At 60.0% G+C, this 194,645-nt stretch carries 186 protein-coding genes and 2 pseudogenes (1 of these 188 only partly in view); 92 read left to right on the top strand and 96 right to left on the bottom strand.

Annotated features, from left to right (window positions below):
* The first annotated feature begins 107 nt into the window (after positions 1 to 107).
* From C1N62_RS19225 to C1N62_RS19215, 3 genes are all read left to right on the top strand, one after another.
* Positions 108 to 1,199, top strand: a complete 1,092-nt coding sequence (locus C1N62_RS19225; RefSeq protein WP_137765313.1) for an NADH:flavin oxidoreductase — start codon at positions 108 to 110, stop codon at positions 1,197 to 1,199.
* A 261-nt stretch (positions 1,200 to 1,460) separates the two neighbouring features.
* Entirely contained in the window at positions 1,461 to 2,378 is a 918-nt protein-coding gene (locus C1N62_RS19220; protein ID WP_137765312.1) for an ROK family protein, read from the top strand.
* Between the two features lie 28 nt (positions 2,379 to 2,406).
* Positions 2,407 to 3,807: a sugar porter family MFS transporter gene (locus C1N62_RS19215; RefSeq protein ID WP_168195909.1), complete on the top strand. Its 1,401-nt coding sequence runs from the start codon at positions 2,407 to 2,409 to the stop codon at positions 3,805 to 3,807.
* Between the two features lie 38 nt (positions 3,808 to 3,845).
* Here C1N62_RS19215 and C1N62_RS19210 read toward each other — a convergent pair whose 3' ends face one another.
* Both C1N62_RS19210 and sad read right to left on the bottom strand, forming a co-directional pair.
* The gene (locus C1N62_RS19210; RefSeq protein ID WP_137765310.1) at positions 3,846 to 4,892 is read right to left on the bottom strand and encodes an NAD(P)-dependent alcohol dehydrogenase; all 1,047 of its coding nucleotides are present in this window, start codon (positions 4,890 to 4,892) and stop codon (positions 3,846 to 3,848) included.
* Between the two features lie 554 nt (positions 4,893 to 5,446).
* Positions 5,447 to 6,835, bottom strand: a complete 1,389-nt coding sequence (gene sad, locus C1N62_RS19205) for a succinate-semialdehyde dehydrogenase (protein WP_137765309.1) — start codon at positions 6,833 to 6,835, stop codon at positions 5,447 to 5,449.
* Positions 6,836 to 7,024: 189 nt separating this feature from the next.
* Here sad and C1N62_RS19200 point away from each other — a divergent pair, with 189 nt between their 5' ends.
* From C1N62_RS19200 to C1N62_RS19175, 6 genes are all read left to right on the top strand, one after another.
* Positions 7,025 to 7,819, top strand: a complete 795-nt coding sequence (locus tag C1N62_RS19200) for an ABC transporter ATP-binding protein (protein WP_240775806.1) — start codon at positions 7,025 to 7,027, stop codon at positions 7,817 to 7,819.
* On the top strand, positions 7,816 to 8,598 hold the full coding sequence (locus C1N62_RS19195) for an ABC transporter ATP-binding protein (RefSeq protein WP_137765308.1): 783 nt from the start codon (positions 7,816 to 7,818) through the stop codon (positions 8,596 to 8,598). Before C1N62_RS19200 ends, C1N62_RS19195 begins: the two co-directional genes overlap by 4 nt.
* Positions 8,599 to 8,627: 29 nt before the next feature.
* A complete protein-coding gene (locus tag C1N62_RS19190; protein ID WP_137765307.1) occupies positions 8,628 to 10,112 on the top strand; it encodes an ABC transporter substrate-binding protein in 1,485 nt (494 codons plus the stop codon).
* Positions 10,112 to 11,830 carry an ABC transporter permease subunit gene (locus C1N62_RS19185; protein ID WP_137765306.1) on the top strand — a complete coding sequence of 573 codons (1,719 nt, stop codon included), beginning with the start codon at positions 10,112 to 10,114 and terminating at the stop codon, positions 11,828 to 11,830. Before C1N62_RS19190 ends, C1N62_RS19185 begins: the two co-directional genes overlap by 1 nt.
* 72 nt (positions 11,831 to 11,902) lie before the next feature.
* Complete coding sequence (locus C1N62_RS19180) at positions 11,903 to 12,832, top strand: nickel/cobalt transporter (protein WP_137765305.1); 930 nt, start codon at positions 11,903 to 11,905, stop codon at positions 12,830 to 12,832.
* Positions 12,833 to 12,927: 95 nt separating this feature from the next.
* Positions 12,928 to 13,239 carry an EthD family reductase gene (locus C1N62_RS19175; protein ID WP_137765304.1) on the top strand — a complete coding sequence of 104 codons (312 nt, stop codon included), beginning with the start codon at positions 12,928 to 12,930 and terminating at the stop codon, positions 13,237 to 13,239.
* 12 nt (positions 13,240 to 13,251) lie between these two features.
* Here the strand turns inward: C1N62_RS19175 and C1N62_RS19170 are convergent, their stop codons facing one another.
* Positions 13,252 to 14,199, bottom strand: a complete 948-nt coding sequence (locus C1N62_RS19170; protein ID WP_137765303.1) for a zinc-dependent alcohol dehydrogenase family protein — start codon at positions 14,197 to 14,199, stop codon at positions 13,252 to 13,254.
* 377 nt (positions 14,200 to 14,576) lie between these two features.
* On the opposite strand from C1N62_RS19170, the gene C1N62_RS19165 reads away from it, so the two are divergent.
* The gene (locus C1N62_RS19165; protein WP_255508618.1) at positions 14,577 to 14,936 is read left to right on the top strand and encodes a darcynin family protein; all 360 of its coding nucleotides are present in this window, start codon (positions 14,577 to 14,579) and stop codon (positions 14,934 to 14,936) included.
* Positions 14,937 to 15,058: 122 nt separating this feature from the next.
* On the opposite strand, the gene C1N62_RS19160 is transcribed toward C1N62_RS19165, so the two are convergent.
* Both C1N62_RS19160 and C1N62_RS19155 read right to left on the bottom strand, forming a co-directional pair.
* Positions 15,059 to 15,547, bottom strand: coding sequence for a DMT family transporter (locus C1N62_RS19160; RefSeq protein ID WP_137765301.1), 489 nt, complete (start codon positions 15,545 to 15,547; stop codon positions 15,059 to 15,061).
* A 9-nt stretch (positions 15,548 to 15,556) separates the two neighbouring features.
* Complete coding sequence (locus C1N62_RS19155) at positions 15,557 to 15,991, bottom strand: DMT family transporter (RefSeq protein ID WP_137765300.1); 435 nt, start codon at positions 15,989 to 15,991, stop codon at positions 15,557 to 15,559.
* 97 nt (positions 15,992 to 16,088) lie between these two features.
* Between C1N62_RS19155 and C1N62_RS19150 the strand changes: the two genes are divergently transcribed.
* Positions 16,089 to 17,024 carry a LysR family transcriptional regulator gene (locus tag C1N62_RS19150; protein WP_137765299.1) on the top strand — a complete coding sequence of 312 codons (936 nt, stop codon included), beginning with the start codon at positions 16,089 to 16,091 and terminating at the stop codon, positions 17,022 to 17,024.
* 253 nt (positions 17,025 to 17,277) lie between these two features.
* Here C1N62_RS19150 and C1N62_RS19145 read toward each other — a convergent pair whose 3' ends face one another.
* The gene (locus tag C1N62_RS19145) at positions 17,278 to 17,898 is read right to left on the bottom strand and encodes a response regulator transcription factor (RefSeq protein ID WP_137765298.1); all 621 of its coding nucleotides are present in this window, start codon (positions 17,896 to 17,898) and stop codon (positions 17,278 to 17,280) included.
* Between the two features lie 381 nt (positions 17,899 to 18,279).
* On the opposite strand from C1N62_RS19145, the gene C1N62_RS19140 reads away from it, so the two are divergent.
* Entirely contained in the window at positions 18,280 to 18,489 is a 210-nt protein-coding gene (locus tag C1N62_RS19140) for a hypothetical protein (protein WP_137765297.1), read from the top strand.
* A gap of 202 nt (positions 18,490 to 18,691) precedes the next feature.
* Entirely contained in the window at positions 18,692 to 19,075 is a 384-nt protein-coding gene (locus C1N62_RS19135) for a hypothetical protein (protein ID WP_137765296.1), read from the top strand.
* A gap of 58 nt (positions 19,076 to 19,133) precedes the next feature.
* Here C1N62_RS19135 and C1N62_RS19130 read toward each other — a convergent pair whose 3' ends face one another.
* Together C1N62_RS19130 and C1N62_RS19125 are read right to left on the bottom strand one after the other, a co-directional pair.
* Positions 19,134 to 19,502: a response regulator transcription factor gene (locus C1N62_RS19130; protein WP_137765295.1), complete on the bottom strand. Its 369-nt coding sequence runs from the start codon at positions 19,500 to 19,502 to the stop codon at positions 19,134 to 19,136.
* A gap of 77 nt (positions 19,503 to 19,579) precedes the next feature.
* Positions 19,580 to 20,266 (bottom strand): hydrolase, encoded by a 687-nt coding sequence (locus C1N62_RS19125; RefSeq protein WP_137765343.1) that lies wholly within the window; start codon positions 20,264 to 20,266, stop codon positions 19,580 to 19,582.
* A gap of 291 nt (positions 20,267 to 20,557) precedes the next feature.
* Here C1N62_RS19125 and C1N62_RS19120 point away from each other — a divergent pair, with 291 nt between their 5' ends.
* From C1N62_RS19120 to C1N62_RS19105, 4 genes are read left to right on the top strand one after another with little or no spacing between them, the layout of a single operon-like run.
* Positions 20,558 to 22,432, top strand: coding sequence for an amidohydrolase (locus C1N62_RS19120; protein WP_137765294.1), 1,875 nt, complete (start codon positions 20,558 to 20,560; stop codon positions 22,430 to 22,432).
* A 2-nt stretch (positions 22,433 to 22,434) separates the two neighbouring features.
* Complete coding sequence (locus C1N62_RS19115) at positions 22,435 to 22,851, top strand: DoxX family protein (protein WP_137765293.1); 417 nt, start codon at positions 22,435 to 22,437, stop codon at positions 22,849 to 22,851.
* On the top strand, positions 22,848 to 24,473 hold the full coding sequence (locus tag C1N62_RS19110; protein WP_137765292.1) for an MFS transporter: 1,626 nt from the start codon (positions 22,848 to 22,850) through the stop codon (positions 24,471 to 24,473). The genes C1N62_RS19115 and C1N62_RS19110 overlap by 4 nt, the downstream gene beginning before the upstream one ends.
* Before the next feature lie 35 nt (positions 24,474 to 24,508).
* Positions 24,509 to 25,330, top strand: coding sequence for an alpha/beta fold hydrolase (locus C1N62_RS19105; RefSeq protein ID WP_137765291.1), 822 nt, complete (start codon positions 24,509 to 24,511; stop codon positions 25,328 to 25,330).
* Positions 25,331 to 25,375: 45 nt separating this feature from the next.
* Here the strand turns inward: C1N62_RS19105 and C1N62_RS19100 are convergent, their stop codons facing one another.
* Positions 25,376 to 26,101 carry a pirin family protein gene (locus tag C1N62_RS19100; RefSeq protein WP_137765290.1) on the bottom strand — a complete coding sequence of 242 codons (726 nt, stop codon included), beginning with the start codon at positions 26,099 to 26,101 and terminating at the stop codon, positions 25,376 to 25,378.
* Positions 26,102 to 26,225: 124 nt separating this feature from the next.
* Between C1N62_RS19100 and C1N62_RS19095 the strand changes: the two genes are divergently transcribed.
* The gene (locus C1N62_RS19095; protein ID WP_137765289.1) at positions 26,226 to 27,110 is read left to right on the top strand and encodes a LysR family transcriptional regulator; all 885 of its coding nucleotides are present in this window, start codon (positions 26,226 to 26,228) and stop codon (positions 27,108 to 27,110) included.
* Positions 27,111 to 27,143: 33 nt separating this feature from the next.
* Here C1N62_RS19095 and C1N62_RS19090 read toward each other — a convergent pair whose 3' ends face one another.
* Complete coding sequence (locus tag C1N62_RS19090; RefSeq protein ID WP_240775805.1) at positions 27,144 to 28,310, bottom strand: MFS transporter; 1,167 nt, start codon at positions 28,308 to 28,310, stop codon at positions 27,144 to 27,146.
* Between the two features lie 14 nt (positions 28,311 to 28,324).
* Positions 28,325 to 29,125, bottom strand: a complete 801-nt coding sequence (gene hisN / locus C1N62_RS19085) for a histidinol-phosphatase (protein WP_137765287.1) — start codon at positions 29,123 to 29,125, stop codon at positions 28,325 to 28,327.
* A 102-nt stretch (positions 29,126 to 29,227) separates the two neighbouring features.
* Between hisN and C1N62_RS19080 the strand changes: the two genes are divergently transcribed.
* From C1N62_RS19080 to C1N62_RS19070, 3 genes are all read left to right on the top strand, one after another.
* Complete coding sequence (locus C1N62_RS19080) at positions 29,228 to 29,998, top strand: DeoR/GlpR family DNA-binding transcription regulator (protein WP_137765286.1); 771 nt, start codon at positions 29,228 to 29,230, stop codon at positions 29,996 to 29,998.
* Positions 29,999 to 30,130: 132 nt separating this feature from the next.
* The gene (gene lysM, locus C1N62_RS19075; RefSeq protein WP_137765285.1) at positions 30,131 to 30,568 is read left to right on the top strand and encodes a peptidoglycan-binding protein LysM; all 438 of its coding nucleotides are present in this window, start codon (positions 30,131 to 30,133) and stop codon (positions 30,566 to 30,568) included.
* A gap of 668 nt (positions 30,569 to 31,236) precedes the next feature.
* Positions 31,237 to 32,127, top strand: coding sequence for a beta-1,6-N-acetylglucosaminyltransferase (locus C1N62_RS19070; RefSeq protein WP_137765284.1), 891 nt, complete (start codon positions 31,237 to 31,239; stop codon positions 32,125 to 32,127).
* Between the two features lie 92 nt (positions 32,128 to 32,219).
* On the opposite strand, the gene C1N62_RS19065 is transcribed toward C1N62_RS19070, so the two are convergent.
* The 3 genes from C1N62_RS19065 to C1N62_RS19055 form a co-directional block, all read right to left on the bottom strand.
* Positions 32,220 to 33,020, bottom strand: a complete 801-nt coding sequence (locus C1N62_RS19065) for an arylamine N-acetyltransferase (protein ID WP_137765283.1) — start codon at positions 33,018 to 33,020, stop codon at positions 32,220 to 32,222.
* A 68-nt stretch (positions 33,021 to 33,088) separates the two neighbouring features.
* A complete protein-coding gene (locus tag C1N62_RS19060) occupies positions 33,089 to 33,754 on the bottom strand; it encodes a cupin domain-containing protein (RefSeq protein WP_137765282.1) in 666 nt (221 codons plus the stop codon).
* Between the two features lie 140 nt (positions 33,755 to 33,894).
* Complete coding sequence (locus C1N62_RS19055; RefSeq protein WP_137765342.1) at positions 33,895 to 34,812, bottom strand: LysR substrate-binding domain-containing protein; 918 nt, start codon at positions 34,810 to 34,812, stop codon at positions 33,895 to 33,897.
* Positions 34,813 to 34,988: 176 nt separating this feature from the next.
* On the opposite strand from C1N62_RS19055, the gene C1N62_RS19050 reads away from it, so the two are divergent.
* The 3 genes from C1N62_RS19050 to C1N62_RS19040 all read left to right on the top strand — a co-directional run bounded on the left by C1N62_RS19050 (position 34,989) and on the right by C1N62_RS19040 (position 39,224).
* Positions 34,989 to 35,765 carry an SDR family NAD(P)-dependent oxidoreductase gene (locus C1N62_RS19050; protein ID WP_137765281.1) on the top strand — a complete coding sequence of 259 codons (777 nt, stop codon included), beginning with the start codon at positions 34,989 to 34,991 and terminating at the stop codon, positions 35,763 to 35,765.
* Positions 35,766 to 35,782: 17 nt separating this feature from the next.
* On the top strand, positions 35,783 to 36,976 hold the full coding sequence (locus C1N62_RS19045; protein ID WP_137765280.1) for an MFS transporter: 1,194 nt from the start codon (positions 35,783 to 35,785) through the stop codon (positions 36,974 to 36,976).
* Positions 36,977 to 37,130: 154 nt separating this feature from the next.
* Positions 37,131 to 39,224: a TonB-dependent receptor gene (locus C1N62_RS19040; protein ID WP_305036966.1), complete on the top strand. Its 2,094-nt coding sequence runs from the start codon at positions 37,131 to 37,133 to the stop codon at positions 39,222 to 39,224.
* 50 nt (positions 39,225 to 39,274) lie between these two features.
* Here C1N62_RS19040 and C1N62_RS19035 read toward each other — a convergent pair whose 3' ends face one another.
* Positions 39,275 to 40,291 carry an alpha/beta hydrolase gene (locus C1N62_RS19035; protein ID WP_137765279.1) on the bottom strand — a complete coding sequence of 339 codons (1,017 nt, stop codon included), beginning with the start codon at positions 40,289 to 40,291 and terminating at the stop codon, positions 39,275 to 39,277.
* A 280-nt stretch (positions 40,292 to 40,571) separates the two neighbouring features.
* On the opposite strand from C1N62_RS19035, the gene C1N62_RS19030 reads away from it, so the two are divergent.
* Positions 40,572 to 41,201 (top strand): response regulator transcription factor, encoded by a 630-nt coding sequence (locus C1N62_RS19030; RefSeq protein WP_137765278.1) that lies wholly within the window; start codon positions 40,572 to 40,574, stop codon positions 41,199 to 41,201.
* A gap of 97 nt (positions 41,202 to 41,298) precedes the next feature.
* Here C1N62_RS19030 and C1N62_RS19025 read toward each other — a convergent pair whose 3' ends face one another.
* The 9 genes from C1N62_RS19025 to C1N62_RS18985 all read right to left on the bottom strand — a co-directional run bounded on the left by C1N62_RS19025 (position 41,299) and on the right by C1N62_RS18985 (position 53,276).
* A complete protein-coding gene (locus tag C1N62_RS19025) occupies positions 41,299 to 46,860 on the bottom strand; it encodes an ATP-binding protein (protein WP_137765277.1) in 5,562 nt (1,853 codons plus the stop codon).
* A complete protein-coding gene (locus C1N62_RS19020; RefSeq protein WP_137765276.1) occupies positions 46,860 to 47,243 on the bottom strand; it encodes a response regulator transcription factor in 384 nt (127 codons plus the stop codon). The genes C1N62_RS19025 and C1N62_RS19020 overlap by 1 nt, the downstream gene beginning before the upstream one ends.
* A 45-nt stretch (positions 47,244 to 47,288) precedes the next feature.
* On the bottom strand, positions 47,289 to 47,543 hold the full coding sequence (locus C1N62_RS19015; RefSeq protein ID WP_137765275.1) for a XapX domain-containing protein: 255 nt from the start codon (positions 47,541 to 47,543) through the stop codon (positions 47,289 to 47,291).
* Positions 47,544 to 47,545: 2 nt separating this feature from the next.
* Positions 47,546 to 47,776 carry a DUF1427 family protein gene (locus tag C1N62_RS19010; RefSeq protein ID WP_137765274.1) on the bottom strand — a complete coding sequence of 77 codons (231 nt, stop codon included), beginning with the start codon at positions 47,774 to 47,776 and terminating at the stop codon, positions 47,546 to 47,548.
* Positions 47,777 to 47,981: 205 nt separating this feature from the next.
* Positions 47,982 to 49,301 (bottom strand): FAD-binding oxidoreductase, encoded by a 1,320-nt coding sequence (locus C1N62_RS19005; protein WP_137765273.1) that lies wholly within the window; start codon positions 49,299 to 49,301, stop codon positions 47,982 to 47,984.
* A gap of 313 nt (positions 49,302 to 49,614) precedes the next feature.
* The gene (locus C1N62_RS19000; RefSeq protein ID WP_137765272.1) at positions 49,615 to 50,316 is read right to left on the bottom strand and encodes a GntR family transcriptional regulator; all 702 of its coding nucleotides are present in this window, start codon (positions 50,314 to 50,316) and stop codon (positions 49,615 to 49,617) included.
* A 175-nt stretch (positions 50,317 to 50,491) separates the two neighbouring features.
* On the bottom strand, positions 50,492 to 50,809 hold the full coding sequence (locus C1N62_RS18995) for a hypothetical protein (protein WP_240775804.1): 318 nt from the start codon (positions 50,807 to 50,809) through the stop codon (positions 50,492 to 50,494).
* Between the two features lie 61 nt (positions 50,810 to 50,870).
* Positions 50,871 to 52,364 (bottom strand): aldehyde dehydrogenase, encoded by a 1,494-nt coding sequence (locus C1N62_RS18990; RefSeq protein ID WP_137765271.1) that lies wholly within the window; start codon positions 52,362 to 52,364, stop codon positions 50,871 to 50,873.
* Positions 52,365 to 52,373: 9 nt separating this feature from the next.
* A complete protein-coding gene (locus C1N62_RS18985; RefSeq protein ID WP_137765270.1) occupies positions 52,374 to 53,276 on the bottom strand; it encodes a dihydrodipicolinate synthase family protein in 903 nt (300 codons plus the stop codon).
* A 387-nt stretch (positions 53,277 to 53,663) separates the two neighbouring features.
* On the opposite strand from C1N62_RS18985, the gene yddG reads away from it, so the two are divergent.
* Together yddG and C1N62_RS18975 are read left to right on the top strand one after the other, a co-directional pair.
* On the top strand, positions 53,664 to 54,575 hold the full coding sequence (gene yddG / locus C1N62_RS18980) for an aromatic amino acid DMT transporter YddG (protein WP_137765269.1): 912 nt from the start codon (positions 53,664 to 53,666) through the stop codon (positions 54,573 to 54,575).
* Positions 54,576 to 54,748: 173 nt separating this feature from the next.
* Positions 54,749 to 56,128, top strand: a complete 1,380-nt coding sequence (locus C1N62_RS18975) for an MFS transporter (RefSeq protein WP_137765268.1) — start codon at positions 54,749 to 54,751, stop codon at positions 56,126 to 56,128.
* Between the two features lie 29 nt (positions 56,129 to 56,157).
* Here C1N62_RS18975 and C1N62_RS18970 read toward each other — a convergent pair whose 3' ends face one another.
* The gene (locus tag C1N62_RS18970; protein ID WP_137765267.1) at positions 56,158 to 57,183 is read right to left on the bottom strand and encodes a GlxA family transcriptional regulator; all 1,026 of its coding nucleotides are present in this window, start codon (positions 57,181 to 57,183) and stop codon (positions 56,158 to 56,160) included.
* Positions 57,161 to 57,649: a MarR family winged helix-turn-helix transcriptional regulator gene (locus C1N62_RS18965; protein ID WP_137765266.1), complete on the bottom strand. Its 489-nt coding sequence runs from the start codon at positions 57,647 to 57,649 to the stop codon at positions 57,161 to 57,163. Before C1N62_RS18965 ends, C1N62_RS18970 begins: the two co-directional genes overlap by 23 nt.
* A 173-nt stretch (positions 57,650 to 57,822) precedes the next feature.
* Between C1N62_RS18965 and C1N62_RS18960 the strand changes: the two genes are divergently transcribed.
* A complete protein-coding gene (locus tag C1N62_RS18960) occupies positions 57,823 to 59,295 on the top strand; it encodes a UbiD family decarboxylase (protein ID WP_137765265.1) in 1,473 nt (490 codons plus the stop codon).
* Between the two features lie 51 nt (positions 59,296 to 59,346).
* Here the strand turns inward: C1N62_RS18960 and C1N62_RS18955 are convergent, their stop codons facing one another.
* The 3 genes from C1N62_RS18955 to C1N62_RS18945 form a co-directional block, all read right to left on the bottom strand.
* Entirely contained in the window at positions 59,347 to 60,027 is a 681-nt protein-coding gene (locus C1N62_RS18955) for a type 1 glutamine amidotransferase domain-containing protein (RefSeq protein WP_137765264.1), read from the bottom strand.
* Positions 60,028 to 60,125: 98 nt separating this feature from the next.
* The gene (locus tag C1N62_RS18950) at positions 60,126 to 60,731 is read right to left on the bottom strand and encodes a TetR/AcrR family transcriptional regulator (RefSeq protein ID WP_137765263.1); all 606 of its coding nucleotides are present in this window, start codon (positions 60,729 to 60,731) and stop codon (positions 60,126 to 60,128) included.
* Positions 60,732 to 60,838: 107 nt separating this feature from the next.
* Complete coding sequence (locus tag C1N62_RS18945) at positions 60,839 to 61,402, bottom strand: phosphoglycerate mutase family protein (RefSeq protein ID WP_240775803.1); 564 nt, start codon at positions 61,400 to 61,402, stop codon at positions 60,839 to 60,841.
* 157 nt (positions 61,403 to 61,559) lie between these two features.
* On the opposite strand from C1N62_RS18945, the gene C1N62_RS18940 reads away from it, so the two are divergent.
* Positions 61,560 to 61,904 (top strand): cupin domain-containing protein, encoded by a 345-nt coding sequence (locus tag C1N62_RS18940; RefSeq protein ID WP_137765262.1) that lies wholly within the window; start codon positions 61,560 to 61,562, stop codon positions 61,902 to 61,904.
* A gap of 52 nt (positions 61,905 to 61,956) precedes the next feature.
* On the opposite strand, the gene C1N62_RS18935 is transcribed toward C1N62_RS18940, so the two are convergent.
* From C1N62_RS18935 to C1N62_RS18900, 8 genes are all read right to left on the bottom strand, one after another.
* Positions 61,957 to 62,898 carry a 2-hydroxyacid dehydrogenase gene (locus C1N62_RS18935; RefSeq protein WP_137765261.1) on the bottom strand — a complete coding sequence of 314 codons (942 nt, stop codon included), beginning with the start codon at positions 62,896 to 62,898 and terminating at the stop codon, positions 61,957 to 61,959.
* Positions 62,899 to 62,998: 100 nt separating this feature from the next.
* Entirely contained in the window at positions 62,999 to 63,604 is a 606-nt protein-coding gene (locus tag C1N62_RS18930) for a TetR/AcrR family transcriptional regulator (protein ID WP_137765338.1), read from the bottom strand.
* Between the two features lie 45 nt (positions 63,605 to 63,649).
* A complete protein-coding gene (locus C1N62_RS18925) occupies positions 63,650 to 64,807 on the bottom strand; it encodes a pyridoxal phosphate-dependent aminotransferase (protein WP_137765260.1) in 1,158 nt (385 codons plus the stop codon).
* Positions 64,808 to 64,825: 18 nt separating this feature from the next.
* Positions 64,826 to 65,638, bottom strand: a complete 813-nt coding sequence (locus tag C1N62_RS18920; RefSeq protein ID WP_137765259.1) for an SDR family oxidoreductase — start codon at positions 65,636 to 65,638, stop codon at positions 64,826 to 64,828.
* Positions 65,635 to 67,323 (bottom strand): hydantoinase B/oxoprolinase family protein, encoded by a 1,689-nt coding sequence (locus C1N62_RS18915; RefSeq protein ID WP_137765258.1) that lies wholly within the window; start codon positions 67,321 to 67,323, stop codon positions 65,635 to 65,637. Before C1N62_RS18915 ends, C1N62_RS18920 begins: the two co-directional genes overlap by 4 nt.
* Positions 67,323 to 69,410 carry a hydantoinase/oxoprolinase family protein gene (locus C1N62_RS18910; protein WP_137765257.1) on the bottom strand — a complete coding sequence of 696 codons (2,088 nt, stop codon included), beginning with the start codon at positions 69,408 to 69,410 and terminating at the stop codon, positions 67,323 to 67,325. The genes C1N62_RS18915 and C1N62_RS18910 overlap by 1 nt, the downstream gene beginning before the upstream one ends.
* A gap of 39 nt (positions 69,411 to 69,449) precedes the next feature.
* The gene (locus C1N62_RS18905) at positions 69,450 to 70,790 is read right to left on the bottom strand and encodes an MFS transporter (RefSeq protein WP_137765256.1); all 1,341 of its coding nucleotides are present in this window, start codon (positions 70,788 to 70,790) and stop codon (positions 69,450 to 69,452) included.
* A gap of 62 nt (positions 70,791 to 70,852) precedes the next feature.
* Positions 70,853 to 71,485, bottom strand: coding sequence for an RraA family protein (locus C1N62_RS18900; RefSeq protein WP_137765255.1), 633 nt, complete (start codon positions 71,483 to 71,485; stop codon positions 70,853 to 70,855).
* A gap of 598 nt (positions 71,486 to 72,083) precedes the next feature.
* Between C1N62_RS18900 and C1N62_RS18895 the strand changes: the two genes are divergently transcribed.
* Positions 72,084 to 72,851: an SDR family oxidoreductase gene (locus tag C1N62_RS18895; protein WP_137765254.1), complete on the top strand. Its 768-nt coding sequence runs from the start codon at positions 72,084 to 72,086 to the stop codon at positions 72,849 to 72,851.
* A gap of 31 nt (positions 72,852 to 72,882) precedes the next feature.
* Entirely contained in the window at positions 72,883 to 73,923 is a 1,041-nt protein-coding gene (idnD, locus tag C1N62_RS18890) for an L-idonate 5-dehydrogenase (protein ID WP_137765253.1), read from the top strand.
* A 27-nt stretch (positions 73,924 to 73,950) separates the two neighbouring features.
* Here idnD and C1N62_RS18885 read toward each other — a convergent pair whose 3' ends face one another.
* Positions 73,951 to 74,424, bottom strand: a complete 474-nt coding sequence (locus C1N62_RS18885) for a GNAT family N-acetyltransferase (RefSeq protein WP_137765252.1) — start codon at positions 74,422 to 74,424, stop codon at positions 73,951 to 73,953.
* Positions 74,425 to 74,474: 50 nt separating this feature from the next.
* Between C1N62_RS18885 and C1N62_RS18880 the strand changes: the two genes are divergently transcribed.
* Entirely contained in the window at positions 74,475 to 74,759 is a 285-nt protein-coding gene (locus C1N62_RS18880; RefSeq protein WP_137765337.1) for a putative quinol monooxygenase, read from the top strand.
* A 150-nt stretch (positions 74,760 to 74,909) separates the two neighbouring features.
* Here C1N62_RS18880 and C1N62_RS18875 read toward each other — a convergent pair whose 3' ends face one another.
* A complete protein-coding gene (locus C1N62_RS18875) occupies positions 74,910 to 76,340 on the bottom strand; it encodes an amidase (protein WP_137765251.1) in 1,431 nt (476 codons plus the stop codon).
* 119 nt (positions 76,341 to 76,459) lie between these two features.
* Here C1N62_RS18875 and C1N62_RS18870 point away from each other — a divergent pair, with 119 nt between their 5' ends.
* A complete protein-coding gene (locus C1N62_RS18870) occupies positions 76,460 to 77,038 on the top strand; it encodes a TetR/AcrR family transcriptional regulator (RefSeq protein ID WP_137765250.1) in 579 nt (192 codons plus the stop codon).
* 297 nt (positions 77,039 to 77,335) lie between these two features.
* Here C1N62_RS18870 and C1N62_RS18865 read toward each other — a convergent pair whose 3' ends face one another.
* From C1N62_RS18865 to C1N62_RS18855, 3 genes are all read right to left on the bottom strand, one after another.
* Positions 77,336 to 77,626 (bottom strand): hypothetical protein, encoded by a 291-nt coding sequence (locus C1N62_RS18865; protein ID WP_137765249.1) that lies wholly within the window; start codon positions 77,624 to 77,626, stop codon positions 77,336 to 77,338.
* Positions 77,627 to 77,757: 131 nt separating this feature from the next.
* Complete coding sequence (locus tag C1N62_RS18860; protein WP_137765248.1) at positions 77,758 to 78,543, bottom strand: DUF3750 domain-containing protein; 786 nt, start codon at positions 78,541 to 78,543, stop codon at positions 77,758 to 77,760.
* Positions 78,544 to 78,694: 151 nt separating this feature from the next.
* Positions 78,695 to 79,795: an NADH:flavin oxidoreductase/NADH oxidase gene (locus tag C1N62_RS18855; protein WP_137765247.1), complete on the bottom strand. Its 1,101-nt coding sequence runs from the start codon at positions 79,793 to 79,795 to the stop codon at positions 78,695 to 78,697.
* Between the two features lie 176 nt (positions 79,796 to 79,971).
* On the opposite strand from C1N62_RS18855, the gene C1N62_RS18850 reads away from it, so the two are divergent.
* From C1N62_RS18850 to C1N62_RS18830, 5 genes are all read left to right on the top strand, one after another.
* Positions 79,972 to 80,463 (top strand): hypothetical protein, encoded by a 492-nt coding sequence (locus C1N62_RS18850; protein ID WP_137765246.1) that lies wholly within the window; start codon positions 79,972 to 79,974, stop codon positions 80,461 to 80,463.
* 279 nt (positions 80,464 to 80,742) lie between these two features.
* Positions 80,743 to 82,905 carry a ferric-rhodotorulic acid/ferric-coprogen receptor FhuE gene (gene fhuE / locus C1N62_RS18845; RefSeq protein WP_137765245.1) on the top strand — a complete coding sequence of 721 codons (2,163 nt, stop codon included), beginning with the start codon at positions 80,743 to 80,745 and terminating at the stop codon, positions 82,903 to 82,905.
* A 135-nt stretch (positions 82,906 to 83,040) separates the two neighbouring features.
* Positions 83,041 to 83,355 carry a DNA-binding transcriptional regulator gene (locus C1N62_RS18840; protein ID WP_240775802.1) on the top strand — a complete coding sequence of 105 codons (315 nt, stop codon included), beginning with the start codon at positions 83,041 to 83,043 and terminating at the stop codon, positions 83,353 to 83,355.
* Between the two features lie 161 nt (positions 83,356 to 83,516).
* Positions 83,517 to 84,143 (top strand): DUF1007 family protein, encoded by a 627-nt coding sequence (locus C1N62_RS18835; RefSeq protein ID WP_137765244.1) that lies wholly within the window; start codon positions 83,517 to 83,519, stop codon positions 84,141 to 84,143.
* The gene (locus C1N62_RS18830; protein ID WP_137765243.1) at positions 84,134 to 85,135 is read left to right on the top strand and encodes a nickel/cobalt transporter; all 1,002 of its coding nucleotides are present in this window, start codon (positions 84,134 to 84,136) and stop codon (positions 85,133 to 85,135) included. Before C1N62_RS18835 ends, C1N62_RS18830 begins: the two co-directional genes overlap by 10 nt.
* Before the next feature lie 303 nt (positions 85,136 to 85,438).
* Here the strand turns inward: C1N62_RS18830 and C1N62_RS18825 are convergent, their stop codons facing one another.
* A complete protein-coding gene (locus tag C1N62_RS18825) occupies positions 85,439 to 86,710 on the bottom strand; it encodes an NtaA/DmoA family FMN-dependent monooxygenase (protein ID WP_137765242.1) in 1,272 nt (423 codons plus the stop codon).
* A 231-nt stretch (positions 86,711 to 86,941) separates the two neighbouring features.
* On the opposite strand from C1N62_RS18825, the gene C1N62_RS18820 reads away from it, so the two are divergent.
* From C1N62_RS18820 to C1N62_RS18800, 5 genes are read left to right on the top strand one after another with little or no spacing between them, the layout of a single operon-like run.
* Positions 86,942 to 87,505: a GNAT family N-acetyltransferase gene (locus C1N62_RS18820; RefSeq protein WP_137765241.1), complete on the top strand. Its 564-nt coding sequence runs from the start codon at positions 86,942 to 86,944 to the stop codon at positions 87,503 to 87,505.
* 32 nt (positions 87,506 to 87,537) lie between these two features.
* The gene (locus C1N62_RS18815) at positions 87,538 to 89,151 is read left to right on the top strand and encodes an ABC transporter substrate-binding protein (RefSeq protein ID WP_370465606.1); all 1,614 of its coding nucleotides are present in this window, start codon (positions 87,538 to 87,540) and stop codon (positions 89,149 to 89,151) included.
* A 10-nt stretch (positions 89,152 to 89,161) separates the two neighbouring features.
* On the top strand, positions 89,162 to 90,163 hold the full coding sequence (locus C1N62_RS18810; protein ID WP_137765240.1) for an ABC transporter permease: 1,002 nt from the start codon (positions 89,162 to 89,164) through the stop codon (positions 90,161 to 90,163).
* The gene (locus C1N62_RS18805; protein ID WP_137765239.1) at positions 90,160 to 90,993 is read left to right on the top strand and encodes an ABC transporter permease; all 834 of its coding nucleotides are present in this window, start codon (positions 90,160 to 90,162) and stop codon (positions 90,991 to 90,993) included. The genes C1N62_RS18810 and C1N62_RS18805 overlap by 4 nt, the downstream gene beginning before the upstream one ends.
* Positions 90,990 to 92,597, top strand: a complete 1,608-nt coding sequence (locus C1N62_RS18800; RefSeq protein ID WP_137765238.1) for an ABC transporter ATP-binding protein — start codon at positions 90,990 to 90,992, stop codon at positions 92,595 to 92,597. The genes C1N62_RS18805 and C1N62_RS18800 overlap by 4 nt, the downstream gene beginning before the upstream one ends.
* A 93-nt stretch (positions 92,598 to 92,690) precedes the next feature.
* Here the strand turns inward: C1N62_RS18800 and C1N62_RS18795 are convergent, their stop codons facing one another.
* Positions 92,691 to 92,981, bottom strand: a complete 291-nt coding sequence (locus C1N62_RS18795; protein ID WP_137765237.1) for a DUF1330 domain-containing protein — start codon at positions 92,979 to 92,981, stop codon at positions 92,691 to 92,693.
* Positions 92,982 to 92,984: 3 nt separating this feature from the next.
* Positions 92,985 to 93,662 (bottom strand): GntR family transcriptional regulator, encoded by a 678-nt coding sequence (locus tag C1N62_RS18790; RefSeq protein ID WP_137765236.1) that lies wholly within the window; start codon positions 93,660 to 93,662, stop codon positions 92,985 to 92,987.
* Positions 93,663 to 94,161: 499 nt separating this feature from the next.
* Between C1N62_RS18790 and C1N62_RS18785 the strand changes: the two genes are divergently transcribed.
* The 6 genes from C1N62_RS18785 to C1N62_RS18760 all read left to right on the top strand — a co-directional run bounded on the left by C1N62_RS18785 (position 94,162) and on the right by C1N62_RS18760 (position 100,579).
* Positions 94,162 to 94,764 (top strand): amino acid synthesis family protein, encoded by a 603-nt coding sequence (locus C1N62_RS18785; RefSeq protein WP_137765235.1) that lies wholly within the window; start codon positions 94,162 to 94,164, stop codon positions 94,762 to 94,764.
* Entirely contained in the window at positions 94,736 to 95,581 is an 846-nt protein-coding gene (locus tag C1N62_RS18780; RefSeq protein WP_137765234.1) for an alpha/beta fold hydrolase, read from the top strand. The genes C1N62_RS18785 and C1N62_RS18780 overlap by 29 nt, the downstream gene beginning before the upstream one ends.
* On the top strand, positions 95,568 to 96,497 hold the full coding sequence (locus C1N62_RS18775; RefSeq protein ID WP_137765233.1) for a flavin reductase family protein: 930 nt from the start codon (positions 95,568 to 95,570) through the stop codon (positions 96,495 to 96,497). The genes C1N62_RS18780 and C1N62_RS18775 overlap by 14 nt, the downstream gene beginning before the upstream one ends.
* 17 nt (positions 96,498 to 96,514) lie before the next feature.
* Positions 96,515 to 97,555, top strand: a complete 1,041-nt coding sequence (locus C1N62_RS18770; protein WP_137765232.1) for an LLM class flavin-dependent oxidoreductase — start codon at positions 96,515 to 96,517, stop codon at positions 97,553 to 97,555.
* Positions 97,556 to 97,563: 8 nt separating this feature from the next.
* Positions 97,564 to 99,030, top strand: a complete 1,467-nt coding sequence (locus C1N62_RS18765) for an aldehyde dehydrogenase (RefSeq protein ID WP_137765231.1) — start codon at positions 97,564 to 97,566, stop codon at positions 99,028 to 99,030.
* 154 nt (positions 99,031 to 99,184) lie between these two features.
* Positions 99,185 to 100,579, top strand: a complete 1,395-nt coding sequence (locus tag C1N62_RS18760) for a cytosine permease (RefSeq protein WP_137765230.1) — start codon at positions 99,185 to 99,187, stop codon at positions 100,577 to 100,579.
* A 47-nt stretch (positions 100,580 to 100,626) separates the two neighbouring features.
* Here C1N62_RS18760 and C1N62_RS18755 read toward each other — a convergent pair whose 3' ends face one another.
* Positions 100,627 to 101,826 carry a multidrug efflux MFS transporter gene (locus tag C1N62_RS18755; RefSeq protein ID WP_137765229.1) on the bottom strand — a complete coding sequence of 400 codons (1,200 nt, stop codon included), beginning with the start codon at positions 101,824 to 101,826 and terminating at the stop codon, positions 100,627 to 100,629.
* A 188-nt stretch (positions 101,827 to 102,014) separates the two neighbouring features.
* Between C1N62_RS18755 and C1N62_RS18750 the strand changes: the two genes are divergently transcribed.
* Positions 102,015 to 102,977, top strand: a complete 963-nt coding sequence (locus C1N62_RS18750; RefSeq protein ID WP_137765228.1) for a UV damage endonuclease UvsE — start codon at positions 102,015 to 102,017, stop codon at positions 102,975 to 102,977.
* A gap of 189 nt (positions 102,978 to 103,166) precedes the next feature.
* Here C1N62_RS18750 and C1N62_RS18745 read toward each other — a convergent pair whose 3' ends face one another.
* From C1N62_RS18745 to C1N62_RS18735, 3 genes are all read right to left on the bottom strand, one after another.
* Positions 103,167 to 103,904, bottom strand: a complete 738-nt coding sequence (locus C1N62_RS18745) for a MerR family transcriptional regulator (RefSeq protein ID WP_137765227.1) — start codon at positions 103,902 to 103,904, stop codon at positions 103,167 to 103,169.
* 272 nt (positions 103,905 to 104,176) lie between these two features.
* Positions 104,177 to 105,385, bottom strand: a complete 1,209-nt coding sequence (locus C1N62_RS18740) for an aldose 1-epimerase family protein (protein ID WP_137765226.1) — start codon at positions 105,383 to 105,385, stop codon at positions 104,177 to 104,179.
* A 233-nt stretch (positions 105,386 to 105,618) separates the two neighbouring features.
* Positions 105,619 to 107,004: a PLP-dependent aminotransferase family protein gene (locus tag C1N62_RS18735; protein WP_137765225.1), complete on the bottom strand. Its 1,386-nt coding sequence runs from the start codon at positions 107,002 to 107,004 to the stop codon at positions 105,619 to 105,621.
* A 122-nt stretch (positions 107,005 to 107,126) separates the two neighbouring features.
* On the opposite strand from C1N62_RS18735, the gene C1N62_RS18730 reads away from it, so the two are divergent.
* The 5 genes from C1N62_RS18730 to C1N62_RS18710 all read left to right on the top strand — a co-directional run bounded on the left by C1N62_RS18730 (position 107,127) and on the right by C1N62_RS18710 (position 113,633).
* Entirely contained in the window at positions 107,127 to 107,990 is an 864-nt protein-coding gene (locus C1N62_RS18730; protein ID WP_137765224.1) for a DMT family transporter, read from the top strand.
* A 120-nt stretch (positions 107,991 to 108,110) separates the two neighbouring features.
* Positions 108,111 to 108,656 (top strand): YfaZ family outer membrane protein, encoded by a 546-nt coding sequence (locus C1N62_RS18725; protein ID WP_137765223.1) that lies wholly within the window; start codon positions 108,111 to 108,113, stop codon positions 108,654 to 108,656.
* 643 nt (positions 108,657 to 109,299) lie between these two features.
* On the top strand, positions 109,300 to 110,682 hold the full coding sequence (locus C1N62_RS18720) for a diaminobutyrate--2-oxoglutarate transaminase (RefSeq protein WP_137765334.1): 1,383 nt from the start codon (positions 109,300 to 109,302) through the stop codon (positions 110,680 to 110,682).
* Between the two features lie 18 nt (positions 110,683 to 110,700).
* Complete coding sequence (locus C1N62_RS18715) at positions 110,701 to 112,167, top strand: aspartate aminotransferase family protein (protein ID WP_137765222.1); 1,467 nt, start codon at positions 110,701 to 110,703, stop codon at positions 112,165 to 112,167.
* 377 nt (positions 112,168 to 112,544) lie between these two features.
* A complete protein-coding gene (locus tag C1N62_RS18710) occupies positions 112,545 to 113,633 on the top strand; it encodes an acyltransferase family protein (protein ID WP_137765221.1) in 1,089 nt (362 codons plus the stop codon).
* 59 nt (positions 113,634 to 113,692) lie between these two features.
* Here the strand turns inward: C1N62_RS18710 and C1N62_RS18705 are convergent, their stop codons facing one another.
* Positions 113,693 to 114,424, bottom strand: coding sequence for a YoaK family protein (locus C1N62_RS18705; RefSeq protein WP_137765220.1), 732 nt, complete (start codon positions 114,422 to 114,424; stop codon positions 113,693 to 113,695).
* A 450-nt stretch (positions 114,425 to 114,874) separates the two neighbouring features.
* On the opposite strand from C1N62_RS18705, the gene C1N62_RS18700 reads away from it, so the two are divergent.
* Entirely contained in the window at positions 114,875 to 115,108 is a 234-nt protein-coding gene (locus C1N62_RS18700; RefSeq protein WP_137765219.1) for a YgdI/YgdR family lipoprotein, read from the top strand.
* Between the two features lie 79 nt (positions 115,109 to 115,187).
* On the opposite strand, the gene C1N62_RS18695 is transcribed toward C1N62_RS18700, so the two are convergent.
* Together C1N62_RS18695 and ycgZ are read right to left on the bottom strand one after the other, a co-directional pair.
* A complete protein-coding gene (locus C1N62_RS18695) occupies positions 115,188 to 115,490 on the bottom strand; it encodes a hypothetical protein (protein WP_137765218.1) in 303 nt (100 codons plus the stop codon).
* Between the two features lie 222 nt (positions 115,491 to 115,712).
* A complete protein-coding gene (gene ycgZ, locus C1N62_RS23385) occupies positions 115,713 to 115,967 on the bottom strand; it encodes a regulatory protein YcgZ (protein WP_137765217.1) in 255 nt (84 codons plus the stop codon).
* A 334-nt stretch (positions 115,968 to 116,301) separates the two neighbouring features.
* Between ycgZ and C1N62_RS18685 the strand changes: the two genes are divergently transcribed.
* Genes C1N62_RS18685 through C1N62_RS18660 form a run of 6 tightly spaced genes read left to right on the top strand, consistent with a single transcriptional unit; the run spans position 116,302 to position 121,972 of the window.
* The gene (locus C1N62_RS18685) at positions 116,302 to 117,843 is read left to right on the top strand and encodes a PTS transporter subunit EIIC (RefSeq protein WP_137765216.1); all 1,542 of its coding nucleotides are present in this window, start codon (positions 116,302 to 116,304) and stop codon (positions 117,841 to 117,843) included.
* Positions 117,840 to 119,567 (top strand): sulfatase, encoded by a 1,728-nt coding sequence (locus C1N62_RS18680; protein ID WP_137765215.1) that lies wholly within the window; start codon positions 117,840 to 117,842, stop codon positions 119,565 to 119,567. Before C1N62_RS18685 ends, C1N62_RS18680 begins: the two co-directional genes overlap by 4 nt.
* Position 119,568: 1 nt before the next feature.
* Positions 119,569 to 120,432: an aldose epimerase gene (locus tag C1N62_RS18675; RefSeq protein ID WP_137765214.1), complete on the top strand. Its 864-nt coding sequence runs from the start codon at positions 119,569 to 119,571 to the stop codon at positions 120,430 to 120,432.
* A gap of 49 nt (positions 120,433 to 120,481) precedes the next feature.
* Positions 120,482 to 121,363, top strand: a complete 882-nt coding sequence (locus C1N62_RS18670) for a MurR/RpiR family transcriptional regulator (protein ID WP_137765213.1) — start codon at positions 120,482 to 120,484, stop codon at positions 121,361 to 121,363.
* Positions 121,347 to 121,724, top strand: a complete 378-nt coding sequence (locus tag C1N62_RS18665) for a YidH family protein (RefSeq protein ID WP_137765212.1) — start codon at positions 121,347 to 121,349, stop codon at positions 121,722 to 121,724. The genes C1N62_RS18670 and C1N62_RS18665 overlap by 17 nt, the downstream gene beginning before the upstream one ends.
* Positions 121,721 to 121,972: a DUF202 domain-containing protein gene (locus tag C1N62_RS18660; RefSeq protein WP_206057794.1), complete on the top strand. Its 252-nt coding sequence runs from the start codon at positions 121,721 to 121,723 to the stop codon at positions 121,970 to 121,972. Before C1N62_RS18665 ends, C1N62_RS18660 begins: the two co-directional genes overlap by 4 nt.
* Positions 121,973 to 121,977: 5 nt before the next feature.
* Here the strand turns inward: C1N62_RS18660 and C1N62_RS18655 are convergent, their stop codons facing one another.
* From C1N62_RS18655 to purU, 8 genes are read right to left on the bottom strand one after another with little or no spacing between them, the layout of a single operon-like run.
* Positions 121,978 to 122,592, bottom strand: a complete 615-nt coding sequence (locus C1N62_RS18655) for a cupin domain-containing protein (protein WP_137765210.1) — start codon at positions 122,590 to 122,592, stop codon at positions 121,978 to 121,980.
* Complete coding sequence (locus tag C1N62_RS18650) at positions 122,589 to 123,392, bottom strand: IclR family transcriptional regulator (protein ID WP_137765209.1); 804 nt, start codon at positions 123,390 to 123,392, stop codon at positions 122,589 to 122,591. The genes C1N62_RS18655 and C1N62_RS18650 overlap by 4 nt, the downstream gene beginning before the upstream one ends.
* A 22-nt stretch (positions 123,393 to 123,414) precedes the next feature.
* A complete protein-coding gene (locus C1N62_RS18645; protein WP_137765208.1) occupies positions 123,415 to 124,017 on the bottom strand; it encodes a sarcosine oxidase subunit gamma in 603 nt (200 codons plus the stop codon).
* Between the two features lie 2 nt (positions 124,018 to 124,019).
* Entirely contained in the window at positions 124,020 to 126,971 is a 2,952-nt protein-coding gene (locus tag C1N62_RS18640) for a 2Fe-2S iron-sulfur cluster-binding protein (protein ID WP_370465605.1), read from the bottom strand.
* Positions 126,968 to 127,279: a sarcosine oxidase subunit delta gene (locus C1N62_RS18635; protein WP_137765207.1), complete on the bottom strand. Its 312-nt coding sequence runs from the start codon at positions 127,277 to 127,279 to the stop codon at positions 126,968 to 126,970. Before C1N62_RS18635 ends, C1N62_RS18640 begins: the two co-directional genes overlap by 4 nt.
* A 10-nt stretch (positions 127,280 to 127,289) precedes the next feature.
* On the bottom strand, positions 127,290 to 128,531 hold the full coding sequence (locus C1N62_RS18630; RefSeq protein WP_137765206.1) for an FAD-dependent oxidoreductase: 1,242 nt from the start codon (positions 128,529 to 128,531) through the stop codon (positions 127,290 to 127,292).
* Positions 128,532 to 128,541: 10 nt separating this feature from the next.
* Positions 128,542 to 129,444 (bottom strand): bifunctional methylenetetrahydrofolate dehydrogenase/methenyltetrahydrofolate cyclohydrolase FolD, encoded by a 903-nt coding sequence (folD, locus tag C1N62_RS18625; protein WP_137765205.1) that lies wholly within the window; start codon positions 129,442 to 129,444, stop codon positions 128,542 to 128,544.
* The gene (purU, locus tag C1N62_RS18620) at positions 129,441 to 130,307 is read right to left on the bottom strand and encodes a formyltetrahydrofolate deformylase (RefSeq protein ID WP_137765204.1); all 867 of its coding nucleotides are present in this window, start codon (positions 130,305 to 130,307) and stop codon (positions 129,441 to 129,443) included. The genes folD and purU overlap by 4 nt, the downstream gene beginning before the upstream one ends.
* A gap of 521 nt (positions 130,308 to 130,828) precedes the next feature.
* Between purU and glnT the strand changes: the two genes are divergently transcribed.
* The 4 genes from glnT to C1N62_RS18600 are packed head-to-tail and all read left to right on the top strand — an operon-like array spanning position 130,829 to position 135,141.
* Positions 130,829 to 132,163, top strand: coding sequence for a type III glutamate--ammonia ligase (glnT, locus tag C1N62_RS18615; RefSeq protein WP_137765203.1), 1,335 nt, complete (start codon positions 130,829 to 130,831; stop codon positions 132,161 to 132,163).
* 29 nt (positions 132,164 to 132,192) lie between these two features.
* A complete protein-coding gene (locus C1N62_RS18610; protein ID WP_137765202.1) occupies positions 132,193 to 133,116 on the top strand; it encodes a glutamine amidotransferase family protein in 924 nt (307 codons plus the stop codon).
* Positions 133,116 to 133,799: a protein glxC gene (locus tag C1N62_RS18605; RefSeq protein WP_137765201.1), complete on the top strand. Its 684-nt coding sequence runs from the start codon at positions 133,116 to 133,118 to the stop codon at positions 133,797 to 133,799. The genes C1N62_RS18610 and C1N62_RS18605 overlap by 1 nt, the downstream gene beginning before the upstream one ends.
* Before the next feature lie 16 nt (positions 133,800 to 133,815).
* Positions 133,816 to 135,141: an FMN-binding glutamate synthase family protein gene (locus C1N62_RS18600; protein WP_137765200.1), complete on the top strand. Its 1,326-nt coding sequence runs from the start codon at positions 133,816 to 133,818 to the stop codon at positions 135,139 to 135,141.
* A 51-nt stretch (positions 135,142 to 135,192) separates the two neighbouring features.
* Here C1N62_RS18600 and surE read toward each other — a convergent pair whose 3' ends face one another.
* From surE to hiuH, 10 genes are all read right to left on the bottom strand, one after another.
* On the bottom strand, positions 135,193 to 135,972 hold the full coding sequence (gene surE / locus C1N62_RS18595) for a 5'/3'-nucleotidase SurE (protein ID WP_137765199.1): 780 nt from the start codon (positions 135,970 to 135,972) through the stop codon (positions 135,193 to 135,195).
* Positions 135,973 to 136,042: 70 nt separating this feature from the next.
* Entirely contained in the window at positions 136,043 to 136,312 is a 270-nt protein-coding gene (locus C1N62_RS18590; protein WP_137765198.1) for an HPr family phosphocarrier protein, read from the bottom strand.
* A gap of 29 nt (positions 136,313 to 136,341) precedes the next feature.
* Positions 136,342 to 137,181, bottom strand: a complete 840-nt coding sequence (locus C1N62_RS18585) for a class II aldolase (RefSeq protein WP_137765197.1) — start codon at positions 137,179 to 137,181, stop codon at positions 136,342 to 136,344.
* A gap of 5 nt (positions 137,182 to 137,186) precedes the next feature.
* Complete coding sequence (locus C1N62_RS18580) at positions 137,187 to 137,930, bottom strand: GntR family transcriptional regulator (RefSeq protein ID WP_137765196.1); 744 nt, start codon at positions 137,928 to 137,930, stop codon at positions 137,187 to 137,189.
* A gap of 173 nt (positions 137,931 to 138,103) precedes the next feature.
* Positions 138,104 to 139,138: a zinc-dependent dehydrogenase gene (locus C1N62_RS18575; RefSeq protein ID WP_240775800.1), complete on the bottom strand. Its 1,035-nt coding sequence runs from the start codon at positions 139,136 to 139,138 to the stop codon at positions 138,104 to 138,106.
* Positions 139,110 to 140,627 carry an L-fuculokinase gene (locus C1N62_RS18570; RefSeq protein ID WP_137765195.1) on the bottom strand — a complete coding sequence of 506 codons (1,518 nt, stop codon included), beginning with the start codon at positions 140,625 to 140,627 and terminating at the stop codon, positions 139,110 to 139,112. Before C1N62_RS18570 ends, C1N62_RS18575 begins: the two co-directional genes overlap by 29 nt.
* 67 nt (positions 140,628 to 140,694) lie before the next feature.
* Positions 140,695 to 142,086: a PTS galactitol transporter subunit IIC gene (locus C1N62_RS18565; RefSeq protein ID WP_137765194.1), complete on the bottom strand. Its 1,392-nt coding sequence runs from the start codon at positions 142,084 to 142,086 to the stop codon at positions 140,695 to 140,697.
* 13 nt (positions 142,087 to 142,099) lie between these two features.
* Positions 142,100 to 142,381, bottom strand: a complete 282-nt coding sequence (locus tag C1N62_RS18560; RefSeq protein ID WP_137765193.1) for a PTS sugar transporter subunit IIB — start codon at positions 142,379 to 142,381, stop codon at positions 142,100 to 142,102.
* A gap of 49 nt (positions 142,382 to 142,430) precedes the next feature.
* Positions 142,431 to 142,895: a PTS sugar transporter subunit IIA gene (locus C1N62_RS18555; protein ID WP_137765192.1), complete on the bottom strand. Its 465-nt coding sequence runs from the start codon at positions 142,893 to 142,895 to the stop codon at positions 142,431 to 142,433.
* A gap of 399 nt (positions 142,896 to 143,294) precedes the next feature.
* Positions 143,295 to 143,705: a hydroxyisourate hydrolase gene (gene hiuH, locus C1N62_RS18550; protein ID WP_137765191.1), complete on the bottom strand. Its 411-nt coding sequence runs from the start codon at positions 143,703 to 143,705 to the stop codon at positions 143,295 to 143,297.
* A 369-nt stretch (positions 143,706 to 144,074) separates the two neighbouring features.
* Here hiuH and C1N62_RS18545 point away from each other — a divergent pair, with 369 nt between their 5' ends.
* Positions 144,075 to 145,052, top strand: a complete 978-nt coding sequence (locus tag C1N62_RS18545) for a DUF1852 domain-containing protein (RefSeq protein ID WP_137765190.1) — start codon at positions 144,075 to 144,077, stop codon at positions 145,050 to 145,052.
* Between the two features lie 27 nt (positions 145,053 to 145,079).
* Positions 145,080 to 146,111 (top strand): methionine synthase, encoded by a 1,032-nt coding sequence (locus C1N62_RS18540; protein WP_137765189.1) that lies wholly within the window; start codon positions 145,080 to 145,082, stop codon positions 146,109 to 146,111.
* 130 nt (positions 146,112 to 146,241) lie between these two features.
* Here the strand turns inward: C1N62_RS18540 and mngB are convergent, their stop codons facing one another.
* Together mngB and mngA are read right to left on the bottom strand one after the other, a co-directional pair.
* Positions 146,242 to 148,860, bottom strand: coding sequence for a mannosylglycerate hydrolase (gene mngB, locus C1N62_RS18535; protein ID WP_137765188.1), 2,619 nt, complete (start codon positions 148,858 to 148,860; stop codon positions 146,242 to 146,244).
* A gap of 24 nt (positions 148,861 to 148,884) precedes the next feature.
* Positions 148,885 to 150,798 carry a PTS 2-O-a-mannosyl-D-glycerate transporter subunit IIABC gene (gene mngA / locus C1N62_RS18530; RefSeq protein WP_137765187.1) on the bottom strand — a complete coding sequence of 638 codons (1,914 nt, stop codon included), beginning with the start codon at positions 150,796 to 150,798 and terminating at the stop codon, positions 148,885 to 148,887.
* A gap of 188 nt (positions 150,799 to 150,986) precedes the next feature.
* On the opposite strand from mngA, the gene C1N62_RS18525 reads away from it, so the two are divergent.
* From C1N62_RS18525 to C1N62_RS18510, 3 genes and pseudogenes are all read left to right on the top strand, one after another.
* Complete coding sequence (locus C1N62_RS18525) at positions 150,987 to 151,706, top strand: GntR family transcriptional regulator (protein WP_137765186.1); 720 nt, start codon at positions 150,987 to 150,989, stop codon at positions 151,704 to 151,706.
* A gap of 375 nt (positions 151,707 to 152,081) precedes the next feature.
* Positions 152,082 to 152,522 (top strand): GNAT family N-acetyltransferase, encoded by a 441-nt coding sequence (locus C1N62_RS18515; RefSeq protein ID WP_137765331.1) that lies wholly within the window; start codon positions 152,082 to 152,084, stop codon positions 152,520 to 152,522.
* A gap of 143 nt (positions 152,523 to 152,665) precedes the next feature.
* A pseudogene (locus C1N62_RS18510) lies at positions 152,666 to 153,094 on the top strand (Rpn family recombination-promoting nuclease/putative transposase); the annotation flags it as partial.
* 194 nt (positions 153,095 to 153,288) lie between these two features.
* Here the strand turns inward: C1N62_RS18510 and C1N62_RS18505 are convergent.
* From C1N62_RS18505 to C1N62_RS18495, 3 genes are all read right to left on the bottom strand, one after another.
* Entirely contained in the window at positions 153,289 to 154,053 is a 765-nt protein-coding gene (locus C1N62_RS18505) for an NADPH-dependent F420 reductase (protein WP_137765185.1), read from the bottom strand.
* A gap of 102 nt (positions 154,054 to 154,155) precedes the next feature.
* Positions 154,156 to 154,926, bottom strand: coding sequence for an NADPH-dependent F420 reductase (locus tag C1N62_RS18500; protein WP_255508616.1), 771 nt, complete (start codon positions 154,924 to 154,926; stop codon positions 154,156 to 154,158).
* Between the two features lie 3 nt (positions 154,927 to 154,929).
* Positions 154,930 to 155,367, bottom strand: coding sequence for a MarR family winged helix-turn-helix transcriptional regulator (locus C1N62_RS18495; protein ID WP_137765183.1), 438 nt, complete (start codon positions 155,365 to 155,367; stop codon positions 154,930 to 154,932).
* Between the two features lie 391 nt (positions 155,368 to 155,758).
* Here C1N62_RS18495 and C1N62_RS18490 point away from each other — a divergent pair, with 391 nt between their 5' ends.
* Positions 155,759 to 156,214, top strand: a complete 456-nt coding sequence (locus C1N62_RS18490) for a DUF4174 domain-containing protein (RefSeq protein WP_137765182.1) — start codon at positions 155,759 to 155,761, stop codon at positions 156,212 to 156,214.
* Positions 156,215 to 156,774: 560 nt separating this feature from the next.
* The gene (fdhA, locus tag C1N62_RS18485) at positions 156,775 to 157,965 is read left to right on the top strand and encodes a formaldehyde dehydrogenase, glutathione-independent (RefSeq protein WP_137765181.1); all 1,191 of its coding nucleotides are present in this window, start codon (positions 156,775 to 156,777) and stop codon (positions 157,963 to 157,965) included.
* Positions 157,966 to 158,051: 86 nt separating this feature from the next.
* Here the strand turns inward: fdhA and ftrA are convergent, their stop codons facing one another.
* Positions 158,052 to 159,020 carry a transcriptional regulator FtrA gene (gene ftrA / locus C1N62_RS18480; RefSeq protein WP_137765330.1) on the bottom strand — a complete coding sequence of 323 codons (969 nt, stop codon included), beginning with the start codon at positions 159,018 to 159,020 and terminating at the stop codon, positions 158,052 to 158,054.
* A 95-nt stretch (positions 159,021 to 159,115) separates the two neighbouring features.
* On the opposite strand from ftrA, the gene C1N62_RS18475 reads away from it, so the two are divergent.
* The 3 genes from C1N62_RS18475 to C1N62_RS18460 all read left to right on the top strand — a co-directional run bounded on the left by C1N62_RS18475 (position 159,116) and on the right by C1N62_RS18460 (position 161,247).
* Positions 159,116 to 159,550, top strand: a complete 435-nt coding sequence (locus C1N62_RS18475) for a rhodanese-like domain-containing protein (RefSeq protein WP_137765180.1) — start codon at positions 159,116 to 159,118, stop codon at positions 159,548 to 159,550.
* Entirely contained in the window at positions 159,544 to 160,029 is a 486-nt protein-coding gene (locus C1N62_RS18470) for a GNAT family N-acetyltransferase (RefSeq protein ID WP_137765179.1), read from the top strand. Before C1N62_RS18475 ends, C1N62_RS18470 begins: the two co-directional genes overlap by 7 nt.
* A 654-nt stretch (positions 160,030 to 160,683) precedes the next feature.
* Positions 160,684 to 161,247 (top strand): YbhB/YbcL family Raf kinase inhibitor-like protein, encoded by a 564-nt coding sequence (locus C1N62_RS18460; RefSeq protein WP_137765177.1) that lies wholly within the window; start codon positions 160,684 to 160,686, stop codon positions 161,245 to 161,247.
* Between the two features lie 5 nt (positions 161,248 to 161,252).
* Here C1N62_RS18460 and C1N62_RS18455 read toward each other — a convergent pair whose 3' ends face one another.
* The 5 genes and pseudogenes from C1N62_RS18455 to C1N62_RS18440 form a co-directional block, all read right to left on the bottom strand.
* The gene (locus tag C1N62_RS18455; protein WP_137765176.1) at positions 161,253 to 162,092 is read right to left on the bottom strand and encodes an AraC family transcriptional regulator; all 840 of its coding nucleotides are present in this window, start codon (positions 162,090 to 162,092) and stop codon (positions 161,253 to 161,255) included.
* A gap of 91 nt (positions 162,093 to 162,183) precedes the next feature.
* Complete coding sequence (locus C1N62_RS23375; protein ID WP_240775820.1) at positions 162,184 to 162,441, bottom strand: hypothetical protein; 258 nt, start codon at positions 162,439 to 162,441, stop codon at positions 162,184 to 162,186.
* 2 nt (positions 162,442 to 162,443) lie between these two features.
* Positions 162,444 to 163,679 carry an MFS transporter gene (locus C1N62_RS18450; protein WP_240775819.1) on the bottom strand — a complete coding sequence of 412 codons (1,236 nt, stop codon included), beginning with the start codon at positions 163,677 to 163,679 and terminating at the stop codon, positions 162,444 to 162,446.
* A gap of 26 nt (positions 163,680 to 163,705) precedes the next feature.
* The gene (locus tag C1N62_RS18445; protein ID WP_137765175.1) at positions 163,706 to 164,128 is read right to left on the bottom strand and encodes a helix-turn-helix domain-containing protein; all 423 of its coding nucleotides are present in this window, start codon (positions 164,126 to 164,128) and stop codon (positions 163,706 to 163,708) included.
* Positions 164,129 to 164,177: 49 nt separating this feature from the next.
* A pseudogene (locus C1N62_RS18440) lies at positions 164,178 to 164,624 on the bottom strand (efflux RND transporter permease subunit); the annotation flags it as partial.
* A 305-nt stretch (positions 164,625 to 164,929) separates the two neighbouring features.
* On the opposite strand from C1N62_RS18440, the gene zigA reads away from it, so the two are divergent.
* Positions 164,930 to 166,147: a zinc metallochaperone GTPase ZigA gene (zigA, locus tag C1N62_RS18435; protein WP_137765174.1), complete on the top strand. Its 1,218-nt coding sequence runs from the start codon at positions 164,930 to 164,932 to the stop codon at positions 166,145 to 166,147.
* 97 nt (positions 166,148 to 166,244) lie between these two features.
* On the opposite strand, the gene fos is transcribed toward zigA, so the two are convergent.
* On the bottom strand, positions 166,245 to 166,643 hold the full coding sequence (gene fos / locus C1N62_RS18430) for a fosfomycin resistance glutathione transferase (RefSeq protein WP_137765173.1): 399 nt from the start codon (positions 166,641 to 166,643) through the stop codon (positions 166,245 to 166,247).
* Between the two features lie 76 nt (positions 166,644 to 166,719).
* Positions 166,720 to 168,126 carry an amidase gene (locus C1N62_RS18425; protein ID WP_137765172.1) on the bottom strand — a complete coding sequence of 469 codons (1,407 nt, stop codon included), beginning with the start codon at positions 168,124 to 168,126 and terminating at the stop codon, positions 166,720 to 166,722.
* A gap of 124 nt (positions 168,127 to 168,250) precedes the next feature.
* Between C1N62_RS18425 and C1N62_RS18420 the strand changes: the two genes are divergently transcribed.
* Positions 168,251 to 168,820, top strand: coding sequence for a TetR/AcrR family transcriptional regulator (locus C1N62_RS18420; protein ID WP_137765171.1), 570 nt, complete (start codon positions 168,251 to 168,253; stop codon positions 168,818 to 168,820).
* A gap of 100 nt (positions 168,821 to 168,920) precedes the next feature.
* Here the strand turns inward: C1N62_RS18420 and paoC are convergent, their stop codons facing one another.
* The 8 genes from paoC to C1N62_RS18380 all read right to left on the bottom strand — a co-directional run bounded on the left by paoC (position 168,921) and on the right by C1N62_RS18380 (position 177,321).
* A complete protein-coding gene (paoC, locus tag C1N62_RS18415) occupies positions 168,921 to 171,116 on the bottom strand; it encodes an aldehyde oxidoreductase molybdenum-binding subunit PaoC (protein ID WP_137765170.1) in 2,196 nt (731 codons plus the stop codon).
* 4 nt (positions 171,117 to 171,120) lie between these two features.
* On the bottom strand, positions 171,121 to 172,071 hold the full coding sequence (locus C1N62_RS18410) for a xanthine dehydrogenase family protein subunit M (RefSeq protein WP_137765169.1): 951 nt from the start codon (positions 172,069 to 172,071) through the stop codon (positions 171,121 to 171,123).
* On the bottom strand, positions 172,068 to 172,787 hold the full coding sequence (paoA, locus tag C1N62_RS18405) for an aldehyde dehydrogenase iron-sulfur subunit PaoA (RefSeq protein WP_137765168.1): 720 nt from the start codon (positions 172,785 to 172,787) through the stop codon (positions 172,068 to 172,070). Before paoA ends, C1N62_RS18410 begins: the two co-directional genes overlap by 4 nt.
* 243 nt (positions 172,788 to 173,030) lie before the next feature.
* Entirely contained in the window at positions 173,031 to 173,777 is a 747-nt protein-coding gene (locus C1N62_RS18400) for a carboxymuconolactone decarboxylase family protein (protein WP_240775817.1), read from the bottom strand.
* Between the two features lie 11 nt (positions 173,778 to 173,788).
* The gene (locus C1N62_RS18395) at positions 173,789 to 174,241 is read right to left on the bottom strand and encodes a cupin domain-containing protein (protein WP_370465611.1); all 453 of its coding nucleotides are present in this window, start codon (positions 174,239 to 174,241) and stop codon (positions 173,789 to 173,791) included.
* Positions 174,242 to 174,566: 325 nt separating this feature from the next.
* The gene (locus tag C1N62_RS18390) at positions 174,567 to 175,544 is read right to left on the bottom strand and encodes an aldo/keto reductase (protein ID WP_137765166.1); all 978 of its coding nucleotides are present in this window, start codon (positions 175,542 to 175,544) and stop codon (positions 174,567 to 174,569) included.
* A 67-nt stretch (positions 175,545 to 175,611) separates the two neighbouring features.
* A complete protein-coding gene (locus tag C1N62_RS18385; RefSeq protein WP_137765165.1) occupies positions 175,612 to 176,487 on the bottom strand; it encodes an aldo/keto reductase in 876 nt (291 codons plus the stop codon).
* 69 nt (positions 176,488 to 176,556) lie between these two features.
* Positions 176,557 to 177,321: an SDR family NAD(P)-dependent oxidoreductase gene (locus C1N62_RS18380; protein ID WP_206057797.1), complete on the bottom strand. Its 765-nt coding sequence runs from the start codon at positions 177,319 to 177,321 to the stop codon at positions 176,557 to 176,559.
* 139 nt (positions 177,322 to 177,460) lie between these two features.
* On the opposite strand from C1N62_RS18380, the gene C1N62_RS18375 reads away from it, so the two are divergent.
* The 4 genes from C1N62_RS18375 (at position 177,461) to C1N62_RS18360 (ending at position 180,631) form a co-directional block, all read left to right on the top strand.
* The gene (locus tag C1N62_RS18375) at positions 177,461 to 178,354 is read left to right on the top strand and encodes a LysR family transcriptional regulator (protein WP_137765164.1); all 894 of its coding nucleotides are present in this window, start codon (positions 177,461 to 177,463) and stop codon (positions 178,352 to 178,354) included.
* Between the two features lie 161 nt (positions 178,355 to 178,515).
* Entirely contained in the window at positions 178,516 to 178,917 is a 402-nt protein-coding gene (locus C1N62_RS18370; protein ID WP_137765163.1) for a cupin domain-containing protein, read from the top strand.
* A complete protein-coding gene (locus C1N62_RS18365) occupies positions 178,917 to 179,663 on the top strand; it encodes an SDR family oxidoreductase (protein ID WP_137765162.1) in 747 nt (248 codons plus the stop codon). The genes C1N62_RS18370 and C1N62_RS18365 overlap by 1 nt, the downstream gene beginning before the upstream one ends.
* A gap of 185 nt (positions 179,664 to 179,848) precedes the next feature.
* Positions 179,849 to 180,631, top strand: a complete 783-nt coding sequence (locus C1N62_RS18360) for an HNH endonuclease (protein WP_137765161.1) — start codon at positions 179,849 to 179,851, stop codon at positions 180,629 to 180,631.
* A gap of 112 nt (positions 180,632 to 180,743) precedes the next feature.
* Here C1N62_RS18360 and C1N62_RS18355 read toward each other — a convergent pair whose 3' ends face one another.
* The gene (locus C1N62_RS18355) at positions 180,744 to 182,231 is read right to left on the bottom strand and encodes a PLP-dependent aminotransferase family protein (RefSeq protein WP_137765160.1); all 1,488 of its coding nucleotides are present in this window, start codon (positions 182,229 to 182,231) and stop codon (positions 180,744 to 180,746) included.
* A gap of 38 nt (positions 182,232 to 182,269) precedes the next feature.
* Between C1N62_RS18355 and C1N62_RS18350 the strand changes: the two genes are divergently transcribed.
* Positions 182,270 to 183,040 carry an arylamine N-acetyltransferase gene (locus C1N62_RS18350; protein WP_137765159.1) on the top strand — a complete coding sequence of 257 codons (771 nt, stop codon included), beginning with the start codon at positions 182,270 to 182,272 and terminating at the stop codon, positions 183,038 to 183,040.
* 87 nt (positions 183,041 to 183,127) lie between these two features.
* Here C1N62_RS18350 and C1N62_RS18345 read toward each other — a convergent pair whose 3' ends face one another.
* Complete coding sequence (locus tag C1N62_RS18345; protein ID WP_137765158.1) at positions 183,128 to 183,763, bottom strand: DUF2268 domain-containing putative Zn-dependent protease; 636 nt, start codon at positions 183,761 to 183,763, stop codon at positions 183,128 to 183,130.
* Between the two features lie 320 nt (positions 183,764 to 184,083).
* On the opposite strand from C1N62_RS18345, the gene rluF reads away from it, so the two are divergent.
* Entirely contained in the window at positions 184,084 to 184,953 is an 870-nt protein-coding gene (gene rluF / locus C1N62_RS18340) for a 23S rRNA pseudouridine(2604) synthase RluF (RefSeq protein ID WP_137765157.1), read from the top strand.
* A gap of 125 nt (positions 184,954 to 185,078) precedes the next feature.
* Here rluF and C1N62_RS18335 read toward each other — a convergent pair whose 3' ends face one another.
* The gene (locus C1N62_RS18335) at positions 185,079 to 186,026 is read right to left on the bottom strand and encodes a LysR family transcriptional regulator (RefSeq protein ID WP_240775815.1); all 948 of its coding nucleotides are present in this window, start codon (positions 186,024 to 186,026) and stop codon (positions 185,079 to 185,081) included.
* 111 nt (positions 186,027 to 186,137) lie between these two features.
* Here C1N62_RS18335 and C1N62_RS18330 point away from each other — a divergent pair, with 111 nt between their 5' ends.
* The 4 genes from C1N62_RS18330 (at position 186,138) to C1N62_RS18315 (ending at position 188,752) form a co-directional block, all read left to right on the top strand.
* On the top strand, positions 186,138 to 186,326 hold the full coding sequence (locus C1N62_RS18330) for a hypothetical protein (RefSeq protein WP_137765156.1): 189 nt from the start codon (positions 186,138 to 186,140) through the stop codon (positions 186,324 to 186,326).
* A complete protein-coding gene (locus tag C1N62_RS18325) occupies positions 186,326 to 187,225 on the top strand; it encodes a DMT family transporter (RefSeq protein WP_240775814.1) in 900 nt (299 codons plus the stop codon). Before C1N62_RS18330 ends, C1N62_RS18325 begins: the two co-directional genes overlap by 1 nt.
* 370 nt (positions 187,226 to 187,595) lie before the next feature.
* Entirely contained in the window at positions 187,596 to 188,069 is a 474-nt protein-coding gene (locus C1N62_RS18320; protein ID WP_137765155.1) for a hypothetical protein, read from the top strand.
* 242 nt (positions 188,070 to 188,311) lie between these two features.
* Complete coding sequence (locus C1N62_RS18315; protein WP_137765154.1) at positions 188,312 to 188,752, top strand: GNAT family N-acetyltransferase; 441 nt, start codon at positions 188,312 to 188,314, stop codon at positions 188,750 to 188,752.
* 189 nt (positions 188,753 to 188,941) lie between these two features.
* Here C1N62_RS18315 and C1N62_RS18310 read toward each other — a convergent pair whose 3' ends face one another.
* On the bottom strand, positions 188,942 to 189,298 hold the full coding sequence (locus C1N62_RS18310; protein ID WP_137765153.1) for a nuclear transport factor 2 family protein: 357 nt from the start codon (positions 189,296 to 189,298) through the stop codon (positions 188,942 to 188,944).
* A gap of 328 nt (positions 189,299 to 189,626) precedes the next feature.
* Here C1N62_RS18310 and C1N62_RS18305 point away from each other — a divergent pair, with 328 nt between their 5' ends.
* Complete coding sequence (locus C1N62_RS18305; protein ID WP_137765152.1) at positions 189,627 to 189,929, top strand: hypothetical protein; 303 nt, start codon at positions 189,627 to 189,629, stop codon at positions 189,927 to 189,929.
* 287 nt (positions 189,930 to 190,216) lie between these two features.
* Here C1N62_RS18305 and C1N62_RS18300 read toward each other — a convergent pair whose 3' ends face one another.
* Positions 190,217 to 192,733: a heavy metal translocating P-type ATPase gene (locus C1N62_RS18300; protein ID WP_370465610.1), complete on the bottom strand. Its 2,517-nt coding sequence runs from the start codon at positions 192,731 to 192,733 to the stop codon at positions 190,217 to 190,219.
* 193 nt (positions 192,734 to 192,926) lie between these two features.
* On the opposite strand from C1N62_RS18300, the gene cadR reads away from it, so the two are divergent.
* The 3 genes from cadR to C1N62_RS18285 form a co-directional block, all read left to right on the top strand.
* Positions 192,927 to 193,385 (top strand): Cd(II)/Pb(II)-responsive transcriptional regulator, encoded by a 459-nt coding sequence (cadR, locus tag C1N62_RS18295; RefSeq protein WP_033755771.1) that lies wholly within the window; start codon positions 192,927 to 192,929, stop codon positions 193,383 to 193,385.
* A gap of 263 nt (positions 193,386 to 193,648) precedes the next feature.
* Positions 193,649 to 194,002, top strand: a complete 354-nt coding sequence (locus C1N62_RS18290; protein ID WP_028722306.1) for a metalloregulator ArsR/SmtB family transcription factor — start codon at positions 193,649 to 193,651, stop codon at positions 194,000 to 194,002.
* A 90-nt stretch (positions 194,003 to 194,092) separates the two neighbouring features.
* On the top strand, positions 194,093 to 194,645 hold the 5' end (the start) of the coding sequence (locus C1N62_RS18285) for an arsenic transporter (RefSeq protein ID WP_019106253.1). 737 nt of this gene lie beyond the right edge of the window; only the first 553 of its 1,290 coding nucleotides appear in the window; its start codon is at positions 194,093 to 194,095; the stop codon falls past the right edge of the window.

Below are 194,645 nucleotides of genomic sequence, written 5' to 3'. Positions count from 1 at the left end.
TGTAACGGTTTCCGTTATACCGGCTTATCAGGCGCAGGGCTTTTTCCCGGCTGGCCGGCTGATTACAGTGGCGGAAGTTTATAATAGTTCGTGACAGGATAAAAAAGATGACTGACTCCAAGCTGTTCCACCCCGGCCATATCAATTCACTCCCCTTGGCAAACCGGCTGGCGGTTGCGCCAATGACCCGCGTCAGCGCCTCTGAAACCGGCGTGGCTGGCGAGCGGATGAAGCACTACTACTCGCGCTTTGCCTCCGGCGGCTTTGGGCTGGTGATTACCGAGGGGATCTATATCGACCGCGCATGGTCACAGGCCTATGCCTACCAGTCTGGGCTGGTGACCGATGAGCAGGAGGCCGGTTGGCGCGCGGTGGTGGAGGCGGTGCACCAGCGCGGCGGCAAGATTATCGCCCAGCTGCAACATGCTGGCGCGCTGTCGCAGGGCAATATCTATCGACAGGAGACAGCCGCGCCCGCCGCGGTACAGCCGAAGGGCGAGCAGATGGCATTCTACCGCGGCGAGGGTGCCTACCCGATGCCACGTGCGCTGACCGGCGACGAGATCCATGAGGTGATTGCGGCCTTCGCTGACACCGCGGCCCGCGCTGTCAGCGCTGGCTTTGATGGCATCGAGATCCACGGTGCCAATGGTTACCTGCTCGACCAGTTCTTTACCGATTACACCAATCCGCGCAGCGATGAGTGGGGCGGCGATATTGTGGGCCGCCTCTCCCTCAGTCTGGCGGTAATCGAAGCCGTGCGCCGCAGGGTAGGGCCGGAGGTGGCGATGGGCATCCGTCTCTCGCAGGGCAAGGTCAATGACTTCACCCACAAATGGCAGGAGGGCGAGGCCGGGGCGCAGGCGGTGTTCCAGCGTTTGGCCGCGTCGGGCATCGATTTCCTCCACCTCACGGAGTATGAGGCTTGGGCACCGGCCTTCCCCGGCAATCCGCACTCGCTGGTCGAGCTGGCACGGAAATATGCACCCACCCTAACTTTGATTGCCAATGGCAGCCTGCACGATCCGCAGCGGGCGGAACAGGTATTGGCACAGGGCGCTGACTTCATTACCCTTGGGCGCGGTGCGCTCGCTAATGCCGACTGGCCAATGAAAGTGCGCCACCAGTCGCCGCTGGCGGAATTCGACCGCGCGATCCTCGGGCCAATTGCCGATATCAAAGAGAGCGAACTGGCGTAATAATCGAACCGCACTTCCCCCATGCCGCCGCGATAGCCGTTGGCGGCATTCTCCCTTAAAGATAAAAAACGCTAACCGATCCCGCGCTATATCGTGGCACATGGCGGGATGGCCGCGCTTTTTCCCGGTACGCCCGCGCTGCAATTTCACTTTTTCTCCGGCTATTTATGATGCTAAATAGCGCCTGGCTTCCAAGCCTTTTTATCTTTTTCTATTTCGGCCACTTCCGGCCAGACCAATTAAAATAATAGCGATAACACTATGACACCAGAGAAAAAAGGCGTGCGCGCCGGTATCGATTTGGGCGGTACTTGCAGCCGTATTGTATTAATGGAGAACCAACAGGAGCTGGCGGCACTGGTGATGCCTACCGCGCTGTTCACGACCATCCCGCGCCAACGGCGCAGCACCTATCTGGCACAGCAGATCAGGGGACTCTTGCCGGCTGGCAAGCCGCTGATCGGCGTGGGGATCGGCGCGAGCGGCCCGGTGAATAACCAGACCGGTATTATCGAGAATGACGATACGCTGGCCTGCTTCTCCCACTTCCCGCTGGCGGATGAGCTGGCGCAGCAACTCGGCGTACCGGTCAGCATTGACAACGACGCGGTGGCCGCCGCGCTCGGCGAGTACATACTGGGCGCGGGGCAGGGCAGCCAGCGGATGCTAATGGTGACGCTGGGCACGGGCGTCGGCGTGGCGCTGCTGGATCGTGGGCAGCCGACCCGCACGGTGACGGGCGCGCACCCGGAAGCGGGGCATATCCCGGTGATGGGCGGCCAGCGCTGCTACTGCGGGCTGTCAGGCTGTTGGGAGAGTGTGGCGGCGCGCAGCGCGTTGCAGTCCGCCCTGGAGGCGCACCTGCCGGAAGTGCCCTATGACCAGCAGGATCTCGCTAGCTGGCGACGGCTCCGCACGCAACACCCTGGCGTGGCGGCCATTTTTTACCAGTACGGCTACCACGTCGGGCAAGGTCTCAACACCTTGCTGACGCTCTACGGCCCGGACTGCACCCTGCTTGGCGGCAGCGCCGCGCACTTCTTCCCGCTGTTCCGCGCGGGGATGGAGAGTGCCCTGACGCGTGCGCCCGGTTACGCGGTAAATAAAAATATTGTGCCCTGCGCCCTCGGCGATGCCGCCGGTGCACGGGGGGCGGCGCACCTCTATTTCATTAAATAATTTTATTGTTACCTCGAAGGGATGCTGTATGGAAAACACCAATTATGGCGGGCTTGCCCCGTCCGCCATCCGGCGATCGCGCCGGGGGTTGACCCTGTCTCTTGGCCTGGCTGTGCTGATCTCGGCGGTGGGGGGCATCATCTTTGGCTATGACACCGGCATTATTGGCGGCGCGGTGATCTTTATCGGCCAGCAGATGGGGCTGAGCAGCCTGATGCAGGGCGTGGTGGCGAGCGCCTCGCTACTTGGCGGCATGGTGGGCGCGCTGGCCGCCGGGCCGCTGGCTGACCGCTATGGCCGCAAGCTGCCGTTGTGCGTGTCAGGCATCGCCTTTGCCGCGGGCGCGCTCTTCTCGGCGATGACGCTGGAGGTGCACCTGCTGGTGGCGGCGCGCATCTTGCTGGGCATCGGCGTCGGGGCCTCCTCGGTGCTGATCCCGATCTATATCGCGGAACTGGCACCGCCGCGCATCCGCGGCGTGCTGGTCAGCTCCTACCAATTGCTGATCACCATCGGCATTCTGATGGCCTACGGCGTCAACTCACTGGCGGAACCGCTGGCGGAGTGGCGCATTCCGTTGACCATCGCGGCGCTGTTTGGCGTGATCCTGAGCCTTGGCGTACTGTTTGTGACCGAGTCACCGCGCTGGCTGATCGCCAGCAAGCGTCCGCTGGAGGCGCGGCAGGCGCTGGTGAAACTGCGCGGCACTGAGGCGGTGGAGGAGGAGTTGCAGGAGACGGCGCGGCTGGACCGGCTGGAGCGGAAAACCGTGGGTTGGCGCGAGTTGCTGAGCGGCCCGGTACGGCCAATGGTGGTGATTGGCGTATTGATCGCCTTTCTCACCAATGCCTGTGGCATCAATCTGGTGATCTACTTCGCGCCGCAGATCCTGCAACTGAGCGGTTTTGACGCCTCCGCCTCCTGGCTTGCCACCATGGGGTTGGGCATCACCAACGTGCTGTTTACGTTGGTGGGGATGGCGCTGGTGGATCGCCTTGGCCGTCGGCCAATGATGATTGGCGGTGCCACCGGGCTGACCCTCAGTATGCTGGTGCTGGCCGTGGTCTTTTCGGTGCCAGCCTTTACCCATAGCCACTGGCTGGCCTTTGCCGCGCTGCTGCTCTACATCGTGATGTACGCGGTCAGCCCCGGCATCCTCGGCTTTCTGGTGATCTCTGAAATCTCGCCGCTGCGCGCACGGGCCAAGGTCACCAGCCTGTCGATCTGCGTGATCTTCGCCACCAATCTGGTGATTGCGCTGGTTTCATTGCCGATGCTGGCGGAGTGGGGGGCTGCGGCCACTTTCTGGCTGTTTACCGCCATCTGCGCCGGTTTCATGGTGTTCAGCTTTTTTGTGCCGGAGACCAAGGGCAAGAGTCTGGAGGAGGTGGAGCTCTATTTCCGGGCGCGCCACGGGCGCAAGGGGTAGGGAGGAACGCTGCGCCCGGACGGGCGCAGCGTGGGGCATCATGCGGAGAGCGATGCCATGTCGATCACGAAACGGTAACGCACGTCAGAGCGCTCCATGCGCTCAAAGGCTTCGTTGATCTGGTCGATATTGATGATTTCACACTCCGGCAGGATGTTCTTTCTGCCGCAGAAGTCCAGCATCTCCTGGGTTTCGGCGATGCCGCCGATCAGGGAGCCAGCCAGACGGCGACGGCCAAAGACCAGCGGCAGGGTGCTCTGCTCATCGATTGGGCCAATCTGGCCGACCATCACCAGCGTGCCATCCACATCCAGCAGCGGCATGTAGAGCGAGACGTCATGGCGAACCGGCACGCTATCGATAATCACATCGAAGCTGTTCTGCGCCTGACGCATCGCCTCTTCATCGGTGGAGATCAGGTAGTGGTCAGCGCCCAGCTCGCGCGCATCATCCGCTTTCGCGCCACTGCGGCCAATGACGGTCACGGTGGCACCCATGCCCACGGCCAGTTTTACCGCCATGTGGCCCAGACCGCCCAGACCCACTACCGCAACGCGGCTGCCGGGGCCGACGCCCCAGGTACGCAGCGGGGAGTAGGTGGTGATGCCCGCGCACAGCAGCGGTGCCACCTTGGATAGCTCCAGGGTGTCCGGCACAGAGAGCGCGAACTCTTCACGTACTACCAGATGCTTGGAGTAGCCACCTTGGGTCAGTTCACCGGTGATGCGGTCATGGCCAGCGTAGGTGGGGGTGTTACCTTCACGGCAGTACTGCTCTTCGCCCTGACGGCACTGGTCACAGGTCTGGCAGGAGTCCACCATGCAGCCAACCGCGACGATATCACCCTCTTTGAAGCGTTTTACGCCCGCGCCCACATCGGTCACACGGCCAACAATCTCATGCCCCGGCACCATCGGGTAGGCCCCGAAGCCCCAGTCATTGCGTGCCTGATGCAGATCCGAGTGGCACACGCCACAGTAGAGGATCTCCATCGCCACATCATTGTCACGCAGTGCGCGACGTTCAAATGTGAAAGGCGTCAGCGGTGCGCCTGCTTTAAGTGCGGCATAGCCCTGGGTTTTCATTGTTTACCACCTCTAAGGATAAAAAAGAAACGGACACCGTTTTGGCATCCGTTTACTAGCTTAACGCAAGATAACGGTTTCGATAGGTCAACTTTGCGTCATTCAGTCACCTGAAAGGGGTAGAACGCACAAATGTCTACCCGCCCGTTACCATTGATGATCTGGCCTCATTATTCGGCGCGCCATTCCTCCGCCCCGTTAATGAGTGACTATAGCGCGAGGGTGCGTCAGCAAAATATTTCCCCGGCCTTTTGCACTACAGAGTTTATTGGCAAGGAATAATTGAATGATGCGTTTTAATCTATTTCATGAGGTGCCAAGGGTTAGGGGAAATAGCTAGGGTAAAATGACGGGATATAATGATGCGTGAGTGCCAAAGTAAATTCAAACAAAGGTTAAGCGTCAAGAAGTTAAATAAAATAATTGTGATCTTTTTGCTGGCATCTCTTTCATATTAACGAACTAAGCATAAAACCTACAGCGGCGATTCACTAAGCATGCAGTACCGCTTCTGATAGTAAAACCGGCCCCCAGGGGCCGGTTTTTTGTCCCGCCTAGCGGCGGTTTTTCCAGACGGTCTGGACGTTGCAGAACTCATGCAGGCCGAAGTGGGAGAGCTCGCGGCCAAAGCCACTCTTCTTCACACCGCCGAACGCCACGCGCGGGTCACTGGCGCTGTAGCCATTGATGAATACCCCGCCACACTCCAGGTTCGCTGCCATCTCCTGCGCTTTGGCCTCGTCTTGCGTATAGATCGTTGCCATCAGGCCGAAGTCACTGTCGTTGGCCAGTGCCAGCGCATGGTCGGCGTCCTGTGCCACAGTGATGGCGGCTACCGGGCCAAACAACTCCTCGCGGAAGGCGGTCATTGCGGGTGTCACATCGGCCAGCACGGTTGGCAGATAGTAGTTGCCGTCGCCTGCCAGCTTTTCACCGCCCAGCAGCAGGGTCGCGCCCTGTGCCAGTGAAGCCTGTACCTGGTTGTGCAACTCATCACGCAGGTCATAGCGTGCCATTGGGCCGACGGTGTGTGCCTCGTCGCGCGGATCGCCCATCTTGATCTCACCTACCGCCGCCACGAACTGCTCAGTGAAGCGCTTGGCAATGCCCGCCTCAACAATGAAGCGCTTGGCGGCGGCGCACACCTGCCCGGTGTTCTGATAACGTCCCGCGACGGCGGCCTTTACCGCCTCATCCAGATCGGCGTCGTTCAGTACGATAAAGGGATCGGAACCGCCCAGCTCCAGCACGCACTTCTTCAGCGCCGCACCGGCCTGTGCCGCAATCGCGCTGCCTGCCCGGCCACTGCCGGTCACCATCACGGCAGCGATACGCGGATGGTTGATGATCTCGCTGACGCCCTGATTGGTGGCGTTGAGCTGGACAAACAGCCCCTCTGGGAAGCCCGCCGTGCGGAATGCTTCTTCAATCAGCTGGGCACTGCCCATTACGTTGGGCGCATGTTTCAGCACGTAGCTGTTGCCAGCCAGCAGGCTCGGCACCGCGCCACGCAGCACTTGCCACAGCGGGAAGTTCCACGGCATCACCGCCAGCAGCGGCCCCAGCGGGCGGAACTCAATCACCGCGTTGTTGTTCTCCACCTGGGTGGACTCGGTCGCCAGCATCGCCGGGCCGTGCTCGGCATACCAGTCACACAGACGGGCCGACTTCTCCACCTCGGCGCGCGCCTGCTGGATCGGTTTGCCCATCTCCGCGGTGATCATCTGCGCCATCGGCTCCGCCCCGGCACGCAGCGCCGCAGCCAGATCGCGCAATTTTTGCGCCCGATCAGCGACGGACAGGCTGCTCCACTGGCGGTAAGCCTGATAGTTGGCCTGAATGGCCTGCTCAATCGCCTGCGCGTCAGCAAAGGGATAGGAACCGATGTTTTCACCGGTGGCCGGGTTGACAGAAAACGAATGGGTCGCGGATGACATTTGCATGGCGTGCTCTCCTCAAAAGTGATGACCCTACTCTAGCGCCAAATGTTGTTCCTTTGTAATGAATAATAATGAACGAATTGTTCTTTCATGGGGAACGGTTGGGGGTGTGGGTAAATGTAACTAAAGGTTGCATCGCTGCACGATCAATTGTTATGTTATTACATAACTTAATTAATTGGATCTGCCGTCATGGACGCCGCCCTTACCGCCATCCCCCTGTTGTCTGTTGCCAACCTCTGCCTGAATATCGGCCCGGAGCGCCGTTTGCACGATCTCAGCTTTTCACTGCATGAGGGGGAGCGGGTGGCACTGTTGGGCGCGTCTGGCTGCGGCAAATCCCTGACAGCCAATGTGATTACCGGTATCCAGCCGGTCAATAGCCGTCTTAGTGGCAGCCTGCGCGTGGCGGGTGAGGAGGTGCTGGGACTGTTTCCTACCCGTCGCCCGATGACTACGCGGGTGGCCGCACTGTTCCAAGAGACCGGCTCCGCCCTCAATCCGTTGGTGACGATTGGCAAGCAGTTGCTTATGGCGTTGCGCCACCACCCAGACGCCAAGTCGCAAGCGGCGCGGCTGCTGGTGGAGGTGGAATTTGACGATCCGCCGGCAGTGATGCGCCGTTATCCTTCCCAGCTCTCCGGCGGCCAGCGGCAGCGCGTCTGTCTGGCACTGGCGCTGGCTGGCGAGCGCCGGTTAGTGGTTGCGGATGAGCCTACTACGGCGCTGGATGTCTCCACCCAACACCGCATTCTGTCGCTGTTGCGCCGCCTCTCGGAGGCCCCGCACCGGCCAGCGCTGCTGTTCATCACCCACGATCTGGTGCTGGCGTCGCAGCTCTGCCACCGTGCGCTTATCATGGCGGAGGGGCGCATCGTCGAGAGTGGCGAGATCGCCCAGTTGCTGGCCGCGCCGCAGCACCCCTGCACTCAGGCGCTGGTGGGGGCCGCGCGTCGGGCTGCTGACGTACTGGCGAGGGCATCATGATGGGCTGGCTGGCGATGCAAGGAGTCAGTTACCAGCCGGGACGGCAACGCGCCATCCTGGAGGGTATTGACCTGCAACTGGCGGCAGGCGAGCGGGTTGGGCTGATAGGCCGCTCCGGCAGCGGAAAATCGACGCTGCTGCACCTGCTGCTGGCGTTGCAGCCCGCTACCTGCGGCAACATCACCTGCGAAGGGCGGGTGATCCGCCCGGCGTCGGCGCGTGCGCTGCGCCCCTATCGCCGCCAGGTGCAGTTCATCCCGCAGGAGCCGGGCAGGAGCCTGCCGCCCGGCCAGCGCGTCAGTGACATTCTGCACGAACCGCTGCGGCACCTGCTGCCAACCCGCGACCCGCACCCGGCGATTGCCGAAGCGCTAGGGCGGGTAGGGCTGCCGGCGTCCGTGGCGCACCAGCAGGCCGGATCGCTCTCCGGTGGACAGGCGCAGCGCGTCGCCATCGCCCGTGCCCTGATTGCCCGTCCACGCTTCTTGCTGGCCGATGAGCCGGTCAGCGGGCTGGATATGCCGCGCCGTGAGCAGGTGATCGCGCTGCTGGCGGAGGTGAGCCACCAGCACGGCATGGGGCTGCTGATGGTCTCCCATGACATCTCCACGGTGGCGACGCTGTGCGAGCGCACGCTGGTGATGGAGCAGGGGCAGATCGTCGAGGATCGCCCGACTCGTGCCCTGCTGGCGCAGCCGCACCACCCCTCCACCCGCGCCCTGCTGGACGCGGTTCCCCGATTGGCGGCGCAGCCAGAGCGCGCCCGCCTGGCCTCCTGAACGGCCATTACCCCCAATAAGGACTGATAATGAAAGCTTCCCTCGCAGGCTTGCTGGCGGGCGTATGCCTGCTCTCTGGCTGCTTCAATGAACCGGCACCCACGCAGGAGCAGGAGGGCCGCATCCGGTTGGCGATGCTCCAGCCCCCGCGATCCGGCCTGACCCCGCTCAGCGACGACGCCTTCAAGCTTTCTCGCTGGAGCACCGCCGAGACGCTGGTGGTGCTCGACCCGCTGGGCGAGGCGCAGCCGGCGTTGGCGACGCAGTGGCAGCGGCTGGATGAGACCCGTTGGCGCTTCACCTTGCGCCCGAATGTACGGTTCCATGATGGCGCGGCGTTCGATGCCGCCAGCGTGGTCAATGCCCTGAACACTGCCGCCGAGGCCGCGCCCAAGCCACGCATTTTGGATGGCGTCACGCTGCATGCGGAAGCGGAGGGGGATTCGGCAGTGATTGTCTCCACCGCACAGCCCGATCCGCTACTGCCACAGCGCCTCTCCAGCCCGCAACTGGCCATCCTGTCGCCGCGTGCCTATGGCGAAAACAGCGTGGTATCGCCAATCCGCGCTGGCACCGGTGCCTTTGTTTTGACAGAGGTGCAGGGCACCAGCAGTGCCCGGCTGGAGCGCTTTGATGGCTACTGGGGCGAAAAGGCCGCGTCAACCGGCATTGATGTCACCTTTGTGCCGGATGGCGCCGCGCGGGCCGCTGCGCTGCGCACCGGGGCGGCGGACATCGTTGAGGCGGTGCCGGTCTCGCAGGTGGCGCTGCTGCCAGCGGAGCAGGTGCATGAGGTGCCGATGCCGCGCACCAATACTCTCTACCTCAATAGTGCGCATGGCCCATTCCAGGATCCGGCGCTGCGCGCGGCAGTGCGGGAAGCGGTCAACCGCCAGCAAATTATCGACAATGTCTATGAACAGCGCGCCGATCCGGCCGCCGGGTTGCTTGGCCCGGCGCTGCCTTGGGCCGCCAGTTTGCGCCAGCCGGTAGAGAACCCGGTGAAGCCCGTTGCGCCCAATGGCGTGACCATCACGCTGGCGACCTTCAGTGACCGCGCTGAACTGCCGGAAGTGGCGATCTATCTGGCCCGCCAGTTGAGCGCCGCCGGTTTCACTGTCAACCAAGTGGTGCGCGAGTACGCCCACATTGAGGCCGATGCGCTGGCTGGCAAATTTGACGCCTTCATCCTGTCACGGGCGACGGTGCTGGACTCCGGTGACCCGGTGGCCTATCTCTACAGCGATTTCGCCTGCCACGGCTCCTTTAACATCGCCCAGCTTTGCCGTCCCGAGATTGACCGGGCACTGGAGCAGGCAGCGGCTATCCCCGCCGGGCCGGCGCGCCGACAGGCGATCATGGCGGCGGAGCGGCAGGTTATGGCGAGCGACGCCGCCATCCCGCTGCTGCATGAGCGTGTGATCCAGGGCGAAGCACCGGGCGTGCGCCAGGCACTGCGCGATCCACGCGAACGCCTGCTGGTGACGCCTGCTACCCGGCGGGAGGCGCTGTAATGTGTTTTCCGCTCTCGCTGCTGTCACGGCTATTGGCCCTATGCGGTGTGGTGGCGCTGGTCGGGATGTTGCCGTGGCTCTCTGGCAAGGATCCGGCGCTGGCGCTGCTGCGCGCCCGATCCGGCGATCAGGAGGCGACGCCGGAAACGCTGGATGCCATCCGCCAGTCGCTGCATCTGGATCAGGGGCCGCTGCCGCTGCTGGCCGCCTGGCTGCGCGGACTGTTGCAGGGGGACGCCGGGCGTTCGTGGGTCTCCGGCCAGCCGGTGCTGCCGGGCATGGTGCAGGCGACGGGCGTCTCCCTGACCTTGATGGCGCTGGCAATGAGCGTGGGGTTGGTGATTGCACTGCTGATCTGTCTGCCGGTTGTCCGCGCTGGCTTGGCCGGGCGAGTGCAGCGCCCGGTGGGGGCGCTGGCCGCCACCCTGACGGCGCTGCCTGAGTTTTTGCTGGCATCACTGCTGCTGCTGGTGGGCGCGGTCTGGCTGCGCCTGTTCCCGCCCTTTGGCTGGAGCGGACTGCATACGGCGGTACTGCCAGCGCTGGCGCTGGGCATTCCCACCGGGGGATTGCTCGGGCGGCTGGCCTCTGATGCTGTCGCCCGCGCCTGCCAGGAGCGGTGGCTGGTCACCTGGAGCATGGCAGGCATTTCCTCCCGTGCGCTGATACTGGCGATTGCCCGGCGCGCGCTACCGGAGCTGTTGCCCCAACTGGGGCTGGTGATGATTGCCCTGACCGGTGCCGCGGTGACGGTGGAGAAGGTGTTCGCGATACCGGGCCTTGGGCGGGCGACGCTGGGCGCGGCGGCGGCACAGGATCTGCCAGCGTTGCAAACGGGGTTGCTGATTCTGCTGCTGCTGGCCTTTGCGCTGGGAATGGCCGCCACGGCGTTGCGCCACCTGCTGTTTGGGCCAGCACTGCGTGCTGGCGAGATGCCCGCGCCGCCGGTGGCCTGGGCGAGGCCGCGCGGTGGCCGCTGGATGCCGTTGGCCTGTGGGGTGGCGTTAGTCGGGCTGGTGCTGGCCGGTTTGCCGCGCGATGCGCTGTCGCCGGAGCACCTGCGGCTGGCGCCGCCCTCCTGGAGCCTGCCCTTCGGCGCGGACGCCACGGGGCGGGACGTGCTGGCGCGGGTGGCGCACGGGGCGCTGCAAACCTGTTTCTCCGCCCTGCTGGTGACGCTGGCTTGTCTGGCGATTGGATTAGTGACCGGGCTATTCCCCCGGCTGTTCGCCGGGCCGATTGAGATAGCCAACGCGCTGCCGCCGGTGATGGCCGGTCTGGTGGTGGCGGCGGTCAGTGGCCCGACACCTGAGGGCGCGGCGCTGGCGGTGCTGGCGGTCAGCTGGGCGCCGTTGGCTGCGCACAGTGCGGCGTTGGTGGCGGAGATCGGCGCGCAGCCGCATATTCGGATGCTGCCGCTGGTGGGCGTGGGTCGCTGGCGGAGCCTGTGGCGCTACATGTTGCCGGCGCTCTCCGGCCCGCTGGTGCGCCACGCCATGCTGCGGCTGCCGGGCATCGCGCTGGCACTGGCGTCACTGGGCTTTCTGGGCCTTGGTGCCCCGCCGCCGCTGCCTGAGTGGGGACGGGTGCTGGCGGAGGGAATGCCTTACCTTGAGCGCGCGCCCTGGACGGTGCTCGCCCCTGGCGGCGCACTGGTACTGCTGGCGGTACTGGCCGTGAGCTGGGTAGGCGTGGGGCGTGGCCAGCCCGCGCCCTGATGGCCGCTTTTCCTGCCGGAACCCCCTCTCGCGTCTATAGTGAGAGGGAGATAACTTAAGCAGGAGTAACCAATGAAAGGGCTGACCCTCAATACCCCCAGGCAGGCGATAGTCAGTCTGGGCGGCGTGCTGGGCATCGCGCTGCTCTGGCTCTTCATCAGCCATTGGGATGAGTTTGTGCAGTACTGCCTCAGCGTGCAGATCACCCTGCACCGCTATCTGGTGCTCTACCTGCTGCAACTGCACAACCATCAGGCCAGCGGCGCGTTGATGCTCGCCTTTGGCGGCTTCCTCTATGGTTTTTTGCACGCGATTGGCCCCGGCCACGGCAAATTCGTCATCACCACTTACCTCGCCACCCACCGTGAGTCGCTGAAGGCCAGCCGACTGATTACCCTGGCGGGTAGCCTGATGCAGGGCGTGACCGCCATCCTGTTTGTGGTGGTGTTGGCGGTGCTGTTCAACCTGTCGATGGGCGATCTCAGCCTCAGCCGCTACTGGGTGGAGAAGGGGAGCGCACTGCTGATCGCCGGTTTTGGCGTGGTGCTGGTCTGCCGGGCGCTGGGGTTCTCCCTGCGGCGCGGCGAAGGGCATGATCACCATGAGGGGTGTGGGCACCATCACCAGCCTGCGCCCGGCGCGCTGACCGGCGGCTGGCGCAATACGCTGTGGGTGGTAGCCGCGATTGGCTGCCGACCATGCAGCGGGGCGATCATGGTACTGGTCTTCGCCAATGCCCTTGGCATCTTTAGCTGGGGCGTGGCGGCGGTGATGGCGATGGCACTCGGCACCGCGCTGTCTGTGATGATCCTCGCAACGCTGGTGCACCATGCCCGCGAGTGGGCGATCAACGCCAGTGACGGTGTCACGCGCTACGCCGCCCCTGCGGCACGGGTGGCGGCCATCATCGGTGGATTGCTGCTGATGCTGTTCGCGCTGGTGCTGTTTACCACGGTGATCCCGGCGGGCGTCAACGGCGACTTTATCACCGCTGGCTGCTAGCGCGGCGGGCCATGCCTTGTAACATATTGACGCTGCATGGGCCATCGCGCTGTTCTACACTGGTTTCCTAAGCATTGTTCAATCAGGAAAACATTATGTCCGTCATTCTCTATGTCAGCTATACCGGCACTGCCCAAGACCGCTTTGATCGTGAGTACTACAGTCACAAGCATGTCCCAATGGTGATTGAGGCGTGGAAAGCATGCGGACTGGTTAGCGCCCAGGCGCTCTATCCGCTCTCGTTGGATGAGAACCAGCCAGGCACCGTGGCGATCTGCGAATGCGTCTTCCGTGACGAGGCAGCGCTGGAAGCGGCCCTGAGCGCACCGGGCACCCCGGCGCTGGTGGCCGACGTGCCTAACTTCACCGATCTGGCTGGCCAGCACCACCGCGGCGCACCGCTGTAAGCAACGCCCCTCCTACCCCTGCCAGCTAAGCAGGGGTTTGCAGCCACGCCCGGCTGCACGATAGAAGCCGATGGCCTCCTGCCACGCCTGCGCCGGATAGGGCGCGACCTCCCCCAACAGACTGTTTTTCAGCGCTGGCCACAGTGTGTGGAAGGCGTGTTGCCATGCCTCAGGTGTCATGTCGCCCAGATGGTGGCGGACATGGAACCAGTGCACGCGCGGCACAGGGGCGCGCATCGGGAAAGCCCGCCCGGACAGCAGGCCATAAGAGACAAACTCGCCTGAGGTGGGCATGGCCGCCAAGATGCGCTCCGCCAGCGGGCCGCCAACGGCGTCATAGACCACGCCAGCGCGGGCGGCATGGTGCCTGAGCAGGGCATCGTCCTCCTGCGGAATGGCGATAATGCCGCACTCCTCCAGCCGCCGTGCGTGCACCGCCGAACGGGTGACGCCAGCCACCGACCGCGCCCCGGCCCGGCGCGCCCACTGCCCGAGCAGCAGGGCGCACTCCGAGCCAGCAGCCGTCAGCAGCACCTCTTTGCCAGCGGGCGGAAAATGGGCCAGCATCAGCTGCGCCGCCAGCGGGTTGATATAGGCGCGCGCCGCCAGCGTGCTCTCTATCTCCTCCGGCACGGGAATGGCCAACGCGGCTGGGCAATCGACGAACTCCTGCCAGGTGCCCTCGCCGCGCAACGGCAGTACCCGGCGGCCCAGCAGGGGGCTGTCAGGTGTGGAGGCAGCGATCACCACGCCCACCCCCTCATAGCCCGCGACCTGCGGCAGCGTGATGCGGTGCCGGTAAGCGCCGGTAATGGGGATCAGATCGGAGGCGTTGACCGGGGCATAGAGCATTTTTACCCGCACCTGCTCGGCAGCCAGCGGCGGCTTGGGCGCGCGTTCAGCAACCAGCACCTGTTCTGGCGCACCAAATTCTCTGTACCAGAGGGCGGTGTTATTCATAACCTATGTTTCACTCCGTGGGGATCAGGATGGGCGCAGGCACTTTACCTGAAAGCACCCGCGGGTTGACATCACAAAGGGGTATGCAGGCGTTTATGGAGCCATTATCTCAGCTGTCTGCACCGCGCTACATCACCACCGGCTAGCAACGCCGTTTGTGCTGGCGATCGATCCTAGCCTGTCGCTACGGGCGTCAGAGAGTGTGCCCTACGTGAGAAAAATGGGCTGGCGAGCAGGAGAGCATCCTGCTGCGTAAAAAGAGCAGGCGGAGAAGACCCTCCGCATACATCTATACCCTTTCTGAATCCTCAACAATATTTTGTTACCAACCGAAAAAGTGCCCACTACATTTCTCAGATTGAAATAGGGTAACGTCGATAAATGTCCAACCCTATGAGGCACTTATGATCACCATTTTTGTTTTGCTCAAGACGACAAAGGAATGGCTTCGCCTGGCGCGTGCTGAAAGAAACCGGATTGCCGACAGCGTATTATCCACCGTTCTTGCCGACAGTTCAGTCACGTTAAGAATGTTCGATGCCGAGGCGTTTACGACAAAATGCACGGATGTCGCCATGTTTCAGGCAGAAGATATGCAGGCGTTTTACTTCGTGATTGAGCGGCTCAGGGACTCGGAACTTATTACCAAGCCCTATTTTGAAATGGTCGAGATCATTCCGACGATTGAAGATGGATTTAAAGCCTTCGAAAAAGCGAACGTTTCACAGACTGAATAAGATGCGTGGGAGGGGGTTTTCACGCCACCCGATGGCGCGTGGGTTAGCGCAGTATGATGCAGACCCGGCAGACAAGGCTGACCATGTTGGTGGTCAGCCATGCCCGCCAGTTCACGTTAAGGTTATTCGCGTACCGCCGCTTCAGCCGGTGCCTTGCGGGCGGGCGCGCTGCTGCGGCTGCTGGAGTAGATAAAGAACAGCGCAATTGCCAGACAGACTACCGCACCGAGGCGGCTGGCGGAGAAGGGGATCTCGGCATTGCCCAGCCAACCGAAGTTATCGATCAACATGCTCATCGCCAGCTGGCCGAGGATCACTGCCACTGTCGCAACGGCGGTGCCGATGCGTTGCACCGCCAGCACCATGATCACGATGTAAGGCACGCCGCACAGCGCGCCGAGCAGTTGCCACTTAGGCACGTCCAGCAGCGTGAGGGTCTGCTTCGGCTCAAAGAAGAAGATCAGCAGCGCCGTCACCAGCGCGCCCACCGAGAAGGTGAGGAAGGCACTGCGGAACACGCCCACTTTGGCGCCCAGTTGGCCGTTGATTGCTGCCTGGATGCTCAGCAGCGCCCCGCCCACCACGGCCAGAATAATCATTAAGGTTGTCATTTTTTCTCCTCAGCCCTTCGCCACCAAAGCGAGCGCGGCAATGATAAAGGCCAGCGCAATCAGGCGCTTGCGGTCAATTTTGCGGTGCGGCGATCCGAACAGGCCAAAGTGGTCAATCACCAGACTTTTAAACACCTGCCCGGCGAGGATGCCAATCATGGTCATCGCGATGCCAATCACCGGCGTCGCCAGTGTCAGGATCACCACGTAGCCCGGCCCCAAGACGCCGCCCAGCAGCTGCCAGCCCGGTTGGGCGAAGAACGACGGGCTGTTGCGCGGGCTGAAAAACAGCATCAGCAGGAAGGTCAACGCCGCGCCGACGCCGAAAATGCTGAAGGTGGCCCACAGGTCGCCCACCTCACTCCCCAGCGGCCCCAGCAGGCCCGCCTCCACAGACAGGCCCATCCCGCCCAGTACCACCAGTAAAATCAAAATTAGCTGCATGAAACAGTCTCCAATTATCAAGGCGCAGAAGCATATAGCAGTGGCGATTAATGAAAAATGGTATAATCCGGTAAACACTTTTGCAGGAATTGCATCAATGGATGACGTCAATGGCATTACGCTGCGCGCCCTGCGCTTCTACAACGAAGTGTTTGAGGCGCAGAGCTTCTCGGTAGTGGCGCGGCGCGAAGGGGTGTCGGCGTCGATGGTGTCACGCACCATCCACCAGCTGGAGGATGCACTGGGGCAGCAACTCTTCTACCGCAATACCCGTGCGGTGATCGCCACCGAGGCCGGGCGGCTGTTCGCCGACTACGCGCGGGCGATGATTGAGCAGATGAGTGAGGCGCGGCGTGAGTTGCAGGATCGTTCGCTGGAGCCGGCGGGTTTGGTGCGGCTCAACGCGCCGGTCTTTTTTGGCCAGCGGCATATTGCCCCCTGGCTAACCGGGCTGGCCGAGCGCTACCCGCGCCTGTTGATTGAACTGACGCTGACGGATGACTACATCGATCCGCACCGCGAGGCGACGGACGTTATCTTTCGCATTGGCACCCTGACCGATTCCTCCTTCCATGCCCGCGTATTTGGCGACCAGCGGCACTATCTGGTGGCCGCGCCGCGCTACCTGCGCACCCACGGCGAGCCGCGCCAGCCCGCCGATCTGGCGCAGCACCGCTGTCTGGTCTACAAAGGCTCCTCCGGCCCCAACCGCTGGCTGTTCCGCAGCCAGCAAGAGGCGTGGGTGCATTCACCGGTCTCCGCGCTGCTGACGTCAAACAACGCCGACAGCCTGCTGACCGCCGCGCTTGATGGCATGGGCATCGTGCTGTTCCCGGACTGGCTGGTGGGCGATCGCGTGAAAAAGGGGGAACTGGTGAAATTGCTGCCAGAGCATGAGGCTGCCATCAATACCGAGCCGCTGCATATCGCCGCCATCTACCCCCATGCGCGTCACCCGCCGCTCAGCGTGCGGGCGGTGATTGACCACTACATCGCCGCCTTTGGCACGCCCCTTTACTGGCAGGTGGAGTAGTGCAGTGATTAGTTGATAAGGTTAATTAATAAGATTGAACAGTGCTTCGGCGGAGGGCAAAAGTTATACACAGAAATGGTGGATAACTCGGCGCACGAAGGCGTATAACTCATCCCCATCCCAGGGCATAAACTGAAAAAAAGATTATGTTTCCAGATGTTGCAGGGCGGTGCGCGCCGTCCTCATTTTTTCTCATTGATACTTAAGCCCCATGCATTACTCAGCAACCTTTAGTAAGTGTGGCGATCGGCCCTCAGCGGCTGCCCGCCTTAAGGATGTTGAGCCGCTCTGCCGCCCGTACCAGATCGGCCAGCGAGCGTACCTGCATCTTCTCCATCACCCGGCGCTTGTGCACCTTGGCGGTGATTTCACTGATGCCCAGTGCCGTGGCGATCTGCTTGTTCAGCAGGCCGCCAATCGCCAACTCCATCACTTCCGACTCGCGGGGCGTCAGGGTCTGGTGCCGCTGCTTTAGCTCCAGCTGCTCACAGGAGAGGGAGAAGTTTCTGGCAGAGAGCTGTAGCCCCTCGGCCACGGCTTTCAGCAACTGCTCCGCCACCACCGGCTTGGTCAGGAACTCATGTGCGCCCGCTTTCATCGCTTTGACCGTCATCGGGATGGTGCCGTAGCCGGTCAAAAAGATGATGGGGATCTCATGCCCGCGCTGCGCCAGTTTTTCCGCCACTTCAAAGCCGTTGGCTTCCGGCATGTTCATGTCCAGAATCAGGCAGGAGGGGACGGACGGAAAGGGGTGCGACAGAAAGGCCAGTGAGGAGGGGAAGTCAGTGGCCGCATAGCCATCAGAGGCCAGCAAGCGGCTAATCGAGTGCCGCACCGCGTCATCATCGTCAACAACATACACTCTATGTTCCATAGTCAGCCCCGTGGGTGGATGGAAAAAGCGTGGATGCGTCAGGCGCTTAGCGTGACGCTGAATGAGTAGTTATCATGTTGTTAACATCTGGCGGCGTCAAGTGCAGGGTTGTCCATACGCCTGCCACCCTATTTTCCCTCACCAGCCGGGCAGTGACGACGTAATGATCATGATTAATCAGGCATAATGTTTTTTCAGCCAGAAAAAGTGGCCATGATGTGATGCCGGTAAAAATAGCATGGCTGGTCAGCCAATTAGGGCAATCTCATTTTTCTCACGCTCCTCACTGCGATTATATGAGGGCGGAATGGCGTGCCAGCCTTAATTAAAGCTATACACTCCTAAGGTGTTGTACAGTTTTCCTCGCTGACAGGAGGCATTATGGAAAACATTCCCTACTTCTATATCTACAAAAATGCGTCAGATGACTGGCGGTGGCGCTTTAGCTCCTCTGGTGGGGCGATCACGGTCAACAATTCCGTCAGCTACATGAGCTGTGAGGAGTGCAAAAAATCGATTGAGTCGCTGATGGTCGATATAAAGAGCACGGTGATCATCGGTGACAGAAATTATAATTGGTTAACCCTGTAACAGAGCGAATAAAAAACTGACCGCCGGGAGGGCGGCGTTATTTCTGAAACAGCATAAGATCCTCACCTTATTATCGTTTTTCCCCGCCATTCACGCTATTGTCCCTTATTGGCTGTCGCCTTTTTATATTGCGCCAGCCGATTCCCATTCCCGACGCCGGCCCTTTGCCGGCAGAGCCTGGCCTGTACTTAAGGAAACCCTAATGCACTCTGATCCGCGATCGCAATTGACCTCCCTCTCCCTTGCCCTGCGCACGCTGCACAAAACGCTGGTGGAGAGCGAATCCCAGCGCTTTGGCGAGGTGGGCAACGCCTTTGAGCACCTGCAACTGCTGGCGACCCATCCACAATTTGCCTGGCTGCACCCGCTTTCGGCGTTGCTGGTCGAGCTGGATGAGCGGTTGAGTGACAAAGGGGGCGTGGACGCGGCGGCGCTCCAGTCATGCAAAACCCGCATTGAGGAGCAGTTGGCACTGGGGCCGGAGGAGGAAGGGGAGTTTACGCAGAAGTACCGGGATGCCCTGCAAGCCTCCACCGAAGTCGCTGCCGCACACGGAACGTTGCGCCAACGGCTGGCGGCATCCTGATCCCCTACACTTGCCGCCGGGTCTACCGGTGGCAGGTAACTTGGCAATGTAATGTGGCTTATCGGGTGGCGGCGCGCTGGATATGCGCCAGCAGCGTGTCGATATCGATGGGCTTGTGCAGAAAGGCGAGGGCGCCAAGGGTGGCGGCGATCCGTTGCATGGTCTCGTCACCGTGGCCGGAGATAAAGATCACCGGCGGCGGGCTGCCCTGGCTCACCAGTGTCTGGTAGAGCGCCAGGCCACCCATGCCCTTGAGCGTGACATCAATGATTGCCACCGCCACCCCTGAGAGCGCGTCGGCGCGGCTGAGCAGCGCTTCGGCGGAGTCAAAGGTGACGGTGGTGTAGCCGTCGGATTGCAGCAGGTTGCTTAACCCGCTACGGACGGATCGCTCATCATCCACGATGGCAATGCACGGCGGCGTCATGCGGCTTCCTTCTGGTGACTCTTAGTGACGCAAGCGCGCCTGCCGTGGCGTGCGCCGGCTACCCGGCGCACTGTGGATCAACGTGCCGGGACAGGCGACAGGGTGCGGTGATCGCCTTTGTCGCGGGACGGGGCTTTGTGCACCATGGTGTAGGCGTAATCGACGCCCATGCCGTAGGCACCGGAGTGCTCTTTCACGATGTTCATTACCGCGTCATAAGTCTCTTTGTGCGCCCAGTCACGCTGCCACTCCAGCATCACCTGCTGCCAGGTCACCGGGATCACGCCTGCCTGCACCATACGCTGCATGGCGTAGTCGTGTGCCTCTTTGGAGGTGCCGCCAGAGGCGTCAGCCACCATGTAGATTTCGTAGCCGCCTTCCAGCATCGCGCACAGGGCGAAGCTGTTGTTGCACACCTCAGTCCACAGGCCAGAGACCACCACTTTTTTCTTGCCGTTGGCTTCCAACGCGTCACGCACTTTCTGGTCATCCCAGGAGTTCATGGAAGTACGCTCCAGAATGTCCTGGCTCGGGAAGACGTCCAGCAGCTCCGGGAAGGTGTGGCCGGAGAAGCTCTCGGTCTCCACGGTGGTGAGCACCGTCGGGATGTTGAAGACCTTGGCCGCTTTTGCCAGCGCCACGACGTTATTTTTCAGCACCTGTCGGTCGATGGACTGCACGCCGAACGCCATCTGGGGCTGTTGGTCGATGAAGATGATCTGGCAGTTGGAGGGCGTCAGCACTTCAAGTTTGGAGTTGGTCATCATGGTACCCATTGAGGTTAAAGGAACAGAATCTCCGCAACGCTGCGGCAAGCAAACGATAGCAACCCAATCGTGGGCGACGGTGGTGGAGGCTGGCCCCGCACCGTGCGCCGCCCCTGCCCGGACGCCGCTATCAGCCTGCATAGTAGGGAAGCCGTGAGACGCGCACCATTATCTATAGGTATACCTATCCCTTCGTATACCTATCCCTTCGTATAACTAGACGCTGTTTTGCCCCGCCGCCCATAATCCGCACGTTCACCCGCCATTCGGCCCACGTCAGGAGGAGTTATGGTTTCACCCAATAAAGCAGCGCTGATTTTGCTCAACGGCAAGTTTCATACCGTCGATCGTGAGAACCCGATCGCGGAGGCCGTCGCCATCCGCGAGGGCAAATTCCTGGCGGTAGGTAGCGCCGCAGAGGTGATGCAGTACCAGGACGAAGGCACCCAGGTGGTCGATCTGCACGGCCACACCGCCATCCCCGGCCTGAATGACTCCCACCTGCACCTGATCCGCGGTGGCCTGAACTACAACCTGGAGCTGCGCTGGGAGGGGGTGCCGTCGCTGGCCGACGCCCTGCGGATGCTCAAGGAGCAGGCGCTGTGCACGCCCTCACCGCAGTGGGTACGCGTGGTGGGTGGCTGGACCGAGTTCCAGTTCGCCGAGCGCCGGATGCCGACGCTGGATGAGATCAACGAAGCCGCGCCGGATACGCCGGTGTTTATCCTGCACCTCTACGACCGCGCGCTGCTCAACCGCGCCGCGCTGCGGGTGGTCGGTTACACCAAAGACACGCCGAACCCGCCGGGCGGCGAGATCCAGCGTGACAGCAACGGCAACCCGACCGGGATGCTGATCGCCCGCCCGAACGCGATGATCCTGTACTCCACCCTCGCCAAGGGGCCAACACTGCCGCTGGAGCAGCAGGTCAACTCCACCCGCCAGTTCATGCGCGAGCTGAACCGCCTCGGGCTGACCAGTGCCATCGACGCCGGTGGCGGCTTCCAGAACTACCCGGAAGATTATGAGGTGATCGCCGAGCTGCACGAGAAGAAGCAGATGACCATCCGCATCGCCTACAACCTCTTCACCCAGCGCCCCGGCCACGAGCTGGAGGACTTCGAGAAGTGGACGGACATGCTGACGCCGGGGCAGGGCAGCGACTACTTCCGCCACAATGGCGCTGGCGAGATGCTGGTCTTCTCCGCCGCGGACTTTGAGGACTTCCTCGAGCCACGCCCGGATCTGGCACCGGGCATGGAGGATGAGCTGGAGCGCGTGGTGCGCCATCTGGTCGAGCACCGCTGGCCGTTCCGCCTGCACGCCACCTATAACGAGTCCATCAGCCGGATGCTGGATGTGTTTGAGCGCGTGAACCGCGACATTCCGTTCGATGGCCTGCACTGGTTCTTCGACCACGCCGAGACGGTGACCCAGCAGAACATTGACCGCATCAAGGCGCTGGGCGGCGGCATCGCGGTGCAGCACCGCATGGCCTTCCAGGGTGAGTACTTCGCCGAGCGCTACGGCATTGAGGCGACCCGCCACACCCCACCGGTAGCGAGGATGCTGGAGACCGGCGTGCCGGTCGGGCTGGGCACCGACGCCACCCGCGTTGCCAGCTACAACCCCTGGACGGCGCTCTACTGGCTGGTCTCTGGCCGCACCGTCGGCGGGATGCAGATGTATGACGTCAACGCGCGCCTTGACCGCGACACCGCGCTGATGCTCTGGACACAGGGCAGCGCATGGTTCTCCAGCGAGCAGGGCAAAAAGGGCCAGATCAAGACCGGTCAGCTGGCGGATCTGGTGGTACTGAGCAAGGACTACTTCCGCGTGCCGGAGGAGGAGATCAAGGGCATCGAGTCGGTGCTGACGGTGGTGGATGGCGGCATCGTCTACGCGGCTGGCAGCTTCAGCCCGCTGTCGCCACCGCCGATCCCGGTTCTGCCGGAGTGGTCACCCGTGGTGAAGGTGCCGGGCCACTACCGCAGCGCCCCGCCTACCGCCACCCGCGCCGGTCTGGCACCGCAGGCGCACCATTGCAGCGGCCCGTGTGGCGTGCACAGCCACTCGCACGACATTGCCCGTGGCGCCAACGTCCCGGTCTCCGAGGAAAACGCCTTTTGGGGCGCGCTCGGTTGCAGCTGCTTTGCGTTCTGATTATGAGAACCTTTACCCAACCCGCAGTCCCGCCCCGCATTGATGCGGGGCTGTTATTCCTCCGGCTGGCCGGTGGGGCATTGCTGCTCTACGTGCATGGCCTGCCAAAAATTTTGCACTTCAGCACTGAGCTGACGCGCATCGAAGATCCGTTTGGCTGGGGGCCATACATGAGCCTGTTGCCAGCGATTTTTGCTGAGGTGGTCTGCCCGCTGCTGATTATGCTCGGCGTGGCGACGCGTCTGGCCTGCCTGCCGATTATCGCCGTGCTGCTGGTGGCGATGGTGGCGGTACACCCTGACTGGACGGTGGCCGAGGGGCAGTTTGGCTGGTTGCTGCTGACCATCTTTACCACGCTGGCCATCAGTGGGCCGGGGCGCTGGCGCATTGGCGCTGGCCCAACAGGAGCACGCACATGACCCAGGTCAACGACGTACAGGGGCTGCACCCGGAGCACCCCCTGCCGACCGATAGCGCCAGTCCCTCCCCGTGGTTGCCGCTGCGCCAGCGGGTGTTCCGCATGTTGTGGATCGCCACGGTCGTCTCCAACATCGGCTCGTGGATGAGCGATGTCGGCATCAACTGGAGCATGTTGACGCTCAGCGCCGATCCGCTGGCGGTGGCGTTGGTGCAGGCCGCTGGCAGCCTGCCGATGTTTCTGTTTGCCTTGCCCTCTGGCGTGATGGCCGACATTGTCGATCGCCGCAAATATTTGCTCTTTTCGCAGTTGTGGGTATTTATTGCCGCCGCCAGCCTGACCCTGCTCTCGGTGATGGGGCTGGTGACGCCGTGGGTGCTGCTGGCCGCCACCTTCCTGCTCAGTACTGGCGCGGCCATGAGCTCGCCGCCTTTCCAGGCGATCGTGCCGGATCTGGTGGAGAAGCCGCAGCTGGGGCCAGCCATCGCCCTCAACTCGCTCGGCATCAACATCAGCCGCGCCATCGGCCCGGCGCTGGGCGGGCTGCTGCTCTCCTTCGCTGGCCCGTGGCTGGTGTTCCTGCTTAACGCGCTGTCCGTAGTGGGCGTGGCGTGGGTGCTGTGGCGCTGGAAAAGCGAGATCACCGTACAACGCCTGCCGCCGGAGCACTTCTTCCCGGCGGTGCGCGCCGGGCTGCGCTATGTCCATGCCGCCCCGGTGCTGCGCAATGTGCTGGTGCGCACCGTGGCCTTCTTCCTGTTCGCCAGCGCCGGTTGGGCGCTGTTGCCGCTGGTGGCCCGGCGTGAGCTGGGACTGGGGCCGGGCGGCTACGGCATTATGCTGGCGGCCATTGGGCTGGGGGCGATCTGCGGGGCGGTGATGCTGCCGCGCCTGCGCACGCTGTTCAACCCGGATCGCCTGATGGTGCTGGCGAGCGTGGTCTTTGCGCTGACGATGCTGGCGCTGGCGTTTGTCCGCCACTTCTGGCTGCTCAATGCCTGTGAGTTCTTCACCGGCTTCGCTTGGATCGCCACTCTCTCCACCCTCAACCTTGGTGCCCAGCGCAGCGCCGCGCGCTGGGTCAAGGCGCGGGCGCTGGCGGTCTATCTGATGGTGTTCTTCGGCTCGATGACCGTCGGCAGCGCCGTGTGGGGCCAGCTGGCCTCCCACTACAGCGTGGCGGTGTCGCTCTGTGTGGCGGCCCTCGGCATGGTGCTGGCCAGCGCCACCGCCCTGCGCTGGCGGCTGGATCAGGATCCCGACCTGAATCTGGATCAGGTGCCGCAGATGGATGAGGCCGGGCTGGCGCTCGCCCATGAGCGCGGCCCGGTGATGGTGAGTTACGAGTACCACATCGACCCGCAGCAGGCGCACGCCTTCACCCGCGCCGTGCAGGAGATGCGCCGGGTGCGCCGCCGCAGCGGGGCACTGAGCTGGTCGATCTATGAGGATGTTTGCCGGCCGGGGATATTTGTGGAGACCTTCGTGGTCGGCTCCTGGATTGAGCACCTTCGGCAGCATGAGCGCCACACCGTCCACGACCGGCAGATCCAGAGCCGCGTGGAGGCTTTCCATCAGGCTGATGGGCCACCGACGTTGCGTTATCTGGTGGCCCCGGCCTGACCCAACTCTTCCTATCGTCTTAAACAGGAGCATTCATGAGCACGATCACAACGCAAGACGGCACGCAGATTTACTACAAAGATTGGGGCACCGGCCGCCCGGTGCTGTTCAGCCACGGCTGGCCGCTGGATGCCGACATGTGGGACAGCCAGATGAACTTCCTGGCTGAGCGCGGCTACCGCGCCATCGCCTTTGACCGCCGCGGCTTCGGCCGCTCCGACCAGCCGTGGGAAGGGTATGACTACGACACCTTCGCCTCGGACATCAACGACCTGATCACCGCGCTGGATCTGCAAGAGGTGACGCTGGTGGGCTTCTCTATGGGTGGCGGCGACGTGGCCCGTTACCTTGGCCGGTACGGTAGCGATCGCGTGGCGGCTCTGGTGCTGCTGGGTGCGGTGACGCCGATCTTTGGCAAGACCGACGACCATCCGCAAGGCGTGGAGAAGAGCGTTTTCGACGGCATTAAAGATGGCTTGCTGAAGGATCGCGCGCAGTTCATCAGCGACTTCGCCACGCCGTTCTACGGCCTTAACGCTGGCCAGACGGTCTCCGAAGGGGTGCTGACCCAGACCCTGAACATTGCGCTGCTGGCCTCGCTGAAAGGGACGCTGGACTGCGTGACCGCCTTCTCCGAGACGGATTTCCGCCCGGACGTGCGCAAGGTGAACGTGCCGACGCTGGTGATCCACGGCAGCAACGACCAGGTCGTGCCGTTCGAGGCGACCGGCAAGCTCTCCGCCGAACTGATCCCCGGCGCACAGCTGAAAGTGTACGAGAATGGCCCGCACGGCTTCGCCGCCACCCATCAGGATCAACTGAACGAAGACCTGTTGGCCTTCCTGCAATCCCTGTAATAGCAACGGCCACCGATGCAAATCGGTGGCCGTTGTCTTAGGCGCTTAGCGTGTCGGGTGGTTGACTTCCAGCGGACGGAGGTCAAACAGCAGCACTTCTGCCTGATCGCCGCCGCTGAAGGTCAGCGCTTCCTCTTCCCGTACCCGTGCGCCGTCACCTGCGTTGAAGGTGATGCCGTTCACCTGCACGCTGCCTTTCGCGACGTGGATGTAGGCGTAACGGTTCTGCCCGAGGGTAAAGGTCGCTTGCTCCTCCCCATCAAACAGCCCGGCGTAGATGCGCACGTCCTGACGGATGCGCAGCGCGCCATTTTCACCTTCCGGCGAGATAATCAGGCGCAGTTGGCCGCGTTTTTCACTGTCTGGCACGGAGACCTGCTGGTAGCCCGGTTCGCTGTTCTTCTCCGCTGGCACCACCCAGATTTGCAGGAAGTGTACGCCTTCCGTGTTGGAGTGGTTGAACTCGCTGTGGGTGACGCCACTGCCAGCGCTCATCAACTGCACGTCGCCAGGGACAATCACCGAGCCAGTGCCCATCGAGTCTTTGTGCGCCAACGCCCCTTCCAGCACGTAGGAGATGATCTCCATGTTGTTGTGCGGGTGGGCACCAAAGCCCCTGGAGGCAGCTACGCGGTCATCGTTGATCACCAACAGGTCGGAGAAGCCGGTCTGTTGCGGATCCCAGTAGCTGGCGAATGAGAAGGTGTGGCGGGAGTTCAGCCAGCCGTGGTTACCTGCACCGCGTTGTTCAGACAGTCTTTGCTCGATCATGGTGTTCTCCTTGGTAGATGAGGTGAAAGAGCCATCGCCCTTCCGATGAAGAGAGAATAGCCGTAAACTGATTTGCTCATCAACCAGCCAAAATGACAATGACTGTCACAAATTAGTGGACACTATGCAGATAGAAGATCTCCGTATTTTTCTGGCCGTGATCAAGGCCAGCAGTTTCACGGCCGCCGCCGACCAGCTCATGCTCTCGAAGCAGTATGTCAGCCGACGTATGGCAGCGCTGGAGGAGAGCCTCGGCGCGCGGCTGCTGAACCGCAATACCCGCAAGCTGTCAGTGACGGAAGCCGGGCAGGTGTTCTCGCTCCATGCACAGCGCATCCTGGACGACATTTATGAGGCGGAGCAGGCGGTGTCGGAGCGCCGACAAGAGCTGCATGGCACCTTCCGCATCAGCATCCCGATGTCGTTCGGCATGAGCCACCTCTCGCCGCTGATCGCCGAGTTCCTCAGCCTGCACCCGGCGGTGCAGTTCCAGGTGGAGTTGGGCGATCGCCATGTCGATCTGATTGGCGAGGGCTTTGACATCGCCATCCGCATCGGCAGCCTGTCGGACTCGACGCTGATTGCCCGTCGGCTGGGGGAGCTGAACCGGGTGATCTGCGCCAGCCCAGCCTATTTAGCCCGTGCTGGCACCCCGCAGGTGCCGGATGACCTGCTAAACCACGCCTGCCTGCGCTTTGGGCGCGAGGGGCAGTATGGCTGGGAGCTGCAACAGGAGGGAAAACGGCGGATGTGGGACGTGCGCGGCCCGATTGTTAGCAACAATGGTGAGGTGCTGCGCGATGCGGCCATCGCCGGGCTAGGGGTGGTGCTGTTGCCAGCGTTTATCGTTGGGCCAGCGCTGGCGCGCGGTGACCTTGTCACGTTGCTGGAGGCTAACCAACCCGCGCCGCTGAGCCTGAATGCGCTCTATCCGCAGCATCGCCAGCGCAGTGAGGTCAACCGGGTGTTTTTGGCATTTTTGGCGGAGCGGTTGGCGAACGTGGCGTAAAGCAAGGGGCAGGCATGGCCTGCCCCAAGGGCGTCAGACGTTTACCCGCCGGGAGGTGAAGGCGACAATTACCATCATCACCGCGACAAACAGGAAGGCAATTGGCAGGGAGATGTGCAGGGCGATAAAGCCAATCGAGGCTGGCCCGGCCAGCACGCCCATATAGCCAAGGGTGGTGACGGCAGGCACCGCCACCTTCTGCGGCATACTGGTCTGGCGGCCAATCGCCGTGAACATCACCGGCACGATGTTGGCGCAGCCGATGCCAATCAGGGCGTAACCCAGCAGCGCCAGCGGCCAGGATGGGATGAGCACCGGAAGCGCCAGCCCGGCAGCGGCAATCAGCGCCCCGGCGGTGACCACCCGGTGCGGGCCGAAATGCGCCACGATGCGATCGCCGGTCAGCCGCCCCACGGTCATCAGGGTAGCGAAACAGGCAAAGCCCAGCCCGCCCAACGACTCATCCAGCTGGCGATGCTCGGTCAGGAAGACCGCGCTCCAGTCCAGCACGGTGCCTTCGGCCAAAAAGACCGCAAAACAGATCGCACCCAGTACCAGCACCGCGCCGCGCGGTACGGCGAATGCCGGGCCTTCGGGCGGGTTGGCATAGGTCAGCAGGCCACCGAGGCTTAGTGCCAGCAGTACCAGAATGAACAGCAGCACCGCCAGACAGGCATAGAGCGGCGTGATGCCGAGCATCAGCAGGCCGCTCATTGCCCCCGCGCCCGCGATGCCCCCCATGCTGTAGAAGCCGTGGAAGCCAGACATCATCGGCTTGGCGGCGGCCTTCTCGACGATGATCGCCTGCACGTTCATCGCACAGTCAGTGATGCCCATGCCCACGCCAAACAGCAGCAGCGCCACCGCCAGCACCCATGCGCTGCCAATCACAGGCAGCAGCGGCAGCAGCAGGCTGAACAGCAGCACCGAGCAGATCAGCACCGCCCGGCAGCCAAAACGCGTGGTAAGCGAGCCGGTCAGGGGCATGGCGGCCAGCGCGCCGCCGCCCAGACAGAGCAGCAGCAGCCCCAGCGCGCCGTCATTGACGCCGGTATTGAGCTTGGCGAACGGCACCAGCGCCGCCCAGGCGGCCGCGCCAAAACCCGCGATAAAAAACAGCGTGCGGGTGGCGCGCTGCTCGGCCCGGCCCGGCGCGCCGGTCTGGCACGGCTCTTCAACGAGATCGGTAAATTGTTCCACTGCCTCTTCTCCCTTCATCCGTGGTGGTGGCCATTCACTATTTCCAGCACCTGTTCATGCAGGGCCGGGCAGCCGCTGGCGATTACTGGCCCACCGCGCTCCGCCCGCTCCCCCTTCACTGTAGTCACTCTTCCGCCCGCGTGTTCAATCAGGGGGATCAGCGCGACGATGTCATAGGGCTGCAAGGCGAACTCCACACAGATATCGATGTGGCCAGCCGCCAGCATCGCCATCGCATAGCACTCGCCGCCATAGCGCGTCATGCGGGTGCGATCGACCAGCGTGGCGAAATCAATCTGGGCGGCGTGGGCGGCCGACGGCGGCGCCGTGGTATGCAAGATGGCCTGATCCAACCGCACCGAGTGGCGGCTTTGCAGTTGCCGCTGTCCGTGGAAGTCGCTGGCCCACGCGCGTTCGCCATCTGACCAGAAGCGTTCACCGGTATGGGGCTGGCTCATCATTCCCATCACGGCGCGGCCATTGTGCAGCAAGCCAATCAGCGTGCCCCACACCGGCAGCCCGCAGAGAAAGGGGCGGGTGCCATCCACCGGGTCCAGCACCCACTGGAGTGGGCCGTCGCCGCTGGCACCAAACTCCTCGCCCAAAATCGCATGGTCAGGGTAGCGGGCCGCAATCAGCGCCCGCATCGCCCGTTCGGCCTCGCGGTCTGCCTCCGTGACCGGGTCAAAGCGTTCGCCCTCCTTGGGTTTGGTGTCGATGGTTAAATTCTGGGTGCGAAAACGTGGCAGGGTTTGCTGGCTGGCGACGTTAGCCAGTTCATGCAGGAAAGCACTGTCTGGAAAGTGAGTGTTCATCAGATTTACATCCACTGTGAATGAGTGATGCAAAGATTGGGAAGCCGCAGTATGATGCATTATGCTCGAATGTGCCATATTGAATAATAAGGAATCAGATACGTGCTCGATTATGCCGCTTTTCCTGAGCAGCGCCAGGCGCTGATCCGCGAACTCCTGCAACAGGAGGGGCGGGTGGTGTGCGCGGCGCTCTCGGCCCGGTTGAAGGTCTCTGAACACACGGTGCGACGTGATTTAAAGGAGCTGGCGGCAGAGGGCGTCTGCAAGCGGGTGCACGGCGGGGCGGTCAGCATCATGGCGGACGGCGGCGAACTGACGCGCCGCGCCAGCGAACCCAGCGGTGAGAAACTGGCGCTGGCGCAGGCGGCGGCACGGCTGATCAAGCCCGGTGCCTGCCTGTTCATCGATGCGGGCAGCACCAACCTGGAGCTGGCAAAAGTCCTGCCAGCCGGGCTGGCGCTGACCGTCGTGACCAATTCGCCGCTGGTGGCCACGGCGGCGCTGGCCCAGCCGGAGTGCGAGGTGATTATGCTGGGCGGCGTTATCCAGCGCAAAACCGGCGGCAGTCTGGGGATTACCGCCCAGAGCCAGTTGCAAGGCATCCACTTCGATCAGACCTTTCTCGGTGCCTGCGCCCTTGACCCGGAACAGGGCGTGACGGCATTCGATTTTCAGGACGCAGAGTTCAAGCGCGCGGTGATTGCGCAGAGCAGTGAGGTGATTGTCGCGCTGACGGCCCATAAATTTCCCGGCGTGGCGCGCTTCGCCGTGGCGGGCTGTGAGGAGATCTCCACGCTGCTGGTGGATCGCGCCGCGATGGGCAACAAGCTGGCACTGCTCGAAGATAAAGAGGTGTCGATTCTCTTCGCCTGACCGCGCACGCCGTCAGATCTCTCTGAATTTCGCCGCCAGTTGCTGCAACATTCACCACCCACCCGCCACCGGGTGGTTAAACCCTCTCCCTTTGCTATGGTTAGAAGACGCATTGATAACAGGAGAGAAAGCATGGGAATGTTTGATTTTGTAAAAGAGGCCGGTGAGAAACTGTGGGATGCAGTCAAAGGCAACGAACATGCCAGCGAAGCAATCAAAAAGCACATTGAGACCCTGAACCTGCCGGGCAGCGACAAAGTAGACATCAAGGTTGACGGCAACAAGGCCGTAGTGACCGGCGATGGCCTGACACAGGAGCAGAAAGAGAAGATCCTGGTGGCGGCCGGTAACGTCAATGGCATCAATGCCGTTGAGGACAATGTCAGCGGTGCCGCCAGCGAGCAAGGCTCACGCTTCTATAATGTGGTTTCCGGCGATACCCTGAGCAAGATTTCCCAGAAAATGTACGGTGATGCCAACCAGTACAACAAAATCTTCGAGGCTAACCGCCCGATGCTGAGCAGCCCGGATAAGATTTATCCCGGCCAGAAGCTGCGTATCCCGAACTAACGCTTTGCTGCTTCACCCCGATCCCAGCGCGCGGCCCTTGGCTGCGCGCCTTGCCAGACCAGTCCCGCTAATGAGTCAGCCCAGACCCCCTGCATGACGTTTTCCTTTTCCCTGCTAAAAATGTGACTAATCGCACATCTTTCTAGCGCATCGCCAACTCTGTATGCCGTATTAAATATATTGCACGCATTTTCTGATGCTTAGGCCATTCCCTCTGCCAGACCCCGCCAGAAAAGTTTTGATTGTGTGCTGCAATGGATGGCAATAACCAGCATGTTCACCTGATTCTATTTCAACGCCGTGGCGTATCAATACATTGAAAAGGTTATAAGTTCTTTGCTAATTAACATTGAGTTAATGCAGCAATAAGTGAGTGGGAAAGGGGTAAAAAACGCATTATTCACCTATCGATAAAATAAGTGCTGAATTAGGATTAGTCTGTAACTTTATATATAAATGGCGCTTATATTATCGCGAAATAATTCACCTGAGATAAATAAAGAATTGTCTTATTTATCACGCCGGTGATGAAAAGTGATAAAAGATGAGATGACAACTAATGACGTTTATGCTTCACTTTTTTCCCATCTCGAAAAATTAATGCGCATAAAATAAGAGCCATTCGCCGTCCCCGTTTTACCCTGTGAAAACATTAAGAGACGATAATAATGAATAAGTTATTTGCGATTGTTGCGCACCAACCCAGTCATGCTCTCTACTGGACTGTGGAGTATCTTTCCGCCTTCCCGGAAAATACCATTATCATCCATTATGACGCCAAGTCAGATATCAGCGAGATTGCCGATCTGGCGAAAGAGAATGTTATCTTGCTCACAAAACGGGTGCCGGTCTATTGGGGGGATGTTTCCCAAATCCACGCGACCTGTCGGCTGCTGGAAGAGGCGATGCGCTACCGCTTCGACTACTTCTTCTTGCTCTCCGGGGATGACGTCCCGGCTGCCTCTAACGAGGCCATCAATGCATTCCTCTCTAAACATCGGGGCCAGGAATTTATTCACTATCAGGATGAGCGTAGCCATTATGTTAATCCGGCTGACCGGGTCATGTATAAATATCCGCCCTACTTCTTTACCAAGCAAAAAAGTCTGGTCTTTGCCGTAAAGCGAAAATTGTTTAAACATATTCGTTTTATGTATAAAAACCATGAAATAACCTCGCTGCTCAGTAATGGATTGGAGATGACCTTTTATAAGGGCACCAACTGGTTTGCCCTAACCTATGGCAGCATTGGCTTCATTCTGGATATTCTGCACACCCATCCCACCCTGCTTCCTTCATTTAATTTCACTTACTGCTCCGACGAAATATTCTTCCACACCCTGCTGAAAATGAAGCCAGAAGTGAAGATATATGACAATCCTGGCGTGAGGAACAACTGTTTCCGCTACATTGACTGGAACAGCGGCCCCGATTATCCCAGGACGCTGGATGTCAGCGATGTAGAAAAAATTCGAAAGAACTTCTATTTCTTCACCCGCAAGGTATCGGATAAATTAACGCAAGAGGAATTTTCTCATTTCAAGGATCTGGTGAATTAAGCCCTCTCTTTTCCTGTCTCCCCTTTTTGCCAGTGACACCAACCCCAGACAGGAAAAGGGCCACGCGCTAACGTGGCCCCGCGGGCAGCGTCTCAGCCGTTGAGTTTGGCGTAGATCGCCTGCATGTCCTCTTCGCTGAGGGTGTCCTGGCGGCGGAAGAACGGGCTGACCAGCGACTTAAACTCGCTGTAGCTCTGCGCCTGCTGCTCGCGTTCCTCACTGCCATGAATGGCCAGATGCTGGTTGAACAGGTTGTATTGTCCCTCTTCGCGCAGGCCCGCCATGATCAGGTTATGGCGGAACAGCGACTCAGGATGGGTCGAGACAAAATGGTTGGCGACCACGATGTCAACCTGTTCACAGGGGCGCTCATCGAACAGGTACATCAGCCGTTTTTGCTCTGGCCCGGCGAGGGAGAGCAGCCACTGGTCGTGACCGGTGCGTGCCAGCGCAAAACCCTGTTGCTCCCCCTCCTCCAGCCGCAGCGGTGCGGGCAGGCTGACGCCACCGAAGCCGACATCCGCCAGATAGCGCGTGCCATTCAGCGTGACGATCAGCAGCATGTGGGTCTGCGGCGTGGGGGCCGGCTCCTCCAGCCCCCAGACCACCCGCGCCAAATGGGGCGTGACGCTGAAACCGGCCTCTTCCAGCACCTGTTTGAACAGCAGGTTGTGCTCAAAGCAGTAGCCGCCGCGCCCCCGCGTCAGGAGTTTGTCAGCGATGTCAGCCAACGCGGTGCTGATGGGGCGGTTAAGCAGAACCTCAATATTTTCGAAGGGGATGGTATGCGGCCAGACGTGGTGCAGCGCTGCCAGCGTCTCCCAGTTAGGTGGGAAGGGGCCGCTGAGGTTTGCCAGTGTCGCAAAGCGGGTGAGGTGTTCGGTGTTGTTCATGGTGTCGTACCTAAATAGATGCGCGATGTGCACGCCATACTGAAGCATAGTGTGGGTTGCCGCGCCATTTAAACAGCGCCTGCGTGGAGATGGCCGGTTTTCAGGTAAAACAGCGCCCCGGTGGGGCCAGTTATCAGCGCCGGGCAGGGGCCGGGCGGCAGCCGCAGCCAACTGTTGGTTTCCCACTCGGTGTCACCCTCGCACAGCGTTCCCTCAAGGACGAGCAGTTCCGCGCCGCCCGGCGGTGGCTGGCTAAAAACAGGTTCGCCAGCGTGGAGACGCTGCAAGCAGACCTGCTCAAACGCGCTGTGATAGAGCGGGCAGACCTGCCGACCAGCCTCGTCATGCCAGTTTTTGGCGTCACGGGTGTTGAGGCGCAGGCTGGTGCGCTCCGAGGGGTGCATCTGCCGCAACTTGACGAACAGGGTCGCCCCTTCGGCGCTGGAGGGGGCATGGGAGGAGCCATCCGGGTTGCGCATGTACCAGCCAGCCGGGTAGTGGTGCGCGCCTTCGCTGAAGGTGCCAGCGAGTACCAGAATCTCTTCACCGTCAGGGTGCGTATGGGCAGGAAAGCGCGAGCCTGGCCGGTAGCGAACCAGACTGGTGGCGCGCGCTTGCTCCGCGCCGATGCGGTCAAGCATCACGCGTTCGACACCAGATTGCGGCGAGGGCACCCACTGGTGGTCAGCAGGCCGGACGCTGGCGCGCTGTGAAAAATCAGCATGTATCAACATGGGTCATCACTTCTCTAAACAGCGCCATCGCTGGCGCGGGGATAGGGTAATTATGGAAAGGCAGGGCCGGGGAGGCAAACCAGATAAACTTGGCAGCGGGGAAAGAATTTCTTTGGCGTTGAATTAGCCCCGGTGCGCCCTCACTCCGCCGCGGGATGGGCGACGTCCTCCGCCAGCCAGTCATGGAACAGCTTGACCTCCGGGCGCAGCACGGCCTGTTGCGGCGTCACGATGTAGTAGTCCCAACGCAGCGGCCAGCGTTGGTCGGCGTGCAACTGGCGCAACTGCCCGGTTCCGATCAGCGTCTCCACCAGCGCCCGCCGGACAATCGCCACGCCCCGGCCGCTCAATGCGGCGAGGATCACGGCGGAGGTGGAGTTGATATGCAAACCGCTCTGGGCGCTGGCGGGCGCGCCCAGCTTCTCCAGTACCTGCTCCCAGCGCGGGAAATCCGCGCCGGGGTGCGGCGTATCATCATGGATAAGTTTTTGTGAGGCCAGCCACTCCACACTGCACGCCTGACCGGCGGGCAGCAGCCGGGGACTACAGACCAGCACCGCCTCTTCCGCCATCAGCCAGGTTTTGTTTACCCCCGGCCAGTCGCCTCGGCCACAACGAATGCCGATATCGGCCTCGCCGTGGGAGACGTCCATCAGCTTCTCCGTCACGTTCAGGCGCAGGTCGATATGGGCGTGGCTCTCGGAGAAGCGGTTCAGGCGCTCCATCAGCCAGTTCATCATCAACACCTGCGAAGCGGTAATCACCACCACCGAGCGGGCGCGGCGGCCGCGCAGTTTCCCCAGCCCGCGCTCCAGGCTGTCCAGCCCCTGGGTGATCTCCTGCAATGCCTCTTCGGCCTCACTGACCAGCGTCAGGCGCGTGCTGCCGGAGCGCGAGCGGTGCAGCAGCGGATGGCCCACCCACTCCTCCAGCGCCCGCACTAGTTGCCCGACCGCCGCGGGCGTGACGCCCAGCTCCGTCGCCGCGCCGGTAAAGCTACCGTGGCGCGCGGTCGCCTCAAAGGCGTGCAGCCATTTCAGTCTGTTCAGTGAGCGCATCATCGTTACCCGTTAAGATTTTCTTTATCCTGCCACAGCCCCATCTTGCGAGATAGATTTTCTTTCCTGTTCCGCTATTTCTTATCAGTCGTCAGTCCCGGCGGCCAGTGCCACTATACGGCCATACCGAGGGCTGCCAGCCGGCAGGCCATTTTATTAAGAGCAAAGAGGTCGAGATGGGCGTTTCATTCGCAGGTAAGAAATTGTTGGTCGTTGGCGGCACCAGTGGCATGGGCTATGAAACTGCCCGTCTGGTGTTGGAGCAGGGGGGGAGCGTGGTGCTAGTGGGCAACCGTCAGGAGAAAGCGGAGCAGGCGCGCCAGACGTTGGCCACCAAGGGGCCGGTCACGGTGATCGTGGCTGACCTGACCACCGAAGCGGGGATGCAGCAGGTGCTCGCCACCCTGAATGCAGAGCATCGTGACATCAGCCTGCTGGTGAACGCGGCCGGGGTGTTCTTCCCGAAACCGTTCGTTGAGCATGAAGCGGCGGATTATGACATCTATATGAGCCTCAACCGCGCCACCTTCTTTATTACGCGTGATGTGGTACGCAACATGGTGGCGAGCGGCAACCGTGGCGCGGTGGTGAACATCGGCTCCATGTGGGCGCAGCAGGCGATTGGTGCTACTCCCTCTTCCGCCTATTCAATGGCCAAGGCCGGGCTGCACGCCCTGACCAAAAATCTGGCGATTGAGCTGGGCGGCCACGGCATCCGGGTCAATGCCGTGTCACCAGCCGTGGTGCACACTCCGATCTATGAGGGCTTTATCCCGAAAGAGGAGGTGGGCGGCGTGATGGAGAGCTTCGACAGCTTCCACCCGATTGGCCGGGTCGGTACGCCGGTTGACGTGGCCGAGGCGGTGACTTTCCTGCTCTCTGACAAGGCGGGCTGGGTAACCGGCGCGGTATGGGACGTGGATGGCGGCGTGATGGCTGGCCGCAACGCCTGATGAGGGGAGGGTAGCCTGTGACGGATTCCACCGCTGACTTTCCGATCAGCCAGCAGAACCGGAACATTGCCCGACTGGCGCTGGCGCAGGCGCTTTCGGGCGCCAACTCGGTGGTGTTCTACACCACCGGTGCGATTGTGGGAAATAGCATCGCGCCCACTGCCACGCTGGCGACACTGCCCATCAGCCTGTTTGTCTCAGGCATGGCCGCCTGCATCCTGCCGTTTGGCGCGCTCGCCAGAAAGTATGGCCGGAAAGCGGCCTTTATGGTGGGGACTGCCAGCGGGGTGCTGACCGGCCTGCTGGCCGCGCTGGCGGTGGTGGAGCACTCGTTCCTGCTCTTCTGTCTGGCGGCGTTTTTGGGCGGTGCCTACGCGGCGGTCACGCTCTCCTTCCGCTTTGCCGCGACGGATGGCGTCAGCCCGGCGCGGCGCGCCAGGGCGCTGTCGCTGGTGATGGGCGGCGGGGTGGCGGCGGGCGTCATCGGCCCAATGCTGGTTAGCGGGACGATGGATCTCTGGCCGCCCCACACCTTTGCCGCCACCTTTATTGGGCAGGCCGTGGTAGCGGCGCTCGCGGCCACGGTGCTGGCTGGCGTTAAAACGCCGCCGGAGCCTGCTCCGGTCGCCGGGGGTGGCCGCCCGCTGGCAGAGATTGCGCGCCAGCCCGGTTTTGCCCGCACCGTCGCCTGTGGCGCAGTGGCCTACATGGTGATGAACTTTTTGATGACGGCCGCGCCGCTCTCCATGCACCAGCATGGCCTGTCGCAACAGCATGCCAACCTCGGCATCCAGTGGCATGTGATCGCCATGTATGGGCCGGGCTTTTTCACCGGGCGGCTCATCAGCCGTGTTGGCGCGCGGCAGGTGGGCGCGTTGGGGCTGGTAATCACCGCGCTCTCGGTGCTGGTCGGCCTGACAGGCACAGATGTCATCCACTACTGGGGGGCGCTGATCTTGCTGGGACTGGGCTGGAACTTCGGCTTTACCGGTGCCTCGGCGCGCGTCATTGATTTCCATCGCCCTGAGGAGAGAACCCGCGTGCAGTCGTTCAATGACTTCGTGGTGTTTGGCGTGATGATCGTTGGCTCCTTCTGCTCTGGTGCCTTGCTAAACGCATTTGGCTGGCAGGCGGTACTCTGGGGATCGCTCATCCCGCTGCTGCTTGCGCTGGTGGCCCTGTGGGGCGAAAGATCGCTTCACAAAGAGTAAACCCTTCCCCCTAAGGCTCGCTGCCGCACCCGTGGTGGTGAGCCTTTTCCCGTTTGTTAATCATAAAGGGAATGATAACGATTTGCGTTATCCTTTCGTTTAAGTTCGGTGAAGTAGTGTGTCAGGCCTTTACATTTTAATTCTGACACGGACGATACCTTTGAAGATCAAGACCCTGACCCTGCTGATGCTGGCGGCCAGCGCCCCGGCCTTGGCAGAAGATACGCTGGTGGTCTCCGCCAGTGGTTATGAGCAGAAGATGACCAACGCGCCTGCCTCCATCTCAATCATTGGTCAGCAAGAGCTGGCGAAGAAAAACTACAGCGATTTGGGGCAGGCGCTGAGCGGCGTGGAGGGTGTGGATGTGCGCGGTGGCACCGGCAAGACCGGCGGGCTGGACATCAGCATCCGGGGAATGCCGAGCAGCTACACGCTGATCCTGATTGATGGCGTGCGCCAGAACGCCAGCGCCGATGCCACGCCCAACGGCTTCGGCACCCTCGACACCGCGATGATGCCGCCGCTTTCGGCCATCGACCACATTGAGGTGATCCGCGGCCCGATGTCGACGCTCTATGGTTCCGACGCGATGGGCGGCGTCATCAATATCATCACCAAAAAAGAGACCGATGCGTGGCACGGCGGCGTGAACCTCTCCCACACTGTGCAGGAGCATGATAAGTGGGGCGATGACTCCACCCTCGGCATCTACACCAGCGGCCCGCTCGCCAACCGTGCCCTGACGCTGGCGCTGCGCGGCAACCTCAGCCATCGCCAGGGTTCCAGCGTCACCAGCCTGAGCGACAGCGGCGGCAACACCCGCGTCCCTTACCCGACCAAGACGGACAACTACAGCCTGGGTGGCCGGTTGAGCGCCAAGACCAGCGATAGCAACACCCTGTGGATTGATGGCGAGACCGCCCGGCAAGAGTATGACAACCGCAACAGCCAGCTGGGGCCGGTGGGCGTCAGCGGCGGCGGCTACCGCGAGCGGCTGCGCTACCAGCGCAACAAAGTGGTGATCGGCCATGATACCGATCTGAGCATTGGCCGCTGGAGCTCCAGCCTCTCCTACGCCGTGACGGAGAACAAGGGGCGGCTGCTGACGCCGCGCACGCTCTCCACCGAGAACCAAGGGCTGAGCGGCGAGGATCGCCAGCTCAAAAACAGCAATGCCATCCTCAACACCAGCCTGATCGCGCCGGTAGGGGATGATCACCTGCTGACCGTGGGCGGCGAGTATTGGGATGCCCGCCTGAAGGATGGGATCGTGCTGGCCAACAGCGGGGAGACCTTCCGGCAAAAGACCGGCTCGCTGTATGTCGAGGATGACTGGCAGCTGCTCGATCCGCTCTCACTCACCTGGGGCGCCCGCTATGAGAAGCATGACAGCTTTGGCGGCCACGTCAGCCCGCGCGCCTATCTGGTTTGGAACGCGCTGGATGACTGGACTCTGAAAGGCGGCGTCAGCACCGGTTACAAAACTCCCTCCCTCAGCCAGTTGCACAACGGGGTGAGCGGCGTGGCGGGCAACGGGCTGGTCACCACCATCGGCAACCCGTCGTTGAAGCCGGAGAGCAGCGTCAACTATGAGGTGGGCGTCTATTACGAAGGGGAATCGGCGGTTAAGGCGAACGTCACCGGCTTTATCAACCACACCCGCAACGCGATTGAGACGGAGACCATTGATGACGCTACCTACTCCTATCGCAACGTCGGCAAGGCATTAACGCAGGGGCTGGAGTTCGCGACCTCACTGCCGCTGTTCACGCCGGCGGTGACGCTGGATCTGAACTACACCTACACCGATAGCCAACAGCGCGGCGGCGACAACCCCGGCGCACCACTGACCAACACCGCGCGCCACATGGCGAATGCCCGCCTCTCCTGGCAGGCGAGCGAAGCGCTGTCAACGTGGGTGGCGGCGGAGTACCACGGCAAAACGCCGCGCTACACCACCCGCTACGCCAACCTGAGCGCGGTACAGAAAGCGGTATATGACGACCGTGGCGCTTACCTGAAGCCGTGGACCGTGGTCAACCTGGGCGCGGCCTATCGCCTGACGCCACAGCTGACCCTGAATGGCACCATCAATAACCTGTTCGACAAAGACTTCTCGCAGGTCAGCCTCTACCGCGCAGGCAGTGGCACGCTCTACGCTGGCGATTACTTTGAGACGCAGGCCTCCACCACCGGCTACGTAACACCGGGCCGCAACTACTGGCTGTCGTTGAATTACACCTTCTGACGAAAGCCGGAGATAAACGCCCCTGCCAGCTCTCGGGCTGGCAGGGGCGTTTAATTAAGGTGCAGCTTAATTTCTGATGAGGCCTGTTGCAGTGCGGTGCGTACTGTCGGCTCCTGGCTCAGGGCGTTGAGCAGGCCATAGTCATGGATCATGCCGTTGTAGCGCGTGACGGTCACCGGCACACCGGCGGCGTCGAGGTGGCGGCCAAAGGCTTCGCCCTCGTCGCGCAGCACGTCCAGTTCAGCGGTCTGGATCAGGGTCGGCGGCAGGCCCTTCAGCTCTTCGCGGGTGGCGCGCAACGGGGAGGCCAAAATGTTGTTGCGATCGCTCTCCGAGGTGGTGTAGCTGTCCCAGAACCACTTCATCATATTGCGAGTCAGGAAGTAGCCGTTTTCAAACTGGTTGTAGGAGGCATCGTCAAAGCGGGCATCCGTGACCGGCCACAGCATCACGTTGTAGCGGATGGTCGGGGTATGGAAGCGCTTGGCCTGCAAGGCGACGGCGGCCACCATGTTGCCGCCCACGCTGTTGCCCACCAGCGCCAGACGGTTGCCATCGACGCCAATCTCCGCGCCATGCTCCGCTACCCATTTGGTCGCCTCATAGGCTTGGGTAATGGCAACCGGGTAGCGCGCCTCCGGGGAGGGGGTGTAGTTCACGAATACCGCTGCCGCGCCAGACTCGTTCACCAGATCGCGTACCAGCCGCTCATGGGTCGGGAAGTCGCCGAGCACCCAGCCGCCGCCGTGGAAGAACATAAATACCGGCAGTGTGCCGCTGCTGTTGGCGGGCTTGACCACGGTCAGCGTCAGCGGCTGGCCCAGCACGGTGATGGACTTCTCCGTCACCTCTGCTGGCGGCAGCGTCGCGCCCTTCTGCGCGCCAATCAGCACCTCACGCGCGGCGGCCGGGGAGAGCTGCTCAATCGGCTTGCCACCGCCGCTGTTCAACACCTGTAGGAAGCCAGCCACGCCAGCTGTCGGTGCCGGGGCGCCCTCGGTTGCCGCAAACGCGGTGGTCATCTGTCCTGCCAACAGCAGCGCGCCCACGATTAATTTTAATTTCATGTGAATACCCTGGAATAATAAGAAAGGCTGAGTATTCACGTGATTTGGGGAAATTGTAAGTTATACCAAAGGATAATAGCGGCGAGCCTTCCCGCAATATCCAAGGTTATTTGGTAAGCGAAAGCGCTTATTTTCTAACTTATTCATATAATTTGATTAAAAATGTCAGTAATTTTTGATTTTATTCAATAACCCGCCCTTTATGATGGAAAGTGTACCCTGTAAAAAATGGCCCGCTGTCAGCGAACCCTGCCCGCCAAGGCGCAAAATGAGACACTGTATGGAACACACTGTTTATATTGTTGACGATGAGGAGCCAGTGATCGCGGCCCTGCGTAATCTTCTCGGTTCAGAAGGATATGCGGTCAGCGCGTTTACCTCCCCACAGGCGTTTTTATCCCAGCCCACCGTTAATACGCCCTGCTGCCTGATTGTGGACATCAATATGCCGGGTATGGATGGCTTTGAGGTGTCAAAAACGCTGAACGAGCGCGGGTACTCGGTGCCCACCATCTTCCTGACGGGGTTTGGCACCATTCCCATCACCGTGAAGGCGATGAAGGCCGGGGCCTATGAGTTCCTGACCAAGCCGGTGATGCCGGAGCCGCTGTTGCTGGCGGTGGCTGAGGCGCTGCGTATCTCGGCGCAGAGCCAGGTGCAGTCGCAGGAGAAACGGGCGCTGACTGAGCGTATCCAGTCGTTGACGCCGCGTGAAACCGAGGTGATGCAGTTGGCGGTGAGCGGGTTGCTGAATAAACAGATCGCCGCCGAAATGGGCGTCAGCGAAATTACTGCCAAAGTTCATAAGCGCCGCGTCATGGAAAAGATGCAGGCGCGATCCCTGACCGATCTGGTCAGGGCGGTGGAGAAGATAAACCGGTTTAAAGAGCCGCGCCACTCCCACTATTAATTTTTGTGGGGGTATTATCTGCCAAAAAAATAGCGTGCCATCCCTTCAAATTTTTTGAGCACCTTACCGCCTGCAAAAAGGCCAGGCGGTAAGGGCATTAATGATTTGAGGTATTATGGCGGGGAAGCGTAAACCAGAATGTGCTGCCGCCCCCCTCCCGGTTCTCTACCTGTAATTTCCCGCCGTGGCGATGGATAATTTCGCTGCTGATGGTCAGGCCCATCCCCATCCCGCGACTTTTGGTGGTATAGAAAGAGTCAAAAATCTTATCCATGATCTCCTCGGAAATACCGGGGCCGCTATCAGATACCTCAAAACGCAGGGTATCCGGGGTGGGGTGGGAGGAGGCAAGCCTCAACAGATTGGTGCCGCCGTTTTCCGCCATCGCCTCCATCGCATTGACCACCAGATTCAGCAACACCTGCTGGATCTGCACCCGGTCACAGAAGATGTAATCATCACTGGCCTGAAGATCCAGCTCCAGCGAGATGAATTTACGCTCCAGCTCCAGACGTGACAGCGACAAGATATCCCGGGCGATCAGGTGCAGCTGGGCCGGGGTAAATTCAGAGACGTGGTTGCGCGTCAGCGCCTGCAAGCCGCGGATGATGTCACCGGCGCGGCTTCCCTCCTTGATAATCTCCTCCAGACTTTGGCTGGCGTTCTCCAGATGCGGTGGCGTACGCTTCAGCCAGCGCAGGCTGGCCCCGGCGTTGGCGACAATCGACATCAGCGGCTGATTGATCTCGTGGGCGATCGAGGCGGTCAGCTGGCCCACGGTGGTGGCGCGCGACACCCGCGCCAGATCCGCCTGTGCGATGCGCGCGGCATCTTCCGACATGCGCTGGCTGGTGATGTCCGAGAGGGTGCCGAAATACTCCTTCACCTCCGGCCAGTTCTCGACCGGCTCGCCAATCCCCTTGATATAGCGGCACTCGCCGTCGGTGCGGATGATGCGGAACTCGGCCTGCATCGGCTGCCCATTGCGCACGCTTTCAATCACCAGTTCATTGATGCAGGTGAAATCATCCGGGTGGACGCGCGTCATGAAATCGGCCATCGAGAGACTGTTCTGGTGCGCTGGCAAGCCGACAATCCGCCTGTACTCCTCGGAAAGTAGCATCACATCCTGCTCCAGGTGCCAGTGCCAGGTGCCGGTGTGGCTGATCTTCTCGCCCAGCATCAAGGATTTCTGGCTGGCGAGCAGCTGCTTCTCCACCCGCCGCCGGTGCCGGTTCTCATCCACCAGCTCGGCGTAGAGGCGTGCGGTCTCCAGTGATACCGCCGCTTGCGCGGCCAGCATGGAGACAATCCGCGAGTGCTCGGCGGTGAACACATCGGGCATCAGGCGGTTCTCCAGATAGAGCACGCCGACCATCTGCGCCTGCTTGAACATCGGTACGCACATCACCGCCGCCCCGGATGCCACCAGATAGTGATCCTGGCTGAAGGGGCTGAACACTTCCGGCTTGCCGGTGCGGATCTCCTGGCCGGTGCGGATCACCGCCGCCAGCACGGAGAGCGGCAGGTCGGTGGCGACCGGCGTCTCCTTGACGATACTGACATTGATGGCGTCGGCGGTGGTAATGGCGCGCGCCTCAATCTCCGGCGTTTTGCCCTCGATCAGGCGGATCAGCAGGCAACGCTGCGCCCCAGCGCGCTCCACCAGCATCACCATCAGGGTGTGGATCAGGCGTTCGAGATCGATCTCCTCGGTTAGCACGCGCAGGGCCGTGGCCATGCTTTGCAGGTCGCTCATCATTGCGCTCTGCTCAAAGGTCACGGTGCTCAGCGCCGCATGGGCGCTCTGCGTCACCAGATGGGGATGGCGGCCCTCCAGCTGGCGCACCTTGGCTCCCGCGCCCCAGCGCTCCCACGCGTGGAGCGCCCCCTTCAGGTAGCCTTCGGCAGCGAACTTCAGGCCACAGGCGGTGGCGAAACGGGCGGCCAGCTCACAGGCCACGCCGTGGATATGGTGGAACTGCCCCTCGCGCGAGAGGGCCATCGCTACCTCATATTGCGCGGCGACCTGGCTCGTCTGGCCGTCCAGCCGCAGGCACTCGGCGCGCAACAGCGCCTCTTTGTCGGCGAAGGTTTTCGGGTTGCCAGCGGCCCACGCCGCAATCTTCTCCAGATGGCGTTCGATCTGCGCACGCGGCCCGGTGCCGCAGCTCTCCGGCGTCAGCGGGATGGCGATCGACAGCGCGCTATAGAGATGGAAATCGAGCATATGGATATGCCCAGGGATCATCTCAATCAGCGGCGCGGCAGTGGCAAAGCAGTGGCTGGCGTAGGCATATTCGCCGGCAAAGAAGTGTGCCATGCCCTTGTAGAGCGGCGACCAGAACTGCATCAGCAGCAGCGGCTCCACCCGTTCGCCCGGCTTGTCCGGCCTGAAGGTGGGCGGCGTGAAGTCATGGCCGGAGAGGGGCTGGCTGCCCGGCTTGCGCAGGAACATCACGTAGTCGCGCTGCATATTGAGCACCACCTCCACGCCCTTGTAGTGCGCCTTGCGCACGTAGGTCAGGCCGCGCTCAATCGAGGTCTGCACGCCGTCGAGGTGATCGCCGCGCGCCAGATAGTTCATCACGATGTGGCGCAGCGCCAGACAGGCGGGAGTGCGGTCGCCATGCTCCACGGCGGCATCAAACGCCGCCTTGGCCTGCTCAATCGCGTAGCTGACGGGCATTGTCCAGATGCTGATCTGGTCGAGCGGCAGCAGCGTCAGCGCCCGGTAACCGGTGAAATTGTGTTTGTGCACCAGCTCACGCGCCAGCAGCGCGCTGGCAAATCCCCGGCGGTGCTCGTGGTAGTGGTCGCCACACAGCGCGCCATACCAGCACAGCGCGAAGGTGGAGGCGCCCGTGATGCCGTGGTCGAGCGTCAGGTGCAGGATTTTGCAGGTGATGATGAAATTCAGCCGGGGATCGATAAAGGCGGCGAATTTGCTGGCGCTGGCCAGCAGGTTCATCATCGCCTCAGTGTGGCGGCAGGCCAGCCGGGGCAGCTTCCTGAAACGGGTATGCGGGTTCTCGCCCACCTGTGCCTGCAATGCCAGCCGGGCCGCGTTGCACTCCGCCCTGTCCGGGTAGCGGCCGAGATGGATGCCAAACACTGCCAGCCAGGCGAGGGCAGTCTCCAGCGCCAGCTGGCTGTCTGACTGGCGCATGTGGACTTCCGCCATCAGGCAGGCGGCCTTGGCCTTGTCGGTCAGTTCCCCCGGCGCGGCGAGCAGGGCGGCACAATGCCCAAGCGCAACGGCAAAATTGCCGTTCAGGAACTCACACTCCGCCTCCTCCAGCATCAAGGCCACCGCATCCGCGCTGGCATGGGCATTCAGCGTGCGGGCGTGGGCCAAAAAGCGCAGGGCGGATCGGTAGTCACCTGTCACCTTGGCGCGCCGGGCGGCGTGCAGGATCAGGCCGCTGAAGGTGGCGCGATCCGCATCAGTCATGTCGGCATGGCCTATCGCGGCGATGTGGTGCACCGCGCGGAACAGCAGCTCATTGGTGGCGTTGCCGTTGGCGAGTTCGGCCAGCCGGTGCGCGGCCTGATAGTGCAGCGCCTCCTTCTCTTGCGCCGCAATCAGCCCCAGCGCGGCCTCATGCACCCGGTCATGCATAAAGGCATAGGTGGTGCTGGTGAGGGTAATCAGCCGGGCAGCGACGGCGGGCAGCAGGATAGCGCGGATCTCCGCCACCGGCAGGCCAAGAAGGCGGCTAAGCTGGGCAAGCTCGCCCGAGCCGCCGATGCAGGCGACCTGCCCCAGCAAGCGCCGGGCGGCGGCGGGAATGGTCTCCAGCTGCTGCAAGGTGCGTGAGGCCACGTTCTCGGAGTAGTGGCAGCCGCGCAGCGCCTCGCGGTCATAGCCCCAGCGGGTGGCGGAGTGGGTAATCAGCCCGTCACGCACCGCCTGTCGGTAAAACTCATGGGTGAAGAGCGGGATGCCGCCGGTCTTCTCATGGATCAGCTGGGCCAGTTCGGTGGTGGCCGAGGCGCGGCTGTGCAGCTGGCCGGCCAGCCAGCGGGTGATCGCCTTGATGGAGAGCGGCTCTGGCGTGAGGTCAACCACCCTGGCGGCCGCGGCGCGAATTTTCGTCAGGCGGGTCGACACCAGCGGGCAGGGCAGTGAGGACTCCTCCCGGTGGGAGATGACCAGCAGCAGCGGAATATCATCATGGTGGCTTAGCAGGTGTTGCAGCAGATAGAGCGAGGCCGGGTCAGCCCAATGCACATCGTCAATCAGCATCACCAGCGGCCGGCCGGGGACGCTAAAGGCGTTGACCAGATTGCAGGCCATGGTGTTGAAGGTGTCGCGCGCATCCAGCGCGTGCGCCTCGGGCGGCACATTGGCCTGTCGGTTGAGCAGCACGCCCAACTCCGGCACCAGACTGACGGCCAGCCCGGTGTGGTCGCCCAGCAGCCGCGTAATGTGCGTTTTCCAACGCGCTACCTCCGCCGTCGGCAGCCCCAGCAGGTGGAGCGCCAGCGTCTTGAAGGCGGCGGAAAACAGGGCGTAGGGCAGAATGGGGGAGTGCTGATCGGCCTTCACCACCGTCAGCAGCGCCTTTTTCTGTCGCAGCAGGTGCAGTGAGGAGGCCATCAGGGAGGATTTGCCCGATCCCGGCGCGCCGCTGATCACCACCAGCAGGGGCTTGCCGTGGCGATCGACCTCATCAAAGGCGGCCAGCACCTCGGTGGCCTGTGGGTGGGTCAGCAGCAGCGCACCCGCTGCCTGCCCGTCGCGCTGGCTGTCCTGCAACCCCAGCGTAAAGGGCGCGAGGTTGCCATCCGGCTGGAGATTGGACTGGCAACGGCGCAGGTCGGCCAACAGGCCCTCCGCCGTCTGGTAGCGGGCCTCGGGGTTCTTCTCCAGCAGGCGCAGTAGGATGGCGGAGAGCACCGGTGGCACATCCTTGCGCAGCACGTGGGGCGGCACCGGTTCAGAGGCGATGTGGTGGTGCGCCCACTCCGCGTGGCCCCCTGCCAGACTGCCGAACGGCAGGCTGCCGGTCAGCAACTGGTAGAGCACAATGCCGAGGCTGTAGAGATCGCTCTGGCTGCTCACCTGATGCGCGGTGCGTGAGGTGTGCTCCGGCGACATATAGGCCAGCGTCCCGCCCGTCACGGGCAGCCTTGCCTGTTGCAGGCTCTCGGATGCCAACGAGGCCAGCCCAAAGCCACCGAGCATGATGGCACCCGTTGGCGAGAGGAACAGGTTGGCAGGCTTGATGTCGCCATGTACCAGCCCCTGTTGGTGCATCATCCCCAGTGGCGTGCAGACCCGCGCCGCCAGCTCAAGGAACTCGTGCAGGGTGCCCGGCGGCTGGCGCAGGGCGTCGGCCAGTGTCCGGTAGGGGAAGCTGGGGTAGATGAGGGCATAGCGACCTTGGTAGCAGCCTTCGCGCAGCGGTTTCAGCGCCCACGGCTCGGCGAGTTTCTCCCGCAGGGAGAACTCATTTTTCAGCAGCTGCGTGGCCTGAAAGACCGTCTCCTCGCTGGCGGCGGTCGCCAGCACGAAGAGGTCGCCATAGGGCACATGCTGGCCGCACAGCCACTCAATGCTGCCCTCCTGCGCCAGTGGGGTGACGCTCATCGCCTGTGGCGGGCAGGTGTTCTCATCTTCATCTGACAGCAGGATCTCGGGGTTCAGGCTCATTAGCGTACCTCTTTCGAGGAAAATTCCCGGCGGATGTGTCCGAATAACGTCTCGATTTCAATCGGCTTGCGCATAAACGCAATGGCCCCGAGGTTGAGGGCATGGCACAGCATCTCCTCATCCCCGTGGCCTGAAATAATGATCCCCGGTGGCTTGCCCAGCCGCCGGGTCAACTCACTGAACAGCGTGAAACCATCCATGCCTTTCAGGCGGGCATCAATGATAAACAGGGCGGCGTTTGCCAGCGCGTCCCTATCCTCTAGCAGCGTTTCCGCCGAGTCGAAGGATTGGGTCTGGTAACCCTCCGATTGCAGCAGGTTGCTTAACCCACTGCGAACTGACCGTTCGTCATCGACGACGACAATGCACTGCGACAGCGTCATGCTGTAGTTGTCCTTTCAGGGTACTCGGTACCGGTGAAGCTTTTCTTACGGGGTGTGGTCACCGGAAGAGGGAGGCGTGCCACTGATTTTGGGGACGCACTCATGGCGGAACCACGCCAGCGTGACCGGTTGGCGGCGGATCAGCCTTCTGCACAGCGGGACAATCTGCTCTCCCACCAACATGCCGAACAGCCCCAGCAGCGCGATAATCGGTGGCGCAGGGGAGTTGACCCCCACTGCCACGTAGATTGCGCCGGCGAGCATCCCCATCGCCAGTGATACGGTATATGGTTTTAACATAATTAGCCTGCTTGTGAAGTAGCAATGTGGGATAAGGCGACGGGGGCCGCCTGTTGCGCGGACACGTGGGTGGGGGGTTCCCGGTCGACAAACTGCATCGCCAGCTGGCTGCCGAGGATCATGCCGAGCAGGCCCACCAGCGCAATGGCTGGCGGTGCGGGCGATTTCACATTCAACAGCGCGTAGATCACACCGATCACCACGCCCATACCCAGCGAGATAAGTAGGCCCATCGGCCCTCCTGCCATAGAGCCGTGCCGACAGTGGCCGGCGCAGCGGGGTTAGCGAGCCAGCACCAGAAGCGGCACAGGGTCAGGGAGAGTAGCGCCCGGCAGGCAAGGGAGCCTGCCGGGTCACTGTCTGGGCGGAGTGTAAAGCGCGGGCGGGGGAGCGGCTATTATCTCTGTGTATAACTATCTGTTTGTATAGGGGCGGGGATCACACCTCCAGCCCGGCGCGGAACTGCCCCCACTTGAGCACGGAGTTGACGCCAATCGACAGGAACGGCTCTGGCGGTGTCTTGTTCGGGCCGGGCGAGGCGGTCAGGAAGTCAATCAGCTCATTGCGTTCCCCGGCGATCATGTCCGCGAGCAGGGTGCCGGTGGCGGTGCCACGGGTGATCCCCAGCCCGTTGCAGCAGAGCGCGCCGTAGACATTCGGCGCGAGCTGGCCGAAGAAGCCCTCGTGGTTCTCTGACAGGCAGATGGCGCCACTCCAGGAGTACTCAAAACCGACCTGCCCGAGCATCGGGAAGCGGCGCTCGAAGGATTTGCGGTGGTTCTCCTTGAACTGCGCCAGATAGCGATCGCGCGGGCGGCCATCGGTATGGAAGCTGAAGCTGTTGCGGATCAGGATGCGGTTGTCCACCGTGCGCCGCACCGTGCTGCCGAAGGGGTGGGCCGGGATCACGCCCCAGACCGGCTTGCCGCCCAGCTTCGCCTGCTCCTCCGCCGTCAGCGGGCGCGTCAGGCTGCCATAGAGGAAGGTCGGCAACAGTCGGCCACGCAGGAAGCCAAAGTGCGCGGCGAAGGCGTTGTTGGTCAGGATCAGCTTGTCTGCCGTGATGCTGCCGCGCTCATGCACCAACGTGACCTTGTCACTGTAATCAATGGCGGTGATTGGGGTGTATTCATGGAGGGTGACATTGGCGGGCAGGCTCTCCGCCAGCCCCTTCACCAGCGCCGCCGGTTGCAACAGGATGGTGCCGGGAATGTAGAGCGCCTGTTTGTAGTAGGAGGTGCCGATATGGTCTGGCAACGCCGCGCCGCTGATCATCTCCGCGTGGCGGCCAATCTTCTCCAACCCGCTGCGGTAAGCCTCCAGCACGGCCACGCCGGTCTGCCCGACGGCGGCCTGATACTTCCCTGACTCTGACATCTGGCACTCGATCTGGTGCTGGTCAACGATGCCGCGCAGGATGTTCTGCCCCAGGGTGTTGAGCTTCAGCACCAGCTTGGCGGTGGTCACGTCGCCGATATAGTCCTTGGCCCCGATGTCATGCGGCACGTCGATGGCAAATCCCGCATTGCGCCCGGAGGGGCCAAATCCCACCTCCTGCGCCTCAATCAGCACCACCTCATCATCCGGGAAGTTGAGCGCCAGTTGCCGGGCGGCGGCCAAACCGGTCAGGCCAGCCCCCACCACCGCCCAGCGGGCATGTTTCTGCCCGACGTGCGCGGGGCGAGGGGTACGCGGAGGGCTGGTGTGGTACCAACCGGGCAGGGCATCATCAGCAGGCAGGGACGTAATCTTTTGCAATTTGGCTACTCCAATCTACTTTTGTTATTTTAACGCCCCCACCGCCCTCTTATTCAGGGTGCAGGACGTTATTCAGCGATGTCGGCGTATGAAATAAATTTGGCGTCGCGGTCGGGCAAGAGAGTGATATTTCATTTTTGCCGGTCAGGTTTATTTATTTGGCTGGGAAGCCAGCGCCAGTAAGAAATAACATAGCTAACCGTATACTTGTTGTATACATTGGCAAATAACGATTTGTGATGCGCTGCACAATATAATTGCTGAAATAGTCGGGGCGGGATTTTCTGCCGGCACGGGCCGGCAGAAGTATCAGTCAGGCATTGCCATTTTCAGAAAGCGGGGCCAGCTCCTCGGCGGGCAAGCCCTGCGGGGCGATGTACATCTCCATGTTTCCCCGTGACAGCTCCCAGTGCTCAAACACCAGATCCACCACGGCACGCTCGTCACGTGCCTCCAGCGCGGCAATGAAGGCGTCATGGTGATCGGCCGCCAGTTGCAGGCGCTGTTCCATGTCCTCATTCTGCGGCCGGAAAAAGGTGTGGCCGATGCGGCAGTGGTCGATCAGCAACCGGTCGAGGCTAGGTTGCAGGTAGGGGTTAGCCGCCATCTCGCCCATGATCTCGTGGAAGCGATTGTTCTCCAATGCCAGCGCTTCGGCATCACGCTGTTGCATCGCCTTGCGGAAACGTTTCTGCGCTTCTTTCAAGGCTTTAAGCTGCGCGGGCTTGAAGTTTTGCACCGCCAGCCGCCCAATGGCGGTGTAGATTAAGGGTGCCACCAGAAAGAAGTTGCGCAGGGTGGCGTAGCTCATCGGGATGACCCGCACGCCGCGCTTCTCCACGATCTCCAGGTAGCCCTCTCCCGCCAGACGCTGGAAAATCTCCCGCACTGGCGTGCGTGACAGCCCATACTGCGCCGTCAGGCTGGCTTCATCCAGCAGCTCATCCGGCCCTAGCTCCATCGACAGAATGAGGCGCTTTAAGTCCTCATACAGCGCTGTCTTACACGATCTCACGATTGTCTCCTGAACAAGTGACCACGGTTAATTTGGCACCGGCACAGGACTGCCGCCGGCATTAAATTACCCTACAGAAAAAAGGTGGATAGCGCAAAATAATTCCGGCTTGCTGGGCGAAGATGAATAAAGTAAATATCAGCCAAATGGGCAAGATAAAATGTCATGTAGATTATTATGCACAGGCATAGTGCCACTGCCGGGCGGATTGGTAAATAAGCCGCAGCATCGGCTCTGGATCATTATCCTGCTGTCGGCGTAATATTTCCTGACGCAGCCACTCTATTTCACTGCTGGCATATTGGCTGAACCTGTCCGCACGACGGGCATTCTTCAGCCATTTTAAAATAAAGGCATTCTTTTGCCGGCTGGAGGCAACCCGTCCCTGTTTTTTTGACAGGCCGAGCGCCACCAGCAGGCAGTAATAAAAATCGATCCGGATCCCGACATTCTCCGGGAAACCCTCCGCAAAGCGCGGCGTTGACATGAACATACTTCTTCCAGCGTGATAACAGGGCCCCGCCTGTGGCAGCAGGCGGGGCACCGGGGGCAAATTAACTTTCGGCATCAATCCAGATGGTTTTCAGCTCGGTGTATTGGTCATGGGCAAAGATGGATTTGTCGCGTCCACCAAACCCGGACTGCTTATAGCCGCCAAATGGCGTGGTGGCGTCCCCCTCACCGAAGCAGTTGACCGTCACGGTGCCGGCGCGTACCGCCCGGGAGACGCGGATCGCCCGGCTGAGCGTGCTAGTGTAGACCGAGGCGGCCAGCCCGTAGAGAGTATCATTGGCCAACTCCAGCGCCTCGGCTTCCGTGCGGAAGCTGGTGACGCAGAGCACCGGGCCAAAAATCTCCTCCTGGAACAGGCGGCTGCTCGGGGTGACGCCATCAATCACCGTAGGCTGCACATACATGCCCTGTTCGGTGTCGCCGCCATGCAGCACGGTCAGCCCCTCCTCACGTGCCAGCGCCAGATAGCTCTCCACCTTCTCGAAGTGCTCGGCGGAAATCAGGGTGCCGAGGCGATTGTCCGGCTCAAGCGGGTTGCCCATCTTCCAGTCGCGGATCTGTTCGGCGATCAACGCCAGCAGCGGGGCCTTAACCCCCTCCTGCACCAGCAGGCGCGAGGTGGCGGAGCAGTTCTCGCCCATGTTCCAGAACGCGCCATTCAACACGTGCGCGGCCACGCTGGCCAGATCCTGCGCATCGTCAAAGACCATCGCCGGGTTTTTGCCACCGCACTCCAGCACCACTTTTTTCAGGTTGGAGTCGGCCGCATAGTGCAGGAAGCGGCGGCCGGTGGCGGTGGAGCCGGTAAAGCTCACCATGTCGATGTCCGGGTGCAGGCCAATCGGCTCACCGGTCTCTTTACCGCTCCCGGTCACCACATTGAACACCCCGGCCGGTACGCCCGCCTGACAGGCCAGCTCGGCCACGCGCAGCGCCGTCATCGAGGTCTGCTCCGCCGGTTTGACCACCAGTGAACAGCCTGCCGCCAGCGCCGGGCCAATTTTCCATGCCAGCATCAGCAGCGGGAAGTTCCACGGCAGGACGCAGCCCACCACGCCAATCGGCTCACGCACAATCAGCGCCATCGCGCCGTGGCCGACCGGCGCGCTCTGGTCATAGAGCTTGTCGATGGTTTCCGCGTGCCACTTCAGCACATGGATGCTCTCCGGCACATCGACCGCCAGACACTCACTGACCGGCTTGCCGCTGTCCAAGCTCTCCAGCACCGCCAGTTGGGCGATCTCCTGCTCCATCAGGGCCGCCAGTTTCAGCAGCACGGCTTTGCGCGCCGCCGGGGCCAAACGGCTCCAGCTGCCGCCATCAAACGCCGCCCGCGCGGCGCTGACGGCCAGGTTGACGTCTTTGGCATCGCAGGCGGCCAATTCTGCCAGCGTCTCCCCGGTGGCCGGGTTGGTGGTGGCGAAGGTACGGCCCGATGAGGCGGCGCGGAACTCGCCATCAATGAAGGCGCGAGTAGGGAAGCGCAGTTCGCGCGCGATGGCCGTTACGTCGGCCAGCGTATGCAGGTCGGTCATGGAGCCTCCTTACTGGGCAACCGCAGCGGCCACGTTGCGTTTCACCTCGGCGATCACGCCCTCCAGCTCGGCTTTCTCCTCGTCGGTCAGCCCCAGCAGCGGCGCGCGCACCGGGCCAGCGGTCAGGCCCGCCAGTTCGCAGCCATATTTGATCGACTGCACGAACTTGCCCTGCTCGAGGAACGCCATCAGCGGCATCATGCCCGCCATGATGCGGCGGCCCTTGTCGAAATCCTTCTCGCGGACGCAGGCGTCATACAGCGCGACGTGTTCACGCGGGATAAAGTTGGAACCGGCACAGACCCAGCTACGCGCGCCCCAGGCGAAGAACTCCAGCGCCTGATCGTCCCAGCCGCAGGAGAGGGCAATGTGCGGGAATTTGCAGGCCAGCAGGTGCAGGTTGTTGAAGTCGCCGGAGCTCTCTTTGATGGCGACCACGTTGCGGGAGCGGCTCACCGCCTCGAAATACTCCTCGCCCATCGAGATGCCCATGCGGCCGGGGTAGTTGTAGAGCATGATTGGCAGCTGTGCGGCGGCGTCGATGGTCAGGGCGTGGTGCGCGTTCTCCTGTGCGGTAGGCAGCGCGTAGGGTGGGGAGGTGACCAGAATGGCATCGGCCTTGATCTCGCGGGCATGTTGCGCGAAGGCCACGGCATCTTCCGTGCGGATGGCGCCGGTGCCGATAATCAGTGGCAGGCGGGTGCCAATCACTTTGCGGGCGTGGGCCGCCAGCGCCATGCGCTCCTCGGCTGTCTGCGCATAGTACTCCCCGGTAGAGCCACCGATGATAATGCCGTGGACGCGGGCCTCAATCAGCGACTCCAGCACCTCAGAAAAACGAGCGAAATCAATGCTGCCATCCGCCTTGCAGGGGGTAATCGCCGGGGTGTAGATACCTTCAAATGTAAACACATCAACCTCCAGAGTAAAAATCAGGCCACAGACAGCCGGGGCAAAGCAGTGATACCTTGCGTTTGTTAACAATTTGCATACAGCGATCCGGCAGGTCAATGGAGGTTAAAAATTTGTATACATGTAAAATACAAAGAAAATGCAGGTTAATAGGAAGATTTTACGCGACTGAAATTTTTAGCTATTTAAAATCAGTAAATTAACTAAGGAGATGAGGTGAATCTATTTTCTATTTGAATTCAGATAAGGATCACATTCCCGCACTCTGGCCCCTTGGAGCGTATTTACAGGCCAGGTTTGCACGCATAATTTGAAGCTGAATTTAACTTGGATTTAACAGTTAACCGGATCCAGGTTGCATGACACACTTAACAAAGGTATCGGGCGATGACCCAAAAGAAAGCAACACTGATTGGACTGGTTGCCATCCTGCTCTGGAGCGCCATTGTCGGCTTGATCAAGAGCGTAAGTGAAGGCTTCGGGGCCGTAGGCGGCGCAGCGATGATCTACACCTGTAGTTCGCTGCTGTTACTGCTCACGGTCGGCTTTCCCGCCATCAGGAAATTCCCGCGCAACTACCTCATCATCGGCAGCGTGCTGTTTGTCTGTTATGAGCTTTGCCTCTCGCTGTCACTGGGCTTTACCGACAATAGCCGTCAGGCGATTGAGGTGGGCATGGTGAATTACCTGTGGCCAAGCATGACTATTATGTTGTCAGTATTGGTCAACCGGCAAAAAACCAGCCTGATGATTATTCCGGGACTGCTGCTGGCCATTATTGGCATCGGCCGGGTACTGGGCAATGAACAGGGTTTTTCGCTGCACGATATTATGGCGAATGTGATGATCAACCCATTAAGCTATGGGCTGGCCTTTAGCGGCGCGGTAATCTGGGCCATCTATTGTGTGGTGACCAAAAGAATTGCCCAAGGCAGTAATGGCATCACCCTGTTCTTTATTCTGACCGCGTTGACGTTGTGGGTGAAATATTTTCTCTCGCCCCAGCCAGAATTTGCGCTCTCCATGCCGGTGTGGATTAATTTGGCGCTGGCGGCGATGGCAATGGGCTTTGGCTACGCGGCCTGGAACGTCGGGATCCTGCACGGCAATGTGACCGTGCTGGCGGCGGCTTCCTACTTTATTCCGGTTATCTCGGCGGTGCTGGCGGCCTTTATCCTGCGCTCGCACCTGACCCCTTCATTCTGGCAGGGCGCGGCGATGGTCAGCCTTGGGTCATTAATCTGCTGGTGGTCTACCCGGACGGTAAAATCCCCAGCCCTATCTGGTGAAGTGTCTTAACGTAATATAATGCGCCGTTGGCGGCGCATTCATTATCCTGCTTTTACATATTAGGTTTAAACCAGAGAAATTACCTCGCTATTATCAGCGTCTCTTGCTGTGGCACTGATAACAGCGGGTGTGATCCCTCTTTACTCTACGGCGTCACGCAAAATATAAGACAGGAGTTAATGATGGCGAATACCATTTCTGTTGAAGACGTTCCATTAAATCGCTTCCACCGTTTATTAACCGTGCGGTCGGGCGGCGGTTCCTTTGTGGATGGCTATGTGCTGAGTATTATTGGCATCGCCATGACTGCGGTCTCCCCGGCATTGGGTTTAAATGCCTTCTGGGAGGGATTAATTGCCGCCTCGGCATTAATTGGCATCTTTTTCGGCGGCTTTATTGGTGGGGCATTGACTGACCGGCTGGGCCGCCGCCTGCTCTATTTTGTCGGCCCCACGCTGTTTGTGGTCTGCTCGCTGGCGCAATATTGGGTGCAGAGCGGGGAGATGTTGTTTGCGCTGCGCTTTGCCAGCGGCATGGCCGTCGGCATTGAGTACCCGGTTGCGACCTCCTTCCTGGTGGAGTTCCTGCCGAAAAAGTACCGCGGCCCCTGTCTGGCGACCCTGACGATTCTGTGGTTCGCGGGCGCGGCGCTTGCCTACCTGAGCGGTGAGGCGATCCTGCACTTTGGCGGCCCGGACGCCTGGCGCATCGCGCTTGCCAGTACCTCGGTCATTGGCGCGGCGCTGCTGCTGGTTCGGTTGGGCACGCCGGAGTCCCCCCGCTGGCTGATCAGCAAGGGGCGCCACGCGGAAGCCGAGGCGATTATCCGCCGCGTCTATGGCGAGGATTTCAGCCTGAAAAACCTGCCGGTGCAGGCGGAGAGCAAAAACCTCTCTTTCATGCACCTGCTGCACTCCGGCTATGGCAAGCGCATGGCGTTCGTCACCATCTTCTGGACCTGCTCGGTGATCCCGGTGTTTGCGGTCTACGCCTTTGCGCCCAAGGTGCTGGAGGCGCTGCACCTGAGCGGAAACTGGGCCTCCTACGGCTCGGTGGCGATCACGCTGCTGTTCGTGGTGGGATGCATCATCGCGACCCGGCTGGTCAACAGCCTTGGCCGCCGCAAGCTGCTGCTGCAAAGTTTCCTGTGGTCTGGGCTGGCGCTGCTGATGCTCGGGATGCTGCGCGATGGCCCCTCCATCCTGATTCTGCTGATGTTTGGTGCCTACGCGCTGTTTATCGGCGGGGCGCAGGTGTTGCAGCTGGTCTACCCGAATGAGATCTTCCCGACCGAAATCCGCGCCTGTGCGGTGGGCGTCGGCACCTCAATGTCGCGGGTGGGCGCGGCGATTGGCACCTATCTGGTACCCGTGTCATTGCAGAATATTGGCATTGGCCCGACGATGTACATTGCCGCTGGCATCACCGCCATCGGGCTGGTCTTCTCCTGGTTCCTTGCCCCGGAGACCAGTGCCCGCAGTCTGGATGAGGCCGCCTCCCTTGACGACGAGGCGCGGCCAACGCCGGTGCGAGGCGAAATGTCCAAGCGCAACTCATGGTGAAAAAAAGGGGCTGCGGTGCAGCCCCTTCCTCAATCGTTCAGTAACTTCTCCACTTTCCTTCGACGCTTGCGGAAGGAGCTGGGAGTCTCGCCATACTGCTTGCGGAACCAGGCAATCAGGTGCGAGGCATCGGCGAAACCGGTGGCGGCCGCAATCTCATTGATACTACGGCTGGAGTCGGCCATCAGCTTGCGCGCCTGCTCCAGCCGCATCCGCCGCCAGTAGACCGCCGCCGAGCACCCTGTGCACTTGGTGAAGGTCAGGTTGAGCTGGCGGAAGGTGAGGCCAGCAAACTCCGCCACGTCACTCAGCGGCACCGGTGTATCCAGATGGTGCCTCATGTACTCAATCACCCGATTCACCAAGGCATTCTCATAGACGTTGCCCTCCGCCACGGCGGTTTTCGGGACGGCTTTTTTGCTGGCCGCTGGCTCATCCACCAGCAGGTACTTCAGCACTTTTTGCGACCGCACCACGCCGCAGTGGTGGCGAATGAGATCCGCCGCCAGGTCAATGGCGGTGCCACCGGGGCAGGAGATGATGCCGCCATCCTTGATGTAGGTCTTGTCGATGACCGGGATGGCTTTCGGGAAGCGCGCGCTGAACTCCTCACGGGTGGTGAAGTGGATGGCGCAGTGGCGGTTGTCCAGCAGCCCGGCGTTGCCCGCGACAAACGCGCCGCTGCACAACGTAATGATCGGGATGTTGCGCGCGTGCAGGTCGCGCAGCGCCTGCAACAGCCAGGCTGGCGGCTGGCGTGTCTCCTCCAGCAGGCCGCCGGCCACCACGAAGTAGTCCCACTCGCGGGTGAAATCGAGCGGGGCGGTGGGCGAAACCGGCAGGCCGCAGCTGGCGGTGACCGGCTGGTCGTCACAGGTCATCCACTCCCAGCGGCAAAAAATCTGCCGGCTGGAGAAGGACTCATCCGCCGCGAAGCGCAGCGACTCCACCAGCCCCGCCACCGAGGCGAGGGTAAATTGCCGCATCAGTAAAAACCCGATGGTCAGTTCGGGCTTGGGATCGGGGCGCGCGTCAGCCGCGCTCAGCGATGGCATGGGATTCTGGCTCCTGCACGCCGCCAAGCTTGCTCAGCAGCCGTTTGAGGTCAGCGATATCATTGGCATCCAGCCCGGCGGTGATCATCCGCTCGGCGGCTTTGGCCTGCTCCACCATCCGCGCCAGCATGGCTTCCCCCTCCGGCGTCATGGAAACTCGCTTGCGCCGGCGATCGTCTGGGTCAACCAGCACATTCAGCAGCCCGCTTTTTGTCATGCGGTCAATGACATAGGTGCCGGTGGCCTTGTCAAATCCGGCCCGGTTGCCGAGCGTTTGCTGGTCACAGACCTTCTCCTCCGCCAGCACCACCAGAATCGCATACTGCACGGCAGACAGCCCAGTATCCACGCTGTTGGCCCAGCAGACGCTGGAGTGTTGCCCGGCGCGGCGCACCAGGTGCATCAGCGACGACGCGCCATGCGGCCAGAGCGGCGCGGCGAGGATAAGATCAGGGTTTTCTGGCATAGGCTCTCTTGACTCCTTTGGGATGATAAAATTATAGTTCGAATTCGAACTGTTTGCATTCGAACTATTTGCGCGCTGGCCTGCTGTGGCAAACGGGTTACCCCCCACTTTATACGGCGGGGGCCGCCGCTGTACAGCAGGCCGCGCGCCCGGCCCCACGCAAGGAGCAAGTGATGAAGTACCTGAGTGACCTGAGAAGTTATATCGCCGCGCTGGATGAACTGGGCGACATTATGCACATCAGCCGTGAAGTGGACGGCGATCTGGAGCCGGGCGCGATCACCCGCCGCAGTTGCGAGATCCACTCGCCCGCCCCGCTGTTCGCCAACATTCGCGGCGCGCAGCCGGGTTTCCGCATTTTGGGCGCGCCAGCTGCCCTCTGCTCCCGCCCGGAGATGCGCTACGCGCGCGTGGCGCTGTCGCTGGGCCTGCCAGCCGATGCCACCGGCCCGGAGATTGTCGAGGCGCTCTCCGCCGCCCGCCACCTGCCGTTGGTGCCGCCCGTGGTGGTGGAGGCGGCCACCGCCCCCTGCCGCCAGAACGTGTTGCAGGGCGATGATGCCAACCTCGACCGCTTCCCGATCCCCTTCGCCCACGAGCGTGATGGGGGCCGCTACGCCAATACCTGGGGCACGCTGATTGTGAAAACCCCCGATGGCCGCTGGGTGAACTGGTCTATCGCCAGGGTGATGAAGGTGGATGGCAAACGGATGGTGGGACTGATGGTGCCGAGCCAGCACATCGGCCAGATCTGGGGCGAGTGGGTGGCGCTGGGCCAGCCGATGCCTTATGCGCTGGTGCAGGGGCCGGCCCCGGCCATCTCCTGCGCCTCTGGCATCCCGATCCCGGCGGAAGTGGATGAGGCCGATTTCGTTGGCGCGCTGATGGGCGAGCCGGTGGAGCTGGTGGATGCCGTCAGCGTGGATCTCAAGGTGCCAGCCTCGGCGGAGATTGTGATTGAGGGGCACGTGTCGATTGAGCGCGACTGCATGGAAGGCCCCTACGGCGAGTATGGCGGCTATCTGGGCACCGGCTCATCTGCCCAGCCGACGTTCCACGTAGAGGTGATTACCCACCGGGATGATCCCATCTGGCCGCTGGTGGTGGCGGGCCGCCCGACCGATGAGTCGCACACCGTCTGGGCGATGGGCATTGCCGCAGACATGCTGACCCACCTGCGCGACGCCGGGCTGCCGGTAAAAACTGTTTGGGTGCCGGAGGCTTCGGCGGTGCACTGGCTGCTGGTGGTGGTGCCGTCGGACTGGCGCAAGCATTTGCCGGATATGGAGAGCGAGGCGTTCGCCCAGCGGGTGGGGGAGGTACTGTTCAGCACCGATGCGTCACTCTTTGTTCCCAAGGTTTTCCTGGTGGATGATGACATTGATCCCACCAACCTCGAGGATGTGGTGTGGGCGCTCTCTACCCGCATCCACCCCACCGGGGGGCGCGCGGTGTTTGAGAACCAGCGGGTAGTCAGGTTGCCGCAGTGTTATACCGAAGAGGAGTATGAGGCACGGCTGGGGCCGAAGGTGGTATATGACACCCTCCAGCCAGCACCCGAGGCCGGGCGGCATCTGCACGCCTCCTTTGAGCAGGGCTACCCTGAGGCGCTGCGCCAGCACGTCTTGCGCCACTGGCCTGAGTAAAGCGCACGCATCGCTGGCCGTGGGGCCAGCGATGCTGCGTTGCCTGCGGGATTAACCGGCGAACTGCGCAAGCAGCCGGGCGGCCGTTGCAGCAGAGGAGGTGGGGTTTTGCCCGGTGATCAGCAGGCCATCCTGCACCACGTAAGAACCCCAGTCCTCGCCTTTGGAGTAGCGGCCACCGAGGGCAACCAGTTCATCCTCCACCAAGAATGGCACCACATGGGTCAGGCCGACGGCCTCCTCCTCGCTGTTGGCAAAGCCGGTGACCGCTCTCCCCTCTACCAGTGGCCGCCCCGCCGGGGTGGTGACATGGCGCAGCACCCCCGGCGCGTGGCAGACCAGCGCCACCGGTTTTTCCGCCTGCAAGAAGGCCTCAATCAGGGCGATGGAGTGCTTGTCTTCCGCCAGATCCCACAGCGGGCCGTGGCCGCCCGGATAAAACACCGTGTCGTAATCCGCTTGCGATACGCTATCCAGCCGCACCGTGGTGGCGAGTTGCGCCATCGCGCTGGCGTCTGCCTCAAAGCGGCGGGTCAGGTCAGTCTGGAAGGCTGGCTCATTGCTTTTCGGATCCAGCGGGGGATTGCCCCCGTTCGGCGAGGCTAAAGTGATCTCGGCACCCGCCTCCTTGAAGGCGTAGTAGGGCGCGGCCAGCTCCTCCAGCCAGAAGCCGGTTTTACGTCCAGTGTCGCCCAGTTGATCGTGTGAGGTCAGTACCATCAAAATTTTCATGTTGCATCTCCGTAGAACAGGTTAGGTTTAGAGTAGACCAGTCGTCTAGAATCAGGCGCTAAAAAATGGCACCGCTCCGTGCCATCGTTATTACCCCCCTAAGGGGTGATGTTGAGACTTTGCTGGGTCAACTGCATCGCTGACTCAAAGGGTTGCTTGTTACGGACAATCTTCACCATCACGCTGGCTCCCAGCCACAGCTGGTAGAGGCTCTCCGCCACGTGGGTCGGCGTGTTGTTGATCTTCAGCGAGCCTTCCGCCACCCCGGCTTCAATGGCGGCGCTAAGCCGTTTGACAATGCCTGCCGTGCCCTGCTTCAGCGCGAGTCGCATGTTCTCCGAGAGATCCGCCACTTCAGCACCGAGCTTCACCGCGAGGCACTTGCCCTGACAATCCTGGAAGGATTGGGTCGCCTGCCACTGCTGCCAGTAGTGCATCAACCGCTGCGCCATGTTGCTGTTGGGCTGGCTGAGCGTCGCATCGAGATCGGCGAGATAGTCAGCAAAATAGGCTTCCAACAGCGCGACGCCATAGGCGTCTTTGGAACCAAAGTAGTGGTAGAAAGAGCCTTTGGGCACCCCGGCATCTTTCAGGATCTCATTCAGCCCGACAGCCGAATACCCCTTGCTGGCCATAATGCGCTGGCCGGTAGCGAGAATGTGCTCGCGGACAGAGTCTTTAGATAAATGCGTTGCAGTCGTCATGGATTAAAAGATAGCCCTTATTAGACCAGTCGTCTAGAGATTTTATACGTTATTTTTGATTGTACGCCGACGGGCAAAAAAACGTGATAAAAAATAGCCGGTTGCGTTTATGGCGCGGATTGGTAGATGCCCAGTCCCCAGTGGCCCTTGCCCGGCGCCGCCGATTGTCGCCAGCCGCGCTGCATCAGGCGCTTGGCTATCAGGCGGTTCATGATGCCGTGGCCCATCAGCAGCACCGGCCCGTCAGCCTTTTGCGCCAGCGCAACCAGCCGGTCACAGGCGGCATCCGCACGCTGCTGGGCAGCCCGATAGGACTCCGCCTCGCCAGACCAACCGCCGAGCCAGAGCAGCCGGAATAAAAATACCCAGGAGAAGGGAGCGAGGCGCGGCGCGGGCAGGCGTAACACCGGCAGTTCAGCCTCACGGAACACCGCGTGCGTCTGCGAGGGGTGCAGGCCCAGCGCCCGCAGAGAGGAGAGCGCCCGCGGCAGGTCACTGCTCACAATCACGGCGGCGCGGTGCGCCTGTCGCCGGCCCTCCTCCGTGGGCTGGTCATCGCCGGTGTCGGCGCGGTTATAGTGCTTGATAAACTGCGCCATCTCACCTGCCGCGATCGGCCTAAGCTCACCAAGCGCCGGTTTGCCGTGGCGCATCATCATGATCTCTTGCATCTTCACCTCCCTGTAAAATGTGGGGCGTCTCCATTTACCTTAACATTTTGGTGACAAATCATGCCAATCACGCGAGGCGGGGAAATTGCGGCGCAACTATTCTGCCGGTGTCATGGTAAGGTCATGACAACGTAAGCGGCGAATGAAAGGAGTGACCATGATTTCCAAGGACAATGCGGAACACTATGTCTGGGGTGAGCAGTGCGACGGCTGGTATCTGGTGAAGCGGCCAGAGATGCTAGTCATTCACGAGAAGATGCCCGCTGACACGAAGGAGGCGCGCCACTACCATGCCATTTCCCGGCAATTTTTCTTTGTGCTTAGCGGCACGCTGACGATGGAGCTGGAAGGGAAAAGGCACACTCTCCACGCCCAGCAGGGCATCGAGATCCCGCCCGGCGCGCCGCACCAAGCGCGGAATGACTCGCCGCAGGCCGTGGAGTTTCTGGTGATCTCCCACCCCACCACCCGCGGTGACCGCACCGACCTGCCGGCGCTTTAGGGCCTATATGTAGCGGGCGGCCACCAGCATCGCCCGCTTCATTCATTTCCCGCTACACCGGCGTCACTACCTTCCCGTCAGTGAAATAGGCGCTCAGGTTGTCAATCACGTTGGCGGCCATGTTCTGGCGCGTTTCGTGGGTGGCGCTGCCGATGTGGGGCGTCAGGATCACGTTATCCCGCTGGCGCAACGCCTCGGGGATCTCGGGTTCATGCTGGAACACATCCAGTGCCGCGCCGCGAATAGCACCGGTGGTGAGGGCGTGGATAAGGTGCTCCTCATTCACCACGCTGCCACGGGCGATGTTGACCAGCACCCCCTCGCTGCCGAGTGCCGCCAGCACCTCACTGTCAATCAGCCCCTCGTTGTCCGGGCCGCCGGAGAGCGCCAGCACCAGATAGTCCGCATAGTGGGCCAGATCGACCGGGTGCGGGAAGTAGGCGTACTCCTCGGTTTTGCGGGTGCGGGCGCAGTAGCCCACCTCCATGCCAAAGGCGCGGGCGCGGCTGGCGATCGCCTGACCAATACTGCCCAGCCCGACAATGCCCACGCGTTTGCCGCGCAGCGAGCTGGAGAGCAGCGGGCCGCCCTGTGACCACGCGCCGGACTGGGCAAAGGCGTGGTAGCCCAGCAGGTTGCGCGAGAAGGCCAGCACCATAGTGACAGCAAGGTCAGCGACATCATCGGTCAGGATGTCACGGGTAATGCTGATCTGGATGCCCCTGGCGGTGGCGTAGGCGGTGTCGATCTTGTCTGTCCCGACGCCAAAAACGGAGATGACCTTAAGCTGTGGCAGCGCCTCCATCACCCAGCGCGGCACGCCGACATCGCCACGCGTGACAATCGCCGTGATCCCGTCGCCGTGGCGCGCCAGATAGGCCTCCGGCGCGCCGGACTGGTAGAGCCGGTGGCACAGATAGTGGGCGGAGAGCTGCTGATCCAGCGACTCCATGACGGGTTGGATGATGAGTACCTGATGGGATGTAGTGTTCAATGTCCTCTCCTCTCAAAGGGGCGCGCTGGCGTTTGGCGCGAGCGCGCCCCTCACAGTCACGTGATGCAAAAAGTAGGGGTGCAGAGTGTGCCGGGCGGGGCTACTTCACCCGGTAGGCGTCCACGGAAAACGCATTGGCGGTGGCAAAGCCGCGCAGCCCGCCGACCAGCACCGACATCAGCTGGGTGCCGACCTGTTTCTCGGTCAGGCCCACGGTATCGAGCAGGTCGAAGATCTCACGCGGGTCAAACAGGATGTTCCAGAGGAAGACCGCCTTATCGCCAATATCCGGGAGATCCATCTCCGTCATGGCGTCGCGCAGCGCGGGCCGGACGGCGTTGGCCTGCACCAGCAGGTACTCCGCCCCCTCCCACAAACGCTCCAGATAGCCACGGCGGTTACGCATCGGCACCATCGCCGCGCCGCGCTCGCGCACCAGCCGGATCCAGTAACGGCTAATGTTCTCCAGATTTTGCAGGCCGCTGCCGGTCTGCTTCTGGCTGTACTCCAGCAGCAGCAGGCCGACGTCATGGCGGTAGGTGTTCAGCACCTCCTCCACCGAGTTGAACTGCCGGTAGGCGGTGGCGACCGACACGCCCGCCTCGGCGGCAATCTCGGTCATGCTGATGGGGGTTTCAGAGCGCTCGAACAGCCGGGCGGCAGCCTGGATCAAGTTCTTGCGGTTTCTTTCGGTATCACTGCGCATCATATTTACCTGTGGTTTGCCGATTCCTGTTATTGCCCGCTATGCCTAGCGGATCCCCGCCAATCCGCGTCGGAGACGTTTAAGCCCTTCGGCAATCGCTTCTGTGCTGGCCGCGTAAGAGAGCCGGAGGTGCCCTTCGCCAGCCGCGCCGAACTCACTGCCCGGCCTGACGGCGATACCCTGCTCACGCAGCAGCGCTACTATATCAATAGCCGGGATCGGCAGCGAATAGGCCGGGAAGCAGTAGAATGCGCCCTCCGGCTCATTCAGGCTCAGCTCCGGGATGGCGGCCAGCCCTGCCATCATCAGGGCGCGGCGCTCGCGGTAGATGGCAAACATGCGGCGCACATCGTCGCGGCACTCCAGCAGCGCCACCCGTGCGGCGCGCTGCACCGCGGTGTTGACCGAGCCATTCACTGTATTATGCACCCGCGCCGCCGCCGCGATCATCTCGGCAGGGCCAAAGAGGTAGCCGACGCGCCAGCCGGTCATGGCATAGCTTTTTGAGAAGGTCTGGCAGTAGAGCGTGCGCCCGGCAAACTCCGGCACCTGCAACACCGAGGTGAAGGGGCGGTCAGTGAACACCAGATCGCTGTAGGCCTCATCGGCAATCACCAGCGTGTCATGTTGGCGGGCCAGTTTGCCCAGCGCCTCAATCTCCTCACGGCTGTGGACGATGCCGGTCGGGTTGCCGGGATTGCAGAAGACAAACAGCTTCGCCCCCTCGAGACAGGTCTCCAGCCGCGCCAAATCCCAGTGCAGGTCAGGTTTGCAGGGCATCGGGATGCAGATCCCGCCCGCCATGTTGACCAGATCGGCATACAGCGAGTAGGTAGGGTCAGGGATCACCACCCGGTCGCCGGGATTGACCATCGAAAGGATGGCCGCCGCCAGCCCGGCGGTGCCGCCGTGGGTCACCAGCACCTCGCCGGTGGCAACCGGGTTGCCGCTGCGGGCGCTGATGTCATCGGCCAGCGCCTGACAGAGCGCCTTGTCGCCGAGCAGGGGGGCGTAGTGGGTGAAACCCTGCTGCAACGCCTCGGCAGCGGCCTGCACGATGCGCGGCGGCGTGTCAAAGTCGGGTTCGCCCATCGCCAGTGAGACCATATCCTGGCTGGAGGCGGGCTGCTGCACGCGCAGGGAGGTGCGCTCAACGCGCAGCACGGCCTCGGCGGCGCGGAAGGGGGTGGTCAGTGTTGGCATAAAAACCTCGTCATCCAATCATTTAAGCAGGGAGTCACGTTCAGCAAGGCACTCTGGCGGCGCGTTTTTCCAGCGGCCCGCCTCGAGATCGCCCGAGATGTCGCGCAGGGCGGTGGGCGCGATGCGCAGCTCCTCCACCACCGTGCGGGCGGGCAGGGAGGCGCAGAGCAGAATCGCCTCGGCCACGTCCTCCGGCTGCACCATCTGTTCACGCACTGCCTCGGCGGGCGGGTTGGCGCGGTTGTCCATGATCGGGGTATTGACCTCGCCCGGCAGGATGGTGGTGGCGCGCAGCCCCTCATTGCGGAAGGTGTTGTGCAGGTAGGCCATGAAGTTGCGCACCCCGGCCTTGGCGGCCCCGTAGGCCGCGCCGCCAAGCAGGTTGGGGCGCAACGCCGCCAGTGAGGAGACGGTGATGATGGTACCGTCCCGGCGGGCCAGCATGTCTGGCAGCACCGCCTGGCTGAGCAGGAAGACCGCTTTCAGGTTCACGTCCTGCACCTGCTCCCACTCTGCCTCTTCGATCCAGCGGGCGTTTAGGGTCTTGCTGGCGCTGCCAGCATTGTTGACCAGAATGTCCACCGGCCCGAGCTGTTCACGCACCCAGCCCACCAGCGCCGTCACCTCCTGCTTGCGCTCGATGTGCGCGGTATAGGCCCACGCCTGCCCGCCCTGCGCCTTGATCGCGCTGGCGACCTCCTCCAGTGGCATCGGGCGGCGGCCCACCAGCACCACCCGCGCGCCGCGCTGGGCGAACATGATGGCAGCGCTTTTGCCAATGCCGCTGCCTGCGCCGGTCACGACGACCACTTTCCCCTGTAAATTGCTCATGGCTTGCTCCCTGTCAGTGAGTGGGCGTCGATGCCGTAGTCACGCATCGCCCCCTCTTCGGTGATATACCCTTCCTGCAAATCAAACAGGATGGCCTGTGGGTCACGCGCGCTGGCGGGCATTTTGCCGCCGCCGCCCGGCATCTGGATGGTGATCTCATCCCCCGGCCGCACATCATGGCGGCCGACCGGTTTCTCCAGCGGCTGGTTGTTGATGGCGACGTAGTTGGGCGAACCCGCTGCCGCGCCCAGCACGCCCTGCGCCGGGTGTTTCTGGCGTGAGTAGAACATGCTGTGAGTGAGCGTGAAGCGGCTGGTGTTGCGTATCACCATGCGTTGCGCCACGCCGCCCCGGTAGCGCCCGGCGCCGCCGGAGTCGGGCACGATGGCCTTCTCCAGGAACAGTAGCGGCGTGGCGCTCTCAATCAACTCCACCGGCGTGGAGGACATGTTGCCGGGGAAGCCGGTTACAATGCCGTCCGCCGCCGGGCGCGCGCCGGTGCCGCCATTCACGCACAGGCTTTCGACAAACCGGCGGCCATCATCAAACTGCCCGGCGAAGACGTCACAGGTGACGGGTGCGCTGCCAGAGTGGCCCATCACGCGCCCCGGCAGGATGTCAGCGAGCGCGCTGAAGATGGCGGCGTGCGCCATGTGGCCGACCCGGTTGCGCATCTCGACCGCGCAGGGCGGGCGGGCATTGGCGATCGAGCCTTCCGGCGCGGTGACGGTAATCGACTTGAAGCAGCCCTCATTGTTCGGCAGGTGCGGCTCCAGCAGGCACTTCAGCGGGTAGACGCTGTAGGCGTAGGTAAAAGACATCGGGCAGTTGCTGCCAAACAGCGACTCCGCCGAGGAGCCGGTGTAGTCGATCACGATGTCACTGCCGCTGACAATCACCGCCACATTCAGGTGGATGTCGCCCTCGTAGTCGCCGATGTCCACCGCCGCCTCGTAGCGGCCATCCGGCACCGCCTCGATCGCCTTGCGCATGGCGTTCTCTGTCAGGGCATGGATCTTCTCGGCCAGCGGCGTCACGGACGCCAGCCCCAAATCATCCATCAGGCCCAACAGCCCCTGCGCGCCAATCTGGTTGGCGGCCAGCATCGCGTGCAGGTCACCCTCCACCTGATCTGGCGAGCGCACGTTGGCCAAAAAGAGATCCAGCAACTGTTGGTTCAGCTCGCCGCCCATCGCCAGCTTGCTGGGCGGGATCAGGAACCCCTCCTCAAACATGTCGCGGGAGGAGCCCATATTCAGCGAGCCGCCGATGTCGGACATGTGGGCAGCCGAGCCAGTGAAGGCCACCAACTGCCCGTCGCGGAACACCGGCGTGACTACGGTAACGTCGTTAAGGTGGCCGGTGCCGAGCCAGGGATCGTTGGTGACCAGGCTGTCGCCGGGTTTCAGCGTGTCAGCCGGGAATTTTGCCAGCAGGTGGCGCACCGTCGCTGGCAGGGTGCCGATAAAGACCGGTACACTGGTTTTGGGCTGCGCCAGCGAGTTGCCCTCGGCATCCATCAGCAGGCAGGAGTAGTCACCCACCTCGCGGATGATGCTGGAGAAAGCCATGTTGACCAGCGTGGCGGCCGCCTCTTCCGAGATGCTGACCAGCCGGTCCCAGGTGATGCGCAGGCTGATGGGGTCGTCAAGGAAGCGCAGGTTATCAGGGGTAGAAGAGGTCATCAGTTCAGCTCCATCAGGATATTGCCTTGTTCATCCAAAACCGCCGAGGCGCCCGGCCCAATGTAGATGGCGCACTCTTTCTCTTGCAGCAGGGCGGGGCCATGCAGGCGGCTGCCAACGGCGAAGAGGCTACGCGGCACCACCAGACAGTCACTGAAGCCCTGTTCACGGCCAAGGTAGACCTTCAGCGTTTTCGCCCGGGCGTCCGGCTCGGCCTCAACCGGGTGGTCGCGGGTGTTCAGCTTGGGCGGCGTGGTCTGCACGCGGCCACGCCAGTTCACCACTTCCACCCGCTGCCCCGGCAGGGTGCGGCCAAAGCGCGCCAGGTGGGCACGTTCAAAGGCGGCCACCAGCGAGGACACCTCGCCCTGCACCAAAAATTCAGCGGGTAGGGCGACGGTCAGCTCGGAACCCTGCCCGACGTAGCGCACATCGGCCAGCCGTTGCAGCGTAGCAGTGGCCGGATCGACATGGGCGGCGGAGAGGGTGGTGAACGCCTCATCAAAGCCTTCGGCAAATACCGCTTCCACGCGGCGGATATCCACGTTGGCATCGAGCGGGCAGCAGTCGCGGCGCACAAAGTCGGCGCTGGGCGGCGCGGTCAGCAGGCCAAAGGCGGAGTAGACGCCCGCCCCGTTCGGGAAGTAGACGCGTTTGACATCCAGTTGCTTTGCCAGTGACCACGCATGGCTGGGGCCAGCGCCGCCGAAGGCCAGCATGGTCATCTGGGAGGGGCTGACATTCTTCTCCACGGCGTGGGTGCGCAGCGCCTCGGACATCTTGCTGTTCGCCACCTCATGGATGCCCCACGCCGCCTCCTCAATCGAGAGATGCAGCGGATCGGCCACGCGCTGGATGGCCCGGCGCGCCGCCTCGACATCGAGCGTCATGCGGCCGCCCAAAAAGGCGTCCGGGTCGAGCAGCCCGAGCACCAGATTGGCGTCCGTAACGGTGGGCTGATCGCCGCCGCGGCCATAGCAGGCTGGCCCCGGCCAGGCGCTGGCGCTCTCCGGCCCAATCTCCAGCAGGCCAAGGGAGTCCACGCGGGCGATGCTGCCGCCGCCAGCGCCAATCTCAATCATGTCCACCACTGGCAGTTTCACCGGCAGGCCGCTGCCCTTGAGCAGGCGATCGGCGCGCCCGACCTCATAATCGGTGGTGATGGAGGGTTCGCCGTGGCGCACCACACAGGCCTTGGCGGTGGTGCCACCCATGTCGAAGGCCAGCACCTGGCTGATGGCATTGCGGCGCGCGAAGGCGGCAGTAGCGACAATGCCGCCAGCCGGGCCGGACTCAATGATGCGGGTCGGGTAGTCTGCGGCCACCTGCGGGGCCATCAGACCGCCGTTGGAACCCATCACCAGCCAGTCGCAGGTAAAGCCGCCCTCACGCAGCTTGCTCTCCAGCCGCGCCATGTAGCGGCGCGCCTTGGGTTTCACAAAGGCGTTCATCGCCGTCAGCACGCCACGGTCATACTCACGGATTTCGCGGGAGACTTTATGGGAGACGGAAACCGACACGCCCGGCAGCTCGCGCGCCAGAATGGATTCGATGCGCATCTCATGCTCCGGCCAGGCGTAGGCGTGCATACAGAGCACCGCGACAGACTCGTAGCCCTCTGCACGCAGCGTGGCCGCCAGTTGCGTCACCTCCGCCTCATCCAGCGGCGTGACAACGTCACCACGCGCCGTGACGCGCTCCGTGATCTCATAGGCCTGTGAGCGTGGCAGCAGCGGCTGGGCCGGGGCGCCATTCAGGTCATAGATGTCGTAACGGTACTCACGCCCCAGCACCAGCACGTCGCGGAAGCCGCGTGTCACCACCAGCGCGGTTTTCGCCCCACGGCGCTCCAGCAGGGCATTGATCGCCAAGGTGGTGCCGTGGGTGATGGTGTGGATATCACTTGCCTGTAGCCCGGCCATCGCCACCAGCTGGGTCAGCCCGGTATAGGCCCCCTCTGACGGATCCTCCGGCGTGGTCAGGGTTTTGTGGCGCAGCGCCTCGCCCGTCTCATCATTCAGCAGCACCAGATCGGTAAAGGTGCCGCCAATATCAAACCCCATGCGCCAGGGTGATGTGTTTTTCATAATGACCTCGAATACAGTTCAGATTGCTTTGGCCTGCCGTTACTCATCACGGAGCGGCTTGCCGACAGTTTCTTTGAGCACGAAGGCGCTGATCAGCGTGATGCCAGCGGTCAGCATCACCATATAGCTGGGGATGGCGGCGATGCCGGTCAGCCCGATAAGCCAGGTCATCAGCAGCGGCGCGGAGCCGCCGAAGATCACCGTAGAGAGGTTGAAGCCGATGCTGTAGGCGCTGTAGCGGACGTTGGTCGGGAACATCTCGGCCAGCGTGGTCTGGATCACTCCGGCGTGGCCAGCGAAGGCCAGCGCCAGCAGGATGGCGGCCATGCAGGCCAACGGCATCATGCCCAGCGTCAGCAGCCAGAAGCAGGGCCACGCCAGCACGCCCATCATCAGCGCCGAGGCGATCAGCAGCGGACGGCGGCCAAGGCGATCAGAGAGCCAGGCCATCAGCGGGATGGCCGCCACGATGGTCACCAGCCCGGATGCGGTGACCATCAGGCTCTGGATCTGCGAGAAGTGCATCACCTTGTTGAGGTAGGTGGGCATATAGACAAACAGGATGTAGTAACCCGGCCCATTGACGGCGGGCAGCGTAATCGCCAGCGCAATCGCCTTCAGGTGGCGGCGGGAGGTCAGCACCTCGCGGATCGGGTTGCGCACCACACGCTGGCTGGATTTCACCAGCTGGAAGTGGGGCGTGTCCTCAATGCGGGTGCGGATGTAGACGCCCACCAACGCCATCGGGATTGCCAGCAGGAACGGGATACGCCATCCCCAGCTGTTCATCGCCTCGGTGCCCAGCACGCTCATCAGCACCGTAATCAGCAGGCTGCCAAACAGCAGCGCGATGAAAGAGCCCATCACCAGCGGTGACATCACCACCGCGCGCCGGTGGTCTTCCGCATACTCGGCGACAAACGAACCCGCGCCAGAAACCTCACCGCCAGCGGAGAAGCCCTGTACAATGCGCAGCAGGATCAGCAGCACCGGGGCCATCCACCCCAGGGTGGCAAAGCCCGGCAGCAAGCCAATGGCGGCGGTGGCAAGCGAGATCATCAGCAACAGCACCGCCAGCAGCTTTTGGCGGCCCATCTTGTCACCCAGATAACCGCAAATGATGCCGCCGAAGGGGCGCACCACAAAGCTGACGGTAAAGCCGAGGTAGGTGAGCATCAGGCCCGAATCGGTAAGGCTCATGTCACTGGCGGAGAAGACCAGCACCAGCGAACTGACCAGCAGGCCATAGATGCCGTAGTCATACCACTCCACAAAGGAACCGACGCCGCCAGCCAGCGAGGCGCGGCGCACGGCATTGCTTTTGTGGGCGCGATCTTTCGGCAGCGCGTAATCGATGGATGCCGCGTGTGATTTCGTCATGTGATTGCCCTGGAACAGTGTGGAAACCGGCCGGGAGGGTGTCGCCCGGCGCGAATAAAGCCTCAGCGGTACTGTTTGGTGACCTCTGCGGTCATCTCCGCCTCACGTTTTGCCACCTCTTTCACCTTTTGCAGCACCTCTTCCGCGCGCCGCAGGGGAATGATGATGAGGCCATCGTCGTCACCGACCACGATGTCGCCTGCACAGCAGACCACGCCGCCGATGGAGACCGGCTCGCCAATTACGCCGGGGCCATTTTTGTAGGGGCCAGCGGGCGAGACGCCCCGGCAGTAGGTGGGGAAGCCGGTGGATTCGATCACCTGACGGTCACGCACTGCCCCGTCAATCACCTGCGCGACGGCCCCGGCATGTTGAAAGCGTTGCGTCAGCTGCTCCCCCACCAAGGCCCGATCGGTGTGGCCCATGCCATTCACCATAATCACGTCATCCGGCTTAATATAATCAAGTGCCTTGATGACAGCGGCATTATCACCTGCCGTGACTTGTATCGGGAATGCAAAGCCGACGAAATACATGCCCTGATTAATCGGCGTAATGCCCGAGTCACACATATTGAGACGTTCCATCGCGTCACCAATATTAGCCACCGGGAAGGCGGCGAAGGCGTCCAGCCATTTATTATCGGGGCGGGAAGTGGCTTCCAAAATACGTACATCAGCGGTTTCAAGAGACATCGCAAGACCCTTTAAATTTGAAAATACGTTATCAAGTGAGAATCTTTTATCACTTAGATTGGGCGCTTATCAATCACTTTTTTCCGGGCTTGTGAAGCATTTGTGATGGAGATCGAGATTGGTAACATTCATGCAACCTGAATGGTGTATCATTGCAATGCGTTGTTTTTTAATATTTTAATCGGAGTGTTGCACGGGTTTTTTGGCCCATTCAACGCAACGACAGGAAGAATTAGCCTGCCCGGCGGCCTTCATAGGGCTTTCTTATGCCTCTTTCACCAAAAAAGTGCACACCGGTAAATAAATGGGGAATATATGCCAGATAATGGTGCAACAATCCTATTTCACCCTACGCTTTTAATTGCCATTGTGAAAATGACGGGCAAATTCAATCACCCAAGGTGCACGATATTGGGCTGTCAGGCAGAAGAAAGGCTTCTGCCGCCCGTGAAAAAATAAATCGTTATTTCCATGTCTCTCTTGTCAATTAATCTGGTAACTTTGTGATCTATGCTCCACTCTTTTTATGAGTGGATTGCCGAAGGGAAATATCTGCCGTAGAACCTCACTCACCTATTTTTATCGATTGGGAGATGCAATGAATACGCTGTTCGATTTATCTGGCAAAACTGCGCTTATTACCGGTTCAACCCGTGGCCTTGGCTTTGCCTATGCGATGGGGCTGGCGGAAGCCGGTGCCAGCGTCATTCTCAATGGCACCCGTCAGGCGCATATGGATACCGCACTGGCGCATTTGCAGGAGCACGGCATCAAGGCGCGGGGCTTTTTGTTCGACGTCGCCAAGGAGGAGGAGATTGAACAGGTGTTCAGCCAGCTCGACAGCGAAGGCGTGCAGGTGGACATCGTGATCAACAACGCTGGCATCCAGTTTCGCCAGCCGATGCTGGATCTGGCCCTGAGCGACTGGCAGCGGGTGATTGACACCAACCTCACCAGCGCCTTTTTGGTGGCGCGTGCGGCGGCGCGGCGGATGGTGGCCCGCAACAGCGGCGGCAAGATCATCAACATCGGCTCGCTGACCAGCGAGGCCGCGCGCGCCACGGTGGCCCCCTACACGGCGGCCAAGGGCGGCATCAAGCTGCTCACCAAGTCGATGGCGGCCGAGTGGGCGCAATACAATATCCAGTCCAATGGCATTGGGCCGGGCTATATCCTGACGGATATGAACGAGGCGCTGGTCAATGACACCGCCTTTAACGCCTGGGTATGCAGCAGCAACCCGTCGGGGCGCTGGGGCAACCCGCAGGAGCTGGTGGGCACCGCCATCTATTTGGCCTCTGATGCCTCCGCCTATGTGAATGGCCAGATGATCTACGTCGATGGCGGCTGGCTGGCCACGCTGTAAGCCCTTATTTCCCTTTCAAGCAGGAGCCAGTATGCAGCAGAAGCAGGTCAATGCCGTGGTCATCACACAGGCGCATGAAGTGAGTTGCCAGCCACATAAAGTGGTCTGGGAGGCGGATCAGGTTCTGGTCAAGGTCGAGCGCGGAGGGATCTGCGGATCGGACATCCACTATTTTCTGCATGGCCGCGCTGGCATGTCAGTGCTGAAAGCGCCGATGGTGCTGGGCCATGAGCTGATTGGCCGGGTGGAGCAGGCCCCGGCAGAGAGCGGCCTGCACGCCGGGCAGCTGGTGGCGATCAACCCGTCGCAGCCCTGTCGCCGTTGCACGTTTTGCCTTGAGGGCCAACCCAACCTGTGTCGCGCCATGCGCTTTATGGGCAGCGCCCAGTTCTTCCCCCATGTGAACGGCGGTTTTGCCGAGTATGTGGCGGTGCCGCCTGAACAGTGCGTGCCCTACGATCCGCAGGCCGATGCGCGCGTGATGGCCTTTGCCGAGCCACTGGCGGTCTGCATCCATGCCATCCGGCAGGCGGGCGATCTGGTGGGCAAAAAGGTGCTGGTCACCGGTGCCGGCCCCATCGGCTGTCTGGTAATTGCCGCGGCGCTGGCCGCCGGTGCCGCCCATATCACCGCCACCGATTTGAGTGAGCGATGCCGGGCGCTGGCGCTGGAGATGGGTGCCCATGCGGTCGCCGATCCGCGTGATGAGGCGCTCACCGCCGAGTGGACAGAAAATGGCGGGGTATTTGACGCCAGCTTCGAGGCGTCAGGCGCACCGGCGGCGATTGCGGCGCTGGTGGCCTATACGCGCCCCGGCGGCACCCTGATCCAACTCGGCATGGGCGCGCCCGAGATCAATTATCCGGTCGGCAGCCTGCTGGTGAAGGAGCTGGCACTGAAAGGCTCGTTCCGCTTCAACGGGGAGTTTGAAACTGCCGTGCGCTGGCTGGAGTCAGCCCGCATCAATCCCCTGCCGCTGCTGAGTGCCGAAATGCCGATGCAGGAGGCGGCCGAGGCATTGGTGCTGGCCGCAGACAAGGGAAGGGCGGCCAAGGTACAGCTGACGTTTTAATTAATAGTCACGTGACAAGTGACGTTGTCACCTCGGCAGGAGCGTTTTCGCCATACGGTAGTTGTGGATCAGCACCCCGTGGCGCAGGAACTCCTGCCGCTCCACCATCTGGAAGCCTTGACGCTCAAATAGCCGACGGGCGGCCTCGCTCGCTTCGACAAACAGCCGGCTGATACCAGCTTCACGCGCCGCCACCTCCAGCGCCAAGTAGAGCGCCGCGCCCACGCCGGTTCCGACCTGTGCTGGATGGCAATAGAGGTGATCGATATGCCCGTTCATCTCTACATCGCCATAGGCAATGGGTTGGCCGCTTTCATCAACGACCACCAGGAAAATCCGGTTTTCAGCTTGCCGGAGATACCTGGCTGGGTCAGGTCTGGCCGGACTCCAAACCGCAACCTGTTCAGCGGAGTAGTCCCGAATGCCCGCTTCACGCACTGAGGCATGGAAAAGATCTGCCAGTGCGCTGGCATCGGAGGGTGCAAAAGGACGAATTAACATGGTAGAAATTCCTTTTGTTATCATTTCTGGCATAAAGAGAAGGGAACATGATGATCAAACTGACGGGTCGTTTGCTGTGCAAAAACGTGGAGGAGTCTGAGCTTGTCCGCCGCTTCTTGCCTGAACATATCAGGCTGACCAAAGAGGAAACCGGCTGTCTGGCATTCAATGTGACCGAGACGGCTGATCCGCTGGTGTGGCAGGTCGAGGAGCTGTTCAGTGACCCGCAGACGTTTGCCCTGCATCAGGCCAGAACCAAGGCCTCCGAATGGGGCCGCGAGACGCGGGCGATTGTCAGGGAGTACCAGATCACGGAGGGGAATCAGGGGGCGTAAACGTCAGGCGGCGATTTTTGGTTTTTTGTTCCTATGAGAACCAAAATTTAACTTAAACGCAAATGAAATTGCATTTTTGCGGGTTGAAAGTTGCAGGGGCGCGGCGGTAAATGCCTGCCCCACAGGGTGGGGGCAGGCGCAGGGTTCGGGTCAACCGGCCCACACGGCAGGACGGCGGTTATGCCAGGGGAAGGCGCGCTCAAGCTGTCCCGCCAGTTTCACCAAGGCTGGCTCCTGATTAAAGGCCGCGAAAAACTGCATACCCATCGGCAGGTTATGTGAATCACTGAACCCCAACGGCACCGACATGGCCGGTGTGCCGCACACATTGGCCAGCGCGGTGAATGGGGAGTGATCAAATACGTGGTGCATCCAGCCGCGCCCATCCAGATCCGCTTGATGGCGGTTGTAGTGGCCCAAAACCTCGGGGAGATTGGGCAGGGTGGGCGTCAAGAGCATGTCGTAGCGCTGGTAGAATTGCCCCATCTTTTGGGTGACGGTGTTGCGCATATGCATCGCCCCCACCAACTCGATGGCCGTCAGCTCATGGCCCAGCCGCCATAAGGCCAGGTTGGAGGGTTCGAGCAACGCTGGCCCGACCGTGCTGTTGGTGGCTGAAGCCAGCGCATCAATCCAGGCCGCAGTGTTGGATGCCCAATAACGGGCGTTCATCTCCACGAAGGCATCCCAGCTCAGGCCGATGTCAGGTGTCACCTCCTCTACCTGATGACCAAGCGAGATAAGGTGCGCGACCGTCTGTTCCAACGCCCTGACCACTTCCGGGGCGCTGCGCTGGCCATTCAGCGGATCGGTCATCACACCGATGCGCAACGTGCCCGGATCGGCGTTCACACAGGAGATGAGGCGCTGGGAAAGGGGAGCAATCACAAAAGGATCGCCGCTGCTGTTGCCCTGAACAGCGTCCAGCAGTGCGGCGCTGTCCCGTACCGTCCGGCTGACAAAACCATGCACCGCAAGGCCAGACCACACTTCGTCAACATCTGGCCCCATGCTGATGCGCCCACGGCTGGGCTTTAGCCCAAACAACCTATTGGCGGAAGCCGGTATCCGAATCGAGCCGCCACCGTCTGTCGCATGGGCGGCAGGCACCATCCCTGACGCCACGGCCACGGCAGAGCCACCGCTTGATCCGCCGGCGCTGTAATCCGTGTTCCACGGATTACGCGTACCGCCATTAAATTGAGGCTCGGTGGTGGTACTGGCGGCCAGCTCTGGCGTGGTGGTTCGCCCCAGCAGCACCAATCCTGATTCCCGCATTTTTTGCGTGAGATGTGAGTCGTGCGCGGAGACCTGATCCGCCGCCAGACGGCTGCCGAGCTGGTTGCGCCGGTTTTTCACCGAAATACCCAGATCTTTGACCAACATCGGTACGCCGCCCAAGTGCCCTTGGGCATGGTGCGTTTCGCCTTCCCACATTTCAATGACGGCAGACAAGGAGCCATTGACCGCATTGATCGCTTTTACGGCTGCGCGTTGCACTTCTTCAGGCTTGACCTCGCCATTGGCGATGAGTTGAGCCAGGCCGACAGCATCGTAGGAAGTATATTCTGAACTGTTCATAGTGATCCGATGGATTGCAGGTGAAGACGTATACCCCTACCGGGTGTATACTGTTTAGTATCGCGCAATACTTGTGAGTATCGTACGATACTAAACAGTATCATTGCAATGAGGAATGTATGCCCAGAAGTAGCCAACCACGTTTGCCCCCGCGGGATCGCCTGTTACAGGCCGCAGAAGTGCTTTTTTATCAACAAGGTATCACGCACGTCTCCGTTGATATGATTGCGGAGAGAGCACAATCCACCAAAATGACGCTCTATCGCCATTTCGCCTCAAAAGAGGTATTGGTGCTCGAGTGGATCGGATTGTTGGTTGAGGATTATGGCCATCGTTTTGATCAGCTGGCCGAACAGCATCCTGATGATCCTGTTGCGCAGCTGATGGAGTTTGGCCGCTTTATTGCCGACAGCCTTGGCAGTACGTCGCAACGCGGCTGTCCGTTCACCAATACGCTGGCTGAAATAGGTGGGCAATTTACGGAAGTGCGTGATGCGATCATTGCCCATAAACAGCGGCAGTATCAGCGCATCGTCGCGCTGTGCAAACAGGCGGGCGCTTCCGATCCACAACTGCTGGCGAAAGAGGTCACCCTGTTGCTGGAGGGGGTACAGGTAGTGGCGCAAAATGCGGGGTTTGAAGATCCGGCAGGCTCTATGCTCCAACTGCTTCACTTCAGGCTTTCCAACCTTGCCTGAACCTGTGCTTTTTAGACTTTTCTACATAATTGCGCTACGCGAAATCTGAATAATTAGCAGGGAATTACCCCAGCAGATTTCACGTAGCGCAATGTTTGGTTGTTGCTATTTTCACCGGTTGTAAAAGAGTTAAACACGAGAGTTATCAGGGGCTTCAAGAATATAACTTTATATAAGTCCCATTATATAAGGTTATAGAGTGAGGTGGTCACTCCTTGTTCATCAGTGATGTCACATGAGTACAGCCGATTCCTTGCATAAAAAAGCCTGCGCTAATGCGCAGGCTTGAGGCGAGAGTCAGCGATAGTACTGGTGTGCTCTCCGCGAGTTGTGCTTCCAGCTTTTGGCTACGCGATAAATACTTGTCGGGAAATCATCCCAGTTATCTGGCAATAACTTGCCGCGCGCCTTTCTAAGCTTGAGGGGGTACTCCCGATACTCAATCTCGTGCAGGTAGTAGTAACTTCTCTCTTGCTTGGTGCTGAACTGCTTAAAGGTAAGACTTCTTAATCGATAAAAGTAAGTATAAGGGCTACCTAAAGGGCGGCACGGTTTAACGAACTTATAGTGATCTTTGAGTTTTTTCATGACACTTCCAAACTAATGGTGGATTAGTTAGAAGTGTCCTCTCGCGAAGTAGTCCATGAGCGTTCTCCCTGTTATTACAATACTTAATCTTTTGGCGGAATGGTATTTAACATAAATAGCATTAACTGCACCTAATGGTTTTCCTCTTCCACCATGGTCACTGGGTTATCAAACCCAACCCGGCCGATGAATGGCAGGCGCAGCGCGGGCGATTTGATGTCTATGCCCAGATTCAGCCCCAGCACATTGACCTCCACTCCCTCCTGTACGCCCAAGGTCACGCCCAGTACGCCCAGCAAAGAGACTTGCAAACCTCTGCCGGAGGGTGGCAGGCCAATCGGGTTCAGCAAAGGGCGATAATCTTTGCCGATGGCGTTGGATGGCAGATCGAGCGCCAGTTCTGGCACCTCGCGGCCAATGTGGGCCATAAAGGTGTTGCTGTTCGGGCCGGGCCAGGCGTGGTAGGTATTGGGATAAGGATAACTCTTTATCGCCGCCAAAATGTGCGGAATCATCGCCTCCGCTTCCGCGCCGTGGTGCGACACCAGCAGCCGTGGGCGCGAGCCAAACCAGTAGCCGTCGGGGATCGCGTAGTCGCGCCGGACAACGTTGGAGCCTCCCCAGCCAATCACATCATAGCGGGTGTATTGGGTCTCGCCGGCCTTTTTGAAGATGATCCACGGATGCACCGCCACCATGCCGCGCCAGCCATAAGTCGGCGCGCCATAAACCTGCACAATGGCTATCTTGCTGAATTTGACCGGATCGGGCGCAATGGAGGCGGAATCACGTCGGGCTGTCGCCCAACTCTGGCTTGGCGGGTCTTCCCTAGCTTGGGAAGCCTTCGCATAACTGTAACCCAGTGATATTACTATAATAAAGATATAACAGAGACTTAACCACTTAATATAAGTCATAGCGTGTTCGAGGTTGTCACCTTGGTTAAAAAAACACCGTAATGCAAATCAACGGCTGACGCAAGGGTTCAAAAATCATTTAATGCCGACGGGGCGGTGAGGAAGGTAATAGAGGAGAAAGACCCCCTCCGGCGAGGGAGGGGGAAGAGGCTTACTCAGCCAGTCTGTAGCGCTCCAGCCAGTGCGCATACTGGGCTGGCAGTACCCAGGTCGGGCGCTCAGCCTCCAGCTTTTTCGCCAGACGCAGGGTGTAGTGCGGATCGGCCAGGAAGGCGCGGCCAATCATCACCAGATCCATATCGCCTTCGGCAATACAGCGCTCAGCAACGTCGGCGCGCTCTACGCCCCAGGAGGAGGCCACCGGCAGTCCGGCCTCTTCACGTACGCGATGCGCAACCGGCGCCAGGAAGCCCGGCCCCCAAGGAATGTTGCTGTCCGGGGTGGAGAAACCGACGCTCACGCTCAGCATATCCAGCCCTTTCTCACGCAGAATGGTGGTCAGTTGGATCGCCTCGGCGAGGGTCTCCTCATCGCGGCCATCATACTCGATCACGCCGAAACGGGCGGTCAGCGGCAGATCCTGCGGCCATACGTCGCGAACGGCATCGAACGTCTCGATCAAGAAGCGGCTACGGCCAGCGAAGTCACCGCCGTACTCGTCGGTACGCTGGTTGGCGTGCACGGAGAAGAAGCTCTGTGCCAAATAGCCGTGGGCGAAGTGCAGCTCGAGCCACTCAAAGCCCGCGTCGCGCGCGCGGCGGGCCGCCGCGACGAAATCGGCCATGACACGTTTGATCTCCTCTTTGCTCATCGCCTTAGGCACTTTTGGCAGGCCCTGACCAAAGGCGATGGCAGAAGGTGACAGCGTCTCCCAACCGCGTGCGTCGTCAGTCGGGATATGGTCGTCGCCTTCCCACGGCGCGTTGGCGCTCGCCTTGCGGCCAGCGTGGGCGATCTGGATGCCCGGCACCGCACCGGCCGCCTTGATGGCGGCAGCGACTTTTGCCAGCTCAGCGGCCTGCTCGTCGTTCCAGATACCGAGATCGGAAGGGGTGATGCGCCCTTCCGGTGCCACGGCCGTCGCCTCAACAATCACCAGACCGGCGCCGCCGCGTGCCAGGCCCGCGTAGTGCACGTGGTGCCAATCATTCGCCAGCCCGTCTACCGCGGAGTACTGGCACATCGGCGGGATCGCGATGCGGTTTTTGAGCGTAACGTTCTTCAGTTTAAACGGCGTAAACAACTGGGCCATGATTACCTTCTCTTAATGCCAAAACAGGGAGTGCCGCCAGAGGCTGGCGGACAGGGGGATATAGCCTAGTGCCTTTCCACCCAGAGGGAGTTGGCATTTGTGCGGTTCTGCTGGCGGCACGGTTCTGCTTATCATTGGTTATACTCAATGGATGTTGAGCAATCCGGGAGCCGTTTATGATTCAAACAATGGAAGAACTTGATAAGGTCCGTGACGCCTGTTATCGCATGGTCACCCGCCGCTCATCGCTCTCTGGTGTGGCATCGGCGGTGCCGTTGCCCGGCGTGGATGTGGGGTCTGATGCCGCTATCCTGCTGGAGATGCTGCCGGCCATCAGCAAGAGGTTCGAACTGACGGAATCGGATATTGAAAACCTCGATCCTACCGCCAAGGCGCTGGTACTGACCACCGCCGGTAGCGTGGGATCAAAGGTAATAGGCCACTCGATTACCCGTGATTTGGTGATCAGGCTGCTGAAAAAAGCCGGCATGAAAATGGCCTCCAAGCAGCTGGTAAAATATGTGCCCTTTGCTGGCCAGGTAATTGCCGCTGGCATCGGTTTTGCTGCGATGAAATATATCGGCAATGCCCACGTTGATGCCTGCTATCAAGTGGCGAAAAGTTATATTGAAAAACAGGGCGCGCCGTTGCCAGACGCCGCCCGTTAACCTGCCATAACTGGGGCAGGCCAGCTGCCTGCCCTGCCCTTTTCCTGCCGTAATAACGCTTCCTTTATTAACTGTTAACATTTCCTTGCTTTGATAATCACAATGCGTATAGTTCTCATTTGTTTTCCTTTCGTTGGCATGAGGAGCTGCGCCTGCTTTTGCGCGGAAATGCGACGTCTGGACACTATCCTGCCTGGAGAGCGGCTCTGATCCCTGCGTTGGGTGGCGGTGCGCCGCTTGCCAATGCAGAACATTAAAAATAATCAGAGTGGAAAAAGTATGCTTTCGAATATCAGGGAAAAGGGCAACCGCGCGGCGATGCCAACCGCGGCCACAGGTTTGTCGCTGCTGGCAGTAATGGTGTCAACCGCGCTCTACACCACGCAGGCACAGGCAGAAGAGGCAGCGGATACACTGGTGGTCAGCGCCGATGCCGGTAACGGCAGCACTAATACCGACGCACAGGATTACACCGTAAAAACCACCACCGCTGGCACCAAAATGCTGCTAGTACCGCGTGACGTGCCGCAGTCTGTCAGTATCATCAGCAAGCAGCGCATGGCTGACCAGAACCTGCAAACGGTGTCAGATGTGCTGAATAACACCACCGCCATCTCCCCCGTGGTGGCAGACAGCGATCGCGTGACCTTCTACTCCCGTGGCTTCCTGATCACCAACTTCCTCTACGACGACATTCCGACCACCATCAGCGACGTCTGGAACTTCGGCGATCAGGCCGGTGATACCGCCATCTATGACCGGATCGAAGTGGTACGCGGCGCGACCGGCCTGATGAGCGGCGCGGGCAACCCCTCTGCCTCAGTGAACATGGTGCGCAAGCACGCCGACAGCCGTGAGCTGACCGGCTCACTCTCCGCCAGCTACGGCAGTTGGGACAAACAGCGCTACGTGGCGGATGTCTCCGCGCCGCTGACCGACTCCGGCAACGTGCGTGGCCGCGTCGTGGCGGGCTATCAGGACAATGACACCTGGCTCGATCGCTACCACTCGCGCAAGAAGTTCTTCTACGGCGTGATCGACGCGGATCTGACCGACTCCACCACCCTCTCCGTGGGGTATGACTATCAAGATAGCCACACCTCCGATCCGACTTGGGGCGGCATTCCGACCTGGTACAGCGACGGCAGCCGCACCCATTACGATCGCAGCTTCAATGCCGCGCCAGATTGGGCCTATACCGACATTGACTCGAAAAAGGTGTTCGCCACCCTGACCCAGCGCTTTGACAGCGGCTGGCTGATGAAGGTGAACGGCAGCCACGATGAAACCAAATTCGACTCGCGCCTGATGTACCCCTCCGGCTACCCGGACAAAACCACCGGCAGCGGCGTCATGGGCTACGGCGGCTGGAACACCGGCAAACGCAAGATCGACGCGCTGGACGCCTACGCCAGCGGCCCGTTCGAACTTTTCGGCCGTCAGCATGAACTGGTGGCAGGCGTCAGCTACAGCCGCCAGAACAACCACTATTTCAATACCCAGTCCACCCTGAGCGAATCGGACATCGGCAACTACAACCAGTGGGACGGCAACATCGCCTACCCGACGTGGAGCCCGTGGGTGGATTACCAGAATGACACCGTCATCCAGAAATCCGCCTACACCGCCGTTCGCTTCTCGGTGACCGATCCACTGCACCTGATCGCCGGTGCCCGCTACACCAACTGGCGCGCAGGTGGCTCCACCACCAACGATCAGGAAGATGACGTGACGCCATACGCTGGCGTGGTGTATGACATCAACGACGCATGGTCAGCCTATGCGAGTTACACCTCCATCTTCCAGCCGCAGCAGTACCGCGACAGCAACAATAACTACCTCAAGCCGGTGAAGGGCAAGAGCTATGAGACCGGCGTGAAGTCCGACTGGTTCAACGGCCGCCTGACTACCTCGCTGTCACTGTTCCGCATCGAGCAGGACAACGTGGCGCAGAGCGATGGCAGCTACATCCCCGGCAGCCAGGAGCTGGCCTACACCCCGGTGCAGGGCACGGTCAGCCGCGGCGTGGAGTTTGAGCTGAACGGGGCGCTGACCGACAACTGGCAGATGACCTTCGGCGCGTCACGCTATATCGCCAAGGCCAAAGATGGCACGGCGGTCAACCCGAACCTGCCGCGTACCCAGCTGAAGCTGTTCACCCGTTACCAGTTGCCAATGCTGCGCGATCTGACCGTGGGCGGCGGCGTGAACTGGCAGAACGCCACCTGGAAAGAGGGCGATGGCCCGCTGGGCACCATGCGTGCGGAACAGGGTAGCTACGCGCTGGTCAACCTGTTCGCCCGCTACCAGATCACCAAGCAGCTGTCGGTACAGGGCAACATCAACAACCTGTTTGATAAAGAGTATTACGACTATCTCGACATCTACGCGGTCTATGGCGCACCGCGCAATGCCTCAGTCACGCTTAACTACGACTTCTAACCCCCACCTTCTGGCCCCGTTTCACGGGGCCATTTTTTGTCTGGCACTTCTCTGAAAATTGCTGACATTGCTCACATATGTAACGATTATGTTGCATATTATGAGCACCCTCTGACATCACTAAAACGGGAGTAGATGATGAAAGAACGTGCATTATTTGAGGAACTTGTGCAGGGATTAGATGCGTGGGACGAGAGAACCACTGGCAAGCGCACGCTGCCAGCCTACCGTCCGGCCAACAAGCCGCTGACCCTGAAAGCTGGCGAACTGACGGCCATCCGGGAGTCCCTCAAGATCCCCGCAGCGCTGTTTGCCGACTACCTGCGCATTGATGAACCGACCTACCAGCGTTGGGAGGCGGGCACCACCCAGCCGAATCCTCAGGCGGTCTTGCTGATCCGTATGGTGCAGCGCGACCCGAACATCCTGGCCGCCCTTGTCACCCTATAAGCGGCCAAGAACCGGCCCGCAGTAAACCGGTTCGCCCGCCCTGCCCGGTTCGCCATGCCGGGCACCCTCCTCCTGTTCCTTCCAGCCAGATTAAGTGCGATAGTGGTGCCCCTCTCCCGCCCCCCGCGGTTGACGCGCAACACATAAGGAACCGGTAGCGGATGCGATTGCGATTCACCCTGTTATCCCTGCTCACCCTGGCCCCAGCGGTCTGGGCGCACCCCCACAGTTTTATCGATATGCAAGCCACCCTGATTCAGCAGCAGAACGCCCTGACCGGTATCGAGATGCGCTGGACGATGGATGAGATCACCTCCGCCGATCTGCTTTATGATGCTGGCGATGCCAAGGCTGGCTCCGAGATATGGAAAAAGCTGGCGGCGGAGGTGATGGCCAACGTGCTGGCCCAGCACTACTTCACCGAGTTCTACCACGGCGGCCAGCCGGTCAAGTTCAAGAACCTGCCGCCCTCCTACCGCCTGCTGCGTGAGGGCCGCAAGGCGGTGCTGGAGTTTGTGCTGCCGCTGGCGACGCCGCAGCCGCTGAAGGGCCAGACGTTCCACTTCTCGACCTTTGATCCCAGCTACTTTGTCGATATGCACTATGAGAGCGCGCTGCGCATCGCCCTGCCAGCCGGGATGGAAGCGTGCAACATCACGCTGGACACCCCGGCGCCAGACGCCTCGTTGCAGGCGTATGCGCTGTCGCTGGATAAGGCGGATGCCCCACCGGAGGAGATGGATTTGGGCCAGCAATTTGCCCAGAGGGTGACGCTGACATGTCAATGAATGACGCGGCGAAGGCCGCCCTCCGTCCGCGCTGGCTGGCGCTATGGCCGTTGCTGCTCCTGCTGGCTGGCGTGGCGTTCGCGGGTTTCTGGTTACGCAGCGCGTGGCCCGCGTTGCTCTTTCAGGGCATCCAGTGGCAGAAGGTGTTCCATGACCGGATGATCGCCCTGCTGCAACAGGTGCATGACGCCCCGCATCAGGCGGGCGCGGTGCTGATGCTGTTCAGCCTGCTGTATGGCATTTTCCACGCCGCCGGGCCGGGGCACGGCAAGGTAGTGATCGTCACTTACCTCACCACCCACCCCGCGCGGCTGAAAAGCAGCCTGCAACTGACGCTACTGGCTTCCCTGTTGCAGGGCGCGGTGGCGGTGGTACTGGTCACGCTGATGCTGGGCGTGCTGCACCTCTCTTCGCGCCAGCTGCATCTCAGCAGTTTCTGGCTGGAGCGCATGAGTTACCTGCTGGTCGCCGGGCTGGGAGCCTATCTGAGCCTGCGGGCAGGGCGCGCGGCGTGGCAGAGCGTCCGGGCGCTGCGTCAGCCGATCCGGCGTTTGGTGCCGGTAGGGCATGTCCATAGCGCTGACTGTGGTTGCGGCCATCGCCACATGCCTTCCGACGATGAGCTGAAGGGCGCGGCAGGCTGGCGCACCCGCGCCGCGCTGGTGCTGTCGATGGGATTGCGCCCCTGCTCGGGCGCGCTGATGATGCTGCTGTTTTCCAAGGTGATCGGCGTCTACGTCTGGGGCGTGCTATCGGCGTTTGTGATGGCGATCGGCACTTCGCTCACCCTGTCTTTGCTGGCGCTGTTTGTACACAGCTTCCGCGCGCTAGCCCTGCGCAGCCAGCGCGGCCGCCCTGCCCCGGCTTGGTGGCGCATCGCCCGGCCCACACTGGCGTTGGCCGGCGGCCTGCTGCTGATCGCCGCTAGCATCCTGCTGTGGTTTACCGCCCAACCCGCCCTCTCCGGCGGCCTGCGCCCCCTGTTTCGCTAAAGGCAACCCTGGCCCCCATGATGGGGGCTTTCAGCCCGCTCCAATTCCCAGCCTATAGGCACTGATGAGCACTGTTATTGTGCTCCGTGCTAATGATTAGAATGTAAAGTGTGTTGTAACTAACAATGTTGGTGAATAGATCTCGCAATTATCATCACTTGGAATTGGCTTCACGCCGTAATCCAGGCCGTGAAGCGCAAGTAATTCATGACACGTTGATGCAGAGTATGTGCTGCAAGGTGTGAATCATTTACTAAATTGGCACCTATTAAGTGTCTAAAAGGTACCAAAACGTCACCCTTTTTACACCAATCCTAAATTCCCACGGAAATTGTCTGCAAGGTAGTCCTCGTCCAGCAGGTGACGTCTGCGTAGCTCTGGCAGCAGGCCGTTGAGCAGCAGATCCTGTTGGTCAGGGTTGCCAAGGCCATGCAGGGAGATCACATCCAGAATGCCCGCGCGGTAGCGCTCTTCAATCGCGTCTGCCAGCGACTCCGGTGTGCCTGCGGTGAACCAGTGGCCGGTCTCCTGCGCCTTAACCACCAGCTCGCGCAGCGTCAGTCCTTGCAAAGCAAAGCGTTTGAAGATCTCCGCGCGGCCGCGTCGGCGGTTGACCTGGCTGATGTCTGGCAGCAGCGCGGCGGGCAGTGGCTTGTCTAGCGGCAGGTGGGCGAGATCCAGTTCGCCGCCCAGCATGTCGGCCACCTTTAACCGGCCACGCTCATAGTCGATGCGCTCATGCTTCTCCCGCAGGCGGCGCGCGACGTCATCCGGGCTGTCGCCAATCACTGAATGGAATGAGTTCATGATCAGCGGCATCACCGCCCGGCCCAGCGCCTGCGCTTGCTGGCGTACGCCCGCCACAAAGCGCTGCGCATCCTCAAAGGTGGGCTGGGAGGTGTAGATCACTTCGGCATAGCGCGCGCCCAGCGCCACGCCAGCCTCAGACTGCCCGGCCTGAAACTGAACCGGCCGCCGCTGGGGCGAGGGCGGCACGTTGAGTGGCCCGGCCACCTGGAAGAAATCCCCGTGGTGGTTGATCGGGTGCAGCTTGCGCGTATCCACCGTGATGCCGCCATTCGGCTTGCGCTGCGCCGCCTGCGGGTCATTGGCCTCGTATAGCGCGTTCATCACCGCGATAAACTCGGCGGCGCGGGCATAGCGCGACTCCGGGGACGGCAGTCCCGGCCCGCCAAAGTTCTCCTCCCCCATCGACGACGTCACGGCATTCCAGCCTGCACGCCCGCCGCTGACGTGATCGAGGGTGCCGATCATGCGCGCCAAATTGTAAGGGTGCTGGTAGGTGGTGGAGACGGTGGCAATCAGGCCAATCTGCGCCGTCGCCTGACTGAGCGCCGCCAGCGCCACAATCGGCTCCTGGCTACCGGTCGGGCCATCGGGATCGGGCTGTAGCAGGTCAGCGGTAAACAGGCCCGTGATCTTCTCGCGCTCGGCAATTTTCGCCAGTGCGGCCGCCCGCCGGATACCTTTATCCGGCTCCTGATCGTTACCGGCGAAAATAACCGGCCCGGCACCGACCAATGTTTTTAGGCGTCGTGGGTTGTGGGCAGCCAAATGCCTCTCCTTATCGTTACCGTAATGGAAAGGCATCACCATAACGGGCAGGGTGATTTATACCAGCAACAAAAACGCATTTTATATTTAGCGTGACGCATAACGCGGCGGGAAATAGGTCGCTAATTCATCGGACGCAACAGGATAGCAATTATTGTTGTTTTACTTCCCTTCTCCCCGAATTAAATAATCGCCGCACATCCGACACCGTCAGGTCACCCGAGGGACACCATGACAGAGATCATCCGCATTGCCCGCGAACAGGAGGCGGCCGAGCTGCACGCCCTGTTGCAGCGTGCCTACAAGCCGCTGCAACAGCACGGTATCCACTTCACCATTACCCGTGCAACGGTGGAGGAGGTGCGTGAGGTGATCCGCCAGGAAACCACCTTCGTGCTGGAGCGCGCCGGGCAGCCGATCGCCACCCTCAGCGCCCGCTTTAGCTGGGCCACGCCCATCGACAAGGCGCTCGCCCCCTGGCCGTTCCTCCACTGGTTCGCGGTGGATGAGCAGGCCAAACATCAGGGCGTCGGCAGCCGGCTGATGGGGCATGTCGAGGAGACTTTCCTGCGCGATACCCTGAAAAGCCCGGCGGTCTATCTGGCGACTGCCATCCGCCACCCGTGGCTGACCGGCCTCTACCAGCGGCGCGGCTACCAGCCGTTCCACACCGCCACCAACCCACTGGGCGTGGAGCTGGTCTACCTGCGAAAAATTTTGGATCCGGCGCACTATCAGGCGCAGGTGCAGAAGGAGTTCGTCCGCACACTGCCCGATACCCACCTGGTCACCTGACGCCAGACCTTATCACCACCTCCGGGGACACCATGAACAAAATGCACCTACCGCTCCTGACGGCCAGCGCCCTGCTGCTGGCCTTCGCCGCCCACGCCGCCAATGACACGCCACAGCCGGGGGGCCACCTCATCTGGGGGGTGGAGACCGAGCCAAATACCCTCAACCCACAGCTAAATGGCCAGTCCAAGGCGGAGCTGATCCTGCGCGTCGCCTATGAGTCGCTGCTGGCGCGCAAAGCGAATGGCGAGTTTATTCCGTGGCTGGCGACCGGCTATCAGGTCTCGGAGGATGGCAAAACCTACACCTTCACGCTGCGGCCAGACGTCACCTTCTCCGATGGCCGCAAGCTGGACGCGCAGGCGGTGGCAGAGAACTTCCGCCATACCCAGCAGCCGGGCTACTGCGCCGGTTCCAGCCTCTGTGCGCTGGGGCGGCACATCGCCACCGTGGAGACGCCCGATGACGGGACGGTACGCATCACGTTAAAAGAGGCCTACTCGCCGTTCCTCTCCTTCGCCGCCGGGCTGAAGCTGCTCTCGCCAGCGGCCTGGGCCTCACCGCAACTCAAGGCCGGTGGGCCGGAGATTGCTGGCACCGGGCCATTTATCCTCAAGCGTTACGACAAGGGGCAACAGATTGAGTTTGTACGCAATCCGGCCTACCGCTGGGCCTCTGCCAACGCTGCGCATCAGGGGCCAGCCTATCTGGAGGGCGTCACCTACCGCTTCCTGCCGGAGTCCTCGGTGCGTACCGGCGCGCTGCTCTCCGGGCAGGTGGATGTGATTGAGGGCATCTCCGGCAATGATGCCGGTGAGTTCAAGCAGAACCCGGACTTCAGCTACCAGCACGCCCTGAACCCCGGCACGCCTTACTCGCTGTTCCTGAATGTGAAACATGGCCCTACCCAGTCGCTCAACGTGCGGCAGGCGCTGCTACAGGGGCTGGACATCGCGCCGCTGCTTGCCTCCATCTACCGCGGTGAGCGCACCCGCACCTGGGGCATCACCTCACCGGTCGATCCGCTGTATGACAACAGCCTTGATGGCAAATATGGCAACAACCCGGCACTGGCTAACCGGCTGCTGGATGAAGCGGGCTGGGCGACGCGTGATGCCGAGGGCTTCCGCACCCAGCAGGGGCAGCGGCTGAGTATTGAGATCATCCAGGCACAGGCCACGGTGCGCGACCAGCGTGACGTGCTGTTGCAGGCCATTCAGGCGCAGGCGCGGCAGCGGCTGGGGGTGGAGCTGAAGATCCGCTATGTGGATGCCGGTACCTACGTCGATCTGCGCAATAGCGGTCAGTTCGGCTCCATCGCCAACTCCAATACCGAGACTGACGGCATTGACATCGAAAACCACTACCTGCCGGTCAATGCGGGTGGCTCCATCAACTACAGCCGCACCGACGCGCCAGAGATCATCCCGCTGCTGGAGGGGGCCTCGCAGACGCTGGATAACACCGAGCGCAAAGCGTTCTATGGCCGTTTGCAGTCGTTTGCCATCCTGCAACAGGCGGTGGCGGTGCCGCTGTATGAGCCGGAAGACCAAATTGCTGCCGCCTCCTATGTACACGGTGTCGGGTTCCGCCCCTTTAAACAGATGCCGGAAAACGCCTACGACGTCTGGCTGAGCGATCATTGAGGAGTCCATCATGAGCCTTGAGAGCAGTGTCAGTGTGCCGCGCCGCCGCAAGTGTGCCGGGCGCAGCGCCCTGCCGGGAAAGATTGCCGCCCGGCTGGGCAGTGGGGTGCTGGTGCTGTGGGCGGCGGTGAGCCTCTCCTTCCTCAGCCTCTATCTGGCGCCGGGTGACATCGTCAGCCTGCTGGTGGGCGAGCAGTTGCGCACGCCGGAGATTGAGGCGGCCATCCGGGCCGAATGGGGGCTGGACCAGCCGTTGTGGCTGCAATACCTGCACTACCTGTGGCGCGTGCTGCATGGCGACTTCGGCCGCTCCTACCTGCTGAACAGTGAGGTGGGCACGCTGCTGCTCTCGCAGTTGTGGCCGACCCTGAAACTTACGGGCGCGGCGCTGGGAGTGAGCCTGCTGTTTGCCGTGACGGTAGCCACCCTGACCGCCGGACGCCCGCTGGGGCGTCGGGTGGCCGGTGCGCTGGAGCTGCTGCTGGCCTCCACCCCCTCCTTCTGGCTAGGGATCGTGCTGCTGTTTGTTTTCAGCTTTACCCTACGCTGGTTCCCGGTGGCCGGTGACCGCAATCTGGCGGCGCTGGTGCTGCCAGCGCTGTCACTGGGGCTGGCGCAGGGGGCCGTGGTGGCGCAGGTGCTGCGGCGCGGGCTGGAAGATGCACTGGCAGAACCCTTTGCCCTGACGCTGCGCGCCTGGGGCGTCAGCAACCTGACCATCCGCCTGCGCCACGGCTTGCGCCATGCGGCCCTGCCTGCGGTCACCCTCACCGGCTGGCTGGTAGGCGGGCTGCTGGGTGGCGCGGTGATCACCGAACAGGTGTTTGGCCGACCCGGCCTTGGCAAGGTGACAGTGGATGCGGTACTGGGCAAAGATCTGCCGGTGGTGCTGGCCGTCGCCATCTTCTCGGCGTTTATCTACGTGGTGATGAGCACGCTGGTGGATATTCTCTACCTGTTAATTGACCCACGCCTGCGCACGCCGCGCCCGACTGGGGAGGCGCAGCCATGAGCCACGCGTTGCGGCTGTCACGCCGCCTGCCATCCCTTGGGCTGCTGCCAGCACTGGCCTTTCTGGCGCTGGTGCTGCTGGCGGCGCTGTTCCCGGCCTGGCTCGCCAGCTATGACCCGCTGGCGGCCGACCCGCTTCACGCCCAGTTACCACCTTCGGCCAGCCACTGGCTCGGCACGGATCAACTGGGGCGCGACGTGCTGGCGCGCGTCATCTATGGCAGCCGTTACTCGCTGCTGATCAGCCTGTCGGCGATGGGGGTGGCGGTAGTGGCGGGCACCCTGCTTGGGCTGCTGGCCGGGCTGGCGCGCGGCGCGCTGGATGAGTTCATCAGCCGGGCGTTGGATGTGGTCTCCGCCTTCCCTGATTTGCTGCTGGCGCTGATGCTGATCGCTTTCACTGGCCCCGGCACCCCCAACCTGATCATTGCGCTCGGCGTGGCCTCCGTGCCGCGCTTTGCGCGGGTGGTGCGCGCCCAGACCTTTGTGGTTGCCGCCTCCGGCTATGTGGAGCAGGCGCGCACCTTTGGCCTGTCGCCGCAACGGCTGGTATGGCGGCACGTGCTGCCGCACGCCATCGCCCATGTGCCGGTGCTGGCGACCCTTGGGCTGGGTTCCGCCATCATTGGCGCGGCCGGGCTGAGTTTTCTTGGCATGGGGCCGCAACCGCCCACGGCGGAGTGGGGCCTGATGCTGGCCGAGGGGCGCAACTACCTGCGCAACGCGTGGTGGGTTGGCGTCTGGCCGGGGGTGGCGATCACCCTGACGGTGTTGGCGGTCAACAGCGTTGGTCGCGTTTGGCAGGCACGTTTTGAAGGGAGAACAGCATGAGCACGCCCTTGGTGATCGACATCCAGAACCTGCGGATTGAATTTGCCGCCGCGCAGGGGCGGGCCGTGGCCGTCAAGGGGTTGGATCTCCAGATCCGCCCCGGCGAATCGGTGGCGCTGGTGGGGGAGTCCGGCTCCGGCAAGACCGTCACGGCGCGGGCGCTGCTCGGCTTGCATGACCGGCGCACCCACGTCAGTGCAGACCGCCTGCTGATCAATGGTCACGATCGCCGCCACGCCAGCCAGCGCCAGTGGCGCGCGCTGCGCGGCAAGGAGATTGGCTACGTGTTGCAGGACGCGCTGGTCTCCCTCGACCCATTGCGGCGCATTGGCCAGCAACTGGCGGATGCGCTGCGTGCCGCGGCACCGGGTGACCGGCGCGAGATCCCGGCGCGCAGCCTGCAACTGCTGGCGGAGGCGGGTATCCCCGATGGCGAGCGGCGGCTGGCACTCTATCCCCACCAGCTCTCTGGCGGGTTGCGCCAGCGGGCGCTGATTGCCGCCGCGCTGGCAGGCCGCCCCTCGCTGCTGATCGCCGATGAGCCAACCACCGCGCTGGACATGACCGTGCAACAGCAAATTCTCGCGCTGTTGCGGCGGCGGCGCGAGGCCGGGCAGTCACTGCTGTTGATCAGCCATGACCTCTCGGTGGTGAGCGAACTGGCTGACCGGGTGCTGGTAATGCGTGACGGCGAGGTGGTCGAGGAGGGCCACGCCGCATCGCTGCTGCGCCAGCCGCGCCACCCCTGGACGCGGCAACTTTTGCAGGCGGTGCCCACGCCCGAGACGCGCGGTTTCCGCCTCGCCTCACCGGAGCCGCAGCCGCTGCCTGCACGGCGACCACCGCCCGCGACGCCGCTGCTGGTCGCGACGGGCCTGCACAAGCACTATGGCGATCGCCACGTGGTGCACAATGTCAATTTCCAGCTCGCCGCCGGTGAGACGCTCGGCATCGTCGGCGAGTCCGGCTCGGGCAAAACCACGGTGGCCCGCATGGTGCTGGGGCTGACCGAGCCGGACAGTGGCCTTATCACCCTCGGCGGGCGTCCCTGGAGCCGGGTGGAGGAGGCGGCGCGGCGTCCGCATCGCCATCTGCTCCAGTTCATTGCGCAAGATCCGCTCAGCTCCTTCGACCCCCGTTACACCGTGGAGAAGATCATTGGCGAAAGCCTCGACAGCGCGGGCATCTTTGGCGCGGCGCGGCACCAGCGGGTGCGGCAGTTGCTCGATGAGGTACGGCTGGGCGCCGGGTTCTTGCACCGCTATCCGCGCGAGATGTCTGGCGGCCAGCGACAGCGCGTCGCCATCGCCCGTGCCTTCGCCCCCAACCCGGCGCTGCTGGTGGCGGATGAGCCGGTGAGCGCGCTGGATGTCTCGGTGCAGGCGCAGGTGCTCGACCTGCTGGCCGACATGCAGGCAGAACACCAGACCGCGCTGCTGTTTATCTCCCACAACCTCGGGGTGATCCACCATCTGGCTGACCGGGTACTGGTAATGCGGGACGGCGAAGCGGTGGAGAGTGGCGACGTGGATCAGGTGTTCCACCGGCCCCAACACCCGTGGACGCGCGAACTGCTCGCCGCCCTGCCCGGCCGCGCGGCGTAACGCATTTATACTAAAACAGCACATTAACAGCACTATTGCGGTACTAAAAAAGCACCTTTACGGTGCTTTTTTTATGCCAGTTTACTCCCTGTTTTAGGCTGGCAACCCATCCACGATGGTGATCATCGCTTCGGCCACGTCGGCGCGCTGTGCCTTGGCTTGCTGATAGGCGTCAGAGTGGTAGCAGGCCAGCGCGGTTTGGTAATCGGCAAACTCAATGACCACATGCTTGGTGTAGGCGGTGCCCTCCAGAGTCTCGGCTTGCTCGCCGCGCGCCAGAAAACGGGCGTGGTACTGGCGGAAGGCATGGGGCGCAAGATCCATGTAGTGCTGGTACTGCTGCGGGTCTTTGACGGTGACATGGGCAATCCAATAGGCAGGCATGGTTTACTCCTCGTGGGTTAGGATGTGGCGCGCCAGCGCGGCGGCCTCGGTCAGGTGTTCGGAGACCCGTTGCCGCGCCAGCGCCGGGTCGTTCTTCTCGATGGCGTCATAGATCCGTGACATGCGCTCAAAGCCAGCGATCTGCCGGTCGGGGTATTTCAGCGTCAGCGCCCGCAGGCGGCTGATGCGGCTGTTGAGCCGCTGCACAATCTCCCAGGCGATGGTGTGATTCGCCACCAAAAACAGTGACTCGTAGAAAGCCTGCGACGCCTCCACCCGCTTGATGTCATCCTGCTCTTTGGAGGCCTGGGCGATCTGCATCAGGTTGCGGTGCAGCCGCTGCTTGTCGGCGTCAGTCGCCAGCCGGGCGCAATCCTGTGCGGCCTCCTGCTCCAGCAACTGGCGGATGTTGTAGATCTGCTCGGCGGCCTGCCAGGTCAGCACCGCGACAATCGGCCCCTTTTTCGGCACGTTCTCAATCAGCCCCTCCGCCTCCAGATAGCGGATCACCTCCCTGACCACGCTGCGGCTGACGCCCAGCTCTTCACTGAGGGTGCGCTCCACCAGCCGGTCACCGGCACCAAAATAGCCGGAGATAATCGCCTGACGCACCTTGGTCAGCGCCAACTCACGCAAGGTAATAGGGGTGTTATCGATTTTAAGTGTGTGGTGTTGGGCCATGGGTATCCTTGTGCCAGAGTGAAAAACGCGTCGTTAACGCCTGCCTTGGGTACTATTAGCACCCCGCCGGGTGACAGGCAATGTCACCCAATGCCTCCTTCAAGGGCTGGCTCGCCTGCCCTATCGGCCGCCCTCGCTAAATCAGCGGTGGCTCACAATTTCGTAACATTGCCAAAAAGGGTGCTGCCAGTTACCGCCCGCTGCCAGAAGTTCCGCTTTTAAAGCAGGCTTATCAGGGAGTTGCGTAACCACCTTTCCCTCGCCCCGTTCTTGCCCAGCCCTTATTGGCTCAGAGGCATCAGGGCGTTTTCTTCCCCTTTCATACGTCATAAAAGTGCTTGAAAAATGTCATCTATTTGTCAGCAACCGCGCCTCGCACGCTGCTCAATAAGTATTCCGTATGATGGTATACCACATTTTGACATACCATGAGACCCAATGTTATATCCCGACCTGAGACTTCACATTAACATTTTATTTACTTAATTGAGGTGATGACATGCATCCAGCTATCCGCAAAACCGTGGTCTCTACTGAGACGATCTACAGCGACGGAGGCAAGGCCGCCGGCTCCCCTCTGGTGATGATCGCTGCCGCCGCCGTGGTGAAGAACCCGTGGGCCGGTGAGGGCTTCGTGGAAGATCTCGCGCCGAAAATCCGTGAGATGGCACCGGTGCTGGGCGAGCTGCTTACCGGGCTAATCATCAAGGAGGCTGGCTCCGGCGAGCGGGTGCAGGCGTTTGGCAAGAGCGCGGTGGTCGGGCTGGATGGCGAACTGGAGCACGCCTCGGCGCTGATCCACACCCTGCACTTCGGCAACCACTACCGCTCCGCCGTACAGGGCAAAAGTTACCTCGCCTTCAACAATACCCGTGGCCCGGCCAACTCGCCGATCCTGATCCCGATGATGGGCAAGAACGACGAAGGCAGCCGCGAGCACTACCTGACCATCCAGTTCAACATCAACGACGCGCCGTTCAACGATGAGATTGTGATTGCCCTCGGCGCGGCGCTGGGCGGCCGTCCGCACCACCGCATCGGCAACCGTTACCTGGATTTGAAGGAATTGGGCCATGATCCGAAAAACCCTGCTGCTGTCTGAATGCAACCTGCGCGCCAGCTATCTGGAGGCCGGTGACGGCCCGCCGCTGGTGCTGATCCACGGCGTCGGCATGAACGCCGCCGCGTGGTATCCGCAGATTGAGTGGCTGAGCCGCACGTTCAAGGTGATTGCCGTCGATATGCCGGGCCACGGCCAGAGCGAGGGTTTCCAGCACGACGCCACCCTGCCCGACTATGTGCGCTGGCTGGCCGCCCTGCTGGCGACGCGGCCGGAGGGGTGCTTTGCGGTGGCGGGTCACTCGATGGGTGCGCTGATCACCGCCGGGCTGGCGATTGACTATCCAGCGCTGGTCAGCCACGCGGTGGTGATCAGCGGCGTGTTCAAGCGCAATGATGCCGCCCGTGAGGCGGTGCTGCAACGGGCGCAGGAGCTGGCGACCGGCCACGCCCGCCTCGACTCACCGCTGGCACGCTGGTTCAGCGACACGCCGGAGGAGCAGACGCTGCGCGCACAGGTTGGCGAGTGGCTGCAACAGGTGGACGTAGAGGGCTACGCCCGCGCCTACCGTGCCTTTGCTGGCGGCGACCGCACCTATGCTGACCGCTGGCAGGCGATGCGCTGCCCGGTGCTGGTGATGACCGGCGAGTTCGATGCTAACTCCAGCCCGGCGATGGCACGGCAGATGGCGCAGGCCGCCCCGCACGGGCGCGCCGTGATTATCGAGAATGCGAAACATATGGTGAACCTGACCGATGCCGAGCGGGTCAATGAGGAGCTGCTGATGTTCCTCCGCCCGGCGGGGGGTTCCCGCTCTTTATTCCCCACACCTGAAGGAGTGGCAGATGGACGCAGATAAACGCAGACAGTTACGTGACGCCTTCGGCGCCTTTATGACCGGCGTGACAGTGGTCACCAGCCGCGACCCGCAGGGGCAGCCGATCGGCTTTACCGCCAACTCCTTCTCCTCGGTGTCGCTAGATCCGCCGCTGCTGCTGGTGAGCATCGACAAGCGCTCGGCCAACCTCAGCAACTTCACCGGCTGTTCGCACTTCGCCATCAACATCCTGTCGGAGCAGCAGCAGGAGACCTCCAATATCTTCGCGCAGAAGATTGAGGATCGCTTCTCGCTGATCGGCTGGCGGCCAGCGCTCTCTGGCGCACCGTTGATTGACCATAGCTCAGCATGGTTTGACTGCGCGCTGCACCAAGTGGTGGATGCGGGCGACCACGCCATTTTGATTGGCCGCGTGGAGCAATTCGACTCCTGCGGCACCGCCGGGCTGGGCTACTACCGTGGTGCCTACTTCACCCCGGCCCGCAGCGCTGAATCACTGCTGGCAGGCCCGGAGGTGGTGGTGAGCGCCCTGATCGAGTGTCAGGGGCATACGGTGATGGTGGATCAGGCCACCGGCGGCCCGGCGCTGCCGTCACGCCGCGTCGGCCAGCACAGCGTCAGTGACACGCTCAAGGCGTTGCTGGCCGATCTCGACATCTGCGCCAACCCCGGCGTGGTCTACTCGGTGTATGACGACCGCCAGCAGAACCGCCAGCACATCGTGTTCCTGTGCGCCATGCCGACGGAGGCCGCCGACCCGCTGCCGACGCCACGCGGCGGCGAGTGGTTTGACCTGAGCCGCGCCGCCGCGCTGCCGCTCTCTGACTCGGCGCTGAAATCCCTGCTCAACCGCTTTGTGCGCGAGCACGCGGTCGGCAACTACGGCATCTACTACGGCGATGAGCAAAGCGGCTCAATCAGGCAGTTCGCCAGCTAACCTACGAGGATAACCGCATGAAAATGTCCCTGTTCCTCCATATGGAAAGAACCTCGCCCGAGGAGTCCCAGCAGCAGCTGTATGAGGAGATGATGCAGCTCTGTGAAATCGCCGATCAGGGCGGGATGCACGCCATCTGGACGGGCGAGCACCACGGCATGAACTTCACCATCGCCCCGAACCCCCTGATCAATCTGGTGGATATCGCCCACCGCACCCAGCATGTGCGGCTCGGCACCGGCACCATCATCGCGCCCTTCACCCACCCCATCCGGTTGGCGGGCGAGGCGGCGATGACCGACGTGATAACCAACGGCCGGCTGGAGCTGGGCATCGCCCGCGGCGCGTACTCTTATGAATATGAGCGCCTGATGCCGGGCCTTACCGCCTGGGACGCTGGCCAGCGGATGCGCGAACTGGTGCCCGCGGTGAAAAAACTGTGGGAGGGCGACTACGCCCATCAGGGCGAGTACTGGTCATTCCCCTCCACCACCTCCGCCCCGCTGCCGAAACAGCAGCCCCACCCGCCCATCTGGGTGGCGGCGCGTGACCCCAACAGCCATGAGTTTGCGGTGAAGAACGGCTGCAACGTGCAGGTGACGCCACTGCACCAAGGCGAGGAGGAGATCGTGCGGCTGGTGGAGTGCTTCAAGGCGGCCTGCCAGCAGTTCGCGCCCGAGAAGCCGCTGAAGATCATGCTGCTCCAGCACGGCTACGTGGCGGAAGATGAGGCCGACGCGCAACAGGCGGCGGAGGAGCTTAACCGCTTCTACAACTACTTCGGCGCATGGTTCAAGAATGAGCGGCCAGTGGAGCAAGGGCTGATCGCGCCCCTGAGCGACGAGGAGATCGCCGCCAACCGCTACTACACGCCGGAGATGATGCGCAAAAACCTGGCAATCGGCACGCCGAATGAGGTGATCACCCGGCTGAAACAGTATGAGGCGATGGGTTATGGGGAGTTCTCCCTGTGGCTGGACAGCGGCATGACCTTTGCACGGAAAAAGGCATCGCTGGAGCGCTTCATTCGCTACGTTATGCCTGAATTTCGTGACTAGGGGGAGAGATGGAATCGTTCGCACTCTATATTGATGGCCGCTTTGACGAGGGCGCGGCCCGCTTCGCCTCACTGAACCCTGCCACCGGCGAGCCGTGGGCGGAGATGGCCGAGGCGCGCACCGACGAGGTGAACCGCGCGGTGGCCGCCGCCAGCCGGGCCTTCCACTCGGACGGCTGGCGCGCCATGAGCGCCGGCGCGCGCGGCAAGCTGCTGTGGCGGCTGGCCGAACTGGTGGAGCAGCACGCCGACCACTTGGCGCGGCTGGAGACGCTGGACACCGGCAAGATCATCCGCGAGACGCGGGCGCAGGTCGGCTATGTGGCGGAGTACTACCGCTTCTACGCCGGGCTGGCCGACAAGATGGATGGCACGACGCTGAGTATCGACAAGCCGGACATGGAGACCTGGATCAAGCGCGAACCGGTCGGCGTAGTGGCGGCGATCATCCCGTGGAACAGCCAACTGTTCCTGTCGGCGGTCAAGATTGGCCCGGCCATCGCCGCTGGCTGCACGGTGGTGGTGAAGGCCTCGGAGGCCGCGCCCGCGCCGCTGCTGGCCTTCGCCCGCCTGATTGATGAGGCGGGCTTCCCGCCGGGGGTATGTAACATCATCACCGGTTTTGCCGACGAGTGCGGCAGCGTGCTGACCACCCACCCCGACGTTGACCACATCGCCTTCACCGGCGGGGCGGAGACCGCCCGCCACATCATCCGCAACAGCGCGGAGAACCTGGCGCGCACCTCGCTGGAGCTGGGCGGCAAGTCGCCGTTTATCGTGTTTGAGGATGCCGATCTGGAGAGCGCGGCCAACGCGCAGGTCGCTGCCATCTTCTCCGCCTCCGGGCAGAGCTGCGTGGCTGGCTCGCGGCTGCTGGTGGCCGAGAGCATCAAAGAGGCGTTCATTGAGAAGCTGACCCAGAAAGTGAGCGGTATTGTGATTGGCTGCCCGCAGCAGCCGGAGACCCAGTTTGGCCCGCTCTGCACCGAACGGCAGAAGAACCTGATTGAGCAGGTAGTCAACCGCTCACTGGAGCAGGGCGCGCGGCTGGTGACCGGCCACTACGCCCTCGATCGCCCCGGCTTCTACTACCCGCCGACCATCCTCGACTGCGCTGCCGTGCCACAGGCGGAGAGCGTGGTGCAGGAGCTGTTTGGCCCGGTGCTGTCGGTGCTGACCTTCCGCGATGAGGCGGAGGCCATCGCGCTGGCGAACGCCACCGAGTATGGGCTGGCCGCTGGCGTCTTCACCCAGAACCTGACGCGCGCCCACCGTGTGACACGCCGCCTGCGCTGTGGCGTGGTGTGGCTCAACACCTACCGTGCCGTCTCGCCGCTGGCGCCATTCGGCGGCTACGGCAAATCGGGCTTTGGCCGTGAGGGCGGCATCGATGCCGCGCTGGAGTACACCACCACCAAGACCGTGTGGCTGCGCACCAGTGACGAGCCGATCGATGATCCCTTTGTAATGCGGTAAGCCACCCACCGGCAGGGCTGCCCTGCCGGTTCCGGGAACCACCACGCCAGATCGTATCCAAGGCAACACCCATGATGTTGCCCGGATGGCCATGCGCTTTTTTCAGGAAAACGACCCCAACGCGACCCCTTTTGATGTCATGCCGGAGGATACAATGAAGAGTCAGCCAGAGCAGAACCCCTTGATTGAGAACAAGTCGGTGGATTATGTCCCGCCCGCTGAACGCCACGGGCAGGCGCGCAGCCTGTTCACCCTGTGGTTCTGCACCAACATCGCGCCACTGGCGGTGGTGACCGGTGCCATCTCTACCCAGACGTTCCACCTGAACATTCTCTCCGCCCTGACGGCGATCGTCGCTGGCCATCTGTTTGGCGGGCTGTTTCTGGCGCTCACCTCCGCGCAGGGGCCGCAGGTCGGCATCCCGCAGATGGTGCAGAGCCGCGCGCAGTTTGGCCGCTACGGCTCGCTGCTGGTGATCGCCTTCACCACCGTTATCTACCTCGGCTTCTTTATCTCCAACATCTCGCTCTCCGGCAAGGTGATCAATAACGTCATCCCGGCGCTGCCGCTGCCGAGCGCCACGCTGGTCGGCGCGATCACCGCCACCCTGATTGGTGTGGTGGGCTACCACTTTATCCACCGCATCAACAAGGTGGGGGCTTGGGTGATGGGCGCGGCGCTGCTACTCGGGCTGGCGCTGATGCTCGGCCAGCCCTTCCCGGCGGATTTCTGGCAGCGCGGCAGCTTCTCACTGGCCGGTTGGTTCGCCACCTTCTGCATCGGCGCGGTGTGGCAGATCAGCTTCTCGCCCTACACCTCCGACTACTCGCGCTACCTGCCAGCCAGCGTCGGCATCGCCCGCCCCTTCCTCTGCACCTATCTTGGAGCCTGTTGCGGCACCATTCTGGCCTTTGTGTTCGGCATGGTGGCGGTCAACATGGTGCCGGATGGCAGTGACGCGATGGCGGCAGTGCGGCAGGCCACCGGCTGGCTGGGGCCGGTGCTGATGGTGCTGTTCCTGATTAACATCATCTGCCACAACTCAATGAACCTGTATGGCGCGGTGCTCTCCCTGATCACCGCCGTGCAGACCTTCCGCCCAAGCTGGACGCCGGGCGCACGGGTGCGCATCCTGTTCTCAACGCTGGTGCTGGTCGCCTCGGTGCTGGTGGCACTGGCCGCCTCGGAGAATTTCGTCGCCTTCTTCTTCAACCTGATTCTGGCGCTGATTGCGGTGCTGATCCCGTGGAGCGTGATTAACCTGCTCGACTTCTACCTGATCAACAAGCAGCGTTATGACATCAACGCCATCTTCAGCGCCGACGGCGGCCGCTATGGTCGGCTGAACGGGCGGGCGCTGCTGGTCTACTTCGGCGGCATCGTGGTGCAGATCCCCTTCGTGGAGAACGCCTTCTTCACCGGCCCCTACGCGAAGCTGATCCCCGGCGCGGACATCTCCTGGGTAATCAGTCTGGTGGTGACCGCCATCGCCTACCCGCTCTGCGTCCGCCGCCACGCCCTGCCGGCGCTCAGCGGCAGTCAGGCGTAGCCCAGAAACCACTGCGGCCCCATCAGGGGCCGCATCCATCAAAAATATTATCCCGCGCGCCGTTCCCGCCGTCGGCTGATGCTGACGAATACCAGCGTGTTGATCAGCACCACCAGCGCCGTGCAGACAAACACCCAACGGTAGCCCGCCATTGCCGAGATCATTGAGCCGAGCAGCGGCCCCGCCACATTCCCCAGATACATAAAGGATTGGTTGTAGCCAAAGATCCGCCCGGTGGTCTGGTCACTGCTTTGGCGCAGCAGCAGCGTCTGCACCGCTGGCATCATCGCGCCATCAGCGAAACCGAGCAGGAAGCGCAGCACCGCCAATTGGGTCGGGCTGGTGACGAAAGACATGCCGATAAACAGCAGGATCGAGACCGAAAGCGTTGCCACCAGGATCCGCCCGGTGCCGATGCGGTCGCCAAGCTTGCCCAGCACCGGCGCGGAGAAGAGCGCCGAAACCCCCGGCACCGCGGCGATAAAGCCGCTGACAAAGGCGATGTTCTGGATATCCGGGGCCAGGTGCCGCACGAACAGCGTCAGAATCGGGCTGATGGAGCCGTTGGAGAGCTGGATGGTCAGCGTGGTAAAGAACAGGCTGACCACCAGCGCCGGATTTTTCAGCGTGCGGAAGATCGCCTTGCCGCTCAGCCGCTCCTGCTTGCTGACGATGCGGTGCCCGCTCTCCTTGATCAGGAACAGCGTAATAAAGAAGCAGACCAACAGCAGGCCGGAGGTGAACAGGAACACCGCGCGCAGGCCAATCCAATCCGCCAGCATCCCGCCCAGCAGCGGCCCAGCAATCACGCCGCTGATCTGGCCGGTCGCCACCGTGCTCAGCGCCCAGCCGCTGCGATCCTTCGGCGACTGGGTTGCCACCAGCGCCATCGCATTGGGGATGTAGCCGGAAGTCAGCCCCATCAGGCCGCGCAACAGCAGCAGTTGCCACGGCTGGGTGACGAATGCCTGAAGGAAGATCACCACGCTCATGCCCAGCGCCGCACGCAGCAGCATCAGCTTGCGCCCCTTGCGGTCGGCCAGACTGCCCCACAGCGGCGCCACCAGCGCCGAAACCAAAAAGGTGACGCTAAACGTCAGCCCTGACCAGACCGGCAGCGCGTCCGGCGAGTGCACGCCCAGTTGCTCAATATAGAGTGGCAAAAACGGCAGGATTTGGCTGATGGCCAGCCCGGTAAAAAAGCAGCCGAGCCAGATAGAGATAAGGTTGACCTTCCAGGATTCCATGACGGGATGTGTTGACCTTTGTGAGAGAAGCGGTCATGCCAGTATTCAGCAAAGCGCGGTGGAGTCACGCAGATTTTTGTTAGTTTCAACGACATGCACCGCCGTCAAAAGGCCGGCCCGGCTGCCCTGCGCCGCGAGTTTCGCCATTCGTTGCTAAGCTTAGGCAAAGCGGAACAACAGGAGTCACCATGAAATTAGGCTTTGCGTGTAAATACCTTAACTCAGAACTCAAGCAGCTTTATCCGTTTAAAGCCACCACCCGAACCCGCTTCCTTAGCCTGGATGACGAGCAGCGCACGGCGCTGATCTATGGGCTTGCCAAGACCAACCTCACCAACCTCTACCTGATCTTTGAGCAGCTCGCCTCGCTGCCAGAGGCGATGCGGATGATGCGTATTGGCAGTGACCTGCTGCCGCTCTACACCGTGCCGGAGGCGACGCAGCTCTACCAGACCTTCTTGCCGGATCTGCACCCGCTGTTCACCCGCTGCGGAGAGTTTGCGCGGGAGAAGGGCATCCGGCTCTCTTTCCACCCCGGCCAGTACTCGGTGATGGCCTCGGACAACCCGCAGGTGGTGGATCGGGCGCTGGAGGACATTGAGTACCACGCGCTGTGCGCGGTGCTGATGGGCTATGGCCAGACCTTTCAGGATTTCAAAATCAACATCCATATGAATGGCAAAAAGGGGTTTGAGGGGTTCAAGGAGGCGTTTGCCCGGCTCTCACCGGAGGCGCAGCGGATGCTGACCGTGGAGAACGATGAGATCTCCTGCTCGCTGGACGACGTGTTGCAGGCGGAGGCGCTCTGCCCGATTGTGCTCGACATCCACCACCACTGGGTGAAGGAGGCGGAGTTCATCACGCCTGACGATCCGCGCATTGAGCGGGTCATCGCCTCCTGGCGCGGCGTGCGGCCGGTGCTGCACTACTCCATCTCCCAGGAGGGAATCATCCCGGAGCAGGGCTTGCCCGATCAGGCCAGCCTCGGCGTGCCGAAAACCAAACTGCGCGCCCACTCGGACTACTACTTCAACAAGGCGCTCAACGACTGGGCGCTCTCCTTTGAGCAGTTTGACATCATGTGCGAAGTGAAGATGAAGAACCTTGCCCGTGACCGGCTCTACGCCTATGCCCTGTTTGGCAAACGCTGAGGGCCAATTAAAAAAGCCGCCTGAGGGGCCAGGCGGCAATTCCAAAGGAATGCTCTTTTAGGGTTTTGTCATCCATGCCCATTCACCCTAGGCGGCTTGCAGCCGAAGGGCAATGAAAAAGGGGCGGAGGGTTCAATATTTGTACAACGATCACACTTTGTACAAGATGCCGCGCCAATCGCGCGGCAGTCAGGAGACCAGACGGGTGTCGGGGCCGGAGAGCATTACCATGTCACCCGCTTCCAGCCGCTGCTGGTAATGGGCATGTTTGGTGTGGCTGATGCCCGCGCCGCACCACATCACATGGTGCTCATACTCTTTGAGCGCCGTCGCGGGCAAGGCGGAAACGTCTGGCGACAGCTCCACCCGGAACCCCTGCCCGGTCAGCCGGATCGCCTCCAGCCAGATCTCGGTCGCATCCGTGACGCTCACCGCCTCCAGAAACAGCGGCACGGTTTTCCGGCGGTAGGCGCTGTTCATCATGCGGCCCGCGTGGTCAACCATGGCGGCATGGAAGCGTGTCAGTCGGCAGGTTGCGCCAACATGGAAGTCGCTACGCAGCCAGAGATTGAGTGGCCGCAGGCAGTGGTGGACGAACGCATCACTGCTGTACTCCAGGCCCATCTGCCATAGCCGGTCATCAAATTGGGTATCATCCTGATGCAAGAGCGTGAGCAGCTCCTCTTCCCGGCAGGCCCAGCCACTGTGCCGGTAGGCATTGGGCTGTGTCAGCAGGGTGTGCACCTCTGGCAGGGTGTCGCCAGCGTGGGTCAGGATCTGCACGGTCAGGATACGGGTTAGCTGGCTGCCGGTGTAGCCGCTCTTGCTGGCAGGGGCGGCTATCAGGCCAGCGCGGCGCCAGCGTCGTAGTGTCGTGGGCAATACGCCCGTAACACTGCATACAGTGTCGGTCGAATAAAGTGTCATAACGGAAAACCTGGGGGAGAAGAAATGGCCGCCGGGTTACCGGGGATGGAGACCCAGCATGCGCTTTTGGGCGCAATAAATAAACACCTCTTTAACAAAGAGCGCGCCTATCGTCGGGCTGATGTCGCTATCTACCGGATTACGCACAACAAAAAATATCGCGCCTTTTTGTATAGTTTGGTATTCATTAGCGAGAACTGGCCTACTGCTTAACAAACGGGCAAAAAAAACCGGGCGCGGCGAGCTGCCCGGTTTTATCGGCGCTGCGGAGATTATTCGACCGCGATCGGTTTTTCATCCACCGCCACGCGCTCGTCGCCCTGAATCTGTTTCACGCGCGCCTCCACCTTCTGCACCGCGTCTGCGTCTTTCAGCAGCGAGTAGGTCAGCACAAATTCGGTGCTCTGCCCCGGCTGCAACTGCTTCACGCGCCCCTGCTCCTTCTCAATGGTCACCGGGTAGGCGTAGTTGGTGCCCGGCTCAATGCCGGTGACGTAGCCCTGTTTCAGGGTATCGGTGTTTTTCCACAGCGTCAGCAGCGGCAGTTGGCGCGTATCAAACTCAATCGCCGCCCCTTTGTCGCCTTTACTGTTGATCACGGCGGCCACCGTCTTGCCGTTGCTGTCTGCCTTCGGCACCAGATTGAACACCATCTCGTCGAAGTCCTTGGTTGGCGCGCTGTAGGTGTTCCAGCCCTCCAGCCCCTTTTTCGCATAATCATTGAACGGCGAGACGGATTTCAGCGGGGCGATAAAGCGCGCGTCCTTCTCCAGAATCGGCGTGCCAAAGTTGCTGTGGTAGATGATCTGGTAGTCGTGCGGGTAGTCCGCATGGTTGGTCAGCACGTCATGCACCGTGAAGCTGTCACTGCCCGGCACATAGCGCAGCTCCGTCCAGGTCTCCAGATTGGCCTTTTTGAAGGTGTTCTCTTTCAGCAGGCCACGGATGCGGATCTCATGGGGTGCCTGATCGTCCACCACCACCTCAACTTTTGAGGCCGGGGTGTTGCCCGCCTTGCCGTGCAGCGTGTAGATCATGCCATCCTTGGTTACCGGGTGGCCGGTCCACTCAAAGCCGCAGCGCACCATCATCTCGTTGAACCCCTCCAGCCAGCCAAGGCCGTTGCGGCTCTCAAGGTTAATATAGGCCGGGTTGACCACCTCATTGACCGGGGAGTCCCAGCCGAGGCGCACGCCGTGGCCGTTGACCTGCAACAGATCCATGCCGCGCGAGGGGCTGAGGGCGATGGTCAGGCCGTCCGGGCTGGTGAGGGTCAGCACCTTGCTGCCCTCCTGCTTACCGCCATGCAGCACTTTCTGCTCCAGGCTGAAGCGCGCGCCCGACAGCTTCAGCTGTTCGCTACTTACCTGCCAGTTGCCCTGCTCCACGCCCTGTTCAGCATCCGTCAGCACCCAGCTCTGCGCCGCGGCCTGCCCGCTGACCAATGCCGCTACCATCCCTGCCAGAAAAGCCTTTTTCATCTGTTCCCTTCCCGTTGCTGAATTGATTTAGCTTAAGTGGCAGGTAGCTTACAAATTGCTAACAAATGAAAACGTGATGCTTATCACCGCTGAAGGATTCATGCCTGTTGGCCGGTGTATTCGTGGGTTTGGTCACAGATTGATGAAAATTTGCGTTAACTTGCACGATTTTTTGGGGGTAAACGCACTTTGTGCGCCAAAAATGTAAAAACGATTCAGCTAAAGCCGGATGTTCACACTCCCGCCAGTACCCCTTTCAGCACCGTGATGAGTTTTGGATCGGTAGAGCGTGAGACATTGAAGCGTAGGAAGTCACCGGCGGTGCCGGATTGGCTGAAGGCGTTGCCCGGCGCCAGAATGATCCCCTGCTCAAGGCAGGCGTGGGAGACTGCTGTGGCCTCTGCGCCAGCGGGCAGGCGGCACCAGAGGAACATGCCCGCGTGCGGCGTGTGCCACGGGGTAATGCCCACCTGCGCCAATTGCCCTAGTGTGGCCTGCATCGCCACCGCCAGCCGCCCGCGTACCGACTCCATATGCCGCCGGTAGCCGCTGTCGGTCAGCGTCGCCAGCACGATCTCGGCGGCCAGCCCGCCGCCGCCAAAGCTGGTGGCGATCTTGAGGTCAATCAGGCTGTCGATCCAGTCGGGTCGCGCGGCGATGTACCCACAGCGCACGGATGCCGAGATGCTCTTGGAGAAGCTGCCGATCTGGATGACCCGTGACAGCCCATCGAAGGCCGCCAGCCGCGGCGCGGGCTGCCGCTCGAAATCCGCAAAAATGTCATCCTCAACAATGACTAAATCTGAGGCCTCTGCCATCTTGAGCAATCGATGGGCAGTGGCGGGCGAGAGCGTCGCCCCGGTCGGGTTCTGGATACCGGCATTGGTGATATAGAGGCGCGGCGAGTGCAGGTGCAGAGCCTCTTCAAAGGCCGCCAGATCGGGGCCGGTCGCCGTATAGGGCACGCCAATCACCTTGACGCGGTGCGCCCGTAGCAGGGCATGGAAATTGAAATAGCAGGGGTCGTCCACCAATACGCACTCCCCCGGCTGGAGCAGGAAGCGACAGATCAGGTCAATCGCCTGCGTGCCGGACTCCGTCAGCATGATCTGCGCGGGCGTGGCATGGATGCCCGCCAGCGCCATCCGGCGCAACAGCAAGTGGCGCAAGCCGGGGTGGCCTGCTGGCGTGCCGTAATCAGTGAGCAGCGGAGTGCTGGCTCGCGCTGCCCGACGCAAGGCGCGCCGCATCCCCTCCTCATACATCCATGACTCCGGCAACCAGCCGCAGCCCGGCTTCAGCACCCGGTCATCCGCGTCCAGCGACTGGCGCGAGATCCAGAGGGGATCGATCGCCCGGTCAACTCCCGCCGCCATACGCGTCAAATCCAGCGGCGCAACCGGCCCACTGACGAAAAAGCCCGCGCCCGGCCGGGAGACGATCAGGTTCTCCGCCGCCAGCCGCTCATAGGCTTCCACCACCGTTGATACCGAAACCCCAGCCAGCCCGGCCTGCTGGCGCACCGAGGGCAGGCGCGCACCCGGCAATAGGGTACGGGCAGCGATTTGGGCGCGAATGTGCTCCATCAGCAACGCGATACGGGTCTGGGGGCGCGACATGAAGATCCTTACTGTAGGGGAACTGAGGGCAGTACAGTTCTGGCAGAGTGTACTGGATTGTATCTGGCTGGCGATAAGTTGCCAGTGCTTTACTGGAAGCCAACCCTTCAGGAGAGCATGAGATGGAGAGAAAGACCCGTGGCTGGATGAGCGGCATGGTGGGTGTGATGATTTTTGCCGGTTCACTGCCCGCCACTAGGGCGGCAGTGGCGGGCTTTGACCCACTGTTTTTGACCTGCGCCCGCGCTACGCTGGCGGCCCTGCTGGGGGCGCTGTTGCTGGCCGGACGACGCCAGCCCCTGCCCAACCGGCAGGATGTGCTGCCACTGGCGCTGACCGCGCTGGGCGTGGTGGTGGGCTTCCCACTGCTGACGGCGCTGGCGTTGCAGCACCTGACCTCCGCCCATGCAATGGTGTTCGTCGGTCTGCTACCGCTCTGCACGGCGCTGTTTGCAGTGCTGCGCGGCGGCGAGCGCCCACGCGCGGCCTTCTGGCTCTTCTCGCTGGCCGGGGGCGGCTGTGTCGCCGGTTACGCCCTAAGCACCAGCCACGGAGGCGGCCTGCAAGACACCCTATTGATGACGGCGGCCGTGGTGGTGTGCGGGCTGGGTTATGCCGAGGGCGCACGGTTGTCGCGTCGGCTGGGCGGCTGGCAGGTGATCAGCTGGGCGCTGCTGGCCGCCCTGCCCATTATGCTGCCAGCCGCGCTGCTGACCCAGCCAGCCACTTTCACCCTGGTGCCTGCGGCGGCCTGGCTGGGCTTCCTCTACGTGTCGCTGTTCAGCATGTTGATTGGCTTTATCTTCTGGTATCACGGGCTGGCGCAGGGTGGGATCGCCGCCGTCGGCCAGTTGCAGCTGTTGCAACCCTTTTTCGGGCTGGCGCTGGCGGCATTGCTACTCCATGAGCGCATCAGCGGGGCGATGCTCGTGGTGACGCTGGCGGCGGTAGTTTGCGTCGCAGGGGCGAAAAAGTACGCATCCTGAGCACGAATTCCTTAGGGAAACATATCATTACGTAAAGGTTGTTGAATTTAGTTGTTTGCTGGGGCGTGGCTGTTTACCCTTTTTGCCCAATGTATTTATTGCTTTATATGGAGCTGGATGATGTTTAAGCAACTTTTGACTGGAAGCGTAATGGGGCTGGTGCTGATGAGCGGCGCGGCACAGGCAATCGAAGGCAGCGTGGATGTGGGCGAGCACAACACCAACCTGAACGTGGGCCTCGGCACCAATACATCAGGGCTGTTCCTGAAGGGCAACTGGCTGCGTAGCGACCATGACGGCAGCACCTATGGTCTGGGTCTGGGCTACAACATCGATGCTGGCCCGCTGCGCGTGGCACCGACGGCAAAAGCGCTGTTCACTCACCCAGAAGATGGCAAGGATGGCTTCGCCGTGGCAGTAGGCGCGGGCGCACAGTACACCTTCAACGACATGTGGGGCCTGTATGGCGAGTACTACTACGCGCCGGAAGCCTTCTCCGATCACCTGGACAGCTACCAGGAAGCGGCGGGCGGTCTGAGCTTCACGCCGATCTCCCTGCTGAACGTGCGCGTTGGTTACCAGTACATCGAACTGGACAACAAGGGCGGCCGCAAAGACAACGTGCTGGTGGACGGCCCGTACGTCGGCGCCTCCGTGCGTTTCTAATGCCTCGCTGGGGCGGCCACGGCTGCCCCAGAATCACTGCCCCTCCCCGCCTTATCCCTTGATTTAGCTGGCTTTCCCTTAAGTCTTCCTCTGCTTCTCGCAACGCGATGCCGACGCGTGGGCGCTAATTAACAAATTACCGCTAAATGCCACAGAGGTTATTACGCTGCGGTGTAACGCCAAATATCCAGACGTCCATCAGGGACTTCCCAACAATAAACGCAACCAGACCAATCCCAGACAGCGGCATTATTTCTTACTGAGAATAAGACGCGCTTGGGAATTATGGCTAAGGGCGTCCAGCTTTTACCAAAACTTGCCGATTCACGCCTGACCACGGACTGCCCCCAGCGCCATTTCTCCCCCTTGCCGACCCACCGAAATGCCTTGAGAAGAGCGGCAGTAACCCGGTTTTGCGCCCTGTGGGGTGACGCTGTCACGTCCGCTGTAAAACCGGGGCGGTCAATAAACAAACAAGGCATTGATCTCTATAGATAAATACATATACAAATCTACACAAAATTAATCATTGAGGTGAGGGCTAAAAAGCCATATATTAGCCGCGCTTTAAAAACCGGTGATTACTTTTAATTCAATTATCCAATCAGGCGTTGCCAATAACCCTGGTTGTAGGAGAGATATGATGACGGATAAAGTCCGTATTGATACTTTAGGTGCGAATTCATCAGACAATAACAATGAAACTTATTTGGCGCGCCAAGCCGAATTTGAATCAAATGTCAGGAGTTATCCGCGTAAGCTGCCACTGGCGATTGCCAAGGCGCAGGGCGTCTGGATCACGGATGTCGAGAATAAACAATACCTTGACTGCCTGGCAGGGGCGGGCACGCTGGCTTTGGGCCACAACCACCCTGACGTATTGCAGAGCATCCAAAATGTCATTACCAGCGGCTTGCCGTTACATACCCTCGATCTGACCACGCCGCTGAAGGATGGGTTCTCTGAGTACCTGCTCTCCCTGCTGCCGGGCGAAGGCAAAGAGTACTGCCTGCAGTTCTGCGGCCCGTCCGGTGCGGACGCGGTAGAAGCGGCGCTGAAGCTGGCGAAAAAACACACTGGCCGTTCTGGCGTGATCAGCTTCTCCGGCGGCTACCACGGCATGACCCACGGCGCGCTGTCCGTGACTGGCAACCTGTCGCCGAAAGAAGCGGTCAACGGCATGATGCCGGAAGTGCAGTTCATGCCTTACCCGCACCTCTACCGCTGCCCGCTGGGCCTCGGTGGCGAAGCTGGCGTGAAGGCACTGACCTACTACTTCGAAAACCTGATCAACGACGTTGAGAGCGGCGTGCGCAAACCGGCTGCGGTTATCCTGGAAGCCGTTCAGGGTGAAGGCGGCGTGAACCCGGCCCCGGTTGAGTGGCTGCAACGCATCCGCAAAGTGACCCAAGAGCACGGCATCCTGCTGATCCTGGACGAAGTACAGGCTGGCTTCGCGCGTACCGGTAAGTTCTTCGCCTTCGAACACGCAGGCATTGAGCCGGACATCATCGTGATGTCCAAAGCCGTCGGCGGTGGCCTGCCACTGGCCGTACTGGGCATTAAGAAAGAGTTCGATGCGTGGGCACCGGGCCACCATACCGGTACTTTCCGTGGTAACCAGCTGGCGATGGCGACCGGCCTGACCACGCTGAAATTCCTGAAAGACAACAATGTGGCTGACAAAGTGGCTGCGCAGGGCGAGTGGCTGAAGGGCCAACTGGCCGAGATGCAGAAACGCTATCCGGTGCTGGGCCACGTGCGTGGTCTGGGCCTGATGATCGGCATCGAAATCGTCAAGCCGCACGAAGAGAAAGACCACATGGGTTGCTACCCGGCGGATGGCGAGCTTTCGGCACTTCTGCAGAAGAAATGCTTCGAGAATGGCCTGATTCTGGAGCGCGGCGGCCGTCACGGTAGCGTGCTGCGCCTGCTGCCGTCCCTGCTGATCAGCAATGAAGAGCTGGGGATCTTCCTGGATAAATTTGAAAACGCCCTGGTGGCTGCCGGCATCAAGCCGGTCTGATAAGAGCGAAAAGAGTTAATGTCCAAGTCAAACCCGATTCTGGCGGCCTCCGCGCAAAGCACTGAGGCATACCAGCAGGCTATCGCCCAGAGTAGCGAGGCGGTGGTGCAGTGGCTGAAACAGCCAGAGATGTATCAAGGGAAGAGCGTCGCGGAACTGCGCGAGCGCATCGCGCTGGACTTCAATGCGGAGGGCCTGGGCAACCAGGCCGCCATTGAGCGCGCGATTGAGTTCTTCCTGAAAGACAGCCTGTCGGTACACCACCCGCAGTGCGTGGCGCACCTCCACTGCCCGAGTCTGGTGATCAGCCAGGCGGCAGAGGTGATGATCAACGCCACCAACCAGAGCATGGACTCCTGGGACCAAAGCCCCTCTGCGACCATCATTGAGATGAAGCTGATTGAGTGGCTGCGCGGCCAGGTTGGCTATCAGGCTGGCGATGCGGGCGTGTTCACCAGCGGCGGCACCCAGAGCAACCTGATGGGTCTAATGCTGGCGCGTGACGCCTTCTTCGCACGTCAGGGTCACTCCATCCAGCAGGATGGTCTGATCGGCGACCTGCGGAAGATTAAGGTGTTCTGTTCTGAGAACGCCCACTTCTCCGTGCAGAAGAACATGGCGCTGCTGGGTCTGGGTTACCAGTCCGTCACGCTAGTGAAAACCGATCGCTTCGCCCGCATGGACGTGACCGATCTGGCAGAGAAACTGGCGCAGGCCAAGGCCAACGGTGAGCAGGTGCTGGCGATTGTTGCCACTGCCGGCACCACCGACGCCGGTGCCATTGACCCGCTGCGCGCCATTGCGGCGCTGGCGGCTGAGCACCAGATCTGGATGCACGTGGATGCGGCCTGGGGCGGCGCGCTGCTGATGTCCGAGAAGTACCGTGACTATCTGGACGGCCTTGAGCTGGCGGACTCCATTACCCTGGACTTCCACAAGCAGTTCTTCCAGACCATCAGCTGCGGCGCGTTCCTGCTGAAAGAGGCACGCCACTACGAGCTGATGCGCTATCAGGCGGCTTACCTGAACTCTGAGTTCGATGAAGCACAGGGCGTACCGAATCTGGTCTCCAAATCGCTGCAAACCACCCGCCGTTTCGATGCATTGAAACTGTGGATGGGTCTGGAAGCACTGGGCAAGACGCAGTATGCCGAGATCATCGACCACGGTGTCACCCTGGCACAGCAAGTGGCGCAGTATGTGGCTGAGCAGCCGGCTCTCGAGCTGGTGATGGAGCCGCAACTGGCGAGCGTGCTGTTCCGCTTCCGTCCAGAGCACCTGGCGGCGCAGGGCGATGCTGCCGTGGCGCTGTTCAACCAGAAGATCGGTGACGCACTGCTGGACTCCGGCCGCGCCAACGTCGGCGTAACAGAATTTGATGGCGTTACCTGCCTGAAAATGACGTTGCTGAACCCGGTCGTGACGCTGGAAGACATCAAAGTGCTGCTGGCACTGGTTGAGAAGACCGCCGCACAACTGGCGTAATCTCCGGCCACTGGCGGATAAAAGCCGATAACCCTTGGGTTATCGGCTTTTTTATTGCCATCACGTCTCTGGCATTAATCCTAAAACGCAGTGTGCCCCCCTGATGGCGCTTATTCGTACCATCGTTTATTAAACCGCCGAAGCATAGGTAAATTTTTAAAAACAACGATAAACTTTCCAATAATTCCGATAGATTTATTGTGTAATTCAATTGGCAACGGCGTTTATTTAGGATTGCTCTTAATTTATCTTTTTCTATTAATTCATCACGGAATAATCAGCAACTAGCATAATTTGGCCGCTGCCAATTTATGATTGACAATGAAAAACTCGTCATAAGATAATTATTACCTCCTGATTAATATTTGGTAATTGCGATGAAAGAGCGCCTAATAGGCCTTGACCTGTTAAGATCTATCATTATGTTTTTTGGCCCGACATTCCATGCCTCAATGTTATTGACTGGCGCATGGGGATTTGAATATAGCTTTGGATATGCCCGTGAATTGGATGCGGCACTCGACTTCACCCACTATTTCCGTATGGAGCTTTTTTTCCTGATCTCCGGCTTTTTCTCTGCGCTGGTGATTACGAAAAAAGGGCGGGGGCGTTTTGTGGAAAACCGCGTGAAACGGATTATTGTTCCCACCCTGGCCTCCATCGCCATTATCTTGCCGCTCATCTCTCTGGAGATGTCAGCGCTGTTTGCCGACCGCGACTGGGCGGACTACCTCAGCTATAAGCACCTTTGGTTCCTGGTGACGCTGTCGATGATTAGCCTGCTGGTGATGCTGGCCCCGGTTACGCTTAGCAACGCGATTGCCGCCGTGGCGCGCCGCCTCAATGCGCTGCCGTGGTTGCTGCTGCTGCCCGCGATGGCCTGTCTGGTGTATGGCTGCATGGCGTTTAACTCGCTGACCGCGCCCCTCCAGCGGAGCCATGAGATATTCTCGCTATTGCAAATTAACCAGATGGTTAATTACCTGCCCTTCTATTTCATCGGCATGGTGCTCTATTATCTGGAGAAGCGTATTACGCTGGGATGGTCAGTGGCGTTCGCCGGAATTTATATCCTGTGGTATCTGCTGTTCAAGGCAGATATTGCCGGGCTGGCCTTGGTCAGCAAATTTTCAAAGGGATTGTGCGCGCTGTTAATCTGTCTGGGCATCTTCTTCGTATTTAAAAACCTGAAGATGAATGCCTCCGCTGGCGTCACCTTTTTGACCAGCATCGCCCTGCCTTTCTATCTGGTGCATCTGCCGGTGCTGTTATTGCTGGCATGGATGTGGATGACCGTGGGAGGCTCGCATAATCCCTACTACTTTATGCTGTTTGTTATTCCCTCAACCTGCCTGTTGAGTGTGGCGCTGGGTTACCAGATGACGCGCTATAAACTCCTGCGTCTCCTGTTTGGCTTGAGCGAGGTAAACACCGCCTCCCGCCCGCCGCGACAAGTGGCGGCCTGAGCCAGCCCACTAAAAAGCCGGTAACTCACGTTACCGGCTTTTTTATGCCCGCATGGCGTTCAGTAAAAGGCTTTGCGTGCCATCCGCAGGGTGGCGGCCACCGACACCAGCGAAACCATAATCAAAAAGATGCCCAGCCCAATCATCGCGTTGAAGCCATACTCCTTGAACAGCATCAGCCCGACGATACAGCCGGTCAGGAAGGAGAAGACCGTGGTGAGGTGGGTATAGAGCTGTTTGCGATGGAAATGGCGATCGCTGGAGGCCGTGCCGGTGACAAACGACGAGAAGAACGAGCCAAGCGCGATGCCCGCGTCGGTCAGGGTGCCGGTGATGTGGGTTGACCGCACCCGGCCATTGGAGAGCTGGGTGGAGGTGGAGTTATGCAGCCCCATCAGGAACCCCAGCAGCACCAGAATCTCGCGGTTATGCCGTGGCGAGTAGGAGAAGGTCTCAAACACCGACATCAAGGTCAGCGCCACCCCTTCGGCCAAAATAATCAGGCAAAAAATGGTGCGGATATTGTTCTTCAGCCCGGCAATCACCGAGAAACGGGCAGTGGTGGAGCCAAGCACAAACGCGCCGATCAGGACAGCGAGGAAGATCAGATCATTCAGGTCAGAGCTGGAGACCTCCGAAGAGATCTGGGAGGCATTACCGGTCATATGGGAGGGAAAAAAACCGAACGCGCCTAGCGCCATGGCATTCAGGATGCCCGCGGTGGTCGCCAAAATCAGCGCCAGGTAGCGGTCTTCTGTGTGGGATCGGGTCTTCTTCTTTTTGATCAGCACATTATTCACCAATAGCATCAAAGTGGATGAAAACAGCAGGGGTGACGGGTGTCACAGTTTAAGCATATATGCTGGGGGCCAATCTGGGAGGGAAAGCTGCGATCTGGCTCAGGCAAACTGTTAATAAGTCTGTCATTTCTATAGTTGCGGCGGTTTTTTCTCTAGTAATGTAAAAATCGCCGGAAAACGTGGTGGGCTGGCCAAAACTTTACTTCACTTAACTATTTACATCAGGAAAATATAACCCTGCGTTAATTGTGGTCATCCATTCTCCTGAAACTTGAAATCATAATAAGCTTATGAAAAATAATCATATTCATGATTTCTCATACTTTTTCTGATAAAAACCCTGCCTTGGGGAGGAAAACTATTCCGCTTGGTATAGTTTTAAGGGTTACAGATCCCTCTTTTGGAGGGCGGCATATTTCCGGACGTGACCAAGGAGTGAAGATGCGGAAAAAAACCATAATGGCTCTGGTATTGGCAACAGCCTCACTGGCAGCGTTGGCGGGCTGTTCATCGAATCAGGCCATCAAAACCACTGACGGCAGAACCATTGTCACTGATGGCAAACCAGAGATTGATAATGACACCGGGCTGGTCTCCTATCGCGACGCACAGACGGGCCGCACCGAGCAGATCAACCGTGACCAGATCAGCAACATGAGCGAACTGGATAACTGACGCCGGGGAAACGGGGGTAAGAACCGGTGGCGTGCAGCCTTCATCTGCGCGCCACCGGTTTGCTTAATGGGCCAGGGCGTTACTCCTTCTCACCCGAGGATTGTTTCAATCTAACCCGGTGGGAGTGAAGCCTGACCATATTGGTGTCAGCAAAGCCATCGTCTAAAGCCTGACGGGCCGCCGCTGACGACGCGGACTGGCGAAAGGCCTTTCTGGCTTGCCAGTAAGCCATGATGACGTCCTCATCAGACTCGCCCTCGGCAAGCTGCGTCAGCCTCTCCAGTATGGTGTGGTTGTTTACAGCACCCTGGTCTTCAAGGAGCGACATCACTGCCTCTCCCAAAAGTTTGTGCATATTATTTACGTTATCGTCGTTGTTCAAACCCTCTCCTGTGTTGTTAATGAGAAATGCCTGTCATGCGGCTGGATGGCGGCGCCCGGCAAGGCGCAAAGCGATACAGCCGCATGGCAGGCGGCTTATGGGCAGAGTGGCTGACGCCATGTCTGCCGGGATCAGGAGGCGCTGATATGGGTCATCATGACTTGGGAATTTCAAAAACGCGGATGAAAAAAAGCTGGCCGGAGCCAGCGTGATACAAATTATTTATCGTTCTTCCCGACCCAGTACCAACGCAATCAAAGCGTGATAGTGCTTTTCCATGTCGGCCCCAGGGGTCTGATCCAGCTTTGCCAGCAATTTGGTACAGATGGATGTACGCGTTACGGCCTCACCGGCACGCAATATCTCCGCCACAACCTGTCCCAGGCTCTCTTCTTGTGTGGGTACGCCGGGAGCGTTTGACCGGAAAGAATGCGTGATTTCACGCTTTGTGACTGGCGTCCGTTGTTGCCGTTGCATCTTTAAGCCCCAAAAATCTGGTTAGTAAATAAGCGACTTTTCGTTCAAAGGGAAATTATACAAATCAGAAATTGTTGTACAACTAATTTTTAGATAGGAATCCACTGATTAGGGCGCAATCGATCAAAATAGCATCGAATCCGTCGCTGTCCTGGCTGGGCTTCTGTCTTACTCCGCCTTTTTCCCCACCCGTTAACCACAAAAAAAGTAGGTGATGCAGCTCACCCTTCCTGCATCCGCTTTTGACTTTGCTGGCATTCGATCGAAATATAGATTTCACAATAAAAACTACATAGTGAAATTTAAACTTCATCCGATGATCACAGGAGCCGTTATGAGCACACTGTTTGCCGGCGCACAAAATTTGGGGAAGTCCTTTATGTTGCCGATCGCCCTACTGCCCGCTGCCGGGCTGCTACTGGGGATCGGGGGCGTGTTGACCAACCCGGTGACCCTGACCACCTATCCCATCCTGACGCACGGCATGCTTCAGGCCACCTTTACGGTCATGAAGCTGTGCGGCAGCGTGGTCTTTGACCATCTGCCGCTGCTGTTTGCGGTGGGCATCGCGGTTGGGCTGGCGCGCAATGATAAAGGCACCGCCGGGCTGGCGGCGGTGCTCTGTTTTATCGTCATGAATCAGGCGATCAACGCCCTGCTGCTGCTCTCCGGCACGCTGGCGGAGGAGAATCTGGCGGCGGCCGGGCAGGTGCGGGCGATGGGGATAGTCACCCTGCAAACCGGCGTGATGGGCGGCATCCTGAGTGGGCTGCTGGCCGCCTGGGTACAGAAACGCTTCGGCAAGACCGCGCTCCCCAGCCTGCTGGCCTTCTTTAGCGGGTCGCGGCTGGTGCCGATTGTCAGCTCCTTTTTTGCCATCTTTCTGGGCATGGCGCTGTTCTGGCTCTGGCCGCCGATTCAGGCAGGCATCCGCCACCTTGGCGGGCTGGTGGAGCAGACCGGCTACCTCGGCACCCTGTGCTACGGCATGATTTTGAAGTGCCTGATCCCCCTTGGCCTGCATCACCTGTTCTATCTGCCCTTCTGGCTGACCAGCGTCGGCGGCGAGGCGGTGGTGAACGGCCAACTGGTGCAGGGCACACAGAAAATCTTCTTCGCGCAGCTGGCTGACCCCAGCGTCACCCAGTACACCATTGGCGTCTCGCGTTTTATGGCGGGGCGCTTCGCGGACTTTATGTTTGGCCTGCCCGGCGCGGCGCTGGCCATCGTGCACGCCGCCCGGCCGGAGCAGCGCAAAAAAGTGGCCAGCCTGATGTTCTCCGCGGCGCTGACCTCCTTTTTCACCGGCATCACCGAGCCGCTGGAGTTTGCCTTCATGTTCTGCGCGCCGCTGCTCTACGGCGTGCACATCCTGCTGACCGGCGTGGCCTTTATGTTGACGCACATGCTGGCGATCACCGTCGGCCAGACCTTCTCCGGCGGGCTGATCGATTTTCTGCTGTTCGGCGTATTGCAGGGCAACGCCAAAACCAACTGGGTGCTGATGCTGCCACTGGGGGCGGTGATGTTCTGCCTCTACTACACCGCCTTCCGGCTGCTGATTGGCTGGCGCAACCTGAAGACGCCGGGCCGCGAGCCAGAGGGCGAAGCGCCAGAGAGGCTGGCAGACGCTGGCGCCCGCGCGCCGGCGATCGTTGCTGCCCTCGGCGGGCCGGGCAATATTCTGGCGCTGGATTGCTGCGCCACCCGGTTGCGCGTCACGGTTAAAGAGCCGCAACAGGTCGATGCAGCGGCGCTCAGCGCCCACGGCAGCCGGGCCACGCTGGTTCGCGGCACCGGCGTGCAGGTGGTGTTTGGCCCGCACGTGACCCTGATTAAAAACGAAGTGGAAGAGTGGCTGGAGGCACACCCATGAAAGCCGTGATGTTGATGTTTGATACCCTGACCCGTCGGCACCTCGCCCCCTATGGCGGGGATGCCCGCACCCCGCGCTTCAGCCAGTTGGCGCAGGAGTCGGTGCAATTTGACAACTTTTACGTCGGCAGTATGCCCTGTATGCCAGCCCGCCGGGAGCTGCACACCGGGCGCTACAACTTCCTGCACCGTAGCTGGGGGCCGCTGGAGCCGTTCGACTTCTCCGCCATTCAGGCATTGCGGCAGGCCGGGGTGCACACCCATCTGGTGACCGACCATAAACACTACTGGCGTGACGGCGGGGCCACTTACCATACCCGCTACTCCACCTTTGAGTTTATCCGTGGGCAGGAGGGAGATCACTGGCAGGGCGCGGTGGCGCAGCCGGACATCCAGTGGCAGGGAATGGAGGATGAGGCGACGCGCCGCCGCCGACGTGGCCGCATGGCGCAGGACAAAATCAACCGCGCCGCCATGCCGACGCAGGCGGATCACTGCCTGCACCGCACTATCGGGGCCGGGCTGGCCTTCCTCGAGGCCAACCACCAGCAAGACCAGTGGTTTTTGCAGATTGAGTGCTTTGATCCCCATGAGCCGTTCTTCGTTGCGGAGCCGTATCTGGCGCAGTATGGCTGCACCCCGGAGGAGTTTGATGGCTGGGTGCCCTACTACTGCGACGCGCCGGGCGGCGTGAGTGAAGAGAAGGTGAGGAAGTTCTATCAGGCGCTGGTGACGCAGTGTGATGACTACCTTGGCCGGGTGGTGGACAAGCTCAAGGCGCTGGGGCTGTGGGAAGAGACGCTGTTTATCGTCTGCACCGACCACGGTTTCCTGTTGGGTGAGCACCAGTGGTGGGGCAAAAATATCATGCCGGTGTATGACGAAATCGCCCATACGCCCTTCTTTATCCGCGACCCGCGCTGCCCGCAGCAGGGGGTGCGCCGTCAGGCGCTGGCGCAGACCATCGACATCCCCGCCACCTTGCTGGAGTTTTTTGGCGTGCCGCGCCCGGCCACCATGACCGGCCAGCCGCTGCGCCCGGCGATTGAGCAGGATGCGCGGCTGCGTGACCATGCGCTGTTCGGCTACTTTGGCGGGCACCTCAACATCACCGATGGCGAGGGTGTCTATATGCGATGCCCGCGTGAGCCGGGGGCCAGCAACCTGTATGAGTACACCCTGATGCCGACGCGCATCGACAGCCCCTTCGCGCCGCACGAACTGCGGGAGATGCGCCTCCATCCGGGCTTTAACTTCACCCAGGGCGCGCAAGTGTTGCAGATCCCGGCCACCTTCCGCTACCTCGACCCGTGGCGTTTCGGCGACAAGCTGTATGACCTGAGAAGCGATCCTGAGCAGCGCCAGCCGCTCGATGACCCGGCAAGGGCGCTGGCCTATGCGCAGGCGATGATCCCGCTGATGAAGGCGCACGATGCGCCGCCGGAGCTGTATGTCCGCTTTGGGCTGTCCCCCCTGACGGCGGCGCTGGAGCAGGCGTTTGCGGCGCGCCGGGCGGCACTGCCCGATGCGGAGCACCCTGGCGTGGCGCAGGCATGGCTGCGGGTGGCGGCCGCGCTGGAGGAGCAGGGTACGCCCCCGCCAGCGCTGGCAGCCGGTCAGCGGCTGACCGAGCAGGAGATCTTCACGTTGATTGACGCGCACTTTAGCGGTGACCGTCGCCGGGCGCTGATCTATCAGTCGCGCCTGCTGTTGCGGACAGCCTGAGATGGCTGGCTTTCAACTGGAGAACCGGCGCTTCCGGGCGCAGATCATGGCGCAGGGCGGCGAGCTGGTCAGCCTGTGGGACAAGCAACTGCAACGCGAATGGATCTGGCAGCCGCAGCCCGGTATCTGGGCGCACTCCGCCACCCAACTTTTTCCGGTGGTGGGTCGGCTGGTGCAGGGCGGGGTGCGGGCGGAGGGGCACTTCTGGCCGCTGGAGGCGCACGGCTTTTTGCGCCACCAGCGTTTTGCCTGTCTGGCGCGGCAGGCGGATCGGCTGGTACTGGCGGCCAGCGCCGATGGGAGTGCACCGCCGTGCTGGCCGTGGCGCTGGCAGGTCACCACCCACTGGGTGCTGCACCCGGATGGGCTGGCGTTGCGCCAGCAGGTGATCAACCGCGACCACCGGCCGATGTGGTTCTCCCTTGGCTGGCACCCCGGTTTCGCCCTGCCGGTGGCCTCGCAGCCGGGGTGGCGCATCGCGTTTTCGCGGGCGGTGGCTGGCCCCTTCCCGACCCGCGACCGCACCCTGAGCCTGCCCGTGGAGACCCCCTTCACCCACCATTTCCGGCTCACGCCAGAGGTTTTCCGGCATGGCGCGCTCTATTTTGGCCGGTGTCGCCAGCGGCGGATGGCGGTGCTGTCGCCAGCCGGGCGGGAGGTGATGGCGCTGGAGACCGGCACCCAGCCGTGGCTGGCGCTGTGGGGCGTGCCGGGTGCCGATCTGCTCTGTCTGGAACCGCTGGCTGGCACTACCGACGATCCGGCCTTTGATGGCCGTCTGGCGCATAAACGCGGTATCCACTGCCTGCGGCCGGGCGCGTCGCGGGCGTTTGACGTGCGGCTGCGCATGGCAGTGGACGCCTGACGCCACCGGGGCCAGAATAGCCGCCAGAATGATTGCAGAGGAAGCCAGAATGAGCGTGAACCGGGAGAACGTCAGGGTCTATATCCACAACATCATGGGCGGGTTGGGGGAGACCGATCGCCGTATCGCGGAGTTTATCCTGCGCCAGCCAGCACAGGTGGCCCAGATGCCGGTGAAGCAGCTGGCGGCAGCGCTGCAACTGAGCGAGGCGACCATCGTCCGCTTCTGCAAAAAGGTGGGCTACGGTGGGCTGCTCAACCTGAAGGCGGCGTTGAAGCGCGAACTGCTGGCGGAGAGCGACCAGCCACTGCCCGCCTCGCCCGACATTTTTCTGGATGACAGCCGCAAGGAGGTGGCGCAGAAGATCGCACTGGCGGCCGGGGCGACGCTGCAAGAGACCATCGACCTGCTGGACATGCGGGTGGTGAAGCCCGTCGTCGAGCGGTTCCTGAGCGCCAGCCGGGTGCTGTTTGTCGGGTTTGGCGCGTCCGGCCTCTCCGCCCTTGAGGCGCGAGACAAGATGAACCGGCTCGGCATTGATGCCGAAGCCTACTGTGACCGCTTCAGCATGACGCTGAAACTCGCCAATCTGAAGCCGGACGATCTGGTGGTGGCCTTTTCCCACTCTGGCGCAACGCCGGAGGTGGTCAACGCCTTCCGGCTGGCGGAACGCGCTGGCGCGCAGCGGCTTGCCATTACCCATAGCCCGCACTCGCCACTGACCGCACTGGCCGACACCTTCCTGCTGACCTGCGGCAGCGCCGGGCCGCAGCAAGGGGACTCGATTGAAACCCGGCTCTCACAACTGTTTATGATTGAATTTCTCTGTACCGAGATCACCCGCCACAACCTGCGTGACCGCGCGGCGGCCGGGTTATCCATCAGGGAGTTGCTGATTAAGGAGAGGATCCAGCATGAGGAACCCGAGTGACGCGCCCAGCGGCAAGTGGTGGCTGGCTGGCAAGACGCCGGACTACCGCTTTACGTTGGCGAATGAGCGCACCTTTCTGGCCTGGCTGCGTACCGCGCTGGCGCTGATGGCGGCGGCGGTGGGCATTGACCAGTTCTCCCCAACGCTCGCCTCGCCCGCCCTGCGTATAGCATTGGCGCAAGGGCTGCTTATCACGGCGGCCATCATGGGCGTGCTGGCCTGGCGGCGCTGGCGGCACAATGAGTATGCGATGCGGCTGGGGCGTGACCTGCCCCGCTCGCCAGCCCTGCCACTGGCCAGCGGGCTGATGGCCCTGCTGGCGCTGCTGCTCGGGCTGCTTATCTGGCAGGGGCAGCCGTGAGCGCACGCGATCCCGGCCTGCAACCGGAGCGCACCACCCTGTCACGCCGACGCACCGGCTGGTCGATGGCGATTGTCGCCCTGCTCTGCCTGCGCGGCTGGGGCCACCACGGCCAGTGGGAGTATGCGTTGGGCGGCCTGCTGCTGGCCTTCGGGGCCGCGGGCCTCTACACCGGCCTGTTACGCCGTCACCTCTGGCTGGCGGCGGCGCTGGTCAGCGCCAGCGCCCTGTTACTCTGCCTCCGCTAAGCCCGCTACTCGCCATCCCCCTCTTCATAATGGATCACTGACAGCAGCCGGATCGGCACCCGCGTCAGCGTCTCTGGCCCGTGCGGCACCATGCCGTCAAACGAGAGGCTGTCACCGGCGGACATCGGGTAGAGGCGCTCGCCGTGGCGATAGACCAGCTCCCCCTCCAGCAGGTAGAGAAACTCCTGCCCCGGATGGCTGAAGTTGGGGAACTCCTCGCTGGCGTCATCCATCGTCACCAGAAACGGCTCATACACCTTCACCGGCCCCTGGGCGTAGCGCAGCAGTTGGTAGGAGTGCCCCACCTCGGTGCCGGAGCGCACCACCTCCATCCCCTCGCCCGCCTTCACCAGTTGTGCGCCACGCCGCCCCATGTCGTAGTCGCTGAACAGCCGTGAGATGGGCAGGCCGATGGCGTCGCACAGCCGGCTGAGGGTATCGAGGCTGGTGGAGACCTGTGCGTTCTCCACCTTGCTCACCATGCCGGGGCTAAGTCCAGCGATGCGCGCCACGTCTGAGATCTTGAAGCGCTGGGAGAGGCGGCGCTGCTTGATGGCGCGCGCGATGTGCTGCTCGAGGCTGAGCGGGCTGCCGCGCTTGGCGGGAGGGAGTCTGGTCATCGGCAGGTGATTTTCTCCGACATTTTGCGCAGGTTGCCCAGCTCGAAGGAGATGCGTTGCGCGCTGGCGAACAGCGCCTCACGCGCGTGCTGCTTCTGGCGATCGTCAGACATCAGCGCGTCCGGGCCGGAGATATTGACCGCCGCCACAATCTGGTTGTGGTGGTCGCGCAGCGGCATGGCGATAGAGGTGGCGTAGTCCGAGCGGTGCTCAACCCAGCCGCGCAAGTGATCCTGTTCGATGGTCTCCTTCAGCTCTGGCAGCGTGCGCGGCGCGGGCAGCGAGTAGCCATCCAACCGCACATGCTGGTAGAGACGCTCCAGCTCCAGGTCGGTCAGCCCCATCAGCAGCACCCGCCCCATCGCGCAACAGTGGCACGGGATGCGGGTGCCGACCGGCACGTTCACCGACAGGCGCTGGGCGGCAAAGGAGCGGTAGATATAGACCGCGTCACTCCCCTCGCGGATGCTGAGGTGACAGGACATCGACACGGTGTTGCGCAGCGCCGTCAGGTGCGGCATCGCGATGTCCACCACGTCGCGGCTGGCGAGGTAACTGAAGCCGTTGGAGATCACCTGCGGCCCTAGCTGGTAGGTGTTTTTCGCCACCTTCTCCAGATAGTTCATCTCGGTGAGGGTGGTGACGATGCGGTAGATCGCCGAGATGGTAATGCCCAAACGGTCGGCGAAATCCTGCACCGTCAGCACGCGGTCGCGGCTGTTGAACATCTCCAGAATGGTCAGGCCGCGAAACAGCGCGGGAACGGTATAGTCATTGTCGGTTGCGGTTGCCACAGGCATCGGTTCCTCCGCCAATCAGGGGTTAACGGGAGTGGTGCGCGTCATCAAACTCGGCCATCGCATCGGTCAGCACCGGCCAGAAGTAGGCGGCGGTGGCGCTGTCCATCAGCAGCCAGAAGGTGGGCTGCGCCTGCCGGGTGGCGTTGATCACCATGGCGCTGGCGCGCGCCACCGAGGTCTGGGCGATGGCACCCGGCGCAAAGGCGCGCTCGGTGAGATCGACGCCGCACAGTTTTGCCATCACCAGCGCGGCGGCCTCGCCGCTGAGCGCCAGCCAGGCGTGGCTGTCCTGCCGGGGCAGCAGGTAGCAGGCGGTGTCATCCAACTGCCACGCCGCCTCCTCACGCCACAGCCGATCGCCGCCCGCTGCCTCGGGTGCCAGCAACAGGTACTCGGTCTGTGACAGCCGCGCCACCAGCGTGCCATCCGCTTGCCACAGCGCCTGATTGGGCGCGGTGGGCAACTGATAGCCACGCCCGGCCAGCCACTGCGCCGCCTCGCGGCCACGGAAGCCCACGCGGGCGCGCGGCGAGCAGTCCACCAGCGTCACCAGCGCATGGCCTGCCGTCAGGGGGGAGACGCCAGCGGTCAGGTGCGCCAGCGGGTAAGAGGGTTGTGCCTGCATGGTTACAGCTCCTGTCGTTGGTTATCCGCGTCATAAAAGGGCAAGGCCACTACCTGCGCCTCCAGCTGCACGCCGCCCTCTACCCGTAAGGTGAGGCGCGCGCCCGGCTGTGACTGTTCAAAAGATGCATAGGCCATGCCAATGATGGCATTCAGCTTGGGAGAAAACTCACAGGAGGTGACGTTGCCGGTGATGCGGTCACCCTCCAGCACCAGATGCCCCTCCAGCGGCTGCGGCGATCCGGCGGGCAGGGTGAAGCCCACCAAGCGGCGCACCGGCGGCTGCGCCTCCAGAATGTCAATCGCCCGGCGGCCAACAAAGGCCGGTTTGGCGCGGTTCACTGCCCACCCCATCGATACCTCCGCCGGGTGGGTCATGCCGTCGGTGTCCTGCCCGATGATCACATGCCCCTTCTCCAGCCGCAGCAGGCGCTGCGCCTCGACGCCAAAGGGCTGGATATTGTCCGGCGCACCAGCGGCCATCAGCGCGTCCCAGAGCGCCGCGCCGTAGCGGGTCGGCACATGGATCTCATAGCCCAGCTCGCCGACGAAGCCCACGCGCAGCAGCCGCGCCGGGATGCCCGCCACCTCCCCCTGTCGGCACGCCAGATAGGGGAATGCCTCATTCGAAAGATCCACGCCGGTGCAGACCCGCGCCAGTACCTCGCGCGCCCGTGGCCCGGCCAGATTGACCGCCGCCCAGGCGGAAGTGACGTTGGCGATGTCCACATCCAGCCGCCATTGGGTGTTCCACCACAGCATCGACTGGTAGACGCGTGCCACGCCGCTGGTGGTCGCCGTGACGTAGAAGTGGTTCTCCGCCAACCGGCAGGCCACGCCGTCATCAATGATCACCCCCTGCTCATTGGCCATCAGCGCGTAACGCGTGCGCCCCACCGGCTGTTTGAGGAAGGCGAAGGTGTAGAGGCGATTGAGCAGCTCCGCCGCGTCCGGGCCGCGCAGCTCGATGCCGCCGAGGGTCGAGAGGTCAATCAGCCCGACATTGTTGCGCACGTTCATCACCTCGGCCTGCACCGCGCTGGCCTTGTCATGGGTCGGCGCGCGGCGATACCAGCCCGGTCGCAGCCAGTTGCCCGCGGGCATCATCTGCGCCTGCAACGCCAGGTGGCGCGCGTGCATGGCAGTGACGCGCCACGGATCGAAGCCGCGCCCGGCCAGATGCGCCAGACTCTCGGCGCTGAATGGTGGCCGCGCAGTGGTGACGCCCGTCTCACTGACGCTGCGCCCGGTGGCCTGCGCCACCAGCCGCGCCGTCGGCAGGGCGGAGTGCCGCCCCTGTGACGGCCCCATGCCGACGGTGGAGAAGCGCTTCACCAACTGCACGTCGCGGTAGCCGTGGCGGGTGGCGTTGATGATGTCCTTGATTTGCAGATCCTCATCGAAGTCCACGAACTCCTTGCCCTTGGGGTGCGGGAACATCGGCCAGGGGTGGTTCACCTGCGGCAGCAGGCGGCTGGCGGGCAGAGGCGCGGGCGCGTCAATGCCCAGTTGCCGCAACGCCTGAAGTGCGGCCCGCCGCCCATCCTCCTGCACCGCCTCCAGCGAGTGCCAGCCGTTGATCGAACCGGCGGTGAACAGCCCGGTTGGCAGGTGGCTCAGGGAGAAGTTGGCCGTCTGGTCGTCATAGTGCAGTTTGCCGCCCGCCTGGCACGGCAACTGCCAGGCGGGCATGTAGCCAGCGGACATGCCGAGCACGTCGCACGCCACGGCCTCGCCCTGCGGGGCCACCTCGCCCGGCGCGGTGATGCGGTGCACCTGCACCTGTCGCAGGCAGCCACGGTTATCGGCCTGTGCCTCCCAGACCGTCGCGTTCCGCCAGAGCGGCACCCCAGCCTGTTTCAGGCGTGCCGCCAACTGCGCATCGCTCGGGCCGGGGCGCAGATCCACCACCCCGGCCACCTGCACGCCCTGCTCCAGCAGGGTCAGCGCCGCCAGATAGGCGTCATCATTGCCCGCCAGCAGCAGCGCCCGGCGGCCGGGCCGCACCCCATACAGCGCCATCAGCCGTTGGAGCGCGCTGGTCAGCATCACCCCCGGCAGGTCATTGTTGCGGAAGATCACCGGCTGGTCATAGGCCCCGGCCGCCACCACGCAGGCCCCGGCGCGCACCTTGAACATCCGCGCGCCCTGAATGACCGGCAGGTAGTGATCCTGGAACCAGCCGCTACAGGTGGCCCCCACCATCACGCGGATGCGCGGGTGGCGGCTGGCTCGCTGGGTCAGCGCCAGCAGCGCCTCCTCCGCCGGTTGGGTGTCAGTGTCGAAGCGCGCCCAGTTCAGCGCGCCGCCCAGCAGCGGTTGCTGCTCCACCAGCAGCACCTCCGCACCGGCATCGGCTGCCGTCAGCGCCGCCTGCAACCCGGCTGGCCCACTGCCGACCACCATCAGGTCACAGAACAGGTAAGCCTTGTCAAAATAGCCCGGCTTCACCGCCAGATTCAGCACCCCCAGCCCGGCCTTGCGGCGGATCAGCGGCTCCCAGCGCTTCCACATCCCCTTGGGCTTGTAGAAGGCGCGGTAGTAGAAGCCGACCGGCATAAAGCGCGAGAAGAGTTGCAGCTTCTCGTCGCGGTCGCTCTCCAGCGAGCCGCTGTAGTTCTGCCCGCTGGCACGCAGCCCACCGGCGATCGGCAGGGTGTCCGCCAGCACATTCGGCTCCTCCGGCAGTTGCACCAGCGTATTGGCGTCCTGCCCTGCCAGCGTCAGCGCGCCGCGCGGGCGGTGGTATTTGAAGGAGCGCGAGAGGATCAGCCGCCCGTGGGCCAGCAGCGCGCTGGCGAGGGTGTCACCGGCGTAGCCACGGTAGGCAGTGCCCTCAAAATGGAAAGTGATGGCCTGACCACGGTCAATCAGCCGTCCCATCGGCGCGGGCAGGCGGGCCACCTCCGCCGCGCTGGCCGGGCTGTCCAGCTCCCCGAGGATGATGTCATTCATGACGCCACCTCCAGCGGGACGGTTGCCGGGCGGCTCTGGCGCGCCGGGTGCGGGAAGCGTTCGGCGGGATCAAAGGTGCGCAGGATCTCGTCGGTCACCGTGTGGCGCTCCGCCAAAAACCAGTAGCTCGAGGGCTGGTGGAACCACCACTCGGTGACCACCCCGGCGGTGTTGTCGCTGTAGAAGACATAATCCGCCCAGTCGCGGTCGCTGCACCCCATCTGGTCGGGGATCGCCTTCAGTTCGCCGCCGTAGGCAAATTCGCTGATATTGCGTGGCCCGTTGAGCGGGCAGTTCATCACTTTCATCGGTTATCCCCTAATGGCTGGCCGCCGTGGCGCCCATTTCATTGACCTGCCGGAACTGCATAAAACGTTCCAGACAGAATGGCGCGATCAGATCCGGCGTCTTGCCACCGCTGGCGACCAGTTCCGCCATCGTTTTGCCGCAGATCGGCGTCGCCTTGAAGCCCCAGGTGCCCCAACCGGCGTCCAGGTAGTAGTTCTTCACCGGGCTTTCGCCCATGATCGGGCTGTAGTCCGGCGTCATGTCGGTGATGCCCGCCCATTGCCGCATCAATTTGGCCTGTGCGAGGAAGGGGAACATCTCAATGCCGTGGGCGATCAGGCTCTCCTTCAGGTCGAGGGTCGAGCGGGTACTGTAGAGCGGATAGGGATCGGAGCCGCCGCCGAACACCACCTCGCCCCGGCTGGTCTGCTGCACGTAGCAGTGCAGCGCAGAGGAGCTGACCAGTGGGTCAAGGAACGGTTTCACCGGCTGGGTGACCATCGCCTGCAAGGGGTAGCTCACCACCGGCAGGCGGAAACCGGCCTTCTGCGCCAGCTGCGAGCTGTAGCCCGCCACCGCCTGCACCGCGCAGCCACAGCGGATAGTGCCACGGTTGGTCTTCACCGCCGTGATGCGCCCCTCGGTCACCACCAGATCCTGCACCTCGGTGAGCTGGTGGATCTCGACGCCGCGCTTCGCCGCCTCCTTGGCATAGCCCCACGCCACCGCGTCATGGCGGGCGGTGGCGCCGTCGATATGCCACAGCCCGGCCAGCACCGGCAAATTGGCCGGGTCGAGGTTGAGGGTCGGCACCAGTTCGCGGATCTGCTGGCGGTCAATCATCTCGGTGCGGCCGCCAAAGTGTTTGTTGACCTCCGCCCGCTGGCGGAAGGCGCGCACCGTGGCGTCGGTGTGGGCCAGCGTCAACTGGCCGCGTTCCGAGTACATGATGTTGAAGTCGAACTCATTCGACAGCCCCTGAAACAGCTTCACCGACTCGCTGTAGAAGCGTACCCCCTCGGAGGTGAGGTAGTTGGAGCGGATCACCGCGGTGTTACGCGCAGTGTTGCCGCCGCCCAGATAGGCTTTCTCCAGCACCGCGACGTTGGTGATGCCGTGGTACTTCGCCAGATAGTAGGCGGTGGCCAGCCCGTGGCCGCCGCCGCCGATGATCACCACGTCATAGTGCGTTTTCAGGTCGCGCGGCGGCGGGATGTCCACCTCCGCCGGGTAGCGCGACGACAATCCATACTTCAGCAAGGCAAACGGCATGATCTTCCCCTTAGCCAGCGCACTGGAGCGCGGCGGCCTGTTGCTGCAACTGGGTGGCGGTGACGGTGTTTTGCATCAGGCAGGCGATGGTCATCGGCCCGACGCCGCCCGGCACCGGCGTCAGGGCGGCGGCCACCGCGCTGACGCTGGCAATGTCCACATCCCCCACCAGCCGGCTGCGTCCCTCGCCCTGCGTAATCCGGTTGATGCCGACGTCAATCACCACCGCGCCCGGCTTGATCCAGCTGGCATCAATCATCCCCGGCCGCCCGACGGCGGCGATCAGGATGTCCGCCTGCCGCGCCAGCCGGGCGGCGTCCTGGCTGCGCGAGTGCAGCGTGGTGACGGAGCAGTGCGCCTGCAACAGCAACGCGGCCATCGGCTTGCCAACAATGTTGGAGCGCCCCACCACCACCGCGTGTTTGCCGGCCAGATCGCCGCCATACTCCGCCAGCAGGCGCATACAGCCGAGCGGCGTACAGGGCGTCAGCACGCGCTGCCCCTGCACCAGCCCACCGGCGTTCTCCGGGTGGAAGCCATCCACATCCTTCAGCGGGGAGATGGCACGCACCACCCGCCCCTCATCGATGTGCGCGGGCAGCGGGAGCTGCACCAGAATGCCGTTCACCGCCGCATCCCGGTTCAGGTTGTCAATGGTCGCCAGCAATTGCTGCTCGCTGAGGGTGGCCGGGAAGCGGTACTCATGGGAGAGGATGCCGACCTGTTCGGCGGCGCGCAGTTTGTTGCGCACATAGACCTGGCTGGCCGGGTCATCGCCCACCAGCACCACGGCCAGCGCGGGCGTCACGCCTTCGGCACGGCAAGCCTGCACCTGCTGCGCCACCTCGGCCAGCAGCCGCTGCGCGCTCTGTTTGCCATCAATCAGGCGGGCGGTGTGGGGTTGTGTTGTCATCGGAAGATCACCGTTTTGTTTTCGTCGAGGAAGATGCGGTGATCGGCGTGCAGTTTCACGGCACGCGACAGCGCGATGGTTTCGGTATTGCGGCCCACGGCCACCAGATCCTCGGGGCGGTAGGTGTGGTCTACGCGCTGCACCTCCTGCTCAATGATTGGCCCTTCGTCCAGATCGGAGGTGACGTAGTGCGCTGTCGCGCCAATCAGTTTGACGCCGCGGTGGTAGGCCTGATGGTAGGGCATCGCCCCCTTGAAGCCCGGCAGGAAGGAGTGGTGGATATTGATGGCGCGCCCGGCCAGCTTGCGGCACAGGGTATCGGAGAGAATTTGCATATAGCGCGCCAGCACCACCAATTCCGCCTGCGTCTCCTCCACCACGTTCATTAATTCCGCCTCCTGCTGCGCCTTATTCTCTTTGGTCACTGGCAGGTAAATAAAGCGGATGCCGTCGCGTTCGGCGATCGGGCGTAAATCAAGGTGGTTGGAGACAATGGCACTGATGGTAATCGGCAATTCGCCCTTATTTTTCCGGTAGAGCAGATCCAGCAGGCAGTGGTCGAATTTACTGACCATCAATATCACGCGCATTGGCACCGCGCGGTCAAATACCTGCCACTGCATCGACAACCCCTCCGCCACGGCGGAAAAGTCCCGTTTCAGCGAGGCAATATCTGGCGTCACCTGCTCATTAAAACGGAAACGGGCGCGCAGAAAGAAGTGCCCCAAATGCTCATCATCATATTGTGACAGCTCACTGATATAGCACTGGTTATTGCTGAGGAACCCGGTAACGGCAGCAATAATCCCTGAGCGCGCAGGGCAGCTGGCCATCATAACGTAATCATGAGTATTCGCAGACATGGCGTCTCCACACAGATAAAGTAAAAGGTTTGCCGGTAAATATAAATGCCCGGCGCAACGCTGATTTTCATTTGAACGGGCTGGTGCTTAAAACTTTTAATTCAAAAAAATCGCCGTGTCGATAGATAAATTGAAATTTTATTCATTCCGCTTTCTGGCGCTATTTTATTTGGCCGATGAAGAAAACGGTTTACCGGCAAACTTTTTACGCAAATATCTTCACCCGCGCAAATCCGCATTTATTACGTCAGGATGACGGTTATTTTGGGGCACCACTTTAGGGAATGCTTCATTATTTCCAGCGTTATTTGTCGCTGTCCGGCCCTATTTTGTAGGCAACCTCCACCCGATATTCGCCGCCCGCTTTTTTAAGCCGTTGAAAATCCTATTTATCCTGATAAATGCGGGAAATTGGCACGGAACCTGCTTTTGCCCAACAGTAAAAATTTATTCCTGTCAGGAACGGCCCCGACCACCTGACAGTGCTGACATCGCCCTTCCATCGCTGTTGAGAGAAAACTATGTCACCTGAACAAGCCGAACAGTTTTTACAAGAGAACCAGATCCGTTACGTGCTGGCGCAGTTTGTTGATATCCACGGGGCGGCCAAGACCAAGGCCGTGCCGGCCAAGTGCCTGATGGATATCGTCGAGAAGGGCGCGGGCTTTGCCGGTTTTGCCATCTCCGGCATGGGGATGGAGCCGCAGGGGCCGGACTTCTACGCCAGGGGCGATCTCAGCACCCTGTCGCTGGTGCCCTGGCAGCCCGGCTACGCCCGCATCGTCTGTAGCGGTTATGTCAACAATGCGCCCCACCCCTATGACAGCCGGGTGGTGCTGCAAAAGCAGGTCGCCCGGCTGGCGGAGCATGGCTGGGTACTGAACAGCGGGCTGGAGCCGGAGTTCTCCCTCTTCAGCCGCGGGCCGGGGGGCGAAGCGTTGCCCGCCGACCCCAGCGATACGCTGGCCAAGCCCTGCTATGACTACAAGGGGCTGTCGCGGGCGCGCGGCTTCCTTGAACAGCTGACCGAGTCGCTGCAAGCGGTGGGTTTTGACGTCTACCAGATTGACCACGAAGACGCCAACGGCCAGTTTGAGATTAACTACAGCTACAGCGACGCCCTCACCTCCGCCGATCGCTTCACCTTTGTGCGCATGGCCGCCGGGGAGATTGCCCACGAGCGCGGGCTGCTCTGCTCCTTTATGCCCAAGCCGTGCGCCGACAAGCCCGGCAACGGTATGCACTTCCACCTCTCCATGGCCGATGGGCAGGGCAAAAACCTGTTCTTCGACGATCAGGATGCGCAGGGGCTGGGGCTGTCGGCCACCGCCTACCACTTCCTCGCCGGGCTGCTACACCACGCGGGCGCGCTGTGCGCACTGGCCGCCCCGACCGTCAACTCCTACAAGCGGCTGGTGAGCGGCGGCTCGCACAGCGGCGCGACCTGGGCACCGGTGTTCATCACCTATGGCGATAACAACCGCTCGGCAATGGTGCGCGTGCCCTACGGCCGCCTCGAGCTACGCCTGCCCGATACCGGTGCCAACCCCTATCTGGTGCACGCGGCGATCATCGCCGCCGGGCTGGATGGCATCACCCGCAAGCTCGATCCGGGCAAGGCGCAGAACCGCAATCTCTACGCCATGACGCCCGCGATGTGCCAGCAGGAGGGCATCTCCCTGCTGCCGCAAAACCTGAAAGAGGCGGTCGATGCGCTGGAGGCCGACGCGCTGCTGCGCGAGAGTCTGGGCGTGGCGCTGGTGGATGAGTTCATCCGCGTCAAGCGTCAGGAGTGGCACGAGTACCACCGCCACGTCAGCGAGTGGGAAACCCGTCGCTATCTCGAATTCTTTTAACTACCAGCCGCTGAATCACGAGGATACTTATGTGTGGGATCGTTGGACTTTACTTTAAAAATGCCGCGCTGGAGCCGCAGTTGGGCGCGCTGTTCACCCCAATGCTGATGGCGATGACCGACCGTGGCCCGGATAGCGCGGGTTTTGCCCTCTATGGCGATGAGTACCATGACGGCATCAAGCTGACCCTGCGCAGCGATCAGGAGAGCTACAACTGGCCAGCGCTGGCGGAGCGCTTCGGCGTCGCCTTTGGCCGGGTGGATGAGTGGTTCCCGCTGGCCGATGCCACGGTGTTCAAGCTGCCCACCACCGAGGCGCTGGCGCTGGAGTGGCTGGCCAGCGAAGCCCCGGAAGTGGACGTGCTGAGCGCGGGCCATAGCATCGAGATCCTGAAGGGGGTCGGGCTGCCGGGCGAGGTGGCTGCCCACTTCGGGCTGGAGAAGATGGCTGGCAGCCACGCCATCGGCCACACCCGCATGGCGACCGAGAGCGCGGTAACGCTGCAAGGGAGCCACCCCTTCTCCACCGGGATGGATCTCTGTCTGGTGCATAACGGCTCGCTCTCCAACCACAACCGCCTGCGCGAGAAGCTCAAGCGCGCCGGTATCAGTTTCAAAACCGACAATGACTCAGAGGTTGCGGCGGGCTACCTGGCCTGGCGGATGCGTCAGGGCGACAGCCTCACCACGGCGTTGCAGAACGCGCTGAAGGATCTGGATGGCTTCTTTACCTTCACCATCGGCACCCATGACGGCTTTGCCGTGGTGCGTGACCCCATCTCCTGCAAACCGGCGGTGATCGCCGAAACCGACGACTACGTGGCGATGGCCTCGGAGTACCGCGCCCTCGCCCACCTGCCGGGCATCAATGACGCGCGGGTCTGGGAGCCGGAGCCAGCCAAAATTTATGTATGGGAACGCCTTAACCAACCAGCCACGGGGAGCCAGCGCTGATGAAAACCTACGATCTGAGCGCCGGGGTGCGCGAACTCAACCAAGCGCTGCATGACCCGGCGCAGTGCCGCGAGATCAACGCCTGGCGGGTGGTGAACCCGCAAGGGCAGCACAACATCGCCTGCGGCGTGAATGAGGCGGTGACCATCGACATCGACGGCCACGCCGGTTACTACTGCGCTGGCATGAACCAGCGCGCCGACATCACCATCCACGGCAACGCGGGCGTGGGGGTGGCGGAGAACATGATGTCCGGCAGCGTGCGGGTGAAGGGTGACGCCTCCCAGTCTGCCGGGGCGACCGGCAACGGCGGCTTGCTGGTGATTGAGGGCAACGCCTCGGCGCGCTGCGGCATCTCGATGAAGGGCATCAACATCGTGGTGAAGGGCAATATTGGCGCGATGAGTGCCTTTATGGCGCAGGCCGGTTGTCTGGTGGTGTGCGGCGACGCCGGTGAGGCACTGGGCGACTCGCTCTATGAGGCGCATATCTACGTCAAGGGGCAAGTGGCCTCGCTGGGCGCGGACTGCGTGCAGAAGGAGATGCGGCCAGAGCACCTGAGCGAGCTGGCCGCCCTGCTGGAGCAGGCCGGTTTCACCGACGAGTCGCCGGAGGCGTTCACCCGCTACGGCTCGGCACGCACGCTGTATAACTTCAAAGTGGATAACGCCTCAGCGTACTAAGGCACAGGAGCAGAATATGAGCGAAAAATACAACCCGACGCTGAGAGAGTCAGCCACCTATGACCGCGCGGCCATCGCCGAGATCCAGCGCGCCGCCGAGACCGGCATCTATGACATCCGTGGCTGGGGTGCCAAACGCAAAGTGCCGCACTTTGATGACCTGCTGTTTCTGGGGGCCAGCATGTCGCGCTACCCGCTGGAGGGTTACCGCGAGAAGTGCAGCACGGAAGTCGTGCTCGGCACCCGCTTCGCCAAGAAGCCGCTGGTGCTCAGCACGCCGGTGACCATCGCGGGCATGAGCTTCGGCGCGCTCTCCGCACAGGCCAAGGAGGCGTTGGGCCGCGGTGCCTCGGCGGTCGGCACCTCTACCACCACCGGTGACGGCGGCATGACGCCCGAGGAGCGCGGCCAGTCCAGCAAGCTGGTCTACCAATATTTGCCCTCCCGCTATGGCATGAACCCGGATGACCTGCGCAAGGCGGATGCCATTGAGGTGGTGCTTGGGCAAGGCGCAAAACCGGGCGGCGGCGGGATGCTGCTGGGGCAGAAGATCTCCGAGCGCGTCGCCAAGATGCGCTGCCTGCCGCAGGGCATTGACCAACGCAGCGCCTGCCGCCACCCGGACTGGACAGGCCCAGACGATCTGGCGATCAAGATTGCCGAGCTGCGTGAGATCACCGACTGGCAGGTGCCGATCTACGTGAAGGTGGGAGCGACCCGCACCTACTACGACGTGAAGCTGGCGGTGCACGCCGGGGCAGACGTGGTGGTGGTGGACGGGATGCAGGGCGGCACCGCCGCCACCCAGGATGTGTTTATTGAGCACGTGGGCATCCCGACCATGGCGGCCATTCCGCAGGCGGTACAGGCGTTGCAGGAGCTGGGCGTGCACCGCGAGGTGCAGCTGATTGTTTCCGGCGGCATCCGCAACGGCGCGGACGTGGCAAAGGCGATTGCGCTGGGCGCGGACGCGGTGGCAATCGGCACGGCGGCGCTGATCGCGCTGGGCGACAACCATCCGCGCTATCAGGCCGAGTATGAGAAGCTTGGCTCCGCCGCCGGTTTTTATGATGACTTCCAAGAGGGGAAAGATCCGGCGGGCATCACCACCCAAGACCCGGAGCTGAGCCAGCGCCTCGATCCGGTGGCCGCTGGCAAGCGGCTGGCCAACTACCTGCGGGTGCTGACGCTGGAGGCGCAGACGCTGGCGCGTGCCTGTGGCAAGTCCCACCTGCACAATCTGGAGCCAGAGGATCTGGTGGCCCTGACCGTCGAGGCGGCGGCAATGGCCCGCGTGCCGCTGGCTGGCACCCAGTGGATCCCCGGCCAGGGGTTGAAATAGGCCATCCCTGCCATCCAGTGATAAGCCGCCAAGTGGCGGCTTTTTTTATGGCTATCCCTGATTGAAACGCGAGGCCAACTTGTCCCATGCGTCACGGTCAGTGCGCTCGAAGGTCAGCGGCGTGACGGAGATGTAACCGTCAGCGACGGCCGCCACCTCGCTGTGCGCTGGCAACGCCGTCACGCCATGCTCCACGCGGATCCAGAAGTACTCCTCCCCGTGCGGATCGGTGGTGGGCGTGACAAACAGCCCTTTGACCTTGCCAATCCCCTGCCGGCTCACCTTGACCCCCTTGATTGCCTCCACCGGCAGGTGCGGGAAATTGACGTTCAGGCAGCACCCCTCCGGCAGCCCATCCTCCAGCAGCCGCGCCAGCACCGGCAGGCAGAACTGCTCGGCCACCTGCCACTCCGGCGCGGCATCCTGTGGCTTGTCCTGGCTCAGTGCCACCGAAGGAATGCCGAGCAGCACGCCGGTGATGGCCGCGCCGACCGTGCCGGAGAGCACCGTCTCAAAGCCGATGTTCGAGCCGCTGTTGATGCCGGAGAGCAGCACATCAGGCGGGGCATCTTTCATCAGGTGCCTGACGGCCAGCGTTACGCAGTCCGCGGGCGTGCCATGTACGGCATAGCGGCGCGGGCCGCGCGGCTCCACCCGCACCGGCTCGCGCAGGCTCACCGAATTGGAGACGCCGCTCTTGTCGGTGGCGGGGGCGACAATCCAGACCTCATCGGCCAGGAGGGCGGCAATGTCTGCCAGCAGCGCCATGCCGGGGGCGTCAATGCCGTCATCATTGGAGAGCAGGACGCGGCGTAATGGTTTTTCACTCACTCGGTTTCTCCTTATTCAGGGCGCGGGGCACCCTGAAGCATAGGCTTCATGATTAATGAAAAGGGGTGAATTACTCTTTTTCGCCGAACCCGTCGGCAAATAATCCTTTTATTTCGCTCATCAGATCCTGCTCATCCGCGCCATCGCAAATAATGTCGATATGGGAGTGACCTTTTACCCCCGCGCCCAGGACGCTCATCAGCCCTTTTATTACCACCTCCTTGCCGTTATTGACCAACGTCATGGAGGACTCATATTTCTTCAGCGTTTTAATCAGGGTGGCGGCCGGGCGTGCGTGTAGCCCCGTGCTATTAACCACACGTATGCTTTCTCGAATCATTTTTCATCCCAATTGGCAGGCGGTATCGATTAAGAGGCGCGATTCATCATCTGGATTTTGCTGAAAACATCCTCCTCCACGGCCGCTTTGGCGCTGGTCATGACGCGCGCCAGATTGGCCTCATTATTATTTTCCGTCCACGCCCGGCCGACGGCGGTAATAAAGGCTTTGCGCAGGTCACTGGCAATATTCACCTTCACGACGTTATATTTCACAAAGCTGCGGATAATCGCCTCATCAATGCCGGAGCCGCCGTGGATCACCAGCGGCACCGGGCAGATTGCGGCAATGTCCTGAAGCAGCGGGATGTCAATGCGCGGCACATCCTCCAGGCCATGTACGTTGCCAACGGAGACCGCCAGCATACTGCACCCGGTCTCCTGCACAAAACGCAGCACCTGCCGGGGATCGGTCTTGCAGTCTGCCTCGCTGACGTGGTCATCCTCCTTGCCCAGTATCGCCCCCAGCTCCGCCTCCACCGGCACGCCATAGGATTTACAGAAGTCCACCGCCGCCTTGGTAAAGGCGATGTTCTCTTCAAACGGTAATTCCGCGCCATCAATCATCACCGAGGTAAAGCCGGCCCGGACGGCGTTTTTTACATCCTCCAGCTTTTTGCCATGATCCAAATGCAGGCTAACCGGCACATCCATGACGGCGGCGCGCTTTTTCACAATCTCGTAAATATAGTCATAACCCGACAGTGTCGCGTTGGTGGGGGCGATCTGGATAAAGTTCGGCAACCCTGAACGCTCGATGGCGTCCAAAATAGAGAGGGTGGTTTCCAGATTGGTGGTATTAAATGCCCCGGCCAAAACACGTTTTTCACGGATGCGGTCAAGCAGGATATTACCGTTGACTAATGGCATGATGGTTATCTCTCTCTTCGTTGAAGTACGGTACCTAAATAGTATTTATCCGACTTAAGCCAGACATTGCCAAATTCCACCGGCATGTCCTGCTTAAAGAACACTAGCTGTTCAAGATGGAGCACTGGCGCATCTTCATACACCTCCAAATAGTGCCCGCGCTCGGCCCCAATAATTTTGGCGGCGTAGCGGCTCTCCGAAAAACTGATCTTTTTGCCGGACAGCTTTTCAATGGTAGGAAACAGGTTGTGATGGTTGAAATCCACTTCGGTAATGCCGGGGCAGTGCTCCAGGTTGATGCGGTTCTCAATCAGCATCACCTTCTCCCCCTCCACGCTGCGCACCCGTTTCAGGTAGAGGATGGGCGCGCCCACCGCAATGTTCAGCTTGGACGCCACCCGCTTGGAGGCGGCCTCAGTCCGGCACTCAATCACCTCGGTGCTGAACTTCAGGTGCTGGCTCTCCAGCGACTCGGCAAACGACAGCAGCCCCTCGCCCAGCGCATAGGAGATATTTTCACTCTTCACGAAGGTGCCTTTTCCCTGCACCTGCACCAACAGCCCCTCTTTGACCAGCATGGTCACCGCCTTTTTGACCGTGCCGCGGCTGACGCCCAGCATCTCCATGATCTGGTTCTCAGACGGCACACGATCGCCGGTGGTGAGGTCGCCTTTATAGATGTTGCCGCGGATCCATTCGGACACCTGTAGATAGAGCGGCACTTCAGAATCTTTCAAAACGGTATTCATCCCCATACTCCCTCGGTAGTTAAGATCGTCTATGTACGACTATGCACAAGTATCGCCCGAACATACCCTGATTTCCTGCCATTCACAAACGATCTGCCTCACAATTCCCGTGCAACTTTTCCCTGTCCAGCGACGGTCCGCCGGGGATGGCCATGCAGAAAAACCCGCCGTGTTCACTCCATTTTTATGATGACTTTCAGCACGTTATTCTGGGGGTTGGCGGCGAACGCGATCGCCTCCTCCAGCTGCGACAGCGGATAGCTGTGGGTGATCATCGCCTCGACGTTGATGCGGTTGCGCCGGATGATCTCCACCGCCTCGGGCATCTCATAGGGCGAGAGGGAGTAAGTGCCGATGACCGAGATTTCATCGCGGAAGAAGCGCCCGGCGTCAATGTTGACCATCGGCAGGTGATCGAACGGGGAGAAGACCACCACCCGCCCACCGCGCCGCAGCAAAGAGATGGCCTGTGGCAGCAGCGCGGAGACCCCGGCAGCGATCACCACCACATCCACCCCCAGCCCGCCGGTCACCTCACGCACGCGCGCCTCCAGATCCTCCTCCGCCGGGTTGATGGCGTGGTCAATGCCCAGTTGCAGGGCTAAATCCAGCTTGAAGGGCGAAAGATCGGAGACCATCACCCGCCCGGCCCCCATCATCGCCGCCAGTTGCGCGCTCAGCAGGCCAATGGTGCCTGACCCCATCACCAGCACGCTGCACCCCGGCGTGATTGCCGCCCGCTTCAGGCCGTGCAGGCAGCAGCCGATAGGCTCCACCATCGCCGCTTTCTCCCAGGAGATGCCCTCCGGGATCAGGTGCGTCAGGTGGTTGACGTGCAGCTCTGGCAGCCGGATGTACTGGGCAAAGCCGCCCGGCTCAATGTGGGTGCGCTTGAACTGCTCGCACAGCGTGAAGTGGCCGCGGTTGCAGTCGTGGCAGGTAAAGCAGGGAACGTGGATGGCGGTCACCACGCGGTCGCCCGGCCGGAAACGGGTGACGCGGCGGCCCACCTTCACCACTTCTGCCGCCACCTCATGCCCCAATACCACCGGGCCGGTGACGGTCTGGTGTTGCGCCTTGTGGATGTCCGTCCCGCACAGGCCGCAACTCTTCATCTCCACCAGAATGTCGCCCTCCCCCAACTCAGGGACGGGCACCTCTTCATAGCGGATCACATCTTTACGGTAATAGACACTGGCTTTCATCATTTTGTCCTGTTGGGGTTTCAATATGGGTTTTTGCGTCATACAGCGGCAGGTAGAGACGCGTGTAAATCGCCTGGAAACGCGGGGCGCTGCTGTCTGGCCGATAGCGGATCAGCGCCCCCTCCGGCAGGTGGTGCTCCCCCGCCCATAGCCCGGCACCGCGCGCGCCGATGATCGCCGCCCCGAGGCTGACCGCCTCCGGCAGGGAGCAGGCCACAATCTCCCGGTTGAGAATATTGGCCTTCAACTGGAGCCAGTAGGGGTTCTGGCAGGCTGCACCAATCACCATGATGGCTGGCCAGTGGTGGCCGGTCAGCGACTCATAGGTCTCCAGCAGCAGCTTCAGCTCAAAGCAGAGGCCGTGGAACAGCGCGCTGAGCAGCGCCTCTGGCCCGCTGTGCTCATCAATGCCGTAGATCATGCCACGCGCAAAAATACTGCGTTTCGGTGGCCCACTGCCGCGCAGGTGCGGGATCAGGAAGTGCTCCTGCGGCCGCTCCGCCGCCCCCGCCTGCACCAGCCGCTGGGTCATGGCGCTGAACTCCGCCGCGCTCAGGCCGAACAGCGTGCGAAACCACTCGATCGCATACCCGGCTGATGGCAGCGAGGCGTAGAGGGTGTAGGCGCCGGGCAGCACATGGCGGCCATTCGACACCCGCGCGCGGAAGTAGTCGGGCGTGGTGGCAGGCTGGCCGCGCACCACCAGCAACCCTTCGGTGGTGCCGGTGGAGTTGAGGATCTGCCTCTCATCACGGATACCGGCCGCCACCGAGCCACACATGTGGTCATGGCCCGCGATGGCAATCTTCGCCGTGGCCGGGATGCCCGTTTGCTCCGCCAGCCCCGCCAACAGGGTGCCAATCGGCTCACCGGCGTTGACCAGCGGGCTGAACAGCCCGACCGGCAGCGACAGCGCGTGGCAGATCTTCTCTGACCACTCGCCAGCCTGCATATCAAAGGCCAGCGTGCGCGAGGCGAGCGAGTACTCCGCGCGCTTCACCCCGCTGAGGCGGAACGCCAGATACTCCGCCAGACAGAGCCAGCTCGCTGCCGACGTGGTCTGCGTGTGCGCCAGCAGCCACAGGATCTTGTTCAGGCTGTAGTTGCTGTGCGCCGGGATGCCCGCCACCTCATACAGGTTGGCCTCGCCGAGGCGATTGACCACCGCTTCATGCTGCGGCTGGGTGCGGCTGTCATACCAGGTCATCACTGGGCCGATGATCTGATCCTCTGCATCCAGCAGCACACCCGCCTCACCGACGCTGGCGACGGCAATCGAGGCAATCTCCTGCGGCGCATCGACGGCGGCGGCCACCGCGGCCAGACTCGCGACCACACCCTGCCAGAGGGCGTGGATGTCAAAGTCAGCGCCATACTCCGTCTCTATTTTCGGCGTGGGAAAGCTCTGTTTATCCACCAGCGCGAAGTCCGGCAGGCGGTATACACAGACTTTGCAATTTGTCGTCCCGACATCAATACCAATTGAGTACATAGCTCCCCCCGTCAGGGCACATCACCTGGGAGAGCCAGCGCGGCCCTCCCTCCGTGGCAGGTGTGGGTTATTTGGTCACCACGCTCTGTTGCGCGGCACGGATCTCTTCCTGCTCCTCCTGTTGCAGCTGTTTCCGCGTCATGCGGTAGAGCAGCAGGCAGGTGATGGCGACAATCGGGATCAGGATCAGCGCGATGGCATTGCCCTCAAACACCTTGACGGCCCAGAAGCGGAAGGGGTTGCCGCCATCCAGCAGGCTGGAGATTTCGCTGTCGGTATTCATCGGGAAGTGGATGCTCTTCGCCACGGCGGTCAGGATGGGAGCCGCTGCCGAAGCCACATAGAGGTTCATCGCCAGACAAGGGATGCCGATGATGAATGCCCGCGCGATGTTGCCCTTGCAGGCCAGCACCACCATTGAGATCGGCACCCAGATGTTCGCCAGATCGCCGAGCGGCAGCAGGCGGTTGCCCGGCAGGATCACCGCCAGCAGCACGCCAACCGGGATCAGCAACAGCGCGGTGGAGAGCACCGAGGGGTGGCCGACCGCCACGGCGATATCCAGCCCGATGTAGAGGTCATCCCGGTCTGGGTAACGCTTGCGCAGATAGGAGCGCACCGCGTCCGAGAGCGGCAGCAGCCCCTCCATCAGCAGCTTGACCATGCGCGGCATAATCAGCATCACTGCCCCGAGGCTCATCGCCAGCGTCAGCACGCCCTTGACGTCATAGCGGGCCAGCAAGCCGATGCCAGCACCCAAAATCACGCCGAGCATCATCGGCTCCCCAAAGATGCCAAACCGCTTCTGGATACTCTCCGGCTCTGCATGTAGCCGGTTGATGCCGGGCACTTTGTCCAGAATCAGGTTCCCCAGCAGGCCAATCGGGAAAAAGATCGCCGAGGAGAGCGTCGGCAGCGAGATACCGGGCAGGTTGAAGTACTTCTGGATCATCGGCGCGCACCAGTCCGCCAGCAGCAGGGTGATGACGCAGGTGATACCCGCGATCAGCAGGCCCAGCAGGAAACTGCCGGTCACGTTGTAGACCATCGCGCCGACCATCGAGAAGTGCCAGAAGTTCCAGACGTCAATATTGACGGTGCGCGTCCAGCGCAGTGTCAGCATCAGCACGTTGATGCCGAGCGTCAGCGGCACCACGAAGGGCGCCACCTGCGAGGCCCATGCGATGGCAGCCAGCGGCGTCCAGCCCAGATCCACCACCGGCAGGTTAATGCCGGTGTGGCGCACCATGTCCTTGGCGGCCGGGCCGAGGTTGTCCAGCAGCAGCCCGAACACCAGGAAGATGCCGATGAACCCCATGCCAATGGTCAGCGCCGAGCGCAGCGCCCGGCTAAAGCCGGTGCGCAGGCAGAGCGCCATGATAAAGATGATGATGGGCAACATGATGGTGGGGCCAAGCCCCAGCAGATACTGCACCCCGCCATAGAATTTTTCGAGCATGGTCGTATCCTCATCAGCCCTTGAGCGTGGCGACAATTTTTTCCAGCAGCGCCTCTTCCCCAAACCCGGTCAGCAGCGGCAGGCCGTTCATGACCGGGGTTTGCAGGTTCATTTTTACCGCCGAGGTGACGATGATGATGTCCGCCATCCCATCCTGGCTGGCGATGGTGCCGATGTTGGACTGGATAGCCTCTACATTGATGCCCTGCTCTTTGCAGTAGTTGACCACTTTTTCCGTGGCGACGGCTGAGGTGGCGATTCCGCTGGTACAAGCAAAGATGATTTTCTTATTCATTTCAGACTCCACAAGGTGTAATCGGATGGTGGAACGCGTTGGGGCACGGTTAGTCGAGGTGGGCCGCCAGCACCTGTATCACCTCCTCTGGCGAGGCGGCATGTAGGATCTTTTCCATGTCGTCGCTCTGCTGGAACAGGGCGATCAGTTTCATCAGGAACTCGAGGTGGGCATCCTTCTCCTTCAGCAACAGGAAGAAGATGACATGCACCTTCATGGTCAAATCAGGATCTTCCGCCTGATTGAACACCATGCCTTCCGGGCAGGTCACCACCGCCAGCCGCTCCTCACGCACATGCTCAACGTCCACATGCGGGATCGCCACGCCCAGCCTCTCCAGTTGCATTGCAGTGGGGTGATTCTGCTCGCGCAGCAGCAGCGCTTGCGGGTAGCTCGGCTCGACGATGCCCTTTGCCAGCAGCGCCTCACTGATTTGGCCAAACAGGGCATTGCGATCGGCGGCCGTTGGGTTGAGCCAGATCAGCCCCGGTTCCAGGGTGTTATTTAATGCCATCTTGTTTTCCCCAATTCTCTGTAGTCATCATTCGGCAGACCTGCCTACCGAGTTAGAATCAGGCATGGTTGTCTATATACAACCATGTCCAACTTGTACAAAAACTACTCCTCAAACCTTGCCGAGGGCAATTTCTGTTGGCGGGAATTGTGTTTGGCTTCACATAAAATTATTGGCGCGACCAGCGATTGCCATGCCTAAGCCAGCCGGTTATTCGTCTTAATTCACTGTTTAGTAGATGATTTATGCGTAACAAGCGGAGTGCGGCCACCTAAAGCGAAAAGCGAGGCGGGGGAAACGAGAAGAAAGATCATGTTGAGAGGGGAGAAGATGCCGCCACAGGCTGTGGCGCATCTATTGCGGTGCCTGTGTAATGCAAGGCACCGATTTTCGAGGTAGTTAGCTGCCGCGATAGGTTGAATAGCCATACTGGCTCAGCAGCAGCGGCACATGGTAATGCTCGTGCGTATTGCTGATATGGAACTCCACCGGGATCTCGGGGAAGAAGCTCTCCTGCTTTTGCTCGCTGAAATAGTGCCCGACCATGAAGACCACACGGTAGTCACCGCTGGCCGCCGGCTGTGCAGGCCAGAACTGTTTGATGCGCCCGTCGCGGTCGGTCGTCCCCTTGTTCAACAACGTCCAGCCATTGCCCTGCTTCTGCTCCAGCGTCACGTCCACATTGGCGGCGGGTTTACCGGTTTGCTGGTTCAGCACATGGACGCTCAAAAGGTTCTGCTCGGCGGCCACGGCGCTGGTGGTCGCGGTAAGGGCGAGCGCCAGCGCCGCCGCGGTAAGGTATTGTTTCATAGTGAATGCCTCTGTTTGGATGTGTCCCTGTTATAACCGGCATCCCGGATCAGAGAGCTGACGCCAGCATGACAAAAATGTCAGATTGGCTACGCCAGCCACACCCAATGTTTTTCAAGTTCCACTCTGCCACTACGTTGCCCACCGCCATGAAAGTTCAGGCCACATCGCCGATCATGAATTTGGCTCATGTTCGTTGAAAACAAATCACTTTTATTCAATTAAGGAATAAGGCATAAATTATGCATTGTCATCAGTTATAGAAATATGAAGACGACTCAATGAAAACGCCACAGATGAAGATCGGGACGTCCTGATAATCCATTAATAAAATCAGTTTAATAACCGACATTAGGATACCAGATTGCGATGAATAAAGAATTTACCTTTGCCATTAAGCGCATTCGCTTCGACGAAAATTATAATCCCTCAGAAGGCACGCGCATCACGACCAACTTTGCCAATTTGGCCAGGGGCGAAAAGCGCCAGGAGAACTTGCGCAATGCTCTGGTGATGATTGACAACCGCTTCAACTCTCTGGCGCACTGGGATAATCCTAATTCAGATCGTTACTCGGTTGAAATCGATATTATTTCTGCGGAGATGCGTGTTGCGGATAATGACCAGACGTTCCCGGTGATTGAAATACTGAAGACAAGCATCCTCGACAAAAAAACCAATGAACGCATTGAAGGGATTGTTGGCAATAATTTCTCCTCCTATGTGCGCGATTATGATTTCAGCGTGTTGCTCTCTGAGCATAATAGAGGCAAGGCCGGTTTTTCCATCCCAGAAAACTTTGGCAACCTGCACGGCAACATTTTCAAATGCTTCGTTGAGTCAGAGGCTTACCAAGAGAACTTCTCCAAGTCACCGGTGATCTGCCTGAGCGTGTCGAGCAAGAACGTCTATCGCCGGACGGGCAATGTGCACCCTGTACTGGGCATTGAGTACCAGCAAAATGAATCCTCCCTGACCGATCGCTACTTCGCGAAAATGGGGTTGCAGGTTCGTTACTTTATGCCGCCAAACAGTGTTGCGCCGCTGGCCTTCTATTTCCACGGCGATCTGCTCAGTGACTATACCAACCTTGAGCTTATCAGCACCATCAGCACCATGGAGACGTTCCAGAAGATCTACCGGCCTGAGATCTACAATGCGAATTCCGCGGCGGGAATTTGCTATCAGCCCAGCCTGAATTACCAGGATTACTCCTTAACTCGAATTGTTTATGATCGAGAGGAACGCAGCCAATTAGCGGTTGAGCAGGGAAAATTCACCGAGGAGCACTTTATTAAGCCTTACCAGACTCTCCTCGAAAAATGGTCTGCTGAATGCACTCTTTGATCAACTAAAAATATAAGGTCATCTATTATGAAAAAGTTATTACCTACGTCAACGGCTGGCAGTTTACCTAAACCCTCCTGGCTCGCGCAGCCGGAGACCCTGTGGTCGCCGTGGAAATTGGAAGATGAGGGCCTGATTGAGGGCAAACAGGATGCCCTGACGCTGTCCTTGGCAGACCAGCAACAGGCAGGCATTGATATCGTCAGTGATGGCGAGCAGACGCGCCAGCACTTTGTCACCACCTTTATCGAGCACCTTGATGGCGTGGATTTTGAAAAGCGCGAAGTGGTGAAAATCCGTAATCGCTATGATGCCAGTGTGCCGAGCGTCGTGGGTGCCGTGAGCCGCCAGAAGCCGGTTTTCGTTGAAGATGCCAAGTTCCTGCGCCAGCAGACCGATCAGCCCATCAAATGGGCCTTGCCGGGGCCGATGACCATGATCGATACCCTTTATGATGGTCACTATAAAAGCCGTGAGAAACTCGCTTGGGAGTTCGCCAAGATCCTTAATCAGGAAGCCAAAGAGTTGGAGGCAGCGGGCGTTGATATCATTCAGTTTGATGAGCCAGCCTTTAACGTGTTCTTTGATGAGGTGAACGACTGGGGCATTGCCACTTTAGAAAAAGCGATCGAAGGCCTCAAGTGTGAGACGGCGGTACATATTTGCTACGGCTATGGCATCAAGGCCAATACCGACTGGAAAAAGACGCTGGGCACCGAGTGGCGGCAATATGAGGAGATCTTCCCCAAATTGCAAAAATCCAATATCGACATCGTCTCACTGGAGTGCCAGCACTCCCACGTGCCGATGGAGCTGATGGAACTGATTCGCGGCAAAAAAGTGATGGTAGGCGCGATTGACGTAGCCACCAACACCATCGAGACGCCAGAGGAAGTGGCTGAGACGCTGCGTAAAGCGCTGCAATTTGTCGACGCTGACAAGCTCTATCCGTGCACCAACTGTGGCATGGCTCCCCTGTCCCGCCAGGTGGCACGAGGCAAACTCAATGCGTTGAGCGCCGGTGCAGAGATTGTCCGCAGGGAACTGCTGGCGAAATAATTCGCCAACGCCTCGATTACCCCAAAAACTCAGTCCGGATGGGGCGGTTTGTCCGCCCCCAATACCCACCGGACTGGGCGATAATGCGTATTGCCGCCCTCGCCCTTTAACAGTTAAATTTCAAACAGAACTATTTCAGCGTGACGCGCCAGGTCTGTGACTGACAGGGCCGCAGCCTCTCTGTCACCGTTCCCTCGCTATCATGCGGTTGTTCATCCATGCCGACGGTGGTGATCTCCGTAGCCTGATCAAACATGACCGTGGCACCACACTCTGTCGCCGCCGAAGGGTTGAACAGGCGCAGAATAAGCGCCTCGCCATCCTCTGCCTTTTTCAGCGCGCTGAGCTGGCAACCCACCGACGGCATCCGCAGCAGGCTGTAATCGATCGGCGTGGTGATCTCCGCCTGATTCAGCTTCATCGCATTCCACGGGATTTTGTTATAGCACTGCACGGGCGTCAGCCATGATCTGGCCTGTTGCGCCACCCCAGCCTCTTCTGGCGTGCCGGTAAAGCTCAGCAGGCTGAAGCGGCAGGTCAGCGAACCGCGCATCTGCGAATCGGGCACCGGCATTTTAATGCCCGACGGCCTGCCGGGGCGCAGGAGCAGATCCTCCTTACCCAGCAGCCCCACACCGCGCAGCAGCGTCAGGGCGAAGGTTTTCTCCTTCTCGCCGATGATTTCAAATTCGCGCAGCCCTTCGGTAAATAGCGCCATACCGTGCCGTTCCTGTTGCAGGAGCGCATAATTGAGCATATTCCACACTGGCACCGGCGCTTCCTTCCAGCCCTCCTCTTCCCAGCTCTTCATGGCGCTGTCGCGCACCGGACGGGAAATGGCGCCAAACTGGGTATCCGCCAGCACCGACTCGGTGATAAACGGCGTGGGGATCAGCACGCGCACGCGGTGGTCATTGGCCTGATTGTCGAGACGCACCACCACATCGATACGGCGGCTGTGATGCCCAAGGGTCACTTCCACTTCCACGCCAAGGCGACCGCTGGTTTTACCCGCCGCGCGCTCAGCCAGATCCTGCGGCACCGCCAAACGATAGCGAATAAGCGCCCTGCTCTGCCAGGCCTCATGGTGTATCTCATACTCACAGCTGGCCTGCGCCGAGGTGATCACCCGCTCATCACGTGCCGGTGAGTAGTCATACTCGTCGCCATCATCAGACCCCTCTTCCAGCTCCAGCACCCGGTCATAAGTCAGGCCGCTCTCTTGATCGCGCAGTTGCAGCGTGCCATCGGCGTTAATCGACACCAGCCAGAAGGCATTTTCCAGCACCTTCTGTCCTGCCGCCGCGTGCTGTTGTTCGCCGGCGACACCTGGCTCGATAAACAGCGTAGCGTAGCCCATCGCGGGCAACGTCTGGTGAAGCTGGATATCGTATTCCATAAATGGTTCATAGTTGCCGTAATGGACAATCTGACGATCGATCAAGCCCGGATCCAGCTCCCGCTGCTGACGAATAAAGAACGGCACGTTACGCCCTTCGGCATCAACAATGCGGAACTGACTGGCGCGCAGACGGAGCGTGGTGTTAATCACCTCTTCACGCGGGAACGGCATCAGGTTAAAGCACACCAGCTTGTCGGCAGCGCTTTGCGGCATGTTGTCGGTAATTTTGCGCATATAAAAGCGCGTCAGGTTGTCGGCCATGTCTTCTGCCAGCGCAAAGCGCGCGAGGATTTCGCGGTGAACCTGATCGCTACAGCAGCAGCCGATGCTGTCATGGGCGTGATTTTTTAAGATCTCTTTCCACATCTTCTCCAGCAGGCCGTGGTGATAGTCAAAGCCCAGCGTCCAGGCGAGGGTTGCCAGGGGTTCGAGCAGATTGACAATCTTATTCTCGATTCGGGCATGGGCGAGTTTGATATCCATGCGCGTGGAGCCGATAGTGCGGTGGACGCGCATATATTTGCCGTCGATAAACTCCCCTTTCAGCGTGGCGAGCGTTTCGCGCTGCGCCTCAATGCACGCAAACACCTGCTCGAAGCGGCTCATCACAAATTCGCGCTGCGGGTAGATTTTCCTGAGCGTGTCCATCACCGCAAAAATGTTTTGCTGCAACGGCATCTGGTCGTGGCCGTTGGGCAGCAAAATCTCCTTGGTGAGCGAGGCGTTTTCCAGCACCGTGAAATAGCTGTCGAGGCGTTTGCGCAGCCCCGCTTCATCCTCCGGTAAGTACTTACCAATCGCGTAGCCCAGCGGCAGCACCTGCGCCACCACTTCGCTGCCATCTTCGCTCTGCCATAAAAACTCGGTTTTGTCGGTGCCGTGCCGCTCCGAGCAGCCACGCCAGAACATCGTGCGCGTAATGCCGAAGCCGTTATAGATGTGCGGCATCTGCGCCGACATGCCAAATGAATCGGGCAGATAGCCGATTTTCATTGGCTCGCCAAAGGCCATGCAGTCGCGCATTCCGTACAGCAGATTGCGCACGATGGACTCGCCTGCCACGATGCTGGTGTCGGTCTGGGTGTACCAGGGGCCGATAATCAATTTGCCTGCTTCAACCAGCGCTTTTACACGCGGTCTGCTTTCTGGCTTCACGGCAAAATAATCCTCCAGCACTGCCGTCTGGCCGTCGAGCACGTAATATTTGTACTCCGCATCCTGTTCCAGACGGGTGAGGATCTCTTCCATATTGTTGACGAGCAAGATACGGGACTCTTCGGTGGTGAAATACCACTCCCGATCCCAGTGCATGTGTGGGGTAATGTGAACGCGAGATACAGCTTTCATCCGGATGTCCTGAGGGTGTCTGAATTAAGGTAAAAGGGTGTCGATAACATATTTGCCCTGTCGAACCGCCTGACGCCGCCAGATGATCAGGATGCAGGTAGAGATGGCCGTACCGACCAGCGCCGCTGCAAACCAGCTTGCCGCTGCGATCACGCCTCCCAGCCCGTTATCGTGTAGCAAAAAGAGTGAGAAAATGCCCGCGCCCGGCGTCGAAAGCCCGATGCCCGCCGCGCCGACCATCGCGCCGGTGACCAGCGAACCCAGCACAAAGGAGCCGATGACCCGGAGCGGATCTTCAATCGCCATAGGGATTGCCCCTTCGGTGATGCCTGCCAGCCCTAAAAGCCAGGTGGATTTGCCCGTTTCGATCTCAAACTCTTTGAAGTAGCGCGGCGCAATCAGCGTCGAAGCGGTAACAGTGAACGCAGAAACCATTTTGACCGAGGCAAAAATGGCATAGGGGCCGTAGACGCCGTTCGCCATCGCGCCAAGGCAAAAAGCGTAGGCGGCTTTATTGACCGGCCCGCCCAAGTCAAAGGAGCACATGAAACCTATAATCGCGCCCAGCAGCAGCGCATTGGCCCCGGACAAGCCGTTGAGCCACGCGGTCAGACTGTTGTTGATCCACGCCACCGGTTCGCCGATGACAAACAGCATCAGGCTGCCCGCGCCGAGCGTGCCGATCACCGGGTAAAGATAGAACGTCAGAAAGCCGTTAAATCGGCTGCTCAGGCGGATATGCGCTTTCACCCAGCGCATGAGATAGCCCGCGATCAAGCCACCTGCAATTGCGCCCAAAAAGCCGGAGCCGATCATGTTGGCCGCCAGACCCGCCGCAAAACCGGGCGTCAGCGCGGGTTTATCTGCCAGCGCATACGCGGTGTAGGCTGCCAGCACCGGAACCATCAGCGTGCCGAGCATCCCGCCACCCAGCTTGCGATAGAGCCACAGCCAGGAGTTCTCCATATCAAACAGATGCTGGAGACCGAAAATTTGCGCCAGCAGAACCGCCACCGCCAGCACCGTCCCTCCGGCGACGATCAGTGGCACAGCAAAGGATATGCCGCTGAGCAGCGCCTGCTTCAGCTCGGTTTTGACGCTTTTCGGCGCATCGGGATGCGGTGTGGCACGTGAAGCCGCAACGGGTGGCAACGCCAGCGCTTTGGCGAGTAAACTTTCCGCGTGGCGAATCGGCTCTGCTACCGGCACGCTCAGCGTGGGCAGGCCAGCAAAGCGATCGCTATCTTTAATCGCCACTTCGGCGGCCAAAATACAGGCCTGCGCGCGATTGAGCTGCTCCGCGGTTAATCGCGCTTCAATACCGTTCGCCCCCTGCTTTTCAACGTGCACGTTAATGCCGAGCTTTTGCCCCGCCTTTTCGAGGTACTCCGCCGCCATGTAGGTGTGCGCTATCCCCGCCGGACAGGCGGTTACGCATACGATAGTGGGCGCGCCCTGCACCCGTTCCGCCGTTTTCTCCGCGCGGCCATCTGCCAACACTGCCAGCAGTGCGTCAGGCGTTTTTGCCGCCATTATCGCTGCGCGCGCATCGTCATCAGCAAGCAGGCTGGTGAGTTCGGTCAACAGCTGCATATGGGTAGAGCCTGCTTCGGCATGGGGAATGGCCAGTAAAAAAATCAGCTCGACGTTTTCCGGGCCATCAACGCCCTGCCATTCAAGCGGCTGAGTTAAGGTTGCCACCGCAAATGCCGCCTCGTTGACCGCTGCGGATTTACCGTGCGGCACCGCCAACCCTTCACCCAGTGCGGTGGGGCCGCTGGCTTCGCGGGCATACACGTCTGCTAAAAAGTCTTGCTTATTGCTCAATTTACCCAATGCATTCAGCCGTTCCGCCAGCGCATGGATGGCTTCATCGCGGCTGTTAAAACAGGTCTGAATCAGGCAGGTATCCGGGTGGGTTAACGCCGTTAACTTCATCACGTCCTCACTGTGTTGCTAAGCCGTCGGGGTAACGGCTTCAGGAAGGCGCATTGTGCCGAACAAAACAAGACAATTACGTGATCAATTTCATCGATTCGCCATATTTGTATTAAAGTTGTATTATTTACATTATCAATGCGACGGGCATAATCGCCATAATTTGTGCGATACAACTGCGAGCGCCCATGACCAAAAAACCGATGTACCGTCAGATTGCCGACGCCCTCCGCGAGCAGGTACAGCGCGGCGAATTAAAACCCGGCGACGCGCTGCCCACTGAATCCGCACTTCAGACCCAGTTCGGCGTCAGCCGCGTCACGGTTCGTCAGGCGCTAAAACAGCTCACCCAAGAAGCCATTATCGAAAGCATTCAGGGCAGCGGCTCCTATGTGAAAGAGGAGCGGGTCAATTACGACATCTACCAGCTCACCAGTTTTTACGAGAAGTTGGCGGATCGTAACGTCGCCACCCACAGCGAAGTGCACGTTTTTGAAGTGATCAGTACCGATGAAACCCTTGCCGATCGGCTGGCGATAAACGTGGGCGACAAGGCGTGGCACGTAAAGCGCGTGCGCTTTATCAAGCAAAAAGCGGTCACGATGGAAGAAACCTGGATGCCGCTGGCATTGTTTCCCGATCTCACTTGGGAAGTGATGGAGAATTCCAAATACCACTATATTGAGCAGATCAAAAAGATGGTGATCGATCGCAGCGAGCAGGAAATTGTGCCGGTGATGCCCAGCGCTGAGGCGATCGCCGCGCTGGCGCTCGATCCGGCGCAGCCGGTGCTGGAGAAGATCTCCCGGGGATTTTTGCAGGACGGGCGGGTATTTGAGTACAGCAGCAACACCTTCCGCCGCGATGAGTATAAGTTCACGCTGGTGGCGCGACGAAAGCAGCGGTGAAGGCTTGCCAGACAAAAGCTGATCCATGATGACACGCCGTTCTCGGGCACGGTCTTTCCGTCTTGGGACGATATTCTCCGGCCGGTTAATGCACCCGGAGTCTTTGAGGGTGGGCTGCCTATTAACTCCACTTCAGCCGCCATTATGTCAGCACTGAGCGGCCAAGGCGTGGCCATTGTTCGTTACGCTCTAGCTTATAGAAATCCCAACCATCACTGGCCGCTAACATGACTTACTACCTATCACTTTACCAGTAGAATGGACGAGCCTCTTTTCTAGGGCTATTTGGGTTGGTTTTTACCCTCGTAATATTAGAATGTTTTATTAATTTAATCTGGATATTTTTGTTGAACCTTACTCAAGGAAATGATCATAATGATTTTAATAAGGGCGGCAGAATCAAAAGATATTCCCTCTCTAAAAAAGCTTTTTCTACAGTTGGGATATCAGACAGACACTGAGAGCTTAGAACAACGTATTAGTGAGGCGCAAAGCACACATTGTGCTTTATTAGCTGAATTAGATAAGGAAGTTTGTGGAGTTGTTGTGATCAACTTTATTACACCTGTTCATGAAAATAGCTTATGGGCATTAATTTCAGCGCTAGTAATAGATGAGTCGTTACGTGGGACGGGAATAGGCCAGCAACTCCTGATTGCCGCTGAGCACATCGCCCTCGATAAAAAATGTTCTCAGATTGAGCTTTCAAGCAGTGAAAGAAGAACCAGAGCACACAAATTTTATGAAAATAACGGATACAAAGAAGTAAGGAAGCGCTTTGTAAAGCGCCTTAATGATCTGCCCCAGGTTTATTAACCCCGCAGGGTGTTAGCCCAGTCCGCTTGTGGGACTTTTCGGATCTGTACCAAGGAAGCAGACTAGCAATATGTTTGCCTCACACAGCTCTTTAACTGTCGGGGTATTATGTTCCGTGTCATTTAGAGAGCCAGTATGGATGAAGAAGAAAAAACAGCACCCCAACCCCTCACGATGCCACCTTCCGGCAGTTTCTCACGCAACCGGAAATTGCCCGGGACTTTATGGAGCTCCATCTTCCGGCGGAGCTGCGCGCGCTACACTATTTACTGCAGGCGGGAGAGTCAGCCGACTCCGAAGCCTTTGTTCGCGAATTGGCACAGCGTGTGCCGCAACACGGAGACGCACTCATGACCATCGCCCAGCAGCTTGAACAGAAAGGTATTGAGAAAGGACGTCTGGAAGGACGCCAGGAGGGGATCCAGCTTGGAGAGCAGCGAGGCATTGAAAAGGGCGAGCGCGAAGCCACCCTGAAAATTGCGCGAACCATGCTGCAGAATGGCCTTGACCAGAATATCGTCATGCAGATGACTGGCCTGACGGAAGATGAGCTGGCGCAGATTCACCACTGAGTTGCCCGGGCGCTCTTCCGGGCATCCAGATAAGCCTTCTGAAAGTGTCTCGTAGTGAATTTTATCCCTGAAAAGGAAAACACTCAAAAGCAGCGCTGGCAACGGCCAGTACGCCATAGTCGCCAGCGGCATGCTGGTGAGATAAAGGTCTGCTTTGAGCGAAAAGCGGACATTTAGTTTGAAAATATGCAATGTTACATAAAGATTAATCGCGACAAACGGACGCCAAAATCAGTGTCAGGATTAGTTGTGCTGTCACCTACGCGCTCCTGTATCACTGCAACAGCAAGATCCCTTCTTACAGGTAAACGGTCAGCCTGTGCCGAGGCCAGCGCAGCCGGCATCTCACTTAACAGCAGGTCTGTGCAGTAAACGGGAGACCCCGGTTGCTGGCGCCAGGACATTGCCAGATTGCCAGCATCATATGCATCAAACCCGGTATCGGAAACCAGTTGCATTACCTGTTCGCGCTCGGTCGCGCTATCACCAGCAACCGGGATGGCTATACGGTCAGGCGCTCCAGCCGGTCGGTCTTTGGTGGCGAAAGAGCCGGAGCCTATGGCATTCCATGCTTTTATCACAGGACGGCCCAGCTGTTCAGAGACCCATAGACTTTCTGGCTGGCCTGCTTCAATAGCGTCAATCTTCTCATCCCGGTGCGGATAATAGTTTGAGGTGTCCGCCACGACGACGTCGGAAGGAATACTTTCTATAAGCGGCGCAATCTGAGGCAGGCGACTGAGCGGCACGGAAAGGATGAGCACATCAACGTCGCTGACAGCGTCCGTCGCGTTTACAGGTTTTGCACCTGTCTCAAGCGCTTCAGGGGAAATTGTTTCAGGGCCACGAGAGTTAGCCACTTTTACATCATGTCCGGCTGCGGCCAGCCTGCGGGCCAGCGTTTTTCCTATATGGCCGGTGCCCAGGATGCCTATTCTGCGCGATGAAGGCTGATTCATCTTTATCTCCTCAGTGATTGATGTCAGTGGAAAGAACTACGCTTACCAGCAATGCGTCAGCAGTCCCTGACAGGCTGCGATCGGCCTGTCAGGGTTCATGTGTTAATCGCGATATGTGACTGCCCGGTTGCGGGCCACGATGTGTTCATGCGTCAGGGGTTCATCGGCGGACATAAACTCCTGCATCAGGGCATCGCGATTTAACGGAGCCTGTTTTTTGTCCGCAGCCATCAGGGCCGCCTTCAGTTCAGCCGCGCTGAGTTCCGTGCAGTACGCGGGCGTACCCGGCTGCTGGCGCCATGATTCACTCAAAGAACCGGCATCAACCGCGTCAAACCCTGTTTCGTTGACCAGCACCATAGCAACACGTTTAGCCCTTTCGTCATCACCTGAAACAGGAACGGCTATCCGGTCTGGGGCATTTTCCGGCAGGCCTTTGTCTGCGAGTGTCTTCGCCAGCACGGCATTCCACGCCTTGATAACGGGACGGCCGAGTTGCGCGCTGGCCCAGACGCTCTCAGGCATGCCGTTTTCAACCTCTTCAATGGATTCGTCGCGGAACGGATAATAGTTGGACGTGTCAATAACCGGCACGGTGTCAGGCAGCGAGTTCAGCAATCCGGCCAGGCTGCTGTGTGCCGTGAAGGGGATAGAAAGGATAACCAAGTCGGCGTCTTTGAGGGCATCTTCACGCGTGACAGCGGTTGCACCGGCCTTACGTGCGATGTCAGCAATGGTTTCAGGGCCTTTGGAGTTAGCCAGTTTTACCGTGTAACCCGCCGCTGAAAGTTTTGTGGCCAAAGTGGCACCGATATTTCCTGCACCGATAATGCTTACGTTCATCTTTTTACTCCTGTTGTACTGATAACTGATGGTTTATTTTTCAGCCGGGTGGGCAAAATTGTTGAGCGTGTCGCGTAGCTGAGCAAGCTCATCTTTACTGAGCTGACAGGCCGAGCGAATTTTGTCTGTCACAGACCAGAGTTCTTCGCGCAGCGCTTCCCCGCTTTCAGTCAGCGTCACCAGAACCCGCCGTTCGTCGGCCGGATCGCGCTGCCTGATCACCTTGCCTGCCGCTTCGAGCCGCTTCAGCAAAGGGGTGATTGTGCCGGTATCCATTCCAAGCCTGCTGCCCAGCTCTCCAACTGAACGGGGCGTTCCGCTAAACAACTCCAACATGACCAGATACTGCGGAAAGGTCAGTCCTAGCGGATCGAGAAAAGGCTTGTGCATACGGTTCATCCGGCCAGCGGCACCGTAAAGTGCGAATGACAGCTCAGTGCTGATCTCTCTTCGTTCTGTGTAAGTAGTCATGGTTAATATCTGCCGTTTGATAATCTAGTGTACTAGATAAATTATGGCATTTTTTTTTCGAATTGGGTTGCAGAATCATTAGGTAATTTGTGCGGTAGCTCTGGCCTTTATGCATGGCACTACTCAATTCATCTGCTGCGTCAGGTAGATAAACGTCTGTCCGCTCCTATCACAAAACGAGCATTCCTCTTTCCGCTGTGCCACGGGCTGCTGGCTCACTCTGTCTTCCCGTGTCATACCCGGCCAGAAAGTCCGGATAGCGACGGTTCTCCTGTCCGCTCCGCTCTCTGGCACCCCCATCTTGCAAGGTAAAGAAAAGTGAATCTGTATGTTCTTTGCCCTCTCTCTTCTACCCTTATCAGGGTGTCTGTAACGGATAAGGAAGAAAAGAATGTCTATGTCAGCATATCCCCTCCTCTTGCGTGCACCGGGCAAAAGCCTGCTTATGACCCTGCTCTGTGTGGTGTTGAGCAATACGGCCCATGCCGCAGAGAACTCAATGTTTCAGATGTTGGCAGCGGATTCAGCCACGCTGAATGCGTATCGCTGGAATAAACGGCCAGTGATAATTTTTGCGCCCTCACAGCAGGATGCGAAATATCTTGAGCAGGTCAGGATGCTCAAACAGCAGCAACCCGCACTGGAGGAGCGCGATATTATTGTGCTGACAGATACCTCGCCGGATACCAAAAGCACGCTGCGTTCGCAGTTACAGCCTGAAGGTTTTGAAATTGTGTTGGTGGGGAAAGATGGCGGCATAAAACTGCGGGAAACGTCACCTATCTCGGCAGAGGTTTTGCTATCCACCATCGACAGGATGCCGATGCGTAAAGCGGGGCAAGATTAACAGCGCGCCCATGGTCGTACCGATTTTATGGGGGAAAGTGATCGCCCATTATTCGAACGGTAAAAAGTCATGGATTAGCCATCAATGGCAGGATCTACCGCCCTCTCCCTGGTCAGGCGTTTGTATCGCGCGCCTGCCGCAAAATATTCCCTATCGTGATGGCTACCCCACGCTGAACATTCAGGCGCGGTACGTGAGTGTCTGTAAAAGGCCAATCCTGAGATATCAGTCTATTATGAAGATTCATTTGGTGGTTAAACAACCAATAGGGAAGCCGTAGCTGGGCGTCTCCAGTCCTTGGGGAGGCCCTGCTGGCAGTACGGTTCCAGGAGTCCGGCACGACCGTGAGGGTTGCGTCGGTCTTCGCACCGGATGAAACCGCCGCCAGCGCAAGTCTGACAATATTTTGAGCCTGTGGAGTGGGAGTCTGTGGTACCTAAGCCCGTGCTTGATGGCGAAAGAGAGATGAGCCACAACGGCGGTAATGATGAGGAAGAGATAAACAGCTACTTCACAACATGCCCTCCCTCAAGCATAGGGCATCACATTAAGGAGATGTTATGAGCACTCAATCAAACCGCGGCGTCGTTTATCAGGGGCCGGGCAAGGTGGAAGTTGAAAATATCCCCGATCCCACGTTTACCAATCCTGCCGGTAAGAAAATCGAACACGCCGTGATCCTGAAAGTCATTTCAACCAACATCTGCGGCTCGGATCAGCACATGGTGCGTGGCCGGACTACGGCCCCTGCGGGCATGGTGTTGGGGCATGAGATTACCGGGGAAGTGATCGAAAAGGGCCGCGATGTCGAGATGCTGGCCGTCGGCGACATTGTGTCAGTGCCTTTCAACGTGGCCTGTGGCCGCTGCCGTTGCTGCCGTGAGCTGGATACCGGCGTCTGCCTGACGGTCAACCCGTCCCGCGCGGGCGGCGCTTATGGTTATGTGGATATGGGCGGCTGGGTGGGTGGGCAGGCCAGATATGTCATGGTGCCCTACGCTGACTTTAACCTGCTGAAGTTCCCCGATCGCGATCAGGCGCTGGCCAAGATAAAAGATTTGACCATGCTCTCAGACATCTTGCCGACCGGCTTTCATGGGGCGGTGACGGCGGGCGTTGGCGTCGGTTCCATCACCTATGTGGCGGGCGCTGGCCCGGTGGGCTTGGCGGCCGCGGCGTCAGCGCAGATCCTTGGCGCAGCGGTGGTCATGGTGGGCGATTTCAATCAAGAGCGCCTCGCGCACGCGGCAAAAATGGGCTTTGTGCCAATCGATCTGAGTAAACACGATCGTCTGGGGGAGATGGTCGAGCAGGTGGTGGGCGTGCCGGAGGTGGACTCCGCCATCGACGCGGTTGGTTTTGAAGCGCGCGGGCACTCTGGCAAAGAGCAGCCGGCGATCGTGCTTAATCAGATGATGGAAATCACCCGCGTGGCGGGCAAGATCGGCATTCCCGGCCTCTATGTCACACAGGATCCGGGTGCCCATGAGAAAGCGGCACAACAGGGTTCGCTTAGCCTGCAGTTCGGCTTGGGTTGGTCGAAGGCGCAATCTTTTCACACCGGCCAGACCCCAGTGCTGCGCTACAACCGCCAGCTGATGAATGCCATCCTGCATGACCGCTTGCCCATCGCGAAAATTGTGAATGCACAGGTCATTCCGCTGGAAGCGGCTATGGAAGGGTATGCGCAGTTTGACGCAGGCGTTGCGGCAAAATATGTACTCGACCCGCATGGGATGCTGACTGATTAATCGCTGCTGAAATCTCGCCAGAGCCACAGGAACGCCTGTGGCTCTGTTTTAGGGGCAATTCGCTTCCTATGTTATTAAATACGCGCCTACTCTGCGCCTATTTTCCCAAACTGATTGCGATATGAAGAGGGCGAGATGCCAACGGCTTTACGGAAAGCGGCACGGAAACTCTCCATGGAGTTAAACCCGCAGCGCGCCATAATCTGCTCACTGTGCAGGTGATTGCTTTCCAGTAGGTCACGCGCCAGGTTCATTCGCGCTTGCAGCACCCATGTCTTGGGCGTAATACCCATCGCCTCCCGGAACCGCCTTAAAAAAGTCCGCTCTGACATTAACGCTTTGTCTGCCAGTTGTTTGACTGACAGATCGCTGTCCAAATGCTGGAGCGCCCACTCCAATACAGAGGCAATTTCATCCCGGGGCTTCTGGGCAACAGGAGAAGGGATAAATTGGGTCTGTCCGCCAGAACGCTGGGGAGCCATAACCAAGCGTCTTGCAACAATATTGGCGACATGCATCCCGTAATCACGGCTCACCAGATGAAGGCAGGCATCAATGCCCGCAGCACTCCCGGCCGAGGTAATTATCTGCCCGCTGTCAACATAAAGCACATTGGGGTCAACAGTGATGCCGGGATAACGTTCTGCGAGTTCATCGGTATATCGCCAGTGCGTGGTTGCGCTCTTCCCATCCAATAAACCCGCGGCGGCAAGCACAAATACCCCCGAACAGATTGAGAGCAGGCGCGCCCCGCGCTGGTAGGCGTCATTTAATGCGTCCAGCAGTGCCTGCGGGGGTGTTTCATCACGGTTACGCCAGCCGGGAATAATAATGGTGTGCGCTTCACTCAATGATTCCAGCCCAAAACGGGAGGCAACCTGAATCCCACCTGACGCCTGCATTGGATAGGCATCCACTGCCACTATCCGGTGTTCATACCAAGGGAAATTAAATTCGGGGCGTGGCAGGCCGAATATCTCTACCGCGATCCCAAACTCAAAGGTACACAGCCCGTCATAGGCAAGAATAGCCACCACATTTGGATGAGTTAACATTGGCGGAAAACTACCAGTTATTGTCAGATGCGCCACTGTATCAGTTTGTCCGCGCTCCATACAATCAACCTACATTCACACAAGAGACCTTTCCCATGCCAAGTTTAATCAGTGAAATAGCTGCCGCTACCCCTTCAGAAGCCCTGCAACATTTTAGCCGTCGTCTGGCCTTTGAGACCGATTGTTCCGATGTGCATCAAAGCCAGAAGACGGGCAATGTAGACTATGTGTTGGTCGATGTAAGAAGCCATGAGGCATTCACGGCAGCGCATGTGCCGGGCGCAATCAGTATTCCGACGCGTACCATCACTGAAGAGAGAATGGCCGACTATCCACGCGATACGCTGTTTGTGGTTTACTGCGCAGGCCCGCACTGTAACGGCGTACATCGGGCAGCGGTTCGTCTGGCTGGTTTGGGCTTTCCGGTAAAAGAGATGATTGGCGGCATGACCGGTTGGGTGGATGAAGGGCTTTCCCTGCAGGGAGAGGCCACCCCCGCCGCTACCGATGGATTCTCCTGCGAATGTTAAGTCGCGATATGACGATTCGGGCAGCAATGCCCGATGATATACCCGCCCTGCTCAAGCACATGCGTTTTCTGGCGGAGTTCGAGGACTATATCAGGGAGTTTGACGTCGACGAGCACTCACTGCTGGCACGCGCGTTTGGCGAGCACCCTGAATGCCATATTTTTGTGGCTGAGTGCAGTGATGGCCTTGCGGGTTATGCCGTAGGGTTAATTATCCCTTTCACCTATGACCTAAAATGCACGGTTGTTCTCAAGGAGCTATTTGTCGATGCGGGTTATAGGGGACATGGCGTGGGGTCTGCACTCTTTCGCCATCTCGCGGCCTGGACTTTGGCAAAAGGGGGCGGCCGATTGAAATGGGATGTCATGGCCGGGAATCATCAGGCTGAAGCCTTCTATAAAAAGCATGGCGGCACCCCTGACCAGAAGTGGATACCCTATGTAATGAATGAAGAGGCACTGCAAAACCTGCAAAAGTGAATCTCTTCGCACTACATGAAATAGCTGTTGATAGGTCTGGTGCACTATTTGGCGAATGGGGAGTGAACCATAAAAATAGCCTCCTAATGTAGAAGCCCGCAGCAATATAGGAACATTTGGCATGGCATAAATATGACTGCCGAATAATATTGAAGGGGGCAAACTCCTTGCTTAACGTTTCTGATATCTTTTCCAGTACAAACAATTAATGGCCTATGGAAAAAGTCGGAGTCTGCCACTATAAAGAGTGTCAGACTGGAGAAAAACCCTACTTTAAGGATGAATCAATGTCTCACTCCTCATCAAGGAAAAGAGTTCTGGATCCCACAAGACCCTTGGCACACAGAGCTTCACATGCAAGAAGTTGTGTTAACCATGTCGCTAACAGATTGGGTATTACCCGTTATGAATTGATGAAGAAGGTTGAAGAGGAGATAGGGATAAATCTGGAATCACCACCGGAATCGGAAGAAAAACTGCTTAAAGCATTTCACTATATGGAAAACCTTTAATTTTGGCGCGTCCGCAGCACCACATGCAAGAGAGGGCGCTTGCCAATTGAGCGTTTTGGATTGGAACATGAGCGGTTCGGGTGCGCGTTGGGGAGCAGGCCATTGCTAGGATGGTGATCTGCTTTTTCGCTTGGATAACCCCATGAACCCAGTAAACAACATCATCGCCATCGGTTTTTTATTCGCCCTGAGTGGCGCGGCACAGGCCACTACGGCATTCAGGTTGACCAGCCCGGAAATCAAACAGGGCCACTTTGAGAATAGCCATTTGAGCAGCGCTGCATTCGGGCTGGGATGTACCGGCGGCAACCATTCACCAGCCTTGGCGTGGGAAGGTGTCCCGGCTGGCACGCAGAGTTTTACGCTGGAGATCTTTGACAAAGATGCGCCTACCGGGCACGGGTGGGTGCACTGGGAGGTGATCAATATACCGGCCAGCAGCCGCGCCCTTGCGGGTGGCATCGCACCAGATAACCGGGGGCTGCCATTACCTGCCTTGCAGACCCGCACCGATTTTGGCGCGCCGGGATATGGTGGGCCATGTCCGCCCACAGGCCAGACACACCACTACGTGATCACACTCAAGGCGCTGAAAGTCGCGACCTTACCCAATGCCACGGCCGATGCGACCCCAGCACTGGTAGGCTATCTCGCCAACATGCATGCCCTGGCAACCGCCCGTTTGGAGGTCATACAGGGCCGGTGATCGCGTCAAGTTAGGGCGACAGGCACATTCTCGGTACCCTGCGCGCGAATTTGCCCCGGATTGAAACCAAAGCGGGCACGGAAGCGGGCGGAGAACTTTGATGGGTTTTCATAGCCGACGCCCAACGCTATCTGGGATACCGTCTGGTCAGTCACCTGTAACAGCGTCAGGGCGTGGCCCATCCTTGCCTCGGTGACAAGCTGCCTGAAGGAGGTGTGCTCAGCCTGAAGCCGGCGACGGAAAGTCGCCTCTGACATGGCAAAGTGTTGGGCAACGTCCGCTGCTGCCCAACTCCTCAGGAGATCCGTGACCACCAGCTTCCTGACGCGCTGGCCCAGCCTCTCCGTTATTCCCGGCCGCAACGCCAGTCCAAAATTATCCAGCCACGCACACATCTCCTCCATCCGCTTGCTCGCCACCGTGTCAGGAATGTCCGCCGCCTCTTTGATGGAGGCAACGGTATGGCGAAAAGCCTCAAGAAAAGCGGGGCGAAGATCGCGAAGCGCGCGCGGCCTATCGCCATCCCGTGTGCCAGCAGGTGCATATAACGTTAAACCGGGAAAGCTCAGCCACTCGGCCTCAAAAGGCGCATGGCTGGACAGGGGAATGTTCGTCACATCAAAGGAACACCCGGCGCTGACCAGCACCGCCTCCCCGGCGGACAGAACGATAGTTTGGCCCCGCCATTCAATGCTCTTTTGCCCCTGACGAACCATCACCAGCAGTGTCTCATCAACAGAAATATGGTGAGTGAGGAGACGTTCGCCCTGAATGACATGGGCCGTGCTTGCTATGGCATCACGGCTCCAGAGTGTCCTTGTCGTTTTTTCCACTTTCTGCTCCATCAGATTTTAGGCACCACTGCCAGAGGTACACCCTTCTACCATAAATGAGCCTCCATTCACCGTCTGGCGTGGCCGATCCTGTATCAGGCCGTCACTGGCTGGTACTTTCCGATGAGCGGCTCTTCAAGCGTGCCCAGCCGGACAGGCTGATACAGGTCACAAGCAACGCAGCAATGGAAATGATCATGACGGCAAAAAAAGCCTGCATAAAGGCATGGCTTGCCAGATTACGTAATATTTCGCCTTCAGAGGCAGCCATTTTTCCAGCAGCCAGCAGGGCACCATCAATACTGTCTTTAGCGATAGCGGGTATCGCGGGCAGATCTTGCATAAAGTGCATATACACCATGGTCAAAATCCCCCGAGTACCGCAATCCCAATAGAACCACCCGCCTCATACGCGACGCCCTCTATGGAGGCAGCAGTACCTGCACTCTCTTCCGGTGAATTAAGCATGATGGCTGTCGAGGCGGCCGTCATTGCCCCGCCCAATCCGGCACCAATGAGGGACAGGCAGCCTGCGGCGATCCAAGTCCCTTGATCATAACCAAACAGGTAGGCAGCCGTTCCCACAGCAGAAATAAGCAATGCGCCCAGGGTGGCCGGTACAGAACCTAAACGGGGAATAATATAACCGACCAATGGGCCAGCAAAAAAGGAGGCCAAGGGCAGCGGCAAAAGCGCCACTCCAGCCTGCAATGGCGATAAACCGAGAATAAGTTGAAGGCGTTGAGTAATGACCAATTCCAGCCCGATCACAGTGGCGGTTGCTACTACAGCAGCAATGACGCCAGCACTAAATAGACGGTTGTTAAATAATGATAGGTCTAACATAGGATGCCGGGCAGATTTCTGGCCGCGAACGAAAAAGTAAATCATCACCACGCCTACCACGCCTGATAGCAGTAATACTGTATACCGTGGTGTCGCATTGCTGAACTCTTTCATTGCATACATCGTTGCAATTATTCCAAGCAAAATTTGACCAGCGGCAACAACACTAAAGCGGCGCGATACATCACCCGGTATTGCTGGAATTAACTTTATTGCAAGAATCAGGGTAAGGAGTACCACCGGAAGATTAATCAGGAAGACCGAACCCCACCAGAAATGCTCAAGCAGCACCCCTCCAATCACCGGGCCTAATGCGGCACCGCCAGAGGCAACGGCAGACCAAATGCCAATTGCCAATGAGCGCTCTGCCGCATCAGTAAAGATTCGCCTTACAATGGCCAATGTCGCGGGCAGCATGGCGGCAGCCCCGATCGCAAGTATCCCTCTTGAGAAGATGAGGAACTCTGGCGTCGGGGCATAGGCTGCCATTACCGATGCCACCCCAAAAATAACCAGTCCCCCATTAAAAAATAGGTGGGCGCCGTAACGATCGTTCAACGTGCCCATCGTAATCAGCAAACCGGCCATGGTGAGGGGGTAAGCATTCACAATCCAGAGCTTCTGGCTTGCGCTAGCCATAAGATCATGCGTGAGCCGTGGCAGGGCTGTATACAGCACCGTCATATCGATAACTACCATAAACAGCGCACTGGATATTATTGCGAGTACCGTCCAGCGAAAAATAGCCGTCATATTATTCTCCAAACCATTCCGTTCTGTTAGGTAACCGGGCATGGTATGACTGAGTGATTTGTGGCGCGTGAAAAATTTTCTATCCGATCGCGGATTATGGCTTTTTTGCTATCCGATAATTTTCTTATGGCACCGGGTGGAATACCATACCGACGGCTGATTGCACGAGTAAATGTTTGTGGTGATTCATAGCCATATTTTATGGCAATCGCGCTAACAGAGTCATCACCCTCCATTAATTCAATGACTGAACGGTCGAGTTTTGTTTTATGAATATACGTTCCCAGTGTCAGACCGGTATGCTTTTTAAATAGCCTTTGCATATACCACATAGAAAAGCCACAACGCTCAGAAACGATCTGATTATTGATTGGACTATGCAGGTTTGCATCAATCCATACCAGCAGATCATCGATAATTTGCTGATGAAAGCAGGGGTTGGATGACATGTTTCCTCCTTTATTTAAGGCGTATCAGTCGATACGCCTTAAAGGTCTATTAACTGCGTTTTTTGGTAAACCTCATGACCACATTGCTTACAACGAAATAGAATAAGGGAACAAAGAAAATCGCCAGCAACGTTCCGCTAATCATGCCGCCAAATACCCCGGTGCCAATGGCATGTTGAGTTTCAGCACTGGCCCCACTCGCCAGCATCAGTGGCACCACGCCCAAGGTGAAAGCCAGGGAGGTCATCAATATTGGTCGCAAGCGCATACGCGCTGCCTTGAGCGTGGCCTCAACAAGGTTTTCACCGTTCTCATGCAACTGCTTAGCAAACTCAACGATCAGGATGGCGTTTTTAGCTGACAAGCCGATGATGGTAATCATGCCCACCTTGAAAAAGACGTCGTTGGGCATGTCTCTCAAGAAGACGGCCAGCGCCGCGCCCAGTAAGCCCAGCGGGACAACCAGCATGACGGACAGCGGCACAGACCAGCTCTCCAATGGCCGTGGTGGAAACGCGCTGCTTTTTTATTATCAGGACACTATGCCTACGCGCCTGATGTGCTCAGTGACATTGCCAACTGGGCACATCATCAGACCCGATGTCCGGGGGCATTACAGCATTGAATGAAGCGCACAAATCCCCGCGCTGAAGAGGACATACCCTGAATCCCATCCAGTATTGATACTGAAGGCTCCTTGTAGAACTCCTTTTTGTTATGTTATAACATATCAAATTAGGTGACTTTGGCTGGTTATCTTGCCCAGGCACACCTTTAGTTTATTTTCTTCAAGGAATCGCAATGTCATTCATCCCTTTCACATCCAACCCCCCAAAATTACCGGTTACGGTGCTCTCCGGTTTTCTCGGCGCTGGCAAAACCACCCTGCTCAACCACATCCTGAATAACCGCGAGGGGCGGCGGGTAGCGGTCATCGTCAACGATATGTCTGAGGTCAACATTGATGCCGCGCTGGTGCGCGATGGCGGGGCCGAACTGTCGCGAACGGATGAGAAACTGGTGGAGATGAGCAATGGCTGCATCTGCTGCACCTTGCGTGAGGATTTGCTGCTCGAGGTGAACCGACTGGCGAAAGAGGGCCGTTTCGACCATTTGGTCATTGAGTCCACGGGGATCTCTGAGCCACTGCCGGTGGCGGAGACGTTTACCTTCGCCGATGAGGATGGGCAAAGCCTCTCTGAGGTAGCTCGCCTCGATACGATGGTGACCGTGGTGGATGGCTTCAATTTCCTGCGCGACTATGAGTCTGATGAGAGCATCCGCGCCCGGGGTGAATCGCTGGGTGAAGAGGATGAGCGCACGGTAGTGGATCTCCTGATCGACCAGATTGAGTTCTGTGACGTTCTGATCCTGAACAAAATGGATCTGGTTGATGATGAACAGAAAAAACGGCTGACCGCCATTCTGCACTCGCTGAACCCGCGCGCCAAGATTGTCACCTCCTCTTTTGGTCAGGTTGATCTCGATCAGGTACTGAACACCGGCCTGTTTGACTTCGATGCCGCCTCGCAGGCGCCGGGCTGGCTGAAAGAACTACGTGGGGAACACACGCCAGAGACGGAAGAGTATGGCATTCGTAGCTTTGTCTATCGCGCGCGCCGCCCGTTCCACCCGCAGCGCTTCTGGGAGATCGTGGAGGGGGATATGCGCGGCGTGGTGCGCTCAAAGGGCTTCTTCTGGCTGGCCAGCCGCCCGCGCCATGCTGGCTCCTGGTCGCAGGCCGGTGGGGTCAGCCGGCAGGGGCTGGCGGGCCTGTGGTGGGCGAGTGTACCGCAGGAGCGCTGGCCGCAGGATCCGGACACCTTGCAGTTCATTCTGGAGAACTGGGTGGTAGGCACCGGCGACGCGCGTCAGGAGCTGGTGTTTATCGGCATCAACATGGATGAGGCGCAGTTAAGGCAGCAACTTGATGCCGCCCTGCTGACGTATGATGAGATGAATAAGGGGCCGGAAGGCTGGGAGAACTTCCCCGACCCATTCCAGCCGTGGTTTGATTAATTCCGACCAAGGCAGGGTTGCCTGACGCACGCCTTTTGCCACGGATAGGAGCATCCGCTTCCCTCGCAGTGTAGGAGAGAAGCGGATATCTGTTGCTTTAGAAAAACTCCATGTCCTTGTAAGGGTGCGCCATGCAGGCACGGAGGCGACTGGCTAAATCGCCTTCATGGATTTCGAGCTTGTGCCCATCCGGGTCCAGAAAGTAGAGCGATTTTCCTTCGCTCTTATCTGTTTTCCACTCTGTCACGCCTGATGCTTGCAGGTGATGGGCAAAGGCATCGAAATCCTCACGCTGGATGCTGAAGGCGTAGTGCGTGTAATCCCCAGAGACGGCAACATCATCCACCGAAAGACACAGCCAGAGATCGCCCAGACACAGGTAAGCCCCACCAGCCCACCTGGCCTTAAGGATAAAACCCAGCCGGTTGACGTAAAAATCAACGCTCCTTGCAATATCACTGACGGCAAGTGTTATATGGTTCAGACCCTTCAGCATACTGAATACCCTTAATAGATGCGGTAATGAATACGTTACCATAAGCGTTCCCCGGCATCGCTAATGAGGCCCATTCCTAAAGCGATGGATGCAGCCCTCTCATCGGGCTGACGGCTTCAAGCAGTGACGCGATATGCAGAATCAGGCTCTCGGCGTGCCACTTGCCGACAATCTGGACGTTCACCGGCATTCCCTGACTCTTCCCGAATGGCAGCGCGATGCCGGGCAAGCCCGTCACGTTCAGGGGGACAGTGGCACCCTGAAGGTAGGTGGCATCCACCTCCTGCCCATCAATCACGAAGCGGTCAACGCCATGCTTATGTGCCGGAATGGGGAGAACATGCGTGATCAGCGCGTCATACTGTGCGAAGTACGCTTCAAACCCATCCCGCAGCCTTTCGGCCGCCTGCTCCGCCTCGATAAAATCAGCCATCGAGGTATCTGGCAGTGACAGCATGGTCTTGGCCATCTTATACAGCTCATCAGGATGGCGGCCCGCCGTGGCGGCCGCAAACGCTGGCTTCATCTCCATGACATGTATCCGGTTGAACACATCCAGCGCGAAATCCCGCTCCAGCGCCGCTATGCCCACCTGCTCCACCATCACGCCCGGCCCCTGTAGCGCCTCGGCGGCGGATTTCACGATCGCCGCCACCTCCGGGTCAACCGGGCCAAAGCCGGGGCCGGTCATCCAGCCAATACGCAGCGGGCGTGACGGGGTGAAAGGCAGCCTATCCCGGTAAACCGGCGCATTACTGGAAAAGGCATCGTGCCCGTCCGGGCCAGCCAGTTGTGAGAAGGCCAGCGCAATATCCCTTATCGAACGGGCCATCGGGCCGACATGCCAGAACCGGCGCGGGGCGCGCGGCCAGATGCCGGTCATGGGCACGCTACCATGCGTGGCTTTCATCGAGGTAATGCCCGTCTGCGCCGCCGGCCCGCGCACCGAGATGGCGAGGTCGGTGCCGAGGCCCAGCGGTGACATCCCTGCGGCAATCGCAGCGGACTCCCCACCGCTGGAGCCGCCGGGCGTGCGGGTCACATCCCACGGATTGTTGGAGCGCCCGGACAGCAGGTTATCGCTCTCGATCCAGTAGGAGAACTCCGGCAGGTTGGTTTTCGCCAGCAGGATACCGCCCGCACGTTTAAGCCGCGCCACGCTGGTGGCGTCTTCAGCCGGCAGGCGACCCTTGAAGATGGGCGAGCCGCGTTGCGTCATCACGCCAGCCGTGTCTATCGAATCTTTTACCGTAAAGGGAACGCCATGCAGCGGGCCAAGCTCGTCGCCTCGCATCACGGCGGCCTCCGCTGCTCTGGCATGTTTCATGGCATCGTCTGCCATCGTCACAATGGCGTTGATCTCCGGGTTGGTTGCGTCGATGCGGTCAAGGTGTGCCTGCATCACCTCAACCGGCGAGAGGTCACGGCGGCGGATCAGGCCAGCCAGTGCAGTTGCGTCTGAGTAAAAAATCTCTTTGTCCATGATTGCCTCGTCTGGGGTTTATCTAACTAACAGTTGGTAGGTAAACAGTAGGCGCAACAAAACAGACTGTCAACACCTACCTAACACATGTTAGAATTAAGGAATAATCTTCAGGAGGAACGCAATGGGCAAGACATCCAGAGATGAGATATTGAACGCGGCGCGACTGGCGGCGCAGGCTCACGGGTATACCGGCCTGAACATCCGCGGGCTGGCGGATGAGGTCGGGATCAAGGCGGCGAGTATTTATTACCATTTCCCAAGCAAGGCGGAACTGGGAGCGGCCGTGGCGCAGCGTTATTGGGAAGACACCGCGCGCGATCTGGCAACGCTGCGTGAAACCGAGGGCGACGCGCTCAAAAGCTTAAGCCGTTATCCGCACATCTTTCGCCGCTCGCTGGAGAGTGGGAACCGGCTCTGCATGGGCAGCTTTATGTCCGCTGAGTATGACGACCTGCCAGAACCGGTCAAAGAGGAGGTGCAGAAGTTCGCTGACGTCAATGTGGCCTGGCTGAGCATACAGCTTCAGGAAGCCGGGCTAACCGCCCCTGAGGAGAGTGAAAAGCGCGCGCGCGCCATTTTCTCCGCCATTGCTGGCGCGCAGTTGATGGCCAGAAGCCGGAATGATATTCACCTGTTTGACGAACTTATCGATGGGTATGCACAGGCAGGGCTGCTGCCCGTTCAGGGGTAAACCCGACGCCGCTTGAAACCGTTGGGCACCCGCTGGCGCGGCACTGGCTCCGAAGGTGAAAAACGGGCGGCCAATGGCCGCCCGCGTCTATCAGATAAGCCTAGACCAGCTGCGGCAAGCCCTTCAGCAGCTTGTCGAGCGTAACCGGGTAATCCCTGACGCGCACGCCGGTGGCGTTGTAGATGGCATTGGCAATCGCCGCGCTGACGCCGCACAGCCCCAGTTCGCCGACGCCTTTCGCTTTCATCGGTGACGAGACGGGATCGGTGTCGTCGAGGAAAATGACCTCCTGCTCGGGAATATCGGCATGGACTGGCACCTCGTAGCCCGCCAGATCGTGGTTCACGAAGTAGCCCAGCCGCGTATCCACCGCCAGCTCCTCCATCAGCGCGGCACCCACGCCCATCGTCATCGCCCCGATCACCTGGCTGCGCGCGGTTTTAGGGTTGAGGATGCGTCCGGCGGCACACACCGCCAGCATCCGGCGGATACGCACCTCGCCGGTGGCCATATCGACGCCCACCTCGACAAAGTGCCCGGCAAAGGTTGATTGCTGGTACTTTTTCGCCAGATCGCCGAATTCAATGGTGTCTTCCACCGTGATCCGGCCGCCCTGCGCCGCATCAGCGAGTGGGATACGGCGGTCGCCGAGGCGTACCTCACCCTCGACAAAGCGCGCCTCGTCAGCGGCCAGCCCAAGCTTTTGCGCCACCACCTCGCGCAGTTTCACGCACGCCGCATAGACGCCAGCGGTTGAACTGTTGGCGCCCCACTGCCCGCCCGATCCGGCCGATACCGGAAAATCTGAGTCGCCCAGACGTACCACCACCTTCTCTAGCGGCACGCCCATCATTTCCGCGGCGGTCTGGGCGATGATGGTGTAACTGCCGGTGCCGATGTCCGTCATATCCGTCTCAACGGTGACCACGCCCTGTGGGTCGAGATGCACCCGCGCGCCAGAGGCCATCACCAGATTATTACGGAAGCCCGCCGCCACGCCCATGCCGATTAACCAGCGGCCGTCGCGCACCTGCCCGGGCTGGGCATTGCGGCGGTTCCAGCCAAATTTCTCCTCGCCGGTGCGCAGGCACTCCACCAGCTGACGCCGGGAAAAGAGCCGGTCAGGATTGGCCGGATCGACCTGCGTGTCATTGAGAATACGGAACGCCACCGGATCCATGCCCAGCTTCTCCGCCATCTCGTCAATGGCAATCTCCAGCGCCATCAATCCCGGTGCCTCGCCGGGCGCGCGCATGGCGTTGCCTTCCGGCAAATCGAGCCTTGCCAGCCGCAGCCCGGTAAAACGGTTGGCCCCGGCATAGAGCAGCTCCGTTTGCTGAACGGCCGTCTCTGATTTGCCTTCAGGCAGGTTGCCCGACCAGCTCTCATGGGCAATCGCGGTGATATGCCCCGCGCTGTCGGTGCCAATGCGGATGTGCTGGATGGTGGCCGGGCGATGGGTAGTGTTGTTAGGGATAAGGGGGCGCGACAGGGCGAGTTTTACCGGGCGCTGTGCAGCCTTGGCACCCAGTGCCGCCAGCACTGCGTCACTGCGCAAAAACAGTTTGCCGCCAAAGCCCCCGCCGATATAGGGCGAGATCAAGCGAACGTTTTCGACCGGCAAATTCAGCGTTTTCGCCAGATCTTCCCGGCCCCAGTTGATCATCTGGTTAGACGTCCAGACAGTGACGTTATTCCCCTGCCACATCGCCAGCGAGGCATGAGGCTCCATCGCCATATGGCTCTGGTCGGGGGTGGTGTAGGTGGCGTCAAGCTTCACGGCCGCTGCGGCAAAGGCGCGCTCGAAGTCGCCGGTCTTTTTGTCCGGCTCGCTTTCATCCTGCTTCGCCGTCTCTTTTTCGCGCGCCAGATCCCACGCGCCGCGCTCCCGCCGGTAATCCACCTCCACCAACGCCGCCGCGGCACGCGCCTGCTCAAAGGTCTCCGCCACGACGATGGCAACCGCCTGATGGTAGTGCTGGATCTCCTTGCCTGCCAGCAGCGCGGCGGCATTCTTGTCGCCTTTGCCCAGACGGCCAGCATTGTCCGCGGTGACCACGGCCAGCACGCCCGGCGCGCGGCGCGCCGCCTCGGTGTTGATGCCGTTGATTCGGCCTTTGGCGATGGATGAACCCACGAGATAGCCATAGGCGGCATCAGGCGCAACATCATGCCATTCGTAGGCATAGGTCGCGGTGCCGGTGGTTTTTAGCGGCCCGTCGATACGGTCATGGGGCTTCCCGACCACCTTGAGCTGATCTATGGGATTGTCTTTGGCCGGATTCTCAAATTTCATGCGTTCATGCCCTCGCTTCTGCCAGTACGGACGCGATCGTGCGCTTCGCCAGTGTCAGTTTGAACTCGTTCTCAGGTGTTGGCTGGGCGTCAGCAAACAGGCGCTGGTACACCGCCTGGGTACCCTGTGCCATCTCCGCGTCAGCCTGCTCGCGCCGCCAGGGTTTATGCGCCACCCCGCCCAGCGCCACGCGGCCGCTGCCGTCCGGCTGCACCACCGCGGCGACCGACACCAGCGCAAACGCATAAGAGGCGCGATCGCGCACCTTGCGGTAGATGTGGGTGCCGCCGAGCGGGCGCGGCAGGGTAACGGCGGTAATCAGTTCGCCGGGCGTCAGGACGGTTTCCAGATGAGGGGTGTCGCCCGGCGCACGGTAAAAATCGGCGATGGGAATGCTGCGTCCGTTGCCAGCCGGGTCAACCGTTTCAATCACGGCATCCAGCAGGCGCATCCCCACCGCCATATCGCTCGGGTGCGTGGCGATGCAGGCTTTGCTGGCCCCGGCGACCGCATGTTGGCGGCTGAAGCCCTCCAGCGCCGCGCAACCGCTGCCGGGCAGGCGTTTGTTACAGGGCTGGTTGGTGTCATAGAAGTAGGGGCAGCGTGTACGCTGCAACAAATTGCCCGCGGTGGTGGCTTTGTTACGCAGCTGGCCAGAGGCACCAGCCAGTAGCGCGCGCGACAGCACTGCATAATCCCGGCGTACCCGCATATCTGCCGCCAGATCGGTATTGCGTACCAGCGCGCCGATGCGCAACCCTCCCTCGGCGGTCGGCTCAATGCTATCCAGCGCCAGTCCGTTGACGTCGATCAGATGGGCGGGCGTCTCTATCTCCAGCTTCATCAGGTCGAGCAGATTGGTGCCGCCAGCGATAAATTTTGCTCCCGGCGTACGCTGCGCACTTGCCGCCGCTTCCGCTGGTGTTTTTACGCGTTCATAGGTAAAGGCTTTCACGAGTGTTCACTCCCGGCGACGTCATTGATGGCAGCAAGAATGTTGGAATAGGCACCGCAGCGGCAGATATTGCCGCTCATGCGCTCGCGGATTTCGCTGTCGCTCACCGGGGGCGAGGAGGTGAGATCCGCCGTAACGTGGCTGGGGATGCCCGCTTTCAGCTCCTCCAGTACCGCGATCGTGGAGCAGATCTGCCCTGGCGTACAGTAACCGCACTGATAGCCGTCATGCTTGATGAAGGCCGCCTGCACCGGGTGCAGCTTGTCCGGGTTGCCGAACCCTTCAATCGTGGTGATGCGATCGTCCTGATGCATCACCGCAAGCGTCAGGCACGAATTGATGCGGCGTCCATTGACCATCACGGTGCAGGCACCGCACTGCCCATGATCGCACCCCTTTTTGGTGCCAGTCAGGTGCAGATGCTCCCGCAATGCATCCAATAGCGTGGTGCGGGTATCAACCTCCAACTGCCGCACCTCGCCGTTCACGTTGAGGGTCAGTGGGGATATCTCTGGCGGCGGCGTGACCTGAGGTTCACTGGCCCCAAATGCCGTGGTTGAGGGCACCGCCGCCACAATGGCCGTGGCGGCACCGGCCTTCAACAACCCCCGTCTCGACAGAGAGAGGTCAACGTGCGGTGCATCGGGTTCGGCGGAAAGGCGGTGGCTATCGTGGTGGGGATGGTGTGCGGGTGTGTTGTTTTTATCATTGCTCATATCGTGCCTCCAACGCAAAAAGTGAAAAATGCAGGCGCTTCGCTACCCGGGGGCGCGATTTTTATTTTCAACTTTTAAAGATAGATGCAATTAGGGGTAATGACTCTGCCTGATTGTTACATAGTGATATGAGTGCGGTTCATGAATCAGATGCAGAGAAACTGACCCGCCCAAACGATTAATGACCGAAGAGGTTTTACCTCACCGTGCCGGAACCTTTTCCGACACGGTTTGGGTAGGACGTTATTGATTGAGGGAGTCCAGTGCTGACTTGAGCCGCTGTGCGGTGCCCTGCTCGCCCTGTGCATTAAAGAAAGGCACCAGTTCAGCAAGCTGCCCGGCGCTCAATCCAACGTTCATGCTGACATTGAGATGGGAGTTAAGCTGCGATTCGACGCCGCTGAGGCTCGCCAGCGCCCCCACCGTCGCCAGTTCACGGTTTTTCCAGCTAAGGTTGTCGCGCGCGAAGATATCGCCGAACAGATGGGACTTCAGGTACTGGTCGATCGCCGGCGCAAACTCAAACAGCGCGCCCTGTACCGGCTTGCCCACCAGCGCGGTCTGGTTGCGCGTGCCTGCCGCCAGCATCTCCTCGGGGGGCGGCAGTGCGCCTGGATCCTGCCCCGGCTCATCCTGCTTGCCCTGCTGCTGGCGTGCCTCCACGACCCGCATCAGCTCGCCCAACGCATTGAGGCTACGCGGGAACCCCGCATAGGCATACAGTTGCACCAGCACTTCCCGGCAGTCACTCACACTCAGGCCCGCATCCAGCCCGCGCCCGAGCGCGGCATTGAGGCCAGACATATTGCCCACTGCCGCCGTGGCCGCTATCAGGGCAATGTTTTTTTGCTGTTCGGTCAGCGGGTGGGTCTGCTTTTGCAGCATCTGATCGATTCGCCGCTGTTCAGGATTGGGCTGCTCCTCAGCCAGGCCGGAGGAGGATGCCAGCGCGGCGCACATCACAAGCGCCATATTAAAACCTTTGATCATCTGCTCTCTCCTCAGGATTTTTCCGCCAGGCCATACTGCTCATCACTGACCTTTTCCATCCAGTCCACCACCTTGCCGCCAACGTTCTCCGCGATGGCGATGTGGGTCATGCTGCTTTCCGGCGCGGCACCGTGCCAGTGCTTCACGCCCGCCGGGATCCAGACCGTATCGCCCGGACGGATTTCGCGCACTGGCTTGCCCCACTCCTGCACCCGCCCCACACCGGCGGTCACGATCAGCGTCTGGCCCTGCGGGTGGGTATGCCATGCGGTGCGCGCCGCCGGCTCAAAGGTCACGGAAGCCCCGCTCACCCGTGCGGCCCCCGTTCCTTTGAATGGCGCGTCAATGCGCACGGAGCCGGTAAAATAGTCGGCAGAACCTTTCACCGAAGGCTGGGTGCCATTTTTCCATACGGTAATGGCAGAGCCATTTTCCTCAGCGGAGAGGGCAAAAGAACAACACATCAGTGAGAGTGCAATAACGGATATTCGCTTCATACAGGCTCCATGCGTAATAGTGAAGGCTCGGGTAGCGTGGTGGAACCGCCAGCTTTTCAGTATAAAACCCACCTGCTGGCGTGATTAGGCCAAAATCCAGCATGGTGTTATGAATGTATTGCAATAATCCTTTTGCAAATTCCCACTATTCATTCGTCAGGCACTGCTGATATTGGCCGCGAGCAGTTTGGGCAAATAGGATGTAGTCATATTTTGCCCACTCCGTAACCCTCTTTTCGGATATATATGCATGACAATGTCATTTCCAGCGTACGGAAAGCCTAAACGCTATTCAGGCGTTGTCTTTGAGCTTCGCGATATCTTCATCCGTGCGGTTGCCATAAATTTTGATCTGCGAAAGTTTATTCTCAAATTCCTTAAACTCACTGGGTGAGAATATCACCTTATCAGCAGCCATATTTTCATTGATCCGCTCAACTCTCCTGCCGCCGGGAATAGGGGTAACGAAAGGCCATTTACACAGCATCCACGCCAGTGAGATTTGGGCCGGTGTCGCTGCCTTGCGTTCTGCCAGCGTTTGGATGAGATCGATCAGGGGCTGGTTACGCGCTGTATTTTCGTCACTAAACCGGGTAATGACGCGCCGGACGTCATCCCCAGCGTGCTGGCTTTGGGGCTGTGCCTTACCTGATAAAAAGCCGCTGGCCAATGGCGAGAAAGCAACAAATCCAATATTCAGCGCCTGACACAACGGTAACACCTCCTCTTCGAACACCCTTTCCATCAACGAGTATTCGCTCTGTATTGCCGTAAGCGGCGTGACCGCATGTGCGCGCTTGATCTGATCGGCCGTTGCCTGAGACTGCCCCCAGCCACGGATTTTCCCCTCCTGAATAAGTTTCCCCATACACGCGGCGACCTCTTCAACCGCCACAGTTTGGCTGACCCGGTGCTGGTAGTAGATGTCAATGTAATCGGTATTCAGTCGTTCCAATGAGGCGTCAAGGTGCTGACGAATCTGCCCCTCCAGCGACATGTCGGTTCTGGATTCATCAATGTAGAGTTTGGAGGCGATAACCACCTTATCCCTCACCGGATGCAATGCTTCACCCACCAGCGTCTCATTATGTCCGTTGCCATACACTTCGGCGGTATCAAAATGGGTACAGCCCTGATCCAGGGCGTGCTGGATCAGGGAAATAGCCTGTTTGCGTTCTGGCAATGCGCCGTAGCCATGACTCAGGCCCATGCAGCCATAGCCGACGGATGAAACCTCAATATCGCGCAGAAATCTTTTATTCACTTTCATTCTCCTTTTGGCAGGTAATGCCCTTTGCTGTTTATGACGCAAAGGGCGGTAATGGCCGTGGGCAGATTTATTGCTGGTGCGGGCGTCCCGGCATACGCGCATCGGGATCCGGGCCGCCGCGTCTGTTTTGATCCAGTGCGTCGATGGCGCGGATCTCTTCCTGCGTAAGTGAAAAGTCGAAAACGTCGATATTTTCCTGGATGCGCTGTGGGTTGACGGATTTTGGAATCACCGAAACACCGCGATCCAAATGCCAGCGCAGGATAATCTGCGCCGCTGTTTTGCCGTATTTATCAGCCAGCGTCAAAATAGCGGGATGAACCAGCGGATCGTCGCCGCTCTCCCAATAGCGGTTAACGCCGCCAATGGGCGACCACGCCTGAGTAACGATATTTAATTTCCGGTTTGCCTCGCGCAGATCGTTTTGCACCAGAAACGGATGCAGCTCAACCTGATTAAGCGCTGGCACCGTCTCACTCTGTTCAACCAATTGTTGCAGATGCAGGGGGCGGAAATTACACACGCCTATCGCGCGCGTACGTCCTTCGGCTAATAGCCGTTCTGCCGCTTTCCAAGATGCCAGCGTATCTGCAAACTGCATCGGCAGCGGCCAGTGCAGAAGATAGAGATCGAGCACCTCCAGCCCCAGTTTCTGCATACTGGTATCAAAGGCCCTCAGTGCGGCGTCATAACCATAATCAGCGGGCTTGAGTTTGGTGGTGACAAAAATATCCTCCCGCGCAATGTCGCTGGCGCGGATGCCTTCCCCCACCTGCTGCTCATTATTATAGGCCGCGGCGGTATCAATAAGCCGATAGCCTGACTCAATCGCCATTTTCACTGCGGAGCGGGTATCCTCGGGGCTGCTCTGGAATACCCCCAGTCCAAATGCCGGCATGGTGATACCGTTATTTAGGGTAAATTCAGGGTGCTTTTCAGACATCATTTCTCCTCGCGATTGTCAAAATATTGTCGCCGCATCAACTGCTGCGGCCATGAGTTCAACAGGGACTTAGCGAATCACGTAGCCGCCATCGGGTGCCACAATCTGGCCAACCATAAATCCGGCCCCGGCGCTGCATAGCCACAGCACCGCGGAAGCGATCTCTTCCGGCTTGCCCATCCGGCCCGCCGGGATTTCATCAATGACCGCCTGCATACTTTCGGGATGGCTCTGCATGGCGGCCGCCACCATCGGCGTATTGGTTGTACCGGGGCAGATTGCGTTTATGCGGATCCCCTGCCGGGCATATTCGAGCGCGGCCGCCTTGGTCAGGCCGATCACGCCATGTTTGGACGCGGTATACGCGCCCAACCCGGCGATGCCCACCAGCCCGCTTTGCGATGAGCAGTTGACGATGGCCCCATAGCCTTGCTCACGCATATGGCGTAGCTGGTGCTTCATACACAGCCAGACACCCTTCAGGTTGACCGCGATGACACGATCAAAATCCTCAGCCCGTGCATCGGCGGTTTCGACGCTGGGCACATGGATGCCGGCATTGTTATAGGCGAAGTCCAGCCCGCCGAACTCCGCGACCGTTGCCTGCACGGCGGCGGCCACCGATGCCTCATCCGTGACATCGCATCGGATGCCCAGCGCACGGAATCCCTGCTGTTGCAGCGCATGTGCCGCGTCCTGCGCCGCGTTTTCATTGATATCGGTAATGGCGACAGCGGCACCCGCCTCAGCAAATGCCTGTGCGGTAGCCAGCCCAATGCCGCTGGCGGCACCGGTCAATAAGGCGACTTTGTTCTTAAATTCATTTTTCAACATGGTTTCAATGCCCGGTGTTAATCCTGTTACTGATAGCTCTGGCGCAAATGGCCTTAATCAGTGAAGTGCCAAAATAGCAAAAACCTCATATAGTGATAATGCGCTAAACAATTAATGGACTTTGAAGGAAAATTTCATAATGCTGCGTGGCAATCTTGATGATATGGCGGCTTTTGTTGAAGTGGCCACCGAGAAGAGCTTTACCCGGGCGGCAGCCAAACTGAATATCTCCCCGTCAGCGCTGAGCCAGATCATGAAGAATCTGGAAGAGCGGCTGGGGCTTCGCCTGCTCAACCGCACCACCCGAAGCGTGACCACCACGGAGTCAGGCGAACGGCTGCTGGCGGCGTTTATTCCCATGCTGCACGCGATGCAGGCACAGGTCGAGGCGCTGAAGGCTGAACGCGACGCGCCTGAGGGTGTCATTCGCCTCACCACCAGCGAAAGTGCCATCGATACCATCATCTGGCCCAAGCTGCGCAAACTGCTGAATGATTACCCCGGCATCAACATCGAGTTAGACGTTGACAGCCGTCTGGTGGATATCGTCGCTGAGGGCTATGACGCAGGCATCCGGCTGACTGACGCCATCGACAAAGACATGATATCGATCCCGGTCAGTGATGTTTTGCCGGTATGCATCGTGGGAGCGCCCTCTTATTTGGCACGCTTTGGCTCGCCTGAAAAACCCGAAGACCTGCCCCATCACCGCTGTATCAACCTCCGCTTGCCCACACTGGGCGGGGTCTACGTGTGGGAACTGCGGGAAGCGGAACGGGAAATCAAAATCAAGGTAAGCGGCCAGTGTATTTTCAACACCCTCTATAACGTGATTCAGGCCTGCGTTGACGGCTTTGGCCTCGCCTATGTGCCGCAGCATCAGGTACAAGCGCACATCGACAATCACCGGCTCGTCCCGCTGCTTACTGCATGGACGCCCCCTTTTCCCGCTTACCATCTCTATTACCCCAGCCGCCGCCAGCCCTCGCGCGCGTTTAAGCTGATGGTCGAGGCGCTGCGCTTTTCGGCCTGATTAATGAAACCTGCTCATTACTCCATTCCTATCCAGCAACTTATTCACGGCATCAATCTGGCCTACACTCACTCCTTTAATGGCCTCGCAAGAGCGAGACAAATCCCAGGGCCGATCAACCGGCCCTGACGGATGCCAGCAGCAAAACTGAGGAGCAGCAGATGACTGATATTTATACGTGTGGTTCACAAGCGTCCATTGTCGGCCCGGAAGAGTGGTTCACCGGGACAGTGCGTATCGATCCGCTTTTCCCGGTCAATGAGCCGGCTCGCGCCAGCGGCGGCAGCGTGACCTTTGAACCCGGCGCGCGTACCGCCTGGCATACCCACCCACTCGGCCAGACGTTGATCGTCACCGCGGGCAGCGGCTATGTGCAGACGTGGGGCGAGCCAGCCCGCCAGATCCGGCCCGGCGACGTGGTATGGATCCCGCCGTTTGAAAAACACTGGCACGGTGCCAGCGCTACCACCTTCATGACGCACATTGCGATTCAGGAAGCGCAGGATGGCAAGGCAGTGGAGTGGCTGGAAAAAGTGACCGATGAACAGTATGGGGAGAAATGATGAGCCACGGTATCAAAGATAAAGTCATCGTCATCACCGGTGCCAGCAGCGGCCTCGGCGAATGCACCGCGCGCCATTTGAGCGCGCTGGGTGCCACTCTGGTGCTAGGCGCACGTCGCGCCGATCGCCTGCATACGCTAGTGGCGGATCTGGAAAAACAGGGCGGCAAAGCGGTGGCCGTCACCACTGACGTTACGCAAAAAGTGCAGGTTGAAGCGCTGGTGAAAACGGCAGTGGATACCTATGGCCGCGTGGATGTTCTGCTCAATAATGCGGGCCTGATGCAGCAGTCGATGCTGGGCAGCCTGAAAACAGATGAGTGGGACAATATGATCGATGTGAATATCAAAGGCACACTGTATGGTATCGCGGCCGTGCTGCCCTACATGAAAGCGCAAAAAAGCGGACACATCATCAACGTCTCCTCCGTTGCCGGCCATAAAGTCACCCCTGCCGGCGCGGTATACTGCGCCACCAAACATGCCGTAAGGGCGATTAGCGAGGGCCTGCGTTCCGAAGTTAAAGAGTGGAACCTGCGCACCACCACTATTTCGCCCGGCGCGGTGGCGACGGAACTTACCGACCATATTACAGAGAAAGAGATCGGCGCGGGCATACGTGATTTTTATAAACACCATGCCGTCGGCCCAGACTCTTTCGCACGCATTGTGGAATTCGCCCTCAACCAGCCTGCGGAAGTCGATATCAACGAAATCCTCTATCGCCCCACCAGCCAGCAACTCTGATCAATAGGTATAAAGGCTTTCTCTGCTGCGCCAGGGAAGCCTTTATCACTCCCCGTAAGCAAAACGACACCTGCACTAAAACTTGGCGAGTTACTCATGCCACCTTTTTAATGCGTCCTATCGGACGATTAAACTTTTCACATGAATTGCCGATATAGAAATATAAACTTTTCAAGGACGATGAGATGCACTATTTCTACGCTTACCACGGCCCACAAAACGAACATACTTTTAAGCCTGAAGGCGGCTATGGCATTAGCTCAAAAACGAGACATGCACGCGTTAAGGTTGGCGATCGGGTATTCATCATTCAAAGGCTGGCTGGCAAAGCGAGCTGCTTCTATCTCTGCGGCGAATATGAGGTCACCGGCCACTCGATAAATCCCGATTCGGGCTATCCATACCGTTTTGCGCTGAAAGACCTGTCTCGCCTCGATCCATTTATCATGTTAGACCCGCTAAAAGTGAGCGAGATATTGCCCCATAAAGGCGGGGATCAGCGCTTCAACCTCTTCCAGCGCCACTTCTGCAGCCAGGGTGCCTCCTTCGCCGCGCCGCTGGCAAAGGAAGTGGTGGACGTCCTGACCACGCTGGCAGGCTCGCACGCAGAGGGTTATGAACCACGCTCGCGTCGCGAAGATGGCCTGCGTATGGTGAAAGTCCGCATGGATCAGGGGCCATTCAGGCGTGAGGTGTTGGACAACTGGCACGGCAGATGTGCCGTCACCGGCAGTTCCCTTGCGCTTGAAGCCTGCCATATCATTAGCCATGCCAATCAGGGAAAACCCAGCGTTGAAAACGGCATTGCACTGGCAGCAGATCTGCACCACTTATTTGACAATGGCGATCTGAGCTTTCACAACAATAAAGTCATATTGTCAGAGAGAGCACAAAAAGAAGAGCGATATCAGGCACTCCATAATAAAGAGCTAGGGAAGCCTAAGTATCCCGTCAATATCAATAGATAGCTATTGGCACTTTATCAGCCGTATAAAACATGGCTGATAAAGTGGCATACAATACTAATGATAACCAACCCCTCATTAACTCTTAAAACGCCGAAAGCAGTCGCTGAAAATATCAGGCGTCATTGCCCCGGGATAATTCATGGCATAGGGTGCCGAGCTGGGCCACTGCATTCAATAGGTGGGGCGTGGGTTCATTCGCACAATTCAGCCGCAGGTAGTTCTGTAGGGCAGCCTCTGGGGAAAACAGCGGGCCGGGGCTGACGCCAATACCCAAGGCGAGTGCGCGGCGATGTACCTCTAACGCATCCACTTGGGGCGGCAGTTCCACCCAAACCAGAAAACCGGCTTCTGGTGCGGCCACCTGCGTGCCCGGTGGGAAGCTCGCCGTGACCTGCGCGATAACCGCCCGTACGCCCTCCGCAATGCGGAGCTTCAGGTGCCGCAGATGCCGATCGTAGTCACCACTCGCCAGCATCTCACTCGCCGCAGCCTCTATCAGCGGCGCGCCCGCCCAGTCGCCAGCCATGCGGGCCTGCAATACCTTGGCGTGATAGCGTCCGGCCGCAATCCAGCCGACTCTCCAGCCCGGCGCAAGGGTTTTGGACAGTGAGCTGCAATAGATGACATTCCCACTCTGGTCGAATGCCTTGCACGCGGGTGGACGCTGCGCCCCGCCTGCCAGATCGCCATACACATCGTCCTCAATCAAAGGGAGGCCCGCACTGGCAAGCAGCGCCACCAGCTCCCGTTTGCGCGCGATGGGCATACTGGCACCGAGTGGATTTTGCACCGTGGGCGAGGCAATGACGGCCGCCGGGCGGTGGCGCTGAATGGCTTTTTTGAGCGCTGCCAGCAATAAGCCCTCTTTAGGGTCAGTGGGGATCTGCAATGCCTTCAGGCCCAAATCCTCCAGCAGCAGGAGCGTGCCGAAGTAGGCAGGCTGCTCAATCGCCACCACGTCACCTGGCTGGCACACCGCATGGAGAGCCAGCCGCAGCGCCTGCGTTGCGCCAGCCGTGATAACCAGATCGTCCGCGCCAAAAAGCGCGCCCCACTGGGCGGCACGCGCGGCAATCTTATGGCGCAGATCTGCCCTTCCCGGCGGCAGGCTGTAGCTCTGCCCACGCGCATCCAGCCGACGGCCTGCCGCCTGCAATGCCCGTTGCAGGGTATCCACGGGCAGCCAGGCGGGATCGGGTAACGCGGCGCCAAGCGGAACCAGCCGCGTTTCAGCACTGCCGAACAGTGACCGGGCCACGGCAGACAGGGTCACCGGCACGGGGCGGGAGGGCTGTGCATGTCTGGGCATACTGTTCTGGCGGACGAAGTAGCCCGACCGCGGTCGCGCAATAATCAGGCCCTCCGCTTCAAGGCAACGGAGTGCTTCCAGCGCGGTGGGCAGGCTGACCTGCTCACGCTCGGCCAGCTTACGCGCGGAGATGAGGCGATCCCCCGGTCGCAACGCGCCTGAGGTAAGGGTAAGCCGCAGCATCTCGGCAATCCGGCGGTAGTGTGGAGTCGGCGGGTGTGGGAGGGACATCGTGATCTGTACAGGCTGGTTTTTAATAAATCTGACTATACAGAGGATGGCCGTCGCCATCTATAGTGTGCCCAATACAATCCAGCCAAGGAGGCAACATGCACAGTGACAACTTCGACCTTTCCGCCTACTTCCGACGCATAAACTATGGCGGGCAGGCGGCGGCTGATAGCGCCACGCTACACGCGATCATGCGCCACCAGCTCTTCTCGATCCCGTTCGAGAATCTGGATGTACAGGCGGGTAAAGTCGTTTCGATGGTACCCGAGGAGATTACCGGCAAGCTGTTACACCAACGGCGGGGCGGCTACTGCTATGAGCTTAACGGGCTGTTTGCGATGGCGCTGGCAGCGCTGGGGATCACCTACCGTTTTGTGGCGGCCCGGCCAATGTTCTATCCGGCGCGTCGGCCAAAGACCCATATGGCGGTAGTGGCAGAGGTCGATGGCCGCCAGTGGCTTTGCGACCTGGGGTTTGGGAGCTACGGCATCCGCGCACCGGTGGCTTTGGACATGCTGGATACGGACATCATGCAGGATTTCGACACGTTCCGGCTCAGCCGTGACGCGCGTGGGGAGTATCTGCTTCAGGCAAAGGTTGAAGGAGAGTGGGCCAATCAATATGCCTTTGACCTGTCACATCAGGAGTGGATTGATTTTGCCCCGGCCAATTACCTTAACTCCACGCACCCCGATGCCATCTTCGTGCAAAAGCTGCTGGTCATCCAGCACCAACCTGAGGGGCGCGCTATTCTGCTGGGCGATACGCTGAAGATCATCACTGCAAATCGGGTCGAGAAGCAGCAGCTGACGACAGACAACATCGCCCATGTACTGGAAAACCGCTTTGCTTTATCAGTTCTGCAATAAGCCAACATGACAAATTAACCCGCGGCACAATGGCACTTTGTATACCGCACACCGGTATGAAAGTGCCAAATAGTATTCCGCTGGCCGTTAAATAAACGCTTTAAACGCATTTGCGTCCACATTGGAGAGCATTGAGGCCCTGAGATGCGGTGCCACTGCAAGATATTTGGCAACCAGATTGAACCCTACGGTATACCCCAGCCACCGAGGCAAATCACCAATGCCATAAAACCACCGGTTATGGTCGTAATCGGTGCGGTACCAGTTTTCATCGAGTTGTGAATAATAAGCCTGCACGCTATCTGGCTGGATGCTTTCCCAAAGTTCAGGCTCTCCCCCAAAAAGCTCAAGAACAAAATGCCCTGCAAGACCTTCTGAGACTAACGCCTCGCCTAACGTGGTGCCATACCCCGGCCCGGCCCACCTCGCCACATGGTGCAGTTCATGAGCAAACATGCGCTCCAGCGACTGGGCGTCGTTTTTGCAGAATGCGGGGTTTTCAGGATCAACCGTCACATACACGATGCCAGGCTCGGGACAATATCCAAAGTGCCCCTTTTCCGGGATGACGAACTTTCCCGCCTTGATCACGACATCCAGAGCAGGGATCTGCATCACCTTTTTTGCTTGTTCATGGGTAGCGGTCAGGCAAGTATGAAACCATTGACGGTGAGCGGTGAGTTTCTTCTGCGCATCCAGAATATGCAGCGTCATTTGAGACATTGTGTGGCCCCCAAGGCGTCAGGAAATAACAACATGTTAACATGGCGATACCTCGTGTCATGGTGTTTCCCAGGCAAGCCCCGGTAGCACTGTGGGGCCGGTGCCATCTTTGCTGGCAGAGGTTGATTTTGGGCGGATGTGGAACTGCAATACACGCTATGGTTTACGACAACCGCGCCACAGTAGCCCGCTTCCGGCAGCAGCAAAAACAGCTGGGCCACCACGGCCTGTATGCGCTTTAGCCGCCTGCGCGGATTTCTTAAAGCCAGGCTTCGCGACCTGCCGGGCATAGGGTATAGTCCGTTTTTTTCGGAGGAACCATGCTGAGCCACTCAACCACCCGTCTTAACAAATACATCAGCGAGAGCGGTATCTGCTCTCGTCGCGAAGCCGACCGTTACATTGAACAGGGGTTGGTTTTTATTAACGGCAAACGCGCAACCATTGGCGATCAGGTCTCGGCCGGGGATGTGGTGAAAGTGAACGGCCGGCTGATTGAAGCGCGCAATGAAGAAGATCTGGTATTGATCGCGTTGAATAAACCAGTCGGCATTGTCAGCACCACGGAAGAGGGCGAGCAGGATAACATCGTTGATTTTGTGAACCACAGCACACGCGTGTTCCCTATCGGGCGGCTGGATAAAGATTCACAAGGGCTGATCCTGCTGACCAACCACGGCGATCTGGTCAATAAAATCCTGCGCGCCGGTAACGATCACGAGAAAGAGTATGTGGTCACGGTAAATAAGCCGGTCACCGACGAGTTTATCCGCGGCATGGGCGCTGGGGTGCCGATGCTCGGTACGGTCACCAAAAAGTGCAAAGTGAAAAAAGAGGCACCGTTTGTGTTCCGCATCACGCTGGTGCAGGGGCTTAACCGCCAGATCCGCCGCATGTGCCAGCACTTTGGTTATGAAGTCACCAAGCTGGAACGCACGCGCATCATGAATATCAGCCTGAAAGGGCTGCCGCAGGGTGAATGGCGGGATCTGACCGACGACGAGCTGATCGACCTGTTCAAGTTGCTTGAACATTCGTCCTCTGAAGATAAACCCGCGAAAAAAGCGCCGGCCAAGCCGCAGGTGAAAAAGCCCGCGAGCGGTGCGCCGAAAAGCGCGGACAAATCCGGCGGCGCACCGGCCGGGCGCAAGCGCTTCACCCAGCCCGGCCGCAAAAAAAAGGGGCGTTGATCCGCGCTACTTTCCTACCTCACTGGATTAGTCCCACTGCCCTCCCCCACGCCGTCCACATCGGGCGGCGACATCGACGATGCCGGGTTCCCACGTATCTGGAATGCTTGGCGAAAGCAATCAGATTAAAAACGGCAGGCGCGCCGGTTTACCTCGTTGCCGGCAATCTTCTCCGCCAGGAAATCGATCAGTACCCGGCATTTCGGCGGCAAAAAACGGTTCGGGTGGTAGAGGATCCACGACATGCCGTAGTACGAGGTCTGGTAGTCCCACTGCGGCAGCACCTCGACGATCTGTTGGGCGGCAAGCGCGTCTCTGGCGACAAACCACGGCAAACACCCGATCCCCAGATGGCTAAGCACCCCTTCCAGCCGTGCTTTGCTGTGGTTGGTGACATAGCGCCCGCGAACCGTAACGTTCACCTGCTCCTGGGTGTGCAGGTGGGAAAACCGCCAGCAGTTATCCCCGGCCACTTCCCCGAGATAGAGGCAACTGTGCTGCGCGAGGTCATTGGGGTGCTGCGGGCAGCCGCGTTTTTCCAGGTAAGCGGCCGTTGCGCAGAGGATATGGCTGACGCGGATAAGCGGGCGCGCTGCCAGCCCGGCTGGGGGCGTGTCGGTAATGCGCACCATTAGGTCGAGGTCATCGCCGATAAGGTCAGCCGGGCGGTCGGTGAGTTTCAGCTGAATATCCACCTCTGGATAGCGGTGTAAGAACTCCTCGATATGCGGGGCGATCAGTTCTTTGCCGAAAGCGCGCGGGGCGCTGAGTCTGACCATCCCCTGCGGCGTGTCGTTGACCCGTTCCGCCAGCTCCAGCACGGATCTGGCCGACTCGACCATCTCACAGCAGCGGGCGTAGGCATCGCTCCCCGCCGCCGAGAGCTTCAGCCGCCGCGTGGTTCTTATCAGCAGTTTGACCGACAACGCCTGCTCAAGGCTCGCCACCTGGCGGCTGACCGACGCGGCCGTCGTGCCCAGCTGTTCCGCCGCCGCAGAAAAACTGCCCGCCTCCACTACTTTGACAAACACCGCCATATACGGCAGCAAGCCCATGTATTGATTTGTTCGCATAGCGTAAAAGTCTTGTTTGTTTACCCGGCTTATTCACCGGCGCGGAATCGCCCATACTCGCCTGACGGCAAGCCCTGAAAAATCAGCGTTTACTTCACAAGGAAAGAGACCATGAATCGTTATCACCATGTGCGCAGCCTTGACGATCTCTCTTACATCGCCCATCAGTCGAAACATATCCTGACCCGATTTAGCGGGGCAGTGACTCGCGTGATGCATGAGGTTTCGCCCATCTTATGCAGTAAAGGTTCGCAGGGGTATCGTGATGTGCTGGTTATTGCCTATGAGCGGGTTAAGTAATGGATAATCAACGCCAGAGAGCGAATGAGACGGCCCAGTATGCGGGCATTATGTTACTGGTGGTGGCCGTGGTCTGGGGAACCAGCTACGGCATGGCCAAACAGGCCGTGCTGTTTTACCCGGTCGCCGGTTTTCTGTTTATCCGCTTTATGCTGACCTTTGTGCTGCTGGTGCCGGCGTTAAGGGGCTGCTGGCGACAGGCGCTGGTACCGGGGCTGCTGCTGGGGGCGGTGCTGTTGGCGATATTTCTGTGTGAAACCTTTGGGGTGGCGCTGACCAGCGCCAGCAACGCGGCGTTTCTTATCAGCCTCTGCGTGGTGCTGACGCCGTTTGTTGAATGGCTGATGTTGCGTCAGCGGCCGGAAAACAACGCCTTTATCGCCGCAGGTGTGTCGTTGTGCGGGGCGCTGCTGCTGACCGGGGGCGTCGCCATCACGCTGAACGCGGGGGACAAGCTGATCCTCGGGGCAGCATTGCTGCGGGCAGTGATGGTGTGCCTGACAAAAAAACTGATGCAGCACTGCAACGTGCCAGCACTGGCGCTGACTGCGGTGCAGACCGGTGTGGTCGCGGCCGGTTCGCTGGCGCTGCTGCTGGCTACCCGGCAGGGCATCCCGGCGTTGCCGCAGAGCGCGGCGTTTTGGGGCGCGACGCTCTATCTGGTGCTGTTCTGCACGCTGTTCGCCTTCTTCGCGCAGAATTATGCCGTAAAACGCCTCACGCCGACCCGCGCCTCTCTGCTGATGGGCACTGAGCCGCTGTTTGGTGCACTGTTCGCCATGCTCTGGTTACAGGAGTCCCTGACCCCCACCGCTTGGCTGGGCGGCCTGCTGATTGTTGGCGCCTCGGTATGGGCGACGCATCCCCGCAGGGTGGCGGGGGTGGCGGTCAGCAATTGAGGCTTGCCGCATAAGGCAGGTGGCGCGCTACCCGGCGGAGAGCCACCGCTGTATCGATCGGGCAGCCGCCGGGGATGAACCGCTGCGTTGTATGCTGATACGTGATACGACTAACTGGCCGGGTGCGGTACCGTCTATTTGCAGTTCACCTTGACAGCAGATGATTATCGCTGAGGTTTGGCTCGGCAATTCAATCCAGCCTGCGTTCTTCAGCCTCCCACTTCCGTCATTTCTGCTGTCTCAGACCGTTCATCTATACTGACTATGGCAGTGGTCATTGATATACGAGGCCGCGCAAAATTAATGACCTGGCACCCCTCTGTATAAAGCTTAAAGAATTAAAAAATCTTATCTATCCGGGAGATAACGAATGAAAATAGCCGATTTTGTTTATTCCGCTTTAATTGGCTTTGTCGCCAGTTGCCGATCCATGACGCCGATGGCGGCGCTTGCTGGAGCACGCCTTACCGGGCGCGACACATCGGGCAGTCTCCTGCTGCTAGACCGTCCGCTATTCAAATACGGCGCATTAGCGATGGGTGTAGGTGAATTATTTGGCGATAAGATGAAGTCAGCGCCAGACCGCACCGTGCTTTTAGGCTTGTCAGCACGCGTGGCCAGTGCAGGGATTGCGGGTGCCGCGTTGGCACCCAGCGGGGAAGAGAAAACCGGGGCAGCAATCGCTATCTCTGCCGCTGTACCTCTTGCCTATGTCACACTTGCAGCACGCAAAAAGGCCATGGCAGAGATGGGGCAGACCAAGAGTGGCCTGATCGAAGATACGCTCATCGTCGCTATCGGAGCAGCGGTGGTCTTCTTCGCAACGCGCCCAAATCGTTCTTAAACGTACTCCCTCTTCAGGGGATGATCTTGGTGAAGGGGTCAGTGGCTGCTTCTGGTACAGAGCGGGCTGACTCATCGGCTGATGTCCGCTTAAAGCGAAAAGCGGATATCACTTTAAATAGTAAAATGGACGAGCCTCTTTTCTAGGGCTATTTGAGTTGATTTTCGCCCTTATAATATAAGAGTATTTTATTAATAAATTCTGGATATTTTTGTTGAACCTTACTCAAGGAAATGATCACAATGATGTTAATAAGGGCGGCAGAATCAAAGGATATTCCCTCTCTAAAAAAGCTTTTTCTACAGTTGGGTTATCAGACAGACACTGAGAGCTTAGAACAGCGTGTTAGTGAGGCGCAAAGCACGCATTGTGTTTTAGTAGCTGAATTAGATAAGAAAGTTTGTGGGGTCGTTGTTATCAACTTTATTACACCTGTTCATGAAAATAGCTTATGGGCATTAATTTCAGCGCTAGTGATAGATGAGTCGTCACGTGGGACGGGAATAGGCCAGCAACTCCTGATTGCCGCTGAGCACATCGCCCTCGATAAAAAATGTTCTCAGATTGAGCTTTCAAGCAGTGAAAGAAGAACCAGAGCACACAAATTTTATGAAAATAACGGATACAAAGAAGTAAGGAAGCGCTTTGTAAAACTCCTTACTGATCTGCCCCAAGTTTATTAACCCCGCAGGGTGTTAGCTCAGTCCGCTTGTGGCACAAAGCGGACCTGCGAGCGGAGTCAGATCCGCCTGGAGCGATAGGCGGGATAACGTTTAGGGCAAAGTCATGCCTGACGCCGCCGGGCACGAGATGACAACCATCGCCATCTACCAGCCCGTATCAGGATGACGCTGCCTATTAAAAGTCTTTTTTCAAGCAATGGAGCTTTTCACACCAACAACCTGCCAGCCTTTACTCGTCTTCGCCCAGGTTCGTAAGTAATGGAACCGGCCATTCGCACTTTGACCGGCGTAGGTACCAGTCACTGACAGACATGTATTCACAACCAGACAGCCGCTGTACTCGCAGGCGTCAAACGATTCACGCGTAACAGAGTCAATATGAATCTGGCCGGAAGAATGCATCTCCAAATCCTGTGATTTAGTGACTTGTTGCCCGACATGATTGATGAATATCAACGAATCTGCGATGAGATGATTGAGGGCATCATTATCTGAACGAATCATTGCTTCAATAAGCCTGTCTTCAAGCATCAGTGCCTCTTGCATAATGGCCTCCTGGATAAGTTTACTCAATGCGGTATGGCTTGTCGCAGCACATACGTGATGGGCTGATCCTGCCCCGATAGATATATCCTGTCTACCCTAGTCAGTAAGTGGCTTGATAACACCCGCTAAAGGAACCCTAGTGAAGTTAAGAGGTGTGAGCAAGACATCCGCGAATCTGATCCGCCCTGAGGGGTTTTTTACTTTGCAATCAGGTAATACTGTTGGGATGGATGTCCACTATGAGCGAAAAGCGGATATTGATTAATCGTCATGCAGTAGCTGGAAAAAACACTAATGTAACCATTTGCTAGTCGTCAGAAAGCAGGTCATGCTGATTGAATTAATACTTGAAGAAAAGGGCAGGAAGCCGTCTATGCAACTCACTTTTTACTGGGCAGTACCGCTGGTCATCATGTTTGTGGGACAGATATTTTCATTTCTCTTCCCCAGCACGGCAGAGCTGACCTCGCCGCGTTTTCTGTTTCTGTATGGCAGTTCGTTGCTGGCTGGCAGCACCCTGATTGGCTTTTCACTGAAACGATATTTTCCCCTTCCGATATGGACGGCGGTTGCCCTGATGCTGATCGTTTTAATCGGGTCGCCGGTCTTAAAATTGTTGTTTGAAAACTAATCTGCCGGGGCGTGAATGTCGCCCGGCAGCGATCACCCTAACGTCATGGGTGCGCTGATTGATGTGTAGTAGAAAGGAGGACTTTGACCCTCTGATTCTGCTGCCGCTCGCCTGATAAGCGATGATCCGTAAGTTCCTGAGTGAGGAAATGGAGGACAACATGAAGGTGTCGATTATTATGCAACGTTCGCTTCTGGCACAAAGCGTACTGACTTGCAGGCTCATGTCCGCTTAGAGCGAAAAGCAGACGTTGCCCGCCGTTAGCCAGCGGGCAACATAATAACCAGCTATTTACGCAACAGGCGCAGGCCGTTTGCCACAACAAGCAGACTTGCACCCACATCGGCAAATACAGCCATCCACATGGTTCCCATGCCGGCAATGGTCAGGGCCAGAAATATTGCTTTGATGCCAATTGCCATAACGATGTTCTGTACCAGAATGCTGTAAGTCTGTTTTGAAAGCCGGACAAAGGCAGGGATTTTACGTAAGTCATCGTCCATCAGGGCAACATCAGCGGTTTCGATGGCGGTATCGGTGCCCATCGCGCCCATGGCAAAGCCGATATCGGCGCGAGCCAGCGCCGGCGCATCATTGATGCCGTCGCCTACCATGCCAGTGGTACCCTGAGCCGTAAGTGTTTCAATGGCGCGCAGTTTGTCCTCAGGCAACTGGTTACCCCGGGCTTCATCGATACCGACCTGAACGGCAATGGCCTGCGCTGTACTCGAATTGTCTCCGGTCAGCATGAGTGTCCGGACGTCCAGACCGTGCAGCTGGCTCACCGCTTCGCGACTGCTTTCTTTGACTGTATCTGCCACTGCAAACAGCCCGAGTACCTGATGACTGTCACAGAGCAGGATGACCGTTTTACCAGCGGACTCCAGTTCCCTGAGCGTCGCCCTGACAGTCTCCGGGCAGCTGCTCGTTTCTTCAGCCAGTCTCAGATTCCCGAGGCTGTAGGTTCTGTCATTGATGACACCCCGCACCCCGCGGCCCGGCAGAGCTTCAAAGCGCTCAACGTCATAACGCTGCGAACCCTCTAATGCTGCCGTCACGGCCTGCGAAACCGGATGATCGGAGTAACCCGCCAGACTCGCAGCCAGTCTGCGGCCTTCATCTTCGGCAACCCAGGTATAGATAATCACATCCGTTTGTACAGGTTTACCGTGCGTCAGCGTGCCAGTTTTGTCGAGCGCCAGCCATTTCAGTTTTCTGCCCTCTTCAAGATAAATGCCACCTTTAATCAGGATCCCCCGGCGGGCTGCCGCCGTCAGGCCGCTGACGATAGTTACTGGCGTGGAAATGACGAGCGCGCAGGGGCAGGCGATAACCAGCATGACAAGCGCCTTATAAACCCACTCGTGCCAGCTTTCACCTGCCATCAGTGGCGGGAGGATGGCAACCGCAACCGCGATTGCAAACACCACGGGGGTATAAACCTGTGCAAAGCGGTCAACAAAGCGTTGCGAAGAGGCTTTTGCCCCCTGGGCCTCCTCCACGGCATGAATGATGCGTGCGAGTGTAGTATTTCCGGCAGCAGCCGTTACCCGGTATTCAAAACCACCGGAGCCGTTAACCGTCCCGGCGAAAACCGGATCGCCTTCTCCTTTTTCGATCGGCAGGCTTTCGCCGGTAATGGGTGCCTGGTTGATGCTGGTCCTGCCTCGGACAACCCTGCCGTCAAGGGCGATACGCTCACCCGGTTTTACCCGGACCACGCTGTCAAGGGGTACAGATCTGGCATCTGCCACTGTCCAGGAACCGTCCGGCTGCTGAATCGTGGCTGTTTCAGGCGTCAGCGTCATCAGGGAGCCAATAGCATTGCGGGCGCGGTCAAGAGACTTCGCCTCAATCAGTTCCGCGATCGTGAACAGCACCATTACCATGGCGGCTTCCGGCCACTGCCCGAGCGCCAGCGCCCCGGTTACAGCAATGCTCATCAGGGCGTTAATATTCAGATTGCCGTTACGCAGCGCGATCCAGCCCTTTTTGTAGGTAGACAGGCCGCAGGCACCAACAGCGGCCAGGGCCAGAACTGCTTCCAGCCATTCCGGCATGCCTGTCCAGTGCATAGCTTCGGCGGCCGCTGCCGCAACGCCGGCCAGTGCCAGCGGCCACCAGGGATTTTTCTTTTCCTCAGTAGCCGCGTGCCGCCCGCTGCTGTCAGAGAGCTCAGGTTCAAAGCCCAGCGAACGAATGGCGGCCAGAACCGGCTCCAGCTTACCCGGTGCATGAACGACCGTCAGAACGCGCTGCATAAGGTTAAAATCCAGCTCCTTAACGGCCGACATACCGTCCAGCTTTTTACGGATCATGCCCTCTTCTACCGGGCAGTCCATCTGCCTGATGCGGATGCTGGTACGCACTCCGTCAGCGGTCAACTGCTGTGCCTGCAGCTCACCGGAAGTGACAGCCGCAGGTGCGCAGCAGGAACCGCAGGCGCTTTCCGCTTTGCTGCCTGAACAACTGATGCCGGCAGGCCGGGTGACTTTATCAGCCAGTTCCGGGTCAAAACCCAGAGAGCGCACCGCCTGTAGTACCGGCTCCAGTGCCTGCGGCGAGTGGGTCACGGTAAGTACCCTCTGCATCAGATTGAATTCAAGCTCACTGACGTCAGACAGTTTTGTGAGTTTTTTACGAAGCAACGTCTCTTCCGTCGGGCAGTCCATCTGCACGATGCGCAGACGTGTCTGAACGCTATCGCTCCCGTCGCGTTCTGCCACTGGCCCGGAAGGCTGACTCAGACTCTCCGATGAACAGCAGCTTCCGGCACTACAACAGTCCGGTGAGGCATCAGCCATTTTTTGCGAAGTTTTTCCGGAGGCGTCTGCCGTGGCAGCAGAGGTATAGCTGACGGATGTCCGCTCTCCGGACGCGGCAGAACCGCACTTGTTATTACTACAGCAGTCACTCATGTTTTTATCTCGTTCATAGCATATACTGGCATTAAAGACCCTGAAGTAACTACAGGGTCAAGTGTACAAGGAAAAAGTTATGAAAATTGGCGAACTGGCCCGGCAGGCAGGCTGTCCGGTAGAGACGGTGCGTTATTATGAGCGTGAGGGGCTGCTGCAGGCAGCATTACGTGACCAGGCAAATAACTACCGTCACTATGACAGTGCCCATCTGGAAAGACTGATGTTTATCCGCCGCTGTCGGGCGCTGGATATGACCCATGAAGAAATCCGGGTGCTGCTGCAGGCACGCAGTCAGCCTGATGCAGATTGCGGTATGGTTAACGACCTTATAAACGAGCACCTTCTTCATGTACAGGCCCGTATTCGTGAACTTAATATGCTGGAAACGCAGTTGTGCGAGCTGCAGAGTCATTGTAACGCCAACCGTGCAACGCGCGACTGTGGCATTTTGCGCGAACTGGAGCAGGCAGATGAGTCGGATGATGTCCTTCCCGTTATTTCTTCTGGCCATCTTGCCGGCAGCCATCCGCATTAATTTTTTAAGAGCAGGCTCTGTAACGAGCCGTTTTAATTAAAAGATAACGTCCGCTTCTGGCACAGAGCGGACATGCTGACTGAGCTGGAGGTCCGCTATGAGCGAGGAGCGGACCTTGATCGATTACAACTTATTTATCGACGTACTCTATATCTGACCTGCAAGATAAAAAACCACCAAAAATATATGTTTTACCGAATGTATAGTTGCTCGCTACCCCCTACTTAGCGATACTGCTCACTGTTTGTTAAACAGGAGTTGTAATGCTTCAGCTTAATCCTCTACAGCTTTTCAAAACGCTTTCTGACGAAACACGGCTCAGTCTGGTGCTGTTGCTGCGGGAAAAGGGAGAACTTTGCGTCTGCGAACTCACAACTACTCTCAGAGAATCTCAGCCAAAAATTTCCCGTCATCTTGCGTTACTCCGGGACGCCGGTCTGCTTATCGACAGGCGTGATGGCAAGTGGATTCATTACCGACTGTCACCTCATATGCCCGTCTGGGCGGCAGCTGTAATTGAACAGGCTTATCTGTGCCAGCGGGATGACATCCTGCAGCTCAGCCAGCAGGCTGAGCGGGACAATGTAACCACCAACGGCAAGCCAATCTGCATTTAAATTTTTTAACTATTCATATGTGTTTTCCCATATGTATATTTTTAAGTTCTCTGCGCCAGGCCTGACAGGTGCAGTATTAAAGGAGAGTATATGTTTCTGGCGGGTGCGATTTTTGTTCTGACGCTGGTACTGGTTATCTGGCAGCCGAAAGGACTGAGTATTGGCTGGAGTGCCGTTATCGGGGGCGCTCTGGCGCTAATGACCGGCGTGGTGCATATCGGTGATATTCCTGCCGTATGGCAGATTGTCTGGAATGCGACGGCCACGTTTATTGCGGTCATCATCATCAGCCTGCTGTTAGATGAGTCCGGCTTTTTTGAGTGGGCAGCACTCCATGTTTCCCGCTGGGGAGGCGGCAGAGGAAGACTGCTGTTCACCTATATTATTCTGCTGGGCGCGGCAGTGGCATCGCTGTTCGCCAATGACGGCGCGGCGCTTATCCTGACGCCAATCGTTATTGCCATGCTCCTGGCGCTGGGCTTCAGTCCGGCTGCCACGCTGGCATTTGTAATGGCAGCGGGCTTTATCGCTGACACTTCCAGCCTGCCGCTAATCGTGTCGAACCTGGTCAACATCGTCACGGCGGACTTCTTTAAGCTGGGCTTCAGTGAGTATGCTTCCGTCATGGTGCCGGTGAATATTG

This window comes from Nissabacter sp. SGAir0207 (genome assembly GCF_005491205.1).
Taxonomy (GTDB): Bacteria; Pseudomonadota; Gammaproteobacteria; order Enterobacterales; family Enterobacteriaceae; genus Chimaeribacter.
Note: the sequence above shows the minus strand (reverse complement) of the source record. Positions and strands in the feature narration are given on the sequence as shown.

Excerpts from the sequence above, each read along its gene's own strand:
- hisN (WP_137765287.1), bottom strand. The coding sequence starts at position 29,125 with ATGAACACTCACTTTCCAGACAGTGCTTTCCTGCATGAACTGGCTAAC.
- C1N62_RS18350 (WP_137765159.1), top strand. The coding sequence starts at position 182,270 with ATGCACAGTGACAACTTCGACCTTTCCGCCTACTTCCGACGCATAAAC.
- C1N62_RS18915 (WP_137765258.1), bottom strand. The coding sequence starts at position 67,323 with ATGACCTCTTCTACCCCTGATAACCTGCGCTTCCTTGACGACCCCATC.
- C1N62_RS18355 (WP_137765160.1), bottom strand. The coding sequence starts at position 182,231 with ATGGCGACGGCCATCCTCTGTATAGTCAGATTTATTAAAAACCAGCCT.
- C1N62_RS18565 (WP_137765194.1), bottom strand. The coding sequence starts at position 142,086 with ATGCTCGAAAAATTCTATGGCGGGGTGCAGTATCTGCTGGGGCTTGGC.
- C1N62_RS18590 (WP_137765198.1), bottom strand. The coding sequence starts at position 136,312 with ATGATTCGAGAAAGCATACGTGTGGTTAATAGCACGGGGCTACACGCA.
- C1N62_RS18490 (WP_137765182.1), top strand. The coding sequence starts at position 155,759 with ATGTCTATGTCAGCATATCCCCTCCTCTTGCGTGCACCGGGCAAAAGC.
- C1N62_RS18925 (WP_137765260.1), bottom strand. The coding sequence starts at position 64,807 with ATGCCAACACTGACCACCCCCTTCCGCGCCGCCGAGGCCGTGCTGCGC.
- C1N62_RS18560 (WP_137765193.1), bottom strand. The coding sequence starts at position 142,381 with ATGAATAAGAAAATCATCTTTGCTTGTACCAGCGGAATCGCCACCTCA.
- C1N62_RS18780 (WP_137765234.1), top strand. The coding sequence starts at position 94,736 with ATGATCCGAAAAACCCTGCTGCTGTCTGAATGCAACCTGCGCGCCAGC.
- C1N62_RS18310 (WP_137765153.1), bottom strand. The coding sequence starts at position 189,298 with ATGCAAGAGGCACTGATGCTTGAAGACAGGCTTATTGAAGCAATGATT.
- C1N62_RS19030 (WP_137765278.1), top strand. The coding sequence starts at position 40,572 with ATGGAACACACTGTTTATATTGTTGACGATGAGGAGCCAGTGATCGCG.
- C1N62_RS18570 (WP_137765195.1), bottom strand. The coding sequence starts at position 140,627 with ATGTACTCAATTGGTATTGATGTCGGGACGACAAATTGCAAAGTCTGT.
- ftrA (WP_137765330.1), bottom strand. The coding sequence starts at position 159,020 with ATGTTAACTCATCCAAATGTGGTGGCTATTCTTGCCTATGACGGGCTG.
- hiuH (WP_137765191.1), bottom strand. The coding sequence starts at position 143,705 with ATGAAACAATACCTTACCGCGGCGGCGCTGGCGCTCGCCCTTACCGCG.
- fhuE (WP_137765245.1), top strand. The coding sequence starts at position 80,743 with ATGCTTTCGAATATCAGGGAAAAGGGCAACCGCGCGGCGATGCCAACC.
- C1N62_RS18380 (WP_206057797.1), bottom strand. The coding sequence starts at position 177,321 with ATGTTGAAAAATGAATTTAAGAACAAAGTCGCCTTATTGACCGGTGCC.
- C1N62_RS18515 (WP_137765331.1), top strand. The coding sequence starts at position 152,082 with ATGATTTTAATAAGGGCGGCAGAATCAAAAGATATTCCCTCTCTAAAA.
- rluF (WP_137765157.1), top strand. The coding sequence starts at position 184,084 with ATGCTGAGCCACTCAACCACCCGTCTTAACAAATACATCAGCGAGAGC.
- C1N62_RS18755 (WP_137765229.1), bottom strand. The coding sequence starts at position 101,826 with ATGGAATCCTGGAAGGTCAACCTTATCTCTATCTGGCTCGGCTGCTTT.
- C1N62_RS18680 (WP_137765215.1), top strand. The coding sequence starts at position 117,840 with ATGAAAGCCGTGATGTTGATGTTTGATACCCTGACCCGTCGGCACCTC.
- C1N62_RS18375 (WP_137765164.1), top strand. The coding sequence starts at position 177,461 with ATGCTGCGTGGCAATCTTGATGATATGGCGGCTTTTGTTGAAGTGGCC.
- C1N62_RS18865 (WP_137765249.1), bottom strand. The coding sequence starts at position 77,626 with ATGAAAAAACTCAAAGATCACTATAAGTTCGTTAAACCGTGCCGCCCT.
- C1N62_RS18805 (WP_137765239.1), top strand. The coding sequence starts at position 90,160 with ATGAGCCACGCGTTGCGGCTGTCACGCCGCCTGCCATCCCTTGGGCTG.
- C1N62_RS18810 (WP_137765240.1), top strand. The coding sequence starts at position 89,162 with ATGAGCCTTGAGAGCAGTGTCAGTGTGCCGCGCCGCCGCAAGTGTGCC.
- C1N62_RS18370 (WP_137765163.1), top strand. The coding sequence starts at position 178,516 with ATGACTGATATTTATACGTGTGGTTCACAAGCGTCCATTGTCGGCCCG.
- C1N62_RS19210 (WP_137765310.1), bottom strand. The coding sequence starts at position 4,892 with ATGAAAACCCAGGGCTATGCCGCACTTAAAGCAGGCGCACCGCTGACG.
- cadR (WP_033755771.1), top strand. The coding sequence starts at position 192,927 with ATGAAAATTGGCGAACTGGCCCGGCAGGCAGGCTGTCCGGTAGAGACG.
- C1N62_RS18905 (WP_137765256.1), bottom strand. The coding sequence starts at position 70,790 with ATGACGAAATCACACGCGGCATCCATCGATTACGCGCTGCCGAAAGAT.
- C1N62_RS18470 (WP_137765179.1), top strand. The coding sequence starts at position 159,544 with ATGTTAAGTCGCGATATGACGATTCGGGCAGCAATGCCCGATGATATA.
- C1N62_RS18900 (WP_137765255.1), bottom strand. The coding sequence starts at position 71,485 with ATGTCTCTTGAAACCGCTGATGTACGTATTTTGGAAGCCACTTCCCGC.
- C1N62_RS19110 (WP_137765292.1), top strand. The coding sequence starts at position 22,848 with ATGACCCAGGTCAACGACGTACAGGGGCTGCACCCGGAGCACCCCCTG.
- C1N62_RS18880 (WP_137765337.1), top strand. The coding sequence starts at position 74,475 with ATGATCAAACTGACGGGTCGTTTGCTGTGCAAAAACGTGGAGGAGTCT.
- C1N62_RS19130 (WP_137765295.1), bottom strand. The coding sequence starts at position 19,502 with ATGACGCCGCCGTGCATTGCCATCGTGGATGATGAGCGATCCGTCCGT.
- C1N62_RS18720 (WP_137765334.1), top strand. The coding sequence starts at position 109,300 with ATGACGGATAAAGTCCGTATTGATACTTTAGGTGCGAATTCATCAGAC.
- C1N62_RS18870 (WP_137765250.1), top strand. The coding sequence starts at position 76,460 with ATGCCCAGAAGTAGCCAACCACGTTTGCCCCCGCGGGATCGCCTGTTA.
- C1N62_RS19140 (WP_137765297.1), top strand. The coding sequence starts at position 18,280 with ATGGAAAACATTCCCTACTTCTATATCTACAAAAATGCGTCAGATGAC.
- C1N62_RS19215 (WP_168195909.1), top strand. The coding sequence starts at position 2,407 with ATGGAAAACACCAATTATGGCGGGCTTGCCCCGTCCGCCATCCGGCGA.
- C1N62_RS18735 (WP_137765225.1), bottom strand. The coding sequence starts at position 107,004 with ATGTCGCGCCCCCAGACCCGTATCGCGTTGCTGATGGAGCACATTCGC.
- purU (WP_137765204.1), bottom strand. The coding sequence starts at position 130,307 with ATGTCTGCGAATACTCATGATTACGTTATGATGGCCAGCTGCCCTGCG.
- C1N62_RS19155 (WP_137765300.1), bottom strand. The coding sequence starts at position 15,991 with ATGCAGCTAATTTTGATTTTACTGGTGGTACTGGGCGGGATGGGCCTG.
- C1N62_RS18700 (WP_137765219.1), top strand. The coding sequence starts at position 114,875 with ATGCGGAAAAAAACCATAATGGCTCTGGTATTGGCAACAGCCTCACTG.
- C1N62_RS18460 (WP_137765177.1), top strand. The coding sequence starts at position 160,684 with ATGAACCCAGTAAACAACATCATCGCCATCGGTTTTTTATTCGCCCTG.
- C1N62_RS19020 (WP_137765276.1), bottom strand. The coding sequence starts at position 47,243 with ATGACGCTGTCGCAGTGCATTGTCGTCGTCGATGACGAACGGTCAGTT.
- paoC (WP_137765170.1), bottom strand. The coding sequence starts at position 171,116 with ATGAAATTTGAGAATCCGGCCAAAGACAATCCCATAGATCAGCTCAAG.
- C1N62_RS19135 (WP_137765296.1), top strand. The coding sequence starts at position 18,692 with ATGCACTCTGATCCGCGATCGCAATTGACCTCCCTCTCCCTTGCCCTG.
- C1N62_RS18775 (WP_137765233.1), top strand. The coding sequence starts at position 95,568 with ATGGACGCAGATAAACGCAGACAGTTACGTGACGCCTTCGGCGCCTTT.
- C1N62_RS18820 (WP_137765241.1), top strand. The coding sequence starts at position 86,942 with ATGACAGAGATCATCCGCATTGCCCGCGAACAGGAGGCGGCCGAGCTG.
- C1N62_RS18765 (WP_137765231.1), top strand. The coding sequence starts at position 97,564 with ATGGAATCGTTCGCACTCTATATTGATGGCCGCTTTGACGAGGGCGCG.
- C1N62_RS18940 (WP_137765262.1), top strand. The coding sequence starts at position 61,560 with ATGATTTCCAAGGACAATGCGGAACACTATGTCTGGGGTGAGCAGTGC.
- C1N62_RS18910 (WP_137765257.1), bottom strand. The coding sequence starts at position 69,410 with ATGAAAAACACATCACCCTGGCGCATGGGGTTTGATATTGGCGGCACC.
- C1N62_RS18710 (WP_137765221.1), top strand. The coding sequence starts at position 112,545 with ATGAAAGAGCGCCTAATAGGCCTTGACCTGTTAAGATCTATCATTATG.
- C1N62_RS18740 (WP_137765226.1), bottom strand. The coding sequence starts at position 105,385 with ATGAAAAAGGCTTTTCTGGCAGGGATGGTAGCGGCATTGGTCAGCGGG.
- C1N62_RS18970 (WP_137765267.1), bottom strand. The coding sequence starts at position 57,183 with ATGCCATCGCTGAGCGCGGCTGACGCGCGCCCCGATCCCAAGCCCGAA.
- C1N62_RS18945 (WP_240775803.1), bottom strand. The coding sequence starts at position 61,402 with ATGCAAGAGATCATGATGATGCGCCACGGCAAACCGGCGCTTGGTGAG.
- C1N62_RS18965 (WP_137765266.1), bottom strand. The coding sequence starts at position 57,649 with ATGCCAGAAAACCCTGATCTTATCCTCGCCGCGCCGCTCTGGCCGCAT.
- C1N62_RS18325 (WP_240775814.1), top strand. The coding sequence starts at position 186,326 with ATGGATAATCAACGCCAGAGAGCGAATGAGACGGCCCAGTATGCGGGC.
- C1N62_RS19190 (WP_137765307.1), top strand. The coding sequence starts at position 8,628 with ATGAAAGCTTCCCTCGCAGGCTTGCTGGCGGGCGTATGCCTGCTCTCT.
- C1N62_RS18630 (WP_137765206.1), bottom strand. The coding sequence starts at position 128,531 with ATGCCGTTTGCCTTGCTGAAGTATGGATTGTCGTCGCGCTACCCGGCG.
- C1N62_RS19125 (WP_137765343.1), bottom strand. The coding sequence starts at position 20,266 with ATGACCAACTCCAAACTTGAAGTGCTGACGCCCTCCAACTGCCAGATC.
- C1N62_RS18330 (WP_137765156.1), top strand. The coding sequence starts at position 186,138 with ATGAATCGTTATCACCATGTGCGCAGCCTTGACGATCTCTCTTACATC.
- C1N62_RS18305 (WP_137765152.1), top strand. The coding sequence starts at position 189,627 with ATGCTGATTGAATTAATACTTGAAGAAAAGGGCAGGAAGCCGTCTATG.
- C1N62_RS18475 (WP_137765180.1), top strand. The coding sequence starts at position 159,116 with ATGCCAAGTTTAATCAGTGAAATAGCTGCCGCTACCCCTTCAGAAGCC.
- C1N62_RS18675 (WP_137765214.1), top strand. The coding sequence starts at position 119,569 with ATGGCTGGCTTTCAACTGGAGAACCGGCGCTTCCGGGCGCAGATCATG.
- C1N62_RS18950 (WP_137765263.1), bottom strand. The coding sequence starts at position 60,731 with ATGACGACTGCAACGCATTTATCTAAAGACTCTGTCCGCGAGCACATT.
- C1N62_RS18975 (WP_137765268.1), top strand. The coding sequence starts at position 54,749 with ATGGCGAATACCATTTCTGTTGAAGACGTTCCATTAAATCGCTTCCAC.
- C1N62_RS18395 (WP_370465611.1), bottom strand. The coding sequence starts at position 174,241 with ATGTGTTGTTCTTTTGCCCTCTCCGCTGAGGAAAATGGCTCTGCCATT.
- C1N62_RS18540 (WP_137765189.1), top strand. The coding sequence starts at position 145,080 with ATGAAAAAGTTATTACCTACGTCAACGGCTGGCAGTTTACCTAAACCC.
- C1N62_RS18365 (WP_137765162.1), top strand. The coding sequence starts at position 178,917 with ATGAGCCACGGTATCAAAGATAAAGTCATCGTCATCACCGGTGCCAGC.
- sad (WP_137765309.1), bottom strand. The coding sequence starts at position 6,835 with ATGCAAATGTCATCCGCGACCCATTCGTTTTCTGTCAACCCGGCCACC.
- C1N62_RS19225 (WP_137765313.1), top strand. The coding sequence starts at position 108 with ATGACTGACTCCAAGCTGTTCCACCCCGGCCATATCAATTCACTCCCC.
- C1N62_RS18505 (WP_137765185.1), bottom strand. The coding sequence starts at position 154,053 with ATGAATCAGCCTTCATCGCGCAGAATAGGCATCCTGGGCACCGGCCAT.
- zigA (WP_137765174.1), top strand. The coding sequence starts at position 164,930 with ATGTCATTCATCCCTTTCACATCCAACCCCCCAAAATTACCGGTTACG.
- C1N62_RS19120 (WP_137765294.1), top strand. The coding sequence starts at position 20,558 with ATGGTTTCACCCAATAAAGCAGCGCTGATTTTGCTCAACGGCAAGTTT.
- C1N62_RS18995 (WP_240775804.1), bottom strand. The coding sequence starts at position 50,809 with ATGTTCATGTCAACGCCGCGCTTTGCGGAGGGTTTCCCGGAGAATGTC.
- C1N62_RS18715 (WP_137765222.1), top strand. The coding sequence starts at position 110,701 with ATGTCCAAGTCAAACCCGATTCTGGCGGCCTCCGCGCAAAGCACTGAG.
- C1N62_RS18930 (WP_137765338.1), bottom strand. The coding sequence starts at position 63,604 with ATGCGCAGTGATACCGAAAGAAACCGCAAGAACTTGATCCAGGCTGCC.
- C1N62_RS18320 (WP_137765155.1), top strand. The coding sequence starts at position 187,596 with ATGAAAATAGCCGATTTTGTTTATTCCGCTTTAATTGGCTTTGTCGCC.
- C1N62_RS18335 (WP_240775815.1), bottom strand. The coding sequence starts at position 186,026 with ATGCGAACAAATCAATACATGGGCTTGCTGCCGTATATGGCGGTGTTT.
- folD (WP_137765205.1), bottom strand. The coding sequence starts at position 129,444 with ATGACAACACAACCCCACACCGCCCGCCTGATTGATGGCAAACAGAGC.
- C1N62_RS18545 (WP_137765190.1), top strand. The coding sequence starts at position 144,075 with ATGAATAAAGAATTTACCTTTGCCATTAAGCGCATTCGCTTCGACGAA.
- C1N62_RS18665 (WP_137765212.1), top strand. The coding sequence starts at position 121,347 with ATGAGGAACCCGAGTGACGCGCCCAGCGGCAAGTGGTGGCTGGCTGGC.
- C1N62_RS18600 (WP_137765200.1), top strand. The coding sequence starts at position 133,816 with ATGAGCGAAAAATACAACCCGACGCTGAGAGAGTCAGCCACCTATGAC.
- C1N62_RS18725 (WP_137765223.1), top strand. The coding sequence starts at position 108,111 with ATGTTTAAGCAACTTTTGACTGGAAGCGTAATGGGGCTGGTGCTGATG.
- C1N62_RS19175 (WP_137765304.1), top strand. The coding sequence starts at position 12,928 with ATGTCCGTCATTCTCTATGTCAGCTATACCGGCACTGCCCAAGACCGC.
- C1N62_RS23375 (WP_240775820.1), bottom strand. The coding sequence starts at position 162,441 with ATGGTGTATATGCACTTTATGCAAGATCTGCCCGCGATACCCGCTATC.
- C1N62_RS19050 (WP_137765281.1), top strand. The coding sequence starts at position 34,989 with ATGGGCGTTTCATTCGCAGGTAAGAAATTGTTGGTCGTTGGCGGCACC.
- C1N62_RS19100 (WP_137765290.1), bottom strand. The coding sequence starts at position 26,101 with ATGATCGAGCAAAGACTGTCTGAACAACGCGGTGCAGGTAACCACGGC.
- C1N62_RS18315 (WP_137765154.1), top strand. The coding sequence starts at position 188,312 with ATGATGTTAATAAGGGCGGCAGAATCAAAGGATATTCCCTCTCTAAAA.
- C1N62_RS18850 (WP_137765246.1), top strand. The coding sequence starts at position 79,972 with ATGATTCAAACAATGGAAGAACTTGATAAGGTCCGTGACGCCTGTTAT.
- C1N62_RS18585 (WP_137765197.1), bottom strand. The coding sequence starts at position 137,181 with ATGCCATTAGTCAACGGTAATATCCTGCTTGACCGCATCCGTGAAAAA.
- C1N62_RS18990 (WP_137765271.1), bottom strand. The coding sequence starts at position 52,364 with ATGACCGACCTGCATACGCTGGCCGACGTAACGGCCATCGCGCGCGAA.
- C1N62_RS18860 (WP_137765248.1), bottom strand. The coding sequence starts at position 78,543 with ATGACTTATATTAAGTGGTTAAGTCTCTGTTATATCTTTATTATAGTA.
- C1N62_RS18420 (WP_137765171.1), top strand. The coding sequence starts at position 168,251 with ATGGGCAAGACATCCAGAGATGAGATATTGAACGCGGCGCGACTGGCG.
- C1N62_RS19160 (WP_137765301.1), bottom strand. The coding sequence starts at position 15,547 with ATGACAACCTTAATGATTATTCTGGCCGTGGTGGGCGGGGCGCTGCTG.
- C1N62_RS18360 (WP_137765161.1), top strand. The coding sequence starts at position 179,849 with ATGCACTATTTCTACGCTTACCACGGCCCACAAAACGAACATACTTTT.
- C1N62_RS18895 (WP_137765254.1), top strand. The coding sequence starts at position 72,084 with ATGAATACGCTGTTCGATTTATCTGGCAAAACTGCGCTTATTACCGGT.
- C1N62_RS19105 (WP_137765291.1), top strand. The coding sequence starts at position 24,509 with ATGAGCACGATCACAACGCAAGACGGCACGCAGATTTACTACAAAGAT.
- C1N62_RS18290 (WP_028722306.1), top strand. The coding sequence starts at position 193,649 with ATGCTTCAGCTTAATCCTCTACAGCTTTTCAAAACGCTTTCTGACGAA.
- C1N62_RS18840 (WP_240775802.1), top strand. The coding sequence starts at position 83,041 with ATGATGAAAGAACGTGCATTATTTGAGGAACTTGTGCAGGGATTAGAT.
- idnD (WP_137765253.1), top strand. The coding sequence starts at position 72,883 with ATGCAGCAGAAGCAGGTCAATGCCGTGGTCATCACACAGGCGCATGAA.
- C1N62_RS18575 (WP_240775800.1), bottom strand. The coding sequence starts at position 139,138 with ATGATGAAAGCCAGTGTCTATTACCGTAAAGATGTGATCCGCTATGAA.
- C1N62_RS19055 (WP_137765342.1), bottom strand. The coding sequence starts at position 34,812 with ATGCGCTCACTGAACAGACTGAAATGGCTGCACGCCTTTGAGGCGACC.
- C1N62_RS18525 (WP_137765186.1), top strand. The coding sequence starts at position 150,987 with ATGACCAAAAAACCGATGTACCGTCAGATTGCCGACGCCCTCCGCGAG.
- C1N62_RS19035 (WP_137765279.1), bottom strand. The coding sequence starts at position 40,291 with ATGAAATTAAAATTAATCGTGGGCGCGCTGCTGTTGGCAGGACAGATG.
- C1N62_RS19095 (WP_137765289.1), top strand. The coding sequence starts at position 26,226 with ATGCAGATAGAAGATCTCCGTATTTTTCTGGCCGTGATCAAGGCCAGC.
- fdhA (WP_137765181.1), top strand. The coding sequence starts at position 156,775 with ATGAGCACTCAATCAAACCGCGGCGTCGTTTATCAGGGGCCGGGCAAG.
- C1N62_RS18750 (WP_137765228.1), top strand. The coding sequence starts at position 102,015 with ATGAAATTAGGCTTTGCGTGTAAATACCTTAACTCAGAACTCAAGCAG.
- C1N62_RS19070 (WP_137765284.1), top strand. The coding sequence starts at position 31,237 with ATGAATAAGTTATTTGCGATTGTTGCGCACCAACCCAGTCATGCTCTC.
- C1N62_RS19010 (WP_137765274.1), bottom strand. The coding sequence starts at position 47,776 with ATGGGCCTACTTATCTCGCTGGGTATGGGCGTGGTGATCGGTGTGATC.
- C1N62_RS18730 (WP_137765224.1), top strand. The coding sequence starts at position 107,127 with ATGGAGAGAAAGACCCGTGGCTGGATGAGCGGCATGGTGGGTGTGATG.
- C1N62_RS18385 (WP_137765165.1), bottom strand. The coding sequence starts at position 176,487 with ATGTCTGAAAAGCACCCTGAATTTACCCTAAATAACGGTATCACCATG.
- C1N62_RS18830 (WP_137765243.1), top strand. The coding sequence starts at position 84,134 with ATGTCAATGAATGACGCGGCGAAGGCCGCCCTCCGTCCGCGCTGGCTG.
- C1N62_RS18770 (WP_137765232.1), top strand. The coding sequence starts at position 96,515 with ATGAAAATGTCCCTGTTCCTCCATATGGAAAGAACCTCGCCCGAGGAG.
- C1N62_RS19015 (WP_137765275.1), bottom strand. The coding sequence starts at position 47,543 with ATGTTAAAACCATATACCGTATCACTGGCGATGGGGATGCTCGCCGGC.
- fos (WP_137765173.1), bottom strand. The coding sequence starts at position 166,643 with ATGCTGAAGGGTCTGAACCATATAACACTTGCCGTCAGTGATATTGCA.
- C1N62_RS18835 (WP_137765244.1), top strand. The coding sequence starts at position 83,517 with ATGCGATTGCGATTCACCCTGTTATCCCTGCTCACCCTGGCCCCAGCG.
- paoA (WP_137765168.1), bottom strand. The coding sequence starts at position 172,787 with ATGAGCAATGATAAAAACAACACACCCGCACACCATCCCCACCACGAT.
- C1N62_RS19150 (WP_137765299.1), top strand. The coding sequence starts at position 16,089 with ATGGATGACGTCAATGGCATTACGCTGCGCGCCCTGCGCTTCTACAAC.
- C1N62_RS18495 (WP_137765183.1), bottom strand. The coding sequence starts at position 155,367 with ATGACTACTTACACAGAACGAAGAGAGATCAGCACTGAGCTGTCATTC.
- mngA (WP_137765187.1), bottom strand. The coding sequence starts at position 150,798 with ATGAAGTTAACGGCGTTAACCCACCCGGATACCTGCCTGATTCAGACC.
- ycgZ (WP_137765217.1), bottom strand. The coding sequence starts at position 115,967 with ATGCAACGGCAACAACGGACGCCAGTCACAAAGCGTGAAATCACGCAT.
- C1N62_RS18450 (WP_240775819.1), bottom strand. The coding sequence starts at position 163,679 with ATGACGGCTATTTTTCGCTGGACGGTACTCGCAATAATATCCAGTGCG.
- C1N62_RS19195 (WP_137765308.1), top strand. The coding sequence starts at position 7,816 with ATGATGGGCTGGCTGGCGATGCAAGGAGTCAGTTACCAGCCGGGACGG.
- C1N62_RS18815 (WP_370465606.1), top strand. The coding sequence starts at position 87,538 with ATGAACAAAATGCACCTACCGCTCCTGACGGCCAGCGCCCTGCTGCTG.
- C1N62_RS18670 (WP_137765213.1), top strand. The coding sequence starts at position 120,482 with ATGAGCGTGAACCGGGAGAACGTCAGGGTCTATATCCACAACATCATG.
- C1N62_RS19065 (WP_137765283.1), bottom strand. The coding sequence starts at position 33,020 with ATGAACAACACCGAACACCTCACCCGCTTTGCGACACTGGCAAACCTC.
- C1N62_RS18445 (WP_137765175.1), bottom strand. The coding sequence starts at position 164,128 with ATGTCATCCAACCCCTGCTTTCATCAGCAAATTATCGATGATCTGCTG.
- C1N62_RS18580 (WP_137765196.1), bottom strand. The coding sequence starts at position 137,930 with ATGAATACCGTTTTGAAAGATTCTGAAGTGCCGCTCTATCTACAGGTG.
- C1N62_RS19060 (WP_137765282.1), bottom strand. The coding sequence starts at position 33,754 with ATGTTGATACATGCTGATTTTTCACAGCGCGCCAGCGTCCGGCCTGCT.
- C1N62_RS18300 (WP_370465610.1), bottom strand. The coding sequence starts at position 192,733 with ATGGCTGATGCCTCACCGGACTGTTGTAGTGCCGGAAGCTGCTGTTCA.
- C1N62_RS19200 (WP_240775806.1), top strand. The coding sequence starts at position 7,025 with ATGGACGCCGCCCTTACCGCCATCCCCCTGTTGTCTGTTGCCAACCTC.
- C1N62_RS18605 (WP_137765201.1), top strand. The coding sequence starts at position 133,116 with ATGAAAACCTACGATCTGAGCGCCGGGGTGCGCGAACTCAACCAAGCG.
- C1N62_RS18920 (WP_137765259.1), bottom strand. The coding sequence starts at position 65,638 with ATGAGCAATTTACAGGGGAAAGTGGTCGTCGTGACCGGCGCAGGCAGC.
- C1N62_RS18455 (WP_137765176.1), bottom strand. The coding sequence starts at position 162,092 with ATGGAGCAGAAAGTGGAAAAAACGACAAGGACACTCTGGAGCCGTGAT.
- C1N62_RS18790 (WP_137765236.1), bottom strand. The coding sequence starts at position 93,662 with ATGGCCCAACACCACACACTTAAAATCGATAACACCCCTATTACCTTG.
- C1N62_RS19145 (WP_137765298.1), bottom strand. The coding sequence starts at position 17,898 with ATGGAACATAGAGTGTATGTTGTTGACGATGATGACGCGGTGCGGCAC.
- C1N62_RS18745 (WP_137765227.1), bottom strand. The coding sequence starts at position 103,904 with ATGACACTTTATTCGACCGACACTGTATGCAGTGTTACGGGCGTATTG.
- C1N62_RS18685 (WP_137765216.1), top strand. The coding sequence starts at position 116,302 with ATGAGCACACTGTTTGCCGGCGCACAAAATTTGGGGAAGTCCTTTATG.
- C1N62_RS18610 (WP_137765202.1), top strand. The coding sequence starts at position 132,193 with ATGTGTGGGATCGTTGGACTTTACTTTAAAAATGCCGCGCTGGAGCCG.
- yddG (WP_137765269.1), top strand. The coding sequence starts at position 53,664 with ATGACCCAAAAGAAAGCAACACTGATTGGACTGGTTGCCATCCTGCTC.
- C1N62_RS18795 (WP_137765237.1), bottom strand. The coding sequence starts at position 92,981 with ATGCCTGCCTATTGGATTGCCCATGTCACCGTCAAAGACCCGCAGCAG.
- C1N62_RS18655 (WP_137765210.1), bottom strand. The coding sequence starts at position 122,592 with ATGACCAGACTCCCTCCCGCCAAGCGCGGCAGCCCGCTCAGCCTCGAG.
- C1N62_RS18425 (WP_137765172.1), bottom strand. The coding sequence starts at position 168,126 with ATGGACAAAGAGATTTTTTACTCAGACGCAACTGCACTGGCTGGCCTG.
- C1N62_RS19170 (WP_137765303.1), bottom strand. The coding sequence starts at position 14,199 with ATGAATAACACCGCCCTCTGGTACAGAGAATTTGGTGCGCCAGAACAG.
- C1N62_RS19185 (WP_137765306.1), top strand. The coding sequence starts at position 10,112 with ATGTGTTTTCCGCTCTCGCTGCTGTCACGGCTATTGGCCCTATGCGGT.
- C1N62_RS19115 (WP_137765293.1), top strand. The coding sequence starts at position 22,435 with ATGAGAACCTTTACCCAACCCGCAGTCCCGCCCCGCATTGATGCGGGG.
- C1N62_RS19220 (WP_137765312.1), top strand. The coding sequence starts at position 1,461 with ATGACACCAGAGAAAAAAGGCGTGCGCGCCGGTATCGATTTGGGCGGT.
- C1N62_RS18555 (WP_137765192.1), bottom strand. The coding sequence starts at position 142,895 with ATGGCATTAAATAACACCCTGGAACCGGGGCTGATCTGGCTCAACCCA.
- C1N62_RS18650 (WP_137765209.1), bottom strand. The coding sequence starts at position 123,392 with ATGCCTGTGGCAACCGCAACCGACAATGACTATACCGTTCCCGCGCTG.
- C1N62_RS18390 (WP_137765166.1), bottom strand. The coding sequence starts at position 175,544 with ATGAAAGTGAATAAAAGATTTCTGCGCGATATTGAGGTTTCATCCGTC.
- C1N62_RS18640 (WP_370465605.1), bottom strand. The coding sequence starts at position 126,971 with ATGAATGACATCATCCTCGGGGAGCTGGACAGCCCGGCCAGCGCGGCG.
- C1N62_RS18400 (WP_240775817.1), bottom strand. The coding sequence starts at position 173,777 with ATGATCAAAGGTTTTAATATGGCGCTTGTGATGTGCGCCGCGCTGGCA.
- C1N62_RS18955 (WP_137765264.1), bottom strand. The coding sequence starts at position 60,027 with ATGAAAATTTTGATGGTACTGACCTCACACGATCAACTGGGCGACACT.
- C1N62_RS18960 (WP_137765265.1), top strand. The coding sequence starts at position 57,823 with ATGAAGTACCTGAGTGACCTGAGAAGTTATATCGCCGCGCTGGATGAA.
- C1N62_RS18800 (WP_137765238.1), top strand. The coding sequence starts at position 90,990 with ATGAGCACGCCCTTGGTGATCGACATCCAGAACCTGCGGATTGAATTT.
- C1N62_RS18785 (WP_137765235.1), top strand. The coding sequence starts at position 94,162 with ATGCATCCAGCTATCCGCAAAACCGTGGTCTCTACTGAGACGATCTAC.
- C1N62_RS18645 (WP_137765208.1), bottom strand. The coding sequence starts at position 124,017 with ATGCAGGCACAACCCTCTTACCCGCTGGCGCACCTGACCGCTGGCGTC.
- C1N62_RS18635 (WP_137765207.1), bottom strand. The coding sequence starts at position 127,279 with ATGAAAGTGATGAACTGCCCGCTCAACGGGCCACGCAATATCAGCGAA.
- C1N62_RS18760 (WP_137765230.1), top strand. The coding sequence starts at position 99,185 with ATGAAGAGTCAGCCAGAGCAGAACCCCTTGATTGAGAACAAGTCGGTG.
- C1N62_RS18855 (WP_137765247.1), bottom strand. The coding sequence starts at position 79,795 with ATGGCCCAGTTGTTTACGCCGTTTAAACTGAAGAACGTTACGCTCAAA.
- glnT (WP_137765203.1), top strand. The coding sequence starts at position 130,829 with ATGTCACCTGAACAAGCCGAACAGTTTTTACAAGAGAACCAGATCCGT.
- C1N62_RS18875 (WP_137765251.1), bottom strand. The coding sequence starts at position 76,340 with ATGAACAGTTCAGAATATACTTCCTACGATGCTGTCGGCCTGGCTCAA.
- C1N62_RS19180 (WP_137765305.1), top strand. The coding sequence starts at position 11,903 with ATGAAAGGGCTGACCCTCAATACCCCCAGGCAGGCGATAGTCAGTCTG.
- C1N62_RS19025 (WP_137765277.1), bottom strand. The coding sequence starts at position 46,860 with ATGAGCCTGAACCCCGAGATCCTGCTGTCAGATGAAGATGAGAACACC.
- C1N62_RS18345 (WP_137765158.1), bottom strand. The coding sequence starts at position 183,763 with ATGTCTCAAATGACGCTGCATATTCTGGATGCGCAGAAGAAACTCACC.
- mngB (WP_137765188.1), bottom strand. The coding sequence starts at position 148,860 with ATGAAAGCTGTATCTCGCGTTCACATTACCCCACACATGCACTGGGAT.
- lysM (WP_137765285.1), top strand. The coding sequence starts at position 30,131 with ATGGGAATGTTTGATTTTGTAAAAGAGGCCGGTGAGAAACTGTGGGAT.
- C1N62_RS18885 (WP_137765252.1), bottom strand. The coding sequence starts at position 74,424 with ATGTTAATTCGTCCTTTTGCACCCTCCGATGCCAGCGCACTGGCAGAT.